The organism is Sphingobacterium rhinopitheci (genome assembly GCF_022627575.1).
Classification (GTDB): Bacteria; Bacteroidota; Bacteroidia; order Sphingobacteriales; family Sphingobacteriaceae; genus Sphingobacterium; species Sphingobacterium rhinopitheci.
Genome location: NZ_JADEYQ010000001.1, coordinates 403,701 through 634,386 on the forward strand (window position 1 = coordinate 403,701; position 230,686 = coordinate 634,386).

Annotated in this window: 184 protein-coding genes and 8 tRNA genes (2 of these 192 only partly in view); 89 read left to right on the forward strand and 103 right to left on the reverse strand. The window is 34.4% G+C overall.

The features are described 5' to 3' along the window. Together IP023_RS01820 and IP023_RS01825 are read left to right on the forward strand one after the other, a co-directional pair. Nucleotides 1-389 carry the end of a SusD/RagB family nutrient-binding outer membrane lipoprotein gene (locus tag IP023_RS01820; RefSeq protein WP_241788538.1) on the forward strand. It extends 1,081 nt beyond the left edge of the window, so 389 of the gene's 1,470 nt are visible here — the last part of the coding sequence; the start codon falls outside the window, past its left edge; the stop codon is at nucleotides 387-389. A gap of 10 nt (nucleotides 390-399) precedes the next feature. Further along, a complete protein-coding gene (locus IP023_RS01825) occupies nucleotides 400-1,674 on the forward strand; it encodes a DUF5689 domain-containing protein (RefSeq protein ID WP_241788539.1) in 1,275 nt (424 codons plus the stop codon). Nucleotides 1,675-1,814: 140 nt separating this feature from the next. Here the strand turns inward: IP023_RS01825 and IP023_RS01830 are convergent, their stop codons facing one another. After that, nucleotides 1,815-2,660 (reverse strand): mechanosensitive ion channel family protein, encoded by an 846-nt coding sequence (locus IP023_RS01830; protein WP_241788540.1) that lies wholly within the window; start codon nucleotides 2,658-2,660, stop codon nucleotides 1,815-1,817. 79 nt (nucleotides 2,661-2,739) lie between these two features. Here IP023_RS01830 and IP023_RS01835 point away from each other — a divergent pair, with 79 nt between their 5' ends. The 7 genes from IP023_RS01835 to IP023_RS01865 all read left to right on the forward strand — a co-directional run bounded on the left by IP023_RS01835 (nucleotide 2,740) and on the right by IP023_RS01865 (nucleotide 10,636). Then, complete coding sequence (locus IP023_RS01835) at nucleotides 2,740-3,912, forward strand: cysteine desulfurase family protein (protein WP_241788541.1); 1,173 nt, start codon at nucleotides 2,740-2,742, stop codon at nucleotides 3,910-3,912. 84 nt (nucleotides 3,913-3,996) lie between these two features. Further along, nucleotides 3,997-4,323 (forward strand): HesB/IscA family protein, encoded by a 327-nt coding sequence (locus tag IP023_RS01840; protein WP_241788542.1) that lies wholly within the window; start codon nucleotides 3,997-3,999, stop codon nucleotides 4,321-4,323. Nucleotides 4,324-4,594: 271 nt separating this feature from the next. Next, nucleotides 4,595-5,374 (forward strand): succinate dehydrogenase cytochrome b subunit, encoded by a 780-nt coding sequence (locus IP023_RS01845; protein ID WP_241788543.1) that lies wholly within the window; start codon nucleotides 4,595-4,597, stop codon nucleotides 5,372-5,374. Nucleotides 5,375-5,398: 24 nt separating this feature from the next. Next, complete coding sequence (locus IP023_RS01850) at nucleotides 5,399-7,333, forward strand: fumarate reductase/succinate dehydrogenase flavoprotein subunit (RefSeq protein ID WP_241788544.1); 1,935 nt, start codon at nucleotides 5,399-5,401, stop codon at nucleotides 7,331-7,333. Nucleotides 7,334-7,398: 65 nt separating this feature from the next. After that, nucleotides 7,399-8,172 carry a succinate dehydrogenase/fumarate reductase iron-sulfur subunit gene (locus tag IP023_RS01855; RefSeq protein ID WP_241788545.1) on the forward strand — a complete coding sequence of 258 codons (774 nt, stop codon included), beginning with the start codon at nucleotides 7,399-7,401 and terminating at the stop codon, nucleotides 8,170-8,172. 223 nt (nucleotides 8,173-8,395) lie between these two features. Beyond that, nucleotides 8,396-10,339: a tetratricopeptide repeat-containing sensor histidine kinase gene (locus tag IP023_RS01860; protein ID WP_241788546.1), complete on the forward strand. Its 1,944-nt coding sequence runs from the start codon at nucleotides 8,396-8,398 to the stop codon at nucleotides 10,337-10,339. Nucleotides 10,340-10,363: 24 nt separating this feature from the next. After that, nucleotides 10,364-10,636 carry a hypothetical protein gene (locus IP023_RS01865; RefSeq protein WP_241788547.1) on the forward strand — a complete coding sequence of 91 codons (273 nt, stop codon included), beginning with the start codon at nucleotides 10,364-10,366 and terminating at the stop codon, nucleotides 10,634-10,636. Between the two features lie 18 nt (nucleotides 10,637-10,654). Here IP023_RS01865 and IP023_RS01870 read toward each other — a convergent pair whose 3' ends face one another. Further along, nucleotides 10,655-11,638: a hypothetical protein gene (locus IP023_RS01870; protein ID WP_241788548.1), complete on the reverse strand. Its 984-nt coding sequence runs from the start codon at nucleotides 11,636-11,638 to the stop codon at nucleotides 10,655-10,657. Between the two features lie 174 nt (nucleotides 11,639-11,812). Here IP023_RS01870 and dctA point away from each other — a divergent pair, with 174 nt between their 5' ends. Continuing rightward, nucleotides 11,813-13,075, forward strand: a complete 1,263-nt coding sequence (dctA, locus tag IP023_RS01875; protein ID WP_241788549.1) for a C4-dicarboxylate transporter DctA — start codon at nucleotides 11,813-11,815, stop codon at nucleotides 13,073-13,075. 190 nt (nucleotides 13,076-13,265) lie between these two features. After that, nucleotides 13,266-14,270 (forward strand): aspartate--ammonia ligase, encoded by a 1,005-nt coding sequence (gene asnA / locus IP023_RS01880; protein ID WP_241788550.1) that lies wholly within the window; start codon nucleotides 13,266-13,268, stop codon nucleotides 14,268-14,270. Nucleotides 14,271-14,333: 63 nt separating this feature from the next. Here the strand turns inward: asnA and IP023_RS01885 are convergent, their stop codons facing one another. From IP023_RS01885 to IP023_RS01895, 3 genes are all read right to left on the reverse strand, one after another. Then, nucleotides 14,334-15,842 (reverse strand): carbon-nitrogen hydrolase family protein, encoded by a 1,509-nt coding sequence (locus tag IP023_RS01885; protein WP_241788551.1) that lies wholly within the window; start codon nucleotides 15,840-15,842, stop codon nucleotides 14,334-14,336. A 98-nt stretch (nucleotides 15,843-15,940) separates the two neighbouring features. Continuing rightward, nucleotides 15,941-16,270: a DUF3467 domain-containing protein gene (locus IP023_RS01890; RefSeq protein WP_241788552.1), complete on the reverse strand. Its 330-nt coding sequence runs from the start codon at nucleotides 16,268-16,270 to the stop codon at nucleotides 15,941-15,943. A 19-nt stretch (nucleotides 16,271-16,289) separates the two neighbouring features. Then, a complete protein-coding gene (locus IP023_RS01895) occupies nucleotides 16,290-17,405 on the reverse strand; it encodes a M42 family metallopeptidase (protein ID WP_241788553.1) in 1,116 nt (371 codons plus the stop codon). 124 nt (nucleotides 17,406-17,529) lie between these two features. Here IP023_RS01895 and lgt point away from each other — a divergent pair, with 124 nt between their 5' ends. Both lgt and IP023_RS01905 read left to right on the forward strand, forming a co-directional pair. Further along, a complete protein-coding gene (lgt, locus tag IP023_RS01900; RefSeq protein ID WP_241788554.1) occupies nucleotides 17,530-18,381 on the forward strand; it encodes a prolipoprotein diacylglyceryl transferase in 852 nt (283 codons plus the stop codon). A gap of 53 nt (nucleotides 18,382-18,434) precedes the next feature. Continuing rightward, complete coding sequence (locus IP023_RS01905; RefSeq protein ID WP_241788555.1) at nucleotides 18,435-19,622, forward strand: multidrug effflux MFS transporter; 1,188 nt, start codon at nucleotides 18,435-18,437, stop codon at nucleotides 19,620-19,622. Here the strand turns inward: IP023_RS01905 and aroQ are convergent. Beyond that, complete coding sequence (aroQ, locus tag IP023_RS01910; RefSeq protein ID WP_241788556.1) at nucleotides 19,619-20,035, reverse strand: type II 3-dehydroquinate dehydratase; 417 nt, start codon at nucleotides 20,033-20,035, stop codon at nucleotides 19,619-19,621. The two genes, IP023_RS01905 and aroQ, sit on opposite strands and share 4 nt — an antisense overlap. Nucleotides 20,036-20,075: 40 nt before the next feature. After that, nucleotides 20,076-21,713: a capsule assembly Wzi family protein gene (locus IP023_RS01915; RefSeq protein WP_241788557.1), complete on the reverse strand. Its 1,638-nt coding sequence runs from the start codon at nucleotides 21,711-21,713 to the stop codon at nucleotides 20,076-20,078. A 158-nt stretch (nucleotides 21,714-21,871) separates the two neighbouring features. Between IP023_RS01915 and murI the strand changes: the two genes are divergently transcribed. Next, nucleotides 21,872-22,687, forward strand: a complete 816-nt coding sequence (murI, locus tag IP023_RS01920) for a glutamate racemase (protein WP_241788558.1) — start codon at nucleotides 21,872-21,874, stop codon at nucleotides 22,685-22,687. 36 nt (nucleotides 22,688-22,723) lie between these two features. On the opposite strand, the gene IP023_RS01925 is transcribed toward murI, so the two are convergent. After that, nucleotides 22,724-23,143, reverse strand: a complete 420-nt coding sequence (locus IP023_RS01925; protein WP_241788559.1) for a SufE family protein — start codon at nucleotides 23,141-23,143, stop codon at nucleotides 22,724-22,726. 4 nt (nucleotides 23,144-23,147) lie between these two features. Further along, on the reverse strand, nucleotides 23,148-24,371 hold the full coding sequence (locus tag IP023_RS01930; protein ID WP_241788560.1) for an aminotransferase class V-fold PLP-dependent enzyme: 1,224 nt from the start codon (nucleotides 24,369-24,371) through the stop codon (nucleotides 23,148-23,150). 170 nt (nucleotides 24,372-24,541) lie between these two features. Here IP023_RS01930 and IP023_RS01935 point away from each other — a divergent pair, with 170 nt between their 5' ends. Continuing rightward, entirely contained in the window at nucleotides 24,542-25,534 is a 993-nt protein-coding gene (locus IP023_RS01935; RefSeq protein ID WP_241788561.1) for an acyl-ACP desaturase, read from the forward strand. Between the two features lie 45 nt (nucleotides 25,535-25,579). On the opposite strand, the gene IP023_RS01940 is transcribed toward IP023_RS01935, so the two are convergent. From IP023_RS01940 to IP023_RS01955, 4 genes are all read right to left on the reverse strand, one after another. Beyond that, nucleotides 25,580-26,032, reverse strand: a complete 453-nt coding sequence (locus IP023_RS01940) for a PepSY-like domain-containing protein (protein WP_241788562.1) — start codon at nucleotides 26,030-26,032, stop codon at nucleotides 25,580-25,582. Nucleotides 26,033-26,071: 39 nt separating this feature from the next. Next, nucleotides 26,072-26,512, reverse strand: coding sequence for a PepSY-like domain-containing protein (locus tag IP023_RS01945; RefSeq protein ID WP_241788563.1), 441 nt, complete (start codon nucleotides 26,510-26,512; stop codon nucleotides 26,072-26,074). 64 nt (nucleotides 26,513-26,576) lie between these two features. Then, a complete protein-coding gene (porY, locus tag IP023_RS01950) occupies nucleotides 26,577-27,851 on the reverse strand; it encodes a PorY family sensor histidine kinase (RefSeq protein WP_241788564.1) in 1,275 nt (424 codons plus the stop codon). Continuing rightward, nucleotides 27,851-28,522 (reverse strand): response regulator transcription factor, encoded by a 672-nt coding sequence (locus tag IP023_RS01955; RefSeq protein ID WP_241788565.1) that lies wholly within the window; start codon nucleotides 28,520-28,522, stop codon nucleotides 27,851-27,853. Before IP023_RS01955 ends, porY begins: the two co-directional genes overlap by 1 nt. A gap of 189 nt (nucleotides 28,523-28,711) precedes the next feature. On the opposite strand from IP023_RS01955, the gene IP023_RS01960 reads away from it, so the two are divergent. The 4 genes from IP023_RS01960 to IP023_RS01975 all read left to right on the forward strand — a co-directional run bounded on the left by IP023_RS01960 (nucleotide 28,712) and on the right by IP023_RS01975 (nucleotide 37,839). Then, entirely contained in the window at nucleotides 28,712-33,973 is a 5,262-nt protein-coding gene (locus IP023_RS01960; protein ID WP_241788566.1) for a translocation/assembly module TamB domain-containing protein, read from the forward strand. Continuing rightward, nucleotides 33,963-36,284 (forward strand): translocation and assembly module lipoprotein TamL, encoded by a 2,322-nt coding sequence (gene tamL / locus IP023_RS01965; RefSeq protein WP_241788567.1) that lies wholly within the window; start codon nucleotides 33,963-33,965, stop codon nucleotides 36,282-36,284. The genes IP023_RS01960 and tamL overlap by 11 nt, the downstream gene beginning before the upstream one ends. Before the next feature lie 99 nt (nucleotides 36,285-36,383). Next, nucleotides 36,384-37,322 (forward strand): malate dehydrogenase, encoded by a 939-nt coding sequence (locus IP023_RS01970; protein WP_241788568.1) that lies wholly within the window; start codon nucleotides 36,384-36,386, stop codon nucleotides 37,320-37,322. A 70-nt stretch (nucleotides 37,323-37,392) separates the two neighbouring features. Beyond that, nucleotides 37,393-37,839, forward strand: coding sequence for a retropepsin-like aspartic protease (locus tag IP023_RS01975; protein ID WP_241788569.1), 447 nt, complete (start codon nucleotides 37,393-37,395; stop codon nucleotides 37,837-37,839). A gap of 38 nt (nucleotides 37,840-37,877) precedes the next feature. On the opposite strand, the gene IP023_RS01980 is transcribed toward IP023_RS01975, so the two are convergent. Further along, the gene (locus IP023_RS01980; RefSeq protein WP_241788570.1) at nucleotides 37,878-38,234 is read right to left on the reverse strand and encodes a T9SS type A sorting domain-containing protein; all 357 of its coding nucleotides are present in this window, start codon (nucleotides 38,232-38,234) and stop codon (nucleotides 37,878-37,880) included. 275 nt (nucleotides 38,235-38,509) lie between these two features. On the opposite strand from IP023_RS01980, the gene IP023_RS01985 reads away from it, so the two are divergent. Further along, on the forward strand, nucleotides 38,510-40,453 hold the full coding sequence (locus tag IP023_RS01985; protein ID WP_241788571.1) for a KUP/HAK/KT family potassium transporter: 1,944 nt from the start codon (nucleotides 38,510-38,512) through the stop codon (nucleotides 40,451-40,453). 40 nt (nucleotides 40,454-40,493) lie between these two features. Here IP023_RS01985 and IP023_RS01990 read toward each other — a convergent pair whose 3' ends face one another. Continuing rightward, a complete protein-coding gene (locus IP023_RS01990) occupies nucleotides 40,494-40,829 on the reverse strand; it encodes a HopJ type III effector protein (RefSeq protein WP_241788572.1) in 336 nt (111 codons plus the stop codon). A gap of 56 nt (nucleotides 40,830-40,885) precedes the next feature. Here IP023_RS01990 and IP023_RS01995 point away from each other — a divergent pair, with 56 nt between their 5' ends. After that, on the forward strand, nucleotides 40,886-41,326 hold the full coding sequence (locus IP023_RS01995; protein WP_241788573.1) for a copper resistance protein NlpE: 441 nt from the start codon (nucleotides 40,886-40,888) through the stop codon (nucleotides 41,324-41,326). Nucleotides 41,327-41,331: 5 nt separating this feature from the next. Here the strand turns inward: IP023_RS01995 and IP023_RS02000 are convergent, their stop codons facing one another. The 4 genes from IP023_RS02000 to IP023_RS02015 form a co-directional block, all read right to left on the reverse strand. Beyond that, entirely contained in the window at nucleotides 41,332-42,258 is a 927-nt protein-coding gene (locus tag IP023_RS02000; protein ID WP_241788574.1) for an endonuclease/exonuclease/phosphatase family protein, read from the reverse strand. Nucleotides 42,259-42,538: 280 nt separating this feature from the next. After that, the gene (locus IP023_RS02005; protein WP_241788575.1) at nucleotides 42,539-44,278 is read right to left on the reverse strand and encodes a RagB/SusD family nutrient uptake outer membrane protein; all 1,740 of its coding nucleotides are present in this window, start codon (nucleotides 44,276-44,278) and stop codon (nucleotides 42,539-42,541) included. A gap of 5 nt (nucleotides 44,279-44,283) precedes the next feature. Then, complete coding sequence (locus IP023_RS02010; protein WP_241788576.1) at nucleotides 44,284-47,583, reverse strand: SusC/RagA family TonB-linked outer membrane protein; 3,300 nt, start codon at nucleotides 47,581-47,583, stop codon at nucleotides 44,284-44,286. A 147-nt stretch (nucleotides 47,584-47,730) separates the two neighbouring features. Continuing rightward, a complete protein-coding gene (locus IP023_RS02015; RefSeq protein ID WP_241788577.1) occupies nucleotides 47,731-48,378 on the reverse strand; it encodes a tetratricopeptide repeat protein in 648 nt (215 codons plus the stop codon). A gap of 300 nt (nucleotides 48,379-48,678) precedes the next feature. Here IP023_RS02015 and lon point away from each other — a divergent pair, with 300 nt between their 5' ends. Further along, on the forward strand, nucleotides 48,679-51,150 hold the full coding sequence (gene lon / locus IP023_RS02020; protein WP_241788578.1) for an endopeptidase La: 2,472 nt from the start codon (nucleotides 48,679-48,681) through the stop codon (nucleotides 51,148-51,150). Between the two features lie 42 nt (nucleotides 51,151-51,192). On the opposite strand, the gene IP023_RS02025 is transcribed toward lon, so the two are convergent. Beyond that, on the reverse strand, nucleotides 51,193-53,460 hold the full coding sequence (locus IP023_RS02025; protein WP_241788579.1) for a S9 family peptidase: 2,268 nt from the start codon (nucleotides 53,458-53,460) through the stop codon (nucleotides 51,193-51,195). A 339-nt stretch (nucleotides 53,461-53,799) separates the two neighbouring features. Here IP023_RS02025 and putP point away from each other — a divergent pair, with 339 nt between their 5' ends. Then, entirely contained in the window at nucleotides 53,800-55,302 is a 1,503-nt protein-coding gene (putP, locus tag IP023_RS02030) for a sodium/proline symporter PutP (protein ID WP_241788580.1), read from the forward strand. 71 nt (nucleotides 55,303-55,373) lie between these two features. On the opposite strand, the gene IP023_RS02035 is transcribed toward putP, so the two are convergent. The 15 genes from IP023_RS02035 to IP023_RS02105 all read right to left on the reverse strand — a co-directional run bounded on the left by IP023_RS02035 (nucleotide 55,374) and on the right by IP023_RS02105 (nucleotide 76,961). Continuing rightward, the gene (locus IP023_RS02035; protein WP_241788581.1) at nucleotides 55,374-56,558 is read right to left on the reverse strand and encodes a M20 metallopeptidase family protein; all 1,185 of its coding nucleotides are present in this window, start codon (nucleotides 56,556-56,558) and stop codon (nucleotides 55,374-55,376) included. Nucleotides 56,559-56,567: 9 nt separating this feature from the next. After that, nucleotides 56,568-57,638 (reverse strand): dihydrodipicolinate synthase family protein, encoded by a 1,071-nt coding sequence (locus tag IP023_RS02040; RefSeq protein ID WP_241788582.1) that lies wholly within the window; start codon nucleotides 57,636-57,638, stop codon nucleotides 56,568-56,570. Next, nucleotides 57,639-58,661, reverse strand: coding sequence for an NAD-dependent epimerase/dehydratase family protein (locus tag IP023_RS02045; protein ID WP_241788583.1), 1,023 nt, complete (start codon nucleotides 58,659-58,661; stop codon nucleotides 57,639-57,641). Nucleotides 58,662-58,663: 2 nt separating this feature from the next. After that, complete coding sequence (locus IP023_RS02050; RefSeq protein WP_241788584.1) at nucleotides 58,664-59,866, reverse strand: NRAMP family divalent metal transporter; 1,203 nt, start codon at nucleotides 59,864-59,866, stop codon at nucleotides 58,664-58,666. 18 nt (nucleotides 59,867-59,884) lie between these two features. Beyond that, complete coding sequence (locus IP023_RS02055; RefSeq protein ID WP_241788585.1) at nucleotides 59,885-61,423, reverse strand: PQQ-dependent sugar dehydrogenase; 1,539 nt, start codon at nucleotides 61,421-61,423, stop codon at nucleotides 59,885-59,887. 100 nt (nucleotides 61,424-61,523) lie between these two features. Next, nucleotides 61,524-62,810, reverse strand: coding sequence for an acetylxylan esterase (locus tag IP023_RS02060; protein WP_241788586.1), 1,287 nt, complete (start codon nucleotides 62,808-62,810; stop codon nucleotides 61,524-61,526). 3 nt (nucleotides 62,811-62,813) lie between these two features. Next, entirely contained in the window at nucleotides 62,814-64,757 is a 1,944-nt protein-coding gene (locus tag IP023_RS02065; RefSeq protein ID WP_241788587.1) for a ligand-binding sensor domain-containing protein, read from the reverse strand. 430 nt (nucleotides 64,758-65,187) lie between these two features. After that, nucleotides 65,188-66,255, reverse strand: coding sequence for a substrate-binding domain-containing protein (locus IP023_RS02070; RefSeq protein ID WP_241788588.1), 1,068 nt, complete (start codon nucleotides 66,253-66,255; stop codon nucleotides 65,188-65,190). Nucleotides 66,256-66,539: 284 nt separating this feature from the next. Next, nucleotides 66,540-67,136: a histidine phosphatase family protein gene (locus IP023_RS02075; protein ID WP_241788589.1), complete on the reverse strand. Its 597-nt coding sequence runs from the start codon at nucleotides 67,134-67,136 to the stop codon at nucleotides 66,540-66,542. Beyond that, nucleotides 67,137-68,573, reverse strand: a complete 1,437-nt coding sequence (locus IP023_RS02080; protein WP_241788590.1) for an FGGY-family carbohydrate kinase — start codon at nucleotides 68,571-68,573, stop codon at nucleotides 67,137-67,139. Next, the gene (locus tag IP023_RS02085) at nucleotides 68,574-70,016 is read right to left on the reverse strand and encodes an FGGY-family carbohydrate kinase (RefSeq protein ID WP_241788591.1); all 1,443 of its coding nucleotides are present in this window, start codon (nucleotides 70,014-70,016) and stop codon (nucleotides 68,574-68,576) included. It abuts the gene before it with no gap. Between the two features lie 2 nt (nucleotides 70,017-70,018). Then, complete coding sequence (locus IP023_RS02090) at nucleotides 70,019-71,029, reverse strand: NAD(P)-dependent oxidoreductase (RefSeq protein WP_241788592.1); 1,011 nt, start codon at nucleotides 71,027-71,029, stop codon at nucleotides 70,019-70,021. 33 nt (nucleotides 71,030-71,062) lie between these two features. Then, nucleotides 71,063-72,289 carry an MFS transporter gene (locus IP023_RS02095; RefSeq protein WP_241788593.1) on the reverse strand — a complete coding sequence of 409 codons (1,227 nt, stop codon included), beginning with the start codon at nucleotides 72,287-72,289 and terminating at the stop codon, nucleotides 71,063-71,065. Between the two features lie 136 nt (nucleotides 72,290-72,425). Then, on the reverse strand, nucleotides 72,426-73,823 hold the full coding sequence (locus IP023_RS02100; protein ID WP_241788594.1) for a RagB/SusD family nutrient uptake outer membrane protein: 1,398 nt from the start codon (nucleotides 73,821-73,823) through the stop codon (nucleotides 72,426-72,428). Between the two features lie 3 nt (nucleotides 73,824-73,826). After that, nucleotides 73,827-76,961 (reverse strand): SusC/RagA family TonB-linked outer membrane protein, encoded by a 3,135-nt coding sequence (locus tag IP023_RS02105; protein ID WP_241788595.1) that lies wholly within the window; start codon nucleotides 76,959-76,961, stop codon nucleotides 73,827-73,829. Nucleotides 76,962-77,112: 151 nt separating this feature from the next. On the opposite strand from IP023_RS02105, the gene IP023_RS02110 reads away from it, so the two are divergent. Further along, a complete protein-coding gene (locus IP023_RS02110) occupies nucleotides 77,113-77,880 on the forward strand; it encodes a DeoR/GlpR family DNA-binding transcription regulator (protein ID WP_241788596.1) in 768 nt (255 codons plus the stop codon). Between the two features lie 114 nt (nucleotides 77,881-77,994). On the opposite strand, the gene rplT is transcribed toward IP023_RS02110, so the two are convergent. From rplT to thrS, 4 genes are all read right to left on the reverse strand, one after another. Continuing rightward, on the reverse strand, nucleotides 77,995-78,339 hold the full coding sequence (gene rplT / locus IP023_RS02115) for a 50S ribosomal protein L20 (protein ID WP_241788597.1): 345 nt from the start codon (nucleotides 78,337-78,339) through the stop codon (nucleotides 77,995-77,997). 98 nt (nucleotides 78,340-78,437) lie between these two features. Further along, nucleotides 78,438-78,638, reverse strand: a complete 201-nt coding sequence (rpmI, locus tag IP023_RS02120) for a 50S ribosomal protein L35 (protein ID WP_241788598.1) — start codon at nucleotides 78,636-78,638, stop codon at nucleotides 78,438-78,440. Nucleotides 78,639-78,678: 40 nt separating this feature from the next. Beyond that, on the reverse strand, nucleotides 78,679-79,239 hold the full coding sequence (infC, locus tag IP023_RS02125; RefSeq protein WP_241788599.1) for a translation initiation factor IF-3: 561 nt from the start codon (nucleotides 79,237-79,239) through the stop codon (nucleotides 78,679-78,681). Nucleotides 79,240-79,251: 12 nt separating this feature from the next. Beyond that, nucleotides 79,252-81,177: a threonine--tRNA ligase gene (thrS, locus tag IP023_RS02130; RefSeq protein WP_241788600.1), complete on the reverse strand. Its 1,926-nt coding sequence runs from the start codon at nucleotides 81,175-81,177 to the stop codon at nucleotides 79,252-79,254. A gap of 210 nt (nucleotides 81,178-81,387) precedes the next feature. Between thrS and rlmF the strand changes: the two genes are divergently transcribed. Beyond that, complete coding sequence (gene rlmF, locus IP023_RS02135) at nucleotides 81,388-82,296, forward strand: 23S rRNA (adenine(1618)-N(6))-methyltransferase RlmF (protein WP_241788601.1); 909 nt, start codon at nucleotides 81,388-81,390, stop codon at nucleotides 82,294-82,296. 114 nt (nucleotides 82,297-82,410) lie between these two features. On the opposite strand, the gene IP023_RS02140 is transcribed toward rlmF, so the two are convergent. From IP023_RS02140 to mgtE, 3 genes are all read right to left on the reverse strand, one after another. Continuing rightward, nucleotides 82,411-82,484 (reverse strand) — tRNA-Asn (locus tag IP023_RS02140). Between the two features lie 88 nt (nucleotides 82,485-82,572). Next, a tRNA-Asn gene (locus IP023_RS02145) sits at nucleotides 82,573-82,646 on the reverse strand. Nucleotides 82,647-82,758: 112 nt separating this feature from the next. Next, nucleotides 82,759-84,138: a magnesium transporter gene (mgtE, locus tag IP023_RS02150; protein ID WP_241788602.1), complete on the reverse strand. Its 1,380-nt coding sequence runs from the start codon at nucleotides 84,136-84,138 to the stop codon at nucleotides 82,759-82,761. Nucleotides 84,139-84,666: 528 nt separating this feature from the next. On the opposite strand from mgtE, the gene IP023_RS02155 reads away from it, so the two are divergent. Together IP023_RS02155 and IP023_RS02160 are read left to right on the forward strand one after the other, a co-directional pair. Continuing rightward, nucleotides 84,667-87,456 (forward strand): hypothetical protein, encoded by a 2,790-nt coding sequence (locus tag IP023_RS02155; RefSeq protein WP_241788603.1) that lies wholly within the window; start codon nucleotides 84,667-84,669, stop codon nucleotides 87,454-87,456. A gap of 86 nt (nucleotides 87,457-87,542) precedes the next feature. Beyond that, entirely contained in the window at nucleotides 87,543-87,947 is a 405-nt protein-coding gene (locus IP023_RS02160) for a hypothetical protein (RefSeq protein WP_241788604.1), read from the forward strand. Nucleotides 87,948-87,974: 27 nt separating this feature from the next. Here the strand turns inward: IP023_RS02160 and pssA are convergent, their stop codons facing one another. Beyond that, the gene (gene pssA, locus IP023_RS02165) at nucleotides 87,975-88,655 is read right to left on the reverse strand and encodes a CDP-diacylglycerol--serine O-phosphatidyltransferase (protein WP_241788605.1); all 681 of its coding nucleotides are present in this window, start codon (nucleotides 88,653-88,655) and stop codon (nucleotides 87,975-87,977) included. A gap of 57 nt (nucleotides 88,656-88,712) precedes the next feature. Then, nucleotides 88,713-90,209 carry a transcription termination factor Rho gene (rho, locus tag IP023_RS02170; RefSeq protein ID WP_241788606.1) on the reverse strand — a complete coding sequence of 499 codons (1,497 nt, stop codon included), beginning with the start codon at nucleotides 90,207-90,209 and terminating at the stop codon, nucleotides 88,713-88,715. A 307-nt stretch (nucleotides 90,210-90,516) separates the two neighbouring features. On the opposite strand from rho, the gene IP023_RS02175 reads away from it, so the two are divergent. Together IP023_RS02175 and IP023_RS02180 are read left to right on the forward strand one after the other, a co-directional pair. Continuing rightward, the gene (locus tag IP023_RS02175) at nucleotides 90,517-92,241 is read left to right on the forward strand and encodes an MFS transporter (RefSeq protein ID WP_241788607.1); all 1,725 of its coding nucleotides are present in this window, start codon (nucleotides 90,517-90,519) and stop codon (nucleotides 92,239-92,241) included. A gap of 181 nt (nucleotides 92,242-92,422) precedes the next feature. Next, nucleotides 92,423-93,280, forward strand: a complete 858-nt coding sequence (locus tag IP023_RS02180; protein WP_241788608.1) for an N-acetylglucosamine kinase — start codon at nucleotides 92,423-92,425, stop codon at nucleotides 93,278-93,280. Between the two features lie 46 nt (nucleotides 93,281-93,326). Here the strand turns inward: IP023_RS02180 and IP023_RS02185 are convergent, their stop codons facing one another. Together IP023_RS02185 and IP023_RS02190 are read right to left on the reverse strand one after the other, a co-directional pair. Further along, entirely contained in the window at nucleotides 93,327-94,022 is a 696-nt protein-coding gene (locus IP023_RS02185) for a metal-dependent hydrolase (protein ID WP_241788609.1), read from the reverse strand. 1 nt (nucleotide 94,023) lies between these two features. After that, on the reverse strand, nucleotides 94,024-94,293 hold the full coding sequence (locus IP023_RS02190; protein WP_394801842.1) for a YbaB/EbfC family nucleoid-associated protein: 270 nt from the start codon (nucleotides 94,291-94,293) through the stop codon (nucleotides 94,024-94,026). A 158-nt stretch (nucleotides 94,294-94,451) separates the two neighbouring features. Here IP023_RS02190 and IP023_RS02195 point away from each other — a divergent pair, with 158 nt between their 5' ends. After that, entirely contained in the window at nucleotides 94,452-94,940 is a 489-nt protein-coding gene (locus IP023_RS02195) for an ABC transporter substrate-binding protein (RefSeq protein WP_241788611.1), read from the forward strand. A 32-nt stretch (nucleotides 94,941-94,972) separates the two neighbouring features. Here IP023_RS02195 and IP023_RS02200 read toward each other — a convergent pair whose 3' ends face one another. Further along, nucleotides 94,973-95,815 (reverse strand): hypothetical protein, encoded by an 843-nt coding sequence (locus IP023_RS02200; protein ID WP_241788612.1) that lies wholly within the window; start codon nucleotides 95,813-95,815, stop codon nucleotides 94,973-94,975. A gap of 192 nt (nucleotides 95,816-96,007) precedes the next feature. Here IP023_RS02200 and IP023_RS02205 point away from each other — a divergent pair, with 192 nt between their 5' ends. Next, a complete protein-coding gene (locus tag IP023_RS02205; protein WP_241788613.1) occupies nucleotides 96,008-96,595 on the forward strand; it encodes a thymidine kinase in 588 nt (195 codons plus the stop codon). A 148-nt stretch (nucleotides 96,596-96,743) separates the two neighbouring features. Here IP023_RS02205 and IP023_RS02210 read toward each other — a convergent pair whose 3' ends face one another. Both IP023_RS02210 and IP023_RS02215 read right to left on the reverse strand, forming a co-directional pair. Beyond that, nucleotides 96,744-97,256, reverse strand: coding sequence for a glutathione peroxidase (locus tag IP023_RS02210; RefSeq protein ID WP_241788614.1), 513 nt, complete (start codon nucleotides 97,254-97,256; stop codon nucleotides 96,744-96,746). Between the two features lie 18 nt (nucleotides 97,257-97,274). Further along, nucleotides 97,275-98,138, reverse strand: coding sequence for an N-acetylglucosamine kinase (locus IP023_RS02215; RefSeq protein ID WP_241788615.1), 864 nt, complete (start codon nucleotides 98,136-98,138; stop codon nucleotides 97,275-97,277). 157 nt (nucleotides 98,139-98,295) lie between these two features. Between IP023_RS02215 and IP023_RS02220 the strand changes: the two genes are divergently transcribed. Continuing rightward, a complete protein-coding gene (locus IP023_RS02220) occupies nucleotides 98,296-100,032 on the forward strand; it encodes a M61 family metallopeptidase (protein WP_241788616.1) in 1,737 nt (578 codons plus the stop codon). A 44-nt stretch (nucleotides 100,033-100,076) separates the two neighbouring features. On the opposite strand, the gene IP023_RS02225 is transcribed toward IP023_RS02220, so the two are convergent. Beyond that, a complete protein-coding gene (locus IP023_RS02225) occupies nucleotides 100,077-100,580 on the reverse strand; it encodes a hypothetical protein (RefSeq protein ID WP_241788617.1) in 504 nt (167 codons plus the stop codon). A 169-nt stretch (nucleotides 100,581-100,749) separates the two neighbouring features. On the opposite strand from IP023_RS02225, the gene IP023_RS02230 reads away from it, so the two are divergent. From IP023_RS02230 to IP023_RS02240, 3 genes are read left to right on the forward strand one after another with little or no spacing between them, the layout of a single operon-like run. Next, on the forward strand, nucleotides 100,750-102,513 hold the full coding sequence (locus tag IP023_RS02230) for an AMP-dependent synthetase/ligase (protein ID WP_241788618.1): 1,764 nt from the start codon (nucleotides 100,750-100,752) through the stop codon (nucleotides 102,511-102,513). After that, nucleotides 102,503-103,522, forward strand: a complete 1,020-nt coding sequence (locus IP023_RS02235; protein ID WP_241788619.1) for a YihY/virulence factor BrkB family protein — start codon at nucleotides 102,503-102,505, stop codon at nucleotides 103,520-103,522. The genes IP023_RS02230 and IP023_RS02235 overlap by 11 nt, the downstream gene beginning before the upstream one ends. Further along, a complete protein-coding gene (locus IP023_RS02240; RefSeq protein WP_241788620.1) occupies nucleotides 103,522-104,376 on the forward strand; it encodes a DMT family transporter in 855 nt (284 codons plus the stop codon). Before IP023_RS02235 ends, IP023_RS02240 begins: the two co-directional genes overlap by 1 nt. A 37-nt stretch (nucleotides 104,377-104,413) precedes the next feature. On the opposite strand, the gene IP023_RS02245 is transcribed toward IP023_RS02240, so the two are convergent. The 5 genes from IP023_RS02245 to IP023_RS02265 form a co-directional block, all read right to left on the reverse strand. Further along, nucleotides 104,414-107,119, reverse strand: a complete 2,706-nt coding sequence (locus tag IP023_RS02245; protein WP_241788621.1) for an Ig-like domain-containing protein — start codon at nucleotides 107,117-107,119, stop codon at nucleotides 104,414-104,416. Between the two features lie 80 nt (nucleotides 107,120-107,199). Beyond that, nucleotides 107,200-108,687 (reverse strand): cardiolipin synthase, encoded by a 1,488-nt coding sequence (gene cls / locus IP023_RS02250; RefSeq protein WP_241788622.1) that lies wholly within the window; start codon nucleotides 108,685-108,687, stop codon nucleotides 107,200-107,202. An 82-nt stretch (nucleotides 108,688-108,769) separates the two neighbouring features. Further along, nucleotides 108,770-110,113, reverse strand: a complete 1,344-nt coding sequence (locus IP023_RS02255; protein WP_241788623.1) for a dihydrolipoamide acetyltransferase family protein — start codon at nucleotides 110,111-110,113, stop codon at nucleotides 108,770-108,772. A 106-nt stretch (nucleotides 110,114-110,219) separates the two neighbouring features. After that, nucleotides 110,220-111,473: a competence/damage-inducible protein A gene (locus IP023_RS02260; protein WP_241788624.1), complete on the reverse strand. Its 1,254-nt coding sequence runs from the start codon at nucleotides 111,471-111,473 to the stop codon at nucleotides 110,220-110,222. A gap of 20 nt (nucleotides 111,474-111,493) precedes the next feature. After that, nucleotides 111,494-114,136 (reverse strand): putative LPS assembly protein LptD, encoded by a 2,643-nt coding sequence (locus IP023_RS02265; protein WP_241788625.1) that lies wholly within the window; start codon nucleotides 114,134-114,136, stop codon nucleotides 111,494-111,496. A 166-nt stretch (nucleotides 114,137-114,302) separates the two neighbouring features. Between IP023_RS02265 and IP023_RS02270 the strand changes: the two genes are divergently transcribed. Then, nucleotides 114,303-115,175, forward strand: coding sequence for an N-acetylmuramoyl-L-alanine amidase family protein (locus tag IP023_RS02270; RefSeq protein WP_241788626.1), 873 nt, complete (start codon nucleotides 114,303-114,305; stop codon nucleotides 115,173-115,175). A gap of 59 nt (nucleotides 115,176-115,234) precedes the next feature. Then, entirely contained in the window at nucleotides 115,235-116,182 is a 948-nt protein-coding gene (locus IP023_RS02275; protein ID WP_241788627.1) for an MlaD family protein, read from the forward strand. A gap of 58 nt (nucleotides 116,183-116,240) precedes the next feature. Here IP023_RS02275 and IP023_RS02280 read toward each other — a convergent pair whose 3' ends face one another. Then, nucleotides 116,241-118,340 (reverse strand): S9 family peptidase, encoded by a 2,100-nt coding sequence (locus IP023_RS02280; protein ID WP_241788628.1) that lies wholly within the window; start codon nucleotides 118,338-118,340, stop codon nucleotides 116,241-116,243. A gap of 559 nt (nucleotides 118,341-118,899) precedes the next feature. Between IP023_RS02280 and IP023_RS02285 the strand changes: the two genes are divergently transcribed. The 3 genes from IP023_RS02285 (at nucleotide 118,900) to IP023_RS02295 (ending at nucleotide 121,025) form a co-directional block, all read left to right on the forward strand. Then, nucleotides 118,900-118,981 (forward strand) — tRNA-Leu (locus tag IP023_RS02285). A gap of 71 nt (nucleotides 118,982-119,052) precedes the next feature. Next, nucleotides 119,053-120,387 carry a trigger factor gene (locus IP023_RS02290; protein WP_241788629.1) on the forward strand — a complete coding sequence of 445 codons (1,335 nt, stop codon included), beginning with the start codon at nucleotides 119,053-119,055 and terminating at the stop codon, nucleotides 120,385-120,387. An 83-nt stretch (nucleotides 120,388-120,470) separates the two neighbouring features. Continuing rightward, complete coding sequence (locus IP023_RS02295) at nucleotides 120,471-121,025, forward strand: GNAT family N-acetyltransferase (RefSeq protein ID WP_241788630.1); 555 nt, start codon at nucleotides 120,471-120,473, stop codon at nucleotides 121,023-121,025. 43 nt (nucleotides 121,026-121,068) lie between these two features. Here IP023_RS02295 and IP023_RS02300 read toward each other — a convergent pair whose 3' ends face one another. The 4 genes from IP023_RS02300 to IP023_RS02315 all read right to left on the reverse strand — a co-directional run bounded on the left by IP023_RS02300 (nucleotide 121,069) and on the right by IP023_RS02315 (nucleotide 126,254). After that, nucleotides 121,069-122,532 carry a DUF3943 domain-containing protein gene (locus IP023_RS02300; RefSeq protein WP_241788631.1) on the reverse strand — a complete coding sequence of 488 codons (1,464 nt, stop codon included), beginning with the start codon at nucleotides 122,530-122,532 and terminating at the stop codon, nucleotides 121,069-121,071. A 172-nt stretch (nucleotides 122,533-122,704) separates the two neighbouring features. Further along, nucleotides 122,705-123,418, reverse strand: a complete 714-nt coding sequence (locus IP023_RS02305; protein WP_241788632.1) for a pirin family protein — start codon at nucleotides 123,416-123,418, stop codon at nucleotides 122,705-122,707. 88 nt (nucleotides 123,419-123,506) lie between these two features. Beyond that, nucleotides 123,507-124,079 carry a Crp/Fnr family transcriptional regulator gene (locus IP023_RS02310; RefSeq protein ID WP_241788633.1) on the reverse strand — a complete coding sequence of 191 codons (573 nt, stop codon included), beginning with the start codon at nucleotides 124,077-124,079 and terminating at the stop codon, nucleotides 123,507-123,509. Nucleotides 124,080-124,118: 39 nt separating this feature from the next. Further along, nucleotides 124,119-126,254 carry a prolyl oligopeptidase family serine peptidase gene (locus IP023_RS02315; protein WP_241788634.1) on the reverse strand — a complete coding sequence of 712 codons (2,136 nt, stop codon included), beginning with the start codon at nucleotides 126,252-126,254 and terminating at the stop codon, nucleotides 124,119-124,121. A 106-nt stretch (nucleotides 126,255-126,360) separates the two neighbouring features. Here IP023_RS02315 and IP023_RS02320 point away from each other — a divergent pair, with 106 nt between their 5' ends. The 8 genes from IP023_RS02320 (at nucleotide 126,361) to IP023_RS02355 (ending at nucleotide 129,788) form a co-directional block, all read left to right on the forward strand. Beyond that, nucleotides 126,361-127,107 (forward strand): UDP-2,3-diacylglucosamine diphosphatase, encoded by a 747-nt coding sequence (locus IP023_RS02320; RefSeq protein ID WP_241788635.1) that lies wholly within the window; start codon nucleotides 126,361-126,363, stop codon nucleotides 127,105-127,107. Next, nucleotides 127,098-127,661, forward strand: a complete 564-nt coding sequence (locus IP023_RS02325; RefSeq protein WP_241788636.1) for a Crp/Fnr family transcriptional regulator — start codon at nucleotides 127,098-127,100, stop codon at nucleotides 127,659-127,661. The genes IP023_RS02320 and IP023_RS02325 overlap by 10 nt, the downstream gene beginning before the upstream one ends. A 102-nt stretch (nucleotides 127,662-127,763) precedes the next feature. Continuing rightward, nucleotides 127,764-128,093, forward strand: a complete 330-nt coding sequence (locus IP023_RS02330) for a DMT family transporter (RefSeq protein WP_241788637.1) — start codon at nucleotides 127,764-127,766, stop codon at nucleotides 128,091-128,093. A gap of 81 nt (nucleotides 128,094-128,174) precedes the next feature. Further along, nucleotides 128,175-129,248 (forward strand): peptide chain release factor 1, encoded by a 1,074-nt coding sequence (prfA, locus tag IP023_RS02335; protein WP_241788638.1) that lies wholly within the window; start codon nucleotides 128,175-128,177, stop codon nucleotides 129,246-129,248. A 73-nt stretch (nucleotides 129,249-129,321) separates the two neighbouring features. Then, nucleotides 129,322-129,395: transfer RNA gene (locus tag IP023_RS02340), tRNA-Asp, on the forward strand. A 54-nt stretch (nucleotides 129,396-129,449) separates the two neighbouring features. Continuing rightward, a tRNA-Asp gene (locus tag IP023_RS02345) sits at nucleotides 129,450-129,523 on the forward strand. 62 nt (nucleotides 129,524-129,585) lie between these two features. Further along, a tRNA-Asp gene (locus tag IP023_RS02350) sits at nucleotides 129,586-129,659 on the forward strand. A 55-nt stretch (nucleotides 129,660-129,714) separates the two neighbouring features. Beyond that, nucleotides 129,715-129,788: transfer RNA gene (locus IP023_RS02355), tRNA-Asp, on the forward strand. 706 nt (nucleotides 129,789-130,494) lie between these two features. On the opposite strand, the gene IP023_RS02360 is transcribed toward IP023_RS02355, so the two are convergent. Together IP023_RS02360 and IP023_RS02365 are read right to left on the reverse strand one after the other, a co-directional pair. Continuing rightward, a complete protein-coding gene (locus tag IP023_RS02360) occupies nucleotides 130,495-131,049 on the reverse strand; it encodes a DUF4251 domain-containing protein (protein ID WP_241788639.1) in 555 nt (184 codons plus the stop codon). A 301-nt stretch (nucleotides 131,050-131,350) separates the two neighbouring features. Further along, nucleotides 131,351-135,397, reverse strand: a complete 4,047-nt coding sequence (locus IP023_RS02365; protein WP_241788640.1) for a glycoside hydrolase family 2 TIM barrel-domain containing protein — start codon at nucleotides 135,395-135,397, stop codon at nucleotides 131,351-131,353. A gap of 321 nt (nucleotides 135,398-135,718) precedes the next feature. Between IP023_RS02365 and IP023_RS02370 the strand changes: the two genes are divergently transcribed. Both IP023_RS02370 and IP023_RS02375 read left to right on the forward strand, forming a co-directional pair. Next, on the forward strand, nucleotides 135,719-136,282 hold the full coding sequence (locus tag IP023_RS02370) for an RNA polymerase sigma factor (RefSeq protein ID WP_241788641.1): 564 nt from the start codon (nucleotides 135,719-135,721) through the stop codon (nucleotides 136,280-136,282). Between the two features lie 16 nt (nucleotides 136,283-136,298). Then, nucleotides 136,299-137,390 carry a S1C family serine protease gene (locus tag IP023_RS02375; RefSeq protein ID WP_241788642.1) on the forward strand — a complete coding sequence of 364 codons (1,092 nt, stop codon included), beginning with the start codon at nucleotides 136,299-136,301 and terminating at the stop codon, nucleotides 137,388-137,390. Nucleotides 137,391-138,028: 638 nt separating this feature from the next. Here IP023_RS02375 and IP023_RS02380 read toward each other — a convergent pair. Next, a complete protein-coding gene (locus IP023_RS02380) occupies nucleotides 138,029-138,664 on the reverse strand; it encodes a peroxiredoxin (RefSeq protein WP_241788643.1) in 636 nt (211 codons plus the stop codon). Between the two features lie 151 nt (nucleotides 138,665-138,815). On the opposite strand from IP023_RS02380, the gene IP023_RS02385 reads away from it, so the two are divergent. After that, complete coding sequence (locus IP023_RS02385; RefSeq protein ID WP_241788644.1) at nucleotides 138,816-139,952, forward strand: acyl-CoA dehydrogenase; 1,137 nt, start codon at nucleotides 138,816-138,818, stop codon at nucleotides 139,950-139,952. A gap of 44 nt (nucleotides 139,953-139,996) precedes the next feature. Here the strand turns inward: IP023_RS02385 and IP023_RS02390 are convergent, their stop codons facing one another. Genes IP023_RS02390 through proB form a run of 3 tightly spaced genes read right to left on the reverse strand, consistent with a single transcriptional unit; the run spans nucleotide 139,997 to nucleotide 142,664 of the window. Then, nucleotides 139,997-140,374 carry a hypothetical protein gene (locus IP023_RS02390; RefSeq protein WP_241788645.1) on the reverse strand — a complete coding sequence of 126 codons (378 nt, stop codon included), beginning with the start codon at nucleotides 140,372-140,374 and terminating at the stop codon, nucleotides 139,997-139,999. A gap of 3 nt (nucleotides 140,375-140,377) precedes the next feature. After that, nucleotides 140,378-141,625: a glutamate-5-semialdehyde dehydrogenase gene (locus tag IP023_RS02395; protein ID WP_241788646.1), complete on the reverse strand. Its 1,248-nt coding sequence runs from the start codon at nucleotides 141,623-141,625 to the stop codon at nucleotides 140,378-140,380. Between the two features lie 7 nt (nucleotides 141,626-141,632). Beyond that, nucleotides 141,633-142,664, reverse strand: a complete 1,032-nt coding sequence (proB, locus tag IP023_RS02400; RefSeq protein WP_241788647.1) for a glutamate 5-kinase — start codon at nucleotides 142,662-142,664, stop codon at nucleotides 141,633-141,635. 128 nt (nucleotides 142,665-142,792) lie between these two features. On the opposite strand from proB, the gene IP023_RS02405 reads away from it, so the two are divergent. Next, nucleotides 142,793-144,172: an alpha-L-fucosidase gene (locus tag IP023_RS02405; RefSeq protein WP_241788648.1), complete on the forward strand. Its 1,380-nt coding sequence runs from the start codon at nucleotides 142,793-142,795 to the stop codon at nucleotides 144,170-144,172. Between the two features lie 25 nt (nucleotides 144,173-144,197). On the opposite strand, the gene uvrB is transcribed toward IP023_RS02405, so the two are convergent. Further along, nucleotides 144,198-146,234, reverse strand: a complete 2,037-nt coding sequence (gene uvrB, locus IP023_RS02410; RefSeq protein ID WP_241788649.1) for an excinuclease ABC subunit UvrB — start codon at nucleotides 146,232-146,234, stop codon at nucleotides 144,198-144,200. A gap of 124 nt (nucleotides 146,235-146,358) precedes the next feature. Between uvrB and upp the strand changes: the two genes are divergently transcribed. From upp to IP023_RS02430, 4 genes are all read left to right on the forward strand, one after another. Continuing rightward, a complete protein-coding gene (gene upp / locus IP023_RS02415) occupies nucleotides 146,359-147,003 on the forward strand; it encodes a uracil phosphoribosyltransferase (protein ID WP_241788650.1) in 645 nt (214 codons plus the stop codon). A gap of 67 nt (nucleotides 147,004-147,070) precedes the next feature. Beyond that, nucleotides 147,071-147,544: a ribonuclease H-like YkuK family protein gene (locus IP023_RS02420; protein WP_241788651.1), complete on the forward strand. Its 474-nt coding sequence runs from the start codon at nucleotides 147,071-147,073 to the stop codon at nucleotides 147,542-147,544. Nucleotides 147,545-147,611: 67 nt separating this feature from the next. Next, the gene (locus tag IP023_RS02425; protein ID WP_241788652.1) at nucleotides 147,612-148,160 is read left to right on the forward strand and encodes an AAA family ATPase; all 549 of its coding nucleotides are present in this window, start codon (nucleotides 147,612-147,614) and stop codon (nucleotides 148,158-148,160) included. Between the two features lie 279 nt (nucleotides 148,161-148,439). Further along, the gene (locus IP023_RS02430) at nucleotides 148,440-148,850 is read left to right on the forward strand and encodes a BrxA/BrxB family bacilliredoxin (protein ID WP_241788653.1); all 411 of its coding nucleotides are present in this window, start codon (nucleotides 148,440-148,442) and stop codon (nucleotides 148,848-148,850) included. Nucleotides 148,851-148,928: 78 nt separating this feature from the next. On the opposite strand, the gene lipA is transcribed toward IP023_RS02430, so the two are convergent. Together lipA and IP023_RS02440 are read right to left on the reverse strand one after the other, a co-directional pair. After that, nucleotides 148,929-149,810 (reverse strand): lipoyl synthase, encoded by an 882-nt coding sequence (lipA, locus tag IP023_RS02435; protein WP_241788654.1) that lies wholly within the window; start codon nucleotides 149,808-149,810, stop codon nucleotides 148,929-148,931. A gap of 128 nt (nucleotides 149,811-149,938) precedes the next feature. Further along, nucleotides 149,939-150,565 carry a porin family protein gene (locus IP023_RS02440; RefSeq protein WP_241788655.1) on the reverse strand — a complete coding sequence of 209 codons (627 nt, stop codon included), beginning with the start codon at nucleotides 150,563-150,565 and terminating at the stop codon, nucleotides 149,939-149,941. Nucleotides 150,566-150,806: 241 nt separating this feature from the next. On the opposite strand from IP023_RS02440, the gene IP023_RS02445 reads away from it, so the two are divergent. Continuing rightward, nucleotides 150,807-150,877: transfer RNA gene (locus tag IP023_RS02445), tRNA-Cys, on the forward strand. A 38-nt stretch (nucleotides 150,878-150,915) separates the two neighbouring features. Next, nucleotides 150,916-151,095 (forward strand): spore protein, encoded by a 180-nt coding sequence (locus tag IP023_RS02450; RefSeq protein ID WP_241788656.1) that lies wholly within the window; start codon nucleotides 150,916-150,918, stop codon nucleotides 151,093-151,095. A gap of 134 nt (nucleotides 151,096-151,229) precedes the next feature. On the opposite strand, the gene IP023_RS02455 is transcribed toward IP023_RS02450, so the two are convergent. Both IP023_RS02455 and sppA read right to left on the reverse strand, forming a co-directional pair. Next, complete coding sequence (locus IP023_RS02455; RefSeq protein ID WP_241788657.1) at nucleotides 151,230-152,420, reverse strand: phosphoglycerate kinase; 1,191 nt, start codon at nucleotides 152,418-152,420, stop codon at nucleotides 151,230-151,232. 119 nt (nucleotides 152,421-152,539) lie between these two features. Beyond that, nucleotides 152,540-154,303, reverse strand: a complete 1,764-nt coding sequence (gene sppA / locus IP023_RS02460; protein ID WP_241788658.1) for a signal peptide peptidase SppA — start codon at nucleotides 154,301-154,303, stop codon at nucleotides 152,540-152,542. An 81-nt stretch (nucleotides 154,304-154,384) separates the two neighbouring features. Between sppA and folK the strand changes: the two genes are divergently transcribed. Then, the gene (gene folK / locus IP023_RS02465) at nucleotides 154,385-154,885 is read left to right on the forward strand and encodes a 2-amino-4-hydroxy-6-hydroxymethyldihydropteridine diphosphokinase (protein WP_241788659.1); all 501 of its coding nucleotides are present in this window, start codon (nucleotides 154,385-154,387) and stop codon (nucleotides 154,883-154,885) included. Next, nucleotides 154,872-155,219 (forward strand): Hpt domain-containing protein, encoded by a 348-nt coding sequence (locus IP023_RS02470; RefSeq protein ID WP_241788660.1) that lies wholly within the window; start codon nucleotides 154,872-154,874, stop codon nucleotides 155,217-155,219. The genes folK and IP023_RS02470 overlap by 14 nt, the downstream gene beginning before the upstream one ends. Before the next feature lie 32 nt (nucleotides 155,220-155,251). On the opposite strand, the gene IP023_RS02475 is transcribed toward IP023_RS02470, so the two are convergent. From IP023_RS02475 to alaS, 3 genes are all read right to left on the reverse strand, one after another. Continuing rightward, nucleotides 155,252-155,953, reverse strand: coding sequence for a response regulator transcription factor (locus IP023_RS02475; protein WP_241788661.1), 702 nt, complete (start codon nucleotides 155,951-155,953; stop codon nucleotides 155,252-155,254). A gap of 104 nt (nucleotides 155,954-156,057) precedes the next feature. Beyond that, entirely contained in the window at nucleotides 156,058-157,158 is a 1,101-nt protein-coding gene (locus IP023_RS02480; RefSeq protein WP_241788662.1) for a TlpA disulfide reductase family protein, read from the reverse strand. Nucleotides 157,159-157,168: 10 nt separating this feature from the next. Further along, complete coding sequence (gene alaS / locus IP023_RS02485; protein ID WP_241788663.1) at nucleotides 157,169-159,784, reverse strand: alanine--tRNA ligase; 2,616 nt, start codon at nucleotides 159,782-159,784, stop codon at nucleotides 157,169-157,171. Between the two features lie 184 nt (nucleotides 159,785-159,968). Here alaS and IP023_RS02490 point away from each other — a divergent pair, with 184 nt between their 5' ends. The 3 genes from IP023_RS02490 to IP023_RS02500 all read left to right on the forward strand — a co-directional run bounded on the left by IP023_RS02490 (nucleotide 159,969) and on the right by IP023_RS02500 (nucleotide 163,111). Then, a complete protein-coding gene (locus tag IP023_RS02490; RefSeq protein WP_241788664.1) occupies nucleotides 159,969-160,817 on the forward strand; it encodes a universal stress protein in 849 nt (282 codons plus the stop codon). A gap of 10 nt (nucleotides 160,818-160,827) precedes the next feature. Continuing rightward, on the forward strand, nucleotides 160,828-161,679 hold the full coding sequence (locus IP023_RS02495; protein WP_241788665.1) for a universal stress protein: 852 nt from the start codon (nucleotides 160,828-160,830) through the stop codon (nucleotides 161,677-161,679). 94 nt (nucleotides 161,680-161,773) lie between these two features. Beyond that, nucleotides 161,774-163,111 carry an OmpA family protein gene (locus tag IP023_RS02500; protein ID WP_241788666.1) on the forward strand — a complete coding sequence of 446 codons (1,338 nt, stop codon included), beginning with the start codon at nucleotides 161,774-161,776 and terminating at the stop codon, nucleotides 163,109-163,111. A gap of 377 nt (nucleotides 163,112-163,488) precedes the next feature. Here the strand turns inward: IP023_RS02500 and IP023_RS02505 are convergent, their stop codons facing one another. Continuing rightward, nucleotides 163,489-164,058: a hypothetical protein gene (locus IP023_RS02505; RefSeq protein WP_241788667.1), complete on the reverse strand. Its 570-nt coding sequence runs from the start codon at nucleotides 164,056-164,058 to the stop codon at nucleotides 163,489-163,491. Between the two features lie 131 nt (nucleotides 164,059-164,189). Here IP023_RS02505 and IP023_RS02510 point away from each other — a divergent pair, with 131 nt between their 5' ends. Together IP023_RS02510 and IP023_RS02515 are read left to right on the forward strand one after the other, a co-directional pair. Then, nucleotides 164,190-166,112 carry a DEAD/DEAH box helicase gene (locus tag IP023_RS02510; protein ID WP_241788668.1) on the forward strand — a complete coding sequence of 641 codons (1,923 nt, stop codon included), beginning with the start codon at nucleotides 164,190-164,192 and terminating at the stop codon, nucleotides 166,110-166,112. 66 nt (nucleotides 166,113-166,178) lie between these two features. After that, nucleotides 166,179-167,939, forward strand: a complete 1,761-nt coding sequence (locus IP023_RS02515; protein WP_241788669.1) for an AMP-dependent synthetase/ligase — start codon at nucleotides 166,179-166,181, stop codon at nucleotides 167,937-167,939. Between the two features lie 96 nt (nucleotides 167,940-168,035). Here IP023_RS02515 and IP023_RS02520 read toward each other — a convergent pair whose 3' ends face one another. The 3 genes from IP023_RS02520 to IP023_RS02530 form a co-directional block, all read right to left on the reverse strand. Next, nucleotides 168,036-169,559, reverse strand: coding sequence for a glutamate racemase (locus tag IP023_RS02520; RefSeq protein WP_241788670.1), 1,524 nt, complete (start codon nucleotides 169,557-169,559; stop codon nucleotides 168,036-168,038). A 140-nt stretch (nucleotides 169,560-169,699) separates the two neighbouring features. Continuing rightward, complete coding sequence (gene rlmB / locus IP023_RS02525) at nucleotides 169,700-170,479, reverse strand: 23S rRNA (guanosine(2251)-2'-O)-methyltransferase RlmB (protein ID WP_241788671.1); 780 nt, start codon at nucleotides 170,477-170,479, stop codon at nucleotides 169,700-169,702. A gap of 120 nt (nucleotides 170,480-170,599) precedes the next feature. Further along, on the reverse strand, nucleotides 170,600-172,384 hold the full coding sequence (locus IP023_RS02530; RefSeq protein ID WP_241788672.1) for a DNA polymerase III subunit gamma/tau: 1,785 nt from the start codon (nucleotides 172,382-172,384) through the stop codon (nucleotides 170,600-170,602). 396 nt (nucleotides 172,385-172,780) lie between these two features. Here IP023_RS02530 and IP023_RS02535 point away from each other — a divergent pair, with 396 nt between their 5' ends. Together IP023_RS02535 and IP023_RS02540 are read left to right on the forward strand one after the other, a co-directional pair. Then, a complete protein-coding gene (locus tag IP023_RS02535) occupies nucleotides 172,781-173,461 on the forward strand; it encodes a DUF2490 domain-containing protein (RefSeq protein WP_241788673.1) in 681 nt (226 codons plus the stop codon). Between the two features lie 46 nt (nucleotides 173,462-173,507). Further along, nucleotides 173,508-174,794, forward strand: coding sequence for a CitMHS family transporter (locus IP023_RS02540; RefSeq protein ID WP_241788674.1), 1,287 nt, complete (start codon nucleotides 173,508-173,510; stop codon nucleotides 174,792-174,794). Nucleotides 174,795-175,024: 230 nt separating this feature from the next. Here the strand turns inward: IP023_RS02540 and IP023_RS02545 are convergent, their stop codons facing one another. Both IP023_RS02545 and IP023_RS02550 read right to left on the reverse strand, forming a co-directional pair. Continuing rightward, nucleotides 175,025-176,170: a hypothetical protein gene (locus IP023_RS02545; protein WP_241788675.1), complete on the reverse strand. Its 1,146-nt coding sequence runs from the start codon at nucleotides 176,168-176,170 to the stop codon at nucleotides 175,025-175,027. Between the two features lie 93 nt (nucleotides 176,171-176,263). Next, complete coding sequence (locus IP023_RS02550; protein WP_241788676.1) at nucleotides 176,264-179,029, reverse strand: TonB-dependent receptor; 2,766 nt, start codon at nucleotides 179,027-179,029, stop codon at nucleotides 176,264-176,266. Nucleotides 179,030-179,376: 347 nt separating this feature from the next. Here IP023_RS02550 and IP023_RS02555 point away from each other — a divergent pair, with 347 nt between their 5' ends. The 7 genes from IP023_RS02555 (at nucleotide 179,377) to IP023_RS02585 (ending at nucleotide 187,927) form a co-directional block, all read left to right on the forward strand. After that, entirely contained in the window at nucleotides 179,377-179,628 is a 252-nt protein-coding gene (locus tag IP023_RS02555; protein ID WP_241788742.1) for a hypothetical protein, read from the forward strand. 578 nt (nucleotides 179,629-180,206) lie between these two features. Then, nucleotides 180,207-183,050 (forward strand): TonB-dependent receptor, encoded by a 2,844-nt coding sequence (locus IP023_RS02560; protein WP_241788677.1) that lies wholly within the window; start codon nucleotides 180,207-180,209, stop codon nucleotides 183,048-183,050. 31 nt (nucleotides 183,051-183,081) lie between these two features. Beyond that, the gene (locus IP023_RS02565; RefSeq protein WP_241788678.1) at nucleotides 183,082-184,518 is read left to right on the forward strand and encodes a hypothetical protein; all 1,437 of its coding nucleotides are present in this window, start codon (nucleotides 183,082-183,084) and stop codon (nucleotides 184,516-184,518) included. 74 nt (nucleotides 184,519-184,592) lie between these two features. Then, the gene (locus IP023_RS02570; protein WP_241788679.1) at nucleotides 184,593-185,162 is read left to right on the forward strand and encodes a hypothetical protein; all 570 of its coding nucleotides are present in this window, start codon (nucleotides 184,593-184,595) and stop codon (nucleotides 185,160-185,162) included. Between the two features lie 138 nt (nucleotides 185,163-185,300). After that, the gene (locus tag IP023_RS02575; RefSeq protein ID WP_241788680.1) at nucleotides 185,301-185,942 is read left to right on the forward strand and encodes an ABC transporter ATP-binding protein; all 642 of its coding nucleotides are present in this window, start codon (nucleotides 185,301-185,303) and stop codon (nucleotides 185,940-185,942) included. A gap of 3 nt (nucleotides 185,943-185,945) precedes the next feature. Next, a complete protein-coding gene (locus IP023_RS02580) occupies nucleotides 185,946-187,445 on the forward strand; it encodes an ABC transporter permease (protein WP_241788681.1) in 1,500 nt (499 codons plus the stop codon). Beyond that, nucleotides 187,445-187,927 carry a hypothetical protein gene (locus tag IP023_RS02585; protein ID WP_241788682.1) on the forward strand — a complete coding sequence of 161 codons (483 nt, stop codon included), beginning with the start codon at nucleotides 187,445-187,447 and terminating at the stop codon, nucleotides 187,925-187,927. Before IP023_RS02580 ends, IP023_RS02585 begins: the two co-directional genes overlap by 1 nt. A 4-nt stretch (nucleotides 187,928-187,931) precedes the next feature. Here the strand turns inward: IP023_RS02585 and IP023_RS02590 are convergent, their stop codons facing one another. The 9 genes from IP023_RS02590 to IP023_RS02630 form a co-directional block, all read right to left on the reverse strand. Then, on the reverse strand, nucleotides 187,932-188,645 hold the full coding sequence (locus IP023_RS02590; RefSeq protein ID WP_241788683.1) for a 16S rRNA (uracil(1498)-N(3))-methyltransferase: 714 nt from the start codon (nucleotides 188,643-188,645) through the stop codon (nucleotides 187,932-187,934). Next, nucleotides 188,645-189,958, reverse strand: a complete 1,314-nt coding sequence (locus IP023_RS02595) for a hemolysin family protein (protein WP_241788684.1) — start codon at nucleotides 189,956-189,958, stop codon at nucleotides 188,645-188,647. Before IP023_RS02595 ends, IP023_RS02590 begins: the two co-directional genes overlap by 1 nt. A gap of 5 nt (nucleotides 189,959-189,963) precedes the next feature. Beyond that, nucleotides 189,964-190,506 carry an inorganic diphosphatase gene (locus IP023_RS02600; RefSeq protein ID WP_241788685.1) on the reverse strand — a complete coding sequence of 181 codons (543 nt, stop codon included), beginning with the start codon at nucleotides 190,504-190,506 and terminating at the stop codon, nucleotides 189,964-189,966. 14 nt (nucleotides 190,507-190,520) lie between these two features. Next, nucleotides 190,521-191,165, reverse strand: a complete 645-nt coding sequence (locus tag IP023_RS02605; RefSeq protein ID WP_241788686.1) for a DedA family protein — start codon at nucleotides 191,163-191,165, stop codon at nucleotides 190,521-190,523. A 29-nt stretch (nucleotides 191,166-191,194) separates the two neighbouring features. Beyond that, on the reverse strand, nucleotides 191,195-191,614 hold the full coding sequence (locus IP023_RS02610) for an HIT family protein (RefSeq protein ID WP_241788687.1): 420 nt from the start codon (nucleotides 191,612-191,614) through the stop codon (nucleotides 191,195-191,197). 173 nt (nucleotides 191,615-191,787) lie between these two features. After that, entirely contained in the window at nucleotides 191,788-192,261 is a 474-nt protein-coding gene (greA, locus tag IP023_RS02615; protein ID WP_241788688.1) for a transcription elongation factor GreA, read from the reverse strand. A 131-nt stretch (nucleotides 192,262-192,392) separates the two neighbouring features. After that, nucleotides 192,393-193,088, reverse strand: coding sequence for a response regulator transcription factor (locus IP023_RS02620; protein WP_241788689.1), 696 nt, complete (start codon nucleotides 193,086-193,088; stop codon nucleotides 192,393-192,395). Between the two features lie 3 nt (nucleotides 193,089-193,091). Beyond that, nucleotides 193,092-194,765, reverse strand: a complete 1,674-nt coding sequence (locus tag IP023_RS02625; protein ID WP_241788690.1) for a sensor histidine kinase — start codon at nucleotides 194,763-194,765, stop codon at nucleotides 193,092-193,094. A 1-nt stretch (nucleotide 194,766) separates the two neighbouring features. Next, nucleotides 194,767-196,650 (reverse strand): S9 family peptidase, encoded by a 1,884-nt coding sequence (locus IP023_RS02630; RefSeq protein WP_241788691.1) that lies wholly within the window; start codon nucleotides 196,648-196,650, stop codon nucleotides 194,767-194,769. Nucleotides 196,651-196,762: 112 nt separating this feature from the next. Here IP023_RS02630 and IP023_RS02635 point away from each other — a divergent pair, with 112 nt between their 5' ends. Then, nucleotides 196,763-197,047 carry a DUF4286 family protein gene (locus IP023_RS02635; RefSeq protein WP_241788692.1) on the forward strand — a complete coding sequence of 95 codons (285 nt, stop codon included), beginning with the start codon at nucleotides 196,763-196,765 and terminating at the stop codon, nucleotides 197,045-197,047. 5 nt (nucleotides 197,048-197,052) lie between these two features. On the opposite strand, the gene IP023_RS02640 is transcribed toward IP023_RS02635, so the two are convergent. Genes IP023_RS02640 through IP023_RS02665 form a run of 6 tightly spaced genes read right to left on the reverse strand, consistent with a single transcriptional unit; the run spans nucleotide 197,053 to nucleotide 201,001 of the window. After that, complete coding sequence (locus IP023_RS02640; protein WP_241788693.1) at nucleotides 197,053-197,442, reverse strand: DUF983 domain-containing protein; 390 nt, start codon at nucleotides 197,440-197,442, stop codon at nucleotides 197,053-197,055. A gap of 18 nt (nucleotides 197,443-197,460) precedes the next feature. Continuing rightward, complete coding sequence (locus IP023_RS02645) at nucleotides 197,461-197,721, reverse strand: hypothetical protein (RefSeq protein WP_241788694.1); 261 nt, start codon at nucleotides 197,719-197,721, stop codon at nucleotides 197,461-197,463. Nucleotides 197,722-197,769: 48 nt separating this feature from the next. After that, nucleotides 197,770-198,462, reverse strand: a complete 693-nt coding sequence (locus IP023_RS02650; RefSeq protein WP_241788695.1) for an RluA family pseudouridine synthase — start codon at nucleotides 198,460-198,462, stop codon at nucleotides 197,770-197,772. Nucleotides 198,463-198,475: 13 nt separating this feature from the next. Continuing rightward, nucleotides 198,476-199,459, reverse strand: coding sequence for an MlaD family protein (locus IP023_RS02655; protein ID WP_241788696.1), 984 nt, complete (start codon nucleotides 199,457-199,459; stop codon nucleotides 198,476-198,478). Nucleotides 199,460-199,466: 7 nt separating this feature from the next. Then, nucleotides 199,467-200,240, reverse strand: a complete 774-nt coding sequence (locus IP023_RS02660; protein ID WP_241788697.1) for an ABC transporter ATP-binding protein — start codon at nucleotides 200,238-200,240, stop codon at nucleotides 199,467-199,469. A gap of 2 nt (nucleotides 200,241-200,242) precedes the next feature. Next, the gene (locus IP023_RS02665) at nucleotides 200,243-201,001 is read right to left on the reverse strand and encodes an MlaE family ABC transporter permease (protein WP_241788698.1); all 759 of its coding nucleotides are present in this window, start codon (nucleotides 200,999-201,001) and stop codon (nucleotides 200,243-200,245) included. A 288-nt stretch (nucleotides 201,002-201,289) separates the two neighbouring features. On the opposite strand from IP023_RS02665, the gene IP023_RS02670 reads away from it, so the two are divergent. The 6 genes from IP023_RS02670 (at nucleotide 201,290) to IP023_RS02695 (ending at nucleotide 209,050) form a co-directional block, all read left to right on the forward strand. Further along, nucleotides 201,290-202,531: a DUF6600 domain-containing protein gene (locus IP023_RS02670; protein WP_241788699.1), complete on the forward strand. Its 1,242-nt coding sequence runs from the start codon at nucleotides 201,290-201,292 to the stop codon at nucleotides 202,529-202,531. Between the two features lie 128 nt (nucleotides 202,532-202,659). Continuing rightward, the gene (gene pncB, locus IP023_RS02675) at nucleotides 202,660-203,832 is read left to right on the forward strand and encodes a nicotinate phosphoribosyltransferase (RefSeq protein ID WP_241788700.1); all 1,173 of its coding nucleotides are present in this window, start codon (nucleotides 202,660-202,662) and stop codon (nucleotides 203,830-203,832) included. After that, a complete protein-coding gene (locus IP023_RS02680) occupies nucleotides 203,825-204,532 on the forward strand; it encodes a class I SAM-dependent methyltransferase (RefSeq protein ID WP_241788701.1) in 708 nt (235 codons plus the stop codon). The genes pncB and IP023_RS02680 overlap by 8 nt, the downstream gene beginning before the upstream one ends. Nucleotides 204,533-204,894: 362 nt before the next feature. Then, complete coding sequence (locus tag IP023_RS02685; protein WP_241788702.1) at nucleotides 204,895-205,755, forward strand: methylated-DNA--[protein]-cysteine S-methyltransferase; 861 nt, start codon at nucleotides 204,895-204,897, stop codon at nucleotides 205,753-205,755. Further along, on the forward strand, nucleotides 205,739-206,368 hold the full coding sequence (locus IP023_RS02690) for an alpha-ketoglutarate-dependent dioxygenase AlkB family protein (protein WP_317224522.1): 630 nt from the start codon (nucleotides 205,739-205,741) through the stop codon (nucleotides 206,366-206,368). The genes IP023_RS02685 and IP023_RS02690 overlap by 17 nt, the downstream gene beginning before the upstream one ends. 54 nt (nucleotides 206,369-206,422) lie before the next feature. Beyond that, nucleotides 206,423-209,050, forward strand: coding sequence for a M14 family metallopeptidase (locus IP023_RS02695; RefSeq protein WP_241788703.1), 2,628 nt, complete (start codon nucleotides 206,423-206,425; stop codon nucleotides 209,048-209,050). Nucleotides 209,051-209,118: 68 nt separating this feature from the next. On the opposite strand, the gene IP023_RS02700 is transcribed toward IP023_RS02695, so the two are convergent. Beyond that, complete coding sequence (locus tag IP023_RS02700) at nucleotides 209,119-210,123, reverse strand: D-alanine--D-alanine ligase (protein WP_241788704.1); 1,005 nt, start codon at nucleotides 210,121-210,123, stop codon at nucleotides 209,119-209,121. 135 nt (nucleotides 210,124-210,258) lie between these two features. On the opposite strand from IP023_RS02700, the gene IP023_RS02705 reads away from it, so the two are divergent. From IP023_RS02705 to IP023_RS02740, 8 genes are all read left to right on the forward strand, one after another. After that, nucleotides 210,259-211,011 (forward strand): PASTA domain-containing protein, encoded by a 753-nt coding sequence (locus tag IP023_RS02705; protein ID WP_241788705.1) that lies wholly within the window; start codon nucleotides 210,259-210,261, stop codon nucleotides 211,009-211,011. A 4-nt stretch (nucleotides 211,012-211,015) separates the two neighbouring features. Beyond that, complete coding sequence (mltG, locus tag IP023_RS02710; RefSeq protein ID WP_241788706.1) at nucleotides 211,016-212,056, forward strand: endolytic transglycosylase MltG; 1,041 nt, start codon at nucleotides 211,016-211,018, stop codon at nucleotides 212,054-212,056. A gap of 5 nt (nucleotides 212,057-212,061) precedes the next feature. After that, entirely contained in the window at nucleotides 212,062-212,472 is a 411-nt protein-coding gene (locus tag IP023_RS02715) for an acyl-CoA thioesterase (protein WP_241788707.1), read from the forward strand. Beyond that, nucleotides 212,469-213,434, forward strand: a complete 966-nt coding sequence (locus IP023_RS02720) for a YihY/virulence factor BrkB family protein (protein ID WP_241788708.1) — start codon at nucleotides 212,469-212,471, stop codon at nucleotides 213,432-213,434. The genes IP023_RS02715 and IP023_RS02720 overlap by 4 nt, the downstream gene beginning before the upstream one ends. Nucleotides 213,435-213,436: 2 nt before the next feature. After that, nucleotides 213,437-215,302: a hybrid sensor histidine kinase/response regulator gene (locus tag IP023_RS02725; RefSeq protein ID WP_241788709.1), complete on the forward strand. Its 1,866-nt coding sequence runs from the start codon at nucleotides 213,437-213,439 to the stop codon at nucleotides 215,300-215,302. Nucleotides 215,303-215,412: 110 nt separating this feature from the next. Further along, nucleotides 215,413-217,332: a 30S ribosomal protein S1 gene (gene rpsA / locus IP023_RS02730; RefSeq protein ID WP_241788710.1), complete on the forward strand. Its 1,920-nt coding sequence runs from the start codon at nucleotides 215,413-215,415 to the stop codon at nucleotides 217,330-217,332. A gap of 146 nt (nucleotides 217,333-217,478) precedes the next feature. Beyond that, nucleotides 217,479-221,222: an ATP-binding protein gene (locus tag IP023_RS02735; RefSeq protein ID WP_241788711.1), complete on the forward strand. Its 3,744-nt coding sequence runs from the start codon at nucleotides 217,479-217,481 to the stop codon at nucleotides 221,220-221,222. Nucleotides 221,223-221,292: 70 nt separating this feature from the next. Beyond that, nucleotides 221,293-222,480: a C1 family peptidase gene (locus IP023_RS02740; RefSeq protein WP_241788712.1), complete on the forward strand. Its 1,188-nt coding sequence runs from the start codon at nucleotides 221,293-221,295 to the stop codon at nucleotides 222,478-222,480. Between the two features lie 43 nt (nucleotides 222,481-222,523). On the opposite strand, the gene IP023_RS02745 is transcribed toward IP023_RS02740, so the two are convergent. The 7 genes from IP023_RS02745 to IP023_RS02775 form a co-directional block, all read right to left on the reverse strand. After that, the gene (locus IP023_RS02745) at nucleotides 222,524-223,054 is read right to left on the reverse strand and encodes an acyl-CoA thioesterase (protein WP_241788713.1); all 531 of its coding nucleotides are present in this window, start codon (nucleotides 223,052-223,054) and stop codon (nucleotides 222,524-222,526) included. Continuing rightward, the gene (locus IP023_RS02750; RefSeq protein ID WP_241788714.1) at nucleotides 223,044-223,955 is read right to left on the reverse strand and encodes an SDR family oxidoreductase; all 912 of its coding nucleotides are present in this window, start codon (nucleotides 223,953-223,955) and stop codon (nucleotides 223,044-223,046) included. Before IP023_RS02750 ends, IP023_RS02745 begins: the two co-directional genes overlap by 11 nt. Nucleotides 223,956-223,958: 3 nt before the next feature. Then, nucleotides 223,959-224,897 carry a M28 family peptidase gene (locus IP023_RS02755; protein WP_241788715.1) on the reverse strand — a complete coding sequence of 313 codons (939 nt, stop codon included), beginning with the start codon at nucleotides 224,895-224,897 and terminating at the stop codon, nucleotides 223,959-223,961. A gap of 80 nt (nucleotides 224,898-224,977) precedes the next feature. Continuing rightward, nucleotides 224,978-225,625: a lipoprotein signal peptidase gene (locus IP023_RS02760; RefSeq protein WP_241788716.1), complete on the reverse strand. Its 648-nt coding sequence runs from the start codon at nucleotides 225,623-225,625 to the stop codon at nucleotides 224,978-224,980. Nucleotides 225,626-225,691: 66 nt separating this feature from the next. Continuing rightward, nucleotides 225,692-226,078, reverse strand: a complete 387-nt coding sequence (locus IP023_RS02765; RefSeq protein WP_241788717.1) for a TraR/DksA family transcriptional regulator — start codon at nucleotides 226,076-226,078, stop codon at nucleotides 225,692-225,694. Between the two features lie 2 nt (nucleotides 226,079-226,080). After that, the gene (gene ileS / locus IP023_RS02770; protein ID WP_241788718.1) at nucleotides 226,081-229,494 is read right to left on the reverse strand and encodes an isoleucine--tRNA ligase; all 3,414 of its coding nucleotides are present in this window, start codon (nucleotides 229,492-229,494) and stop codon (nucleotides 226,081-226,083) included. A gap of 465 nt (nucleotides 229,495-229,959) precedes the next feature. Further along, nucleotides 229,960-230,686 carry the 3' end of a CocE/NonD family hydrolase gene (locus tag IP023_RS02775; protein ID WP_241788719.1) on the reverse strand. 1,136 nt of this gene lie beyond the right edge of the window, so 727 of the gene's 1,863 nt are visible here — the last part of the coding sequence; the start codon falls outside the window, past its right edge; the stop codon is at nucleotides 229,960-229,962.

Consider the following 230,686-nt stretch of genomic DNA (forward strand, 5'->3'; position numbering starts at 1 on the left):
TACAAAAAAATGCTATCGATTATTACAATAAAGGAGTACAATCCTCAATTGAAATGTGGGGAGCAACTGTACCTGTCAACTACTTTGACAATCCCAAAGTAGCTATACAGCAGTCCGATTCTCAAACAACAATATTAAAGAAAATACATCTACAGAAGTACTATACGCTAATGTTTACAGATTTTCAACAATGGTTTGAATACCGTAGAACAGGCTTTCTAGATCTATATACTGGTGTTTCCTTACAAAATGATGGCAAAATGCCCGTACGCTTGAGCTATCCATTAATCACGCAGTCCTTAAACAAAGCTAATTATGAAACGGCTATCAGCCGAATTGGTGGTGACAAAATTAGCAGTCAAATGTGGTGGCAAGTAGGAATAAATTAATAGAAAGACAATGAAAAAATTCAAAAACATATCATTAATAGCGCTTATATCGAGCACGCTATTAACATCCTGTTTAAAGGAGGATGAGAACTATGCTATAGGAATAAGCAATCCTGAGACATCGCTATTTACGATAAGAAACCTATACAAAGGATCTGACGTAAAATTAGAAGCACAAAAACTAAATGAGGCTAAATATTTCAAGGGTGTAGTTATCTCAAATAGTACAGAGAATAATATGCCTAAAAATTACCTTGCCGTACAGAATACTTGGCGTGGACAAACAAGAGGTATATTAATAGATTTAAATGATGCTTATCCTACGGGAACGAATACCTACAAATTTGGTGATTCGGTATATGTAAATATTGATAATACGACACTTACTACGCAGGATGAATTATTAGTATTGAAAAATTTTAACAGTGAAAATATCAAAGTCATAAACTCTGGAAATCAAGTAGAATCTAGGTCTATATCGATAGCATCATTAATTAATAATTTCTCAGATTATGAATCTACCTATGTAAACATAACATCAGATCTAGAAACGGAGCCTTCCAATGGTACACCACTAAAAGGTAATAAAATCCTTTCCGATGGGGAGAATGCTATAAATCTATTTACCGAAGATGAGGCAAAATTTGCAAATAATCCAGTCGCTCCAAGTGCTACATTTGTAGGCATCGCCTTCAAAAAAAACAAAGAGATTCAACTGAGACTTCAATCTTATGACGGCATGATGTACCCTAGTGGTCGCATATATGCTGGATGGCCCGAAACCTTTGAAAATCCTGACACCGCAAAAGGTAGCTACAACATGACAGCCATCAATAATAATGTAGGTTTTCAAACTGGACAATGGCACCTATTCCAATCTATAATTGGTGACACACAAGGTAGAGATCGAATTGTATCAGGAAAAAATGCAATCCGTTTTCAGCAAAATCTTGCTGTACCTGCCTATCTACAGATGAATTTTGATTTACCTAATGGAGCGTCAAAAGTAACATTTTGGTATGGTGCATACTATACTGATAGATCAAGCTCCTTCAAACTAGAGTACTCTACAGACCAAGGGACTACATGGACACAATTAGGCGAAATCATAAACGATGCACATAAAACATCGGAGAGTCTAAGCGCTAAACAAGCTGTTTTCTTAATGAATATCCAAGAGCCAGTTCGGTTTAGAGTACATAAATTAGGATTAGGAACAAGTTCTAATACGATTGAGAATGGTCGCTTAGGAATCGATGATATATCGATTTTCAGAAGTTACTAAACTTTAAGAGGGCAACAATCACAAACAATATTGCCATTATATCTATGCTCCTGACGTAACCGTCAGGAGCATAGATATTCAAAAAAGCAAGAAGCAGTTTTTCAAACAAACGTAAGTTTATGACTGCACGAGATCATCAACTAAGAAATATCTTTTGGAAACGGATTATTCTTAATGGACATTTCTGTTTGTGGATATGGAATTGAAATTCCTTGCTCATCTAAGGCGATCTTAATTTTCTCGCGTAAATTATTTACCGTCAACCAATATACTTCACGTTTAACCCAACCTCTAATGGTTAAATTAATAGAACTATCAGCCAAATCACCTACAAAAACATCTGGCGCAGGCTCTTGATTCATATTGGGATCATTTTTCAAAACCTCAAGAATAGCTTCCTTAGCTATCTTGATGTTATCATCATAACTAATACCTACTATAAACTGAAATCTTCGTGAAGAAACCTTAGTAAAATTACGTATTACAGAATTAGCTAACGTACCATTCGGGCTAAATACACGTATGCCATTATCATCGGTAATGGCGGTATATAACAAATCTATTTTGTCAACAGTACCTGTAGAACCATTTGCTGAATCTATATAATCTCCTACCTCAAACGGTCTAAATATTAAAATTAATACGCCTCCAGCAAAATTAGCCAAACTCCCCTGAAGGGAAAGACCTATAGCTAAACCAAATGCAGATAAAACAGCAATAAATGAAGTCGTCTGTATACCTACAGTACTCGCCACTGTCAATATCAATAAACCATAAAAGATAAATCTTATCAAACTAAGAATAAAACCAGAAACTGACTTATCAAAATTTCTTCGCTCAAACCTACGTTGTATTAAACTAATAGCAAATCTAATTACATACTTACCGATGATAAGAATTACAATGGCAGCCACCACTTCTGGCACCTTTAATACAACTAAATCAATTAATTTCTCTATCCTTGTTTGTATATCAAATTGTTCCATAACGATTATTCTTTATACTCAAATGTATAAAATTAAACCTTGAATACCCTATTTAATATATTTTAAATAACTTTAGCTGATGATTTATTTAGATAATAACGCTACGACAAGAATTGATGACACTGTACTAGAGACAATGTTACCTTATCTAAAAGAAGAGTATGGAAATGCAGCGAGTATACAGCATAAACTAGGAAGAAATGCTCATCAAGCTATAGAAAAGGCACGTAATAATATAGCTCGCCACCTACAGGTACAAGCTAAAGAAATCTTCTTTACAAGTGGTTCCACGGAATCTATATCAACTGTCCTTAAGGGGATATGTGAAAGGTATAACTCAATTGGCAATCACATTATCACATGCCAAACAGAACACAAAGCTGTGTTATCAACCTGCGAAGCATTATCAAAAAAAGGAGCTAACATTACTTACCTCGCTGTAGATGATCAAGGCAATATTAACTTAGAAGAGCTCCGTAATCATATCACTAAAGATACTATTCTAATATGCCTGATGGCAGCGAATAATGAAACTGGTATAATACATCCTATAGCTGAAATAGCAACAATATGCCAAGAAAAAGGTATTCTTTTCTTTTGTGACGGCACACAATACATTGGAAAGGAAAACATTAACTTAAGTGCCACACCGATAGATATATTTTGCTTCAGTGCACACAAATTTCATGGCCCAAAAGGAATTGGTGCTGTTTATATCCGTAGAAAAACTAAACCTATCCAAATAGCCCCACTAATAATGGGTGGAAAACAAGAAAATAGCTTCCGAGCAGGCACGCATAACGTACCCAATATTGTAGGAATTGGCACTGCAATTGAGGTACTTTCAAATGCAGATAAAGAACAAATAGCGGAATTACGTAATTATTTTGAAAAACGTATCGAAACAGAGATTGACGAATGTATTGTTTTAGCAAAAAAAGCAAATCGTATTGCTAACACAAGTAATATACTTTTCAAGTATGTACCAAATAGTCAGTTAATAGCAAAGCTACCAAATATAGCATTATCTTCAGGTTCAGCATGTGTTTCCGGGGATCGTAACCCTTCCCATGTACTCAAGGCTATGCATCTTTCGGATAATGATGCTTTAAGTTGTATACGATTTTCATTATCTAAATACACTAAAAAAATAGAATTAGATACTGTTATCGACGAACTAAAAAAAACAATACATAAAATAAGAATGGAATCCCCTATATGGCAAATGTACAAAAGCGGACTGTTACACTAATTTATGACAGTATATAAACTCTTTTAGTATTGCTATTGGAAAATTAATTACGAACTTTGTAAGGAATAAATATAATATTACACCATGGTAACGATAACTGATAAAGCAAAAGAACGTATTCTTCATATTATGGAAACGGAAAAATACGATGAACATTATTTTGTACGTGTCGCTGTTGAAAGTGGCGGTTGCTCGGGTTTATCGTATAAACTAAATTTTGATAACGAAGAAAAAAAAGGAGATCAATTTTGTGAAGATAAAGGGATAAAAGTATGTCTCGATATTAAATCATACTTATACCTTGCGGGAACAGAATTAGATTATTCAGACGGATTAAATGGTAAAGGCTTCGAATTTCATAATCCCAATGCTTCAAGAACTTGTGCTTGTGGAGAAAGCTTCTCTGTATAAAGTAATAGATTAATCTTTTACAAAATAAATAGTCGGAGTAAATCCTAAATCTTTATTTTTTCAGATAATCCTTTTATTATTTAATAAATAAAAATACGATAAATACATAATTGGCCAATGATTCTTAGGATCGTTGGCCAATTATGTAGTATATACATTCAAATGCATCTTTATCGGTTTAGAACAATTCTAAATTGCATCTTTTTTATTGGTTTAAAGTCATTTTTATAAATGATTTAGATATTTTTGTAGAAATAAATTTTAAACGATAATGAGTAGTAAATCAAAGCCGCTATTTAGTTCCTCACTAGGAAAGAAACTAATCATGAGCTTAACAGGACTATTTTTATGTATGTTCTTGTTAATTCATTTGATTGGTAACTTGCAGTTATTTAATAATGACGCAGGCTACGCTTTCAACAAGTACGCTGTCTTCATGACAACCTTCCCTCCTATTAAAGTAGTATCGTATCTACTTTACGCTTCTGTTATCATTCACGCAATCTACGCACTTGTATTAACGTTGAAAAACAAGTCAGCTAGGCCAGTAGGTTATAATCAAAGCGCTGGTAGCGCAAACAGCAAGTGGAATTCTCGTAATATGGGTATCTTAGGTACTGTATTATTAGTTTTTATTGCAACTCACATGTCTAACTTTTGGTGGAAGTACCACAACGACCAAGTTCCTTACATTGAGTACAAAACTGATTTAAAAACAGGTCAACAATTAGAAGTAAGAGAGCTTACAGCAAATGAGTTTACCGTTTATTCTGTTCAAGTAGAAAATGGAATTGAAACTGTACAAGCAAGAGATTTGTACAAACAAGTAGATTTCGCTTTTCAAAGTTTACCATTAGTGGCATTATATGTTATTGCTATGGCTGCATTAGCATTCCACTTAATTCACGGATTCCAATCGGCTTTCCAAACAGTGGGTTTTAACCACAAAAGATACATAGGCTGCATCAGAACTATTGGTGTATGGTTATTTGGCGTTATAATCCCTGTATTATTTGCTTTAATGCCGTTATATTTCTTTTTCAAAGGTTAGTAATCTCTATTTAAAAATAAAGATATGTTAGATTCTAAAGTACCAGCAGGCCCATTAGCCGAAAAATGGTCAAAACATAAATTCAATATGAAGTTGGTGAATCCTGCCAACAAACGTAAATTTACTATTATCGTAGTAGGTACAGGTTTAGCAGGAGCTTCAGCAGCAGCTTCATTAGCAGAATTAGGTTACAATGTAAAAACATTCTGTTACCAAGATTCACCTCGTCGTGCACACTCTATTGCAGCTCAAGGTGGTATCAATGCTGCTAAAAACTATCAAAATGACGGTGACTCTGTTTTCCGTTTATTCTATGATACAATCAAAGGTGGTGATTACCGTGCACGTGAAGCCAACGTATACCGTTTGGCTGAAGTTTCTGTAAACATCATCGATCAATGTGTTGCTCAAGGTGTTCCTTTTGCTCGTGAGTACGGTGGTTTATTGGATAACCGTTCATTCGGTGGTTCTCAAGTATCACGTACATTCTATGCTCGTGGTCAAACTGGACAACAATTATTATTAGGTGCTTATTCGGCATTAAACCGTCAAATCCACAAAGGTAAAGTTAAATCTTACACACGTCACGAGATGTTAGATTTAGTGAAAATCGACGGACAAGCGAAAGGTATCATTACACGTGATTTGGTAACAGGTAAAATTGAATCGCACGAAGCACATGCGGTATTGTTATGTACTGGTGGTTACGGAAACGTATTCTTCTTATCGACAAATGCGATGGGATGTAACGTAACAGCTTCTTGGAGAGCACACAAACGTGGCGCTTTATTCGCGAACCCTTGTTATACACAAATCCACCCTACATGTATCCCTGTAACTGGTGACCACCAATCAAAATTAACATTGATGTCAGAGTCATTACGTAATGATGGTCGTGTATGGGTTCCAAAAACAAAAGAATTAGCGGCTAAACTTCGTAAAGGAGAATTAACAGCTGCAGATATCAAAGAAGACGATAGAGATTATTTCTTAGAGCGTAAGTACCCATCATTCGGTAACTTAGTGCCTCGTGACGTTGCTTCTCGTAACGCGAAAGAAATGGTTGATGACGGCCGTGGTGTTGGTAAAACAGGTGTTGCTGTATACTTAGACTTTGCTGAAGCAATTGAGCGTTTGGGTGAAGATACAGTACGTGCTAAATATGGTAACTTATTTGACATGTATGCTAAGATTACAGATGAGAATCCGTACAAACAACCAATGCGTATATACCCTGCTGTTCACTATACAATGGGTGGTGTATGGGTTGATTACAACTTGATGACTACTATCCCAGGTTTATACTGTTTAGGTGAAGCTAACTTCTCGGATCACGGTGCTAACCGTTTAGGTGCTTCTGCATTGATGCAAGGTCTATCGGATGGTTACTTTGTTATCCCTTACACTGTAGGTGATTACTTAGCAAACTTAGGATCATTTGCGCCAGTTGACAAAAACCACCCTGCTTTCGAACAAACTCGTAAAGAAGTAGAAGAGAATGTGAATAAATTATTAGCTCTTCGTGGTACTAAGACTGTAGATGATATTCATAAAGAATTAGGTCTTATCATGTGGGAATACTGTGGTATGGCACGTACAGCTGAAGGCTTAACAAAAGCTAAAGGATTGATTCAAAACTTGAAGAAAGATTTCTGGACTAATGCGAATGTATTAGGCGAGAACGAAGAGATGAATATGTCTTTAGAAAAAGCTGGTCGTGTGGCTGACTTTATTGAGTTAGGAGAATTAATGGTTGACGATGCATTGAACCGTGCGGAATCATGTGGTGGTCACTTCCGTTTGGAATCACAAACTGAAGAAGGTGAAGCAAAACGTAATGACGAAGAATACGCTTACGTAGCTGCATGGGAATACAAAGGTGAAAACCAACCAGAAGTTCTTCATAAAGAAGAATTAATATTCGAAAACGTTAAGTTAACACAAAGAAGTTATAAATAGATTTAAAAATACAGCTATTAGATTTACTAATAGCTGTACTTTCAAATCTCAAATCATATATAGATATGAGTAATCACATGAATTTAACGCTAAAAGTATGGCGTCAAAAAAATGATAAATCAACTGGTCAATTCGTGACTATTCAAGCAAAAGACATCGCTGATGATATGTCTTTCTTAGAAATGCTTGATATTGTAAACGACGATTTGACACGTAAGGGTGAAGACCCTATATATTTCGACCACGATTGTCGTGAAGGTATCTGTGGTATGTGTTCATTGGTAATCAATGGTCGTGCACACGGTCCTAACCAAGGAACTACAACATGTCAATTGCACATGCGTTCTTTCCATGACGGACAAACTATCGTAATCGAACCTTGGAGAGCAGCGGCATTTCCAGTATTAAAAGATTTAGCGGTAGATCGTACGGCATTCGATCGTATCCAACATGCTGGTGGTTATGTAAATATCAATACTGGTGGTGTACCTGATGCTAATACTATAGCTATCCCTAAGGTAATCGCTGACGAGGCTTTCGAATCTGCTACTTGTATCGGTTGTGGTGCTTGTGTGGCAGCTTGTAAAAATGCTTCTGCTATGTTATTCGTATCAGCTAAAGTATCTCAATTTGCATTATTACCTCAAGGTCAAACAGAGCGTTACGAGCGTGCTCAAGCAATGGTTGATCAAATGGATGCTGAAGGCTTTGGTAACTGTACAAATACAGGTGCTTGTGAAGCTGAATGTCCAGTAGGTATCAAATTGACAAATATCGCTAGGTTAAATAGAGAATATTTAAGCGCTAAAGTTTTATCTCAAAGAGATATTCACGCTTAACATTTATTCTTATAAATAAAAAAGGGCTTATTCTTTTAAAGAGTAAGCCCTTTTTTATTTATAAGAATAATATACATTAAATAATGAAAAAATATATAATATCATTATATTTATCATTACAAATCACTTTATACCTACACAGATGCTTTTTAAAAGTCTCTTAAGAGTATTTATTATACTTTTTATGTATGTTTTTCACTTAGGAAACATCATAGGCCAAACTATGCAAACCGATAGTTTACTTAAACTTATTAGTCCACAAAACCCTGACTCTATAAATGCCAACATTTATTATGAATTAGCAAAACAAAATTATGCTAGTGACACAAAAAATGCAATATTATGGGCACAACAGGGGGCTACATATTTTAAGAAAATAGAATCATACGCTAAAATGTCAAGCTGTATGAATATTGAAGCTGTTTGTTTACTTATATTAGATAAACCCGATGAGAGTATAAAAATGCATTATGAGATTCTCAAATTAAGAGAGAATCTAAACGATTCCAATTTAATAGCTGAAACATTAATCAACATAGGAAATATATTCTATAAAGGTCAAGATAAAGAACAAGCATTAGAATTTTACCAGCGAAGTAAACAATTAGTCCTTCAAAACAACAACACTAACCTTTTAGCAAGAATTTATAATAATATAGCGAATTATTATAAAGATAAGTACTACGATCATAAAAATATAAAAGATAAAGATGCCGCTATAAAATATGCAAAAATAGCCATCCAATATAAAGAAAAACTAAAAACAGACAAAACACTAGAAAATTCATATTTAACCTTAGCAAGGTTATATTTTGATGCTAGGGAATTTAATTATGCAGCTAACTATGCTTTAAAAGGAGAGAAAATAGCCCTTCAAAATCGAAATGATGAATCAGTAGCAACAAGTAAACTCCTACTATCAGAATTAGCATTAACAAAGAACAATTTTGAGGAAGCACAAAATAAAATAAACGAACTATATACCTATATAACAACAAACAAGGCATTTCATCTCTTAAATACAAATGATAAAAATATCATTGTGATAAGTAATAAAATTAGAAATTCTAATGCCAACCATACGAATCAACCTAGTATAGAATCTCAAATAGATAATAATACACTTTTAGCGTCCAGGGAAAAATTAAGAGAAGAGCTAAAAATAAAATATGAATCCGAGAAAAAAGGACTTGATAATATAAATCTGATGCTCAAAAATAAGATTGAACAGAATAGAGCAGAAAAAAATAAAGTTATCAGCATCATATCTATAATTTTCTCATTGGTACTGATCATGTTAGTCGTAGATCTTGTAAAGAAAAATAGATCCATACTAAGATCAAAGGATTCCATGCAAGCTAAAGCTAACCAGTTGTATAATCAAAATAGCTTTTTAAAACAATCAGAAACCTTCAAAACTAAACTATTTTCTATTATTTCGCATGATTTAAAATCACCTATATCAAATTTAAAATCTATAGTTGAATTATCTTCTGAAGTTCAATTGAGTCCTGAACAAAACTCATTTTTAATGAAAGAGATCAAGCAAGAATTAGACATAACGTCAAATTTATTAAACGATCTACTATTTTGGTCAAAAGTGCAAATGAAAACAAATTCAATCGCATGGTCATCATTCAATATACATACAGTCACAGTCAAATGTTTTAACACTTTACGCTCTAATATTAAAGTAAAACATTTAAAAATAATTAACAATATCCCTACAAATACATTTGTATGGGGAGATGAAATGCGAACAGAGTTTATAATCCGTAATATTCTACACAATGCTATAAAGTATAGTGAATTTTATCAACGCATAGAAATTGGTATTATTGAAAACAATGATTCTTGGGATTTATATATTAAAGATAATGGTGTAGGTATGGGAGAAGAACATGTAAAAAGAATATTTTATACAGATAAATCGAAGATCAGTTCAAAAGGTACATTAAATGAACAAGGAGCTGGTATAGGACTTTTACTATGTTATAATTTTGCTGAAAGTCTAAACTGGAAATTACAGGTAGAATCAAAAATTAGGATAGGCACTACTTTCCATATCCATATTAACAAGAAAAATCAAGACATTAAAACAAGCGATAACGCAAGTTTAGAGAACACTAAAAAACAAATTCATAAGCCAATTCACTCCGATATATAAAGAGTATAACTTATATTTGCGTCTATGGATATAGATAAAGAAATTATAGTAAATATAGCGTTAGTAATTCATATGGCTTTGACAGGAATTGCGTTAATTCGTCTTTTCAAAGTTAAAAATGCTACAGGAGGGTTAGTTATTCTTTCACTGCTATCTATGATGATCCCTGTATTAGGGCCATCAGCCTTAATCGTTTATCTTAATAACTTAATAAAAAAACAAGAGCAAGAAAAAAAGAATACTAAGCAGTATTCTTTTTCTCCTAAACCAAAAATAAAAAACGGTAATAAAAAATAATATTTTAATATTGAGCTATTAAGATTTTGATAGTTCAATATTATCCCTAAAATTCCCTTCCTTATCCACAATAAAAGTCATTGGATTTTCAGGATCTTTTATTATCTCAAACAATAGATAGCCCCAAGGTTTCCAGAAACTCTCCAACACTTGGCCGTATGTCTTTCCATTCCAATTGTCAAAAATAGGTTTCAGCGTCCAGTCATTCAACGGCATAGGTTCTACAAATACTTTTGTAGGAGTTTCCATTATCGTATATTCAGGTAATCTATTAAATAAATAAGCTGAATAAAAATAACGTGCACATATCTCTTCAAACTGAATAGGATGTAATTTTTTATTGACAATTTTGGCTAATAATTCATCGTGAAAGATAGCATTTGTACCATTATCCTGAAGTGTAGCAATGATGGCAAAATCTTTCATTCGTAATGAAAATATCAACGTATTAATTTCATCGCGGTACATAAAAGTATCCGCATCATTATCAACCTCAAAAATCTCTATCGTAAATGGGTTTCTTTCTTCAAACTCCATTGTTACCAATAAAGACTGCAACATAGCATGTAAGTTTCTAAACTTATGAACCAGCGATTGAGAAAAATTCATTTCCTCACCAGACAGGACAGCTTGTCGCATACCCGCTTGAATTTCATTAAATACAACACCGTACAAGATCTTTGAAACCCATTGAAACAAACTCAGCTGATCTAAATCCTTTACTGCAGCATAGCCTTCGTTCATAGCTTTTTCAACCTTCAACTCAAGCTCTTCTATTACCGCAGAAACTTCAGGAGAACAAGGTAATTGAAGTTTTTTATAGGTAGAGAAGCTCTCATCTAACATTTTGAAAGGCTTTTCTTCTAAATCAAAAGCACGCATCATCCAAACCGGAAAAACTGGAATACGCTCTTCCTCTGACATTAACTGATGACCCGTCAAAAAGCAAGATTTATTATCAAATTTGAAATCCAAAAAAGGATTATAAAGTTTCGTTGTCATAGATGACAAAGTTAATTTTTTTATCTACTAATCACGAGATAGATTAGTAGATTGACTAAAATTTGACGCTTCAATATAAAGGCTATTCATTTATAATTTGAGATCAAATACTACATTTACTGAAATACTAATCCGTATTAAATTAAATATAAATTATAACACCTAAATTTAAGTATGAAAAAACTAATTAAATCTCTTTATTTCCAAGTCATTATAGCTATATTAATAGGTATTGCATTAGGGCACTATTATCCAAACATAGGTGTTTCATTAAAGCCCTTTGGAGATGGCTTTATCCGCCTTATAAAAATGATAATCGCTCCACTAATTTTCTGTAGTATCGTACTCGGTATATCGGGGATGGAAGATGTTCGTAAAGTAGGAAAAATTGGAATCCGCTCGATGATGTATTTCCAATGTACTACATTCGTAGCTATGTTTATTGCTTTAGCGGTTATAAATATAGCAGAACCAGGCGTAGGTATGAATATAAACCTCGAAAATATCGATACCTCCCAGGTTGGTACTATCATTGAAAATACGAAGGAACAAAAAGGTATTACACAATTTTTGTTAGATATCATCCCGCATAATGTCATTGGATCCCTAGCAGAAGGAAATATCCTTCAAGTTTTATTCTTTGCTGTGTTAATAGGTTTTGCATTCGCTAGAATGGGTGAAAAAGCCGAACCTGTTAAGATTGTGTTGCAATCCTTTTTAGATGGTATATTTATCGTCATAAAGATGATTATGAAAGTAGCACCACTCGGTGCGATGGGTGCTATAGGCTTCACTGTAGGAAGATTTGGGCTAGAGATATTGAAATCATTGGGTTTAATGATGTTTTGGTTTTACATGGCATGTTTGATATACATATTTGTATTTATAGGATTGATATTATATAGAAACAAAATAAGTCTGTGGAAATTTTTGGGGTACATAAAAGATGAACTGCTAATAGTGTTAGGTACCTCCTCATCAGAATCAGTGCTACCTGCTATCATGGAAAAATTAGAAAAAGCAGGCTGCAGTAAATCTGTAGTACGTTTAGTTATCCCTACAGGATATTCCTTCAATCTCGATGGAACGGCTATATACCTTACGATGGCTGCCATTTTCTTAGCACAGGCGATCAATCAACCCATGGACCTAGGGGATCAACTATTCTTATTACTTGTTTTGACATTTACGTCAAATGGTGCTGCAGGGGTAACGGGATCAGGCTTCATTATATTGGCGGCGACGTTGCCTGTGGTAGGTCATATCCCAGTAGAATCCATTGCTATAGTATTTGGTATTGATAGGTTTATGAGTGAAGCACGTGCCTTGACAAATATTATAGGTAATGCGACGGCCGGCTTGGTATTATCCAAATGGGAAAATGAACTAGATATGAACCAATTAGAGCGTGTATTAAATGAGAAAGACGCTGCATAATTGAGGTGTAAAAACAACAGCTAAATTTTAATAAAAAAGGAGTACTGATAATTATTAGTACTCCTTTTTTATTAATTAACAAAACGATTACACTAAATGATTACATTTTTGTTTACATTTGATGAATTTTATTAAAATATTAGTAATTTAAAATTTTACAAGCTTAATAATATAAAGCTAAAACATTTACATGGGACGTAACTTATTAAAAAGAGAACAAGCGATTACTTTTGTTAAAGAAACATTTTCGAGTAATCTAAAAAATATATTAAAACTTATCCCCGTATCGTCACCACTGATTGTATTAGATGGGACAGGAATTAATGATGACTTAAATGGTATTGAAAGGCCAGTGGCTTTCCCTATTAAATCTTTGGACGAGCAACGTGCTGTAGTAGTACATTCACTAGCAAAGTGGAAAAGAGTACGTCTTAAAGAATTAGAAATTGAACCTCACGAAGGAATTATTACAGATATGCGTGCCTTGCGTCCTGACGAAGATTACTCCCCTATTCACTCGATCTATGTGGATCAATGGGATTGGGAAAAAGTAATATTACCTCAAGACCGCAACTTGCAATATCTTAAAGATACCGTTTCAAATATTTATGCTGCATTAGTAGCTACAGAAAAAAGTGTCGAAGCACAGTACCCTGATAAAAAGGCTATTCTTCCTGCACAGATTACATTTTTATCTTCTCAGGAAGTATTAACAATGTATCCGGATAAAACCCCGAAAGAACGAGAAAATATCATCGCTAAAGAATACGGTGCGGTATTCTTATACGGTATTGGAGGGGAGCTATCTAATGGATTTACGCATGATGGTAGAGCAGCTGACTATGATGATTGGAGTACCGAAAATGAAGCCGGATGGCATGGTCTAAATGGAGACATCTTGGTATGGAATCCGCTTATAAATAGCGCTTTTGAACTATCTTCTATGGGAATCCGTGTCGATAAAAAAGCACTCCTGAGACAATTGGAAATCAGAAATTGTACGGAGAGAGCAGAATTATCATTCCATAAAATGTTATTAAATGACGAACTACCTGAAGCTATTGGCGGTGGTATCGGTCAATCTCGTGTTTGTATGTTCATGCTTAAATTAGCACACATCGGTGAAGTGCAAGTAAGTATTTGGGATCAACAAAGAAAAGATAATCTAGCAAAAGAGAATATCTTCTTATTGTAATAGAATATCATCTTCATAAATATAAAGGGGATAATAAAAAAATTATCCCCTTTATGTTTTATACTATTTAAGAAGATTGACCTCGTATAAATCTTTCCTTCTATCTTTCATTACTTTTACTGTACCATATTCATGGAGATCACGAAGGGCATATAAATCAACATCAGCGATTAATACCATTTCCGTATTCGGTGTAGCTTCTGCTTTAATGGCATTATTAGGAAAAGCAAAATCCGATGGCGTAAATACAGCAGATTGCGAATATTGAATATCCATATTATTGACGCGTGGCAAGTTACCAACAGACCCAGCTATAGCGACATAACATTCATTTTCTATAGCACGTGCTTGGGCACAATGCCGGACACGAATATATCCATTTTGCGTATCTGTCATAAAAGGAACAAATAATATCTGCATTCCTTGATCAGCCAATATTCTACTCAACTCTGGAAATTCAACATCATAACATATAAGTAGTCCTATTTTTCCACAATCGGTATCAAATACTTTAACCTCACTCCCGCCGACCATACCATAGTATTTGAATTCGTTGGGTGTGATATGAACCTTACGATAGGAATCTACATGCCCATTGCGATGGCAAAGATAAGTTACATTATAGAGCTTACCACGCTCCACCAAAGGCATCGACCCGGCTATAATATTAACATTATAAGAAACCGCAAACTGTTGTATACGTTGACAGATCTCTTTGGTATGTTCGGCCAATTTCTCCATCGCTAAGCGCTCAGGAAGATCATTATAAGGTTTCATCAATGGGGAATTGAAGAACTCTGGAAACATGATAAAGTCAGTGCCATAATCACTTACGGTATCCACGAAAAACTCTATTTGATCATAAAATTCGTCTATATCCGTAAATAAGCGCATTTGCCATTGTACTAATCCCAAACGAATCGTCTGTTTACTTGCAGAATTTGATCTTGCATCAGGATCGTAATAAATATTGTTCCATTCCAACAATGTCGCAAACTGCGCTGACTCTTTATCTTCAGGAAGGTAATTTTTAAGGATTTTTTTTACGTGAAAATCATTCGACAGCTGGAACGTTAAGGTAGGATCATAGATTTCCTTTCTTTTTACTTTCTCGATATATACACGAGGACTCATTTCATTCACGTAATTATAATAATTAGGAATTCGTCCTCCCGCAACAATACTTTTTAAATTCATCTCCTCACAGAGTTCCTTGCGCGCATCGTACAATCTACGTCCCAGTCTTAGTGCTCTAAAATCAGGATGAACAAATACTTCTATGCCATACAAAATATCACCTTCATAGTCATGGTTCAAAAATTTGCCATCGTCAATTATCTGATAATAATTATTATAGATATTCGTATTTTTTGAATTGATCATTAGTGACAAAGCACAAGCAACGACATGGCCATTAGCTTCGACACAAAGCTGCCCCTCAGGAAACATGTCTATCAAATCAACAATATTCTCCCGTGTCCATACATCACCTATTCCATCATAGGCTTCCGTCATGGTTTTTTTGAGATCTTTATAATCTTGCTTGGTTAATAATCTAACATTAATATCCATAATTGGTTGTTCTATAATTAGAATTAAGAATACTCAAAAGTAATACCAAAGTAGAAAAGAAAAAGCTCTATCAAAATATGATAGAGCTTTTTAAGAAATTATGCTTCTCCTTTAGAGTTCCCAAAATCTAATGGATATGGGATATCTATAGGACCATTGGCAACTTCAGTTTTACCTTGACTATCAAAACGGTCGATATTATCTTTTAATACGGTCAATAAAGCCTTAGCATGATCTGGAGTCAATACGATTCTAGATTTAACTTTCGCCTTAGGTACACCTGGCATCACGCGGATAAAATCTAAAACGAATTCTGTATTTGAATGCGTAACTATAGCTAGGTTAGCATATACTCCTTCTGCAATTTCCTCACTTAACTCAATGCTAATTTCGTTTTTTTCTGTGTTGTTTTTATTAATGTCGCTCATATCTAATTACTATTTGTTTTTATTTTGTGAAAGTTCTAAAATCTTGACCATCTTGAATAGTTAATACCGTTTCGTAAATCAAACGAATCACATTATCTACATCTTCTTTATGTATCATCTCTACGGTCGTATGCATATAGCGCAATGGTAATGATATTAATGCGGAAGGCACACCACCATTAGAATAGGCAAAAGCATCCGTATCTGTACCTGTATAACGGGATGATGCCTGGCGCTGAAAAGGGATATTATTCGCCTCCGCTACCGCGATCAATTGTTTATTAAGATTAATTTGCACAGCTGGAGCATACGATACTACAGGTCCTTTGCCACAAGCTAAATCACCTTGTGTGATCTTATTGATCATCGGTGTTTGCGTATCATGTGTAACGTCCGTCACAATGGCTACATTTGGCTTGATATAATTAGCAATCATTTCAGCACCACGAAGACCAATTTCCTCTTGTACCGAATTTACAATATATAAACCAAAAGGAAGCTCTTTTTTATTTTCTTTTAATAAACGTGCTACCTCAGCTATCATAAAACCACCTGCACGGTTGTCCATAGCACGACCAACAAAATAACGATCATTTAGCACCATGAATTCGTCTTCATAGGTCACTACCGAACCTACATGAATACCCAATTCTTCAACTTCTTCTTTGGTTGTACAGCCACAATCCAAAAAGATATTCTTAAGTGTTGGTGCTTCTTCTTTCTCCCCGGAGCGCGTATGAATAGCAGGCCATCCAAATACGGCTTTCACAATACCTTTATCAGTATGAATATTTACGCGTTTGGAAGGTGCTATTTGATGATCAGAGCCACCATTACGAATCACATAGATCAATCCATCTTTTGTAATATAATTTACAAACCATGAAATCTCATCTGCATGAGCTTCAATTACTACTTTATAATTAGCCTCAGGGTTAATAATCCCTACTGCAGTACCATAATTATCGATATATGTTTCATCAACATAAGGTTTTAGATAATCTAACCACAATCTTTGTCCTTGCCACTCAAAACCTGTCGGAGATGGGTTGTTAATATAATTTTCAAAAAACGCTAAGGAATCTTTCGTAACCACGGTTTGGTGATTTACAGCATTATTATTCTTCTCTGCCATTTCGTATTTTGTTTGGTCCCAAAATAAAAATAATTATCCTAATCCAAAAATTATAATCTATTCCTTTTAGAATATGAGTGTAAATAAAATTATGTGCTTATATTTACAGCACAAATATCAATTTATGGATTTAATTTTAGGTGCAATTCATTGGAACATATCCGAAGAGATTTTTAATATAGGCTCTTTTGGTATTCGATACTATTCACTATGTTGGTTGTTAGCATTTGTGGTCTCTTATATTTTGATGCTCAAAGTATTCAAAATAGCAGGCAAAACACAAGAAGATTTAGATAAATTTACGATTTACATATTTTTAGGAACATTTATCGGCGCTCGTTTAGGACATTGTTTCTTTTACGAATGGAGTGAATATTATAAATACCATTTCTTAGAGATTTTTATTCCTTTTAGAGAATTAAATGGTAGCTGGCAATTTACGGGATTCCAAGGGCTCGCTTCACATGGTGCAGCGATAGGTATTTTGACAGCACTATATCTATATGCTAAGAAAACAAAAATTGATTTTCTGTGGATTGCAGATCGATTGATGCTTGTTGTTCCGATTGCTGGAGCATTAATTAGATTGGGCAATTTTTTCAATTCTGAAATCATTGGTAAACCGACGGAATCAGACCTTCCATGGGCTGTAGTTTTTGAAAAAGCTAATCTACAACCACACGAATTAAATTTGTTACCTAGACATCCAGCTCAATTATACGAAGCATTAGGCTATTTTATTTTATTTATAATACTATGGTCTATGTTCCAGAAGAATAATAAACCTAAACCAGGGCTATTCTTTGGAATATTTTTGGTTGTTATGTTTTCCATTCGATTTGTAATGGAGTTTTTTAAAGAAAACCAAGTTGATTTTGAAAATGGAATGCTATTAAATATGGGGCAACTGCTAAGTATACCTTTTATTCTAGCCGGTCTATACTTGATAGTTAGAAAACCTACTACAACAAAATAATAAAAAGCTCCAATAGGAGCTTTTTTTAATGCTATTACCTTTTTATATATACCGTGAAAATAAATAAAACGACAATCCTTTTAATATTAGGTTTACTATCCGCTGTAGGTCCGTTTTCAATAGATATGTATCTTCCTGCTTTCGATACGATAGCCAGGGATTTTAATACATCAATAGATAAAGTCCAACTATCTTTAACAGCCTTTTTTATTGGAATCGCTATTGGGCAGATGTTTTATGGACCATTGTTAGATAGGTTTGGTCGCAAAAAACCATTAATAGTAGGCTTATGTATTTACCTTATCACTACGATATTTTGTGTTTTTACCAGAAACATTGATAGTCTAATCTTATTACGTTTTTTGCAAGCCCTCGGTAGTTGTGCTGGTATGGTAGCATCACGCGCAATGATTCAAGACTATTACGACAGCAAAGAAGCAGCAAGAGTATTTAGTTTACTGATGTTAGTTGTTGCTATATCACCAATTTTGGCTCCTTCAGCAGGTGCATTTCTATTAGCACATCTAGATTGGCATTATATTTTTATAAGTTTATTTATAATAGGTTTTATTATCCTTGTTGGAACTATCTTTTATCTGCCGGAAAGCTACAGCGGCGATAAAAATTTCTCACTTAGTCCCACATCTATTGTCAAAAATTATTGGTCAGTATTTGTGAACAAGACATTTATAGGCTATTGCTTAGTAGGCTCTATAGCAGCGGCCGGTCTATATGCCTATCTTGCAGGATCATCATTTATATTTCAAGAGATATATGGTTTGTCCCAAAAACAATATGGTTTAATCTTCGCATTTGCTGCCTCCGCACTGATAATTGCAACCCAATTGAACCGTTACTTTTTGAAGAAATGGTCGATGTCACAAATCAGTAAAATAGCCAATATTGGTCAATCATGCGTTGGTATTTCAATGTTAGTATTTGCTTTTACTGGCACTGTAAACCTTCCCGTATTAGTAGGCTTATTATTCTGTTATTTGCTATGTCAAGGTTTTATATTCCCTAATGCATCTGCGATGGCGCTGGCACCATTTAAAGCATCAGCAGGAAGTGCATCAGCATTATTAGGATTCCTACAGATGGGCTTAGGGGCCTTATCCTCTGGATTAGTCAGCATATTACACAACAAAACACAAGTACCGATGCTCGTAGTAATGTGCATCTGTGCTTGTGCTTCATTTGCTATTCATTTTCTTTCCTACAGAAAGAAAAACACGTATTAGATAAAACTCTCTATTGCTAGTCTATAACTATCGAGACCAAAGCCTAGAATCACACCTTTACAATTTTTGGACAGATAAGAGTGATGTCTAAATGCTTCTCGTTGGTGTACATTAGAAATATGCACTTCGATGACAGGCGTATTTATGGCAGCGATGGCATCTGCTATCGCTACAGAAGTATGCGTATAAGCACCTGCATTCAATACTACACCATCATAGCTAAATCCTACTTCATGTAATTTATCGATTATTGTACCTTCAGAATTGGATTGAAAATATTCCAATTCGAGGGTATCATACTTATTCTTTAGGTCACCAAAATATTGATCAAAAGACTGATCACCATATATACTTTTCTCCCTAACACCAAGAAGATTTAGATTTGGACCATTTAATACTAATATTTTTTTCATCGCTTATAGGCTTAGTCATGTAAATATAGGAAATCAACGATTAAATATCACCATTGAAGCTACGGAATGATGATCGCAAGCCTAATGAAATTACGCCTGATTTTTGGGTCTGTTGGCCTTCAATTGTATTGATACGATGTGTATATCCGGCTTCAATTCTAAGGTTATACTTAGGATTGAATACATATGCTGCTTTAAAATCTCCATAGTAAAGATTGTTCCTGATCCCTTGGCCTATTTTATTGCCATATATATTAGGATAATTCTCATATGATTTGAATATATCACCGCCATAATTTGTTTCCCTATCCGGATCTGTCCCATACAAAGTATACATACCTTGCAGCGAAAAATCAAATCTTTTGTAGGTGTAATTTACCAAGCCTACTAACTCTCTAAAGTTAGCTCCTTTTGGATGTGCCAAAGGCTCTCCATTATTACTGTAATTAGATGCCGATATAAAATGTTGATACGTATAAGGGCGTACCATATTATATTCGCCCAAGAAATTCAAATTCTTAATGCCGAATGCATCGTATCCACGCACACCAATTTGTGCTCCCCATTTATTGTGTACATAACCATTGTTAGCAAAGAATTCCTTGGCTGTAAATTCTCCCAATAAGAATTGTCCGTAAGCAGAAACATTTTTCAAAACTTTATACTTAGCATTCAACCCTAAAAACATTTTATCTGGAGAAGTCCTATTATTATTTTCTACAGGGCGAACGAAAATACCTGGGATAAAATAATTAAAATCTAATCCTCTGTATCCACCTTGGTTTCTATCAGCCCAAACTACAGCCTGAAAAAAACCTACAGACAATCTATTCGTAGCATTGTAATCTAAATATTGAAATGCCCCATATTTAGTACCATCACCATATCTTCCTTCGGTATTTAATCCATCCGTGCGCGGATTAACAGGGTCGTTCATAACACCCCATATAGACGTATAATGTACATTACCGATGGTACCTGTCAATTTCAAATTGGTATAATTGGAGGAGAAGTCTGATAATAATAAAGATCTATAACCATCACCGATATGATTTTTATCGTATGCTAAAGTAGCTTGAAAATAAGGGCTAAAATCATAAGTCATACTTGCAGATGCATACATCCAATCTTTCGTTCGCTGAGTTGCACCTTTAGCTGATGATTGACCAGGTACAACACCTGTCGCACTGATATAATCATCTAAATAGTTGGCAAAAACGGCTTGATTCTCATAGAAGCTAGATTTAAAGATAAACTTATCCTTTATAGTAAGGCCAATTTCTATACCGCGCGTATTCAAGGAAGTAGAACGCTTGTCGGAAGCCATTATTTCTTTACCAATTACCAAATCAGGAATAAAATCCAAATAAAAGGTATGATCTTCTTTTTCAACTTGTACAAGATGCTCGTTAAAAATTTTACGCATAAACCAATTTTTTGAATCTACATGATTTAAATTGGCTAAAGAATCCTTTTTCGCTAATAATTCTCCTCTAAATAAAAATGGCTTTGATGCCGTATGTAATCTTGTTTCAGGAGAATATAAAACATCATTAAATTTTTGATAATATTGATACGAATAAGGTTGACTACCTATTTGGGAATACAATCTTTGTGGATCAATAAGTAAAGCAGCAAAAGTCCCAATTATCAAAAAAGCAATGTTCTTACAATTCATATAAATATATTTTTTCTTTTAAAACAACAAATTTCAAGCCGTAATAGTAAATTACGTCAGAATAATCTTGTCATCCTTAGTTTTTTAAATGTTGATGTGCAAAGGTATCAAAAATAAAGTCCATCTTTGTTCATTAATAGCTTTTACAAGACTTTGATATGGACAAATTATCTCCAATAGGGATTTTTGATTCTGGATATGGTGGCTTAACTGTATTCAAAGAAATAAAAAAACTGTTACCGCAATACGACTATATTTACTTGGGCGATAATGCGCGTGTCCCTTATGGTACACGATCATTTGATGCTGTATATCAATTTACCAAGGAGTGCGTATTCAAACTATTTGACTTAGGTTGCAATTTAGTAATATTAGCCTGCAATACTGCATCAGCCAAAGCACTGCGTAGCATTCAACAAAATGATTTGCCGCCAGGCAAAAAAGTATTGGGTGTAATAAGACCTACAACAGAATCCATAAATAAATATACCAGTAGCCAAAATATCGGGATACTTGCTACCCAAGGAACAGTGATATCAGAATCCTACCCTATCGAGATCGCAAAATTCCATCCTAATATTCAAGTATTTCAACAGGCATGTCCATTTTGGGTACCTCTTGTGGAGAACAATGAAATTGAAAGCGAAGGAGCACAATATTTTATTGAGAAAGATATCATGGAGCTATTAAGTAAATCTCCTACAATAGATACTATTGTATTAGCATGCACCCATTATCCTATATTGCTTCCTATCATCAATACATTTATTCCTGAAGGAATTACTGTACTTTCACAAGGCAAATTAGTAGCCGAAAGCCTGATTGATTATTTAAAACGACATATTGAAGTGGAAGAAAAATGTTCTAAAAATGGCACTTTAGCATTCTATACAACAGACAACCCTACCGATTTTCAAGAAAAAGCAAGGATATTCTTCGGTAAGGAAATAATCGCCAAACACATAAAAGTATAACAAAAAAGGCTTGAATACTATTCAAGCCTTTTTTTATTATACTTTGCTCTGTAATGCTATAGCGTACATTTTCATTTGCTTCACCATTGATAGCAATCCATTAGCTCTAGTAGGTGACAAATGCTCTTTCAAACCAATCTGATCTATAAAGTACAAATCCGCATTGGCTATCTCTTTAGGTGAATGTCCTGAAAGAACCTTTACCATTAAACTAACCAATCCTTTGGTGATAATAGCATCTGAATCTGCTGTAAAAAGGATTTTCCCCTCTTTCAACTCTGGGTACAACCATACTCTAGATTGGCACCCTTTGATGATAAATTGGTCTTGCTTGTGTGCTTCATCGATCAAAGGAACCTCTTTACCCAACTGAATGATATATTCATATTTCTCCATCCAATCACCATAGAATGCAAAATCTTCTATTAGTTCGTCTTGTATTTCGTTTATTGTCATTATACTATTTTAACATCGTTACAGCACGCTGTAAACCTTTAATAAATGTATCTATATCTTCTTTGGTATTATACATCGCCAAGCTGGCGCGTACGGTGCCAGGAATTTCAAATTGTGCCATCACGGGTTGTGCACAATGATGCCCCGTTCTTACAGCTATACCTAATTTGTCCAAAATAACGCCTATATCATACGGATGAATACCATCCACAATAAAAGATAATACGGATGATTTTTTGTTTGCTGTTCCTATTATACGGACACCTTCGATTTTTAATATTTCGGCTGTAGCATAAGCTAATAAATCATCCTCATATTTCTGGATAGCATCAAGACCAATTTCATTGATATAGTCGATAGCATGAGCCAAACAAATACCTGCCTCAATATTAGGTGTACCCGCTTCAAATTTAAAGGGCAACTCATTATAAGTTGTTTTTTCAAAGGTAACATCTTTGATCATGTCTCCACCTCCTTGGTAGGGAGGCATCGCATTCAACCATTTTTCTTTACCATACAAAACTCCAACTCCTGTAGGAGCATACATCTTGTGGCCTGAAAAAACTAAGAAATCAGCATCTAACTTTTGAACATCCAGCGCGATATGTTGAACTGCTTGAGCAGCGTCAACCAATACAGGTGTATTATTGCTATGTGCAAGTGCAATAATCTCTTCAATAGGATTGATAGTTCCCAATGAATTCGATACATAAGTAACAGAAACAATTTTTGTCTTTGCAGATAATAGCGCTTTATAGGCTTCCATATCAAGATCACCGTGATCATTCATCGGTATAACTTTCAATACAGCCCCTTTGGCATCACAAAGCATCTGCCAAGGCACAATATTGGAGTGATGCTCCATAGCTGAGATGATTATTTCATCATCTTTATCGATAAATGCTTGACCAAAACATTGAGCCACTAAATTGATACTATCAGTAGTCCCTTTAGTAATAATAATTTCGTAATCATGCTCCGCATTGATAAATGATTGTACCTTTTGTCGTGTTACTTCAAAAGCATCTGTTGATATCTGACTCAAATAATGAACACCACGGTGTACGTTAGCATTCATATCAGTATAATAATTTACTAAGGCATCTATAACTACTTGGGGTTTTTGCGTTGTTGCGCCGTTATCCAAATACACAAGAGGTTTACCATTTACTTCTCTCTTTAATAGAGGAAAATCAGCACGTATATTATTAATATCGAAGTTTTTCAAAATTATTGTTTAAATATATATAGACAAAGTTACTATATAAATCAGCAAAAAGTATCAAAGTATTGTATTCTTTTCGATTTTATTGTCACGCTTTAATTAACATTTTTTAATAGTTATCGACAAAAATTACTATATTAAAAGAACATTATTTATTTATCTTTGTATCAATTATGCAAGAACAACCTTTAAATATTCCAGAAGGGTCAAGAAAAGAAGTAATGACTTATCTAGAGCCATTCATGTTGAATGAGATGAGTGAATACCTTAAGCCTGTTGAACAAATGTGGCAACCTGCGGATTTTCTTCCCGATTCTTCTAGAAGCACTTTTTTCGAAGAAGTACGTGATCTTCAAGAAAGCGCTAAAGAGTTACCTTATGATTTGGTCGCAGTATTAATTGGGGATACCATTACAGAGGAAGCTCTTCCTACCTATGAATCGTGGTTAATGATGGTCGATGATGTCGATAAAAATGAGCAAGGTGGCTGGATGAAATGGGTACGTGCGTGGACGGCAGAGGAAAACAGACATGGGGATTTATTAAACAAATATTTGTATCTATCGGGACGTGTAAACATGCGCGAATTCGAGATGAGTACACAATATTTGATTCAAGATGGATTTGATATCGGTACAGGAGCAGATCCTTACCGTAACTTTATATATACCTCTTTTCAAGAGATAGCAACAAATATATCGCACCGTCGTGTTTCAGGTATATCCAAGAAAAGTGGTGATAAACTATTGGCAAAAATGTGTGGGGTAATTGCTGCTGATGAAGCACGTCATGCTAAGGCCTATATGTCATTTATATCGAAAGCTTTTACGGTAGATCCGAGCGAAGTAATGTTAGCATTTGAAGATATGATGCGCAAGAAGATCGTTATGCCAGCGCACTTGTTACGTCAATCTGGTGAATTGCAAGGACAAACATTTGCACACTTCTCTGATGCAGCACAACGCCTAAATGTTTATACAGCTTTAGACTATGTAGATATTCTTAAAGAATTGATCGCAGATTGGAAGATAGACAAGGTATCAGGATTAAATGAGCAAGGCGAAAAAGCGCGTGATTATTTAATGAAATTACCTGATCGTTTGATTCGTTTGGCTGATCGTATAAAAATCCCTGAATTGGAATACAAATTCAAGTGGATTTATTAATACTACAAAAAAGAGGGTTTATATAATAAACCCTCTTTTTTGTGATTAAGGATCAATTCTTAAAAAATCACCCTCTCCATTAAATTCCAAATCCAAGCCATTTGTTAATTCTACATCAAAGTTAGACTTTTCTTTATCTATACTATTGATCAATGCCGGAGCATATTTTGTGTTCACGTAATCGACGATTTTAGGATTAATAAAAGCTGTTGGTATACCTTGACGATCATCTCTCGCATCTACCTCGTCCCAATCACCGTTGCTATCAAACTTGACTTCAATACCATTATTTAATAATACTTCATAAGTCGCACGTCCTACAATTTCATTTTCTTTTACAACAGAAAGGATTTGTGAACCATTAAAATTATCTTTCAGAAATAAAACCGCATTGCTTGGCAAATCATTGGAAGAGATAACCTCTTCTTTTTCACAAGCTGTAAATAACAATACTACAGCACTTAAAGCGGATAAATTAAAACCGATCTTTCTCTTCATTTTATTTTTCTCTTGTTATATGATTACAATTAAAAAGAATTAATGCTCAATTCCTATAAACTTCCCTTGTTTATTGAAAACTAATTCTAAACCATTAGTCAACTCGACTTCTATCTTTCTACCATCCAATGAAATCTGTACTATCTCATTATTAGGGAAGCTCTTTTTCACGTATGCTACTATTTTAGGGTTTACGATTTGATAAGGAACCGCTTTCTTTTTAGCATCTACTTCTGTCCAATTACCTTTGCTATCAAATTCTATTTCAACACCATTATTCAACTTAACATCATAAGATTTTGAAAATAGTTCTTTTTCCATTTTGATATAAGAAACCTGATTCACCGCATAATAAGTAGTTATAAAATTTTGGGCCACCTTTGGCAAATCTCCAAATTGAACCAATTTATCTTGCGCTTTAACGCCTACTGCTACAAAAGCTAAAGCTACTACTAGGAATAATTTTTTTATTGTATTCATCTGTTTATGTTTTTAATTTATACTACAAATAACAACAATGAATTAGGAAAGATTTGGGAATAATCTATTTTTTTATAGAAAAAGTATGTAAATCATCTACATACAAATACTGCAACGTTAAAAAGGGATATTTGTTCAAAATAGAACTCACTATTGATAAACCTAAACCATTAGATTGATTATCTTGTTTTCCTTTATAAAAACGCTCAAATATATAATCCGGATTTAGGGCTCCTGAATTTGAGGTATTTGATATACGTATCTCATTAACGGATATATCTACCATTATCTTACCCTCATCCATATTATATTTTATAGCATTACGGATAAGATTAGAGAACAAAATAGATGCTAGATTGGTATTCATATTTACGGTAAATTCTCCTTGGATATTAACATCAATAGAAAGACCTTTAAATTCAATAATCTCTTTCAACTCATTTATGATATCCAATAATAGCGTATTGCCATTCACTTGACCTACACTATTATACTGATCATTATCAATCCGGGACAGCAACAACAACGATTTATTTAGATTCACCATACGAAGCAATGATTTCTTAGCATCTGCTATTTTTATCATTTGCTCTTCACTCAGGGATTCATCTGACAATACTAATTCTAACTTATTAATGGTAATAGCTAGTGGTGTTTGCAACTCATGAGAAGCATTTTCCAAGAAAACTTTTTGATTGTCAAATGCTTTCTCATTCCGAGCAATCATGGATTCGATATTCGCATTCAACACCTCAAACTCCTTCACATTGGTAACAACAGGAATAAATGATGTTACTTCCCCAAATCTATATTCATTCAAATTATGCAAAATCCGAGTGAAAGGTTTCCAAGCCTTAGAAAGTACATAATAATTGACCATCAAAATACTCAATACAATGACAATATATAAGACAGTCAATGAAATTGCTAAATTGATTAAATAATCGTCTTCTTCGACAGTAGATGTTCTTATCTCGAGACTATATGGAGTACCATCTGCCGTATTAAAACTAGTCCTCAGAACTCTGTAGGGTTCATCTTCGCCGTCATACGGCATAAAAATAAACTCTCTAGAAAAAACATCCTTAACTGGTACATTCTTTTCAACAGAGGGGGTAATACGAAATTGATTGATACCGAAATCTTTAGTTTCTAACAACGTACTATCAGAATAAACAGCACGTATAATTTCAATTTTTTGATTCTTCAGGCCATCATCGATATTATCGTAAACCTCATCCATCATAAAGGCATAAAAAAGCAAAGCCCAAATTGCCATTACAATCAAAATAACGACTGCAATATAGCGGCTTGTATAATTTTTTACGGAAATAGACATTATATCAATTTATATCCTACACCATACACTGCTTGAATATCAAAATCTGCCTTTGCCTCTTTGAGCTTCTTTCGTAAATTCTTTACTTGCGAATAAATAAAATCTAAATTATCTGCTTGATCCGCATTGTCACCCCATACCGTTTCTGCTATAGTGGTTTTCTCTAATAATTTGGTAGGGCGAAGTATGAAATAATAAAATATATCAAATTCCTTACGATTCAATGTTACGATCTGATTATTAATCCTCACTTCTCTATTTTCAGGATTTAAAGTTGCATTTTTATAGGTAATAACTTGCTCACCACCTTGCTTACCTCTTCTAATAATAGATTTGATACGTGCTAAGAGTTCAGAAAAATGAAAAGGCTTTGCTAAGTAATCATCAGCACCAAGCTCTAACCCGGCAACTTTATCTTCAACAGAATCTTTAGCAGACAATATCAAAATAGATTGCTTTTTTCCCTCCTCCTTCAATCGTTGTAAGAGCTCTAAACCAGTACCTCCAGGCAACATTATGTCTAATAGAATACAATCATAATCATAAGTCAAAACTTTTTCCAAAGCCGCATCAAAAGACATAGCAGTTTCTATCAGAAAATTTTCTTTTTCTAAAAATTCCTTAATACTAGCTATTAATTCTATTTCGTCCTCTATTAGTAATATCTTCATAGTTGTATGAAAGTACAATTATAAGCAATGAATTAGGAAAATTTTAGGAATTTGCTATTTCTTAAAAAAAACAATTAATTTAATTTTAAAAAAAATATTGTTTTTCATTAGTATAATTGCTTTATAGCAAACATTTACCTTATTTTTACGTTAGAAATAATAGTGACAACTTAAATAAAAATACAAAAATTGAATAGATTCACGAAGTTTTTTTTACGTACTATACTATGGATAGTAGGCGTGGTTATAGCCTTCGTTCTATTATTAATATTTTTAATAAGACTGCCTAGTATACAAAACTATGTAGTCGGAAAAGTAACAGAATATGTAGAGCATAAAATTGGGACAACCGTAAAAATAGGTTACGTAAATATAGAGATTCCTAAAAAAATAGTGCTTGAGGATATTTATTTTGAAGATCAAAGCAAAGACACCTTATTAGCCGGAGAAAAGCTAAAAGTGGACATTGATATGTTTCAACTTCTAAAAAGCACTATAAAAATCCAAGAAATCGATTTTGAAGGAATTACGGCAAAAATAAACCGAGACACAACAGGAGATTTCAACTTTGACTATATTATTAAAGCATTTGTCACAGAAGACAAAAAAGAAACAACTACTTCTTCTACACCATTAATCTTTGATATAGACAAGGTAAATTTAGATCGTATATATTTTGTATATACAGATGATATGATTGGCACTGCAGCGACCATCTCCTTAAAGCATTTTGATACCCGAATCAAGACCTTCGATCTAGAAAAAAATATGTCTTTCAACTTACCTAATATCGCAATAGATGGGTTGACAGCTATTGTTAAACAATGGGCTCCAAGTACAGCAAGTCAAGCAATACAGCAGAGTAACTTTGGTATCACAGACAGTACCGCGAGCACTCTACTTCCTAATCTAGCTACAGAAAATATAGATTTAAAAAATATCTTGGTAAAATATCAAGAAACAACATCAGGCATTGACACCAAATTTGATATCAAAAATTTGTCCGCTACGGTTGAAGAAATCGATTTGAATAAAGAAATAGTACGATTGAATGAAGTAAAACTAGATCAATCAGATTCATACGTAGTAATTAATAAAACTTCAAAAATAGAAAAAAATAAGGAGCCTGCTACAGCAGTAAATTGGATTGTTTCGGCTAATAAAATACAGATAGACAAGACAAATTTACTTTACAAAGATAATAATGAAGCCCGTATGAAAGGGTTTGATTACTTTAATATAGGTATTAAAGACTTAGCTGGTACGCTTGATCAACTATATTATGCTAGTGATTCTATATCAGGATCATTAAAAAATTTGACAGCAAAGGATCATTCTGGCTTTTACTTAAAAAGAATAAAAGGTGATTTTGTATACACAAATAAAGGAGCAACAATCAACGGATTATTAGCAGAAACACCAAATACGGTAATTCGTGATTATATCGCCATCTCCTACCCTTCTTTGGATGCTATTACAAAGTATCCTAATCTATTAAAGATTGATGCTAACATAGTCAAGAGTCATGTAGATATGCGTGATATCTTATACTTCGCTCCATTTTTAGATCAAATGGATGTTATGCGTCCTTTATTGACCAATAAATTCTATATCGACGGTAAGGTAAAAGGAAATTTAAATGATTTAAACATATTAGCTTTAAATTTTCGAACGTTAGATAATACCGAAATATTAGCGTCTGCAAATATTAAAGGGTTGCCCGATGTAGACAAAATGCAAATTGATTTAACGCTAAAAAAACTTATTACTGGTAGAAAAGATTTAGATCGATTGGTAGATCGATCACTCCTTCCTGAAGGAATGGAAATTCAATATCCAAATTCAATATCGCTTACCGGGAACTTCAAAGGAGGTTTGAAAGGATTTGACACCAATCTAAAATTAGTAACCGAAAAAGGGGATGCTTCGGTAAATGGTTATTTAAATATGGCCGGCAAAGATACTACATATGACGCTACAGTATCTATTCAAAACTTCAACTTAGGCCATTTTATCAAACAAGATACGGTATTAGGGTTTATCTCTGCAGAAGCTAAAGTAAAGGGAACAGGACTAAACCCTAAAACAATGGTCGCAGAAGTAGCAGGAAATATTAATAGACTTGAAGCATTAGGCTATAACTATAACAGTATAAACTTAGATCTTAATGCTCAAAAAGGCGCTATTGATGGCAAGGTCAATAGTTTGGATCCAAATATCAAATTTGATGTGGATATGGCTGCCGATATGACGGCCCACTATCCAAAAGTATATTTCAATGTGAATATTGATTCTGTCAATCTTCAAAATTTGAATTTAATGAAGGATAACTTACGTTATCACGGTAAAATAAAAGGGAATTTCCAAACTGCAGATCTTAACCATTTAAATGGGGAAATTATCATTTCTGAATCATCTATAGCATACAATAAAGAGCGATATGCACTAGATAGCATATCATTGATCGCCTCAGCAGATACCAACAGAAATACCATTGTCCTCAAGTCAGAGTTAATTAATGCCCATTTAGTAGGCAAATTTATGCTTACGGAACTTAGTAATGCGGTACAAGATGTAGCCAAAATATACTACAATCCTAACAATGATCCTCCAAGCATTGTTAAATATGAAAATCAGAATTTTGAGTTTTCTGCTACCTTAACAAGTTCTAAGTTTATTAAGGATTTCTTCCCTGATCTGGAAAAAATGGATAATATATCACTCGATGGTACATTTAATAGTGGTCAAAAAAGTATAATGGCCAAATTGATAGCGCCAGAAGTTATTTATTCGGGAATACATATCAAAGATGTCGGTGTAGATATTATTACAGTAGATAGTACGATGTATTATTCTGCATTAATAAACAAAATCAAGATCAATAACATAGAGCTTAATAACACGACACTTAGTGGTCAAGTAATTGAAAACAATCTAGATATAGGACTATGGATTAAGGATAAAGAGCAAAAAGATAAATATCACCTCGGTGGAAAAGTCGCAATACATCAAAATAATTATGTGTTTAGCCTATTTGAAAATGGATTAATGCTAAATTACGACAAATGGGATATTTCTCCTGAAAACCAATTGTCCTTTGGTAAAGATGGGATCAGAGCAAATGATTTTAGATTATCCAAAAATGACCAGGTTCTACTCATACAATCTACGGATTCAACCCTGAATGCACCTATTCAAATGTCGTTTAACAATTTCAGAATCGAGACATTATCAAATATGTTGGAATCTGAAACATTTAATTTAGGCGGAGGAATTAATGGTGAAGCTACTATTTCTAGATTAGCTAGCAGTCCCGTTTTAGTTTCAGATATTGATATTGACAAAGTATACTTTGGAAAAGATACGATAGGTGATATTTGTATAAAAGTAAATAACCTTAAAGAAGATACCTACACAGCAGATATCTCCATCAGTGAAAATGGTAATGATGTGCGACTAGTAGGTGATTATTATGCCCCTACAACTGGTGCATCAAATATTAATGCTACATTAACATTAAACCCACTAAAAATAAAAACTATTGAAGCATTTAGTATGGGTTATTTAAAAGATAGCGAAGGAGATTTGAATGGTAAATTATCTATCACCGGCAATTTAGAAAAACCAAATATTACTGGAGATTTGACTTTCAACAAAGCGAATATAAATATCGCTATGCTTAATGCTAATTTATTGATCGATAATCAAAAAATAAACTTCAATGAAAAAGGCATTAATTTCAAACAATTTGCTTTAACAGATTTAAAAGGAAATCAGGCCAAACTAAATGGTAATATCCTTACTTCTACCTATACTGATTTCAATTTTAATCTCAACCTGACGACATACAACTTTGCTGTAGTAAATTCTACACGTGCTGATAATGATTTATTTTACGGAAAACTATATGTAACTTCAAATTTACGTATCAAAGGGGATCTTGATAAACCTATTATCGATGGTAATGTAAAAGCCAATGAGAATACAGATTTTGTATTTATCGTACCCAATGAAAATCCCGGTATCGCAGAAAGAGATGGCGTGGTAAAATTTGTCAATAAATCCGAAATAGATCAACCTAATGTATTTGCCAAATTAGATTCTTTGACAACAGTTACTAAACTTACGGGTTTCGATCTAGCGTTAAATCTAAGCACAGCACGCGAGGCAAAATTTAAAGTTATATTAAATGAAGGTTCTCAAGATGCTCTAAATATCCAAGGAATAGCTGAGCTTAATACAGCTATTGATGCGAGCGAAAAAATTACAATGTCAGGTACTTTTACCGTTGAAGATGGTAATTATTCCTTTAACTTTGGTCCTATCAAAAAGGAATTTGGCTTCCAAAAAGGAAGTACCATTACCTGGAATGGTGACCCATTGGATGCACGATTAGATATAACAGCACTCTACAGTAGACGCTTTTCTCCTTTAGAATTAGTCAGCAATCAGATAGGTCCAGAAAACCAAAATCTATATCGTCAAAAAATCCCCTTTAATGTCAAATTGATACTAACAGGTGAATTGTTTAAACCAGATATCCGTTTTGATATTGACGTTGACGACAATAATTCAATCGTTTCACAGGATGTTATTTCGAAAGTAGAGAATGCATTAACAGCGCTAAGAAATGATCCTGCCGAAATGAACAAGCAAGTATTCTCCCTTATTGTATTGGGGAATTTTATGTCTGCTAATCCATTTGGTAGTTTATCCGGATCTGGTGGTGTAGAGAGTTTTGCACGAAATTCAGTAAGTTCATTTTTATCAAATCAATTAAACAACCTTGCTTCAGATCTGATAAAAGGAATTGATTTAGATTTTAACTTACAGTCCGAGCAAGATTATTTGTCTGGAGCTGCCCAAGCTAGAACAGATCTAAATGTCAATGTTTCAAAGATGCTGTTTGATGATCGTTTAAAAATAACAATAGGGTCTAACTTTGAAGTAGAAGGTCAAAGTAGACCTGGAGAAAATCCAAATAATATCGCTGGCGACATCTCTATTGAATATCAATTGTCTGCTGACGGAAGGTATTTTATCCGTGCGTACCGCAAAAATGAATACCAAGCAACCCTACAGGGACAATTTGTAGAAACAGGTATAGGTTTTATTGTTAACATTAGTTACGACAAATTTAGAGAGATATTCATGAGCGAAAAAGCATTAGAAACCTATTATAATACCGAAAGTAATAGTTTCAGAAAACGTTTCAATGTAGAACGCATGGATACGGATTCTATCTACCGCGATAGCGTTCGTTTGGTTATTAGAGATAGCTTAATGAAACATAGCCCTCAATATCGCAAAAGAGTATTAGAGCGGGAAAAACAAGAACAGTTGAAAAAAGATCAAGATACGGTACCTTCCAGTGGAAATACAATTCAAAAAATAAATTCCACTACAGCTATCCGAAACGAAGAAGATGAAAGGAAACAAAATGAGAAGTAGATTATATTTCGTATTTCTTATTGCCTCTATGTGGAGTATATATTCATGTAATATCACTAAATATATACCCGAAGGTGAAAAACTATATACTGGTGCAGAAGTTACACTAAAAATGGATACAATAAGAGATCCTGAAAAATTAAAAGCTTTCGAAGAGAATTTAAAAAGCCTAACCTTACCCAATCCCAATAAAAAAGCTTTTGGTGTACCATGGAAGCTCTTATTTTGGAATATAGGATATGGAGATAGTACCAATAATATTGTTAGAAATTGGTTCAAAAAAAGAGGTGAAGCTCCCGTACTGCTGAGCGATGTTAATAGAGAGTATAATGAAAATCTATTACGCAACCGATTGGAAAATCTAGGCTTCTTTAATGCTACTGTTAGTTCGGATACCATCGTCCAAGGCAAACGTGCTAAGGTGGTTTATACAGGAATACCAAAGAGCATATACCGCATCAATAAGGTCTTTTATGACCTTGATTCATTGGACGAAATTAGTAGAGATATATTCAGAACACGTAATGAATCCCTCCTGAAAGTAGGATCTAATTACAATCTAGATGTAATAATTTCGGAACGTGAACGTATCGATAACGACTTAAAAAATAAAGGATATTATTATTTTAATGCAGATAATCTGTTGATCGAAGTGGATAGTACTATAGGTAACCATAAGGTTAATATGTATATAACGATCAAACCACAAACAACGATTGAAGCAAAAAACCCACAGCATATTGGTAATATCTTTATTTACCCTAACTATACATTAAGCTCAGAGGGATATACTAGGCGAAGACCAACAAGTACAATGCAGTTGTACGATAATAATTTTTATATCATTGACCCCAAAAATATTATTAGAAAAAAGGTATTAGCTAATCATATTTTCTTTGATAGAGGCCAGCTCTATAACCGATATGATCATAACCAAACGATAAATCACCTCGTAAACTTAAACATGTTTAAGTTTGTGAAAAACAACTTTGAGAATAATCCTGATTCCACAAATGTCCTTGACGTCTACTACTATTTGACACCAATGGCGAAAAAATCATTACGCTTTGAGGTGCTAGCAAAGACAGCCAATGTATATAATGGATCAGAGGCAAACGTAACATGGACGCTAAGAAATGCATTCAAAGGAGCAGAAACCTTTACCGCCAATGTATTTGGAGGTTATGAGACGCAAACAGGTGGTAACGTGAATTTAAATTCTTCATATTATAGATATGGTGCCGAACTGGGTATTACGTGGCCGAGATTACTATCCCCATACAAATGGACTCCTTCACGACGATATATTCCACAGACATATCTTAGATTTAGGTATGAATTCTTAAACCGTAAATCTGCCTATGTTTTAAATTCTTCGACCTTAAACTTTGGTTACAAATGGAATGAAAGTGAGCGTAAAACACATGATCTTACACTGGCAGAAATTATATACGTACAACCACGTAATATTACAGATGCCTATAAAGCACAGATGGATACTGTACCGACACTTCGTCGTATCGTAGATAGACAGTTTTCAATTGGTCCCAACTACACATTTACCTCCACAAATAGTCTTGATGTAAACAAAAAAAGCACCTACTATTTCAAAGGAGGAATAAATCTATCAGGTAATATCCTCGGACTTATTCAAGGTGCTGATTATAATAAAGGAGAAATAAAAAAAATATTTGGTGCTGCATATAGCCAGTTCGTAAAAGTAGAGTTAGACGGTAGACACTACTTAAAATTAGGTGGTTACAATGAGTTAGCAACCCGTATAATGGTGGGAATGAGTTATTCTTATGGCAACTCCAATGGTTTACCTTATCTAAAACAATTTTATGCAGGGGGCCCATATGGCTTACGTGGTTTTAGGGCACGATCTGTCGGTCCAGGAATATCACCTCCGGAAAATGTCGGAGCGGGCAATTTCTTTGCCGATCAGACAGGAGATTATAAACTCGAATTGAATGCAGAATATAGAGGTAGAATTGTAGATTTTGGAATGGGGATATTAAACTGGGCCGCATTTATTGATGCTGGTAATATATGGACACAAAATCCAAATCCCGATAAGCCTGGTGCCAATATCACCAAAAACTTCTTAAATCAACTTGCCGTTGATGGTGGTGCAGGCTTACGTTTTGATTTCAGTTTCCTTATTATACGTACAGATTTGGGGATTCCCCTTCGTATTCCATATTACCCTAAAGGAGAAAGATGGGTATTTAAAGATATAGATTTCAAAAACTCTACTTGGCGTCAAAACAATCTTGTTTTCAACTTAGCAATTGGCTATCCATTTTAGGGTAAAATTTATATTCTCAATATGTTAAATAAAAAATTAACTATTTTCAATATGAACAAAATTAGTTAAATTAGAGAAACACTATAAACTAATAAACATATGAAAATAACAGTCATTGGTGCTGGAGCTGTGGGTTCTACTACTGCGGATAATATAGCTAGAGCAAATTTTGCTGAAGAGGTTATCCTATTAGATATCAAAGAAGGTGTTGCCGAAGGCAAGGCACAAGATATGATGCAAACAGCAGCTTTATTAGGTTTTGATACCAAAATAAAAGGCGTAACCAATGATTATGCGCAAACGGCAAATTCAACGGTAGCGGTTATTACGTCTGGCATACCACGGAAACCAGGGATGACACGAGAAGAACTAATCGGCACAAACGCTAATATTGTAAAATCTGTAGTCGAAAACCTTGTTAAATATTCCCCCGATGTAATCATTATCGTTGTTTCTAATCCTATGGATACTATGACCTATCTGGCATTAAAAGCTAGTGGTCTTCCAAAAAATAGAATTATTGGAATGGGTGGGGCACTAGATTCCTCTCGTTTTAAATACCAAATAGCGACCAAATTAAATGCCTCCCCTAGTGATTTAAATGCTATAGTCATCGGTGGGCATGGTGATACTACAATGATACCTTTAATAAGTAAAGCTACTTGGAATAGCATCCCTGTAACACAATTTTTAAATATTGAAGAGCAGGAAGATATAATTAAGAAAACCATGGTAGGTGGTGCTACATTGACTGCATTGATAGGTACATCAGCCTGGTATGCCCCAGGTGCAGCTACTGCGGCAATGGTAAGAAGTATTGCGCTCAATGAGAATAAGCTGTTTACGGCGTCAGTATATTTAGACGGTGAATATGGGGAGTCTGATATTAATATTGGTGTTCCTGTGATTATCAATAAAAATGGATGGGACAAAATTGTGCCAATCAATCTGACAGAAGAAGAAAAAATTAGCTTCAAAAAAAGTGCAGAAGCTGTAAGGGCTATGAACAATGTCCTTAGAGAAAACAAAAATATTTAATTAAAATAGATTCTTATTTTTCGGAAAGGGCTTTTAAAAGCCCTTTCTTTGTAAGTATTAAACACTATATATGCATATAATACCTTTTGAAATCTTAACCATCCAAAACGATGGTTTTCACATTATACTTAATGTAATACTCTTACAAAAGAAATTTAAAATGGTACTGGATACAGGAGCCTCAAAAACAGTATTAGACAAACAATTACTTATTGATATGGGACTTGCTCAAGAAGAATTGATATCTAGTAATATACTCTCAACTGGCTTAGGTACTAATGAAATGGAAAGTCACACACTATATTTAGAATCTCTTATGATTAGTGACTGGACTATCAAAAATATACAAGTAGCCGTATTGGATCTTTCTACTATAAACTATGCCTACCAACAAATGAATTTCCCCGCTGTAATAGGAGTTTTAGGCGGAGATATTTTGTATAAATATGGCGCTGTAATAGATTACAAAAAGAAAACGTTGAAACTAAATAGTCGAAAAATAAAAAGTCAATCATAAAATGATTGACTTTTTAATATCTATATCGTAATTAATTACTATCGTATTGATATACGTTTTACTATGGTCTCTGTACCTGAAGATACACGAACAAAATAAAAACCTGCTGATACCTTATCATCTTTATCGAAAGATAAATTGTGCGTCCCCGATTCTAAAGTCGAGTTAGAAAGATTTAATATTTCATTTCCTAAAGCATCCATCAATTTTATAACGACATTGCTCTGTTTATTTAATTTCAGGGATACTGTTATTTGAGAGACAACAGGATTGTAAGATACTTTAACATTAGTAATATTCTTTTCAGAATCCTCATCAGCATACAATAATGTGCTAGCATCAGCGTTATTAAATAAGTTACGGTTGATATCCTCGGCAAAAGTAGAAAACGCCATAGTGACCAACATTACTGTTAGCACCGATATATTGACGTATTTAAGGATATTTATATTCACGTTGACTTATATTATTACGATCAAGGAGGAGTTTAGAATTACATTTACTTTAAAACATAATACCTCTTAAACAAATATACTTTTTTTCATTGGTTTTGAAGCAGATATGTAAAAAAATATATGTTTTTAACAATTTTTAACAAGACATGTCGTTACCTCAATATTTTGCAATATCTTCGCATAATATTTTAAGGTATATCTTGATCTAAGAAACTATGAGTTCAGACTCTAAAAATGGGATAAACCGCTTAAGTGCAGCCGGTTTACTAATTTCATTAGGTATCATATTTGGTGATATTGGTACCTCTCCCCTTTATGTATTTAAAGCAATATTCAACCAAGGTCTTATCCAGAAGGATCTAGTATTTGGCGGATTATCGTGTGTATTTTGGACATTGACCCTTCAAACGACTATTAAATACGTATTGATAACATTGAATGCGGATAATAAGGGAGAAGGAGGTATTCTTTCCCTTTATTCCTTGGTAAAAAGAAAGTCCAAATGGCTAATCATTCCTGCCATCATTGGGGCTTCTACATTATTAGCTGATGGTATGATTACGCCAGCTATTACGATTTCATCAGCCATTGAAGGTTTGGCAATTTATAATCCAAATTTTCCTACCGTACCGATAGTAATAGCAATCATCTCTTTATTATTCTTGATTCAACGATTTGGCACCTCTATTGTAGGAAGATTATTCGGACCATTAATGTTGATTTGGTTTAGTACAATTGGGGTACTCGGATTTTCGTATATAGGACAAGCTCCTGAAGTACTAAAAGCTATAAATCCAATTTATGCCATTGAGACGCTAATCAATCACCCCAATGCGCTGTTACTAATAGGCGCAATTTTTCTGTGTACAACAGGCGCAGAGGCTTTATATTCGGATATGGGTCATGCGGGGAAGAAAAATATCCGTGTCAGCTGGATCTTTGTAAAGATTGCCCTAATATTAAATTACTTTGGTCAAGGAGCATGGTTGATTATACATGAAGGTCAAGCTATGGGTGAGCAAAACCCATTTTACGCTATAATGCCTGATTGGTTTTTATTTTGTGGTATTACCATTGCGAGTATCGCAGCCATCATAGCTAGTCAAGCCATGATTTCGGGTTCATTTACACTTATTGCGGAAGCCGTACGGTTAAATATATGGCCAAAAGTAACGATCAGATACCCTAGTGATCAAAAAGGCCAATTGTATGTTCCTTCGATAAATATTATCCTTTATATCGGTTGTCTAATAATTATTGCTATTTTTCAAAAATCAGTAAATATGGAAGCGGCTTATGGATTAGCCATAAACCTTACTTTCATTGCTACATCTACGCTTTTAATATTTTTTATGCTCAGAAAAAGAGTCAATAAGATTTGGATTTTTCTATTTGCATTAATTTATTTTAGTATTGAGCTAACCTTTTTATTAGGTAATATAGTAAAAATTAAACATGGAGGATGGGTAACATTACTTTTAGCAACTACTATTTTTGTCATTATGTTCGCTTGGTACAAAGCGCGGAAGATTAAAAATAAGCATGTCCGCTTTATTAATATTAAAGATTATTATCCTATAATTTCCGAATTAAGTGAGGATCGTTCTATCCCTACTTTTGCCTCACAATTAGTTTATCTCACTAGCGCTAATGCAATACATGAAATAGAGGCTAAAATCATCTATTCTATCCTTAATAAAAAACCTAAACGAGCAGATGTATATTGGTTTGTTCACGTAGATGTTACCGATTCACCACATGGTAGGAACTATGTGGTAAATCAATTAATCCCAAATAAACTGATTAGAATAGATTTTAAGCTTGGATTTAGAGAAGAGCAAAAAATAAGCCTATTATTTCGGAAAGTCGTCGAAGACATGGTAGCTAATGGTGAAATAGATATTACTAGTCAATATGAAACATTAAAAAAACATAAAATTCCTGGGGATTTTAACTTTGTTGTTTTAGAAAAGATATTTACCAAGACATCAGATTTAAGCTGGCGTGATAGGATTATTATGGAATGTTACCGACTCTTAAAATACTTTGGCCTCAGTGAGGAAAAGGGTTTTGGATTAGATAGTAGCTTTGTTACCTTAGAACGTGTTCCACTAAATATTCCAAATACAGAAAATATAAAAATAAATCGATTGAGCTAAAATCTATTTAAATAAAAAAGGCTAGTTAGACTAGCCTTTTTTATTTAAGAGTAAGTACATCTTTTTCAAAAGAAACCGCCTCCCATCCATGTAGTTGAAATTGGCGTATATTCTGATGATCTGTTCCCTCTGGAGTATTTAAAACAGAAGCATAATGTTCAGCAAACAATTCTAAGGTATCTTCTTTAGATAAGTTATTCAGCTTAGCGAAAAATAATACCCGAGCACTACCTTGATTTTCATTTTCGGCATTATTTTGGCTTCCATTAGTAAATGCGGAAGCGGTATATACATACATATTGTCAATATGATGTAACACTTCTTTAAAATCAGCTTGCTTTACACGCAATGATGTTAGTAAATTATTAGTTGTCATACAACAAAGATATTAAAACAAGAGATTAAAATAAATCAGTACTAAAAACAATATATATGAAAAAATTATTTATCCCTGCTATCCTATTGTTAGCAATTCAAATTCAATCATGTCAATCAAATAGTTCGAGTAACAGCAGCAGTACTACTGACAGCAGCTATGTAGATACTACGCACACTTCTCAAAATTCGCTAGATTGGGCAGGAACATATGACGGTATTGTACCGTGTGCTGATTGCTCAGGTATCAAAACTACGATTACCTTAAAAGATGACGACAGTTTTACGTATCAAGCAGAATACTTAGAAAAAAATACAAGTGTCCAAGATTCAGGCAAGTTTATGTGGCACGATAACGGCTCTATAGTTCATTTGATGGGCAAAGACCTGAATACTAAATATAAAGTTGGTGAAAACATTCTTATCCAATTAGATACTGAAGGTAAAGTAATCGAAGGTGCAATTGCCGAAAAATATTACCTTAATAAGGTTCAATAAGTACGTTAAGTAATATTCCATTTGAGGTCAACCATTACGGCTAAGTGATCAGAAAGATGAGCTTCATTATTGTCTAAAAAGATCTCTTCCTCAACTTTATATTTTAGAGGTTCCAATGTGATGTGTTCATTACTACGATATAGAATCTTATCAATAGTTTCGATATAATTATTGCAACTAAGGTCATCTAATATTACGAAATTATCCTGAACACTTGGGTATTTCCCTTGCAAGATAGTTGATACCCAACTATCTTGCAATTTTGTTTGTTCCAAAAAATCAATCATATTATCCAAATGATATTGATAATGAGCATTAAAATCCCCCATAACAATCAGTGCATTACCTACTGAATGCTGATCAATATAGTTTGCCAACTGTAAAAGATTATTTCTTCTGGCCTTTGCTGCCGACAGGGAATATCCGGATGTAGCATGTACGTTGTACGTGTCAATAATAACATTAGCAGCGATACAAATACGCGCTAGTGAAAACCCTTTAGGTGTCAAACAATCAGAACCATTACATTTTTTCCAAGCTACTCTTCTGAATTCTAGAATAGGATATTTTGACAAAGTATTCAAACCATCACCCCAAATAGCTTTGCCACGATGTGCAGATTTAAAAGAATGTAGGGTATTAGTATACAATTGTATATTGTAATTAAAATCTTCCTGAACATTTACGATATCATAGTTATTAATCTTCTCCCCGATAAGCAGCATACTATCATATCTTTTTGTCTTGGCACTAGATATTTTTTCTGGCAAACCTGCAACATTGTAGGTAAGTAACCGAATATGCCCTTCACTTTGAGACAATATTGAATGATCATGCGGATAAAATACAGCAATTAATCTACGCTTATTGAGTAAAAAAATAACGATACAAATCACCAAAATAATCCCTAAAAATGAAACAGTAATAACCATTTATATAAATTTAGTAATGTAAACATCTAGGATAGCCTAAGAAAAATTTATTAAAAATATTTATTTATAATTAAATAAACAAAGTAAAAATGTAAGTTTTTTATATTAAAAAAATAATATAATCATATGAAATTTAATTAAGATAAACTATTATAAAGAAAAACATTCCATGATCTATGCTAGATCAAATCATATCGCGCAGATTAATTTATTAAAAAAGCGAAGTCCAATTGCTTGAACTTCGCTTTTATTAATTACGTATATAAATAGAGAAACTAAATTACCAGCCTGGATTTTGTATTAATTTATCATTCAAGACTAATTCACTCTCAGGGATAGAATTAAGATAATCACGATCTATTTTGAAACCGTATCCATTCACCATTGCTTTCCTAAATGGATCCAAGAAACCAGCATCGTCAACAGTACCCGTTAAATCCAAATTATTATTCTTGATTTGTGAAGCTTTAAAACCTTTGGGTCTCTTGCCAACGATCAATTCATCCGCAGCAGCCCATCTAGCGATATCATCCCAACGGAAACCCTCAGCTACTAACTCTACACGACGCTCTCTTCTTATTTCATTAATCAAAGAAGACAAATTTGAAAAACTCCAATTCACATCAGTTGAAATGGCATTCAATTGGAGATTAGGCATTGCTACTCGATCTCTTAAAAGTTTAATAGTATTATCAATATCTACTTGCGTAACTGTTCCTAACTCTGCTTTGGCTTCGATATAATTAAGTAAAACTTCGGCATACCTAAATAATATAGAAGGTGTCTCTTCAGATTGAGTGACGTGATTATTCACGTCAGGATCATATCCTTTTTGAATTATATAACCTGTAGGTGCAGTGTAATCCGAATTTTGATTTATTTTATCATAAACTTCAGACCAATTTTGGATAGTACCATTAGCTAATATTTTCCAAGTTTGACTCGGAGTGGCAACAGTCTGCATAAATCTACCATCTCTATTCACCGCTTCTTTTTCTACATTATCGTAGCCTTGAAATAAAGAGCTTGAAGAAATAGGCTTACCGTCGATACATAGGTAACTATCAACAAACTCTTTGGTTAGAGTTTTACCAGATGGTGTTACCATTCTAAAGTTTCGGTCATTCACAAATCCAGCATCCCCTTTAATGATATCATTATCATATTTCCGCCAAAACATAACCTCCATATTATTGGTATAATCTGTCAAAGAGAATAAGTCCCTATAGTCTTTTGTTGGATTTCCTGTAGTATAAATTCCATATTTACCTGAATCCATTATTTTTTTTGATGCCTCCACAGCCTTATTAAAATATTTGTTAGGATCGGCATTTACTACGCCAAAATCAGTACCATTATGATATTTTTGCCATGAACCTTCATAAAGTGCTACCCTACTTTGCATCAATAACGCAATCCATTTATTAAGACGCCCAGCCCCAGTTCCCTTATCTTCAGAAAGATAGGTAGCGGCAGTATCCAAACAAGCGATGATACGATCGGCAACAATATTTCGGGGCGTGCGCGCAGCATACAATTCTGGTGACATAGTTCCTAAGTCTTTATCCAACCATTGAATATCACCATAGGTTTTTAATAGATTAAAATAGGCCACAGCTTTAAAGTAATAAGCTTCACCTACAAATTGTTTATAGCTATCAAAGGCATTATTATCAGCTACTTTTTGATAATTATTCAAAAAATAATTGATACTTCGCACATTTGTAAAAGATATTGTACCTGAACCCACTATAACACGAGTCCCCTGCAAACGTTCATCTATTACCTGTCCATTGACTTGGTCATCACTGTTAAAATCATTGCCATGATTCGCATATTTAGGAAAAAAAGTTTGATTATAGTATTGATTTACATACGTTTCAAGATCTTTGGGTTTCTTAAAATATACTTCAGCAGTAACCTCATCTAAAGGTGCTCTATCCAAAAATTTATCATTGCAGGATGTAGTAAGCAAACTAATACCCACTAATCCGTATATATGTAGTTTCGAAAATTTCATAATTTTTATTTAAATGTTAAGTTAACACCAAAGGAGTAAGTCTTAGTGGATGGGTAAATAACTCCACTCGCGGTAGATCCACCATTAGCAGGGTCAGAAGCTACAGCAGTTTCAGGATCAAAAACTTTAGGTAAACTAGTAAATGTCAATAAATTTTCACCAGAGAAATAAATCCTCGCTTTCGCAAACACCTTCTCCAATACAGTATTTGGTAAAGTATAACCTACTTGCACATTTTTCATCCTGAAGTAAGCAGCATTCAAAATATATTTAGACTGTACTTGTCTATTCTTATTTGTTTCAACAGTAAAATAAGGTTTAGCAAAATAAGCATCCGTATTAGCGCCCAAGATACTAGCTTCATTACTCGGTCTCCAGTAATCTAAACCTGGTGAGTCTTTATATAAACCCGAATTTTGCCATGAGGCATTCATCCCCCAGAATAAAGAAGATCCTGCATCAGGTTGAAATTCTTGCTTACCTATCCCCTGCCAAAACATATTAAAATCAAAGTTATCAAACCTAAATCCTCCGGTAAAGCCTATATTATAGCGTGGCGAGCGATTGCCAATCACCTTCAAGTCACCATGATTATCAAGTGTCCGTGAACCATCATTGATCTTTCCATCCGCATTTACATCTACATACTTCATATCACCGGGGCCCCATGTGCTATAATATTTAGACTGATCAGCTATCGATTCTCCCGCATTTTGTATTAAACCATCAGTGGTTAATCCCCATATCTCTCCATACATTTTACCTGCATACCAGGTATCAATTAATCCATTAACATTTCTATACTCCAAAATCTTTGATTTACTATCTCCTAAAGTGAATTTAAGATTATAAGAGAATCTATCACTTAATCTATCGTTCCAAGAAATAACAACTTCATAGCCTTTAGTTTCCATTTTAGCATTATTTGCCAATGGTGTTACAGCCCCTAATACATAAGGTAATGTCACTGCAGGGCCGAGCATATCATTGGTCGTACGGTTGTACCAATCAAATGTTACGCCTAATCGAGATCTCAAAAGGGAAGCGTCTAATCCAAAATTTACTGTAGTAATAGTTTCCCAAGTTATTTCATCACTGATCAATGCAGGCACGGTAGCATATTGTGGTCTGGCATTATTAATAATCCAATTCAGGTTAGGAGATACATTAAGTCTAGAATAGTATAAATAGTTATTTACGTTTTGATTACCTAGGGCACCATATGAAGCTCTAACTTTCAAATTATTAATATAAGGTAAAGCAGCTTGAAAAAAATCTTCTTTAGAAATCACATAGCCAATTGATCCCGAAGGAAAGAATCCAAATCTATTGTGCTTAGGAAAACGGGAAGAGCCATTATATCGCGCACTTAGTTCAACCAAGTATTTTTCTTGATAATTGTAATTAATACGTCCAAAAACACCGCGTGTAGCCCAATGATTAAGATGATCGTCTACAGATTTATCACCTAATGATGTACTTATAGAAGGCAGATCATCCGTAATCAGACCTGTACTATTAGCTAATAATGCGGAATATTCATTTTCTTCTTGTTCAAAACCCAGCATTCCTTTGAAGTAATGATCTGCCCAATTCGTCTCATAGGAAGTAACAGCATTAAACAACTTGTACCTAGTTTCTTGTCTTTCATCCGTATAGCTTGATTGAGCCTTACCAATATTTCCAAAAGTCCCATTTCCTAATTCTACCATTACAGGTTTAGGATTGGACCATAGTTTAGAATTTTTAGCATTGTAATTATAGTTAACAATTGTTTTCCAACCTTTTATAGGTTCTAATTCAGCACCTATAGAAGCCATAAAATCACTATGATCAGCTTTATCTCTACCTGATTTCTCTAAAAGATTTATCAATGGACTTTGTATTGTACCATTGATATTATAATAAGGCATCATTGGAGCAAATGTTTGCATCTCCCTAAATGTATGCTCTCGACCAACAGTAGTCTCTCCTAGGGGAAAATCTGTCCCCGAATTAGCATACTTTATACTGGTATTAAATTTCAACCATTTGGTGACTTGAGAACTTAAATTAGATAAGAAATTATAACGTTGAAAATAATCATATCCAAAAGCATAAGTACCATTTTGCTTGGTGTATCCGCCAGACATATAATACTGCGTAGTATTAGATCCTCCGGAAACGTTAACGTTGTGCTTCTGACTAAATGCTTTATTACCCATTAAAATATGAGGCCAGTCGTAATTTGCATTACCATTTCTTCGCCCGTGAAATACATTTGCTATAGGATTATTGGGATCATACTCATACTCAAATGTACCATCTATGTACCCTTTGATCCTTTGCATCTGCTCATCACTATATAGAGGAGCAAGGCCTGAATTAACATTTGCTTGGTTGTATGCTGTTGCCCAAGTATACGAATCTATAAAACTGGGTAAGTTTAATGCAGAAGAACTCGATAAGTTATTGCTATACGAAATCTGTGCCGAATCACCTGCCTTGCCCTTTTTTGTGGTAATTAATACGACTCCAAAAGGAGCTCTTGATCCATATACAGCTGATGCAGAAGCATCCTTCAATATAGATACACTTTCTACAGATTCAGGATCTAAGCTACTTAAATCCATCTCTACACCATCTACCAATACTAAAGGAGATGAATTACCATTAATAGAACCAACCCCACGTAAATTCCACGAACTTTTAGCACCAGGCTCGCCACCACGCATTCCCATGCTGATATTCATATTGGGTGAAGCACCTTTTATTAGATCCGCAATATTATTTGCAGGTCTATCAGCTAACGCTTTACCTGATAATACATCTACAGACCCTGTAAGATTTTCTTTTTTCTGCGTACCATAACCTACTACTACTACCTCATCCAATTCTGATGAATCCTCATCTAAGATTACATTTATTGCCTGATTTGCCTTAACTGGTACGGATTGGTTTTTAAACCCTACATACGAAACTGCTATCTTTGCATTAGCGGGCAATGTTGCTACATCTAATTCAAAAAAACCATCCGTATTGGATTCCGTTTGGTATTTTGTTCCTAATAATTTTATGGAAGCGCCAGATACTGGTTTACCATTTTGATCAAGAATACGTCCTGTCAATTTTGCCTGAAAATCAGTGTTACTAGCTGTCATATTTAAATGTACAGCATGAGCAGCCCTCGACTCGGTAACGTTACCACAATATAGCCCAAAAATAAGAGGCAATACTAATGACAACTTAACTTTTCCTCTTCGAGCTTGTTTAAAATGAGAAATATCATCATAAACAGCATTTTTAGAAAATACTTTGTGTTTCATAAAATAGGTTATTTGTAAATTGATACTTCGATACAAGTATATCGATAAATAAAGATATTAAATTATAATAACATCTTCATACATATATGTAATAAAAAAAACCGAAATAACTAATTATTTCGGTTTTCAATCTGCTAAATATATAATCTATTTTAAAAGATCTCTATATACTTTAGCTTTTTTCAATTCTGTTTGAATATCCTTACGTGCCGTATCGTAAGATAATACTTTTTCGAAATCAGTAATCGCTTTATTATACGCTTCGGTAGCAGCTACTTTATTATATGTATTTCCGCCTTCAGTACTTCTAATAATTCCTAAATCACGATATGCAATAGCTCTATTTTGATATAACTTAGCATCCGTTTTGTTAATTGAAATCGCTTTAGTATAATCTGCGATAGCAGATTGTAACAATTCCAATCTCTTAGCATCTGTCATCGTGCTACTAGGCGTAATCGCTAAAGTATTATTAGCTTTTGCTTTATAATAATACGCATTTGCGTTTGTTGGTGCCAATGCAATTACTTTTCCAAAAGTATTAGAAGCTTTTAAAAAATCTCCAGATTGAAATTGAGAATAGCCTAATAAATATAAAACAGAAGGGTCTTTTTCTTCTGCTGGAAGTGCTTTTTCAAGATAAGTAACGGCAGACTTAAAATCACCATCTAACAATGCTTTTTGTCCTAATCGCACATTTGCATTACTATGCTCCTCTTGTTGAGCTTGCACAGTCATTGTAGTCAAAGCCAATGCTAAAACTGAAAAACCTATTCTAATTGATTTGAAGTTCATATCTATTTATTAATTATTTCAACAATATATTATTTATTTATACTAAGTAAATATCCCAATATAAATTTTACAGGTCAACAAATACTTATAAACATTTCCACAAAATGGTATACTATTTACCTTTTATGAAGTGTATTTGTCAGCTAATACTGACTATTTAGCAGTACCTATGTATACACCGCACAAATAATACCAAATTTTAATCTTGGCATTTGAGTTGCAATATTACTAGTATAATACTAAAAATAGACATAAGCACATAAAATCTGACATTATGTCGGATTTTGAACGAAATTATATATGAGCAAATTTGATACATTCGATTTTCATCAAGCAATACCAATTATTAGCGAAGATACTGAATTTTTTCCGCTGTTGAGTCCACAAGATGAAGACGAAATGCGTAAAGAAGATATCCCGGAAATCCTTTCTATATTACCATTGCGCAATACGGTATTATTTCCTGGCGTGGTAATTCCTATCACTGTAGGTAGAGATAAGTCTATCAAATTAGTAAAGGAATCATACAAAGGAAATAAAACAATAGGAGTTGTATCTCAAAAAGATATGACTGTTGAAGACCCTACTTTTGATCAATTAAACAGTATAGGAACGGTTGCAAATATCATCAAGATCTTACAGATGCCTGATGGAAATACAACAGTTATAATCCAAGGAAAGCAGCGTTTTAAACTTATTGAAGAGACACAAAGCGAACCGTATCTCAAAGCTAAAGTAGAGCGTTTTTCGGAAGAAAAACCTAAGACAAGTAGTAAAGAGTTCAAAGCTTTAATTTCTTCGATAAAAGAAATGGCCCTTCAGATTATTCAATTATCGCCTAATCTACCTTCAGAAGCAGGTATTGCGATAAAGAATATCGAGAGTCCTACCTTCTTAGTAAATTTTATTTCTTCGAACCTAGCCTTAGAGCTAGAAGCTAAGCAAGATTTACTAGAGCTAAAGGATTTTGTGAAAAGAGCAAAATTGCTTTTAGAGCATCTGACTACAGAGATTCAAATGCTGGAGTTGAAAAACCAAATCCAGAATAAAGTCCGTATTGACTTAGACAAGCAACAACGTGATTATTATTTGAATCAACAATTAAAGACTATCCAAGAAGAATTAGGCGGTAGTACGCCAGATTTAGAGATGGATGATCTCAAGAAAAGAGCACGTACAAAAAAATGGTCCGCTGACGTAAAAGCACATTTTGATAAAGAGATCGAAAAATTGGCACGCATAAATCCTGCTGCTGCTGATTATTCTGTTCAAATAAATTATTTAGAGCTATTACTGGACTTACCATGGGGAGAACTTACCAAAGATAAGTTTGACCTCAACCGTGCTGTGAAAGTATTAGATAAAGATCACTATGGCTTAGATAAAGTAAAGCAACGTATTATCGAGTATTTGGCTGTACTGAAGTTGAAGAATGATATGAAAGCCCCTATCTTATGTCTTGTAGGCCCTCCAGGAGTAGGTAAAACATCTCTTGGTAAATCAATAGCAAAAGCTTTGGGCAGAAAATATACAAGGATGGCATTGGGAGGTGTACGTGATGAGGCCGAGATCCGTGGGCACCGTAAAACGTATATTGGTGCTATGCCAGGTCGCATAATACAATCCTTAAAAAAAGCAGGTACATCGAACCCTGTATTTGTATTAGATGAGATAGACAAAATATCATCAGACTTTAAAGGAGATCCATCATCAGCATTACTAGAAGTTCTAGATCCAGAACAAAACACGAACTTCTATGACCACTACGTAGAAATGGAGTATGACCTTTCTAAGGTTATGTTTATCGCTACCGCAAACTCATTAGGTTCTATACAACCCGCATTATTGGATCGTATGGAAATAATAGAGGTAAATGGTTATACCATAGAAGAAAAGATCGAGATTGCAAAGAAGCATTTATTACCTAAGCAGCGCGAAATGCATGGCTTACAACATAAAGATGTTACCCTAACCAATAAGGTGATCGAAAAGGTAATTGAGGAATATACGCGAGAATCCGGTGTACGTGGATTGGAAAAGAAAATAGGTTCTATCGTACGTGGTATTGCTACCAAAATAGTAATGGAAACACCACATGCCACAAGTGTAAGTAATGACAATGTGGAAGAAATATTGGGAGCTCCTATTTTCGATAAAGATATATATGAGAATAATAATGTCGCAGGTGTAGTTACTGGTTTGGCATGGACATCAGTAGGTGGCGACATCTTATTTATTGAATCAAGCCTAAGTCCAGGTAAGGGAAAATTGAGCCTTACAGGTAATCTTGGCGATGTAATGAAAGAATCGGCAGCTTTGGCAATGGCTTATATTCGTGCCCATGCTGATGACTTTGGCATTGACTATAGAGTATTTGATACTTGGGATGTTAATATTCACGTTCCTGCTGGAGCTACTCCAAAAGATGGTCCATCAGCAGGTGTAACTATGTTGACTGCATTAACTTCTCTATTTACACAACGTAAAGTGAAGGAGAAATTAGCGATGACAGGCGAAATTACACTTCGTGGTAAAGTATTGCCTGTAGGCGGTATCAAAGAGAAAATATTAGCTGCTAAGCGCGCCAATATCAAAGAAATCATCCTTTGTAAATCCAATCAAAAAGACATCTTAGAGATAAAAGATGATTATATCAAAGACATGAATTTCCACTATGTAAGTGAGATGAATGAGGTGATCAATTTAGCACTTTTAAAAGATAAAGTTAAAGGAGCGAAAGATATAAATCGTTTTCTAACAGATAAAAAATAACATAAAAAAAGCAGGCTAGTAGCCTGCTTTTTTTATGTTATTTTATTTTAAATGTTGACTAAAGAATCCAATCATAGCTTTATAAAACTCAATGCTATTATCTTCTTTATGGAAACCATGACCTTCATCATATTTCACCATATAAGGTACATCAACACCTTTAGCTCGTAACGCTTTAACCACTTGGTCCGACTCTGCTATTTTTACGCGCGGATCATTAGCCCCTTGCACTACAAATAATGGCGCTTTGATTTTATCTAATTGATATACTGGAGAAACTTCCCTTGCAATAATTGCCTCCTCAGGATTATCCAAATCATACCATATTTCCTTCACCATTTCTTTGTAAGGTTTCCAATATTCGGGGAAAGATTCAAAAAATGTAAAAATACTAGACACACCGACATAGTCTACTCCGGCTTTGTACAATTCAGGCGTTTTTATCATGCCCATCAAGGTAGCATATCCCCCATGGCTACCGCCATATATACCTATATTATCCGGATCTACCCATCCCTGTTGGATAGCATATCGAACAGCATCTTCGACGTCATCCATCGCTTTACGTCCTATTTGCTTAAATCCAGCGCGTAAAAATTCTTTCCCATATCCGCCAGATATTCTAAAATTTACCTGCAAGGTAGCGTATCCTTGGCTAGCAAATAATTGCGCTTCAGGATTGAATCCCCAGCTATCGCGAACGCCTTGTGGACCACCATGTGGATTTACAATCAAAGGTACTTTCTTACCATCTAATGCTGCTTTAGGCAAAGTAATATAGCCATGAATCGTCAATCCATCTCTAGATTTAAAAGATATAGGCTTCATTACTGCCATATCATTTTCTTCCAATTGAGGCATTAGATCATATAACAATTCTGCTTTACCAGTAGAAGTAGAATAACTATAGTACTTACCGTATAACCTATCACTTTCTACCAATAGTAGGTAGCGGTCTTCATTATCCGTCTTAGCAACTATTGAGAATTGATAATTAGGAAATTGCTTAGTAAGATTATCATAAATACCTTTAAAGGTTCTACTTACGGGTTCTATCACTACTTTTTCACCTTCAAAGCCCAAATAATCAATTTCATAATTGCGCTTGCGGGACAATCCTAAAATAGAAGCATCATAATCTGCATTGGCATAAATCTCCTTAACGATCTTTCTATTTTTGAAGTCATATAATACAATACGAGTCTTGTCCGAATCCAGATTTGTTAAGACATACGCTTCATCGGGATTCTTAGAAGCATAATTGAAAGATAAGATAGCGAAAGTATCATCCCATTTATTGGTATGTAGTAAATCAAATTTATCAGTACCTATTGCTTTATAAAAGTATTGTTGGTTGATGCCATTAAGCATCTTAGCATAGCCTCTTAAATTACCGTCCTTATCAAAATCATATCCTGCAATAGGATTGGCAGGATCTTCATTGGTAAATAATTTTACAGACTCCCCTGTATTAACATTTATCTTATAAGGCTCAAATATTTGCTTATTGTCCTTATTCATAGAAACAATAATATAATCTTTTTGTTCCTTCAAAGAATTCAAAATACTAGCCTTCACCCCATCATAAGGTGTTAGATCTACGCTATTAGTTCCATCTAAGTTTACGGCAAATAAGTGATAGTTTTCGTCTCCACCTTTATCCATTACATAGATCAGTCTGTTGTCATTGATCCAGCCATAACCTCTAATAAGTTCATCTTTTTCTTCAATTGCTTTTACTACATTACCTGTAGCAATATCCTTGATCATTACATGACGCTTATTGTTATCATCTTTTTCCATGTATGACAAGTACTTTCCATTTGGCGACAATTGAAAACTTGACGATTTAGGTCTAGCAAAATAATCTTGGACCTTGTACTTTTGATCACCTTTGGCAGCATCTATTAGTTTTTGAAGATCAGCTTTTGAAGATACTAAAGTCGTATCTCCAGGTTTAGTAATCACTGTTTTCTCCAGTATCAAAGGTAACTCTAAACCACCTTGATAGAAAGTACCTTCTATCTTTGTAGCATTTAAAGTACCTATATATTTCAAATTCGCTTGTGCTTGCGCTACCTTCAATATATTATTATCAAAAGTAACATCAGATAATGGCAATCCCATAGCACCTTGGTCAGGAACATCTAATGTTCCTACAAGCTGGCCATCTTTTTCAGAAATATGAAAAATTAAAGCTAAAGAAGTACCCTGAACCTCTAATTTTCCTTTCCAGTCTCCAATTATTTGAGCAAATGTATATGTCATACCCAAAAATAAAGAAACAGTAAGAATTAAAAATCTTTTCATCGTTATTTTTTTTAGTTAAGTAATTAGTATATAAACCGAGTGATATGTTACATTAATTTTAAGAGAAATATTTAAAGCATAGCAGTATTTATGCTATTCCTTTATATTAAATAATCAATAAACAAGTCATCAGTGCATGAAAAACAGTTATTTATTATTCTAAATGATGAGTATATACCGATATCCTGATCTTAAATAAATCCTTGTATATTGCTATCAAAAAATAATCACATTTAACGTTCGCAAAATAGTACAACTATCCATAAAAAACAACTTTAAAGAAATAAAATTACACTTTTAGATAAAAAGTTTCTTATTTTTGACAAAAAAATTATAACAATGAATACATACGAATTAATAGCAATTGGACTTTACCTCTTATTAATGGTACTAATAGGCGTTTACTCATACCGCAAATCAAGCGACAATTCGGAAGATTTTCTTATTGGCGGACGCAAGATGGGGCCTGTGGTGACAGCATTATCAGCTGGAGCATCGGATATGAGTGGTTGGTTATTGATGGGTGTACCCGGAGCAGTCTATTTGTCAGGTATATCAGCTAGTTGGATTGCAATAGGCTTAACAATAGGTGCATATGTAAATTATTTGCTGGTAGCACCTAGGTTACGTATCTATACAGAAGTGGCAAAAAATGCCATTACACTACCCATATTCTTTGAAAATAGATTTCGCGACAAAACACAATTATTAAAAATTGTATCCAGTATTTTAATTTTAGTATTCTTTACGTTATATACCTCCGCAGGCATGGTTTCTGGGGGACGACTATTTGAATCTGCTTTTGGTATGGATTACTATACAGGACTGATTGCTACTAGTTTTGTAGTTGTACTATACACTTTCCTGGGTGGATTTTTAGCCGTTAGCTTGACTGATTTTATCCAAGGGACTATTATGGTGATCGCGTTAATCTTGGTCCCTACGGTTATTGTACTTCAATTGGATGGGCTCACGAATACGTTTGCTATAATAGAAGGTAAGAGTCCTAATTATTTGGATATATTCAAAGGAACAAGTACAATTGGTATCATATCCCTTCTAGCATGGGGATTAGGCTATTTTGGTCAACCGCATATATTGGTTCGTTTTATGGCTATTGAGAATCCCAAAGATTTGAAAAAGGCAAGACGTGTTGGTATCAGTTGGATGATATTAACAGTGGGTGGCGCATTATTAGTAGGCTTATTTGGTATTGCATTCATTAAAGATTTCTATCCAGATCAGATGTTGTCATTTGACAATTCTAAACCACAGGCAGAAACCATATTTATATTTGTATCACGGATATTATTTCATCCATTGATAGGAGGATTTTTACTTTCAGCGATATTAGCAGCAGTGATGTCTACTATTTCATCACAACTATTAGTGACATCTAGCTCCATGACAGAGGATATCTACAAAGCATTTATTAATAAAAAAGCTAGCCCAAAGAATCTACTATTCACAAGTAGAGCATCTGTACTAATTGTCGCAATAGTGGCACTATTGCTTTCACTAAATCCTCAAGACACCATATTGAACCTTGTCGGTAATGCTTGGGCAGGTTTTGCTGCAGCATTTGGTCCTGTCGTTATTTTGGCCTTGTTATGGAAAAGAACAACAAATCTAGGTGCACTAATGGGAATGATTGTCGGAGGTATTACTGTATTACTATGGGTATACATACCACATGATTATAAAGAACTATATGAGATTATACCAGGATTCTTTTTAGGCTTTATTACTATACTAATTGTATCACTATTAACACCTAAGCCATCAGCAGAAATAGAAGAAGAATTTGAATCTGTAGCGCAAAAAGTAAAAGCATTAGACTAAAAAAATAGCCTATAAAAAAACCTAGGACGCTAAAAAGAGTCCTAGGTTAAAAAAATCACCTCTTAACACCTCTAACACAGAAGCCTAAGTGCTGAATAAAGCATAGCACCTATTGCATATTCAAATGCATCTTCATCAATTTGAAAATTTGGTGTATGCAATTCGGCACTTATGCCCTTCTGCGTATTCGCTATTCCTACCAAAAAAAATAAGGAAGGAAAATGCTGAGTATAATATGAAAAATCTTCGGCAGCCATCCATACTGGTGCTTCTTCAACCGCCTCTTCCCCCAAAAATTCATTTAAATAACAACGTACTTTAACGGCTAAATCTGCATCATTATGCAAAACAGGATACCCTCTTCTGATTTCTACATCTGCTGATGCGCCATATATTTGGGGTAATTCATTAAGCTGTTTCTCTATTAATACTATTGCTTGCTCTCGCCACTGTTCATCCATTGTTCTAAAGGTACCTTCCAAGTACACCTCATCCGGTATTACATTCGTAGCACCATTAGCGATAAATTTTCCTACAGACAATACGGTAGGTATGGCAGGATTAGCACAGCGCGACACTAATTGCTGTAGCGAAATAACCAATTGAGAAGCTATAACTACAGGGTCTATATTAAGGTGAGGTTGAGCGCCATGACCACCTTTTCCTTTTATATGAACGAAAAACTCATCTGCTGACGCCATAAATTTACCCAATCTAAGCGCAACTTTACCAACTTCAAATTTAGGACTAACATGTAGACCCAATACTGCAGATATAGAACTATTCAACACGCCAGATTCAATTATCGCTTTGGCCCCACCGGGTATTTTTTCCTCTGCGGGTTGAAATACAGCAATTATAGTCCCTGTAAAGTCCTGATTATGCTCATTCAATATTTTGACAACAGCCAGCAAATTTGCAGTATGAAAATCATGGCCACAGGCATGCATCACATGTGGGTAGATAGAATCAAAATCACTATTGTTTATTTCTTGTATGGGCAAAGCATCAATATCTGCACGAAGTACAATAGTCTTAGCAGCATCAGTTTGTTTACCAGATATACGCGCAATAACACCTGTATCGGCAACAGAATCAAAAGAGATATTTAATGCTGTCAGATACTCTTTGATATATTTTGATGTCAAATACTCCTGAAAGGAAAGTTCCGGATGTTTATGAAAATGTCTTCTTAGACGAATTGCTTCCTCTTTCACTTCTTTTACGAGTACTTTAATCGCATTAACATCCATCATCTTTCTTTATTAATTATTTACAGTATAATTATTCAAAAACTCCTTTACGAAAGCATCATCATTAAGAGCAGGATAATCAGCATGTACACGTGTCAATTCATCCGCTTGTCCTTCAGATAATACTTCATCAGGGTTAAGACACCATATCCCTTTCATGAGCCCTTGTCTCACCAATATCTCATGAATCCCTGGTATACATCCATGAAAATCATTTGCTACATCAAACAAAGCAGCATTTACGTCTGTAGTTTGATTATTCAATACTTGCAGATGCTTCCAACCTTCTATTGTCGGATTCAATTTAAAATCCTTTATGCAATCTAATAGTTCTACTGCTTTACTCGTCCATACTGCCCAATGCCCCAACAGCCCACCTCTGAATTGCACCTCTTCTTCTTTGCCATTTACATTAAATCTATAAATAGAAATCAAATCAGCAACGATATTATCGTCATTACCAGTATATAAAGCAATATTATCTTTTCGTGGAGAATGAGCAATAGCACGTACTACATCCAAAGTTTGATAGCGATTGAACGAAGCACATTTTATAGCTTCTACATTATCAATATTAACAAACTTAGACCAAAAATCATAAGAAAAAATACGTCCACCTACGGAGGGCTGCAAATAGAATCCAAATACAGGGATGATATTAGCCACGGCTTGCGTACGTTCTAAGATTTGCTGTTCTGTTAAACTATGTAAGCCCCCCATACTTAGTAAGCCCATATCATATCCCAATGCCACAGCTAATTCGGCCTCTTTAATAGCTTGCTCTACCGGACCGCAGATACCGGCTATTTTTATAAATGGTCGTTCTAAATTTGCTTTATCCACCTCTTCTGCAGATATACGCAATACTTTCTCGTATAGATTATATTCGGGCAATCGTATTTCAAACTGCGTGGAGTGCACACCAACAGCTACTCCACCAGCACCACTTTGGATATAGTAATTTGTTAATAATCGTTGGTTATCTTCATCAAAATTACGATTCTGATCTAAGCACAACGGATGTGCAGGAAATACCGTACCATTAAATAACAGTTCTCTTTTTTCTATAGCTAGTCTTTTCATTTAAAACTTACCTTTCCTTTCTTGAAAATGCGTATCCTTACCAAATTCATCCCCACCATGGAGCATCCATTTAGCAGTAATATCTATAATTTCTAAAATGCTAACAGATGGATAGCCAAAAATTTTATGACACTCTGAGGCATTATTTAATAATGCTGATGTTTCGGGTACGCCAACAAATTCTACTTCTTTACCAAATGCTAGTGCTAACTTCTGCGCTATCCATTTTATAGATAGAATCTCAGGACCTGTTACGTTAAGTACTTTTGCCGGTGCTTCAGTATGTAGCAAACTACGTATAGCGATTTCATTGGCATCACTTTGCCAAATCACATTTACATTATTGGTCGTTATATCTATAGGTTGATTATTAAATACCTGCTTTGCTATCTCCCTAACGACACCATATCTAAAATCTACCGCATAATTCAAGCGATAAATAAGTATAGGAGTATTATTTTTCTTACTGAAATACGTAAATATACGCTCTCTACCTAGTGTACTTTGCGCATATTCACCAATAGGCTCGGGGCATACTGTTTCATCTACACCACCATCGGTAACATTAACGAAAGGTAATACATTGCCCGATGACAAGGCTACTATTCTAGAATTTTTGAATTTATCAGCTACTCTTCCTGGCAAGTATGAATTCATAGCCCATGTAAAATCTTCCTTACCTACAGCACCAAATTTGAACCCTGCCAAGTATATCACATTCTTTACTTCTGGAAGCTTTTGCAAAGCTTCATCATCTAATAAATCGCATGAAATAGTCTCTACGCCTAAGTCTTCCAAATATTGTCTACCTTCAGCATCAGAGAAACGAGATACACCATATACTTTTCTAGTGACACCAATTTTTTTCAAACCATCAATCAATAGTTTGGCCATACTAGGTCCCATCTTACCACCTATTCCTAAGAAAATAAAATCGCCATCAATTTTTGATAAATCTTCTAAAAATACACGTGATGGCAACGTGTATTTTTCTTCATAATCTCTTAAAATTTGGTTTTCCATATCTATTTCAAAAACATATCGTATATATTACTAAACATTAAAACGAAAATGACCACTAAGCCTAATGCGCCTACGACTTTATAGAACATATTATTAGCATTAGTCCCCATCACTTTCTTACTATTGGCAATCAGCAAAATAGATATACCTATAAATGGCACTAAAAATATAGTAACGCTTTGTGCCAATACAATTAATTCTAAAGGAAGCTTACCAAAAGATACCGCAACAATACAGCCCAATATCATGACTACAGAAATCAAAGCCTTAACCTTCTTAGACTCTAAACTACTACCAAAACCCAATGCGTCACCCAAAAGTGCACCACCAACAGTAGCGTTACCCACTAATGAGGAAAATGAAGCACCAAATAAGCCGATAAAAAATAATGAGCTAGCATAGGTCCCAAATAAAGGCTCTAAAGCTTTACCCATTTCTGCTGCACTACTCACATGTATACCTTTGGGAAATAATACCGCGGCAGCACATATCAATACGGAGGAGCTCATAAACCCTAATATAGCTACTCCTGTATAGGCACCTCTTGCAGATTGCTGGATACTAACCCCATTTGGGTTTACTTTTTTGCGTTCTTGTATCAAGTAGGTTTGATAAAATGCACCTACTAAAGAAAAGCAGGATGCTGTAAATGCAATCACTAATCCTAAAGATCCCTTTGGCAACTGCGGTACGAAACCAGCGGCAAGCTTAGTTACATTAATTTCGGTCAAAAACAAGGTCGCTATAAAACAGAATAACATTATTAATACCAAACCGATCATAAGTTTTTCCATCACTTTGTAAAATGAAGGAAAGAATAACAATGCTATCCCCAGAATAGTAAAGGTGATAATCCATAGATCCTTAGAAGTACCTGTAGATTCACCTATCGCAATACCTACACCAATACTATTTCCGGCTTGAAAAGAAGTAGCTACCAAAAAGATACCTATTCCGATAGCGATACCTATATTTTTATTAAAATTTTCCTTTATTAAGGTCAACAACGATTTATCCTGCACCACACCTATACGTGAACACATCGCTGTAAATGTTCCCATAAAAAATAAAGCAATGATAACGATCCACATCAATCCAAACTCGTAATCTGCTCCCATTTTTGACGTAATCGTCATTTTACTAGGCCCAAATACCAATGCAGCGGTAATGATTCCTGGACCTAGGATATTTAAAATCTTCTTCATATTTAGGCTTGTATACTATTATTTATTTCTATAATTGGCTATTTTGGTACTGTCTATTGCAGGATAATTATTGGTAAAATTAGATCTAATATAAGTCAATATCTTTGCTACTTGTCCATCAGACAAAAATTGAAAAGAAGGCATAGGTTGATTATAATTTACATTATTAACGGTTATTTCCTCATTGAGGCCATTTAATACCGTCTTGATCAGTTTATCATCCTGCTGAACTGTCGCTGTATTTATTAAAGGAGGAAAATTGCCCTCGATCCCTTTACCATCGGTCTTATGACAGGATGCACAATACGATTCGTACAATTGCTTTCCAGTTAATGACTGCGTATTATCATATTTGTATGCTGATAAGTAATGATCGGGAACAAAATCAATCTTAGATAATTTAAGAATGCGATCATCGCCTTTCAAAGGGAACCCTTTTTGAGGATTCCAATCTCTATTGCTGGTAGCGATATAAACATTACCTTTATTATCCGTGGTAACTGCTCTTATTCTTCCGTAATAATCCTTGAGATAAATATCTTCCTTTACTATCGAGGTTTGTCCAACATTCATTTTCAATACACGCAAGGATTGACTCTTTAGCGTGGTTAGCAAAAGGCTATTATTCCATTCAGGAATGGTTGTATTGGCATAATACTTCAATCCAGCAGGAGCGATAACGGGAGTCCATGCTTTAATAGGCTCCGTCCTTGGGCTTTTTGAGGCAATTTCAATTTCTTTGGGTGTATCATGATATCCTTCAATATCAATCCAACCATAATTATGAATTGGTCGTACCCAATTAATTTCGTCCTCTATAGCATCACCATGCTCTGAAGTCATTAAATTACCATTGGGAGTAAAAGTCATTCCCTGAATATTCCTAAAGCCCCAAGCATAGACATAAGAATTATGGATAGGATTGTCTTTAGGAATCGCACCATCAGCAGTTAGACGAAGCACCTTACCATTCAATGTTGTTGAATCTTGTGCATGTGTTTTAGAATGCGCATCGCCAGTAGCCCAATACAAAATTTTATTGTTGTCAAATACCAAGCGGGAACCATTATGTCCTGAAGCACCTTCTATTTTCAATAATAACTGGCTATTAACAACTGTATCATTTTCATAAGTTAGCTTAGCCAACTCACTATATATAGCATCACCTTCTTTGGTAGTATACGCGACATAAATAAAAGGATTCGTGCTAAAATCGGGATGAAGAACCATGCCAAGAAGACCCAAAGTACGTTTGTGAAAAACATTAGGTATTGTAAATATCTGCTTCTTTATACCGGTTTCTATATCTATCCTACTTATCGCACCTTTAATTTCGGTAACAAATAAAGAATTCAACTCATCATTAAATTGAATATCCCAAGGCACATCTAACGCATTGGCCAGCTCAGAAACACCTAAATATGTCGCATCAGATATTTTTATATAATCAATAAAATGATCTTTTTGTTTTTGGCAACAAACAAAAAGAAATACTATTGCTGATAAGCATACAGCGGTATACTTATAATCTCTAGTTATATAAAATAATTTAATCACGTTAATAATATGCTATAATTTAGGTCTGCACTCCGCGTGCCGTTTACGTTACCGAAAATAAGATAAATAAATCAAAAAATAAAATAATTAACCTATAAAATTACTTTATTTTTTTCAAAATATATTCCTTTACCCGTTCCATTTGAATAGGATGATTTGCATGTTGCACATCGGCCATCAAATAATATTTCTTATCCGATGGTATAGCATTGTAAGCTGCGAAAATAGTGGTAGCAGGGGTTACATTATCAATCAAGCCAAAAGTCATAAATACAGGTACATTGATATCTTTAGCGAAGTTAACTACGTCATAATAAGGAATTACATTTTTCCAATTTTGGGTGCACTCCTCTTCCATCTTTACCCTTTTCATGGGTTGAGGCCATCCAGTAGCTTTACCAAAAAGAGTACCATTCGTTTGACACAAAGCAGGGCAAAAAACGGCCGTAGCTTTTACTCTTTTATCCAATGCTGTCACTATTAAACTAAGCGCTCCCCCTTGAGATGAACCTGTAGTCAGGATATTTTCACCATCAAATTGTTCTACTGTCTGTAAAAAGTCCAAAGCACGCAAGCTACCTTTTATAACTCTATTAAAATAATATAGCTCTTTTGATTGCAAATTAAAATATGGATATCCTTTTAATGCACCATTAGTTAATGAATTATATAGTTGTGCGGGTAAATCTATAGGAATACCATGTACCCCGACTTGCAAAGTAATAACACTATCAGCGACAAATCTAGTATCCGCGACATAACCTCTTACACCTGCACCTGGATAAATAACTAAAGCGGGATATTTCTTAGATGTGGCACCTTTGGGAATAGTCAATACCCCATAAAATCGAGAGCCATCTTTATCAACTTGATAATCTATATTATAAACATCATAATCTGCAGTGGACAAATTTGGCACTTGAACAACATTAGGATTTAGTCCAATATCATCTAAATTCATAATTTGCTCCTGCCAAAAAGTATTAAAGTCATGTGGCTTAATAACTGTGGTAGCAATCCTTTCTGGATCAATTGCTATTCCGATTTCCTTTGTTAGCAAGCTTTTATCATACATTAATGAAGTTTTAATACGTAATATTTGCGCAGCGGAAATTTTATTAATTTTGATAACTTCTACATTATTCTTCATTAGAAAATTAAAGGAAATAGGCTCCTTATCAGTGTCACCTTCAACAGCATATGAAATTGTAAGTTCTTTATTTTTTAATTTAGAAAACGTAACATCATTGACTTCAACTTTGAAATAAATATCTTCATTTACACTAAATGCAACTTTATCATTAATGACATTAACTTGCAATATATCTTGAGCTATAGCATTGCTATAGCTCAAAAATACGATAATCGAAAAAATAAGATAGCGCATATACTATAATTCAGGTGTATAACTCCATAAATCTACTCCCTCTCTAAAATAAACTTTTCCATCCCCCTGCGTGATCAAACTGGCATTGTCCTTCAAATGTTTCAATTCTTTATTTTTAGGGTTGAAGCTATATAATTTATCCGTCAATGTAAAATAAATAAGCCCGTTCTTATGCGATACAGCCAATCCATTTCTCCAAATATGACTTGGATACGTATCGTATTTATACACCTCTTTTTTGTAAACAACTTTCTTGGAAGACAAATCATACTTAAACAAAGTACCGTCTGCAAAGCCCCATAAGCCATTATCAGGGCCTTTAAACAAGCCTGTGATAGACCAATGATTGTCAATAGAATCTGTCCATAAGACCTTTTTATTTTCACTATCCCATTCAAATATTTTCCCTCTTGATGCTGTTGGAATTGCACCTAAACCACCCGAAATCGTAGAACCACCAATCACTTTACCATCAATTTCGATCAAAGACACGATGGATTGATTAGGAATAATATTAGTGTAGGTAACAAATGTATCTGTAGCTACGTCCAAATGAGTAATAGCTCCCCCCAACTGCCCATATGCTGGCACCGTACCAAAGAGTACCTCTTTTTCATTAGCCAATGGCAACACTGCAAAAGGACGATCTTGACCTTTGATAGCACCCAAGAATTTAGGATTTCCTTTTGACGTACTCCACGATTGCGTGACATCATAAGAAAAAAGCTCCGCATGGGTATAATTACCAAAATATATTTTATCACCTAGGCTATTCATCCCTTCAGTCTGATGAAGTCCTAAATAATCCTTATGTTCATCAGTAGCGGGATCATATGTACCATGGTTTCCTGCTAAATAACCAGAAACCCACACCTTATCATCAGGCCCCCAAAATATGGTTTGAATACTAATAGGAGCTTTGGGAATATCCAAAAGTATCTCATTACGTATTTTACCTGATTTTGTATCTATCGTAAATACTTTATGACTATTGGTCAAGACTTTATAATTTCCATCCTTATCCATATAACCAGCGCGTCCACGACCTTCGATTGAAGCCAAAATCTTTGGCTCTAAATCCTTATCAGCAAAATCTAACGTATAAATCTTGCCACCTGAAGTATAGTAGATAACATCAGATCCATCTTTCTTAGCGATTGATTTGACCTCAACAGAAGAAAATCGCTTTTCGTATTTTTTGGTTTTTAAATTATAAATAATTGTTTCTACACCTTTAGCACTATTTAACCAAGCAATTATTCGATCACCACCTTTCACATCAGCAATTAGTTCCATATCATATACAAACTCATGATCCTTGTCTTGATCTGCAAGAATATTGATCTTAGCCTTAGTCTTCAAATCCAACTCTACAAATGCAGCATGTGAACCAATACCTGAATATATTTTATCCTTCTTGGCATCGTAAGCGACACTCCTTACATAATTCTCCCCCGCCTGGATAGCGCCACCTCCAATATCTTTGAATCCAGTCTTTGGATCATATTCATAAACTTGACAATCGGGATAGGTACCTCCATATATTTTCCCATTCTTACCAGCTACAAGATCCCAAACAACCTTTTGATTGGGTAAAGTAAGCCCTAAATCTTTGACTTCCGTATCACCTAATGTGTAAGCATACATCTTACCATTACCCGTCATATAAACAATATTGTCGCTCGATACTTCCATATCCCAAGAACCATCAGTACCATTAAGCGGCGAGTTAACTATATTTTTACCTGTCTCCACCTCATAGCCTACCAAACGCGCAGGAACTCCCCTTACTACAGTAAAAACATAGTCTTTACCATCAGTACCTTTCAAAAAATGACTTCCTTGAATAGCAGCAGCAAAAACTTGAGGTCCATGATTTTTGAACTGTGCCTTTACAATAACACTAAAGCCCAATGCTAGAGCTAAAAATAAAATTCTTTTTATCATACAAATTTCTATTATTTCAAATCTTAATATTCTATATTTTTCAATTTGCTAAATACTTAAACAACCGCATTCCAAGCCAATACTATGCTATTAGATAGTCTTAGATTCATAATTATTAGAAGGATAAAAATCTCTATCATCAATCATATATACAAATATGACATGAACAAGAATTCATAATTTGCCAAAGAATCTAATTACAACTATTTTCAAAAACTACTCACTGCACATTTCGTGAACGTTACCGAAAAAGTTTAGAATAAAAAGCTCACCTATCTGTATACTCATTAAATATGTAAAAACTAATGCTATATTATAATTCATATAGTATATTTTCAGGAAATTGGCTTTCGAATACTGAATCATTCAGTACTAATCATCATTCGATTGCTAACCTATAAAAATATTTTAATAGAATCAAGTTTATTAATTAATTTTCATAAAATAGATAATTTTCAATAGTCAGAATATCTATAGGCATAGATTTATGATCTATAGCTACCTCTTTCAGCAAGAAATATTTATATAAATAATGTAAAGCTAAATAACCTTGTTTGTCTGGTCGCTGACAGATTAAGAAATCTACTATTCCATTAGCCAAATAATCAACATTCACTTGTAAAAAATCAAAACCTATAATATGTGGTTTTTTTAGCGATGAATGATTAAAAAAGAATTCCCCAATAATACCTACACGAGAATTCGTCACGAAGATTAAATCAGGTTTTTCTTGTTCATACACCCTATACAATTCTGGAGCAACTTCATCATAGTCATTAAAAGGAATATCTTTGACTACTATTTCATAACCTCTGTCCAAATTGTCTAAATAGGATTTATAACCATCAATTTTAGTTTCTAAATACTTATAATTATTCAATCCTTTGGCCACATTCAATATAAGCAACTTAGAATTATTAGGTACTAAATAAGAAGTAAGATTGGCAGCTAACCGTCCAGTACTATATAAATCAGGACCAATATACCCTAATGAAGAAAGTCCTTTGACATCAGAATTAATAAATATAGTCTGAATATTACGCGATTTACATTCTGCTATAAATTCTTCGGTCTTCTCTGTAAAAATTGGGGCAATAACGACAGCGTTAAATTTTGACATGAAGATATCTTCCGTAGATTTTATAAAGGTATTTACATCTTCTTGATCGTAGAGAAATACTTGAATATTTATCCCAAAAGAGGAAAATTCTTGAATACCTTTGTTAATGCCCTCTAAACACAATTGCCAATAGCCTGTCTGAGAGGATGTACGTGGAATAATAACAGCAAAACTCAAATTATTTTTCACTGACAAAGCTCTAGCATAGAGGTTGGGCTGATAATTATTAGCTGCAATAATTTCTTTTATCTTAGCTCTGGTTTTATCGGAAACATCTTTACGATTATTCAACACCCTATCCACAGTAGCTATAGATACATTTGCTAAACGTGCTATATCTTTGATACCGAATTTTTTCTTTTCGTATTGCTCACTCATTTTTTATAATTAGATTAATCAAATATAATTTGTAAAATCAAATTCCCTCCAATTTTCACCAAATCAATTACTATTAGAAAGTATCTTGTTAAAAACAGAAATAAAGCACAAATATATGCCAATAATCATAAATATATGAATACAACTGATCCATATAGGTGATCAGCTATGATATATTGATGACTCGTATACGTAATTAATAATTAAAATGAAGTATGTAAAAGTATAAGAATATTATTTAAAATAATACTTTATAATATAAATAAGAATTAAAAGGAGATATCTTATGCATTCAATTTCAATAAATTCATACCCTCCTCTTTAGACAATGTTAATAGTGTTAAAGCTGAATTGTCTTGTACTATCTTGCGATAATTGCGTAGAGGCATACCTAACTGCGAAGTCATAAAAAACCTATTAATGCCATTGTGGCCTACAATAAGTATATTTTTATTATCATATTTTTCCAACAATTCCGAATAGAAAGAATTTAATCTATCAACTACTTGCGCAGCAGATTCACCACTTCTACCCGCTTTGTACAGCGCTGGATCTACCAACCAATTGTGCCATGACTCCGGATCCTCAGCTTGAAATTCGGCAGGACGCTTACCTTCCCAGCTTCCAAAATCTACTTCTATTAATCTGTCATCAATTTGTACAGATTCAGGCTTACCAGAAGCTATTTCGGCAGTAAGTTTGGCACGTTGCAAGGGAGAGCAAAATATAGCATCAAAGGTATAATCCTTTAACAATTCATTCATTCTCTTTGCCTGTTGTATTCCTTTTTCGGTAAGACCAATATCAGTTCTGCCGCAATATTTATTTCCATCTGCATTATAGGCAGTTTCGCCATGTCTCAATAAGCAAATTGTTAGCATCTATATATAATTTAATTGTTTAAGTTTTTCCTTAAAAAGAGAATATTGTAGCTCGTAGCTAGCTACGAAATCAGAATTTGGAAGGATTGTTTTTTCAATATGTGTCATCTGCTTTGCGGCCTCCGTCAATGAAGAGTAATACGTATTGGACGCCGCCATTATTGCAGCTCCTAAAGCACCACTTGCATCTTTACATTTATAAATCGGAACATTCAATACTGAAGCACGAATTTTCAACCAAAGGTCACTTTTACTAGCACCACCTGCAGTATATACAGCATCTACTTTTTCAGTTGACAATTGTTCAATTATTTCATATGCTAGCCTTTCGATAAAAGCTACGCCTTCCATATTTGCAGCAAACAGCTCAACATTTGATTCTACATCGGGGACTATTTCTCTTGCCTCAATGGACATAATGGGATATCGCTCTCCTTTTTGCTTCAAAGGCCAAGCAATTTTTCCGGTAGGAATTAATTTCTCAGCACTACTATTAAGAGCTTCTAAATCCGTTTTAAAATCCAATGACACCCAATCAGCGCCAGTATTACTCGCACCACCAGGCATCCAATATCCTTCGGGATGCCGATGACTGTATAGTCGCCCCAATTTGTCTACTACTTGATTCTTTGTTACGCCTTTTATTACTAAAGTGGTACCGATCGTTGTATTCCAATCACCAGGATTAACGGCGCCGGAAGCCATTTGACTAGCACAGCCATCTGTTATTCCTACTACGACATCAATTTGCCCTAGCCCCCATTTTTGGGCTAAATGAAGATCTAATTTTCCAATAACAGAGCCTGAAGGAACTACATCTTGCAGCCATTTATGTTTAATTCCTAATTCCCTTTCTATATAATCTGGCCACAATAATGATTCTAAATTATAGCCAGATTTTAAGACATTTGTATAATCCGTAGTTTTATAGTTGCCAGATAGTTTACCTACAATAAAATCCGAAGCATGAATAAATAGTGCTATTTCTTCTATCTTGCTAGGGAAATTTTCAATATACCAAAGCATTTTAGTGATACCACTAGAAGCATTAAATCCAGTATATCCATCAGGATTATATTGGCAAGCCAATTCTTTAATTCGTTTACCTTGATCAGCAGAACGAGGATCGCTATACATAATCGCCTTATGCAAAGGATTATTATTTTTATCTATGGGAATAATGGTTCCTGAGGTAGATGTTACAGACAATGCTTTGATCGCTGATTTATCAACCTGATCACTTAAATTGGAAATGATTTCATTAATTATGTCAAGACAATCACGCCACCATATTTCGGGCGACTGCTCCTCTCTAAATCCTTCATCCAAAGAAAATGTGCGCGTGCCACTTCCTATTAGCCTACCAGCTTGATCAACTAGAATAACACGTGCCCCCTGCGTACCTACATCAACACCAAAAAAATATGAATTTTCCATCTACGAAACTTGCTTAAAAGTCTTACGTGCTTTTTGCCATTCTAAGTACAACTGATGAAACTGCTCTTGATCCTGTGGAATAGTTTCTTCCAAAAGGTCAGGCGTAGTAGTAGTAACTCCTAAAGCATCATTACAAATAAAAACACCTCCCAAAACTGAGGCCTGTCTAAAAGTAGTCCGTATACGAATATTTTTCCCTAGTAGATTGGCCAAAAATTGGCGTAATTTTCGGCTTTCTACACCACCACCACAAGCCCAAATATAGCTTTCTTGGTGTTCAGAAACATCACATAAGAATTTATAATTTTCATATATTGAACAAGCTATATCCCACAATATTGAAAAAACAAAGCTACCACGTGTTAACTGATGTGAAACAGGAGCATTAAATATAAAGCCACCTTTGATCAGGGGTTCATCTTCATCAGCTATCAAAGACCCTAAAGATGCTATACACTGAATATAAGTTGTTTCTTCAAGTTCTTTTTCAATGACTTCGTACCCTTCATTGGGATAAAAAATCTCCTTTAAGCGTTGATAATTTAACCCCGTTACACCAGCATTAGCTTCAAGAATAAAATTACTTTGATCTATATGGCGGCTTGTCCATGTACGTTGATTAGCATCTTTTTCATACTGATCTACAATCTTAATAATTGGAGTAGTGGTACCAGAGACGATGACTACATCATTGGGAGAAGGCTCCATACTTCTAATCGCTAACTGCGTATCGCCACCACCAACAACGACTATGGCATCTGTATTTATTTGCAAATGCTGAGCCACAGAAGATAATATTGGTCCTAATATAGTTCCCGAATCCTTTAGTGGAGGTAAAATACTGCTAGAAAGATGAAATAAATCAGATAGCTCAGTGGACCATTTCTTCTTTTCCACATCATACAATAATGTTTCAGAAGCCTGCGAATGTTCATAGCCCTGGACAGCAGAAAATTTATATTGAATCCAATCTGAAATACTCATTACAGCAGCAATTCTTTCGAATATCAAAGGATATACTTCACGTATACCAATCAATTTGAATGCTGAGAATAAAGAAGTAGGATATCTACCGGACAATTCATACACTTTGTCTTTGTCTACTAAATTGCTTTCCCACTTGCGTCCACGGTGATCGATATTAGGCATACCCAATAGTGATCTTCCATCTTCATCTATTACGACAATTCCCTCACGCTGACTCGTCGCAGTAATAGCCAATATATCAACATCACCAGCTTCTGCTAATGCTACTTTTGAAAGCGAAAGTATTTGATTCCAAAGTACTTCGGGCTCAAAATAAATCGACTCTTCATATTTAGTATCAGTGATATAATGTACATTTTCACGTGTAATGCCTAATATATCACCATCAGGAGTAACAACAGCAACACGAGCATTCCCTGTGCCAATATCAATAATTAGATACGCTTTTCTAGACATAATTAATTCCCTTTAGTAGCTTCTAAAATCGTTTTATTCACCAACTGTTTAATAGTCTTGTTCCCAAGGTGGAAAAACTCTCTTAAATTGTTGTTCATAATAAAAGCATGATGATCTTCTACTTCATGTGTTGCACCAGCAATATGTGGAGTAGCAATAACATTTTTATGTAATATCATCTTATAATCAATTTCATCTGGAGGCTCATTATAAAATACATCCAGTACAGCCCCGCGAATTTTATCTCCCTCTATTACAGCTAATAAATCCTCTCTATTAACGACCACTGATCGTGCCGTATTAACGAATATTGCATCTGGTTTAAGTAATGAAAGATACTTTTGATCTATCATACCTTCGGTTTCTGTTGTCACAGGCAAATGAATACCAACGACATCACACACCGCGAATAATTCGGTAAGTTCAACTTTTTTAAAGTCTTTATTTGGATCGGTATAATAAGGGTCATAATAATAAATTTCAGCAGGGAAATTAACTAGCATACGCGCGATAAATTGTCCGACAGCGCCAAAACCTACCATTCCTACTTTCTTACCGGCCAATTCATTTCCTTTGAATTCAAGATAAGAAGTATGAGCCCCAGCCGCCCAGTTTTTACCTTCCAACCATTGTATTGCAGGAATAGTATTACGCAATAATGTAATCACATTAGCGATAAACATCTCTGCTACAGCTTGAGCATTTCTCGCAGGGGTATTGAAAACAGGTATCCCTAATTCAGTAGCAACAGCCAGATCAATATTGGAAGGAGTACCTCTGCATATACCAACAAATTTCAAGTTAGGAAAAGCATGTAAAACATCATTCGTTATCTCATCATGTTCCGAAATCAAAGCATCTGCTCCAGTCTCCTGCAACAACGATATTAATTCTGTAGGATTATAAGCCCTTCCATTGGGTTTCCATGGTTTATATATAATCTGATCAAATAACCCTTCCAGTTCTTCTAAAGCACTTTTATTCTCATAAGGAGCGGTAAGTAATACTTTCATAATATTCTTGTGATTTTCTTAAAATATAATTGGTTAATCTAATTTTGCTTTATCAATAGTTATAAACCTCGTTAAAACAGCACTTACTAAGTATAAGCCCGCTAATACCCAAATAACACCAGCGCTACCAATAGTACCTATTAATATCCCTACTAATGCTGGTCCAATAAAAACAGGTAATCCTGCACCAAGATTCAAAATAGCCATCGCAGCACCTTTATCCTCTTTTACCAAGGAGGGCACTAATGCAGAAAGAGGTACATATCCAGCTAATAAAGCTCCCCAAGCGATACCTGCAGCCATGACCGCCCAATAACTACCATCAAACCAAATCGGGGCATAATAAAATAAAACGGTGGTTATAGCACATCCAACACCACCAAACCATATAATAGTATTTTGCCAGCCTAATCGATCCCCGACAAAGCCGAATATGAGATTGAAAATAATATTACTCGTAAATATGGTACCCCAAATCTGTAACCACTCTTTGGTATCAAAACCATGTTCAGCCATATACAAAGGCAAAAAAACAGGAAAAGCAAACTGTGCTGTTGTATTAATAACCCGTACAATCCCCCCTAATAGTACTTTGGGTTCTTTCTTGACAATAGTCAGACCATTCAACCATTCACCAGATTTGGACGCATTTGCCGGCTTCGTTTCAAACTTATCTTTATTCATCACTAAAGCGAAGAAAGCACCAACCAAGACCCACAAAATAGAGCTCCATAGTGTATTTTCATAGCCAAATCTTTCTAAAGCCCAGCTCGAATAATAGGCACCTAATACATTTAAACCACCGGTAAATACAAACCAAAACCATCCAACAGCTCTACCCAGCATATTTTGTGGCGCTTTATAAGTAACCCAAACCATAAAAGAGTATGCGAATAAAGGATAACCAAATCCACGGATAGCATAAAATAGAAGCATGGAGCTATAATCAAGTTTGGCCATGCCCATACTTACGAATCCTATAGTTCCAATTATATACAACAATAAACCCATAAGCATGGATTTTCTAGGACCATAACTCTCTGCCAAAACACCCGAGAACCAGGATGATATAGCTATTGTAATGCCATAAACTGTAAATAATGTTGCTGATTGCTGAATTGACATCCCATGTTCTACGAGATATGGACTCAGCCAGCCCTGCTCAACACCATCTCCCATCATGAATATTAAAATTCCTAGGTAGCCCCATTTGAGATTATTCGGCATCCCAATTCTTTGGGAAAATGTTAAATTGCTCATAATTGTATAATTGGTTTATACTACTAATGTAGTGTTATTTTACTAAAAAAAAGATTATTAAAGAAAAAAAAAGATAAATAAAAAAAGATGTAATACTAAGTATTACATCTTTTTTTATTTAAAAGGCAGTAAAAATTTAATAGCCTAGATTTTGACTCAAACGACCAGCACTAGCATCTATTTGTGCTTGAGGAACTGGGAACAATAAAAAACTATCTTTGAAAGTATAGGGTAGACCAGATGCTGAATTTTCACGTTGTCCACCAAAATTCTTCACCGACATCACTTGAGTAGCCATACCAGTACGCACTAAATCAAACCATCTTAAATTTTCGAAAGCAAACTCTATTCTTCTCTCATCCATCAATTTATCCTGAAACTGTTCCTTGCTAGCTAGATCGGTAAACATTAACTCATTGAGTCCACTCCTTTTCCGTACGGTATTCATCAATTGCAATGCATCGGTAGCAGGATAGCTCAAATTATTTAATGCTTCAGCTTTCATTAAGAGTACATCAGCATAGCGCAAAATAATAATTCTAACATTAATAGTATTATCATTATTTACTAATGTATTATGTATTTTTTTGCTATAAAATGTATTAATCGCTGTGGGTGCTACATTGAAATTAAGCCTTGGATCATTTTTATAGTAATTCATCAAATCATAAGAAGCAGTATTGTCATAATCATGGTTGACATTACTAAAAGGATAACCCTCCGAATTAGTTCCTGATTTGAAATTAATAACAAATATATTTTCTTGACTTACTTTCCTCGTATCAAAAAATGTTTCGTAATCCGTATCAAGTTGATACAAATTTGAATGAATAACCTTATCCGCATATTCAACGACATTAGTATATTCTTTAGTATGAAGATATATACGAGCCAACAGTGCTTGAGTAGCACCTTTGGTGGCTCTACCTTGGTCCGCAGCAGCATAGCTAAGTGGCAATAGAGCCTCAGCTATCTTTAGATCAGCGATAATTTGAGTTAATATCTCCGCTTTCTTATCTCTTACTTTTTCAATATGGGAAATAGGATTTTTTGTTTCATCCAAAATTAAGGGTACATCGCCCCAAATCTGAACCAGATAAAAATAAACTAACGATCTCAAAAATAAAGCTTCTCCTTTACGTTGATTTTTCTTTTCCTCCGGAATAGTCACTCCTTCCATACGGCTTAAAACAATATTTGCACGTTGTACAGCAGCATAAGAGGCTGTCCAAAACCTATTCAAATAGGTATTGTTTGTAGCTAAGTTAAAATTATCAAAATTAGCATTAGCTCCACCGTTAGGTGTTGTAGCAAAATTGTATGAGTTATCAGAAGTTATTTCACCAAATAAATCCAAATAAGCAGGGCGTACCAACGTTTGTACACCATCATATACAGCGACCACGGCTTGATCTATCTCTTGCTCTGTTTTATAAAAATTCTCCACACTATTATCTGACAAGGGAGTCACATCGATAAATGAAGAACAGGAAGAGAATAAAAATAATGCGATATATAATTGTATGTTTTTCATAATTTAAAAAGTTATATTAAATCCAAAATTGAATGATTTACTAACAGGGTAATTCCCAAACTCTTCCCCAGGAGTAAGTGCACTATTAAAATTGCTAGAAACTTCTGGATTATAGCCTGAATAATTAGTCCATGTAAAAGGATTTAACATGGCTACATACACCCTTAAATTGTTTATCTTCATTCTAGAAACCAATGATTTTGGCAACCTATAGCCTAATGTAATATCGCGAACACGCACAAATGATGCATCTTCCAGCTGCCAACTAGAGGCTCTAGTATGTGTTGCCGAACCAACAGCCCAAACAGGACGCGGAGCACTTTCATCTAGATATACAGACAGATTATTGCCCCATGCTTCAGCTAAATAACGGTGCATGGTATTAATAACATGGAATTTTTGTTTAGAATAAAGACTTACATTCAAATCAAAATCAGTGTATTGATACCCTACATTAAATCCAAATTCAAATTTGGGAAGATTAGAACCTAATATTACCCGATCCGATGCATTCACCACCCCATCATTATTAGTATCTTGATAAATAAAATCACCAACTTTTTGATTTCCAAACTTAGCTAAATCAGCTACTTCTTGTTCATTTTGAAATTTACCTATAACCTTATATCCAAAAAAAGAACCTATAGCATGTCCTATTCTCGTAATATGAGAATCCGTAAGACCTCCTGAAGAAATAATTTGCTGCTGACCAGGCCCCAATTCTAACACTTCATTTATATTCTTTGAAATATTAAAACTCAAGCTAAGCTTACTTTTTTCTGTAAATTCGTGCTTATAGCTTAGTCCAAGTTCTATCCCTTTATTAGATAATGAGCCTATATTCTGTAATGACTCTGTATATCCCGAACTGGACGGAACAGGTACATTTAGTAGTAAATCAGTCGTCTTAGAAGTATAGTAATCCATGTTTATGGTTAAGGAATTCCACAATTGTGCGTCAAAGCCAAAATTGTATGTACTTGTAGTCTCCCAAGACAATTCTTCATTAGGGGAGCTCGAAGGATACAAGCCTGCCAATACATTATCACCGATAGTATATTTACCATTTGTACTCAACAAAGACATAGATCCATAATAAGGAATATCATTATTTCCAGCTACTCCATAACTAGCTCGCACCTTTAAATCATTGATCAAGTCCTTTGCAAAGAAATCTTCTTCGGATATACGCCATGCTGCTGAAGCAGATGGAAAGACCCCCCATTTAGATTTCTTACCAAATTTTGAAGAACCATCTGCTCGCAATGTAGCCATAAATAAATAACGACTATCGTAGGCATATGAAACACGAGAAAAGTAAGACAGCATCTTCCATTCACGCATTTGTTCGTTGGAGTAACGATCTTGAGAAGTATTAATCGTGGTCACATTATCAGTAGCAAAATTACGTCCTTCAGCAGTACTATTTTTATTAATTTCACGTTGAACAGAATTACCAATTACGACATTTAGGTCATTCTTACCAAAGTCAGCAGTATACTCCAAAGAATTGTCCCATAATATATTAGATATAGTAGAGTTAAAAACTTCACCAAAGTTAAAATAACTCGTTGGAGCCTTTTCTGTACGATAACTCAAAGATTTAGGTCTATAATATTTTCTGTTAGTATATCCAAAATTACCACCAACAATAGATTTGAACTTCAAATTTTTCAATAATGAGATCTCGAGATCAGTATTAAAAATCATATTATACTGATTCATTCTATTCTGTACCATATTAGCCAGAGCAAGTGGATTTTGGAATTGCACTACATTAGATTCACCAGACCACAAAGTTTCATACAACTTGTCAACAGCAAAAGAACCATCTTCATTGTATGCGGGTATATTTGGAAGCGACATTAATACACCTATCACGAGTCCTTCGTCACCCCAATTTTTTTCAGACCTTGCTAAATTATTATTAATATAGGTTGGGTTCAAATTAACACCCAATTTGACATAGTCACTTAATTTAAAATCTACATTAACCCTAGCACTATAACGTTCAATTCCTGAATTGGGGATAATACCTTGTTGATTTAAATAACCCAATGAAGTATAATAGTTGGCTTTCTCACTGTTACCACCTATAGATACATCATAATTCTGAGAAAAGGCATCACGGTAAAATTCATCTTGCCAATCGGTATTTACGAGCCCTTGCTCCCCCTGCACATAGGGAAGCATAAACAAAGGATAACGATCATCTATAGTACGAATAGAAAGCGGGTCAGTCACTTTATTGCGCAAAGGATCTTTGCTTACCCATCCTATATCGCGAGCATTGACCATATAATTAGCTAATTCGTAAGCATCCATTACGTCTACTTTTTTTGCCAATTTGGAAGTGCCTAGGTAAGCATTCAAATTTACCGTAGGCTGTTCACCTTTACCTTTTTTTGTTGTTATAATAACGACACCATTTGCACCTCGAGAACCATATATAGCAGTTGCTGCAGCATCTTTCAATATCTGAATATCCAATATATCAGCAGGATTGATATTATTGAGCGGATTGACGGTATAATTAAAGTTATTCCCCCCTTGATTAAATCTATCGCTTGAATTCGTTGACAATGGCAAACCATCTACTACATATAATGGAGAAGTTCCCCCTGTAATAGAACCTACACCACGAATATTAATAGCTACCCCACCTCCTGGAGCACCATTGCTCTGACTAATATTAACACCTGCTACTTTTCCAGCTATAGCTTGATCAAAACTAACGACAGGTTTATCTTCTAATTCTGCAGCACCTACAGTAGTAATAGAACTGGTCAAATTTTTTCTTTTTAGTGAACCATATCCGACAACAACAACCTCATCAATATTTTTATTGTCTGCCGCCAAATGAATACTCAAGGACTTCTGCTGTCCGAGTTCCACGGTTTTAGAACTATAGCCTACGCTACTGATAACAATAAATTGACCGGGCAAACCTTCAATAGAAAATTGACCTGCTTTATCTGTCGTTGTATTTTTAGTAGGAATATCACGAAAACTCACCGTCGCTCCCGTAATTGGGATTTGAGATTCATTCATTACTGTTCCTCTAAAAATTATTGCAGATTGTCCAAAGGCATTACATGACAATAATGCCATACATAGGTAAAATAATATTTTCCTCATAATAATTGGTTAAAAAACGAAACCTAATTTAACAAATAAAAAGAATATAAAAGAAAATAAAATTTTAATAAAAGATAATTTAGATAAAAAGCAATTAAATTTAATTATCAATATATATTGATATATATTTGATTACTAAATAAACAATGGAATGAAAAATATTACAGAGCGGCACGAATACATTTTAAACAAAATTAAAGAGCACAATAAAGTATCTATCCAAGAATTATGTGACGAGATGAATGTTTCAAGTGTAACAATCCGCAAAGATTTAAAGTTACTAGAAGACAAACACTTAATATTTCGTACCAAAGGAGGAGCTTCAAGTAATAACCCATACGCTACAGATAAACCACTAATCATAAAAGAATCAATCAATTATGATGAAAAAAATAAAATTGCTAAAAAAGCTATCGAACTAATAAAAGATAATGATTCTATTTTGATAGGCTCAGGAACTACAGCTAGTGCATTGGCCCGTTTCCTTAATCCCAGTGATAATAAGTTGACCGTTATTACACCTGCACTGAGGGTAGCAATAGAGCTCTGTAATAAACCGAACATTGAGGTTCTGCAATTGGGTGGCCTTATTCGCCCAAACTCATCATCGGTAGCAGGACAATATGCTATGCGTATACTAGATGAAATATCCTGCGGTATTGTATTTTTAGGTGTAGATGGTATTGATTTAGATTTTGGTATCACTATTAGTAATCTTACAGAAGCTACTTTAAATCAAAAAATGATAGCTACCTCACAAAAAGTTGTCATATTAGCAGACAGTTCAAAATTTGGTAGACGCGGCTTAGGAAAGATCTGTAATATTGAAGATGTAGACTATATCGTAACAGATAGCAATATATCTAGCAAATATATAAATGCTTTGGAGGAAAGTGGCCTAAAAGTAGTGATTGCTTAACTATAGCAAGTGTGGATGTGCCAGCAAATAAAGGATGTATATAACATAAAAAAAAAGGAACTCTTACGAGTTCCTTTTTAATATCTAACAAATTGATAGCGGTTTAAAACTAAATTATTTAACTACGTCAATAACTGCTTTGAAAGCATCAGGATTGTTCATCGCTAAATCAGCTAAAACTTTACGGTTTAAGCCAATGTTTTTAGCGTTTAATTTACCAATCAATTGAGAATAAGAAATTCCGTATTGACGTGCTCCAGCGTTAATACGTTGGATCCATAAAGCTCTAAACTCGCGTTTTTTAGTTTTACGGTCGCGGTAAGCGTACTGTAAACCTTTTTCTACTGTATTTTTAGCAATAGTATATACTTTGCTACGTGAACCGAAATAGCCTTTAGCTAATTTCAAGATTCTTTTTCTTCTTCTTCTAGAAGCAACTGCGTTAACCGAACGTGGCATATTTTTGAAAATTAAATTTGGTAAAAGGTGTTACGTATTTCAGTAATCTTACAACCCGATACCCGGTTAAAAAATATTGTTATTTAAGGATAGGAAAACTATTTACCAATAGCTAACATACGTTTTACATTACCTAAATCTCCATTGGAAACATAAGCTGTATTCGTTAAGTTACGTTTTTGTTTTGTAGTTTTCTTAGTCAAGATGTGGCTTTTGTAAGCGCTTTTTCTTGCGATTTTACCTGTTCCAGTCAATTTGAAACGTTTCTTTGCGCTGGAATTGGTTTTAACTTTTGGCATAATACTTAATATTTTATATCAATCTGTTAGAATCTCTTAATTATTTTTTCGTTCCTTTTGAAGCGATTGTTAAGAACATACGTTTACCTTCCAATTTAGGTAGCAACTCTACTTTACCGTAGTCTTCCAAAGCTTGAGCAAATTTTAATAATAAAATCTCACCTTGCTCTTTGAAAACAATTGCACGCCCTTTGAAGTGTACATAAGCTCTCACTTTTTCACCAGCTTCCAAGAAACGCATAGCATGCTTCAATTTAAAATCAAAATCGTGTTCACTCGTATTAGGACCGAAACGAATCTCTTTTATGATTGTTTGCTTAGCATTAGCTTTAATTTCTTTTTGCTTTTTCTTTTGCTCGTAAATAAATTTACTGTAATCTACGATTTTACAAACCGGTGGAACAGCATTGGGAGAGATCTCCACTAAATCTAATTCCAATTCATCAGCCAATTCCAATGCTTTACGCGTAGGATATACTCCTGGCTCAACATTATCACCCACTAAACGTACCTCAGGCACACGTATAAACTCATTTATACGGTGTTCTGGTTCTTTCTTTCTCATCGGTGGTCTAGGACCACTAGGTCTTTTTAATGCCAAATGTTTAAATTTTTAAACGGTTATTTCTTTTATTAATAAATCTCTAAATTCTGCTGCTGTCATAGAGCCTAACTCTACACCACCATGTTTACGAACAGAAATTGTGCCACTTTCCATTTCTTTTTCACCTACCACTAACATGTAAGGTAATTTTTTAACTTCAGCGTCACGAATTTTACGTCCTACTTTTTCATCACGAAGATCGATCAGACCGCGAATATCGGAATTATTTAGCGATTCTAAAAGATTTTGTGCATATTCTTCATATTTTTCTGACACAGGCAAGATGATAAATTGCTCAGGAGCAAGCCACAATGGAAATTGTCCCCCACAGTGCTCAATCAAAACAGCAACAAATCTTTCTAAAGAACCAAACGGCGCACGGTGAATCATCACCGGACGGTGCTTTTGATTATCAGAGCCTGTATACTCTAATTCGAAGCGCTCAGGTAAGTTATAATCTACCTGTATGGTCCCCAGCTGCCATTTACGACCCAATGCATCTTTCACCATGAAGTCCAATTTGGGACCGTAGAAAGCCGCCTCACCATACTCCACTACTGTATTAAGTCCTTTTTCTGCAGCTGCTTCAATAATAGCTGATTCTGCTAATGCCCAATTTTCATCAGTACCGATATATTTTGTACGATTCTCTGGATCTCTTAACGATACCTGTGCTGTATACTCTTCAAAACCTAAAGCTCCAAACACATACAATACAAGATCAATTACTTTTTTGAACTCTTCTTTTACTTGATCAGGACGACAGAATAAATGGGCGTCATCTTGCGTAAACCCTCTCACACGTGTCAAACCATGCAACTCACCAGATTGCTCATAACGGTAAACAGTTCCAAATTCCGCAAAGCGAACAGGTAAGTCTTTGTATGAACGAGGTTTTGTTTTATAAATCTCACAGTGATGTGGACAGTTCATCGGTTTAAGGAAGAACTCCTCCCCTTCTACTGGGGTATGTATCGGCTGAAAAGCATCAGCACCATATTTCTCATAGTGACCTGAAGTAATATATAATTGCTTATTACCAATATGTGGAGTTATCACAGGCTCATATCCTGCTTTCAACTGCGCTTTTTGTAAAAAGTCTTGTAACTTTTGACGTAATGCAGTTCCCTTCGGTAACCACAATGGTAATCCTGCACCTACTTTTTCAGAAAAAGCAAATAGCTCTAATTCTTTACCCAATTTACGGTGATCACGTTTTTTAGCTTCTTCGATAAATTTCAAATAATCTGTCAATTCTGAAGCTTTAGGGAATGTAACCCCATAGATACGTGTCAATTGTTTGCGCGACTCATCACCTCTCCAGTAAGCACCAGCTACATTTGTTAATTTGATAGCTTTGATAAAACCAGTATGCGGAATATGAGGACCGCGGCACAAGTCCGTAAATTCACCTTGTTTATAAAACGTGATCTTTCCATCTTCCAGATCTTTGATAAGATCTAATTTGTACTCATCACCTTTTTCTTCGAAAAATGCCAGAGCATCTGCTTTAGATACAGAAGTACGTTCAAAAACTTCTTTTTGCTTAGCTAATGCTAACATTTTGTCTTCTATCTGCTTGAAATCGTCAGAAGAAAATTCTCTATCTCCAAAATCAACATCATAATAGAATCCCGTCTCAATAGAAGGACCTATACCAAATTTTATGCCTGGATATAGCGATTCTAAAGCTTCAGCTAATAAGTGAGCGGAAGAGTGCCAAAAAGTAGATTTACCTTTGTCATCATTCCATGTCAAAAGCTTTACCGCGGCATCACTTTCGATAGCACGGTTTGCGTCCCACACTTCACCATTAACTTCTGCTGCTAATACATTTCTAGCTAATCCTTCTGAGATAGAAAGCGCTACTTGCATGGCTGTTGTACCATTTTCATACTGACGCACTGAACCGTCAGGAAGCGTAATATTAATCATTTACAAATATGATATTAGTTTATTAAAATTTCTGGTTCAATCAGATACAGTGTGTACAATTACACTGTTGTATTTCTGAGCACCCAATTTTTATTCTATTGCAAAGGTATTCATTATTTAGCAGTAATAGAAAATAATTGCAATCTATATGATGCTTTGTAAGTGTGCACTTGTAGATAAAACGTACCTTTGTACAAATATAATATCATAATGCCAGTAAATAAGCAAACAAACTCTTCGTTGCATCCGAGAAATAAACACCTCAATGGATACGACCTTCAAAAATTAAAAAAGAGCAATCCTAAACTGAAGGAATTCGTATTCATCAATGATTGGAAAAAAGAAACAATAGACTTTGCTAATCCTACAGCAGTGTTTGAATTAAACAAAGCTATTTTATTTGCGGATTACAAAATCAAACATTGGGAACTAAACAAGAACAGCCTATGTCCTGCTATCCCCGGTCGTGTGGATTACATACACCACCTTGCAGATTTAATCAGTGAAGATAAAAACAATATAGCCAAAGGATATAAGATCAAGGTTCTTGACATCGGTACAGGCTCCAGCCTCATCTACCCTATACTAGGAGCACAAGAGTATGAATGGGATTTTGTGGCGACAGAGATCGACAGAAATTCTATTTTCCATGCAGAGATGAATATCAATAAGAATGTATGGTTAAAGAAAAAAATCCAGCTAAGATTTCAAGAAAATAGTGACCAAATATTGAAAGGTATACTCTTTGATACCGACAAATTTGACGCTATCATCTGTAATCCTCCATTTTTCAAATCACGTGAGGATAACTGGAAAAGTAGCACTAAGAAATTCCAAAATCTAAGCAAAAACAAAGAAGCCACTACAGTACAAAATTTTGCGGGACATGCAAATGAATTATGGTGCCCAGGAGGGGAGAAAGCTTTTATCACGAAATTGATCTACGAAAGTAAGGAGTTCAAAAATCAACTGAAATGGATCACTACATTAGTATCTAGCAAAGACACTCTAAAACCATTAATTTCAGTTTTAGAATATCATAAAGCGGCACAAATTGAAATCATAGAGATGAAACACGGCCAAAAAGCGACTCGTATATTAGCCTGGAAATGGGATTAATTTAAGTAAGAGTAAAACAAAAAAGCAGCAAAAATAATTTGCTGCTTTTTTTATGTATCCTCCAAATTAGATTAAACAAAAAAAGCTTTCAATAAATTGAAAGCTTTACTTTTGCTCCTCCTCTTGGGCTCGAACCAAGGACCCTCTGATTAACAGTCAGATGCTCTAACCAGCTGAGCTAAGGAGGAATTTTGAGACTTAAAAAAGTCTCTGGTTAAATCATTAAATAAAGTCTTTACGACTTCAGAAATCTTACGACCTTAGATTTCTATTTTGCTCCTCCTCTTGGGCTCGAACCAAGGACCCTCTGATTAACAGTCAGATGCTCTAACCAGCTGAGCTAAGGAGGAATCAAACCGACTCCGTTACCGTTTTGGTGATGCAATTATCGGAACTTTTAAAGAGTTCTGCAAATATTTTTTACAAAAAAAACACAAGTCATTCATTGCCAATTATTTTATTTTACAATAAAATACCGCGCAATATCAAAGTAGCTACTGTAAAATAAATAATAAGCCCTGTTACATCCACTAAAGTAGATACAAATGGTGCGGAAGAACTTGCTGGATCTGCGCCGAGGCGTCTCAATAAGAAAGGAAGCATCGATCCTGTAAGCGAACCCCACAGCACTACCCCAACTAATGATATACTAACTACTAGGGCTACAAGAATCCAATACTCGCCATAAGAGTCTAAGAAAACCTGCATTCCTGCGATACGCAGAAAACCAAGCGCGCCAAGTATTAATCCAAGAAACAAACCAGAGAGAATCTCTCGTTTCATTACGCGCCACCAATCTGAAATATTCACCTCTCCCATAGCCATTGCTTGAATAACCAAGGTAGAAGCCTGTGACCCTGAGTTACCACCACTAGACATAATCAATGGCATCAATGCCATCAAGTAAATCACCTTTTCCATTTGTCCTTGAAAATGCTCAATAACTGTAGCTGTCAAAAGCTGCCCCAAGAAAAGTACAATCAACCAACCACCACGTTTCTTGACCAAGTGAAAAATAGAAACATCAAGATAAGGTTCATCTAAAGCTTCGGTACCACCAAAGCGCTGCATATCTTCGGTATATTCTTCATTGGCTACCCACAAAATATCATCAATAGTAACAATACCTAACATGATCCCTTGTTCATCAACAACAGGTAAGGCTACTCTATTGTTCATACGGAATATAGTAACTGCTTCCTCCTGAGGATCATTAGCATTTAGCGCAATAATACGATTATCAATTAAATCACCTACTTGCGTGTCCGGATGAGCCAATAAGATATCCTTAATTCGAATATCATCCACTAACTTTCCTTCTGTATCTATGACATACAATACATCGATCGTCTCAGAACCACTACCATATCGACGAATATGATCTAAGATACGTGTAATCGTCCAATGCGCCTTGACTGTAATATAGTCTGGTGTCATCAAACGACCTACGCTGTCCTCTGGATACCCCAATAGTGAAAGTGCTTCACGGCGCTCCTCAGGAGCTAGAAGAATGATTAAGCGTTTTACAACATCACCTTTCAATTCGCCGAAAAAAGAAGTACGGTCATCGGGAGGCATTTCATTTAGAATCTCGCGGACTTTACTTGCAGAAAGTTTTTTAAAAATACGTTCTTGGGTAGGAAAATCTAAAATACGAAATACATTAACTGCACGATTTAGATTCAAAATTTCTAGAAATAAAGAACCAGAATCTGGCAATTCATCGATTAACTCTTCAACATCAGAAATATTTAATTCATTAAGATACTCAGCAAGCTCATCAAGATTATTATCTTTAATAAGCTGTTCGATATAGGCTACCTTCTCTTCCAATTCATTCATAACTATCTCCGAAAATTAACATTCCTACATAAGGGTATACTTTTTTATTCTTCTTGCAAAAGTCGTTTTTTTCTATTAAAAAATAGAATCTTTTTATTGTTAATAATAAAAGTAAAAATAGACCTAAATAAATAAACTTATAAGCACTAAGTAAAACCAAGAAAAGAGCTTAAAATACAAATGTAAATTATGTAGCGAATCCTTTATGTTTACTAAAATACCCAAAAGCGAGCAAGGCTATAATAACGACAAGATACCACCACTAACCTTTAGCAGAAAACAGGAATGATTATACCGGTGTAAACCTACTGAAAATACAGCTAAGATACCGTAAAAGAAAAGTATAAATACTATACGTTGAATTAAGAATATAAACTAAAATCTGTAGCTTAGCCTTAAATAAACCAACGATTTTCTAAGCAAAAATTATATTGTTAAATTGATAAATCAACATTCCAGTAATAATTAAATTATATACTAAAATATTCAGCTTAAATAAAAAGTCGTAGTTTTTGAAAACTCAACAAAATGAAAATAAAAATATTAAGTATAATACTATTAATAATAAATACATTTCAAGGAAAAGCGCAGATTTTTGACCATGAGCAAGCTAATTCTAACATAAAATGGAAGCAGATAAATACAGAAAAATTTCAACTAATCTTTCCCGAACAATTCACCCCTTCCGCAAATAAACTAGCCCATACTATTGACATTCAACTAAATCAAGCGAATGGCAATCTTGTTAGAAAAGCACGAAAAATAAGCATCGTAATTCAAGAAAATACGTTGGAACAAAATGGTTTTGTACAACTAGCACCTCGTAAATCAGAGTATTATTCTACGCCTTCAGGAATAGCAGACAACCAATCATGGCTCACTAACCTAAGTGTTCATGAGTTGCGGCATGTAGCACAGTTTGATAATTTGACCGGCAATCTACGTAAGCCGTATGGCCAGCAATTAGCCTTAGCACTGTTCTCCCTCAACCTACCTTCATGGTACTTTGAAGGAGATGCAGTCCTCCACGAGACATTATATTCAGCCGGTGGAAGAGGTCGTTTGTCATCATGGCAAATGCCTATACGTGCAAATATACAGTCAAACGTGAACTTCAATTTTAACAAATATACCCATGGCTCTTTCAAAGATATAGTACCTAGTTACTATACAATTGGATACTTTATGAATAGTGAATTGTATGAAAAAGACATATTAAACACAAGTAATATATACACAAATATGAGAGGAAAATTGCTAAGACCTTTCAACTTTCAAAGAGCACTTAAAAAATATTACGGTCATAATTCAAACACCTTATTCAAACAAACTATAGCCAATTTAGCACAGATATGGGAGGTAAAAACAGAGAATATATACCCTAATCGAATAGACGCTAAAGACAAATATCCTACTGATTATATATTACCCCAAGTGAATGGAGGTCATATCTACGCTTTACAACAAGGACCACAGCGCACGTCACGCATCATTAGTATAGATAATAATACATTAGCAACTCCAAAAGAAATAGTAAAAACAGGAATTCAATTGATGCCATATTTTGACAGCAAAGGCGATATTATAGTATGGGATGAAGTACGTAGAAATGCAAGATTTAGCAAGGAAACATTCAATGTAATAAATACGTATAATACAAAGACAAAGCAAAAGAAAACCATCACCTACGAGACTAGATACTATACGCCTACACTCTCTCCAGATCTGCAACACATAGCATGTGTAGAAGTAGATGAAGCCAACAACAGCTACCTAACCATCGTAGATACATACCATGGTACGAAAATAAAAAGTATAAAATCTCCAATAGGCATACATATCCAGCAACCACAATATCATACTAGTGGAGAAAAAATAGTGGCTATAGGAGTCTCCGAAAATGGAACAACCTTAGTAGAAATAGATCTTAAAAACGAAAAGTTAGAGCTCTTACTTCCTTGGGGCAATCAACAGATTGAGCGCCCTATATATTACGATGATACAATATTTTTTAAAACAAACATTGACAATAAAGATGATATCTTTAGCTTAAATAAAGGTCAAATAGTAAGAATCACAGATACTCAATTTGGTGCTTTTAATCCTTATGTACATCAAAACAAAGTATACTTCAATGACTATACACTAAAAGGGTTAAAAATAAACCATTTGACACTAAACGATTCTACAGCACAAACAGTCCGTATCGACAAGATAAAAACTTTATACCCTAACCAGAATACATTCCAAATACCAGCAGTCGCGACAAATGGAGACACGACATATAGCATTTCAAAATACAATACTATAGCACATGCCATTAACTTCCATAGTATTAGTTTGAGTGGTAGTGATTTTGAAAGTTTCGACAACCTCAAACCGGGTATTTTTATACTTTCAAATGATGTACTAAATACTACACAGACAAAAATAGGCTATGAATATGATACCGATATTAGGAAATCAATTTATTCTGCCCAGATTTCTTATCAAAAATATTATCCAAAACTTACTATTGGCTATAAAAACAGAGGTCAAATAGCTTCCGCTTCAGTACCAAATAAACCTGACTCTACGCTAAATTTTGATTATAGAGAAAGTCTAATTTCGGCAGATATCCAATTACCTTTTGTAAAATACAGAGGAAACAAAGTGTATTCATACGGTATCAACGTAGGTACTTCGTACCAACATAGATACAATACCAGTATTTCATTATCCAACTTCAATACGGACATTAAATTACCATTGAACTACCAATTTTATTTCAACAAAAACTCCTTACGGAGTAGAATGGATATCTTCCCAAGATGGGGACAAAATTTCAACTTTATCTATAGACATTTACCTTTCGAGCAGGAATTGAAAGGATCATCATGGTCATTTCGAGCAAATTTATATTTCCCAGGTTTTGTGATTAATCATGGTATACAATTGAGGTATTCAATGCAAGAAAACACAGGAAGATTCACCTCTACCAATGATATACCGCTCTTTAGTGGTATTGCATATATCCCTTACAAAACGATTAAAAACACCTTATTAATAGACTATAGACTTCCTTTGAGTTATCCGGATTGGTCATTAGGACAACTCGCCTACCTTAGACGTATATATGCTAGTGTCGCAGCAAACTATCTCAATATTCAAGAATCTAGTGCAACACCACAAGCTATAAGCGGAAGTTTATTTTTTGACTTTAGACTATTCAAATACACATTACCTAATTTTGTATTAGAGACAAAAGCAAGTTATATTACAGTGAATAATGCTAGAAAAAAAATATTCCCGGAATTATCTTTAAGCTATAACTATTAAGAAGAGATAAAGCATAGGTAATATAACTACCTAAAACAAAAGTGTTTAAAAATTGTTTACATAAAAAAAAAGAACAATTTACACTCATGCCCATAATCTCAAAGGAAGATGAAGTACAAGAAAATTTGGCTTCACTCTATCAAACATTCCTTGATAAAAAGGAAAAAATAAAAACAGAACTAACTGTATATAGAAATGATTTTGACAAAGCGTGCAATACGCATATCAGCAATGGATTTTGTGATGAAGATGATTGGCTAATTTCAAAAAACAACCATCACAAAAAATTTGTTGAGTATGAGATTTATTGCCAAGTAACTGAGGTCATTAATGATTACAAAGATTTACATGGCAGATTTCCTGAATACAAAGAGATGCATTGCACATTACAACAAATCATGGTAAGATTTGCTCATAATGAAAACTATGAATTGGCTGCTATTTTAAAACCTTGGGTAGATAAAATACATAAAGCTATCGTCATTAAATAGCGTTAAGTATTTTTAAGTTCCCAATCTCTATTTCCCCTTCTCAGAAGCGAAATGTAAATACGAAAACACCAGATATAAAATAAAAATTACTGGCACTGCTATGAGTTTGAAAATCAATATTAATAGCAAAGAGGTCAGTAAAAATATATATTTAAACTTATTATCTCTCCATGCAAGCGAACTCAATTTCATAGAAAAAAGCTTCAACTCGCTAACCAAAAGCAAACTCGTGATAACAGAAATTGCAATCAAAGTGTATGTCGAATAAATTAAATTCGGATAGATTTCCCCAATAAAAGGTATTGAGAAGATCAAAAATGTATTCATTGGCGTATTCACACCTATAAAATCAGACGTTTGTCTTTCATCAATATTAAACTTAGCTAAACGTAGAGCTGAAAAAATAGCTATTAAGAATCCGAGATAAGGAAGATACGCATGCGTAGTCACATCTTTCAAGAGCATATACATCAACATAGCTGGCTGCAAGCCAAAACTAATCACATCTGCTAAAGAATCTAATTCTTTACCTATGAGAGATTTAACATGCAATATGCGCGCTACAAAACCATCAAAAAAGTCAAAAATACCAGAAGCTATTACACAGTAAAATGCAGATAAATAGTCACCTTTCAATACCAATAAAATACCGATACATCCACTTAACAAGTTAAGGCAAGTAATAAAATTAGGGATATGTTTTTTCATTAAAAAAATAAAAGCCATCTAAAATTAGATGGCTCAAAATTATCAATTAAATATGAATTATCCATTCATACTTGTCAAAAACTCTTCATTTGAACGTGTACCACGCATTTGTTGTAGTAAAAACTCCATTGCTTCTGTAGAATTCATATCAGCTAAGTGGTTACGTAGTACCCACAGACGCTGTAATGCTTCTTTATCCATCAATAGATCGTCACGACGTGTACTCGAGGCTGTCAAGTCAATCGCAGGGAATAAACGTTTATTCGCTAACTTGCGATCTAATTGTAACTCCATATTACCTGTACCTTTGAATTCTTCAAAAATAACATCATCCATTTTGGAGCCTGTTTCAGTCAATGCAGTTGCTAATATAGTCAATGAACCACCATTTTCAATATTACGTGCCGCACCAAAGAAACGCTTAGGCTTATGTAAAGCATTAGCATCAACACCACCAGACAATATTTTACCTGATGCCGGAGCTACAGTATTGTAAGCGCGCGCTAAACGCGTGATAGAATCTAATAAAACGACTACATCATGACCACACTCCACCATTCTCTTTGCTTTCTCCAATACGATATTAGCAATTTTCACATGTCTTTCTGCAGGTTCATCAAAAGTAGAAGAAACGACCTCAGCACGTACCGATCTAGCCATATCTGTTACCTCTTCAGGACGCTCATCGATTAACAATATAATCAAATAAACTTCAGGGTGATTTTTAGCAATTGCGTTAGCGACTTCTTTCAACAAGTTAGTTTTACCTGTTTTAGGTTGTGCTACGATTAATCCACGCTGACCTTTACCGATAGGTGTAAAAAGATCCATGATACGCGTAGAATAGTTATTAGAGCCTAAATCTAAGTTTAATTTTTCGTCCGGGAATAATGGTGTTAAAAAATCGAAAGGTACACGATCTCTAACCTCGGCAGGGTTTTGACCGTTTATCGATTCTATACGCACCAAAGGGAAATATTTCTCCCCTTCTTTAGGCGGGCGAATACTACCTCTTACATTATCACCCGTTTTTAGGCCAAATAATTTTATTTGAGACTGAGATACATAAATATCATCAGGTGATGTTAAGTAATTGTAATCAGAAGAGCGTAAAAAACCGTAGCCATCAGGCATTATTTCCAATACACCTTCATTAACGATAACATTATCAAAATCTGTATTTGAGGAACTAACTTCTGGTTTTTTGGCTTCAATCGGCGCTGCTTGTTCTGCAGCTTTTACTTCTTCGTTAGGAGTTGAAGTTCTACTGAATAAATGTGCATCAGTATCATCATCTAATTTGTGAGATTTTGAAACCGCAATAGGTTCAGATTTAACTGTTCGTGTTCTACTACGTTTGCCTTTTTCTTCTGAATCACTTTCTACGGAAACTAATTCGGGTTCATTTGTAACATCAGCAGACTGTTGAGCAACTTCTGCAATCTTGTCGATTAATTCTTGTTTGCGAAGTTTATCAACATCTACAATACCTAATACCTTCGCTATCTCGCGCAATTCTGACACGAGTTTTGAATTCAATTCGTTGATATTCATTAATATTGAATTATGATTATTTCTTTTGGATCTTAAAAGTTTGAAATTTAACCAGAACTTAAGTTTAATACTAATTTGAAAACTTAAATCCTTATACACAAAACATAAACTTTAAACAAATGTTTTGCAGCAGGATAAATTTGAGAATATACAAAGAAAACTATAAGATTTGGAAAAACAAAAAAAAAATAAAAATATATGTTAACATATGACACATCTGCAGTACTAAAACGTTTTAGGAAAAAAAAGAATATAATGAAAAATATTAATTTTCTGTATATTTAACATAAGAAAACCTAAAATCGTTATGAATAATAATAAAGAGACCAACTATCCTGCCCTTTATACTTTAATTATAGTATTTTTCTTTTGGGGCTTTATCGCTGCAGGGAATAGCATTTTTATCCCATTTTGTAAGAACTATTTCCATTTGGATCAATTTCAATCTCAATTGATCGATTTTGCCTTTTACAGTGCTTACTATATAGGCGCCTTAGTATTATTTGTAAGCGGTACCCTGACGGGCAGAGATATCATAGGAAAATGGGGGTATAAAAAAAGTATCGTCTATGGCCTACTCTTTTCTGCATTAGGTGCTGGAGCTATGATAGTAGCGGTAGAAGTTAATATGTATTTGGGCATGCTAATCGGATTATTTATTGTGGCATTAGGTTTTTCATTACAGCAAACTGCAGCCAATCCATTTGCTGTATTATTAGGAGACCCAAAAACGGGTGCGTCCCGTGTCAATCTTGGTGGCGCAGTAAATTCATTTGGTACTACTATCGGCCCACTAGTAATTGGTTATGCCTTATTTGGAACATTTGAAACTATTTCTGATTCAGAAATATCCAATTTACCACTCAATAAAGTCGTTTACTTATATATAGGCGTTGGATTACTTTTTATCCTTGCAGCAGCTCTTTTTTATTTTTCTAAAAAAGTACCATTGGGGATAAATAATGAACCCATGGAGTCTTCAAATAAGGCCAAAAATACACTTATTATCATGACCGTATTACTGCTTTGCATGTTTATACCTGTATTTTTAAGTTATAAGAGCGATGTAGCTTTAGAGCTAACGTCATTGCAAGAACAACTAAGCACCCTGCACAATCCAACAGATATACAAGCACTAAAAATTCAAATAAAAGACATTGCTCATCCATTAGAATTAAAGAGAATGGGCTTACTCTTTGGTGCACTTATCGTAATAGTAGGTTCTTTATTATTTGCATATAGTAAAGCAAATAAGCAACCGGAAGGTTGGGGCGCTATGCGCTATCCACAGCTTGTATTAGGCATGTTGGCTTTATTTATTTACGTGGGCGTAGAAGTTGCTATAGGTAGTAATTTAGGAGAATTATTGAGCTTACAAGAATTTGGAAGCCTGCAATCATCAGAAATTACCCCCTATATATCTATGTATTGGGGAGGCATGATGATTGGCCGATGGGCCGGAGCATTGACCGCATTTAATTTCAAAAAATCAACCAAACAAATCCTTTTGGGTACAGTTCCATTTATAGCGTTTGGTATTATTTTAGCGGTAAATTCTATTGCAGGATTCAATATGTCACACCTATACTTTTTTATAATTTGTGTAATTGTTCAAGTCATAGCCTTTTTTATTAGTAAAGATAAACCCGTAAGGACATTAATAATCTTTGGTTCACTAGGTGCATTAGCCATGCTAATTGGACTGATGACATCTGGTACGGTTGCTATTTACTCCTTTTTAACAGGCGGCCTAGCCTGCTCCATTATGTGGGGATCTATCTTCTCCCTATCTATCGTAGGCATAGGTAAATACACGGAGCAGGGATCAGCTTTTTTAGTAATGATGATTTTGGGAGGTGGGATCATCCCTCCTATCCAAGGGAAATTAGCGGATATAATTGGTGTTCACAATTCATATATACTTCCTTTACTAGGATTTATATATATCATTGCATTCGCTTTTCTAGCCAAGCAATTTTTGAAAAAGCAGAACATAGACATTGACAATTTAGAGAGTACAAGTAGCCATTAGCAGCCTACTAATTGTATTTTTTACACTAAGTGTTTATAAAAAAAACAGTCTCTATATATTAATAGAGGCTGTTTTTTTAATTATATCAAAAATAATATAAAAATTAAGCATTGTTTTTATCAATAATAATGTATCTTCGAAAAGCTTATTATATAGAATTACTGAACTAAAACAAACCATAATGATTATTATTGCAGATGGAGGTTCAACCAAAACCAATTGGTGCCTGTTAGATGATAACCAAAAGAAGATCTATTTTAACACAGAAGGATATAACCCTTACTTTGTAGATAGCGATTACATCGTTAGTTCCTTGAAAAAAGGACTACCTCATGATTTACCTTTAGCGAAAATTAAAGAGGTAAATTACTATGGTGCTGGTGTGCACAATCAAGAAAAAGCAAAGATCGTAGAAGATGCATTCCGTGAACTGTTTCCTAATGCTCAAATAGAAATTGGCCATGATTTATTGGCTGCAGCACGAGCCTTATTAGGTAAAGAAGCAGGTTTCGCAGCGATATTAGGTACAGGTACAAACTCCTGCATTTACGATGGAGAAGAAATCACACACAACATCAGCTCTGCCGCTTACATCCTAGGTGATGAAGGCTCTGGTTCATACATTGGTAAAAAATTATTAACAGATTTCGTCCGTAATTTAATGCCAGAAGATGTTGCTAAAGCATTCTACAATACGTACAAAATGACTGGAGATGAAATCATGGACACTGTTTACACTAAACCATTAGCAAATCGCTTCTGTGCTAGCTTTAGTAAATTTGTCTATGACAACAATGTAAACATTGAGTACACCCGTAAAATTGTAGACGATTCATTTGAAGCTTTCTTTGCTAATTTGGTGTCTAAGTACCCTAATTATCAAGATTATACTTTTAACTGTATCGGGTCTGTAGGTTACAACTTCCGTAACGTATTAGAGGAAAAAGCTATACAATATGGCATGAAAGTAGGCAAGATCTTACGTTCACCAATCGATGATTTAGTAAAATTCCATATCGAAAGATCTTTGGGTCAATAAATAAAAAAGCCAGATTTACTAAAATCTGGCTTTTTTATTTGATGTACTATAATGAAATAGATTCTTCTAGTTGTAACAATTTAAGATTCAAATCAGCGTCTTCAAATATTCTCTTCGTTATATCTATATCAATAGTAACAGGTGAAAAAGTATCATAGTGCATACCTATGACATTCCTACACTTCACAAAATGCGCAGCTTTTACCGCATCAAGAGCATCCATCGTATAATGTCCTCCTATTGGTAAAATAGCCCAATCAAGTTCTAAATCATCTAGAAGCTTCATTTCTAAAGTCAATGCCGTATCGCCAGCATAATAGATTGTTTTATCACCTATATAGAATACAAATCCACAAGGAGCACCAGCATAAGCACCATCAGGCGTAGAATTGGTATGCAAAGCATAAACCATCTTCACTTTTCCAAATGGTAAGGTCAATGTACCCCCAAAATTAAATTCAATAACCTTATCAGCACTAATTCCTTGTCTTCTCACCCAACCAGCTGTTTCGACGATCGCCGCTACTGTTGCATTAGATTGGGCTTGAATCGTTGCTAAATCAGCGACATGATCTTCATGGCCATGGCTCAAAAATATATAGTCGGGTTTTAATTCCTCTACATTAATATTTTTCGCTAGAGGATTATAAGAGATAAAAGGATCTAATAGCACCTTAATTCCATTAAAGTCAAATTCAAAGCACGCATGCCCCAAATAACGAACAGATATTTGATTAGCCATATTATTTACCAAATAAATTTCCTAAACCACCTAAACCACCAAGTCCACTTAACATATCTTGCGATGCTGCTGCCATCTCGGTCTGGCTAATATTTTCGGCTTGAACTAATGCCTTATTTAAGGCTACTATTAATAAGTCCTCAATTTGCTCTTTATCGCCCTCAGCAAATAACTCATCACTGATGTGAACTTCTTTAATCTCCTTATTTGCAGAAGCTACAACACGAACTTTACCACCTTCAGCTTCACCAGATACTGAAATATTATTCAATCTTGCTTTAATCTCTTCTGCCTTTTGTTGAGCCTGGAATAATTTATCAAACATAATATTATTGTTATTTGTACTTTACTAAAGTACGAAATCAAGAATTTAGCTCAAAATCGATTCTTTAATTAGGTTTATAAAAAATGCCTCATTAAATTTGTAGCATGACAAAATATGAAGAGATAATTGCCAACTTAAGAAGTCTGAATCCTAATCAAGCAGAACAAATGGAAGAAGAAATAGATATCATAATCCATAAGTTAAAGTTTCTTCCTAAAGATAGTTTTCCGACCGTGGTAATTCTAAATCAGAAAAACAACTTCACTCCAGTATACAATAGTCTACTCGCAGAAAAAGTGAAAATAGCGGGAGGCAATTTAACGGATAATATGGAAGATAATCCGCAAGTTATAATCATAATTCAAGATTCTAATACCCTGTATCAAGTTCTCCCTACGTACTTATCAGAACTTAAGAGTCAAAAAATAAGAGCTTTAATAGAGAATAAAATATATATTATCCAAGGGAATGATTTTTCAGATCTAGCAGAGAACTATGTTCGAGATACAGAGATATTAGCCGAAATAATTCAATCTAAATATTTTTTCTATGGAAGAGATGGAGAAGATTGGGTCAAATTTGATTTATTATAAAATAAAAAAAGGGACTAAAGTCCCTTTTTTTATTAGTTGAATTTTTTCCTTAATAAAGCATAAAACTTATCCACTGTCTGTGGCTTATCAGCCCATCCATTTTTCAAAGCATAGTTAGTCTGCAAGAAAGCATCTGCTTCCGCATAATTATCAAATCTATTTAGTAATTCCAATGCTTCACTATACGCTAAGCTATAGCCATTAAAAAGATCCTTAATAAACAACAATTTATCATTTAGACTAATAGCAACTTTTAAATCTATTGCTTTTTCTTGACTAGAGGCTGTTTGAAACTGCTGCGTCATATTAACACCCGCTTGCTTCTGCTGTTGTATTAACTCATTTATCGTTAAAGGTCTTTCAGAAGTAACTTTTTCTTGTGTATTTAGGGCAGGAACTTCCTCGTTAGAAGTCATTACCACCTCTTTTACAGGCTCAACAACAGGCTCTGGTTCAGGTATTTTAGCAGGTTCATGCACATAAACAGGTTCTTCGATTCGTGGAACGAAATCGGATACCGTATTATGCTGGGTATTTATCGTCTGTACCTCCTCCAATGTTTGTTCTACAGCAGCAACGACTATAGGTTGCTCTACGATTTCTTCAAAAGTCTCTTGCTCATCAGCTTCATACTCCAATTTAATAGAAGGGGTAAACAATTCAACTTCTTCACTTACATTAGATTCTTTTACAGTAGGTTGTTGAAAATAAGACAAAGCTTTTACTTGAGAAGACAAATAATCTATATTACTAGACAATAGTGCTATTTCTATTCCTTCCAATTGATTACTACTTTTCAAATCTGCATATTGCGAATTTATTTCTACAAGGAGATTATCTATCTTTGTCAACAATTGTTCTTTAGATTTAGCCATGTGTAAAGTAATTTATATTTTGTTTAAAATTTGATTATCGTAGATAAAGCAAACATTTGATAATGAAATGTTTCTAAAATACCGACGGATTTATACTTCAAAAATAAGATATAATTTCGATATTCGTGCAGCTTATACGGAGTATTTGATATTTCTTAACACTTATCAAAAAATAGTTTTAGTTGTGTAATTATGCTTTTTTCAGAACAATATTTTAATCAAAAAGACAGAAAAATAGGTAGCATCGAAGTCATCTGCGGATCAATGTTCTCTGGTAAAACAGAGGAATTAATTCGACGTATGAAACGTGCTCAGTTTGCAAAACTACCTGTAGAAATCTTTAAGCCAGCACTTGATGTCCGTTACTCAGAAAATCAAGTCGTTTCTCATGATAGCAATAGTATTCCTTCGACACCGGTTAACCATTCCTCTGCTATACTTTTATTAAGTAATGATATCAAAGTAGTAGGCATCGATGAAGCTCAATTTTTTGACAATGAGCTCCCTAACGTATGTATTCAATTGGCAAATAAAGGTATTCGTGTTATAGTAGCTGGGTTAGATATGGATTTTCAAGGTAATCCATTTGGACCTATGCCAGCATTAATGGCGGTGGCTGAAGATGTTACTAAAGTACATGCTGTATGTATGCAATGTGGTGCACCAGCGAATTATTCATATCGTACAGACAAAAGTGAGCATGTACTTTTATTGGGGGAGAAAGAAAGCTACGAGCCTAGATGCAGGTACTGTTATTATATTGCAAGCGATAAAATTTAACATAACCTTAAACATACTATAACATAATTTAACACCATTCGACTGTACATTTGTATAGTTACTTTTTTAGGAAGTAGAATTCATAAAATTTAGTTTAAATTGGTTAGTTTTAAAAAAGGCTTCTGAAAATTTCAGAAGCCTTTTTTAATTATAATTGCGCCGTTATTATAGGATCTAACGGACTAACCTGAGAGCGATATCTATGCATTAACTTTCCATCTTCATTAATCAAGAATTTTTCAAAATTCCATTTAATATCTCCCGAAAAATCAGGGTTATCCTGTGTTGTTAAAAACTTAAATAACGGATTGATCTTATCACCCTTAACATCCACTTTCTCCGCCATCAAAAATGTAACGCCATAATTTTCTTCACAAAAAGTACTAATATCTTCATTAGATCCAGGTTCCTGACTGCCAAAATTATTCGCCGGAAAACCTATAATTACAAGTTGCTCACCATACATTTCATGCAATTTTTGAAGATCTTTATATTGCTTTGTAAACCCACATTTTGAAGCCGTATTTACGACTAAAATTTTCTTCCCTTTAAAATCAGCTAGGCTTTTATCTTCACCATTGATCGTTTTAAAAGAGTAATCATAGATTGTATTACTCGGTGTGAATATATTCAACACCATAATTAATGCTAATGTTATCATTTTTTGTGTATTAAGTTATCAATTATCTACACTTTGTGTCTCTCTTTCTACTACATAATGAAAAAGCTCTTCTATAGGTGACCTTAGTATTTTACCTACCTGTACACCATGTAACTTACATACTGCCTGAAGGTGAAGGTCAAATGTATAGGCAATACGACCAACAAAATTACATTTGTAATCCCAATAATTAGGGAAAGTCATAATATTTGTACGCACAAATTCATCAAATCCATCTGTCAACAATTTATCAATAAACGGATTATTTCTTTGCTCATCCATAAACATAGCAAAAGAAGCTAGATAAGAATTAGGTCTTTCTTTTTGGTATACGTTTTTAATAACGGCATCTTTCGTTAAAGCGTATTTTTCTGAAAATTTATTCTCTAAATCCTTAGGCATTTTTCCATATAGAAAACTTGTTATCAACCGCTTGCCAAACCAAGCACCTGAACCTTCATCCCCCAATACATAACCAATACCATGCACACTAGGTTTGAGATCATTGCCATCATAAAAACTGATATCTGAGCCAGTGCCCAAAGTTGCTATTAAACCAGGTGTACTTCCACATGTTGCATATCCAGCACCCAATAAATCTGATTCTACGGCTATAAATGCTTTTGGAAATAGCGCTGTCAATGCATTGGAAACGATCTCTCTGCGATCAGGCGTTATACTGCCAGCCCCGAAAAAATATACTTCTCTTATTTCATCAATATAAGGGATTATTTCAGGTACATCGGTCATTACATTTTGTATTTCCTTTTCATTGACAAAAAAAGGATTCAACCCCTTAGTTTTGAAAAAAAGAGGTTTACTATCAGGGACATTTAACATCCAGTCTGAGCTTGAGGAACCACTATCTGCGACTAAAATCATTCGTAATTTGTTGTTATTTTACCATATTTAGTATCCCAAATATACTAAATATGATTAGTACTTTATTCATTGTTTGTGCACAATAATATTTTGAACTCCTTGACAATACCCCTACCTTTACGTATTATTTTGATTAGAAAAAGATTAAATACTGCTCATGTTGACTCCATCCGTATATTTCAAACTTTCATTTCCTGAACCACAAACCCACTATGTTGAAGTATTGATGCATATCAATAACATAACCAACAAACAATTTATAGATATAAAAATGCCTGTTTGGGCACCTGGATCATACTTAATCCGCGAATACAGTAAAAATGTAGAACGTCTTTCGGCTCATACTGTCGACAAAAGGCCTATCGAGGTAGACAAACTAAATAAAAATACCTGGCGTATTTATAATAATTACGAAGCTGTCCATATACATTATGGTATATATGCATTTGAAACCTCAGTACGTACAAGCTTTATTGATAATAGCAGAGCATTCTTAAGTCCTGTGGGGATATTTATGCATATTGAAGATCACATACATTTGCCTACTACTGTTGAGGTAGAATTACCTATTCATTGGAACAAGATATCAACAGGCCTTGCACTTCATGGAGATGAAAATATATTCTTTGCCGAGAACTTTGATGTTTTATACGATAGTCCATTTGAAATAGGTAATCAAGATACATGGTCTTTCGATGTAGATGGCATATTGCACGAATGTGCGATGGTAGGAGATGCGGATTATGATAAAGACCAATTAAGCCGCGATATTACTAAAATTGTACAAGAGGAAAATAGAATTTGGGGTAGCAACCCCAACAAATATTACTTAATCGTCACACACAATTATCAACATGCATATGGTGGACTAGAACACTTAAACTCTACTATTCTAGCAACTTCACGCTTCGCCTACAAGCAAGCGTTCTCATATAAGAATTATTTAAGTTTAGTTGCTCACGAATATTTTCATTTATGGAATGTGAAGCGCTTACGTCCAAAAGCTTTAGGCCCATTCAATTACAACGAGGAGAATTACACTACAGGCTTGTGGATCATGGAAGGTATTACGTCTTATTACGATAATATGATCGTGCAAAGGTGTGGCTTTTATAATGAACAGGAATACCTACATCAATTGGCGAATGACTTCAATACGGTATACAACAGACCTGGCTATGAATTACAAAGTGCAGCACGCTCAAGCTTTGACACTTGGATAAAGCATTATCGTCCGGATGAAAACTCCCAAAATGTAAGTATTTCCTACTACAATAAAGGCGCTATGCATGCTGTTGCTTTAGATTTAAAGATCATTGCCGAAACAGATGGAAAATACAAACTAGATGATGTCTTAAGAAAAGCATATGAACAATTTTATCTAATAGAAAATAGAGGTTTTGAAGAGCATGAATTTCAACAATTAGCAGAAGATCTGACTGGTGTAACGTTAAAAGAGATATTTGAGGCTGCGCATACTACAGAAGAGTTAGATTACAATTCTTATTTCAATCGTGTGGGCTATGAACTTATCGATACCCTTGCGAATCAAGTAAGCCCATCGATAGGTGTAAAAACAGCATACCAAGAAGGTAAGACAATAGTAAAAAATATAGATCGTGATTCTGGCGCTTGGATTGGAGGATTGAATGTTAATGATGAAATAATTGCAGTCAACAGTCACCGCTTAGAAGAGAATGGTAAAGTTTTAGATTACTTTTTAATGCATACATTAATCGGTGATAATCTATCTTTATTGATTTCCAGAGATGGTTTGATTCATACATTAGAAATACCTTTATTGCCCGCTACTAAAAAAGCTTATATCATTCAACGCAAAGACGATGCTACCTTGGCAGAGCGAGCATTGGGAAATATATGGCTATCGATATAAACAAAAAGCGGGATGAAAAATAATTTCATCCCGCTTATATATTTTTAGAATTTGTATCTAATGGAGAGCCCAATAGGGTCAAATACTCGAATACTAGACTCTTGAATAAAATCAAAATAAGGCTTTATATCCAAAGATAAAGCTATAGGTGCATTGGGAACATTGTATTCTATCCCAACAATACCATCTATACTCAATGACAATTCACCATTAGAATTATGATAAGCACCATTGGCATCCGTAAAAGCTTTATAGGTATAACTACCTATACTTCCACCAAAACCATAATACCAAGAAAAATCATTCGTAATAGGTTTAAAATATTCATATAAACCTACCAATCTAACACGATTCGATATAGAATTACTTTGAATACTCAAAATACCCTCTACCGCCCGATCTTGAGCTAATGTATAGCGATAGTTAATTCCTGTTGCTGATCCAAATCGTGCACCGATAGCTTGTTGACTTGACAGCTGTGCAAATGAACTGTTTGCAAAACCCAAGCTAATAACCACTAAAATAAAACTTTGTAAAATATGCTTCATATATAATCTATTTCAATACGTTTCAAAAGTAATATAATTTACTATTAAAACGTAAAAATGATCTTATAGGTATATAGATATAATAAAATAATACTTATTTAATCAAGTCAAATTATTATATTTATAATGCTAACATAGTAATTTACACTAAATTATAAACTATTCAAAGATGAACTATACTAACTTAAGATTATTTGACTTTCTTAAACAAGATATAAATACATCAGGAAGAAAGTTAAAACTTGCTAAACGTGAAGGAAATGGATGGAAAGAATACAGCAAAGAAGAGATAATTGTTGTTGTAGATAATTTATCTAAAGCCTTACTACATAAAGGCCTTAAAAAAGGTGATAAAGTAGCTATCATGTCAGGAAATAGACCCGAATGGAATTTTGTTGACTTTGCATGCAACCAATTAGGTATTGCTCTAGTACCACTCTATCCAACTTTATCTGCACAGGATCTGTCCTACATCATGAATGATTCTGAAGCTAAATTTATTTTCGTTAGTAATAAAGAACTAACAGAAAAAGCAGAAAAAGCAATACAACAAAATGAACTTAGCGTAGAAGTAATAACATTAGATGCAGTAGATGATTATGCAAATATATTGGATTTAATCGCTATTGGAGAATTTATCAATTTAGATTTAAAGCCCTATAATGATGCTGTAACACCCGATGATTTATTAACACTAATTTATACATCAGGCACTACAGGTAGACCTAAAGGTGTTTGTTTGACACATAAAAATTTAACTAGTAATGTACAAGCAAGTACGCATTTACTACAAGAGCACATCACTAAATCGTTAAGTTTTTTACCATTATGTCATATTTTCGAACGAATGGTCGTTTATCTATATATATCAAACGGTGTACAAGTTTATTATGCTGAAAGCCTAGATAATATAGTTGCTGACATCAACGAAGTTAAGCCTCAAGTATTCACCACAGTACCACGAGTAATGGAAAAAGTATACGATAAGGTTATTGAAAAAGGAAACGCATTGACAGGGGTCAAAAAGACACTCTTCTTTTGGGCTGTAGATTTGGCATTTCAATATAAAGAGCCAGCACACAATAGTATCTGGTACAATTTCAAATTAGCAATTGCAAGAAAGTTAATTTTCTCCAAATGGCAACAAGCATTGGGAGGCAATATAGAACTGATAATCTCTGGGGGAGCTGCTCTTCAAGAAAGATTGGCACGCATTTTTTGGGCCGCTGGAATTAAGGTATTAGAGGGATATGGGTTGACGGAGACATCTCCAGTAATCGCTGTTAATTCATGGAATGAAAAAGATGTAAAATTTGGTACAGTAGGACGTGTACTACATAATCTAGATGTCAAAATCGCTGCTGATGGTGAGGTACTCGTCAAAGGTCCATCTATCACAGTAGGATATTATAAAAATGATAATGCTACAAAAGAATGTATTGACAAAGAGGGCTATTTCTACACGGGAGATATAGGTGAACTAACAGCAGATGGTTTTTTAAAAATCACTGACCGCAAAAAGGAAATATTCAAAACTGCAGGCGGTAAATACATAGCACCACAAATAATGGAGAACAAATTAATGGAATCTACCTTTATAGCACAAGTAATGATTATAGGAGATAATCAACGTTTTCCGTCAGCATTAATTGTTCCTGCTTATGAGGTATTAGAAAAATATGCGCAATATAAAGATCTAAAATATGAAAGTCGTGAAGACCTCATAAAAGCAGAATTGGTCTTAAAAAAATACAACCAAGAAATAGAAATAGCGAATTCTGAATTTGGACAGTGGGAAAAAGTTAAAAAATTTGTACTATTGGAAAAAGAATGGACAATTGAAAATGGTGAATTAACACCAAAACTGTCCCTAAAAAGAAAAATAATCGCACAACATTGCGATGATTTGATAAAAGCAATATATGCAGAGTAAAAATAAGATAACTAAAGAAAGAGAACCGTTTCTTCAAAAGATGAAAGGCTTTGGTCAATTATTAATTAAAGCAGGCTTAGCTTTTGCAGAAGACAAATGCATGAAAATGAGCGCTTCACTAGCTTATTACACTGTATTTTCTATTGGCCCATTAATTATTATTATTATTTGGGCTTTAGGATTTTTATATGGTGATCTATCAGAAGGTACAGATGCGGCAAAAAATACTGTTTTCAATGAATTGAATGAATTTGTAGGACCAGAAATAGGCAAACTACTAGAACAGACTATACAGCAAATAACACTGGAGAACAAATCAAATATTGGTTTAATAATAGGTACAGTAACACTAATAATTACTTCAACGACCATCTTTGTAGATATACAACACTCTATTAATACTATCTGGAAGATTAAAGTAAAACCAAAAAAAGACTGGTTAAAAATGCTAATCAATCGATTAATATCCTTCTCAATGATCGTTGGATTAAGTTTTTTATTGATGGCTTCCCTCCTAATCAGTAGTATAATAGGAATTATTACTAAAAATATAGAAAAAATATTTCACACTTGGAATATTCAAGAGCTCGATATACAATTTTGGGACTGGGTAAATACCGGTATAACATTTACGGTAATCGCTGTACTTTTTGGTTTTATATTTGCCTTTTTACCTGATGCCAAAGTACGCTTTAAAGATATTCTTGGCGGCTCCATATTCACCGCATCATTATTTATGATAGGTAAATATGGAATTTCAGTATATCTATCTGTAAATGCTACAGCAACAGCTTATGGTGCTGCAGGATCCATTATAATCCTCTTAGCATGGGTTTATTACTCAGCTGCCATATTATATTTCGGGGCACAATTTACAAAAGAGTATGCCATTAAATACGGTAATGGTATTAAGCCAAATTCATTCGCCGTATTGATTCAACAAATTGAAGTTGAAGTAAATGACGATAGTGAATTAATAATAAGAGAGGATAAAAACGACAATAAATAGTGCGCGACAAGAGTGTTGAATATATGTTACTGGCGGGGATATTTTTCGCCTTAATGAATATCTGTGTAAAATACGTTTCTCATTTACCTACTTTAGAAGTCGTATTATTCCGTTCTGTATTTAGTTTAGTTGTTACCTATTATTTGTTGAGAAAGCATAATATCCCTCCTTTAGGTAACCAAATTGGTACCCTGACATTACGTGGTATCGCAGGATGCTTGGGGTTGATTGGGTCTTTCTATACCTTACAGCACATCCCACTAGCTTCGGCTGTCACCATCAATTACCTATCGCCTTTTTTCACAGCGATACTTGGAATATTTATAGCAAAGCAAAAAGTAAGACCTATTCAATTTCTCTATTTTTTCATTTCTATATTAGGGGTTGTACTATTAAAAGGCTTTGACTTTAGGATATCCACCATTGATATACTAATTGGCTTGGGTGCTGCATTCTTTGCAGGAATAGCCTACAATATGATATCCAAAAGTAAAGGTAAAGATCATCCGTTGGTCATCATTTTTTATTTCCCTTTATTGACAATTCCTTTTGTGGGTATATATAGTATTTTCCATTGGGAAACACCTATTGGAATGGATTGGTTTTACTTGCTATTGATTGGAATATTCACACAAATAGCACAATATTACATGACTTTATCCTATCAAAATGCTAACCTCGCAAAAGTAGCTAGCCTCAATTACTTAGGTGTAATCTATGCATTAGGATTTGGTTACATACTATTTGATGAATCCTTCAATTTGATGAGTATTGTAGCTATTGGAATAATTTTGTTGGGCGTTGTTTTGAATTTATTCGACACAAAAATATGGGCAAAAATAAAGCCTAAATAAAATTATCTAGGCTTTATTCTATAGTACTTAATTAGTTCTATTTTACGTCATAATAGTAGACTGTCCTTCCTACTTTACCATTAGCATCCATCCCTTCTACTACGACTTTATATTTACCATTGCCATCAGCATTATAAAATTCTATTATAGAGTTGCCACTTTCATCCAATTCAACGTCAGGTTTCCATAATATGGTAGATCTATAATCATTAATCTCCTTACTTTGTGCTGTTTCATATTTTGGCGTGTAAAATGTACGTTCTTTAATGTAACCTAATGGGAATAAATCTATGACATTTGATTTCGGCAACATCGCTTCAATTTGCGCTAAGCTCATTCTTGGTCCTTTGGGTTTTTCCTTTTTAGTAATAATGGAAACAACCCCATTATTTTGATAAAGTCTACTTACTGTTCCCAAATCATCTTTTGTGAAAATCTCTATCGCTTCGACTTCATTTGGATTAATGGAATTTAACGTATTTTCATCAATAGGCATACCATTCAAGAAAAACTGAACCGGTGTCCTAGCGCCTTGATTGTAACTCCGTGTCAAAAAATATTTTTGGGTATTAGAATCGAATGTAACGCCTGTCAACAATGTATTCAAACACATACTTAATACATTACAACCACTCAAGCGCTCCCCTTCTATCCTATGATCAGCCATAGAAAGACCAGATAGTGCTGAGAACTCTTTACTTGTTCGGATGATCTTACGATTAGCAGTAACCGTTACTTCGTCTATCAAATAAGATTTTCTAAATTCATTTTTGCTATTGACAAGATATTCACTAATGTGCTTGTCAATATTCAAAACCTCATTAGCTTTATATGGATTGTCTAAGTCAATAGCCGGATAATATGTTTGATCTAAATTTATAATTAGATTTCTATAATTATCATTTCCACGGGCATTAATAGTTACTTTAACAGAGTCAGGGAAATTTAAATCCTCAAATACAAAACGTCCATTGTTGTCCGTATATACATCCTTACGAATTGCCTTTTCAGGAATAGATAATAATAAACCACCATTAGGGTATTGTTTACCTGTATTGAGACGCAATGTCCCAGACAAATTTATCCCTTGCTCCGGCAAAAAATCTACTTTAGGATATTTTTGTGCTATTAAATCATCATACGAAAAACGTCTAAAACCTTGGGTCATTAATAAAGCATCTAAGGCTTCCTCACGATTAGCTACCTGCTTATCAAAATAATAATTAGGCTTTTCGATATATCCTTTAAGGTCAGAGGTCAATAACAAATTGCTCAAGATTGAATTTTCATGATGATCGTCAAAAGGAACTTTTGACTCATCAATAACAGCAACTGACAAAGTCGACAATGCTTTTTCTGACGTCACATTTGATATATTCAATTTTACTTTTTCCTTCTGGGCATAATTACTCTTATCAGATTTTACCTGAATAGCTAAATTCTCCGCTGCTTCATTGAATACTAATCTTTCACTCAATGCTTTCCCCTGCGGGGAAACTAAGCTAAACTGAATAATTCCATTCGGTAAATCTTTTATTGGTACGCTGATAGATACATTAGTACTCTTAATCGTTACTTGAGCGCCATATATCAAATGACCATTTAGCTGACCAAAGATATAATAAGGTTGATTTTGAACTTTAGCAAAGAAAGCTTCACTCATAACAAGAGAGATATTGATACTTTCATTATTTTTGATTGTAGCCACTAAATTAACACCATCATCTTTCACAGCAGGTAATTCAAATGTACGTTCGGTACCGTTGGGCAGAGTAGCGACTGCTTTATATAATTCGCCCATCGTCGGAGTAAATTCAAATGTCCCCATTCCTAATCCCAAGTCACTGAATTCAGCTACTGTTTTCTTCTTACTATCGATAATTTTACCTTTAAGACGTACGGATTTCCCATCAATACCTATGCCTTTAAAAGCTACTTTTTTGGATACATTAGCTAATAAATCACCTCCTTCAGGAAAAAACTGTAGATCTACTTCCTCCAGTGCATGACGAAGCGGAAAATCACCTACCTGGGTCGTTTCGCCGTCAATCTTGACAACCAGATGTCCCTTCTTTAAGAGTTCTTTATCTTTAGACGAAAAAGAAAGACTCACACTTCCCATGGCATCAGTTTCACCCTTACCTTTATCAAAAGCATCCCATCCGTCACTTGCTTCCCAGCTTACTTTCTTACGTGCTAAGATATTTCCATTACCATCTCTAAATTGAATAGTAGCTTTGGTCTTATTACCATCAGGTGTATAGGTAATATCCGTACCTAATTTTTTATTAATGGCATCACCAATAGGGATAACTTTATTATAAAAATTGTCCATTGAAAAATTCATCATCCATTTGGTATAAGCTCTAAAGCGATAGTTATCCTGTTTGATAACCTGAGGATCTAATACATAGAAGCCTTCTCCAGCTCCATTTTTGAGCGGTATACGCAATGTTTGAATCAGCGAATCTCTACTATTAACGATGTCTACATAAGCAATTTTGCTTGGTGTATATTCGATTTGATTGTGCTGCAAATAACTTTTGAACCACAAGGTATCCCCTACTGCATAATAAGGTTTATCAAAATGTAGGTGCAATTTCTCGACGGGATATACCCCTAAATATTTTTGCAAACGCTCCACAACGGTATTAATTGGAATCTTTGGTACCTCTTGGGCCTGTATTGGCAAATAAAATAGAACGAATAGAAATACGTAATAAATAGGTCTAATAGTTTTCATTAAATCAGTATTTAGCTAAAGATAAAAATTATATCTTTTATCACTTATAAAAGGTATAATTTACAATAGAATTTAACATATTATAACAATGGAGCCAATAATCTACAAACAGAATCTATTGCTTTTTCTAGACGAGACCTAGCTTCCCAAGTACTTAAATTTAATAAAGTACTTTCCTTTTTGTCTTGTTCAAATTGATTTTGCAATTGGATGCATAGCGGAGGATCTGAAATAATAGCCGCAATCTCATAATTGATATAAAAACTACGTATATCAAGATTAACAGTCCCCACAAAGGACAGCTTGTCGTCTATCGTAACCGTCTTAGCATGTAAGAATCCTTTATTGTATAAATATACTTTTACATTACGTTGCAATAATGGTTTCAAAAATGACAAAGAAGCGTGTCTTACCAAGAAAGAGTCCGAAGTATTCGGAATCATCAGCTCTACATTGACCCCCGAAGAAGCAGCCACTATCAAAGCACGTTCTAACTCCTGACTAGGGATATAATAAGGCGTACACAACCGGACACTGGTATGCGCTTCACCAATTGCTAATAATAAAGCTTCCATATTAAACGGACCAATGGAAGCAGGGTCACTGGAGACGAAACCTACTCCTGCAGCACCACTACCCATTTCCTTGTCTCGATTAATTTTCAAATAACCATCTTCCAATAGAAAAGGGATTCCTTCAGTCTGGTTCCAAGAGCTCCAAAAGCTTAATTGCAACATATTAACCGCATTTCCTTCAAAGCGAACAGCAGTATCTCTCCAATAAACTTGTTTAGTATTTTTAGGATCGTTTATATACTTATCAGAAATATTAATTCCGCCAATATATCCTACAGCGCCATCAATTACGGCTATCTTTCGATGATTTCTATAATTTGAGTTGGCCAAAGAGGTAAATGTTACCGGTAAAAAAGCATAGAACAGAATTTTACTATCTTGCTTCTTACGCATATATTTAACCAATTGAGGAGACCCAAAATTATCTACCAATAAACGTACGATAATTCCTTCACGTGCCTTATTTTCTAGAATATCAAGTATCTGTGTGCCAATACTATCTGTTTCAAAAATATAATATTCCATATGTATAGAATGCTTCGCATTCAATAAGTCTGCTATAAATAGAGGGAATTTTTGTTCTCCATTTATCAAAAGCTGGACATTATTATTTAACGTAGGCAAAGAAAGTCTTTCTTTCTTCATCAGACGATACACTTTGGATAAGTCACCAATCTTTTCGTGAATGTCTTGAATAAAAGAATCCATAATAGGATCCAATTCACGCCATTTCTTTTCCAACTTGACAGTCTGTTGTCGATTAATTCTTTTTATTTTTTGTACTTTAACATATTTCTGTCCAAAAAAATAATATAAAATTAAACCTACCAAAGGCAGAAAAACAATAACCAAAATCCATGCAATGGTCTTTGTCGGATTTCCATTTTCAATTAGTATTGTACTAATCACCCCCGCATAAAGAAGTAATAATGGTATCCAATACCAATTCCTTGCAAAATCCCAGAATGGTTCTAAGGCCTCAAATATCTCCATACTGTATCAATATAAACAAAATGTTCGACACAAAAAAGAAGTCTATGATGACTCATAGACTTCTTTTATTTTATACTTAAACCTAAATTTCTCTGTCTTTATCCCATTTTTCAAGGTAATCACCTACACGTCTTAAAAAAGACCCTCCTAATGCACCATCAATGACACGGTGATCATAAGACATCGTAAGATACATCATATGACGTATAGCGATAACATCACCATCTGCTGTTTCTAATACAGCAGGTTTTTTTGTAATGGTACCTACAGCAAGTATCGCTGCTTGTGGTTGATTAATAATAGGCATCCCAAAGATATTACCAAATGCTCCGATATTGGTAAATGTAAAAGTACCATCCTGCGTGTCATCAGGTTTTAACTTGTTGCCCCTCGCTCTAACTGCTAAATCGTTCACTGCTTTACTCAAACCTACTAAACTCAATTGATCAGCATCTTTGATAACAGGAACTATAAGATTACCTGTTGGCAGCGCTGCTGCCATACCAATATTGATATGTTTTCTTATGATGATATTATTACCATCTACAGAAACATTAATCATTGGAAAATCTTTAAGCGCTTTACTAATAGCTTCGATAATCAATGGCGTAAATGTTATATTTTCGCCTTCACGCTTCTTATAACTATCTTTAACTTTATTTCGCCAATTGACCAAATTCGTAACATCAGCTTCAACTACAGAAAATACATGCGGTGAAGTACGTATACTATTAACCATATGATCAGCAATCAATCTGCGCATACGATCCATTTCTATTATTTCGTCACCATTAGAAGATTTAACCACCATAGCAGGTGCTGTGGCAGGTATATTCGCCGTAGAAGACTGGCTTTGTATGTTAGTAACTGTTTGTTTATTTACGACAGTATTAGCTCGTGTAGCGAGATAATCAAGCACATCTTGTTTTGTCACTCTACCTTCACTTCCAGAACCTACAATACATTCTAATTCAGACGATTCCAACCCTTCTTTATATGCGATATTTCTTACTAAAGGAGAATAAAACCTACCTTGTCCATCAAGATTGCTATGCGAAACAGTAGGTTGTTCTGTAGTTTGTAAAAGTTCAGTACCCGGAATTTCGAAATCTACCTCCACTTCTTCTGCAACTTCCTTTGCCGTATTATTTGATACTAACGTGGTCGTATCTACTTTATCGTCACCTTCAATTTCCAAAATAGCTATTGGTTCTCCTACTTGAATAACTGACCCTTCTGCGAATAAAAGTTCTTTGATAATACCAGATACAGATGAGGGTACTTCAGAATCTACTTTATCGGTCGCTATTTCGGCTAATGTTTCGTCTTCTTGGATATGCTCCCCTACTGACTTTAACCATTTAGTTAACGTCGCTTCAGAAACACTTTCTCCCATTTTTGGAAGTACCAATTTGAAAAATCCCATAGTTATATCGTAATTAAGGATACTAAGTTAAAAAAATATGAATTAAAACGCTAAGGACAATATATAATAATTGATTTTATATATATACCAAAATTATATTTCGAAATTAGGACAATTCTTTTTTAAACAATTTCCAAAGCATGATCAATGCTTGGGCTATTGTTCTTTCTATATTTATTCGACGATCATTTCGGAATTCAAATTTCTTTGTGACAACCTCATATTTGCCCTGCACCGCAATCCAAACCGTACCTACAGGTTTCTCTGTAGTGCCACCACCAGGTCCCGCTATGCCACTTGTAGCAACCGTATAATCGGCATTACTTATTTTTTGAATACCTGCTGCCATTTGTATTACCGTCTGCTCACTGACCGCGCCATATTCAGTAAGCACAGATTCTTCAACCCCAAGAATATTCGTTTTTATTGAATTGGAATATGCTATTATTCCACAGTCAAATATTTGAGATGCTCCTGGCACCAAAGTTATAGCCCCAGCCAAATTACCGCCAGTACAACTTTCAGCAAAAGCTACTTTTAACTTATTTGCAGCAAATGTCTGAACAATCACCTCTTCAAAGGAAATATCTTTGTCAGCTACAACATAATCCTGCAAACGTAAAATAATCTCTTGTGCAAATAAATCAGTATCCTTTTTCAAACTATCGTAATCCTCTCCTTGAGAAGTAAGGCGAAGACGTACTAAACCTAATTTGGGTAAATAGGCAAGTTTAATATGTGTAGGTAATCGATCTTCGATATCTTTAATTCTTTCTGCCAAAAAAGATTCTCCCAAACCTACAGTTATAATATGTGCATGGTACACCTTTGTACTACTAATCTTGTCAATTAGCTTAGGAAAAACACGTTGTTCCATCAGGAATTTCATTTCAAAAGGCACGCCAGGTAAGAAGACATATATCTTTCCTTCATATTCTATCCACATCCCTGGCGCCGTACCGACATCATTGAAAAGAACTTCCGCACAAGCTAATACTTCGGCTTGAGCATAGTTCGAGGTAGGTATTTCCTGACCTGGACGATTTTTTGAAAAAATTTTCTTTACATGTAGTAATACTTTTTCATCAAGTACTAAGGGAGATTGAAAATAAGATGATATCGTTTCTTTTGTTACATCATCTTTGGTCGGGCCAAGCCCACCTGTAACGATAATTAAATCTGCTCTATTAGACGCTAGTTTCAAGCTCGAATATATCGCGTCTTTTCTATCCGAAATAGACGTTATTTGTTTGACAGATATATTTTTCAAATCCAATTGTTGTCCTATCCATGCGGAATTGGAATCGACAATCTGACCTAATAATATTTCATCTCCGATGGTTATTATTTCAGCTTTCATAACAAAAAGTTAGCAAATAATTAATACGTATAATGACTATTACGCTTTGTAAGTTTAAGATCTTGTAAGATCGAAGCTTTCGCGCGAATAGTAATGTTGTAACTTTGATATCTTCCAAATGGAACCCATCCCATCGACATATCCCAACAATGAAGATCACGATAAATAGAGAAACGAGTTAAGGACAATTCTTTTTGTTTAAAATCGTATCCCGAATTAAATTGAATTTTCCATTTGGGAGTAAGATTAAAATCACCATGAAAATTTAAGGCTGCAGAATAATCCGAACGCTCTCTTCGTTGATCGAGATCAAAACGGGTGAAGTACTGAAAATTGAAAGATCCCGCCAAATTCCAAGGAATATTAAAGTCAACAAAAGCATTGGGGTCTTGACTGATACGTGCTAATGCCTGCGCCTGCTCCGGCGTCATATTAGGCATATTATTGCGCAACGAATCAATATTACCGCTACGGCTTTTAGATGCATTAGGATTAAAACTATAATCAAATGATAAGCCAAAATTAGTAAGACGAGCCAATTTACCATCTTGAATAGTATATTTATCTACACGCTGCCCTCTATAATCTAGCTCATATGGATCTAATGTACCATTGAAGTTTAAGTTTATTTTTTGATTAAATAAGGCCGTTCTTCCTGAAAAACTAATAGTAGAAAGCTTTAGTGAATCCGCAGCAAAATTATAATTACCACTAAAAGATAATCCTTGTAAAATTGGAATTTTCTTAAAGCCATTACCTGTAGAATCTTTGGAGTCGCGAATCTTAGCTTCAATATTATTATCTACAGAAAAACCTATACCCATTGATTTTCCTGCTGATGGACTACCATATATACCATTCTGAAAAATCGAATATTGCGAAACAGCACCATTTTGATTAATAAAATCACGGTAGAAACCATATCTAGCATCAGCAAAATCAGGTCTATAGTTGAAGTTCACAGAAGGTGTAACAATATGACGTATAGCTTCGATTTTACCAATTTTCGGATACATACCATATATCTTGGTCGACAATCCTGTAGAAAAAGAATAATCATAAGCACGACGAAAACCAGGAACGGTATCGGTAACATCTTTGATTCCATTCAATTCATTTTCTAAGCCTTTGCGGATGGTTTGCAGATACCACCTTTCTGTATAATTGACAGAAGTATTAAATTGAAAATGCTTGAAAGCATTTAAGCTCAAACTAACAGGAATATTATGTTGAAAACCGTTGGTAAACTCTTTTAATGTTTGCTTCGTGAATAACGTCGAATCGCCTGTCGACAAGGTATTACTTCCTTGCAAGCTATAACCAACCGTAATACGTTGATACCATTTTTGCTCTCCTACTCGATCCTTAGAATCAAAAGGATTAAATGTAGCTACGTTTAGGGAGAATGTAGGTAATTGCAAATAGATATTACCAGAAGCCATATCTTGGCGATGGCTCAAACTGGATGTAAAATTCACCTTACCATCCGCAAATACTTTTCCGTAACTAATAGAAGATGACATATTATTACGAATCAACTGATCGTAATCATACGTACTATTAGCTCCTGTATTTTGAAAATAAGAAGATGTACCAAAGTTTACAGATGCAGAGAATGATGTTCCTGGATTTGCTTCTTGACGCTGCGTATGATTCCAAGTAACATTAAAATCTCGATTACTGCCATAATTCGTCGCACCCTCGACCCCCACTTTAGTAGATGCAAAACGTATATTGAATCCACCACTATATTTGTAATTTACTAAATAATTCGTCCTTATCGATGACTCCCACGAACCTTTAGAATAAAAACTACCTCTAATCTCAGAATCCCAATAATCATTAAAATTCAAATACCAACCCAAATCACGTAACCCAAATCCTCTATTGACATCATCGCCAAAAGAAGGAAACAAAAAACCAGACTGTCCTTTATCTTGTTTCGGAAAGAAGGCAAATGGTACCGCTAAAAATTTAATAGGAATATGTTCAACAACAAGATACGATGGTCCAGCTATAATTTTCTTATCCGTAATAAGTCCTTTTGAAATGTGAATACCAAAATGTGTGTGTGGCTCTGGTAGGTTACATGTACTATATAAGCCCTTAAAAATGGATAACTCATCATACAAATTCTTTCGTAAAACCTGCGCTTGAATATACGCGCCATCTACTTCAGTCATTACCCCAAAGGTCTTACCTTCCAATGTTTTATAATTATATCGCAAAGAATCGACCGCCTTCGGTGTATCATTAGGAAACAACACAACAGGCCTACCTATGTATTTACCTTTACTATCTGTAACACCACTAGCAAATAACATATTATTATTACGATCTAACCGAATATAATCAGCGGAAAGTTCAAAATCTTGATACTTTACTTTTGCGCCACTATATAAATGAATAATATTTCTTTGAACTTCATTCCAAGCAGAATCATTAGCCACAATTAGAACTTGTGTTTCCAAACCACTTTCATCTTTCATCATTACTGTATCTTGACCTGTAGATGATTTTAAATAATTTTTAGTAGTATCAGTTTGGGCACTATCAGAAATAACCGCAGCTGAGGTGCGGGGATTTACAACTTGAGAAATAGCATTAACCATCCCTATAAACAGGAATATAAATACACATGTAATACGTATCAACGTCTTCAAGGGGGCGGATAAATTGTTAAAAATAGCGTGTTAAGTATAAAAATACAACTACAAAAATAGTCAAAAATAGCAATAAACGATTCTTATTTTAATTATATACGTTAGAATCCATTATCTTTGTTGTTGAGTGAAAATTAAACACAACAAATTTGTAAAAAAAATATAGATGAAACTTTTAAATATTGTTAAAAAAATAAATTCCTCAGCTATAGCTATTTCTATTTTATTTGTAACATCATCTTTTAATATATCATCCACAAAACCACATAATAATCCCCCTATCAATTCACTCTCCAAAGTAAAGGTTATATGTTTAGATGCAGGACATGGTGGTCATGATTTTGGTGCTGTAGGAAGAAAATCAAATGAAAAAGACCTTAATTTAGAGGTCGTTCTTAAATTAGGTAAACGTATAGAGGAAGAGTTACCTGGGGTAAAAGTAATATATACTAGAACCACAGATGTATACCCCAAACTATACGAAAGACCAGCATTAGCTAACAAGCACAAAGCTGACCTTTTTATATCTGTACACTGTAACTCTGCCGACAGAGATGTGCGCGTAAGAAATTCGAGAGGAAAATATGTAAACTCTGTCAAAAGAAACCCACAAGTACGCGGAACTGAAACATTAGTATGTGGTATAAATAGAACAAACGAACAAGATGTCGCTATTCGTGAAAATGCTTCTATTTTATTAGAGGAAAATTACCAAGACAACTATAATGGTTTTGATCCAAAAGATCCTTCTAGCTATATTGTTTTCAAATTGATGAAAAGACAATACCGTGATCAAAGTATTCGATTAGCAACATATATTCAAAATCAATATGCAGCTTCCGCACGCGGAAATAGAGGCGTTAAAGAACAGGGTCTTGCTGTATTGGCGACAGCTGCCATGCCTGCTGTACTTACGGAGCTCGGTTTTATTAGTAGCCCTGAGGAAGAAGAATTCATGATGTCAACAGAAGGACAGCGTGAAATTGTAGACAATCTTTTTCAAGCAATAAAAACATACAAAAATAACGTAGAAAAATAAACTTTTTCACTATTAGTTTGTTACTTACTAATAGGAAATTTAACGCTAAATAAACTATTTTGAAATTATCTAACGAAACTAAGGTTGGTGCAATTACTACTCTAGCGATTGCTGTACTATTTATTGGTTATAGTTTTTTACGAGGAAATGATGTATTCAGCACGGATAACATGTTTTACACGGACTATGACAATGTTGATGGCCTGACGACCTCAAAACCAGTATTAGTAAACGGCTATCAAATAGGTCATGTTTCCAAAATGTATCTTCTAGAAAATGGAAAAATACGTACTGAATTCAAGATTAAAAATGAATATGAAATCCCTTCAAATACGATAGCACGTATTGTAAATGAAAGTATATTGGGAAGCAAAGTAATAGTATTTAATTTGGGAAACAGTAAAACATATGCCAACAGTGGCGACCCACTTCAATCTGATGTACAAGCAAATTTAATGGAGAAAGTAGAACCCCTACAAAAGAAGGTTGAGAATCTCGTTGTTAAATTAGATTCTGTATTATCAGGTGTAAATACGGCATTAGATGAAGAATTTCAAAGAGACTTTAAAAGTAGCTTACGTAGTATATCTATTTCTTTAAATAATATGGAAAAGATTACGAATAACGTTGAAAGCTTAATGGGGTCAGAAAAAATTAGATTGGCAAAAATTATGTATAATCTAGAATCTATCACTGACAATTTTAAGAATAACAATAAAAAGCTTAACAGTATATTAGCCAACTTGGACAATTTATCTGATGACTTGGCAAAATCTGAAATTAAAGCTACCATAGAGAACGCAAACCAAGCTATGAAAGATGTTCAATCGATAACCGATAAAATAAATAATGGCGAAGGCTCTCTAGGTTTATTGGTTAATGACGACAAATTGTATAATAATTTATCTAATGCATCAGAAAATTTAGACCAATTAATATACGATGTTAAAACAAATCCTGCTAAATATTTAAAGATTTCAATATTCGGTAAAAAAGATACTAAGTAAAAAATATATTATAAAAAGAAAGGCTGAATCAAATGATTCAGCCTTTCTTTTTATAATATTAAAGTGTTTCTTTCAACCAATTAAAAAACTCTCGTTGCCATACTAATGCATTCTGTCCCGAAAGCACCCAGTGATTTTCATCAGGCATATATACAAGCCTACTTTTGATACCTTTTAATTGTGCTACTTGAAAAGCGCCTAATCCTTGACCTACAGGCACACGGTAATCCTTAGCACCTTGATAAATCATAATCGGCGTATTCCACTTGTCAATATGTTTGAGTGGATTAAACTCATTGTATGTTTTTGAATTCTTATCCTCCCAATATGGGCCTCCTAAATCATGATTAGCAAAGAATAATTCTTCTGTTGTATTGTACCAAGAGGTCATATCAAACAAGCCATTATGGGAGATAAACGTTTTGAAACGATTCTCGTGAATACCCGCCAACATAAAAACAGAATAACCGCCATAGCTTGCACCTATTGCTCCTATTCGATCGTTATCCACATACGGTTCTTTTTTGAAATCATCTATTGCCGATAAGTAATCACGGATCGCTTGACCACCCCAATCTTTGGAGATGTCGGCATTCCATTTTACTCCCCAACCCGGCATACCTCTACGATTAGGTAATATAACGATATATCCTTGAGATGCCATCAATTGGAAACTCCATCGAAAGGAGTAGCTTTGTGTTGTTGCCGATTGTGGTCCACCTTGACAGAATAATAAAGTAGGATACTTTTTGCTTGGATCAAAATCTGGCGGATATATTACCCAAGAGAATAAATCTTGACCATCTGAAGCTTTTGTAAATCTTCCTTCTACCTTAGTATCTTTAAAACCAGCATACATCTTCTCATTGACCTGCGTTATTGGTTTTAGCGTTTTCGATTTCAGGTTAAATAGAAATACTTCTGCAGCACGCGTCATTTTAGTTGAAGTAACTACGATACCGTCTTTTGTTTCTCCAACAATACTTGCAATATCAAATTGTCCTTCAGACAATTGTTCTATAGCGGGCAAAGCACGATTGTTCCAATTAGATGGGATATGTACCACAAATAACTGTACTGTACCACGTGTCGCTGCTGTGAAATAAATCTTCTTATTATCATTGCTCCACTTAAATGAACTTACCGTTTCATCCCAATGTCCAGTTAAGTTCAACTTTTGACCCGTTACAGAATTCTGTAAAATGATATCATTTTTATCTGCTTCGTATCCATCGGTTTTCATGCTCGTCCAAGCCAACACCTTTCCATCAGGACTAAATACAGGATTGGTATCGTACCCCATCATTCCTTCCGTTATATTGGTAGTTTGTTTGGAAGCTAGTTCATATTTATAGATATCAGTATTTGTACTTGTAGCATACTCTTTACCAAATTTTTTCTTGCACACATACAAAACAGACTTACTATCTGGAGACCATACAAAATCCTCTGCTCCCCCAAAAGGTGCTTGTGGACTGTAAAAAGGTTGATCACCTAATAAATCAATAGGTTCTCCTATTTTACCATTATCGTAGGTTGCTACAAAAGGGTGATTAAATTTACCATCATTAAAAGTATCCCAATGACGATATTCGAGATCATCGTAGATAAACATATTAGATTTGGGTAAATCCTCAAACTTATTAGGACTATGGTATGTTTTCAATAATACTGCCTTACTAAACAATATATATTTACCATCGGGCGAAAAAACTACATTTTCTAAACCATCAGGTACATCCGTCAATTGCACGGCATCAGTACCGTTAACATTCTTTTTCCATAACTGACCTTTATGCGAATATATAACATCACCATTAGCCTCAATCTTAACAACAGATTCACCGCCCAAGTCATGAGTCAACTGACTCGTTTTTCCGGACTGCATATTTACGGTGAATAAGTTCTTTTCCGACTTATTACTTTCTAGTGAATAATTAGAAACACCATAAACTAATGTACGTCCATCATTTGTAATCCCTTCAGCAGAAACTCTACTTAGGTTCCATAAATCCATTGGAGTCATGTTTTTCTTTGCAAAAGATTGTTCAATCTTACTATCTATTAAACTTTTGTCCATTTGACGCTCTGGTTTCTTTTGCGCTATAGCAGAAGAGCTTAACATCAATGCTATTGCCAAAATCGATATTTTATTCATAATCTATCCCTATTTACTGAATGCAAGATAACAAAATCATATAAGTTACTATAATTTACTGCCCCGGCAACAATAGTAAGTAGGAGAATATTCATCTTTTATAATCAAGCGTAAATCTATAATATAGGATCATTCATTAAATAAAGCTGATATAATAGTAAAGGGACATTATATACTACAATTGAAAAAACTTATCAATAGGTAAGAACTAAGTTATACCTATAGCAATAGGTAGTGAAAACATATTTTATATACTAAATTGATTCTTTTAGCTCTCTAAGAAAAACAGATAATGACGAAAAATCACCTACTGAAATAATTTTTCAGCTATTTTTTCCACTATCCTAATGCTTATTAAACCTCCTTGAGTAGCTAAAACGTCATTTTAACCTCCAAATAGCTCTCGTTTCTTTCATCATGAAAAAAAAATGAAAATTTTTTAAAATTGATAATAAGGCATTTAGCTAAAAACAAAATAAAAACAATCAATATTTATTAAAAAACACTTGACAGATGTCAATTAGTATACTATCTTTGTATCACAAAAGAAATCCTAACTGCGGAAGTGGCGTAATTGGTAGCCGCACCAGACTTAGGATCTGGCGCCGCGAGGCGTGGGGGTTCGAGTCCCTTCTTCCGCACTTGATATCCTCCCGAACAAAATGAATCGGGAGGATTTTTTTTTATATTGCGAATATAACGCTAAGAAAGTATGAATATTTCACATAAGAAAATTGATGATATCAACGCTAAAATTACCGTTGATTTAGCACCAGAAGATTATAACCCTGCTGTTGACAAAACGATCAAAGAACAGGCTAAGAAAGCTAAATTACCTGGATTCCGTCCGGGTTTAGTTCCTGTAGGTCACATCAGACGTACATTAGGTAAATCTATCCTTTTGGATGAGATCAACCGTGTAATAAATGAAAAAATATCTGCTTATATCACTGAACAAAAACTTGAAGTATTAGGTCAACCACTTCCTGTTGAAGGCGAAGATGAAGCGAAATACAACTGGGATTATAAAGATAATTTCTCCTTTAACTATGAAATTGGTTTAGCGCCAGAATTCGCTATTCCTTTTACAGCAGAGACAGAATTTACAGAATACGATATCAAAGCTGACGATGCTACATTAGCTGAGCGCATCAAAAACTTGCGCCGTAGTTATGGTAAAATGACTAATCCTGAAGTATCAGAAGAAGGTGATGTATTATACGCTGTCTTGAAACAAGATAAAGAAGGAGGTTTAGAAAATACGACTTCAATACGTACAGATATCATCGAAGATGCTAAGATTAAGAAATCTTTAGTAGGTATCAAGAATGATGACACCGTTAAAATTGATGTTAAAAAAGCATTCAAAGTAGCTGACTTAGCCCGTATCTTAGGTATCACTGAAGAAGAAGCTGAGAACTTAGACGTTACAAAATTCGAATTAACAGTTAAAAACATTAATCGTCTTGAAGAATCAGAATTAGATCAAGATTTCTTCGACAAATTGTTCCCTGCAGGTGAAGTTACTTCAGAAGAACAATTTAATGTTAAAGTTAAAGAAGAAGTAGAGAACTTATTTAAACAAAATGCTGCTCAAAAACTACGTAACGATCTATACACATTCGGTATGGATGCAGTTAACGCTACTTTCCCTGAAGCATTCTTAAAAAGATGGTTAAAAGCTACAAACCCTAACCTTTCTACTGAAGAAATCGAAGAAGGTTTTGCTGACTTTATCTCTAACTTGAAATGGACGATCATCGAGAACCGTATCGTTACTGCTAATAACTTAGAAGTAAAATACGATGAGGTTGTAGACTTAGCAAAGGAACGTATCTATGCGCAAATCAAGATGTACAACATCAATGAGGAGCCTACAGATGAGCAATTAGGTCAATTCGCTTTACAATTATTATCTGATAGAGAGCAAGCAAACCGTTTGTTTGAAGAGGTAAAAGCATTGAAAGTTTTCGATTATTTGAAAACAACAATTAAAATTAACTCTGTAGAGATTGACTACGATAAATTTGAAAGTTTAGACAAATAAGCTAAATTTTAAACAATATATAAAAGAGTCGATCTTCAGATCGGCTCTTTTTTTGTTTATATTGTATAATACCCAACAACACTATGATTATAAGACCTGCACAACCGAGTGACGCTCCTGCACTAGCGAAGCTCATCAATATGGCAATGCTAGAGATTACCTACCAATTTATCGGTAAAGAAGACCAAAACGAAGCTAATGCTTTTATAGAATCTTTAGTGATGCAAAAGAACAATCAATATTCATACGAAAATATATTTGTACTGCAAGAACTCGATCAGATAATTGGGCATATTTGTATTTATGATGGTTCCAACTTTGAGCTATTGCGACAAAATGTACTAGATAATATAAAACAAAAATATGGACATGATTACATGGCCGAAGCGGAAACCGGAGCTGGAGAGATGTATATTGATACTTTTGCCATTTCTCCCACCGTCAGAGGCAAAGGTTTAGGTAAACAACTCTTACAGTTTGCAATAGATCATTATGTCAACCAACAACATAAAGTATTAGGCTTATTGGTTGATAATGAAAATCCTACTGCTAAGAAATTATACCTCGGTATGGGATTTAAGGTAGTAGAAGAACGTGATATCTTTGGAAAAAAAATGGAGCATATGCACTATGCATAAGCTCCATTTTTTAGATTAGATAAGGCTTAAAGACCGACTCTATTTAGAACGATATATTGTATGCTAAGGAAACCCTACCAAAAGGATACTTCTTAGTGAAATCTGCATATTGAGGATCTTTATAATTTGACTCCAACACAAAATAACCTGTAGAAATATTTAAGGAAAATTTACTTACCAACCTTACACTAGCATCTAATGACGCCGTATGTAACAAGTAATAAGAATCGTTACCACTAATAGTATGGAAATAACCTCCATTGTAATTACCAGAAATCAACAATCGCTGAAAAACACTAAGCTCACCTCGAAAACGATACGATACCCCAGAGCCGTAATTGTAATTCCTAGCATCACCATATAGAAGATAAGGATCCGGTACTGCAGCTAGTAGTACTGCCCCCGCACCAACACTTATATTAAATTTATTGTCATTCTTATATTTAAATTTTGAGTTCCAGTTGTATACAATACTTTGTGCCCCATAAAAGAAAGCATCATTATTATATACATCATAATGGGCATTCAATGTACCAAAATGTTCGCCTGTTTTTGTTTTAAAGAACTCCGCACCACTCAACAGCGCGTGTACGTTAATAGCATTGACAAATGTACTATCACCATTACCAACTTCTAAATTAACAGAGAACTCATCGAATGGTCTTTTATAATTGTGATCACCATTATTATAGAAAAATCGTAATCTACCAAATATAGAATTCTTTCCTGTTTGTATATATTCATTGTCCTGAGCATCAAACCTTCTTACCCCAAGCTCAACTACAGCATGTATCACAGAAGAATCTACCGCATAATACTTGTCGACAGGCTTTCCCCATTTACCATCTAAAATCCTATTCAATCCATTTAAAGGGTTAACTAATAAAGCTACAATTTCATTACCCAAATTATAACCTCCTTTGCGGTTACGTGCCAAAATATTGCGTGATACTCTATGTGTCATCTCCCCCAATATAATACCTCCAAAAGTAGTATTTACTAAATCATTGATCGAAGGAGCTTGTGTCTCCCCCGCTGTTTCCCAAATATAACTTCCAGCTAATGTTGCAAGACTTGATTGGTAAAAATTATAACCATTGCTACGAAAGGCATTAAAATACAATTGTCCATGATAAGGGTGGTCAATCTGGTTGGTACTAAATTGATTATCATCCCACTGCCAAGCACCTAAGCCCTGATGTTTTATAAAATTCTTAAAACTAATATAGGAGTACGGATCCCTACGAATAAATCTATTGAAGGTAGCAGGTACAGCTTGTATTAATAACCATTCCGTTCCTGCACGCCAAAAGTGCTTTGGACGCGTAACAGAAGCATCAGAAAAATCAAATAAAGTATCTTTATCTATGGGTTTCCATAAATTAGGTCCTTCTTGAGAATCAATAGTAATAGGAATAGAATCTACTGGCAATAATAAACTATCTTGCCCACTTACATGACCTATAAGGCCCGTTAAAAATAAAAATAATGTTAAAGTAATTCGCATAAACGAAAAAAGTAAAGAATATGATATTAAATTTAATAATTAACAATAAAAATGGAATAATGTTTTGAACCCATACATAATATTATTTTCAATTGAGAACAACAAAAGACCATAATTAATTATGGTCTTTTGTTGTTCTCAATTGAATTATAATTATACGTTTGCAATACCACTAATACATAGGTACTTCCATCAATAATAAAGATGTAGCCGTAGTAGCTTTAATAATGATATCGCTTACATCAGTAATACCTATAGCGTCACGTCTAGACAAGGTATGATCAAGGACATCTACCTCCCCTTCTAATACGAATAGATATAATCCAGTACCTTCACCTTTAAAAGAATACTTCAATTCTTTATCTTGATCTATATCTGCCAAATGAAACCACGCATCTTGGTGAATCCAAGTACCTGCATCTTCGGGATTAGGCGATACTATTTGTTGAAACTTATTTTTGCGATCTTGCGGATCAATTTGGATTTGATCATATCTAGGCGTTACATTATCTTTATTCGGAAATAACCAAATTTGTAAAAACTTAACCGCATCAGTATCACTGCCATTAAATTCGCTATGCTCCACACCTGATCCCGCACTCATCACTTGGATTTCATTAGGACGAATTACCCCATTATTCCCCATACTATCTTTATGTGCCAAGACACCTTCCAACGGTATTGAAATAATCTCCATATTACTATGTGGATGAGTACCAAATCCATTGCCTGCAGCTACATAGTCATCATTCAAAACACGCAATGCACCAAAATGCATTCTATTAGGATTATGATATCCAGCAAAACTAAATGTATGAAAGCTTTTTAACCAACCGTGATCTGCACGCCCTCTACTATCTGCTTTAAATAAAATTGTATTTGCCATTTTTGTCCTTATTTGTTAGCACAAAGATAAGGTAAATAAGCTCCTGTAATTATTAACCTATATTAATAATTATAAAGAAAATATGCTTTTATGTTCTTTCAGCTCTCAACTTACTTAAGAATTCGGGTGTGATACCAATATAAGAAGCTACGGATTTCTGCGGTATTGTATTAATAATGGTAGGGTACAAATTGCAAAATTTCTCATACCGTTGCTTGGCTGTCAACGTTAAATAATCTATTGTACGATGATTGCTTGCTGCTAAAGCATTTTCTGTCAGAATACGAAAATACCTCTCCAACTTAGGTATTCGGTCAAATAAACTGAGCTGACATGTACGTTGCAAGATCAAAACTTTTGTATCTAATAATGCATCTATATTCAGCTCACTAGGCACTTGTTTTACCGCGCTATACATATCCGATATCCACCAATTTTCAGGTGCAAATTGTAAGATATGTTCATAGCCATCCTTATCTATCGCATAGGAGCGCAAACATCCCTCGACTACAAAAGCAGAATAATTGGCAAATTCTCCGGAACGCAATAAAAATGTTTTACGTGGAATCACCTTTTCTTTAAACAACTCTCTTATCACATTTTCCTCCTCACTGTTCAAAGCTGTTACACCATTGATATGCTGTATTAATTTTTCAATCATAATAAAAAAGGACGGTTTAAAACCGTCCTTACTAAATTACTACTTAATTTCTGTATAGCCAAGTCCCATATTTTGGAACATAAAGGCCCACCTGTCCGTATGCTCGGAGATGACCATAGAAGTAGATTTGCCAGCACCATGCCCAGCATTGGTATCAATTCGAATCAGCACTGGATTAGATCCTGTATTATACTCTTGTAGTCTCGCCGCAAATTTGAATGAATGAGCAGGTACGACACGATCATCATGATCTGCTGTCAATACCAATGTTGCTGGATAAGCTGTATTAGGCTTTAGTGCATGATAAGGTGAATACTTATATAAGTATTCAAACATTTCTTTGCTATCGTCTGCTGTACCATAATCAAAAGCCCAGCCGGCACCAGCTGTGAATTTGTGATAACGCAACATATCCAATACGCCTACTGCTGGAAACGCTACTTTGAACAGGTCAGGTCTTTGTGTCATTACCGCACCCACTAAAAGTCCGCCATTAGAACCACCAGAAATTGCTAATTTTGGCGAAGATGTGTACTTTTCTGCGATCAAGTATTCTGCAGCAGCAATAAAATCATCAAACACATTTTGTTTCTTCATCTTAGTTCCTGCCACATGCCAATTCTCACCGTACTCACCACCGCCACGCAAATTGGCGACAGCATACACACCACCTTGCTCCAATAGAATAATAGTAGATACACTAAATGAAGGCGTCAAACTAATATTAAAACCACCATAACCATACAACATAGTCGGATTAGTTCCATCTAATTTAATACCCTTTTTATACGTTATAATCATAGGAACTTTCGTTCCGTCTTTAGAGGAATAAAATACTTGTTTCGATTCGTATTGAGTAGGATCAAATTGAACTGTAGACTGCTTATATATTTCAGATTTACCAGATGCAATATCATAGGTATAAATCGTACCTGGATTGATATATGAGGTAAAAGTATAATACAATTCTTTATCATCATCTTTTGCACCAAAACCAGCCACCGTACCTACACCAGGTAACTCCACTTCACGTTCCAATTTACCTGTTCTATCATATTGCTTGACCAAAGAAGTTGCGTCTTTGAGGTAATTAGCAAATATCTTCCCTCCACCAGTCGAAGGGGATAATACTTGATCAGTTTCAGCAATTAATGTTTTCCAGCTTGTGGTTCCAGGATTAGAAAAATCAGCTGTTACCACACGTCCATTAGGGGCATCCAACTCCGTGTAGATAAATAATTTTTCACCATCATTATCTATAATAGCGTGATTTTTATCAAAATTATTTACTAGACAAATAAATTTAGCATTGGGATCATGGAGATCTTTCATCCAAATCTCATTCCCAGAAGTCGTATTCGCAGCAGAGATAATCAAAAAGCGCTCATCATTTGTCAAATAAGCACCGAGATAACGACGTGGTATTTCCTGACCTCCGAATATCAGTTGATCTGTACTTTGTGCTGTATTTAATTTATGATAATATACCTTATGTTGGTCAGTCATTGCTGATAAGGCCGAAGCTTGCTTGGGTTTATCATATGAGCTATAATAAAAACCTTCATTGCCTTGCCAGGCCAAGCCTGAGAATTTTACATCAATCAATGTGTCCCCGATAACAGATTTATCTGCAGCATTCAGTACAATGACTTTACGCCAATCAGAACCACCTTCAGATATCTGATACGCTACTCTTGAACCATCTTTACTAAAAGAAATACCTGCTAAAGAAGTGGTACCATCTTTAGAAAATTGATTAGGGTCTAAAAATACTTCTTCGTTACCACTATCCCCTTTTTTACGGTACAAAACAGATTGATTTTGTAAACCATCATTTTTATAAAAATAAGTATAATCACCTTCTACAAATGGCGCGGAGAATTTCGCATAATTCCACAAGTGTTCCAACCGAGATTTTATCGCATTACGATAGGGAATTTGAGACAAATAGTCTTCTGTAACCTCATTTTCTAATTTTACCCATTCTTTGGTATTTGTAGCCAAATCATCTTCCAACCAACGGTATGGATCGTCCACTTCAACACCAAAATACACCTCTTTATGTGATATTTTTTCTGTTTGTGGATAAGGTTTTAATGTAATGTCTTTCACAGGGTCAAGATGTTTTGTATGCTGACACCCAACAATAGTTAATGCCAACAAGATGAAACTCATATTTCTTTTCATAACCATTCAAATTATAAAACAAACTTAACGATTTAAAATACCAAAATAGAAGACCTTTTGTTAACTGCTTCAATTTTGGTAATTTTACAGCGCTATGCAAATAAGAGATAAGATTTACTTCGCTTCTGACTTCCATTTAGGATCTTACCCATTGACGGATTCCGAAAAACGCGAAAAAAAAATCATACAATGGCTAGATTACATCAAAAATGATGCGAAGGAGTTATTTCTGGTAGGTGATATTTTTGACTTTTGGTTTGAATATAGTACCGTTGTCCCAAAAGGTTATATCCGTTTTTTAGGTAAGCTTGCAGAGTTATCTGATTTAGGCATCAAGATTACACTATTCAAAGGTAATCACGACATGTGGATGTTTGGTTATTTCAAAAAGGAATTAAATGCCACTATCGTTAACGATGAACTTGAACTACAATTGGATGGAAAAACCTTCTATATCCATCATGGTGATGGTTTAGGTGCTGGCGACACGAAATACAAATTCTTAAAAAAAATATTCAGAAGTTCCTTTTGCCAATGGCTATTTGCCCGACTGCATCCAAATCTAGGAATTGGCATCGCTACACGTTGGTCCAAGCATAGTCGCGTTTCTAATAATGAAGATGAAAAATTCTTAGGAGAAGACAAAGAATGGTTAATTCAATATTCGAAAGAAGTAGTAGAACAAAAGCACTACGATTATTTTATATTCGGACATCGACATTTCCCCTATCAATTGCCATTAACAACCGACGCCGAGATTATAAATCTTGGTGAATGGATTAAATATCAAACGTATGCTGTTTGGGATGGCACAAAATTAAAACTTGAGAAATGGAACTAAAAGATGGTATTCTAAAAATTTATCCTTTAGCGGAAACAGAAATAAACAAATTAATTGCTATCGCCGAAATAGTTGAGTTTCCAAAACAAACTACTTTTATTGCGCAGAACACAACAAATAAGTATATCTATTTTCTTGAAAAGGGAATCTGTAGAATTTACTACCCCAAACAAGATAAAGAGGTAATATTAGATTTTTGCTTTCCAGGAAATATTATTCTACCACTAAATAGTTACGTCTACGGCAAACCTACATACGAAATTGTAGATAGTATAACGGGTTGTATAGTACATCGCATATCAATCATTAAATTACAAGAGCTCTACGAAACATCTCTTCCTATTGCAAACTGGGGCAGAAAACTAGCAGAAATCGAAACTATTAAGATTGAAGAAAGGCTCATGCAAAGTTTATTTAAATCTGCAGCAGAGCGTTATCAAGATTTACTAACCAAAGAACCTACCTTGTTACAGCACATCAAACTCGGCTATATAGCAACTTATCTAGGGGTATCACAAGTTACTTTATCACGAATAAGATCTGAAATAAAGTAGCTTATAATTGACACCTTCCCTACAGTATTTGTATTTTTTAACATTTGTAAAAAAATATCTATCTAATTTGTTGGACATTTGTATCAATAAATAACATACATTATGAATTGGATATTTTTAATACTAGGTGGCCTATTTGAAATTGGCTTTACGACTTGTCTTGGTAAAGCAAAAGAAGCTACAGGATCAACAACATATATGTGGTACGGTGGTTTTATCCTTTGCTTATTTGCCTCCATGGCGCTTCTTATAAAAGCCACACAGACCCTTCCTTTGGGCACTGCATATGCTGTATGGACCGGAATTGGTGCAGTAGGAACCGTACTAATAGGTATATTATTCTTTAAGGAACCAGCTGATTTTTGGCGTGTATTCTTCATCTTCACCTTGATAGCTTCGATAGTAGGTCTAAAAGCAGTTTCGAGTCATTAATAATTACTGTTAATTATAAAATAAATTTTCAGTATTTTTGCAGTTCCGAAGAGATAAAATAACGATTCGGAAAATAGAATTATGTTAGAAAAATTACAAGCAATCAAAGAAAGATGGGAAGAAGTGGAAGCTGAATTAAGCAATCCAGATACCATCAAAGATATGAAGCGTTTTGCAAAATTAAACAAGGAATATAAAGACCTTGGTAAAATTGTAGACCAATACCACATTTATAGAAATATCGTTAGCAATATGGATGCTAACAAAGATATTCTTAATAATGAAAAAGATCAGGAATTGCGTGAGATGGCTAAGGAAGAACAAGACTTACTTTATGCGCAAAAAGAGGAGAAAGAAGAAGAAATTCGTCTAATGCTTATCCCTAAAGATCCGGAAGACGCTAAAAATGCAATCTTAGAGATTCGTGGTGGTTCGGGTGGAGATGAGGCTGCGATATTTGCAGGTGATCTTTATCGTATGTATACACGTTATTTTGAAACTAAAGGATGGCGTAATGAAGTAATGGATGTTACGGAAGGTACTTCTGGCGGTTATAAAGAGGTTATCTTAAAAGTAATCGGTGAGGATGCATATGGTCAATTGAAATATGAATCAGGAGTACACCGTGTTCAACGTGTCCCAGATACAGAAACACAAGGTCGTGTACATACTTCAGCTGCCTCTGTTGCTGTATTACCTGAAGCAGAAGAAGTCGATGTAGAATTAAACCCTGGAGATATCGAATTACAAACATCACGCTCTGGTGGTGCTGGTGGACAGAACGTAAACAAAGTAGAAACTAAAGTACAATTGACGCACAAACCATCCGGTATTGTTGTCGTTTGTCAGGTTGAGCGTTCTCAATTAGCGAACCGTGAGTTAGCAATGGAGATGTTAAGAAACAAACTTTACGAAATAGAATTGAACAAAAAGAACGGTGATATTGCTGCTAAACGTAAAACTTTAGTATCATCTGGTGACCGTTCGGCAAAAATCCGTACGTACAACTACCCTCAAGGTCGTGTCACTGAACATAGAATTGGATTAACGATGTATAATCTTACGGCAGTTATGGACGGTGATATTCAAGGAATTATCGATGCATTGCAGTTTGCTGAGAATGCAGAAAAGATGAAAGACGGCTCATCAGACTAACTTTTTTCGTAAAAAAGTTGGTTTTTTGATAAATCAACGCTATATTTGCACACCTTCTTAAGGGAAGGTATTAGGTCTGGTAGTTCAGCTGGTTAGAATACATGCCTGTCACGCATGGGGTCGCGGGTTCGAGTCCCGTCCAGACCGCAAAATGAAAGAAAGACGTTCTTTCATCGGAATTGAAAATATTTAAAAAGCTTTGGTCTGGTAGTTCAGCTGGTTAGAATACATGCCTGTCACGCATGGGGTCGCGGGTTCGAGTCCCGTCCAGACCGCTTTTAAAAATTGAAAGAGAAAATATTCTTTCCGACGTTCTATAATAATATTGAAAAGCTTTGGTCTGGTAGTTCAGCTGGTTAGAATACATGCCTGTCACGCATGGGGTCGCGGGTTCGAGTCCCGTCCAGACCGCTAAATTTTAAAACTTATTTTTCAATTTGTTCTTTAAAGAGATTAAAATATTTTAGGTCTGGTAGTTCAGCTGGTTAGAATACATGCCTGTCACGCATGGGGTCGCGGGTTCGAGTCCCGTCCAGACCGCTAAGTACAAAAAGGTCCACTTTAAAGAAAGTGGACCTTTTTTGTTTAATATACTTTCCTATATGAACATTGAATATCTGTTGTCATCCTGATCACAGGAAGAATCTTAAAAGATGTTGTTTTTAGATGTTTCACTCTGTTCAACATGACATCTATACCTTTCTTGTCATCCTGATCGGAGGAAGGATCTAAACATAGGTTTCATGCTGCATAGATGTTTCACTACGTTCAACATGACATCTATACCTTTCTTGTTATCCTGATCGGAGGAAGGATCTAAACATAGGTTTCATGCTGTATAGATGTTTCACTACGTTCAACATGACAGTCTAAACAAATAACCTTTCTTGTCATCCTGATCGGAGGAAGGATAACAAAAGATGTTGTTTTTAGATGTTTCATTACATTCAACATGACATCTTACTTATGTTGTCATCCTGATCGGAGGAAGGATCTAAACATAGGTTTCATGCTGCATAGATGTTTCATTACATTCAACATGACATCTTACTTATGTTGTCATCCTCATCGGAGGAAGGATCTAAACATAGGTTTCATGCTGTATAGCTGTTTCATTTCATTCAACACGACATCTATACTTATGTTGTCATCCTGATCACAAGAACATACGATATCAACTAATAGTTCATAAACAAAAAAAGGCTTTGATCAAATCAAAGCCCCTTGCTTAAATAACATTTAAAATTTAGTTAAATGAACCTGTGTAAGTCATTTCTTGTCTATTGTCAGATGTTACAACCAACTTAGCATATCCTGTATTTTTATTCAAGTTAAATACAAATCTAATACCATCATTAAGTAAACTAGTTATATCATTTGATGAAGGAATGATAGTAACTTGAATATTAATTCCGTCTGTAGAATGTACTGAATATAAGAATTGGCTACAAGTTAGATTGATCGGTACATTTTCTGGATTCATTGGTGTTACATAAAAACGACCGATGTAAGGTAAATTCATATAAAAATTTGTCTTATCAACAGTGAAGTAGTAATCACCCATACCTGTAAGTGGATTAGAAACACCAAATTCAGGCTCTAAAGAATTAGGATAAAAAGAGAAATTTAAGCTTTCGATGTTCGCTACATTTTTTTGCGCTTGTTTAATAGCAGCTGTTTTGTCGCGTTTTTCACGTACTTCTTTTTTCTCTTGTCTGGTTTCTTTCGTTTGTGCTGACACATTTACTGTCGAAAGAAAGAATACACCACATAGGCCAAGTGTAAATAATAATTTTTTCATAAACCCCATTTTATAATTTAAAATATTTTTTATTAATAAAACAGATTTGGTTTAAAAAAGTTTTAGCAATTGAAAAATAATTTATCATTTTATAATAAACTATTATTAACAACACAGCCTGGGAATAAAAGTTATGTATCAATGGATTATTAACACTATGCATCACCACAAGGAAAGCTGTACCTTAAAAAAATAACTGATACAGATAGTATACGATAATCGTTAGTGAAGTACAAAGAATAAAATGCACAAAAAAACCTGAGCAAACTGCTCAGGCTTTAATACATAATAGAAAACTGTCTTACTTAACCATTATATTAAACTCTGCACCAGAGGCAAAATCATGACCATCTTGTGAGCTCAATGCTGTAAAACGAACATATCTACCTTTGACAGGTTTATCAAAACGAATAGTTTGTAAACGAGAACCTCTTTCAAATTTCCCTTCTACTATAGGATCAGACCACGTCTTACCATCCGTACTTACTTGGATTCGGTAATCTTTGATATGACCATTAGTACCGTCTGTACGTGGCAAGAAACTGAAACCCGTTATCATTTGCTCTTGCGCAGCATCAAAATCTACCCAGTGAGGATATTGCGCTACAGTAACAGAGTACATTGTATGCCAAATACTATTGGGGTTGTTATCAACCAAATGATCCGGATTACCTTCACCTGTTTCCTGGCTAGAAGCAAATACGACACGCAAAGGTACAGACTCGATCTTAGGAAAATCAACAGCCACTTTTGCTTTATCATTATTCTTATCCCAAGCAACGACTTTACCACCATTACGCAGCTCTAGCATTTTGGTATAAGCAGCTGGCTTACTATTGTCCACTGTATACAACAACAGAGCATCTTTCTTTTCAGATGCTATCGTCACCTCACCTACTCGGTTTCTAGTAATAGAAATAGGCATATCACCGGCTACCGTTACCGCAGCTTTAGCACTATAGTCCTTATTTTTGATAGGGCGAATAATAAATCCTACAGCCGTAGAAGAAGCTTTCACTCTATCTTGTAGCAATGGAGGCCCTTGGCCACAGCTATTGCCCCCTAAGCCAGTCACACCAGCGTCTAAGTGCAAATGTGTACCTGAGCTCTTTGGTAATTTATATGGATGCGTCGCTAGTGTCACTTCCATCTCAGACCATGGTAAAGCAGAAGTAGACATCATATCTTTAGCAATAAAGGCAACACCATCACCTTGCTTATCTGTCAATGCTGCCCAACGTACTTCTTCATTATTACTCATACTTTGAGGATTAGGCCAAGGCACAAATTGATCTTTCACAGTACTCTCGTGTAGCTCCACATTTTGCGCCGTCTTACGGTCAGCATAATTGTTGATAGGCCCTCTACCATAATATGTATAATCAGCATATATATCTGGCAATTGCATCGCATAGCCTAGCCGTGCTAATGTAACAGCTTCATCATTTGAAGTCACATTTGCTTCCAACTCAATAGAACCATCTTTATAAACTGTCCACAATTGGTTTGTTGTAAATTTGAAATCATCTTTACCAAAAGGGCGATCTTTTTGTTCTTTTACTATATACGTGCCTGAAGTTCCCCCCAGCAATGAAGCACCATTCGGTGCCTGTGATTCGACAACAAAAGATAATACAATAGCGCCATCAGCTCTAGTATAGATACTATTAGATAGTGCTTTATGCTTCAAGTTATGAAGACCTTTTTGGAACCATTGCTGGTAGGCCCAGTTGTCATTATCGACAGGAGCACGATAAGGGTCTAATTTAGGACCTTCACCATCACGGATAATAGTTTTACCATTGTAAGATAAACTATAAATAGTCCCCATCTCCATATCGAATTTAGCGACAAAACCATCATTACTAACGACTTTAAATTTGCCATCAGTAGAAAGAATTAATATTCCTTCATTTTGTACATCAGCAATAGTTGGTCTTTGTTCCAATCCTTTGACAAAGATTTGCTCTTCCATCTGCACATATCCTTTTGGAGCCCAAGGTTGTTCTTCTTTTTGTAAAAATTGTACTTTCAAGAAATATTCAGAAGAAGGCTTCAATTTGCTATAATCAAAAGGAACTGTATAAATAGCAGATTTGCGTGCTGCTAAAGGTTGCTCTGCTCCTACAAAAGTATTTGAACGTTGGATTTCTATACCATCTTCATACAATGCCCACTGCATTTCATAATCAGACAATGGTACGAAATAATTTTTGTTGAATACTGCTATCTTACCCGCCTTGAGGTCCACAGGCTTGACACTTACATTTTGATGTACCTTTTTAATTTCAAAATATTGCGGTTTGGGTGTTAAGTCAGCAAATATCAACCCATTATTAACAAATGTTCCATCATTAGGCTTATCGCCAAAATCACCACCATAAGCTAAAAACTGTTGACCAGTATGCTTATCATAGTAATACATAGCTTGGTCCATCCAATCCCAAGAAGCTGCCCCCATAAAGAAATTTGTAGATTCCATGGCTTCCCAGTAATCGATTAGATTACCCGAAGCATTCCCCATAGAATGCGCATACTCGGAGATATGAAAAGGATATTTAAGCTTATATTTTCCTTTTACGGCACCGCGTACCCATTCGATGGAAGGATATTGATTAGACCCCATATCTACGATACTATTGTTACGTTCGTATTGTACAGGTCTGGATTTGTCAATTTCTTTTATAGCGTCATACGCCGCAACAAAATTATTGCCTGGCCCAGCTTCATTACCCAATGACCAAATAACAATAGATGGATGATTGATATGTGCACGTACCATTTCCACGCTACGTGCTACGTGTGCAGGCTTCCATTCTATAGGATGTGATAGTGATTCTTTACCATAGTAATATTGATGGCTCTCTAAGTTAGCCTCATCTTCCAAATAGATACCATATTTATTACATAAATAATACCAATACGGATCATCTGGATAGTGTGAATTTCTAACATGATTGATGTTTGCACGCTTCATCAGCATAATTTCTTTTTCCATCTGATCGTGCGAAACCACTTTCCCTGTTGACGGATTTGACTCGTGCCTATTTACACCTTTTAGCTTTACAGTTTTCCCGTTTATATAAAAATATCTACCTGCTAATCCGAATTCATCATCCAGGGCTTTGGTATTTTTTATTTCTACTTTACGGAAACCTATAGAAGTCGATATGATTTCGACTGTTTTATTTTTACTGTCCTTCAATTCTGCAACTAACGTATATAAATAAGGACGCTCTGCAGACCAAAGGTTAGGATTGTTGACCGCTATGGTAGTTTCTACATCTCTAGTTGCATTGACCGGAACAGTCCCCACCGTAGCTTCACCTTTTATATTAGGTACTAAAGAATTAACATCTTTGTACAATTCATTAGCATACAAAGAATATACTACTTTATAATTGTCCACTTTTTTCTTGTCCAGGTTACGTATTGCCGACTTGATATTGATTGTTCCATTTTTATAATCAGCATCTAAATCTGTTAGTGTGGCAATATCACGGATCTGTACTTTTGGTGTAGATGTCAAGGATACAGTTCGAAATATTCCTGGTAGTCTAAACATATCTTGCGCTTCGATAAATGAAGCATCCGAATTGCGATATACTTCTACAGCAACAGTATTTTCACCATTTTTATTTAAGTACTTCGATATATTAAAAGAAGCCAGGTTACGTGAGTTCTTCGAAAACCCTACATATTTACCATTAATCCACAGATAGAAGAAAGAATCTACACCATCGAAATTGATAAATATCTCGCGTCCCTCCCAATCCTTAGGAACATCAAAAGATCGACGGTATGAACCTACTTCATTTCTATAAATATAAGTCGTCCAATCTTTAGGTGGCGTACGCATCACTCCACCTCTCCAATCATCTACTTTTACTTGATGTTGAAAGATTACACGTTGGTTGACATAGATTGGCACGCCATATTTTAATGCGCCATCCTTTTGAATACCATATATATTCCAGCTCATTGGTACAGGCACTGCGTCCCAATTAGTGTCATTATAATTGGTTTCATAAAAATTCTTTGGACGTTCATCAGGATGCTTTACCCAGTTAAATTTCCAGGTACCATTCAAAGATTTCCAATAAGAACTATTGTCAGGTAACACTGTTCTCGCTTGCTCTACTGTTTTATAATTAAAAAAATAAGCATGTGGCAATTCCTTATTAAGAGATAAATCCTCAGGGGACTCCCATTCCTTTCCAGATGGTGCAGCCTCGGTGCCATTCCGAAAGCGCTGAAGGGGTTTATTCATCTCTTGCGCATCAATATGAGAAGATCCCAAAATCAAAAGACAAGAAATAAATAACGTGTTAATATTAAGTCTATTCATGTTAGTTATATCTAGTCTTAACAAATATAAGATACCATCCAGCAATTCCAAATTTCCAAAATAACGCACTCGTTTGCGAAAAAAAGAAAGTAGCTTTGAAACAAAATTTTGACAAACAACTTATATCTTTGTTTAGGAGGACCAACAACATATTAAACCCTCCTAGAGAAGTATTATCACAAAAAATAAAAACTAACATAGTAATTGTTTGAAATAACTATTATGTTTAACAAACATTATAGTTATATTAATTTTTCTTACTATAGGCGGGTTACTATTTGAAATTTAAGGTATTAATAATTGAGTAGCGTAAAACACATATTGCCAATCGAAGCATCGGATCATGATATTATTCAAGGCATAGTCATTGGTGACAATCGTACTATCAGCAGAATATATAAGTTATATTATCCAGCTATTGCTAGAATGATAATAAATAACAATGGTACAGAAGATGAAGCTAAAGATATCTTTCAAGAATCTGTATTGGTACTTTATAATAAAGTTACTCAAAAACAATTTGAGCTGAGTAGTAAACTAAGTACATTCTTGTATGCTGTCTCACGAAGATTGTGGTTGAAACAATTAACACGAAAAGGTAGTGTAGCTAATAGTTCAGATATATCCGATTACGAAGATATTCTTCAGGTTGAAGAAGATATGGATAAACACCAAGAGAATGAAGCTAAATTCGATAAAATGAATTTAGCCTTACAAGAACTTGGAGAACCGTGTAAAACACTATTGAAAGATTTTTATATTAAAAATCTTTCCATGAAAGATATCCAAGAAAAATTTGGTTATACGAATACAGACAATGCAAAAACACAGAAATATAAATGTTTGCAACGTCTCAAAAAAATATATTTCAACATTAATATTTAAAAAGTAATAATAGTAAATGAGCATAATGCAAAGACATGAGTTTATCGATTGGGCTGACCAATATTTAAGAGGAGAGTTACCCGAAGATGAAGCTTTTGCTTTCGAATCATTTTGTAATCAAAACCCTGATTTTGCTGAGTTATTAGAACAGCATACTTCATTTTTGAATCAATGGAAAGAAACTGAAAATCTTAATGCATTCAAGAAAGCATTAGCCCAAGAAAGTGAAAAAGTAGAACCTATTTCCATCAAAAAATCGAAAATTATTTCGAATTGGAATAAGTTACAAATAAATATTAGCGTAGCCGCAGCGGTAGCATTAATATCTGTTTTTTCTTCATTATGGCTTACAGGATACTTTAGTAGTCTTAAAAAAGCAACCACAGATTATAGTGCTTTGCGTAGAGAAGTAAATTCTGTAAAAAGAAATGTTAATGAACAAAATAAAGCAATCCAAAATATAAATAATAAGTCTACTAATGACGAAAACACCATACATTTTGGAGCTACTGGATTTATGCTTACCAAAGATGGTTATGTTGTCACAAATTACCATGTTGTAAATGGAGCAGACTCTATTCAGTTGCAAAACAGTAAAGGACAGACGTATAAAGCGCAAATCATACATTCAGATAGAGAAAAAGATTTAGCGATTTTATATATAAATGACAGCAATTTCAAGTCACTTAAATCTGTGCCTTATACCTTTAAAAAGTCTAAATCTGATCTAGGAGAAGATATTTATACCATTGGATTCCCACGAGATGAAGCTGTATATGGACAAGGATATTTGAGCTCAAACACAGGATATGCTGGTGATACAATAGCTTATCAAATATCTATCCCTGTCAATCCTGGCAATAGTGGAGGTCCTGTCTTGGATAATCAAGGTAATATAATAGGTATTATTTCAGGTAAACAAAAAGGAATTGATGGTGCAGCATTTGCCATAAAAACAAAAGAATTAATAGAAACACTTAATAGAATTCCTGCGGATTCATTGAAAGGTAACATTGTGTTAAACAATAAAAACAACCTTGGAAACTTATCACGCACAGAACAAATTAAGAGATTACAAGAATATGTTTACATTGTAAAGGTCTATTAGAATTAAAATATTTTTACAATATAAAAAGAGAGCTCAATTATTAAATTGAGCTCTCTTTTTATATTGTAAATTTTTGAAACATACATCATTTAAGTAAATTTTCAATTCAGCTATAAAATTGTTTTTTGGGAACCATTATCAAAAAATAGAATCTACCAATAGGTATTATATTCATAAATATTTAGCTATAAATAACATCACATAGAACTATTCAAAAAAAACACATATACATTATACTATCTTTTAATCTATACTACCCTAGTCGAAACTTTCTATCACTAAAATCATATCAGTACGAAAAATAAAGTATAAAAATATGCCACCTTTTTTATGACCATTATCATACATTATAAACAGTAAAAATAACTATCTTAGTATTAGTGATTATGAAGACATTCTGGACATATTTTATAATTTTTCTAATTCTAGCTATTGCTACGCAATGCTTTCTATATTTTTCAGCTGGCGGATTATATTCTTTAAGCCTAAAAAATAGCCTTGTAGAGTTAGTAATAATATGTATAATAGCATTACTCGTGTCTTATATATTGAGAAAACCGAAAAATGGATATCATAAAAAAACCGACTAAAAAAGTCGGTTTTTTTATGATATTTATATAAGCCCCCAATATTACTCCTTACTTATTAGGCTGCGGAGTAACTCTCAAATAAGGTTTAATTTCTGTAAAACCTTTTGGAAACTTAGCTGGAATGTCTTCTGTTTTAATAGCTGGAACAACAATTACGTCATCCCCATCTTTCCAATCTGCAGGTGTTGCAACTGAATATTCAGCTGTTAATTGTAATGAATCAATAACACGTAAGATTTCATTAAAATTACGACCTGTTGAAGCTGGATATGTTAAAGTCAACTTTACTTTACGATCTGGTCCGATAACAAAAACAGAACGTACTGTTGCTGTTGCAGATGCATTAGGGTGAATCATATCATACAATTCTGCAACTACACGATCCTTGTCTGCTATAATAGGAAAATTTACTTCTGTATTTTGAGTTTCATTTATATCTTTAATCCACTCCAAATGCTCATCCACGGGATCAACACTCAAGGCTAATACTTTTACATTACGTTTGTCAAACTCAGCTTTTAATTGAGCCGTACGTCCTAATTCTGTTGTACACACAGGTGTAAAATCAGATGGGTGAGAATACAAAACTACCCAACTTCCTGAAGAATAATCGTAAAAATCAATATCTCCAATAGTTGTTTGCGCTTGAAAGTTTGGCGCATCATCTCCTAATCTTAAGCTCATTTTTCCTCCTTTTATTAAATTAATTCACTAACTCTACAAATATAGTAGACTTTTTCTATTTAGCGACAACAATTCAAAAAAAATATATTACAATAATATGCTCGCATAGTATTAATTTGCTATATTTGATTGATAACCATATAGACTGCTTATGAATTTCGAACTATCAGAAGAGCATAAAATGATCCGCGAAGCTGCACGTGCATTTGCGCAAGAACTAAAACCAGGTGTAATATTACGTGATGAAGGAGCTGTATTTCCATTTGATTTTATGCCGTCTATGGCTGATTTAGGATTTATGGGGATCATGGTTCCTATTCAGTATGGAGGTGCCGGGATGGATACATTAGCCTATGTACTGGTATTGGAAGAGATTGCAAAGATCGATGCTTCTACAGCAGTAATCCTATCTGCGCATAATTCCCTTGTCCTATGGGGTTTGAATGAATATGGTTCTGAGGAGCAGAAGCTTAAATACTTGATTCCCCTAGCCAAAGGCAAAAAACTAGGTGCCTTTGCACTATCGGAACCTGAAGCAGGATCCGATGCTTCTTCACAGCATACTACCGCGGAGGATAAAGGCGATTATTATTTATTAAATGGCACAAAAAATTGGATTACAAATGGTGGTAATGCGGATATATATTTGGTTATTGCACAAACCCATTCCAAATTAGGGCATCGAGGTATCAATGTATTAATTGTAGAGAAAGGAATGGAAGGTTTTACTATCGGACCAAAAGAAAATAAACTAGGCATTAGAAGTTCAGATACACATTCATTGATGTTTGATGATGTCAAAGTCCCCAAGGAAAATAGAATCGGTCCGGATGGTTTTGGTTTCAAATTCGCGATGAAAACATTAGATGGCGGACGTATTGGTATTGCAGCTCAAGCTTTGGGTATTGCGGCAGGATCATACGATCTAGCACTAGCCTACTCCAAAGAAAGAAAAACATTTGGCAAAAGTATTTCCAATCACCAAGCTATTCAATTCAAATTGGCAGACATGGAAGTAGATATTGAGGCCGCACGATTATTGACATACAAAGCAGCTTGGACAAAAGATCAAGGCTTGCCCTACGGTAAAGAAGCAGCTATGGCAAAGCTACATGCTTCAGAAGTAGCCATGAAGCACAGCGTCGAAGCCGTACAAATACATGGTGGCTATGGTTATGTAAAAGAATACCATGTTGAGCGATTAATGCGAGATGCTAAAATCACTCAGATATACGAAGGCACCTCAGAGATTCAGCGCTTAATAATCGCACGAGATATATTGAAATAAATCCCTTATGATACATAAGGGATCTACCAGTTAACGAGTGTATATTACTTCAATTCTTTATCTATTTGTGCTAATAAACCATAATCATCAAAAGAAAAACTCCCTGAAGATTTCATATGGTATTCAAATAAAGCTTTAGCCTTTTGTAAGATACCTTTATCTTTATTTATTAATCCATCATAAATCAATAAATGTGCTAACGGCCTAATTTGTTCGGGCTCTAATGAAGCAGCATAGGTAATTAATTCATTTTCATTCAAGGCAACTAACGTATTGCGCTCCTTAGCAAAAAACTCTTTGTAAGCAGGTTCAATTTCTAAATCTATTAATTTACCTTCCCATTTATCTACTACCAAACGTAGAAACTTACCCATTTCCTGAAGCCAATTTAGGATTGTATCCTTCTCATATCGTATACCCATTATCTATCTTATTTGTCCTTCTCCAGTTATAAACCATTTTTCCGTTACCAATTTTTCTAATGCAAAAGGGCCTCTAGCATGCAGCTTTTGAGTAGAAATACCGATTTCCGCCCCTAATCCAAATTCACCACCATCCGTAAATCGGGTTGATGCATTGGAATAAACCGCAGCGGCATCTACGGTATTCATAAAAATAGCAATTTTATCGAGATCCGCAGAAACAATACATTCTGAGTGCTTCGAAGAATAGGTTGCTATATAATCTAATGCTGTAGAAAAATCCCCAACAGCGCGAATAGAACATTTCAAATCCAAAAACTCACGTCCAAAATCGGCTTCTTCTGCTTCTACTAGGAAAGGATAATCCAATGCTTTAAAAGCATCATAGATATTTTTATCTGCAAATACCTCTACTTTCGCTTCTAAGAAATAAGGAATTAAATGAGAAACAAAACCTTTAGCAATAGCTGTATCGACAAGAATAGTATCCAAAGCATTACAAACAGAAGGTCTTGAAATCTTTGCATTAGCCACAATTTTTGCTGCCATCTCCAAATCAGCCGACTGTTCAACATAAGTATGGCACACTCCAGCTCCGGTTTCTATAACGGGTACTTTTGCATGCTCCCTTACATAGTCAATCAAAGATTGAGAACCTCGAGGAATAATAATATCTACATATTTTGTTGCTGTTAATAATTCAGCTACGAAAGCACGATCAGTAGGTAATAATTGAACAATATCAATATTGACATTTGCCTTTGCTAATTCTTCACGTATCAATTGAACAAGATAGCTATTGGTAAACCAAGCATCCGAACCACCACGTAGCAAACAAACATTACCGGACTGTATACACAATGCAGCCACATCAACAGTTACATTAGGACGTGCTTCGTAGATAACAGCCACTACACCTAAAGCCACCGATTTCTTCTCTATCTTAAGCCCATTAGCCAATATACCTTCAGTAAGCACTATTCCTGTAGGATCAGGTAATTCGGCTACATCACGCAAGCTTTTTGCTAATCCATGAATACGTTCTTCGGTAAGCTTCAACCGATCATATTTTGCATCAGTAGGATCCATTTGATCCAAATCTTTACTGTTCTCAATAATAATATCAGAAATATTATTCTCCAATGCTATTGCGATATTTCGCAACAATTCACTTTTTTGTTCAATAGCTAATGTGGATATATTCCCTTTTGCTTTACTCGCTTTTTTTAGTTGATCTGTGATTCCAGTCATATCTTTTCTATAATAGCACAATATCATCTACATGTGCAATTTCTAAATTCTTTACTTTCTTATCTTTTACTATTTGCGAAGCGTCAACCTTAGCTTTGGCGACGGCGAAAATCAAACCCGTATTATCGGCAATTTGAAAAACCTCCCCGGCTTCAAAATCTGCTACAATATCTATAACACCCACCGCAAGTAAGCTTTTACGATTTTGTAACGCTTCAAGAGCTCCTTTATCCACCTTTACTAAACCAACAATCAAGCTACCACTTGCCATCCATTTATTGCGAGAAGATACCTTTTTCTCCTGTGCTCTACAGATAGTGCCCGTCTCCCCTTTCTCCGCATATAAAATCCCATCCGCACCATGCATACTAAATATTGTTACTTCAATCCCCATTTGCGTTGCTAAGCGCGCAAAATTCAACTTTGATGTCATTCCACCTAATCCAACTGATGATTTATCTTTTCGTGCTAAAGATAAAGCCGATTTATCAATAACTTTAATTTCAGAAATCACCTTTCCGTCAGCATCTAACACCCCTGGTACCGAAGTACACAGCAACAATTTTTTCGCTCCGAATCCGACAGCAATCAATGTTGCCAATTCATCATTATCCGAAAATTTAAGCTCTTTATTACTAACTACATCATTCTCATTAGCAACAGGAATAATATTGCTTTTCCACAAAGTTTCATAAGTACTTTTCAATTGTAAAAACTGCTCCCTATTCGAAAAATGATGACGCTCGCATAAACTTTGCGCCAAGGCTATTTTATAAGGTTTGAAATAGGTAGAATACTTACGTATCAGCAAAGGATTGCCTATAGCTGCTGCTGCTTTACGTTGCTCAAGCATACCTTTATAATTGGTGATATATTTCTTACCCGCTGCTACTGCACCTGACGAAACCAGTACAATATTGTATCTGGGTTGCAAAAGAGAAACTTGACGTGCTATTTCTAAAATAATACGCTCATCAATTTCGCCATTGGAGGTCACAGAAGCTGATCCAAATTTGATCACTAAAACAGGTTTTTTCATACGGGAATATTATAATTGTTTGCAAACAATTTTGTTACAACTCTAAGATATTATTCTTTCATCAGATTCCATATTTTATTGTCATAAATAATTAATTTTACCTATTTTTATTAGTTAATAACCAAATTATGAACTATTTATTAACCATTATCGTATTCCTCATAGGATGTGGAATTACGCATGCTCAAACCTATCTCCCCAATTGGGAATCATTAGATCAACGTGAAACACCACAATGGTGGAAAGAGGCTAAATTTGGAATTTTTATTCATTGGGGCCCTTATTCCGTTCCAGCTTATGCGCCTGTGGATGAAGTCGAAGGAATCTACGAAAAATATGCCGAGCATTATGAAAATCGACTGCTTCAAAAGAATAAGCTATTTCAAGATTACCATACAAAAACATATGGCCGTAAATTTACCTATCAAGATTTTGCACCTTTATTCAAAGCAGAACATTTTAATCCAAATAACTGGGCACAACTTTTTAAAGATGCAGGTGCAAAATATGTCGTATTAACCTCCAAACATCACGATGGTTTTTGTCTTTGGCCTAGTGAATACAGTCCGAGATGGAATAGTTATGAAATTGGATCTAATCGTGACTTAGCAGGAGAACTAACGCAAGCGGTCCGTGATAATGGATTACATATGGGCTTTTATTACTCCCTATTGGAATGGAATCATCCTTTATACAAAAAAGAAACTATTGACACATGGGTAGATCAACATATGATTCCACAAATGAAGGAACTTGTAACTAAATATAAGCCCGAGATTATATTTTCGGATGGAGAATGGGATTATAATAGTGATACACTAAAGAGTGAATCCTTCTTGGCATGGCTGTATAATGAATCAGCAGTGAAAGATGTTGTCGTCGTAAATGACAGATGGGGAAAAGAAACTCGTAGCCTTCATGGAGATTACTATACCACAGAATATGACCTAGTACATAATAATAAAGGAATAGGTGATAAATCAAATCATGCATGGGAAGAAAGCCGTGGAATTGGTACTTCATATGGATTCAATAAGTTTGAAACCAACAAACATTATTTTTCATCAAAGCAATTGATAGATTTGTTAATTGATAAAGTCAGTAATGGAGGAAATCTATTACTTAATGTGGGGCCGCAGGCTGATGGTCTTATCCCTGTAGTCATGCAAGAACGGTTATTAGCAATCGGGAAATGGTTAAATGTAAATGGCGAATCTATTTACGGGACTACAACCACGCAAGTAAAAAAAGAATTACTCAGCAAAGAGGAAAATATATCTTTTACACAAAAAGGAAAGGATCTCTACGTAATATGTAAAAAATGGCCTTCTGGGGAATTAATAATTGACGGTATCAAACACACAAACAATATCAGTTTACTGGGTACAGATCATAAGATAAAGAGTAAAATAAAAAATAAAAAACTACATATTACTGTTCCTACGATAAACATCAATGATATGCCCTGTGAGTATGCTTGGGTATTTAAAATAAGTGATGCCTTTTAGCACACAAGATCTAAGAGCGATTTGGTTAAAGTTTTCCAAACCGCTCTTCAAAAGATTTTTCCAACGAAAACATTTCATCACGCAACTTTGCGGCCTGCAAGAAGTCCATATCTTTCGCTGCTTTTTCCATACGTTTTCGTACAGTATCTACTGCTTTCTTCAATTCTTTCTCCCCCATATATTGCAATAATGGGTCAGCAGCATAGGCTACCCCACCATCTGCTTCTACATAAGGCTTCTCTTCGATCGTTTTGAAATCAGCAACAGATGTTTGCTCTATTATTTCTTCACGAGATTTACCCACTGTGGTTGGGGTGATACCATGTTCCAAATTATAAGCAATCTGCTTTTCTCGGCGTCGATTTGTTTCCTCTATGGTGACATTCATACTTTTGGTCATCCTATCGGCATACATAATAACACGGCCTTTTTCATTCCTTGCTGCACGGCCTATGGTTTGTATTAAAGATCGTTCAGACCGTAAAAAACCTTCCTTATCGGCATCAAGGATAGCTACTAAAGTAACTTCAGGAAGATCTAATCCCTCACGCAACAAATTGACACCTACTAATACATCAAACTCCCCTAATCGCAGTCCTCTTAATATTTCTACACGTTCTAGCGTTTTTACTTCCGAGTGGATATAACGCACTTTAATATTTAGGCGAGTCATATATTTCGTAAGCTCCTCAGCCATACGCTTAGTCAGGGTTGTAGCAAGCACTCTGCCACCTTCTTTGATCGCCTTAGCCACTTCCTCCAAGAAATCATCCACTTGATTAATAGCCGGCTTAACTTCTATTATCGGGTCTAACAATCCTGTAGGACGAATTACTTGCTCTACAACAACGCCTTCAGTTTGTTGCAGTTCATAATCGCCTGGTGTTGCCGAAACGTAGATTGTTTGATTTGTTAAAGACTCAAATTCAGGGAAATTCAAAGGTCTATTGTCTAATGCTGCAGGCAATCTAAATCCATATTCTACAAGTGATAACTTACGTGATCTATCGCCACCATACATAGCTCGTAGCTGAGGCAAAGTAACATGACTTTCATCGATCACTAACAAGTAATCCTCTGGAAAATAATCTAACAAACAGAAAGGACGTGTTCCCGGTTCTCTACCGTCAAAAAAACGTGAATAATTTTCAATACCAGAGCAATACCCCAACTCCCGCATCATCTCTAGATCATAATTTACACGCTCTTCAAGACGTTTTGCTTCCAGCATTTTGCCTTCTTCCTCCAATTGCTTGGTACGCTGAGACAATTCTGCCTGAATAGCCCATATAGAATCTGTAAACTTATCTTTTGGGGTAACAAAAAGATTAGCCGGAAATAAGGAAAGGGCTTCATGCTTTATAATAGTCTTGCCTGTTACTGGATCTATTTCACTAAGCTCATCAATATCGTCACCAAAGAAGGATACACGATAAGCATTATCCAAATATGCAGGGTAAATATCTACGGTATCCCCTTTCACTCTAAAAGTACCACGTTTAAAATCTGTCGTAGTACGTGCGTACAATATCTCCACTAATTTGTGGAGAAAAGCATTCCTAGAAATAGTTGTGCCAACAGCAAATCTAAATATCGAGCGAGAGAAGTCCTCTGGATTTCCCATACCATAAATACAAGATACCGAAGAAACAATAATAACATCACGCCTGCCTGACATTAATGCCGAAGTACTTGCTAGACGCAACTTCTCTATCTCTTCATTTATCGCTAAATCTTTCTCTATATAGGTATTCGTTGAAGCTATAAAAGCCTCAGGTTGATAATAATCGTAATAAGAGACAAAATAATTGACCGAATTATTAGGAAAAAATTGCTTAAACTCACCATATAACTGTGCTGCCAAAGTCTTATTATGACTGAGTATTAAGGTAGGTTTTTGTGTTTGTTGAATAACATTGGCTATTGAAAAAGTCTTTCCAGAGCCTGTTACCCCCAATAATGTTTGATACTGTTCTCCCCCATTTACACCTGCCACCAATTCCTTAATAGCTGTTGGCTGATCTCCAGTAGGTTTATATTCTGATGTTAATTGAAATTTCATTACATGAGCTTATTTGTAAAAATACCAATTAAAATTCTATTCTCATTCTACGTTGAAAGTATTATGACTATAAATAAACTTTAATGGCTATTAATTGTTAATTTTGTGAAAGAATAATTAAAATATGGTTACCATCCTAACACAACGCAATAGCATTGCCAATCATTACATTGCAGAATTACGTAATGTACATGTACAGAACGACAGAATGAGATTTCGTAAGAATATAGAAAGAATAGGAGAAACTATTGCCTATAAAATATCAGAAACTCTTACATACTTACCCCAACAAATAGAAACTCCACTAGGAATTGCGAACACAAATTTAATCGATGATCAACCCGTTATCATCAGTATCATGCGTGCAGGATTACCCTTCCATCAAGGTTTTCTTAATATTTTTGATCAAGCAGATTCTGGTTTTATTGCTGCTTACAGACATACCAAGAAAAGTGGAGAATTCGAAATACACAAAAAATATGAATCTGTTCCTAATTTAGATACTAAAATAGTCATTATAGTAGATCCTATGTTAGCTACAGGGAAAAGCTTAGCGATGTGTTGCCAAGATCTATTAATAAATTATAACATAAAGGAGTTACATGTGGCTGCAATCATAGCTTCTGAAGAAGGCTTGTCCTATGTCAAAGAAGCTCTTCCAGAAGCTATTATTTGGATTGGAGATTTAGACAAAGAACTAACAAATAAAGCTTATATCGTACCTGGTTTAGGTGATGCTGGTGATTTAGCATACGGAAAAAAATATTAATACTTAACATTCAAGAAACTTATAATGAACACTATACTTATAAATTTATTACTAAAATCATTAAATTATGGAATGGCAAAAATTCAATGGCGAATTTATTCGCACCTCATTAATCGATGCTGTTGAAGCAACGATAATTAAAGAAAAAAAAATCGGTAATAACCTAAAAGTTTATATAGGCACCGATTCACAAGTAAAACGTGGAATTGTAGAATTTGCTACGGTAATCGTTTTTCTGCGAGAACATAAGGGCGGCTTTATGTTTGTACGCAAAGACAAAAAAACACATAACATGAGTATCAAAGAACGCATGTTATTGGAGGTCCAAAACTCCATAGAAACCGCCTATCACCTATGTCCTTTACTTGATCTTTACGATGTAGATTTGGAGGTGCATGCTGACATTAATACAAATCCACATTTTAAATCTAATACAGCGCTCAAAGAAGCAATGGGTTATATATTGGGGATGGGATTTATTTTCAAGGCAAAGCCCGAGTCATTTGCAAGTACCAATTGTGCGAACAAATTAGTACAGTAAACACCAATTAATTATTATAACATACATGAAGTAGGCAACGAGTAAAATTTTTACTAATATTGCCACTATGGATGTAAAGAATAAAAATCTAATAAAGATTGCTATTGTAGGTCCCGAGTCTACAGGAAAATCAACGATGGCTAAATTTCTTGCTAAAGAATTTAATACGTATTGTGTACCTGAATACGCTAGATATTATTGCAAGAACTTAAACAACAATTACACCTTGCAAGATGAAGTGAACATGATGTATGGCCAGATCGCTCTAGAAGAGGCACTGCTAGACACGATGGACAACAATATTGTTTTTTTTGATACCACTATACTTACCGTAAAAGTATGGTCAGACCACCTATTTGATTATACGCCTGAGAACGTCTTAATGGAAATAAAAAATAGAAAGTACGACTTGTACCTATTGATGGATATTGATTTAGCATGGGAAAATGATCCACTTCGGGATTTCCCAGATAAAAGAGAGCATTTCAAAGAAATATGGTTAAAAGAATTAGAGTCAATTGATGCTAATTATGTAATAATATCCAATACAAATGAGGAAAGACTAAAAAATGGTTTAGAGTATTGTAAAAAATTTATCAAATATAGCTATGAATAGCTATATAATAAATAATCAATCCACCTTAACTTTGCCGATACCAAACCAATCTATATATTGTTCTTTTAATTACTTATAAGCTATTGTTTATTCAACAAAGTTTATAAGTATTAAAGGATATTCCATCCTTAAAATATCTTAATTAGTCTAAAACATAATCCTAATCTCGTTGTAGGTACGATAGAGATAGATGTATACTAAATTGATTCTATTTTGACATAGTCTCCTTTTTAATACCCCTTATGTTTATTATTTTTGTAAAAATAAAGAATATAAATTATGTATCCAGAATATTTAGTAGCTCCAATGCGTCAAGAATTAGTTGATGCGGGATTTCAAGAATTAAAAACTGCAGACGAAGTTAATGCAGTAATTCCTTCAGAAGGAACAGTATTTGTGGTTGTAAACTCTGTATGTGGTTGTGCAGCTGCTAATGCACGTCCTGCTGCAAAATTTGCAGTTCAGAATGGCAAAAAACCAACTAAATTGGTTACTGTATTTGCTGGTATGGAAAAAGAAGCTGTAGATCAAGCACGTTCTTTAATGTTACCTTTCCCTCCATCATCACCATCGATGGCATTATTTAAAGATGGTAAATTAGTACACATGATCGAGAGACACATGATCGAAGGTCGTCCTGCACAAATGATTGCAGACAACTTAATCGCTGCATTTGACGAATATTGTTAATTCAATCAATAGGTCTTAAAAATATAAAAGGCTATTCCGAATGGAATAGCCTTTTTATTTAAAATCTTATTTTTGAGATTATTGCATATCAAATAAATGTTTTTCGGCATGATATGATGATCTAACAAGTGGACCTGATTCTACATATTTAAAGCCCATTTCCAAACCTATCTTTTGGTATTTCTCGAATTGAGCTGGTGTAATCCAATCAATTACGGGGTGATGTGCTTTTGTAGGCTGTAAGTATTGGCCCAAAGTCAAAATATGAACCCCTACATTATATAAATCTTGCATTGCTTCAATTACATCTTCTTCGGTCTCACCTAATCCAAGCATGATACCTGATTTTGTACGTAATCCAGCTTCCGATATCAATCGTAAACATTCCAATGAGCGATCATATTTAGCTTGAATACGAACTTCTTTGGTCAAGCGACGCACGGTTTCCAAATTGTGAGATACTACTTCGGGACGAACAGCAATAACACGAGCTAAATTATCCCATTGACCTTTAAAATCAGGCAACAAAGTTTCTAAAGTAGTTTCAGGACTTTCACGACGAATAGCTTGAATAGTTTCTGCCCAAATCGTAGAACCGCCATCTTTCAAATCATCACGATCTACAGACGTGATAACACAGTGCTTTACTTGCATCAACTTCACAGAATTAGCAACACGATTAGGTTCATCCAAATCTACAGCAAGGGGTCTACCAGTCGCTACAGCACAGAAAGAACATGAGCGGGTGCAGATATTTCCTAAAATCATAAAAGTAGCGGTACCAGCTCCCCAGCACTCCCCCATATTTGGACAATTACCACTTTCACATATAGTATGCAACTTATGCTCATCTACTAAACTACGTACATGACGATATTCTTTCCCTACAGGAAGTTTAACACGCAACCAATCGGGTTTGCGTTGTGTTTGTGATACAGGTATAACAGGTAGTTCTATCATAGTCACAAATGTAAGGATTATTCTATGAATAGTGAATGCTAATTTTGTATAGTAAATATCATTTTACAACAAAAAAATACCCCCAACTGTCGCCGGGGGTATCTCATATTTAAGTTTATAGAGTAATCTTAGAATTGGAAGCCTACACCAAATTGCCAAACACGATTAGAAACAATCTTATCGGATCCTGCTACAATATTAGTTAAGCCTAAATTATAACCCGCATTTAACAAAAATCCATTGCTAAATTTATAGCCTAACATAAAGTTAGCACCAGCATCAATTACGTTAAGATCTTTATTGCTTCCGGACAATTTTAATTTATAATCATCAGAGATATTTAATGATCCTGTTACCGCTTTAGCTTTGTCTCTTCCCGATACATTAAAACCAATGTAAGGACCTGCACCTACAAAGAATTTACCTGACTCACCTGTTGGAATATAATAAACAGCATTTACAGGAATTTCGATAGACATTACATTACGTGTAATCTCTGCAGATGAACTTCCATCTTTAAAATCATATTTCGTACCTTTTCCTTGTAATGAAATACCAGGTTGAATAGAGAAATTGGAAGCTACTGGTAAATCTGCATACCCTGTAACATAAAAAGAAGTATTCACAGATTGCCCTGAAGGCATATTAGAATATTCACCTAAATTAACACCAGCTTTTATACCGTATCCCGTTTGCGCTTGAACTCCTGTAGCTATTGCCATAGCTACTCCTAATGATAGTAAAACTTTTTTCATATTAAATCCTTTAAATAATAAATGAATATTAGTTATTAGAACAACATCCAAACATCATACCAAAACGTAGGAAAAAATCAACAAATAAGTTAAACAACTATCATTCAGTAGATAACAAACCTGCATAACTGACCATAAAATATCCGTAAAAAAGTATTCAAAAAAATAGGTATTTTTTTTGTCTATAAATTTTGCATTTTCAAAATTAAGAGTTACTTTTGCATTCCCTCAAAGGGGAAAAGGTCGGATGGCCGAGTGGCTAGGCTGAGGTCTGCAAAACCTCCTACAGCGGTTCGAATCCGCTTCCGACCTCATTTTTAATTTAGAAAATATAAAAATATTAGAATAAAATGGGAGTTACACGTTTAAAAAGAAAAGACAGAAGAAACAAAACTGTTTCACGTGTTGAAGTTCAGTTTTTGAAATTAGGACGTAACATTGAAATCGGTTCTCGTTCTCAAATGTCTAAAAAAAGCCAAATCGTTAAAAACGATGAAATTTTAAATCAATTAGCTGCTCAAGCTAAATAATTTACAATTTACAACATATAAAAAAGGATCTATACTATGTATAGATCCTTTTTTATGCGCCATAAATTGTAAAGCACAAAAAATGTGGTTTAACGATATAACATCAAACCACATTTTAATATAAAAAATATTATTTAGTCTTGAATAGCAGCTACTCCAGGTAAAATTTTACCTTCCATATACTCTAATAAAGCCCCACCGCCAGTACTTACATAACTTACTTGTGAACTCATTCCAAATTTAGCTACTGCAGCTGCAGAATCACCACCACCGATTAAAGAGAAAGCACCCTTACTAGTTGCTTCTACTACCGCATCAGCAACAACTTTAGTTCCCGTAGCGAAGGTATCAAACTCAAATACCCCCATTGGGCCATTCCATAAAAGTGTTTTAGATTTCAAGATAACATCAGCAAAATCCTTAGCAGATACAGCTCCGATATCTAAGCCCTCAAGATCAGCTGGAATTTGATCATTAGGACCATCGTATACATTAGCATCGTTTGAGAATTTATCAGCAATCTGTGCATCGGTAGGAAGTATTAAATTAACACCTTTAGCAGCAGCTTTCTTCACTAGCTCATTTGCTAAATCCAATTTATCCAATTCTACTAATGATTTACCAATCTCACCACCACGTGCTTTAACGAAAGTATAAGCCATACCTCCGCCGATAATAAGGTTATCTACTTTGTCTAATAAAGCTTCGATCAACTGAATTTTATCAGATACCTTAGCTCCTCCCATAATCGCTGTAAACGGTCTTTCTGGGTTGTTTAATACTTTCTCTGCATTCTTCAACTCAGCCCCCATTAAATAACCAAAGTATTTGGCGTCAGGAAAGAATTGAGCGATCACAGCGGTAGAAGCATGTGCACGGTGAGCTGTACCAAAAGCGTCATTCACATATACATCAGCTAATTTAGAAAGTTTTTCTGCAAAGTCTTTATCTCCTTTTTCTTCCTCTTTGTAAAAACGAAGATTTTCTAACAATAATACTTGACCAGATTGAAGAGCAGCAGCTTTAGCTACAGCTTCTTCTCCAATACAATCATTAGCAAATTGTACATCGACACCCAATACCTTTGAAAGATGAGCCACGATATGTTTTAATGAGTATTTATCTGTAGGGCCATCTTTTGGTCTACCTAGGTGGGACATCAAAACAACAGAACCGCCATCGTTTAAAATTTTCTTAATGGAAGGTGTAGCCCCCTGAATTCTATTATCATCGGTAATATTAAAGTTTTCATCCAAAGGCACGTTAAAATCAACACGAACCAATGCCTTTTTACCAGCAAAATCTAAATTGTCTATTGTTTTCATATATTTATTTCTAAAACAGAACCGACTTAGCCGGCTCTAAAGTTTATTAAAGTTTAGTTGAATATAAGATGTAAATATAAAAAAAGGCTCAGAATTAATATCATCTGAGCCTTTAATAATTAATAAATTTCTTCGTTGTAAGGAAGTCTTGCTTGAATACCAGATTGCTGCAATACTTTTTTAACGTCTATAATATACCGTTTATAAATACCTAACTCCTCTTCCAAAAACATCATTTTTATTTGATCTTTGGTGGAAGATAAAAACCCAAAGAAGGTATCTTCTTTGACAGGGTACTCGGCAACTTTGTAATCTTTTATTCCTGCTTTACTAGCAGCAGCATTAATTGCGGATGCCGTATTACCGATTTTGTCAACAAGACCTAGCGATAAAGCTTGCTTACCAGTCCACACACGCCCTTGTCCAATACTGTCTACTGCAGCAACAGAAATATGACGTCCTGCAGCTACACGATTCATAAAAGTATTATACGTACTATTTACTTGAACTTGTATAATTGATCTTTCTTCAGCAGTTAATGGATCTGCAACTGAAGACATCAAACCGGAGAATCTTCCGGTGTTTACTTCCTCAATATGAACACCTAACTTATTGTTCAACAAATCTTTCATATTGGGGATCAAACCAAATACACCTATTGACCCTGTCAATGTACTCTCCTCAGCAAAAATAGAATCTGCCGCAGCCGCAATATAATATCCCCCAGAGGCTGCGTAATCCCCCATTGACACCATTATAGGTTTCACCTTTTTAGTTAATTCTACTTCTCTCCAGATGATTTCAGAAGCTAATGCAGAACCACCACCTGAATTCACTCTTAAAACTACAGCTTTAACATTATCATCTTGTCTCAGCTTACGTAGTTCTTTGGAGATTTTATCGCCACCAATCTGACCTACTTTACCTTCACCGTCGACAATATCACCATACGCGTACAATACTGCCACCTCATCTTTAGCTGTAGGGATAGTTGAATTCCCACTGTATTTTAAGATAGATACAGAAGATATATCATCATCTTCCTTAATATTTAAACGCTTCTTTATTTCACTTAACAATTCATCTTTATACAATTTACCATCGATAAATTTATATTTTAATGCATCATCGGCATTTCTGATCAAATAATTATCAGCAATACTACGAAGTGAATCAACCGTTATCTTCCGATCAACAGATATATCCGCTAGAAAAGTAGTATAAATACTATTGATGTACGAGTTAACTTGCTCTCGATTTGCTGGACTCATCTCATTAAGTATAAATGGTTCGACAGCCGATTTATAAGTTCCGACCTTAATCACTTGCATCTCAATCCCCAGCTTATCCAAAGCTTCTTTCATGAATACAACAGATGAGCTAATACCTTTGAAATCTAAACTACCTTCTGGATTCAGGTATATTTTATCTGCTACAGAGGCTAAGTAATAGGCTTTCTGTGAATACACATCGCTATAAGCGACAATAAATTTTTTAGTAGCTTTAAAATCTAGTAAGGCAGTACGAATAGCTTCTAAACTAGCATAGCCCAATCCTACTGTAGAAGTATTCAGATATATCCCTTTGATATTATCATCTGATTTAGCAGATTTAATACGTGCAAGAATATCGTTCAATCCTATTGATTTTTCAGAATTATAAAAAGGAACATCAATATCTTCTAACGGATTAGATTCTGTTTTTTCAACTATATTATAATCTAAACTAATATAAAGAATAGAATTTGGGGAGGCAGATATTACTGCATCTTTGGTACTTTGTTGGACCAATACGCCAACTAGAAAAATAAGACCAATAAAAAGAAGTACAGTTGACACTATAATCCCTGTTACTGTAGCAAGCACTTGTTTAATAAAATTCATACATACAAATAATTTATACCCTAAAATTAGTAGAATAAATTTGATTTTATGAAATATTAAATCCATTATTGCAATATATCAATGATGAATACGATTTACATACTATTAGGCGCTAATTTAGGAGATCCTTTAAAACAAATGAGAAGTGCCTATCATTTGTTAAATAAGAAACTTGGCAAAGTTATTGTAAGTTCTTCAAATTATGAATCTGCAGCTTGGGGTATAGAAGATCAACCCATTTATTACAATCAAGTACTATGCATAGAAACACAGTATACAGCTATAGAAAGCCTTTCTATTTGTCAAGAAATAGAACATGAATTAGGGCGTGTAAGAAAAGAAAAATGGGGCGCAAGAATTATTGATGTCGATATATTATATTATAACAATGCTATAATATCTACCGCAACATTGACTGTACCACATCCCTACATTCATTTGCGTAATTTCACATTATTACCCCTAATAGAGATAGCTCCAGATTATATACATCCTAATTTTAACAAGACTAATAAACAACTTTCAATAGACTCTGTGGATAAATTATTTGTAAAAAAAATTAACAGCTATGAAAAATTATAAAATTATCAACCCAACTGTCATACATGAGTCTATGATGAATAATGATAGTATGGTTAAGCAATTTGTTGAATTATATATAGCACAATGCCCATTAGATTTTGAAGCATTAGCACAGACTATAAAGCAGGGGGATCATAAAGCGATCAGTTCTGCGGCACACCATATCAAGCCTACAATGGAATATATAGGCGCTTCTAATTTAAGAGCCCATTTTCAAGAACTTGAAAAATTAGGTTCTAAAGAGTCGGATATAGCAGATATAATTAAAAAATTCGAAGAGATAAAACCAAAATTTGAATTGATGTTAGAAGAGCTAAGGTATTTTAATACCTAAAAAGGAAGAATTAAATTCTTCCTTTTTAGGTATTAGTTATCGTTGAAATTGAGTTCAAATTTATATCCTACTCCTTTAACAGTATATACATAATTATCTCCAATTTTTTCACGCAATTTTCTGATATGAACATCTATTGTTCGATTGGTTACGATAACCGAATCTTCCCAAATAGCTTTTAGAATTTGTTCTCTAGTAAAGACTTTATTAGGTTTAGAAGCTAAAAGATATAATAATTCAAATTCCTTTTTCGCTAGTACAATTTTTTCATTGCCTCTAAACACTAAAAATGAATCTCGATCAATGACTAAGTCAGCAATTTCAAACTTATCGGCAACTTCTTCCACATTATCTTGCGCATTACGTCTTAGAATAGCGTTGATACGCGACATTAAAGCTCGAGGTTTTATTGGTTTAGCGATATAATCATCAGCACCAACATTAAAACCTGCAATTTCAGAATATTCTTCACTTCTCGCCGTTAAGAATACCATAAATGTATTCTTAAATTCGGGCATGGCCCGCATAATACGACATGCTTCAATACCGTCCATAACAGGCATCATAACATCAAGAATAATCAAATCAGGATTTACTTCTTTGGCTTTTTCAATAGCTATCTTACCATTAGGAGCAGTGTAAACCTGATAACCTTCTTTAGTTAAATTATAGGAAATCAAATCCGAAATATCTTGCTCGTCATCTACTACGAGAATTTTTTGATTAGCACTCATGGTTGTTTTTTTACTAAAGTATATACTTTATGGTAATATAAAGTTAATCAAATGTTATGAAATTGTTAACAAGACCAAATACATTAACAATTACGTAAACTATATTACTTTAAAGTCTTCTTTAGAAACTCCTCCAATTGAGCACTTCGTAAATTCTTAGCAATTATAATTCCATTTGGATCTACTAATACAGAAGAAGGAATGGCTTTTATACGATAATCAATTATCAAGTTTGAAGTCCAAGCTTTCAAATCAGAAATATTAGTCCATGGCAATTTATCATCTTCAATAGCACGCATCCAAGAGCCAGGATTATTATCTAACGATACCCCCAATATAGTGAAGTTCTTGTCTTTAAACTCATTATAAATACGTACTAAATTAGGATTTTCTTTACGACAGGGCACGCACCATGAAGCCCAAAAATCAACCAATGTATATTTGCCTTTATAATCTGCTAATCTAACAGTCTTATTATCTGGCGTATAAGCTTCAAATAATGGAGCAGGTTGTCCAACAGCAAGCTTACGTAACTTATCAACTTCTTCTTTGAATTGAATTACAGCTCTATTATCTACAAATTGATCTTTGATCTGATCAGCATAATTAATCAATTCCGTTTCTGCGACTTCCGGATCTAATGTGCTCATAGCATAAAAACCAGCTAAATTAGATTGATTAGCGGCATATGCACTCGCTTGGCTCGTATAATAGCTCATTGTCTCTCTATATTTAGCCAAATACTCCGCGCGCATACTCTCAATCTCAGGTTCTGATTTATTAGCTATTCGTTTCATAAAATCATTCTGTAAAGAATCTTCTAGGAAATCTTTGCGCTGTTTGATCTGTGCAAATAACTGTAAAGCGGTCGATAGCTCAGATCCTTCAACATTATATTTCTCTGGATCATTTTGCAAGTCAGCAGTAAACACCAGTTTCTCACCTGGCGTCAAGATAATAGGGTATTTATTATTCCCTATTTGAACGGTCATTAATCTTGGTTGTGTAGCTTGACGTTCAAATTTGAATTTATTTTGGTCACTTAAAAAGACAGAGTCTAATTTCCGTTCACCTTCATAAAAAGCTACAACCTTAACATTACCGGGATTACTAATCTCCCCGGAAATAGAAATTAAATCCTTATTTGAACAACTGATTGTTCCCAACAACACCAATCCGGCAATAATAGATTGTAGCTTTTTCATTATATCTTACTTATTTTGTTAAAAAATCTTTCGCTCTAGCAATCGCTTTATCTAATCCTGAAGCATCTTTACCACCTGCCGTAGCGAAAAATGGTTGGCCACCGCCACCGCCTTGGATATCTTTTGCTAGATCCCGAATTATAGTTCCTGCATTCAAACCTTTGTCTTTTACTAAAGCATCAGAAATAACAACCGTCAGACTTGGTTTACCATCTATCTCTGCTCCTAATACTAGGAAAGTATGTGGGTTAGATCCTTTCAAGGCAAACCCCAAGGCTTTAACAGCATCAGTACTTGGTAAATCTACTTTTGTTGCTAAGAAATTAACCCCGTCAATATTTTCAATTTTTGCTTCTAACTCTTTCTTAATAGCTCCTGATTTCTCACGTATCGCTTCTTCTACTTCTTTTTTCAAAGCACCATTTTCTTCCATAATCTTAGCGATAGCAGAAACGAAATCTTTAGGACTATTAAGGATATCTTTCAAGCTTTGAGCTAGCTCAAAGTGCTCACGTATTACAGCAGCAGCTTTGGTGCCCGTAATGGCCTCAATACGTCTTACCCCGGCTGCTACAGCAGATTCTGAAATAATTTTAAAGAATCCAATTTCACCAGTCGCCTTAACATGTGTACCACCACAAAGCTCTTTTGAATAACTATCTTCAAATGTAATTACACGTACATTGTCGCCGTATTTCTCGCCAAATAAAGCAGTAACACCAGATTCTATAGCTTGCTGATAAGGGACTTCTCTTTCCTCTTTTAAAGAAATGTTTTCACGGATTTTAGTATTTACGATATCTTCAACAGCTTTGATTTCTTCATAGGTCATTTTTGAAAAATGAGAGATATCGAAACGAAGAACATCTGCATTTACTAATGATCCTTTTTGGTTTACATGACTTCCTAATACCTGTTTCAATGCGGCATGCAGCAAGTGAGTAGCGGAGTGATTACTTTCTGTATCTTTACGCTTAGCGCTATTTACCTTAGCTTCAAAAGTTCCTTGTAATGAATATGGCAAATGATCGATATAATGAATGAATAATCCATTTTCTTTTTTCGTATCCGTAACCTGGATTTTTTCACCAGACTCAGCTACTAGTACTCCTGTATCACCTACCTGACCACCGCCTTCGGCATAGAAAGGTGTCGAAGACAATACCAATTGATATTGATCTTTACCTTTAGCAGATACTTTACGGTATTTTACAACTTCAGTTTTTGAGGTTAAAGCATCATACCCTACAAATTCGGTATCGTCACTATCATTTATAATAATCCAATCTCCAGTATCTGTTGCTGTTGCAGCTCTAGAACGTTCTTTTTGAACAAGCAAAGCTTTGTCAAAAGCATCCATATCCACATTCAATCCCTTTTCTCTGGCCAACAACTCAGTTAAGTCAATAGGGAAACCATAGGTGTCAAATAATTCGAAAGCAAATTCGCCATCAATTATTTGATTATTTAAAGCGTAATTTTCAAAACGTTGAATACCTGTCGTCAACGTACGCAAGAAAGAAACCTCTTCCTCTAAAATTACCTTCTGTACAAAATCTTGTTGTTGGATCAATTCATCAAAAACACCCTTAAATTGTTCGGCTAATACAGGAACCAATTCATTAAAGAAAGGAGTTTTAAAGTTCAAGAAGGTATAAGCATAACGTACAGCACGACGTAAAATACGACGTATTACATAACCTGCTTTGTTATTAGAAGGCAATTGTCCATCTGCAATAGCAAAACTTACCGCACGTATATGATCCGAAATAACACGCATAGCAATATCCGTCTTCTCATCTGTACCGTATTTAACACCAGATTTATCGGCAATAAATGAAATCAATGGCTGGAATACATCTGTATCATAATTTGACGTTTTCCCTTGGATGCAACGCACCAAACGTTCAAACCCCATTCCGGTGTCCACATGCTTTGCAGGTAACGACTCTAAAGTACCATTTTTTAAACGATTGAATTGCATAAATACAAGATTCCAAATCTCAATCACCTGAGGATGATCAGCATTTACTAAATCTTGCCCTTTTACTTGTGCACGCTCTTCAGCAGAACGCATATCAAAATGTATCTCGGAACAAGGTCCACAAGGCCCCATATCGCCCATCTCCCAGAAATTATCTTTTTTATTGCCTAATAATATTCTGTCTTCAGCAATAAAATCTTTCCAAAAACCATATGCTTCCATATCACGCTCTAAACCTTCAGATTCATCACCTTCGAAAATCGTAACATACAAACGGTCTTTATCCAATTTATAGACTTCGGTCAATAATTCCCAAGCCCAAGAGATGGCTTCTTTCTTAAAATAATCGCCAAAAGACCAGTTTCCTAACATTTCGAATAAAGTATGGTGATAGGTATCAATACCTACTTCCTCTAAATCATTATGTTTACCAGAAACACGAAGACATCGTTGCGTATCGGCGACTCTATTATATTTAACGGCAGCCTCACCTAAGAACAAATCTTTAAATTGATTCATACCGGCATTAGTAAACATTAATGTAGGGTCGTTCTTTACTACAACAGGTGCAGAAGGCACAATATGATGTGATTTACTTTTGAAATAATCCAAAAATGCTTCGCGTATTTCTCTACTGGTCATTGAAAATATATTTATATAAAGGCACAAATTTACTCAAAATCACGCTCTAATACAATCAAAAAAAACATAAGTTATGGATATTTAAAATACTTGCATTGTGATTACAATCTATTCAAAAGGTGACAAAAACAATTATTTAGTAGTTAATAATTAGTATTTTTAGAAATTGAAAAATAAATCTCTAATGAAAAAAAAAATAATAGTCCCTACCGATTTTTCGGAAAATGCACTTCTTGCGGCAAAATATGCTTGTCAATTAGCTATAGATAAAGGATATCACGTACAGTTAGTACACTGCTATAATTCAGATACAAGTATTTTTGACGAAAAATTAAATAATAACGAAGAAATAACACCCTTATTAAAGGGAGATTTCATCATGACTGAATGGAAGGACTCTTTACAATTGGAATACCCTGAAATATCATTAGAAGGGGAATGCACTAAAGGATTAGTTTCAGAGATAATACCAAAAATAGCTATAGCACCTAATTATTCCTTATTGATCATGGGTAGCAATGGCTTAGAAGAAAATGATTCTCCATTATTCGGAAGCACGACAAGTCAAGTTGCATCTTCAAGTCGTATTCCAGTAATTGCTGTCCCATATTATACAAACATCACGCCTTTAAAAAAAGCTGCTATTTTAACAAATTTTAAAGATGATGAATTAGATTCGCTAAAAGACTATGTGGATTTATTGGGAATGCCTCATGAATTGGATATCATTCATGTCTACCAAAATTCAGATGACATCAATGAGGTAACAATAAAAATAAAAAATTGGGCTACCAAAATCCAAGAAATTACGCCTAATATTACAGTAAATACTATCTTAAAGCCTATCAATTACAGCAGTGAATCACAAGATACAATAGCTGAAGTTGTAAACAATACCATTGAAGACAACAAATACAATATTGTCATTGTTACAAAAACACGTAAATCTTTCTTTGACAAATTATTTTCTAAATCAATTTCCAAAGAAGTTATTTTAAAATTAGAAACGGCAATATTTTTTGACAACAACTAAACTACATCATATGAGAAACAAAATATTAATCCCTGTTGATTTCACTGATCATGCTCAACAAGCTATTGATTACGCCTGTCAACTAGCAGTCGAAACTGCACATGACATAGATTTAATACATGTTTTTACGGATCACAATAATATATATCACAATTCCTTAACGAATCCAGATTTAATAGATCCACGTGTAGCTTTTGCCAAACGTGATGCCGAAAAAATTATCATTGAATACCAAGAAAAATTTCCTTCGATACAATTCAATATTATCTTTAAGGATGGAATTCTCTTCGAAAGGTTACGCGAAACGGTAACAAATAATACATACGATGCTATTATAATGGGTACAAAAGGAGCATCAGGATTAGAAGCTATGTTGATCGGGTCCAATATGTTTGAAGTATTTCAAAACACGAAGGTACCTGTCGTAGCCATTCCAAAATCTGAAAAGCCCTTTAAAACACATAAAATAGGATTGTTATGTAATTTTAAAGATGGAGAAATTGATGTTTTAAAACAGGCGATTAAATTATATGGAATAAAATTTGAATTAACATTGATTCATATCAATAATTCTAATGATAACATATCTATAATTGACAAGAAGTTTAAAACCTTTATTGAAAAAATAATTTCAGAAACTGGTATTGATGATATTTCTTATGTAGTGAAAGCACAATCTTTTTTCATTCAATACAAAGAAGATATTTCCTCGGCTATCAACTCTGTAATAACAGACGAACAATTAAACCTACTACTAGTTACTAAAAGTAAAAAAGGTTTTTTACGTAAGGTAATAGAAGAGAATGTAGTAAAGAGAATGGCGTACGATATTCAGATCCCAAAATTTTTCGGCAAATCATAATATACTGAGCTGTTGGACTACAAATAAAGCAATTAATGAATTAATCAAACATTTTGGACATATCTTTGCTTTACCAAATAAAGACAAAAAATACATGAAAAGAAATTTACAAGTAAGTTCGTTAATGGTAGCCTTAGGTTTTCTATCTACTGCAGCCTTTGCACAAGTTAAAAATGTGCCTACAATAGCGGGAACAACCCCATTTGGCTCAACAACGGAGTACAACACTTGGTCAATTGGAGTCAATGCTGGTGTATTAAACCAAACTAATATTTTCGGTTTTAACCGTCAAGGGTTTAATAAATTAAAAAACAATGTAGGTTATTCTGCGTATGTTAAAAAGCAGCTTTCACCATCTTTTGGTTTAAAAGCACAATATATGGGCGGTAAAGTTGGCGGTATCAATGAAAATGCATCAATTGGTGCTGTTCAAGAATTTGAAGCCAAAACTCCTTGGTCAGCTGCTGTATCTGCTGAGTTCCTATTAGCAAATACCAATTGGAGATTTATCAACAGTATTGTAAAACCTTATGTTTCGATTGGTTTAGGTGCCTTAAATTTTGAAACAACAACGACTACTTCAGTAGTAAGTACCACTGCTAAATCACAAACTAAATTGTATGTACCCTTAGATTTAGGTTTCAAATTTGCAGTTACTAAAGGTATTAATATTGATTTAGGCTACCAACTAAATTGGGCTAATCAACATTTTGATGGCGTTCCTGCGGGTCAATATAAAAGTGACTTATTCTCTTATGCACATGCTGGTTTAGAATTTGCACTTGGAGCTAAAGAAAAACCATCATTATCAAACAGTAACCCAGTAGCTACATTAGTGAATGATTATACTGCTAAATACGATGAATTAAAAGCAGAACGTAATGCTTTAATTGCTGCTAACAATGAATTGAAAGGACAAATAGAAGCAATAAATAACGACTTAAAAGATGATGATGGTGACGGTGTTGCTAACAAATATGATAAATGTCCAGGTACTCCAGTTGGTGTACAAGTAGATGGTGCAGGTTGTCCAATCGTTGTAAAGAACGAAACGAAAATCATAGAAAAAATAATCATTACAGAAGAGGATAAAAAAGTAGTAGCTGAAGCTATTAAAAATTTAGAATTTGACTTAAGCAAAGCAACTATCCGTCCTTCTTCTTTCGCCTCTTTAGACCGTGTAGCAGCTTTATTAATTGAGAAAAACTTCAAATTAAAGTTAGCTGGATACACCGACAATACAGGATCATTACAATTGAATATGCGTCTTTCAAAAGAACGTGCAGAAGCTGTAAAACATTATCTAGTATCTAAGGGCGCTAACCCTAACAATATCGAAGCATATGGCTACGGTCCTAATGACCCTATTGCTACAAATGCAACGCCAGAAGGACGTCAATTAAACCGTCGTGTTGAATTCACTTTATTTTAGACAACAAATCTAATAAACGAGAGAGCCCTATATTTTAAAAATATAGGGCTCTCTCGTTTATATTATTTTATCTCTCGATTATATTATTTTAAATGCTTCTTTGCCTACCGCTATTTCCTTTCGCAGTACATAATTCGTCTTCCCGTGGAGGAAATAAATAACAAACCCTACGTTCACCACAGCAAGAATAAGATTCACAAAAGAAGACGCTTGTGTCTCTCTAATGAATAATAGGAACATTAAAAAACAATAACGATAACTGCAAGACGTACAATTCTACCAGTAAACAATGTCACATCAGAAAGATATTGTGCTAGATCTGGAAAAAAATGAAAATTTTAATCCAAATAAAAATACCTTAAAGAACATACATTATGCTACCAAGGTGAAAAATTAGATTGTACAGGTTTAGTTAAATCAAATTGAACCGTAAAAACACGGTCAGAACCAATTCTTCGAAGGTTATATGTAAAAATATTGCCGTCCATAGTTATCCACCATACATTTTGGCATGCATAATCAATCAACTCACAAGTTTCATTATCTGCAGGAAAGATTTGGATGGTATCACTACCTTCATTTGGAGAAGTACCACCATAAAAGGTGATCTTATCTGGTGAACCGTCTTCATGACGATGATCATGTTTCAAAGTAAGCACATTATTAGAGTAGCTCAATATCCATGTACGCGATTTGTTCTCCCCTACATAGAAAGGAATACGAACCTCTCTATCAGAAAAACTCATCACCTGCATAAGCAATTTATTACCAACAAAACCATCACCATCTTTACCACCAGCAATTATCTCTCCTTCATAATAATTGCCTAAATGAGGTTTAAATTTTTCTAAAAAAATCTGAGATTTATTTTTTTCTTGTGCAAATAAAGTGTTGGAAACCAATAATAATAGCAGCAATAAAGTTGCCCCAAAGTTGTGTAAAATCATTTGAATATCATTTTAATTATATTAGCTAAAGATACTATTAAAAATCAAGAGGTTAAGCTATAGGATTATTAAAATATTTTACTTATCTTTGCAACGCCTTAGGCAATAGAGCCTATTGTATAATTTAATTCATGAACCCATTTTTAGAACTGGGAATCCGTGAGGAAGTTGTTAAAGCCATCTCAGAAATAGGTTTCGAAAAACCTTCTGAAATACAGGAAAAAGCCATTCCTGTATTATTGACTGGTAGCGACGATTTTGTCGGATTAGCCCAAACCGGCACAGGTAAGACAGCGGCATTTGGTCTTCCATTATTAGAACAGCTAGACTTTTCTCAAAGACACCCACAGGCATTAATTTTATGTCCTACACGTGAGTTGTGTTTACAAATCTCTAAAGATTTAGAAAAATTTGCTAAATACATGGACAACGTAAATGTTGTGGCTGTTTATGGAGGTGCAAATATCTCAGACCAATTACGTCAAATCAGACGTGGTGTGCAAATTGTAGTAGCGACCCCAGGTCGTATGTTAGATATCATTGGTAGAAATGCTATTGATTTTTCTAGCGTAAATTATGTTGTATTAGATGAAGCGGACGAAATGTTAAACATGGGTTTCCAAGAAGACATCAACAACATCTTGTCAGAAACTCCTGACACTAAAAAAACATGGTTATTCTCGGCTACAATGCCTAAAGAAGTACGTCGTATTGCTCAAAAATATATGACTGACCCTGTGGAGTTAACTGTAGGTACAAAAAACACAGGTAATGCAAACATTGAGCATCAATATTTTTTGATTAAAGCAAAAGATAAATATGCTGCCTTCAAACGTATCGTGGATTCAAATCCTGATATCTTTGGTATTGTATTTTGTCGTACAAAAATTGAAACGCAAGAAATTGCTGAAGCATTAATCAAAGATGGTTATAATGCAGATGCATTACACGGAGATTTATCTCAACAACAGCGTGACAAAGTAATGAAACGTTACCGTGACCGTAGTTTACAAATGTTAATTGCAACAGATGTAGCTGCTCGTGGTATTGATGTTAATGACGTGACACACGTTATCAACTTCTCGTTACCTGATGAAATTGAAAACTATACACACCGTTCGGGCCGTACAGCTCGTGCTGGTAAAACAGGTATTTCAATCTCTCTAATTAACATTAAAGAACAAAGCAAAATTCGTCAACTTGAAAAAGTTATCGGTAAAGCTTTTGAACGCAAACAAGTACCTCAAGGTGAAGAAGTTGTTGCAAGACAATTATTAACTATCATTGATAAAGTTAATCAAGTAGAGGTAAATGATGATCAGATGAACGCTTTCTTACCGGCTATAATGGAAGGTTTTGAATCGTTATCAAAAGAAGAAATTGTTAAAAGATTTGCATCTTTAGAATTCAACCGTTTCTTAGATTATTACAAAAATGCTCCAGATTTAAATATTGAAGCTAGAGATATTAGTAATACACGTGAAAGAGGTGAAAGAGGCGAACGTGGTGAAAGAAGTGAGCGTGGTTCTCGTATGGGATCTAAAGGCTACACTCGTTTATTCATGAACTTAGGTGCTGTAGATGAATTTAGCCGTGGAGACATGTTAGGATTTATCTGCAATAACTCTAAAATATCTGGAAAATCAATCGGTAAAATTGATATGAAAGGTGTTTTCACATTCTTTGAAGTACAAGACGAAGAAGTTAACAAAGTATTTGAAGGCTTTAAAGGCGTAGATTACAATGGTCGTCAAGTAAGAATCGAAGTATCTGGCGACGGCGGTGGCTCTGGCGAACGTAGTCACTCAGGTGGTGATCGCGGAAGTAGAGGACGTAGCGGCGGATTCGGTGGCGAAAGAAGAGATCGCGGTGGATTCGGTGGTGAAAGAAAAGATCGTGGTGGATTCGGTGGCGAAAGAAAAGATCGTGGTGGATTTGGTGGTGAAAGAAAAGATCGTGCTGGTTTCGGAGGCGAAAGAAAAAGTCGCAGTGGAGATAATGGCGGATTCCGTGATTTCTCTGGCAAACGTAGTGAATCTAAAAGCAAATATTAATATCATTAATATTACGTAATTTTGTAAGGCTATCTATTTTTAGATAGCCTTATTTTTTTTAGTAATATGCAAGTTACACCTACCCGTATTTTTGATTTAGTATACTATCATGACCATGTTTACCCTGAGGTCCCAATTTATTCGTACAAAAAAAATGAAGAATGGATAAATCTTTACAGTAAAGATTATATTAATTTAATCAATACTGTTTCAAAAGGGTTGCTATCTTTAGATATACAACCAAATGACAAAATAGGCTTAATATCCGAAAATCGCTACGAATGGAATGTACTGGATTTCGCTTTACAGCAAATCGGAGCAGTTGTAGTAGCCGTCTACCCCAATATATCAGACAAAGACTATATCCATATATTCAACCATGCTGAAGTTAAATTAACTTTTATCAGTAATAAGGACCTTTTCGATAGAATCGATCAACTAAAAAATAGTATCCCTACATTACAGTCATTGTATTTATTTGATGAAATAGACAATTATCCTAATTGGCAATCGATAAAAACAAATAGTGTAAATGTCAGTGATGAAGAATTAGAATTTCGCAAAGCGGAGGTAACAACAGATAACTTAGCAACCTTAATCTATACCTCTGGTACTACTGGTACCCCAAAAGGAGTAATGCTATCACATAAAAACTTATTAGCTGATACAATGAGTAGCGAATGCTCTTTCCCTGTTACGTCACATCAAAGAGCATTATCATTTCTGCCTGTCTGCCATGCTTATGAGCGTGTATTTCACTATGTATACATATACAAAGGTCTTTCTATTTACTATGCTCAATCGATGGACAGCATAGGTCATGATATGAAAGAAGTAAAGCCACATATATTCTCTGCTGTACCGCGAGTTTTAGAAAAAGTATATGAGAAAATAATGCTCACAGGTGAAAGTCTTACTGGTATCAAGCGTAAATTATTTTTCTGGGCTTTAAACCTTGGCGAGAGATACGATTTAGAAAATAGAACATTGTGGTACGATATTCAATTAAGCATCGCTAGAAAACTAATTTTCTCAAAATGGCAAGCTGCTCTTGGAGGGGAAATTCTGGGTATTGCTTCAGGATCAGCAGCATTGCAAGAGAAATTAATCCGTATATATATGGCTGCTGGTATAAATATATATGAAGGATATGGCCTTACAGAAGCCGGTCCATGCCTATCTGTAAATGATTTTAAAAGAGGTATGAAAATTGGAACAGTTGGACTTCCTCTTATAAATATACAGATTAAATTAGCTGAAGATGGTGAAATATTAGCCAAAGGAGATAATATCATGCTTGGTTATTATAAGGATGAAGAATCTACGAAAGAAGTTCTTCGTGATGGATGGTTGTCTACAGGAGATATAGGGAGATGGGTGGACAATAAATATCTAAAAATAATTGACCGTAAAAAAGAGATGTTTAAGACATCTGGTGGGAAATACGTAGTTCCTCAAGCTATCGAATCCAAAATGACGGAATCACCATTTATTGAACAACTAATGGTTGTTGGTGAAGGACAAAAATATCCTGCAGCTTTTATAGTACCTTCCTATTCAAACCTATTGAAATGGGCTATGAAAACCGATCCACAAGTAGAAAACTTAGATAAAAAAGAGTTCTTGCGTACATTACTTGTAGAAAATAAGATAAAATCTGAAATTGAAAAAGTAAATATACTTTTTGGGAATTGGGAACAAATTAAAAAATATGTTATCATTCCAGATGAATTTACTATTGAAGGCGGCGAACTAACTCCTACTCTCAAGATGAAACGTAAACTCATAATAGCAAAATATCAAGAGCTATATGACTCTTTATTTTAAAAACAAAGACTTCTATAACTATAGAAGTCTTTGTTTTTAAAAATCATTTCTTTTTAAGGATAGGTAACAGATCTTTATCAAAATTTATTTTTCTTATTAATTTATTCTATCATCAAGAAGTACATCTGTAGTCTTTGGGTTATAATTAGAAAAGTTCTTAATCAACTGATACGTATTGGGAATAGATTTTTCAAACCTCAGCAATGTTTCGCCAGAGATATTTGTCTTATCAAATGGTACCACTTTTATATATTCTTGGATATTATTAGCAGATCTACCGTATTTATAATCATATGTAAATCTACCATGTTCATCTAATACAATATCACTATTCATTTTATTGGGAACCGAAATGAAGAATTCAGACTGCTTATTCATATCAGCTTCTGTGTTTAACAAATCATTATCCTTTAATGCAACATATAATTCTTGAGCTACATAAATCGAGGGGTCAATTATATGTACATTTTTGTGGATTAAATGTTGATAAACATAATCACCTTTTTCATCTTTATAATCTCTAAGCTCACCAAGTACCTGATTGATTTCATCCATCAAATAAGGATAATGTGTACATCCCAAAATTAATGCCTTCAAAGGTTGTGCATCTTTTGTGTTGCGCATCTTTTCTAATAAGGAAACAAGATGATAACGAATATAATTCTCGGCATCATTCAATTGCATCACAGTACAATCTTCCGCATCCTCGGTATCACAAAGCATCTTATTTTTATCAAAATTGAAATTGTAAACATCTAATAAAGCCTTATCAATTTTATAGTTATCATTACTTAAAGAAGGACCTCTGTAGCCATCTCTCGGCGCTACAATAGCAGAACCTATATAATCAGCTTCCTCGTCAACCGCTTCGGCGACACCATGTCCTCCTTGATTAAAAATTTGAATATTACCGCTGTAATTCCCTTTATCTATTTGCGCTAACAAAGTTCTTTCATAGCCCTTGGAGGCAATTGTTCCAACTGTAGCGAACACAGCAATACTACCATCCTCCTCTTTATCAAAGAAAGATAATGTACCATTTGCGGCAGCATTAATAACACCTATAACAGGGATTTTTAAACCAGACCTATTCAAAAATAAAACCGCATCATTATATCCATACGCTGTAGCAGTATTACAGGCTATAACAATTGCTTTAACTTGTTGTTTATTGTCCTGCGGAACCTTAGAAATTGGGGAAGTATAATATTTAGTACCCAGCAAAAATTGAAAATCCTTAATAATATGCTCTTTTAATAAATCATCTTTACCTACAGCATTATAGTTGCCATAAGGCATATTAGCTTGATCAGCTAAATAAATAAATTTTTCTGTCGAGAAATCAAGTATCCCATCAGCATTTTTTTTATTGGTCTTATTGTCATTTTGATCAAAGTTCACCAATGCATCTAACACAGTAAGTCCACCAGTCCCCGAATCAAATACGCCTATAGGAAGTCCCTTTAAAGGGCTTGAGTATTTAGCAAAATCAATATGATAAAAACTATTCTTATCTTTTACAATGGCTTCTTCTATAAGTAGCCTTTCCTGGCCATAAGAGAATTTAAAAACCGAGCTAACCGTAATAAACGTAATACAAGTACGTAGTAATCCATTCATAATATATAGGTTTAAGCAACAAAATAAGGAATTTCACATCTTTTACACAAAAAAATGCAAAATAGATAAAGATCTAGCATAAAAAAAACGTAAAACTTTAAGGTTTTACGTTTTATATAGTGAACAGAATAAATAGTATTCTATTTCAAATTTCGTTGACGAATAGCTTCATAAATAACTACAGCAGCTGATACCGATACGTTCAATGACCCTATTTCACCAAACATAGGTATCTTGGCCAATTTATCTGCAATACGTATCAAATCATCAGAAACACCAACATCCTCGGCGCCCATGATAATACAAGTAGGTACGGAATAATCAACTTCATATACCGAATCTTGTGTTTTCTCTGTACTAACAACGAGCTGAATACCTGATTCAATTAAAAAACGACCTGTTTTGCCTAAAGAATCTTGACGACAAACAGGTATTTTGTATAAAGCACCTGCAGACGTTTTTATGGCATCAGGATTGATCTCAGCGGAACCTTTCTTCGGAACAATTATAGCGTGTACACCTGCACATTCTGCGGTACGTGCTATCGCACCCATATTACGTACATCGGTAACACCATCTAACATTAATAACAAAGGTGTTTCCCCTTTTTCATAAATCGTGGGTAAAATATCCTCTATATTATGGTAAATAATAGGCGAAATAACAGCGATTACCCCTTGGTGATTTTTACGTGTTATACGGTTAAGTTTTTCAACAGGTACTTGTTGAAATCCCATGTTATGTTCTTTCAACAACGTTTTTAATTCCAACAAAAGACTTCCACTTAAGCCTCTTTGAACAAAAAGTGATTCAATTTCTTTTCCACTATCTATAGCTTCAATGACAGCACGAATACCAAAGACCATTTGATTTGTCTCTCTTTTGTCTTCTCTATCTCTACGTTGGAAATTATTTTGCATATGTAATATTATATAAGTCGAGTCATTAATTTTGAGCACATCCAAATCGTCTCAAAATTTGACACAAAGATACTAAAGTATTATTTAACTAAGTTTCAATTAGTATTTTAAATATAAAAACTAGCTCAACCCGAGGTTGAATGTTTTTCTAAGGTTATCAAGAGCAGGATTTTTTGTAACCATTGCCTGATATTTTTCTTGAGAGGTATATGCTTTTCTTACGACAGACTGCTCTATTTGACAGGTTTCAATATCTAAAGCAAAATTGTGCAATTGAACACGCAAGAAATTCAACAAATCGATTTTCCCCTCCTTTAATTGATCCGATTGAACAGCATTCTCTACATCAATCTCAATAGTATTTCCTTTCAATCGTGGTGCATTAGCAGTCATAATGGTATAAATGGTAATACGACTCTCGGCCTTCATTATTTCAGCCAACTCATTCCATTTACCTATAAATGTATTGAAAGTAATCTCTCTAAATTCAGAACCTTCTACCAAATCAATTTCTTCAGCTACGGTATCCGCTTTTTTTTCAAATACGGTAGATAAGCTAGGTAATTCTACGGATGTTTTGATAGCTCCCCATCCTTTTCCGGAAGAAAAAGTCTTTTTAACTTCTTTTTCTTCAACTTTAGGGATGTCAGAAACAGGATGTACCGTTGTCGATTCAGGTATATTCTGTGTAGCAGGTATAGTTACTTTAGCTGCAGAAGCAACAGGATTTGATACCGGTTTTACAGATTCAGGAAGTTTTTTTTTTATTTCAACTTGTGTAGTTGATACGCCATTAACAGCTAATTTTATGGCTGACGAAAGGTGACACATTTTAAGCAATGCGAGCTCCACTTGCAAGCGTTGATTTTTGCTAGTCTTGTAAGCTATCTCACACTGATTCGCAATATTCAAAGCTGATAACAATAGGCCAGCGCTTAGCAGCGTCGATTGTTCAATATACTTCTTTTTAATATTCTCACTTACCTCCAATAACTTCAAAGTCTTAGGCTCTTTGGTTATCAACAGATTACGCAAGTGATTTGATAATCCTGCAATAAAATGACCACCATCAAAACCGCTATTCAATACATTATCCAAGATCAATAGGGCCTCTGCCGCATCTTCTTGCGCAATAGCGGACATTAGTTGAAAATAATAATCATAATCAAGAATATTTAAATTCTCAATTACCGCCTTATAGGTTAAATTACGATTAGAGAAACTAACAATTTGGTCAAACATTGATAATGCATCACGTAGTCCACCATCTGCTTTTTGTGCAATTAGATGTAAACCATCTTGTTCAAAAGAAATATCTTCTTTTTGAGCAATAGACGCCAAATGATTAGACATATCTTCTACCCTGATTCTATTGAAATCAAATATTTGACATCGTGACAAAATTGTAGGTAGTATTTTATGCTTCTCTGTGGTGGCAAGAATAAATATTGCATAGGAAGGTGGTTCTTCTAATGTCTTCAAAAAGGCATTAAAAGCTGCTTGTGAAAGCATATGTACCTCATCTATAATATAGATTTTATACTTACCGGTTTGCGGAGGGATTCGGACTTGATCAATCAGGCTACGAATATCATCTACAGAGTTGTTTGAAGCAGCATCCAACTCATGAATACTAAAAGAAGCGCCATTTGCAAAAGATTTACAGCTATCACATACACCACATGCTTCTGTAGACTCCGAAATATTTTCACAATTAATTGTCTTTGCCAATATACGTGCACAAGTAGTCTTACCAACACCACGCGGACCACAAAACAAAAAAGCCTGAGCTAGTTGATTATTATGAATTGCATTTTTTAAAGTGTTGGTAATATGCTGCTGACCAACGACAGAATCGAAGGTAACAGGACGATATTTACGGGCTGAGACAATGAAGTTATCCATTAACACAAAGATAGATAATTTGTAACGCTATAACAACATTGAAACTTAATCTACCCGTTAATAATCACAAATCCACTGCTTCAAAATGGTATCACCTATTACCACTATTAATTAAAAAGTCCTCCCGTCGTAACGTTACAACAGCATAGTTGCTAGACGGAGCCTGCCCCTATACTTAACTTTAAATTAACCATAGGATGCGGAAAACCCATCTTATTATAGTAAGTCGGCTACAAAACTAAATAAATATCACAGCCAATAATATTTTTGGACGAAATTAAATTTAATTTAAAGAAATAAAACATACCTTCATTTTAATTTATGGTTAAATATAAGCGGTCAAAAATGACACTTACAGCTATAATTATTATAATTTTTTTACTAAACACCTAAAATATGCAATTCAAAAAAAGCATAGTAACATTATTAATAGGTTTATGCGCACTTAGCAAACCCCTATTCGCACAAGACAATTTAAATATGTGGTATCAATATACCATGAATGCAAAACTTGACAAAAAAAACCTGACTTTTTTCACGCAATACAGGTCTTTTGATTATGCCCCAGACCCTAGATTATTTCTAGTAGCAACAGCCCTGAACTTTGAATTGAAAAACAATATTACGCCGGGATTTGGACTTATGTATCTAAATCTACAATCTTACATAGGCGATACAGATAACAAAAGAATAAGAAATGAAATTAGACCCTACCAACAGATCTCCATTAACAATAAGATAAATAACCTATCTATATCCAATAGGTTAATCATCGAAGAACGTATTCTTAACAATCCAGATATATTCATTGTCCGTCTTCGCTATCGACTAGCCTTACGTGTACCCCTAAACAAAAGCAACAAATTCTATGCGAACCTTAGCAATGAATTAATGGTGAATGCCTACAACGCTGATTTTTATGACAGAGATAGAGTAACTGCCGTTTTAGGCTATCGTATTAAAAAATCTACTGTTATAGAATTAGGATACATTAATGAGTTGCGCAAAAATAACAACAGCGCACAATATGCTTTCGTAGGGGTTCGACAAAGTGTTGATTGGAGAAAAATAAAATAATTTACAAACGTAGTATACCACATTATAAATTTTAAATAAACACATTATGCTATCACTATTAGGATTCGGAATGATTACCATCTTTATGGTTCTCATCATGAATAAAAAAATGACCCCCTTAACTGCGCTCGTTCTTATCCCTATTATTGTCGCTACCTTGGCAGGGTTTGGTCCAGAGCTAGGCGACATGATGACAAAAGGTGTAAGGCAAATCTCCTTAACAGGGATAATGCTAATCTTTGCTATTTTATACTTTAGCTTAATGATTGACACAGGCCTCTTCGAGCCCTTAGTCAACATTATATTAAAATATGTTGGCGATAATCCTGTCAAAACAACGGTAGGAACAGCCATTTTAACAGCGATTGTATCATTAGATGGAGATGGCTCTTCAACCTACTTGATTGTAGTAGCCGCATTTTTGCCTCTATACAAAAGACAAAAAATCAATCCTTTAGTACTAACTTGTATAGTAATGCTTACAGGTGGTATAATGAATATTATACCCTGGGGAGGTCCAACAGCCAGAGCGATGAGCACGCTTTCATTAGGTCACTCTGAGTTATTTGTACCCTTAATTCCTGTTATGGCATTTGGTATTGTATGGGTGCTCATTGTATCTTATATACTTGGAAAAAAAGAAGCCAAACGAATAAGAGAGAATGTTGTCCACATAAAATACAATACTTCAGATATATTAGGAGAAGTAGATGAAACCTTAAAAAGACCTAAACTAATATTTGTGAATTTGGGTTTGACTATTGCTTTATTAGTGGTAATGATTTTAGATATTCTACCCCTATCTATATGCTTTATGATAGCGTATTGTATCGCTGCATTGATAAACTATCCACAGATAAAAGATCAAACTAAAATAATCTCTCGTCATGCAGGAAATGCATTATCTGTGGCAGGGATGATATTTGGTGCGGGAATATTCACCGGTATACTGAATGGAACAGGAATAATGCATGCAATGGGTAGCTCTGTTATAGATATAGTTCCTGATCACTTAGGAAACTATTTCACTATTATTACCGCAGTATTCAGTGGACCTTTGACATTCTTTTTAAGTAATGATGCATACTATTTCGGTATATTACCTATCATCGCAACAACAGGAGAACATCTAGGTATATCCTCTGAGCTATTAGGAAGAGCAAGTTTAATAGGACAAGCAACACACTTACTAAGCCCTCTTGTACCTTCGACCTATCTATTGGTAGCTTTAGCTGGAGTAGAATTTGGTGACCATCTTAAATTTACGTTAAAATGGGCCATTGGTTCAGGGATTGTAATGTTATTAGCTGCGATAGGATTGGGTGTAATATAAAGTATTCCAAGCCATCAGGATTACCTGTATCTTCTCAGCCTTAATGAACTCGATTTATTAACTAGAACAAAAGAGAAGGTAAGAATAATTATTACATTGAAATAAAAGAATTCGAAACACATTATAGTGAATGACCATGCCATCACAAGCACACTATTGATAAATTCTTAATAAAAAAGAAGAACCGGTTTAAAACAGGTTCTTCTTTTTTATTAAGATAAATTATATCTCTAGAAAGAGAATTTAGTCCAAGCAAATACCGACGTATTAGCACCTGTCGATGTTGTATTTCTAATTATACCACTAGCATCTGCAGGATTAATTTTTGCTGTTAACTCCGCTGGTAATAAAGTATAACTAATTGTAGCACTACCTACTCCTTTACCATCAGTAAAGTCAATCATATCACCCACTAACGAGTTTTCACCTACTTTTACCAATAGATTAGTAGTACTAGCAGTAGCTCCCCTTCTAACTTTGATGACATCTTGCATTGTCCCTGCTACTCCTGGAGTCTTAGAATTTTGTACAATAGTAATATCTTGCATCTTGAAGTTAGATTGATTTATATGATTAGAACCATTACCATCATGATTACCATCCGCTTCAACTCCTCTAGGATCAGCTTCGTTGGTCGAAAAATTAGCTGTCCATATACCATAGGCATTGGTTAATGTTCCAGTGTAGCCCTGCGTAAAATCAAACATATCATCTTCAGAATCTACAGCTAATAAATTAGTTACATCAACTGATCCTCCAAAAAATTCTATGGCATCATCTGCACTGCTTAAAATAAAGATATTACTAATTTTAGTACCATTACCTACACCATTCAAAGTCAATCCATTATGTTCTTTATCATCCGAAATATTAGATCCAGTATATTCTAAAATAACATAATCCAACACACCAGAATTATCGGCAACATCATCACCACCATATTGAATTTGATCATTAATTTCAGTACCAAAAGTACTAGGATCAGTTATATTAGCTCTTGAAAGTGGTGCTCTACCATTAATGATTAAGCCACCCCAAGCACCTGACGTTTTATCATTTGATGTAAATGTAATTGGTTTTTCTGAGGTTCCTACTGCTATTATTTTAGCGCCTCTTTCTACCAATAAGTAAGAACCTTTATCCTTAGCAACGATTGTTGTACCTGCAGGGATAGTTAATACAGCCCCTTCGCGTACAATTGTAGCCCCTTCTAAGGTAACTGTCCCAGCTTTTAGGGATTGACTCGTATTAATACTTCCTACCAAAGTCGTTAACTCCTCAGGTTGTGGCGTTAAATTAGTATCATCACTGTCTGATGAACAAGCAGTAAAGCTCAATAATGATACTGCAAAAATTCCAAATAATTTACTTTTCATCTTTATAGTTGTTAAATGATTAATTTATCTATTTCGTTACGCAATAATAGAGTTATAATATAACCTTATTATTAGGGTACTATTACTAAAATATTAAAACTTATATGACACCCCGACGCGCATGTCTACTCCTTTTTTTATGGCTTGCAGGGTAATATTATCGCCCTTGTCAGACACTCTTTCTAAACGAATATTAGGGTTCAAGATATTACGTGCTCTCAAGTTTATGCCCCAATGTTTACCGAAACTAGCATTAGAGACAAAATCTAATACAGGGATCCCTTTTTCTATTACATTCTGAAAACCATTCGTACCAATTGCATAAACGCGATCAGAGAAATAATTAAAGACAACAGTAGATGTCCATTTCACATTTTTCCCATTTAATAAATAACTAACATCAGCATTTACTAGTAAAGGAGAAGCCCCTTGTAGCTTGGAACTCCCATTATTATCGGTAAAAATAGCTTTAGGATTTTGAAGTTTTTGGGTACTATATAAGTAAGAAATATTCGCTCCTGCAGACAGTATATTTTCACCATTAGCAGTAGCGGTCGTTAACAAGTTCTTTTTGACTTCGATCTCTGCCCCTGCAATTTGCGCGGAAGAACCTACATTAAAGTAAGTCATCACATTATTACTGGACTCTACACGGGCAATTGGATTTTTTAGTTTTTTATAAAATGCGCCTACGGAGAATAATTCACCCGCAGAAGGGAATAATTCCCATTTAAGGTCAAAATTAGTATTCTCTACGGGCACAAGGTCTTTATTACCAATAATACTCCCTGTAGAAAATGTATTTCTAAAATATGCAGTCTCCACAAATTGAGGCATAGTATAGCTCAAACTTGCTGAAGCCCTTAAACTACTTTTATCTGTCAGCGCATATTTTAAATTAGCACTTGGTAAAAAATAATTCTTTTTTATTTCAGAAGGACCATCAAGTGCTGTATTGGACATATTTGTATTGTACTCGATATTTTGATATACGTTATCATAACGTAAACCTACAATTGAAGTAAGTTTCTCAGAGAACTGGTAGGTAGTCGATAAAATCCCTGAGTGCACATTTTTTTTGCCGAGATACCAATATGGTGTAAAATCAGAACCACGCCCCGTACTTAATTCAAAGCCACCATTGGCGAATGCATCCTTACCATAAATACCATCTACATCCTCAATATCGACACCGTTCAATTCGAAAGAACCATTTTTTGAATGTCCATAAATAATAGCATTAAAATCTCTTTCTACAATATTTCCATTATAACCAAATTCTACTTTTCGTGCCAGATTATTAGCATTATCAAAGTTATAAGTGGCCATCACCTTTGCATTCCATCCCTTTTCAGTAAGATCAGAATAATATCTTTCATTGAAATTCTGTGTATCATAAAGGCGATAAACTCCTGTTTGCCCCTGATCAAGCATTTCAATAGTACGACGATCAGGCTCATTACCTTTAACCAAATTGTAAGCAAGCCCTAGATCTAATTGCCACTTTTCAGTAAAATTCAATTTCGACAACAACTGATTGACAAATAAATTGTTATCTACCACTTGACTACGTCTAAAAAAACCATTATCAGAAACATCAAAAAGTTTGAACCCTATATTTCTTTCATAACTTTGAACTTGATCATTAATAAATAAAGAATTATAGGTCAATGCATGTTTTCCAAAAGAATACTTCAAATTAGCCATTGCCGTTTTTGAAATATTATATTCTGAGCGGGTAGTATTTTGGTCCAGGGAGATGGTACCGTCATTCGTCGTTTGACGAATAATACCTTCAGCATACTTATATTCGGAGTTCATAGTCCCAATTAAAAGTACATTTAAATTATTTGCCCCAACACGAAATTTCTTACCACCCAGGACAGAGAAACTTGAGTTAATTGGGGTTTCCATTTTCTGAGGATTCCAATTATTACTGAAGTCATAACTGTTTAAACTGTTAATTGGGGAAGTTCGCTCTTTCAAAGAACCGAACCAATTGGTTCCATCAACACGTTGAAAATTATCAGCTTGTATAGCTTGTGTATTAGCTCCTATTGATGCAGACACTTCCAATACGGAATTATCGTGCAATTCTTTAGATACTATATCAATATTCGCACCGCCAACATCGGCATTCAATAATGGATTAAAAGTTTTATTTACGCCTATACTTTGTATAATACCTGATCCAAAAAATTCTAATGATACATTTTTATTAATAGGATTTTCGGATGGTAGTGTCAGACCATTCAGCGTTGTACTATTATATCTATCCCCTAATCCACGTACAAAAACATTTGCACTAGATGCTGATTTTGTAACGCCACTCAACTTTGTCAATGCGCCCTGTGCATCACTTACCCCTTTACGTGAAAGTTCTTGCGCGCCTATTTTTTCAACGATCAGACTTGAGGCTTTACGCTCATTCAACAAAGCCAATTCACTTATTAAAGCACGATTGCGGGTCACTACAACCTCTTCCAGTGTGGACGATTCACGCTCTAAAATTATATTAACACTTACTGATTGTTTATTAGCTCCTTCGACAATAGTTATATCGCTATTATAGCCTAAAAAACTAGTCACAAGTTTATATTCCCCTAATTGAGGTAAAGAAATAGTAAATTCGCCATTAGCATTAGTAGAGGTAACTATATTCGTGTTAGCAACAGAAATAGTAACTCCAGCCATAGGCTTCATCGTTTCTACATCAATAACTCTACCGATAATATCAAATGAGGTCGAAAGACTCTCGCTTACTACCTTCTCTGAAACATTATGGATGGAATTGGTAGATATATCTGCCTCAACCATAGTTATACCTTGAGCCGTTTGAGCGATAGTAACCAAATTCATTAATACACATGGTATTATCAAATTTGTCTTTTTCTTATCTAGTTTTAGTTTCAACTTGTATTAATTTTAATTTAACACAAAGCTAATTGAGCAGGGTTAACTAATTATTATATAGGCATTACTAAATATTAAAGCTAATGTTAAAGAGATGTTAATAGAATAAATTTAAAAACTGAAACCGCTTAAAATTTAAGTTAAAATTAAATGAACGAAGATTTAAAATTAACTCTACATTACGTCAACACATAGGCGTAACATAAACACTACATTTTATTAATCACAAGAATTCAACTACTATTTCAAAGAAGAATAATTAAATTGCGGTATTATATTAAAATCGAAACATAATGTCAGAAATTATTGTTCAAGCAAAGAACTTAACATTCCAGTATCAGAACAGTGATCAATATTTCTCTTTTAAAGATATCAAGATAAAGAAAGGAGATCATACATTATTAAGCCCTCTTGTACCTTCGACCTATCTATTGGTAGCTTTAGCTGGAGTAGAGTTTGGAGACCATCTTAAATTTACGTTAAAATCGGCCATTGGTTCAGGGATTGTAATGTTATTAGCTGCGATAGGATTGGGTGTAATATAAACTGATACGACATAAATAACCCTACATTATTTATAACTGTAGGGTTATTTATTATGAAACTACAATCTGATAACTATCCTTAAAATCATTTTTATCTAAAAAAAATTATTGCTTGAAACTTCCTATTAAAAAAAATGACTATAATTCATAAATAAATATTGAAGTATCAACAATTATTATAACTACTACAAGTCAACACATTAACTACAAACCGCAATTACATCTATAGTGCTTTATTGAATATATAGTACCTCTCCATTAAAAAAAAAGTAAAAGTATTTATCAAAAATATATTACTTACATGACCATAACCTCTAACATGTAAACTACAATATTAGAGTTATTAAAATGTATATCCTTCAGATAATCATGTCCAAAAAAATTAAAAACTAAACTGCCCAAACAGAAAGCAATCATGAGAAAAGTCTAAAAGCATAAAAAATCAACTTTTCAACCGTTTATAAACTTCAAGTTAACGCATGTTAACATTTAAATAATATAATTAACCAAAAGTATTAATAACAACTTCATATATAGCTAACACTACATACTTATATTGTAGTGAATAATTTAAATATATGAAATCTATAAAATCAAGATTAACACTAAATACAATATTATTTCTTTTTGTGGTAACAACTGTTTACGGGCAAACTGGAGTAATAAATGGAACCATTAAAAATAATCTATCTCAAGAGGTTATTAATGGAGTCACTATAAGAATTGTAGGAACATCTCAAGCCGTATCATCAAATCATTTAGGAAATTTTGAAATCCAAAAAATTGAACCAGGCATTTATAATTTACAAATTTCTTCCCTTACCTATCAAACTCTATTGATAGAAGATTTGAAAGTAGAGGCAGATAAAATACAAACCCTACATTTAGAACTCAGCCCCAAAGCCGAATCCAGCATTGAAGAGGTGGTTATCAGTGCTACTAGGCTCCACAATACGAATATGGCAGTACTTACAGAGATTAAAGCTGCACATCAAGTAGTGAGTGGAATTTCACAACAACAAATAAAAATGTCACAAGATAGGGATGCTGCCCAAGTAATGAGTCGTATTCCCGGACTTACTATTATAGACAATCGATTCGCAATGATTCGTGGCATTCCGGAACGCTACAATCAAGTAATGCTTAATAATGCTATTGCTCCCAGTACAGAAATAGATATACGTACATTTTCATTTGATTTAATTCCTAGTGCTGTCCTCGAGCGAATGATGATATACAAATCTGGTTCTCCAGAAAACCCAGGTGATTTTTCGGGAGGGCTAATTAAAGTATATACAAATAGTGCTTCAAGTGAAAACTTTACTACCTTTTCTATAGGTTCAAATTATAGAGTAAATACCACCTTTAAGCCTTATGTATACAATAGAACATCATCTACTGATTTTTTAGGATTCGATGATGGTTCGCGCAAATTGCCCAAAGGATTTCCTACGGAAAATATTCGTAGCCTTCCCAATAGCTCTACTGTCCGAACTGAAGCACCAAAGCTATTAAACAACGATCTGTCCTACAATACGACCAGCACAATACCTGACATTAATTTTGGTTTCAATATGGGTCGCAGCTGGAACATCAGCAAATCAAAGCGCTTAAGTATGCTTTCGGCTATAAATTATGCCCAATCTTACCAATATTATACCCGCGATTTTTTACGTTATGAAAAGCAAGATCCTTCAGATTTTGGGATGATTGCACCGCCACGTTTCAAATATATTGACGAACGTTATGAAAAAGAAAATCGTATAGGCTTATTAAGCAATTGGGCCCTTATTATTGATCCCTTTAATAAAATCGAATTTAAAAACCTATTTAATCAAATAGGTGAAAATATCACTATTCTACGCAATGGGCGCGACTTTGTACAACATGGCAACCAAGATCGTCGCAATTATATGTACGAATATAGAGCACGTTCTATTTATTCGGGGCAACTAGAAGGGATCCATCGCTTTGATGGAGGATTGACAAGTATAAACTGGGTGGTTGGGAGTAACTATTTGAAAGAAAATCAGCCTGATTTACGTCGTTTCCGAACAACCCAACTTAACGAGGAGTCAAATCAGTATAACATGGAGTTACCACCGAGTTCCAACCTATTTGATACGGGGCGATATTTCGGCAGATTGAAAGAGATAGGGGTTAATAATAGTACTAGCGTCGAGCATCAATTTGGCGGTAGCCTAGAAAATCCTATCCTATTAAAAACGGGTTACCTTGTAGAATACCGAAAGAGAGATTTTGGATCACGATATTTTAGCTACAAAGCTGGTAGTGATGCTATGTCAGATGACTTAAACAGACTAATCATTTTACCTTTAAATCAGATATTTGCGGATAACAATTTTAGACAAGATGGTTTTATAACAGAAGAAGGTACTAATCCCATAGACAGCTATAATGGAACCAGCCTATTATCAGCCGTTTTCTTTGGTGCCACAGTCCCTGTAGGCAATTTTACTTTGGTCGGTGGATTTCGAGGAGAATACAATAACTTAAAACTAAGTTCACATGATGCAGCTGGTAATCCTATAGAAGTAAATAATAAATTATTTACTCCCCTAGCATACTTGAATATTGACTATTCAATAGGAGATCTTCAAAAAATAAGATTTGCTTATGGCCGCTCGGTAAATCGGCCTGAATTCAGAGAGGTTGCTCCTTTCTTATTTTATGATTTTGAACTTGATGCCAATAGAAATGGTAACCCAAACCTAAAAACTGCTACAATAAATAATTTCGATGCCCGTTACGAGATTTATCCTCGTAGAGGAGAAACGATAAGTATTGGAGGTTTTTACAAAAGTTTTAAAGATCCCATTGAAACTGTTGTCATTCTTCAGAGTGAAAGTCAAGCTTTCACACTGACCAATGCAGACCAAGCATTTAGTTATGGTGCAGAACTAGAAATACGCAAATCATTTCGTGGTTATACAGAAAGTAAATTTATTGACAAATTGAGCATTAACTTAAATGCTTCCTATATACAGTCAGAAGTTAACTATGGCAATACGGTAAATGAAACCGTCCAAGACGCGAGGCGACCTCTACAAGGTCAGTCTCCATATATTGCGAATGCCATTCTTCATTACCACGATGAAAAAAAAGGATGGAATATTAGCGCAGCATACAATACTATAGGTCCACGCATATATGCTATCGGTAATGTAGATTTCCCAACAGTCTATGAACTTCCTAGACATGCTTTAGATCTCACAATAAGTAAGAATATCAACAAGACCATGACGTTGAAGCTAGGCATTCAAGACGTATTAAATTCGCCATACATATTCTATCAAGATACAAATAGAGATAGAAAAATAGATAAAAACAATGACGACTTAATCATGAGATACAATCGAGGCACTTTGTTTACAACAACATTCACATATAGCCTAAAATAATAAGTTAAAGAACAGTAAACCAAAAACGAAAATGAAAAAATCACAGAAAATTACTAAAAAAATGATTACTGGTAGTGCATTAGCCATTGGCATACTGCTATCAAGCTGTAACAGCAATAGTATTATTGAACCTGATAATAATGGCGAAAATAATGCCAATGACGTAACGGTACTCCAAGGAAATATTTCTACTCGTACATTGACTGCTACAAATAAATACCTAGTAAAAGGACAGGTATTTGTACGTGAAGGGCAAACATTGACAATAGAGCCCGGAACAGTTATACTAGGTGAAAAAGCTTCAAAAGGCACTTTAGTTATAGATCGTGGTGCCAAGATCATGGCCCAAGGAACAAGGGAAAGACCTATTATTATGACCTCAAATCAAGCCCCTGGTGACCGTGACAAGGGAGATTGGGGCGGTCTTGTTATACTTGGCTATGCACGTGTTAACCTAGTTGAACCTGCTATTGAAGGAATCACACCTGCAGTTATTTATGGTGGTGAAGATGATACAGACAACAGTGGCGTAATGGAATATCTTCGTGTTGAATTTGCAGGTATTGAACTAACAGCAAATAATGAAACAAATGGTATTACATTAGGAGGAGTTGGTAATGGGACAAAGTTTGAAAACATCCAAGTATCATATGGCGGTGACGATGGTATTGAATGGTTTGGGGGCTCAGTAAACGGCAAAAATATGGTTGTTTTTGCAACATGGGATGACTGTTTCGATATTGACAATGGTTTCTCTGGAAAATTACAATTCGGACTAGCGATTCGTTATCCAAGTCATGCCGATCAATCTGAATCTAATGGTCTAGAATGGGATACGGATGGACAGAATGACCTTTCACGCTTTAAGACACGGGCTGTAGCTACAAACTTCACCGTTATAGGACCTGCGATTGATGGCAATAGCTACAGTGGTAATTTCAAACAATCTATAGATTTACGCCGCAATATCTCAGGATCAATATTTAACTCTGTATTCGTAGGCTATCCTACCGCCTTTAGATTTAATCACCAATCAGCAGCTAACAATTATTTAGGATCAACCCCAACAGGCGTTATTGAAAATAACATCTTCTATGCGAGAACGACAGCCGTAGCAATTGGCTCTAATGTAAGCACAACTACAGTTTCAGATATTACAACCTACCTCACGGATAATGGCAATACACTAAGGTTAACAGATGCCTCGGCTGATTATAGTGCTTTGGGCATAAATCCAAATTTATTTTTCAATACAAGATTAAGAACAGAATATCAAAAAAATCCAAATTTCGCTGTTACCACAGGTTCCATTACTTCAGGGGCAAGGTTTACAAACACTAAATTTACAGAGGCAGAAGCCGCAGACAATTGGAGGTTTGATAGAACTGTAGCCTACCTAGGTGCATTTGGTACAACGGACTGGACACAGGGATGGACTAATTTTGACCCTATCAATCAAGTTTACTAATTAAATAATGATGCAGGGATACTAGCAATTAGTATCCTTGCTTTTTTTATCAAAAACGATATTAATAAAAAGGCATGAAGCATATATTTCTATTAGCAGTACTTTCCTTTTTAGTAGCAAGCTGCGCAAACACAGATAAGTACTCTCCAGACAACAACATTTCAATCATCAAACAAGATTCTTTCAAATACGAAATTGTCAGATTTGTGGGCAAACTCCCTAAAAGAGCTACCCATGAAAATAAATTTGAACAGAAGTATGATGAAGCCTATAGTATGATGGCAAACTCAATGACACTAACCAAATACTATGTGAACCCAAAAGACAACTATATATACTTTGAAATAAGCCGTATTGCACCAAGTATTCACGAACGTTATGTTGCTACAGGAGGTCGCCTCAAAAAAAATAGTAATGGTACTATTATTACATATGAGGAAATCTATCGTACATGGAAATTAGATAAATCAAAGCTGAAAAAGAAAAGCGATATTTTCTTTGACTATATCGTTAATGGTAAAGATCTTTCCGAATTCTATACCGCAAAAATTGGCGACACAGAGCATATTGAATTTCCTGACGAACAGACATTTTTCAATATAAATACCAGACGATGGGAAATGAAAGCATCCAAGATATTATAATATAAAAAGTAATACAATAGATAATTTTACCAAAGACAGCTTTAATCTATTATAGTTGTCTTTGTTTGTAATGCCTTTTTGACTAAAAATATTCTTTTTAAAACACAATTTATGGTATTTTGGCATAAATCTTTGTACATGGATAATCTATTACTAAAAACAGAAAATTTAAGCTTTGGCTATTCCAAATCCATACCACCTATTGTATTTAAAGACCTTCAAATAGCTGTCGGTAACCATTTACTCTTATTAGGTAATTCGGGGACAGGAAAAACTACGCTTCTTAATCTTCTCAGTGGTTTATCAAAGCCTACACAAGGAAAAGTATGGATAAACAATATTGATATATACGAACTTCAATCGAGTAAATTAGATACTTTCCGTGGCCAACATATAGGGTTTATATTTCAGGAGGCACACCTTATCAAAAATCTTACGATTGAGGAAAATATCCGCTTAGCACAGAATCTTGCTAAGAAAAAAGAAAACAAAGAAGCCGTCTTAGAAGTATTAGAAAAGGTTCAACTAAAAGATAAAGCCAATAGTTATCCTGACGAATTAAGTCGAGGTCAACTACAACGTGCTGCCATAGCAAGGGCAGTAATCAATGGCCCAATGCTATTAGTTGCAGACGAACCCACAGCAGCACTAGATGATACCAACACCCAGCTCGTGTTAGATTTATTATTACAGACAGCATCGACATATGGCGCTACACTCTTGATAGCAACACATGACAAAAGAATTAAAGATCATTTTGCTAACACTTACCAACTATAATCCATGAATACTTTATCTTTAGTTTGGAAAAATATAATACGTGAATTTGGCTCAACCATTTTAAGTGTTTTGCTTACAGCATTTGGTATTGCTATACTAATTGTTATTTATATATCCGGAGACACCTTTGAGAAACAGCTTACAAATAACACAAAAAATATAGATTTGGTAGTTGGAGCAAAAGGAAGCCCCCTTCAACTTATTCTGAGCTCACTTTATCATGTAGATAATCCTACGGGAAATATCCCTCTAACCGAAGCCAATAAGATAGCAGACAATCCTTTAATAGATTTAGCTGTTCCTATATCTTTAGGGGACAATTACAAAGGGCATAGAATCATCGGTACAGATGCTAATTATCTAGCGCTATATGATCTTAAAATAAAAGATGGTCATATTTGGAAAGCGTCATTTGAGGTTGTAATAGGTGCTGAGGTGGCACGAAAAAACAACTTAAAATTGGGAGATGAAATACATAGTGCACATGGTCTATCTCCTGAAGCACATCTGCATGAAGAACATCCTTTTAAAGTGGTAGGTATACTCGCTCCCTCAAATTCCGTAGTAGACAACTTAATCTTAACAAATTTAGCTAGCGTTTGGGATGTCCATGGAATCGAACACGATGATGAGCATATACATGACGATCATTCGGACCATGACCATGACCACCCACATCCTCATACTCATACTCCAATCGTAGGAGCGCCTCATGACCACAGTGACCACAGTGACCATGTAGGCGAAGCGAAGGATACAACACTAGGATCAGCTCATGTACATGAACATGAGGAACAGCATGATTCCCATGATCATGATACTACATTAGTAGCGAACAATGGCCATGCGGATCATATTGTGGCTAAAGATAGTAATACGAATACGGAAGAATTTGTAAGTGAAAAACCAATGGCTAGTGGATTTATCAAAACTATTGGCCAAGATATGCTAGCAGACCAAGGACTAGAAATCACCGCATTACTGATAAGATACGCCTCCCCAGCAGCCATTAGTGTTATCCCAAGATTAGTAAATCAGAGCACCAATATGCAAGCAGCATCACCTGCAATAGAAAGCTCTCGAATATTCTCTTTATTAGGGGTAGGTTTAGATTCATTAGAAATATTGGCTTATGCCATCATGGTTATCGCAGCACTTAGTGTATTTATTAGTTTGTACAATGCATTGAAAAAACGCAAACACGATTTAGCCATCATGCGTACTATGGGTGCTAGCCAAACTAAACTTTTCACTTTAATCATAGTCGAAGGATTAATAATTACCTTAATCGGAGGAATAATAGGCTTAGTATTAGGCCACCTTATATTAGCTTATATAAGTACACAAACAAGTCAAAGTGCAGATTTTATTAATGCATTTACATTCTATCCCTTTGAGTTAATCATATTACTAGGCGCAATTTCAATAGGTATAATAGCGGCATTAATACCGGCATTTAAAGCTTATAATACAACAATTTCAAAAACGTTATCTTCAAAATAATGAAAAAACTAATATTACTATTTACGCTTACATTCAGCTATGCCTTATCAAATGCACAAATTGGAAGTAACTTAAATTTTTCGAATACACCTGATCATACCCCCATGATGAATAGCACTTGGGAGGCTATTGATAAAATGATGTATAAAGTCACAACCGAAGGAAATAAGAAAGTATATACACCACACTACCCTGCAGAATTAAAGAAATTAGAGAATAAAATAGTGCAATTACCAGGGTATTTGGTCCCACTTAATAGCGGAAGAAATCATAGTACGTTTATGTTATCTGTCTTACCAGTTGCACAATGTCAATTTTGTGGAACAAATGGAATTCCACCAATGGTAGAAATATTCTTAAAAAAAGGGACGATAAAATTTACGGAAGAACCTATAAAAATTAAGGGGAAAATGGTTTTCAATCCTCAACCCCTAAAAGGCAATTCTGAAATACAAATAGTTGATGCTGAAGTTATAAAATAACAGCCTAACGATTTAATAAAGCCACTTCTAAGACAGCAGCTAGCGCTGCTGTTTCTGTTCTAAGACGAGATTCTCCTAATGATAAGGGTATAAATCCGGCCTGTAAAGCTTGTGCTATCTCATTATCAGAGAAATCACCTTCTGGGCCGATCAATATTAAGTACTTCTCCCCTTTTTGGAAAGAGGTATTAATAAATTTCTTATCCGCATCTACACAATGTGCAATACCTTTGTTCACATCCAAATTTTCAATTGAGGATATAAATTTAGAAAAAGTAACTGCAGGATTAATTTTGGGAATATATGCTTTCAACGATTGTTTAGCAGCGGCAATAGCTACTTTTTCTAATCGTTCTACTTTGACCTCTTTACGTTCAGAGCGGGCACATATAACCGGCGTAAATTCGTGTAAACCAATCTCAGTAGCTTTCTCCAAGAACCATTCTATACGTTCAATATTTTTAGTTGGAGCGACCGCCATATGCACTTGAAAAGATGTTTGTCCATATTGCTGGGTAACTTCTAAAACTTTCAAGCTCGTACGCTTAGGGTGCGGTTCAATGATCTCCGTCTTATACAAACCACCGCGCCCATCGATCAAATGAATAATATCATTCGCCTGAAGGCGTAATACACGTACAGCATGCTTACTTTCTTCTTCACTTAATAAAAAAGAGCTATGATGTGCTTCTATTTCAGGAGTATAAAATAATAACATTAATTAGATTTTGGATCGTGTGGAGTTTCAATCAAATCAAATTTGACGAACTCGATATTTTGTTGTGTTTTCTTCATGACGATCAGGTTATACCCAAATGCTTCCATAGAATCACCCACATCAGGGATCTTCTCAAAGACATCACTTACTAAACCAGCAATAGTATCATAATCAGAGCTCTCTGGCAACTCTAAAGGTAAAAAACCATTAGCATCATGGATATTAGCCCCTGCATCGACCATATATTCCGTTTCAGATATACGTTCTACCAAAGGTACTTCTTCGTCATACTCATCTTGAATCTCCCCTACTAATTCTTCAACAATATCTTCCAGCGTAACCATACCTGAAGTTCCACCAAACTCATCCAATACAAAAGCAATTTGAATGCGCTTCAATTGAAACTCCGTCATCAAATCGTTAATCTTCTTAGTTTCCGGAACAAAATAAGGCTTACGCATTATTTTCTTAAGAACAACCTCTTCACCTTTAAAAAGCAACGGTAATACATCTTTAGTATGTACTACACCAACAATCTGATCTATATTATCTTCATAAAGGGGTATTCTAGAATAACCTTCTTCAGTAACTGTTTTTATAAACTCATCAGCTTTATCTGTAACCTCCACTGCTACAATTTTTGTACGTGGCACCATTATATTCTTTACGATACGCTCGTTGAAGTCAAAAACATTTTTGATCAATTCATGCTCTGAAGTATTTAAAGCTCCAGACTCCTTGCCTTTTTCTAATAAATATTGTAACTCTTCAGAAGAATGGGCAGATTCACTAGGGTGTGGTTCTATACCTATTAATTTTAACAGAAAATTAGCTAAACCATTAAATATAAAAATTAAAGGCATTAGTAAGTAATAAAAAATACGCAGTGGTACTGCGATTTTCATTGTTGTCGCTACAGGCTTTTGGATAGCAATTGATTTAGGTGCCAATTCACCTAATACTACGTGCAATAGCGTAATAGTACCAAAAGCGATAGCAAATCCTAATCCCTTCGACCAACTTGTAGTGATATCAACGTCAAAGTAAGAAAAAGCGGAAAAAATAATTTTGCCCATAGCTTTCTCACCTATCCACCCTAAACCTAATGAAGCTAATGTAATACCTAGCTGCGTAGCAGCTAGGTATTTATCCAAATGGTCCGTGATATTTTTGGCTATTTTAGCGACTTTGCCTCCAGATTTAGCTTGCAACTCTATTTGAGATGCTCTAACTTTTACAATAGCAAATTCTGCAGCTACGAAAAAACCATTAGCAAATACGAGTAATAAGGTCCAAAATATATCAAGTGCCATATAGGTTATTTATTTCTAATTTCTGTGTTATAAAGTTCAATGCTCTCTTTAAGGATATTTTGCGCATATTCACGACCATGTAATCCTTCGATAATAACACTTTTTCCTTCTAAAGCTTTATATGATTCAAAAAATTGAACGATTTCCTTCATTGTATGAGGAGGCAATTCAGAGATATCATTAATATAATTAACAGACATATCATTTTTTGCAACAGCGATAATTTTATCGTCTTGCTCGCCACCATCAACCATATGCATAACGCCAATGATTTTAGCCTCGATCATTGTCATTGGATATACGTCCGCTGAACAGATTACTAATATATCTAATGGATCTTTATCATCACAATAAGTTTGCGGGATAAATCCATAGTTAGCGGGGTACATAACAGACGAATATAATACGCGATCTAATTTCACTAAACCACTTTCTTTATCTATTTCATATTTTGCTTTTGATCCGTTAGGGATTTCAATAATAGCATTCACTGTATTTGGCAAATCCTCACCTGGAGATACCTGATGCCAAGGATGTTGTGTACTCATTAATTTTAAACTGTTTATTTTGTTTTTTGTTTTCTATTGTTCATCGTGCGCTTCAATACGCCAATTACGATAGGTAAAAATGCAACGGCAATTAAACCTATTATAATATACTCTACATAATCTATAATTCCGGGAAAAAACTCTCCCAAGAAATAACCTGTTAATGTTAATCCAGAAACCCATATTAAAGCCCCTACAACATTATAAACAAGAAATTTCTTAAAATCTAATTTTACTACCCCTGCAAATATTGGCGCAAATGTACGAATAATAGGAACAAAGCGACCAATCACAAGAGCTCTTCCACCATATTTCTGATAAAATTCTTCCGCCATCATCACGTATTCTTTCTTAAATATCAAAGAATCTTGTTTCTTAAATAACATAGGGCCAGTTCGATACCCAAACCAATAGCCTACTAAATTACCTAGAATACCTGACACTAAGATTCCAGAAAACATTTCTACAATAGTCACATCAATTTTTCCTAATGCACAAAATAATCCTGCAAGGAATAGCAAATAATCACCTGGTAAAAAAAAACCAAAAAAAAGTCCTGTTTCAGCAAATACAATCAAACAAACAATATAGAATCCACCGTGGCTAAGTAAATACTCAGGATCCATTAATTGTTGGAAAGTCATTAAAAAATCATGCATGTTTTAATCTTAAGGTAAGCGAATAATAGTTACATTTTAGCACTAGTAGTAATAACCAAAATAGCATTACGAATTTCTGTGGCTATTTTATCCATTTCTATTGCAGAAAGCGACAATTTAGGTTTTTCAAAATTCATATCACTAACGGTATTCAAAGGTATTAGATGGATATGTGCATGAGCAACTTCTAATCCAACGACAGCGACGCCTACTTTAGGACAAGACATCACCTTTTTAATACCCTGAGAAACAATTTTAGCAAAGATCCACATACTTTGATATTCCTCATCATCAATATCAAATATATAATCTGTTTCTTTCTTAGGAATTACCAATACATGCCCACGAGTAAGTGGAGCTATATCTAAAAAAGCCAAAAAATCGTTACTCTCAGCAACTTTATATGCTGGAATTTCTCCTGAAATAATTTTACTAAATATTGTAGACATAAATCTATCAATTTGAATATGGGCAAATATAATAAAAAGTTGCAAGACTGCCTCTTAATATCTCTTACGTTTTCTTATTAAAACAAAAGGAACTTACACTTTAGTGCAAGCTCCTTTTATAATATATTTTTGTATGAGCGGTTATGGCATACCGCTCATAACCTATTCATAAATTATCGTGAAATATCTAAAATTTCTAATTCAATTTGACCAGCAGGTACTGTTACCACTGCTATATCACCTACAGACTTACCTAACAAACCTTGCGCTATTGGAGATTTAACGGATATTTTTCCAGACTTCAAATCAGCTTCCGTTTCAGACACTAATTGATAGGTCATCTCCGCTCCACTTTTCACATTTTTGATCTTAACGATAGAAAGAGCTAATACTTTTGACAAATCTAATTTCGATTCATCGATCAAACGTGCACTAGCGTAAACCCCTTCTAATTTTGAGATTTTAGCTTCGTGTAATCCCTGCGCCTCTTTTGCAGCATCATATTCTGCATTTTCTGACAAGTCACCCTTATCTCTCGCTTCAGCAATAGCATTTGCGATCTTAAGTCTACCTTCAGTTTTTAAATACTGTAATTCTTCCTTTAGCTTAGCTAATCCTTCTTCTGTGTAATAAGTTACTTCTGCCATAATTTTAATATTAACTTAAATTTTTAACACTAATTATTATTAAAAAAGAACAAGACCACTTTTCCCTATTTTGGGAAAAATGGTCTTGCTCGTTACTTACGAAGATAATTTAAAAAATCAATAATTCCAAATTATTCTTCATCAACAAATTTATACCCCAATCCGCGTACTGTTTGTAAGTAATTAGGCTTATCGGGATTATGTTCGATCTTCTTTCGCAATCTTACTACGTGCATATCCAACGTTCGTGTATTGACATTAGAGCTATATCCCCACACTACCTCCATCAATTCTTCACGCGTAATCTCTCTACCCATATTTTGCAGAAAGTGAAGTAATATTCTATTCTCAAGAATTGTTAATTCTATTTTCTTGCCGTCACGAATAAGTGAATGTATTTGCGGATGATGTTCTGTTTTTCCAAAAACAAGAATGTCTTTATTGACGGTTTTAGGCACAAAAAAACGCACCTTATTTTCGATCATAGCTACAAGCACATCCATATTGAAGGGCTTAGTAATATAATCAGAGATTCCATAACTGTAGGCATCAATTTTATCTACATCTTGTGACTTTGCTGTCATCATAATAATGATATTTTCAAATCCATTTTTACGAACAGCTTCACAAACATCTATACCTTCTTTACCTGGCAACATCCAATCTAATAATACGATATCGGGATTAGATTCCAATATCAATGCTTCAGCATCAAGACCATTACCTGATTGAACAACTTTATAGCCTTCAGTTTGTAAACGGTGACTAACCAAAAATCTAAGATTCTCGTCGTCTTCAACAACTGCAACTGTAATGTCTTTTTCCATACTTTATATCTTTTTAACGTCTACTGGAAAAATCAATGTAAATGTAGTGCCTACGTTAAGTTGACTATCTACTTTAATATCTCCTCCCATAAATTCAGTTATTTCCTTACAAAATGCTAACCCTAATCCAATACTACCTTGCTGGTTAAACTGATTTTTAACTCTATAAAATTTCTTAAAAATACTATTAAATTCTCGTTTATCTATACCAATCCCTTTATCCTTAAAAAAAATAGTGAAATATTTTTTATTTTGTTCTACTGTTACCGCCAAAAACTTGCGATCTATAGGAGAATATTTATATGCATTGTCAACTAAATTTTGACAAACACTTGTTAATAACACTGGATCAGTGTAAAGCATACTTTTAACATCTATTTTAAAATCCAATTTCAAATCAGGATATTTTAATTGTATACTATCAAAAAATTGAGATAAAAAAACTTTTAAATCAATGTCTTCACCATGAAATTTAATAGATTTATTTTCAATTTGTGCAAATGACAATAATTTATTCATCAAATTATTCAATTTATCTGCTTCTTGATCCAATATTCTACCATACATTTGCCTTTCAACTTCAGATATGTTATCCGCACTTTTAATATTATTACCTGCTATTTTTATCACACTAACAGGTGTTTTAAATTCATGTGTAAGATTATTGATAAAATCATATTGAAGCTGGTACAGCCTACTATTAATGGCCGCATTGCGATAGATTAAGTAACCCGTCAAGATTAAGAATAAATAAACAAGAGAAATACCTACCATTACAGGAAAAAACCTTTTATTGATATCCTTTACAATAAACTCTCTCGAAGTATCAAATTGCAATTTATAATCAGACAAAGCACCAGGTAATGGTAATTCAGTTCGTAAATAAGACTCATCGTTGGTTACATATTGGTCTACTACAGCTTTAATAGAGATCTCTTCATATAAGTTGGGATATTTATTTTGAATATGTATTTTGGTAGGATCAATAGAAAACACAAATAAATCTTGTTCATAAGAAGATTCGGGTAGATCAACATCATTCATCATAGTCTGATAATTCATAATATCAGACATCCTTGGAATATTTAGATAAGACACCATGCCGGGCTGTAAAGCATAGAAAACCTTAAAAATATCATTATCTGTTAAGCGTGTTGAATCCTTTGCACCTTCAATAAAACCGACGAATTTCAACATCATATTATTGAATTCGGAGGTAGCATTAAGATATTCTTTAAATGACTGTTCTCCCCCTAACAAACGATTGTCTTTATCTAGTTTGTAAAGGTAACTCACTTTGGAATATACAGTAAGGTTATTAAAACGTACGCCATTACCTACACTATCACGATTGGTCAACACAACATCAAAAAACCTAACTTCATTGACAAAAGGAAAACTACGAAGAACAGTATTTGAGAAATCAGACGCTTGATCATCGCTCATATACCCTTGAAAATAGGATATTTCAGGTATTTTCTCAGTAAAGAAAGTATTAAATGGCTTTATAGACTCGTCAAAAACTTCAACTTTTTTATTATTAAACTCAGCTTCTACAAAATTTGTAGTCATGGTTCGTGCAAAAAATGTAGAAGCGACAAATAGTATGGTTACTAAAACAAAAAATGCAATTAGCAATCCAAAGTTCTTACGATATCGAAGATTTATAGAATTCATATTATAGATTTCTACTTAAAAAATCCTCTACTTGTTGATAATAGAGTATAATATTTTCTTCTTTACGTATTCGGCGACCTTCTTCTTCAAAAAAGGTATACTTAATATTACCGCCGTTATTTTTCACTTTCTGCACAAATTGATTAATATCCGTAATACTATTATATCGATCACGTCCACCTTGAAACATCAAAATAGGCATTTTAATTTTCTCTGCATGAAACAAAGGAGATATTGCTTTAAACAAATCAGACTCTTTTGAAGGGTCCCCAATGATCTTATAATACATCTGCAAATATTGCTGATAAAAAGGCGGTATCTCTTTAAGATAGGTAAATAGATTGGTATATCCAGAGGATGAAATAGCACATTTATAAAGCGTAGGATTAAAACAAGCAGCATACAAAGCTGAATACCCCCCAAATCCTGTACCCATGATAGCTACACGATCTTTGTCCGCTATACCTTGGTGGATAAGCCAAGAAACACCATCGCTAATATCATTTTGAATCTCCCCACCCCATTGTTTATACCCCTCTTTTACAAACTCTTTTCCAAAACCAGTAGAGCCACGGTAATTGACTTGAAAAACGGCATAACCTCTATTTGCCAAAAACTGAACTTCTTGGTTAAAACCCCAATTATCTCTACTATTAGGACCATCATGTACCAATACAACTACTGGATATTTATCTTTCTTTATTAGTGGATAAGTCAAAAAACCATTAATCAATTTGCCATCTCTCGAGAAATAACTGACAGCTTGCATTGGGGATAACTCTATATTCTTTAGACTAGGATTTATCGCTACAAGTTCTTTAATTTCACCTGATTTGGCTGAGTAATATAATACTTGTCCCGGGTCAACGTCGGTATATATTTTAAAAACGACAAGATTGAAATTTTCATCTACATCGATCAGATCTATATTATAATCCGCATACTTTCTTTGAATTTCTTGATAGATACTTTTCAACTTGTCATTTAAGACATTGATCTCTTTTCTATCCTCCGTAGAAACCGAAGTATATATCATTTCTCCTTTGGAAAAAAGATACCCTTCTTTGTTTAGATCTGCTTTTTCATTATCTACCAATACTTGCTGATCGCCTGTTTTGAAATCCATTAATACTAAGCCGGATTTATCTTTACCAATATTACTTAATCCATAGAAAGACGAATTACTCCCTTTGGCAGGACCTAGCGGGATGATAGTGGATATAAAATCAGTATTAAGCACATTTCTAAAAGGCTCTCCTTCATTGTCCCTATACCATATTTTATCCTGAATACTATCACTAGAAATCGCTAATCGTACCTGTCCATCCATCGAAGCTACCCAAGTCCCCATGCGTTGGGTATTTAACTCTACCAACTCAGGACCTTTACCATTCAATGGAATTCTATATAAATCAAAAATAGTTGAATCACGGACATTTAATTGCGCCAATATTTTACCATCTATAGCATGTGTTGGCGACACCCATCTCAACTCATGTTGGGCTGGAGGAATTAAATAAGTAGATTTTTCGGTATGAATATCGATAATAAATAGACGGAGGCTATCCTTATTGGAATGACTATTAGAATAAACAATACTATCTGAGGTAGCCCAAAAGAAGTATTGCACATTAATATGCTTTTCGTAGGTCAACTGCTTTGAAGAATCTGGTATTTCGGTATCAAGAATAAAAATATTACGGCAGTGATCTTCTACACCAATATAAGCTATACGTCTGCCATCTGGCGATACCTTAAAACTCGTACGCTCAGGTTTGACAAAAAAATCTTGAATAGGGATGGTCTTCACCTTATCTCTGTCTCCGCAATTGCAGAAAGAAATGATGACTACACATAAAAACATTAAATTTACTATTACCTTCATTAATTTTAATCCCCCTCGACTCTTATCCTCAAATATTAAAATTTTATTACACTTATTCACAATTGCAACTTTAATTTTACAGCGTAAATTTAATATTTATTAACTTTGCAGTATGTACTTATATAACATATCCATTATTGTTGAAGATAGTCAACACGACACATTATTAAATTGGTTAGAAAAAGAGTGGTTACCTAGTCTTGTTCAAGAGATCAAATTCTTGAAAATGATTAATACGCCACACGAAGGGCATACCTATTGTGTTCAGATGACCGTTAATAATCAAGAAGATATAGTAAATTTTCAACAAACTACCTTAAACGATCTACAATATCACTTGCAACTTAATCATAAAGAGAAAGCTTTTATTTTTGATAGTATAATGCAATATTTATAAGCTAATTATACTTTATTGCAAGCAAGATTTGGATTATAAGATACTTTAGGGGAAAGAAAATGCAACAGCACTAGCCTAGAGTATCTTAGATTGAAAGGTGCGAATACCAAAATAGCACCAAATAAAACACCTACATATATCCATGGCGATTCACTATGCGTAAAATATGCTGTTACTAATGCTAGGGTAACTACTTGCGCTACCGAAAAAGCATAACTAACATACATAGCGGCATAAAAATAACCGGGTTCAATTTCAAATTTGAATCCACAACAAGGACATAGCTCATTCATTTTTTGTTTCTTGAGCCCATATATGCGTCCTTCAAACATGTTGCCCTCTCTACATCGAGGACATCTGGATTGCGCTACAGCTAATAATTTAGATCTACCCATCCTTAAAACCATTAAAAGTTATAACAGAGGTGACTTTTCTTCTTTTTTTCGAAATTTAGTATACCAAAGTATAGCTACTCCGCTTCCAATCAAAAATGGCATACCTAGCAAAAACAAAATACCATTGTTCAACCCTTTACCCTGTGTATTTCCATGTTGTGTACTATTTTCGGCATTCAACGAACACATAGCACATTGCGCACTAACCGCAACAGGTGTAACAAATAGACAAGCACACACTAAAGAAAGTGAGACAAAAAGACGTTTGAATATTTTCATGCTACAAAGTTAAAGAATTATTTAGCATTAAATTGTCACAAACTATATTTACAACAAGACATTGAATCTTTCCCAGAAACCATCTACCGGCAACGGAGCTTCGATCAACATTTGCTCTTCTTTCACAGGATGTTCAAATGCTAAAGATCGAGAATGTAAACATATGGTTCGTTTGAGAGATCCGCGAGGATAGCCATATTTGTTGTCGCCAACGATAGGACAACCCATATATGCCAACTGGCTTCTGATCTGATGTGTACGTCCTGTGAGCGGATTTATCTTCAATAGGTAATAACCTTCGAGATGACCTACAATTTCATAATCCAACTCAGCATAACTACCATTCTTTACCTCACGATCGTAAGCTTTGGTAATCATTTTCTTGCGATCACGGAGCAACCAATTCGTCAATTTCCCGGCTCTATGTGGCGGACGTTCTTTAACTACAGCCAAGTACGTTTTTTGAACTTTACGATCATGAAAGAAACGATTCATACGATCTAAGCCTTTACTAGTTTTAGCCATCAAAATCATACCACTCACAGGTCGATCAAGACGGTGTATAACCCCTATAAAGGCACCATTGGGTTTATTATATTTAATGGTCAAATAATCTTTGACCATTTCTTCTAGAGATTTATCTCCTGTTGTATCTACTTGAACAATATCACCACCACGCTTATTAATAGCGATAAGATGATTATCCTCAAAAAGGATATCCTTATCTGTAATTTTTGACATTAGAAAACAAAAATTAGTTTTTTAGTGAATCTTTCGCTGCTTTAGCTTTCTTTTTAAAGAAACCTTTCAAGAGAAAATTACTTTGTAAAGCTTCCATATTTTCATCCAATTTCTCCGTACTTGTATTCAAGTTTTTCAAGATTTGTTTGATCTCAGTAGCGGCCGCAGGATCATTAGTTAACACACCTAATGCATTATCTTTATCATTCAATCTCGCGGATGTTTTGTTCAGATTCTCCATCAAAGCATTAGCAGTCTGCGTAACACCTTGTAATTGCGCTGCCGACTCACGCAAACTAGCGAACACCTCTTTATCTGTTGTCAAATCATGAAGTAACCCTTCATTATTGTTCAGTTTTTGCGTTAAATCAACCAAATTATTTACCGCAAGACTAGCATCAGTCATTACTTTAGTTAAAGAACCTACAGAGGACTTCAGATTAGTGGCAATCTCATCATCTGTCAACAAAGCACCAACTGTACCTTTGCCATCGACCATATGCTGCGATAAAGTAGCGAAGTTTTTAGTGATTACAGATAGATTGTCTCCATTTTCTTGCAACAATCCTATCATTTGCTCCATACCAACGCTGGCACCAGATTTCAATACATCATCATTTTCTATTTGCGGAAATTTTGAAGAACCACCCACTAAACTAATAATGGAATTACCAATAAGACCATCAGATCCTAAAATAGCAACGACATCTTTGCGTATAAATTGGCTATCTTTTTCTTGAATAGTCATTACAACACGTACTTTTTCAATACTTTCAAATGCTATTTCCTTAATTATACCTACTTTAACCCCCGAAAACCAAACGTTATTTCCAACTTTCAAACCCTTAACATCGTTGAAATATGTTTTTACAACAAGGTTCTTACTAAATTTATTTTGTTGAGAGCTTAATACTAAGATACCAACTACCAATATAATTAGACCTATAAGCGTAAATAGTCCAACTATAAGCGATCTTTTATTTTCTTGTGTACTCATCTGTATATTATACTATAAAATTATAATCATAAAAAGGTTTAACACGGACATCATCTGTTGCAAAAATTTCATCAAATGTACCTTGTCTTTCAAACTTGCCATCTAACAACATTACCATCCTATCCCCTACCATTTTGGCACATGCCAAATCATGTGTAATAATAATAGAAGATGTTTTATATCTTTCTTGCACATCATTGATCAATCCATTAATATCCAAGCAAGTAATAGGATCCAAACCAGCCGTAGGCTCATCATACAACATAATATCGGGGCGCAAAATCAATGTACGTGCGATTCCAATACGTTTACGTTGACCACCGGATAATTCAGAAGGCATTTGATTGATGGTCTGTAAAAGACCAACCCCCTCCAATACCTCTTCCACTTCACGATCAATCTCCATCCGAGTTAAATTTCTTTTATTACGAACGAGTGGAAATTCTAAATTTTCACGAACAGTCATACTATCATATAATGCACTATTCTGAAAAGAAAAGCCGATTTTCAAGCGTAATAATCGAAGTGCCTTCTCATCTAAATGATTCACGACTTGTCCTAAAACATTTATATCACCTGAATCCGGCATCAATAATCCAGAAATCAATTTTATCAAAACAGACTTACCTGTCCCAGAACGACCTAAAACGACTAGATTTTCACCATTATAAAGTTTTAAATCAACATTCCGCAAGACATGCAAATTACCAAATGATTTACTGACATCATTTACATGAATGACACAATCATCATAATCTATATATACATTCTTATTAGACATAGTTAAGAGAATAAAGACAATACTTGAACGATCAATAACTCTTCGATAAATACGGCAAACATAGAAGCCACTACGGCACTATTAGCGGCTTTACCTACCCCCTCTGTTCCCTTAGACGAATAATAACCTACATACGTACTAATAAAACCAATTGTAAAACCAAATACAACAGAACGTATCACCATAGCAAATACATCAACAAAGCCTATTTTATCAAAAACTTGAGTAAAGAAGCTAAGCATGCTCAATTGATCTTTAGAAATAATACTTAAATACCCTCCAAATAAACCTATTCCAGCAACATAAAATGTCAAAATAGGGATCATTGTCGTCGTAGCCAAGATTCGTGTAGCGATTAAGAACTTATGCGGATTCGTACCCGAAACCTCCATCGCATCAATTTGCTCTGTCACATTCATGGAGCTTAACTCTGCACCAATTTGTGAGCCCACCTTACCCGAGGCAATTAAAGCAGTCACCAGTGGAGCTAATGCTCTAACAATAGCAATTGAAATCATTGCTGGTAACCAAGAAGAAGCCCCAAATTCTTCTAATGAAGGCCTTGATTGTTTTGTAAACACAAAGCCTACAATAAATCCTGTTAAAGAAATTAAAGGAAACGATCGCCATCCAATTTCATAACATTGTCTTATAAATTCTTTGAATTCAAATGGTGGGGTCACCATTTCACGAAAAAAACGCATTAAAAAGCGATGTAACCGAGCAAATTCAAGAAGTAAATTACTAAATTTCTTACCCATTAATAATTATTACACTTAATATAAAGTAAATATCTCAAACGTCATTTAACTTGTGCAAAGGTACAAATTTTTAAATTCCATTCTCATAATAAGAGCATCTACTTTAATAGAAATAAAAAAACAACCAAATTGTTTGATATATCAATCAAAATATTGAATTACATCAAAAACAATAGGGATTAATATTTATTAAATTTCAGTAACCTAGTTAAACCTTGATTCCATTGATGAAGTCATATAACGAAATAGTAATTAACAAAGATACATTCACCGTTAAAGGCAGGTAATATGATAAACAAAGGCAAAACATTGATACTATCATTAATAGCAATATCTATTATAAGTTTATTCACTGTTAATGGTGCAAAGGCGCAGGGAAATGTACACGTATCATTAGATATGTTTTACGATGAGTTATCTCCATACGGCTATTGGGACTATGACCCTAATTATGGTGGTGATATATGGTACCCGCAGGCAGGACATGATTTTAGACCTTATAGCTCTAATGGCTATTGGACAATGACGCAATATGGCAATACCTGGGTTTCAAATTACCCTTGGGGATGGGCGACGTTTCATTATGGTAGATGGATAAATACACCTAGAAATGGATGGGGATGGATTCCTGACTATGAATGGGGACCTGCATGGGTAGATTGGAGATCGGGAAATGGTTATTATGGTTGGGCACCGATGGCACCTCGATTGAGTGTAAACATTTCGGTAGGCTTACCAATTAACTTATGGATATTTTCTCCGTCAAAACGGATCTATGACAGAAATATACATAGATATAGCACCTATGGCAGACCTAACATATATAATAATACAACGATCATAAACAATACTTATATCGTCAATAACAATCATTATTATGGAGGGCCTTCACGAAGGGATGTAGAACGTACAACAGGACGAAAAGTTACCGTACGTGATGTACGCAATGCAGATAGACCTGGTAGTTCGCGTATAGACAATAAATCGGTATCAATCTATAGACCACAAAATAATACTAGAGCGCAATCTACATCGAGAGATAGTCGTACTAATACTGCCAATCGTAGCGCTACTAATAGTAATACGACGAATAGAGCTCGTCAAGAAATGTATATTGGAAGAGATGGTAATGCGATTATTCGGGATAGAAGTGATAATAGTCGCGTAATCACAAATGATAGAAAAACTGAATCTAGAAATAGTACGTTGTCAACTAACAGAGGTAATGATCGGTCGACAAGTAATAGAAATACTACGGAAAACAAAAGTCCTATCAACAGAGGTGAATCTTCTAGGGTAAGACGTGAAGTACAGCAAATACCACAACGAGATAATACACCTTCACGAGAAAGACAACGTAGTACTATACCCGTGCAACAAGCAAGCACGACACGAGCGAGTAACAACAGTAGTACAGTATCTAGAAATAATACGCCTAGAGTAGAGCGTACTACTTCATCTTCGTCACGTAACGACGCTTCTTCACCATCAAGAACTAGTACAGATCGCTCGTCTAACTCGCGCAGATAACACTTTAAGAATCACTAAATAACAAAAAGCGTGGCGAATATTCGCCACGCTTTTATTATTTTTGAGTAATATTACATATTATTAAATCAGGCATTCTACACCAGAATCCTATTAACCCGTTTTAAAATATGGCGAAATTGATTTCCATATTGGATAATGACTTTTACAAATTTACGATGCAATATGCTGTAGTAAAGTTATTTCCAAAAGCAAAAGCGAGATATCAATTTATCAATAGAGGTAAACATGAATTTCCGGAAGGTTTTGCTGCTAAATTAACTGAATCTATTCAAGCACTTAGCAAGTTAAAACTTACTAAGGAAGAAAAGATCTTTTTCGCAGAAAGTTGCCCCTATATGGATCCTACCTATTTTGACTTTTTGCAAGGTTACAGATATGACCCTGAAGAAGTAAAAATAGAGCAAACTGGCTGTGAATTGTCCGTTAAAATAGAAGGATATTGGTACCGAACGATTTTATGGGAAGTCCCAATTATGTCCTTAATATGTGAGATCTACTATGAAATGACAGGACTTCAACGTGTGGCAGACGAGGAAGTGATGCATATTGTAGAATCTAAAATGGACAAATACGATAAATTAGATATTACCATAGCTGATTTTGGAACACGAAGAAGACATTCTTTTGACGTACATGATTTAGTCATTAAAACATTAATAAATCATCCTTCAAAAACATTCATAGGTACAAGTAACCTATTTCTTGCTATGAAATATAATACCAAACAGATCGGTACACATGCACACGAGTGGTTTATGTTTCATGCGGCTAAGTATGGCTATAAAATGGCTAACCTATTAGGATTAGAAAATTGGGCCGATGTATACTTAGGAGATTTAGGTATTGCGCTATCAGACACCTATACTACAGAAGCTTTTTTCAAACAGTTCAACAAAAAATTAACGAAGCTATTTGATGGCGTAAGACATGACAGTGGCGATGCTATTGAATTTGCACAGAAGACAATAAATCATTACCTAAGCCTAGGCATCAATCCATTATCTAAATCTATTATTTTTTCGGATGGTTTAGATTATGATAAAGTTGAAAAAATATCCAACTATTGTAAGGGTAAAATAGGCTATTCCTTTGGTATAGGAACGGATTTCACTAATGATGTTGGGCTACCCCGAATGAATATTGTTCTCAAGATGACTGAAGCATTACCTGAAAATGGAGAATGGACGCCTGTAATAAAATTATCCGATGAGCCCATGAAACACACGGGTGATTCGAAAGAAATAGAGATGGCTAAAAGATATTTGCATATAGATGACTAATTACAAAGATGTGTACGGTGATGCATTACTAGAATATCACCAAACTGGAGCATTAAAAGAACCATTGCTATTACATAGCACCTATGGTGATATCGAAGAAATGCCTGTAGAAGTATTTTTTCGTGAAGATGAAGACTTTCCAGAATTAGAATTCATCGCGTTGTCACTTTGCGATGGCACTGTTCTTGATGTGGGTGCTGGTGTTGGTTCGCATGCCTTATATCTACAAGAAAAAGAATTTGCTGTTACAGCATTAGAAATATCTCCTTCTGCTTGTACCATCATGAAAGAGCGAGGTGTAAAAGACATCATTCAAGGAGATTTTTTCCACTTGAACGACCAACAATATGACACCTTACTATTTTTGATGAATGGAATAGGTTTAGCGAAAACACTAGAGGGATTTCGTCACTTACTAGCACATGCTAAAACTTTATTAACAGACAAAGGACAATTGTTGTTTGATAGCTCCAATATATCCTATTTATATGATGAATACAAAATCCAACGACCTGACTATTATTTTGGAGAGATTGGATTTCAATATGAATTCAATGGTATAAAAGGAGAACCTTTTAATTGGCTATATCTAGATCAAGATGCATTAATCAAGATTGCGCATGAAGAGAATTGGGTAGTACAAGTATTGTATGAAGATGAAAATGATCAATACTTGGTGCGTATGGAACCCCGAAAATAGAATAAATAGGGAAGTTATCTACGGGTAGCTTCCCATTTATTCTATATTTTCTATATTGAATTCTTGAAGAGAAAATTAAGTAACAAGCACTATATCCTCCACGTGTCCAACACGAACAATAATATATCCTAAGTTGCTTACACGAGATAAGCCTATTTATACCCAAGACTTCTCAACGATACTAAAATCTAATATATTATTCTTGCTTTTCATATCACGTAAATGAATATCCTGAAAAGTAATGAGCCCACAATTCTACGATGCTACATTCAAATCCATCATTCCAGATATCAATACAAGAATATAATAAAATGTAGCAATAATCAGATTGCAATACTCGGTTATAAAAAAGACCTTTGTATATGGAAGAGGATCAAAAATCAATCAACTACAATCGTATTGCTAAAGCAATAGCCTACATTATAGCACATCATGATCAACAGCCAAGTCTGGAAGAGATTGCTGACCATGTACACCTCAGTTCCTTTCATTTTCAGCGAATATTTCAAGAATGGGCGGGTACTACGCCGAAGAAATTTCTGCAATATATTAGCTTGTCGCAGGCAAAGAAAATACTAGATAATCAACAGTCATTGTTTATGACAAGTGATACATTAGGTCTAAGTAGTCCTAGTAGATTGCATGATTTATTTGTCAATATAGAAGCTATGACACCAAACGAATACCGCAATAAAGGACAATATTTGACAATTCACTATTCACTTCAATATAGTCCATTTGGGAAAATACTAATTGCTTCCACATCAAAAGGTATCTGTCAAATAAGTTTTATAGATATAATAGAAGATGTTAGTACAATTTTAAAAAAACAATTTACAAATGCTACCTATCTTCATCAAGTAGAAGAATGCCACCTGAACGTATTGAAAATATTTGAATTATCTTCCAAACAACCCAATCCCATTAATGTACACCTGAAGGGCACAGCTTTTCAACTGAAAGTATGGGAAGCTTTATTGCAGATCCCTTTAGGTAAGTTAGATACCTACGGCAATATTGCGCAAGCAATAAATCAACCCACCGCATCACGTGCTGTAGGCACAGCTATTGGAAATAATCCACTAGCATACCTTATCCCCTGCCACCGTATTATTCAGGCATCAGGTGTCATCGGCGGGTACCGCTGGGACCCCATTCGAAAGACAGCTATTATAGGCTGGGAAAATACACAAACAAATAGCATACATGATGAAACTTTTTGACGAGCCTATCCCGAGCAACAACTTATTACCCTATGATGGAATCGTAGAATATTATGGTGTTGTATTTGGTAATCCCGAGGTATACTATAAATCTCTTATCGAAGAAATAAATTGGCAACACGACCAAGCGCTTATTTTTGGTAAACTGATCACGACAAAAAGAAAAGTAGCATGGCATGGCGATGAACCATTCGAATACAAATACTCGGGTATAGAAAAGATAGCTTCCCCGTGGAACAGTACTTTATTGCACTTGAAACAACGAATAGAACAGCTCTCTGGTGATAGTTATAATTCCTGTTTATTGAATCTATATCATGATGGTAGTGAAGGGATGTCATGGCATTCGGACGCAGAGAGAGATTTAAAAAAACAGGGTAGTATAGCTTCTGTTACATTTGGTGCCCCCCGAAAATTTTCGTTTAAACACAAATATTCGAAGCAAAGAATAGATATTTTGTTAGAAGATGGCTCCTTACTAATCATGAAAGGTACAACACAGGATTATTGGTTGCACCAACTACCTCCTACTACAAAGGTAAGTAGCCCTCGTATCAATCTCACTTTTAGAACTATCGAAAACTCGAATAAGCTAAGTAAAAATAATAAATAGATAAGATATTTACTATTACTTCGTTATCTTTAGGCAACTAATCTAACCTAACTCATGAAGTACCTATTTACTATTATTGCTTTGATGACATGCTATATTCAAAGTAATAGCCAAATTACAACTCCAAAAAGTCATTTTGGTTTTAATATTGGTGACGATTATCAATTGGCTAATTTCACTCAAACAGAAACCTATTTAAAAAAAATAGCCCATGAATCTGACCGGATTAAATACACTGTAATTGGTAAAACTGAAGAAGGTAGGGACCAACCTATGTTGATCATATCATCACCCGAAAATTTAAAAAATCTAACTAAATACCAGTCAATTGCTCAAACCCTTGCACGAGCAGAAATAACCGAGGCTGAAGCCCAAAAATTATCCAAACAAGGGAAAGCTGTAGTTTGGATTGATGGCGGCTTGCATGCAAATGAAACAGTAGGTACCCATCAACTGATTGAAATGGCTTACTTATTAGCATCAAACAATGATGAAGACACAAAATCTATATTAGACAACACGATTATATTATTGACACATGCTAATCCTGATGGCCAAGAATTGGTGAGCAATTGGTACATGCGTGAATCAGATCCTCAAAAAAGATCATTAGCATATATTCCTAAACTCTATCAAAAATATGCAGGACACGATAACAACAGGGATTTTTTTATGCTGAACTTAAAAGAATCACAAAATATCGCCAAGCAATTGTTCATAGAATGGAATCCTCAGATCATGTACAACCATCACCAAACAGCCCCTGCGGGTGCCGTTGTAGCAGGTGCCCCATATCGAGATCCTTTCAATTATGTATTTGATCCATTAGTAATCACAGGTATCGAATCTTTAGGAGCGGCTATGGCTTCACGCTTATATGCAGAAAATAAACCTGGTTATACACAACGCGGAGGATCAGTATTCTCAACATGGTACAATGGAGGCTTACGTACTACGACGTATTTTCATAATACCATAGGCCTATTAACTGAAATCATCGGAGGACCCAATCCATTTGATATTCCCTTAGTACCATCACGGTTACTTCCTAATAGTAATACACATTATCCTGTTCTTCCACAAACATGGCATTTCAAACAATCTATAGATTACTCGACCTCCCTCAACTATGCTGTCCTAAATTATGCAGCAAAGTATAAGCCTGAATTACTTTACAACATTTACCGAATGGGAAAAAACTCTATTGAGAAGGGCAATAAAGACACTTACAGCTTATCTCCAAGCAAAATAGCAGTTATAGATTCGGCGATTGCAAAGTTGAATAAAGAGGATAAAAATGTACATAGTCAAAGGAGAAATCCTATACAAGCACTAGATTCATTATTTAGCAATCCTGCATATAGAGACCCTAGAGCTTATATAATCACAGCTAATCAAAAGAATCCAGCTACCACCAATAGATTCCTAAGTGCACTATCGGCCAACGGGATTAAAATAGAACAAGCGACAGAAGCATTTCAAGTGAGCGGAAAACTATTCCCTGCTAATAGTTATATTATAAAAACAAATCAAGCATTCAGGCCGCATATATTAGATATGTTTGAAGCGCAAGATCATCCAAATGATTTTGAATATCCAGGCGGTCCTCCTATAGCACCATATGATGCTGCGGGATGGACATTAGCATACCTGATGCATATTAATTTTGAGCGTATTTACGAGCCTATCACTGTAGAAAGCATGTTATTACCATTTGGAGAGCCTATTAAAAGTATAAAAGCAACTATCTCTAACTCTAAATATATAGGCTTATCTATTCAAGAAAATGAAAGCTTTAAGATCGTAAACCAACTATTAGCCGATAATGTAAAAGTATATAGGTTATCATCAGGTGATTTTGCGGTATTAAACAATGAAAAGAATAAAGCCATACTGACGAAAAGCACTGTACCTACATATGGTTTACAAAAAATAGATAAGAAATCAACTATTGTTAAACCTTCGCGCATAGCGCTTTGGGACAGCTATGGTGGCAGTATGCCTTCGGGATGGACGAGGTTTCTGTTTGACGAATATGGCTATGACTACAATGTCATATTTGCAACAGATATAGACAAAGGGAAATTAATAGATAAATATGATATTATTGTATTACCTAGCAATGCACTGTTTAGAAACAACAATAATGCTAAACCTAATAATATACCTGAACCTTATGCTTCGCAATGGGGAAATATCTCAATAGAAAAATCATTACCTGCACTAGAGGAATTTATTAAACAAGGAGGCCAGGTAATTGCTATCGGAGGTGCCTCAAAAATAGCCGAGCACTTGAAATTGGGCATCAGTAATCATTTGGTAGACCTTAATTCGAATCCATTAAGCAGAGAAGTTTTCTATACACCTGGTTCTGTATTAGCCACACAAGTAGATAATACGCAACTATCAACCATGGGCTACCCTCCTACTATTGACATCTATTTCAATAATAATAATGTATATACAATAAACGATGCTACAATCCAACCATTATTGTGGTTTGCGGGAGATAAATTCTTAAAAAGCGGCTGGTCATGGGGTGAACAATATCTCAAAGATGGGGTTATTGGCTTTGAGAAAAATATAGACAATGGTAAGCTAACCGTATTTACAACGGATATAACATTTCGAGCACAGACACATGGAACATTTAGATTACTGTTTAGCAATCTATACAAATAAAAGGATTATTTTAGATAGCAAAGCCTGCCATGAGAATGGCAGGCTTCGCTATCTAAAATATATATAAGCTACGAGATTAAGGCAGCTTCAATTAATTCACCATAAAAATCAGTTTCTTTCATCCCAAAAGCTCTTACCTGCTGTGGAATAAAACTTTGAGCGGTTTGCCCAGGGATAGTATTAATCTCAATAAAGAAAAATTTATCTGTATCATTCTCCAAAAAGAAATCCACACGAACCATACCTTTACAATTCAATCGTATATATATTTCCTTAATTATACGAGCGGCACGATCTTGTTGCTCTTGCGTCAAATCTGCTGGCGTAATTTCTTCTGTTAATCCAGGAATATATTTGGCTTCGAAATCAAAAAACTCTCTCGTAGTTTTCACTTCTGTAGCAGGCAAAACAATAAGCTCACCATTGGTATTTCTAAAAATACCTTGCGAAAATTCACGGCCAGACACAAATTCCTCCACAAGCACTTGATTACCTGTATTCTCAGCATCATACGCTTTGTGCAAAGCTTCATTTAGCTGTTCCATTTCCTTTACTTTGGTCATACCAATACTAGAACCACCAGCATTAGGTTTTACAAAATAAGGTAAAGCTAATTTTGAAGTCACTAATTCATAAGCATTCGTTCTGTGATTTTCGAATAACAATACAGATTTAGCGACATTGATTTCAGGAATATCAGCTATAATAGCTTTTGTATATCCTTTATTCATCGTAAGGGAAGAAGTCAATGCATTACAAGAAGTGTAAGGTAAATTAATCATATCAAAATACCCCTGCAAACGGCCATCTTCACCAGGTGATCCATGCAATATTATAAAAGCAACATCAAAAATTATTTTATCCCCTTTGATTATTACAGAGAAGTCTTCTTTAGATACAGGATATCTTTTTCCATCTTGGTCATCGTAGTACCACCCTTCGGTAGTAATATCAATCATATATACATCATACTTGTTTTTATCAATTTGACTATATACAAATTTAGAACTTTTGTAAGATACCTCTGCTTCTCCTGTATAACCTCCGGTAATTAATGCTACTTTTGTTTTCATATTATTAGTTTGTATATCACAAATATAATTTGAGATACGCTTAAAAACGAATATTTTTGCCTAATAAAATTTTATACTAAAGAACAGATTAATTCGTATTAGTGATTTAACGAAATTAACATAAAAAAAAGCTACATGTCAAAACTATTACTGTATTTAAAGACAAATGAGTTCCGTAAAAATCTAATTTATGCGCTAATAGCAATATTTGGATTATTTTTAATAATTTATTTCGGTCTAAAGACATACACCAAACATGGTGATTCGCAAGAAGTACCTGTATTGAAAGGTCTTCATATCCGTGAAGCCATAAAAATATTAGATGAAGCTGGATTAGCTTATCAAATCGATTCTGTCTATCAATTAGATGCACAGCCTGGATTAGTTATAGAGCAAGATCCGGAAGCATCATCTTTAGTAAAAAGTGGAAGAACCGTATATTTGACTATCATAACCCAGGTAGCTCCAGAAGTAGATTTCCCTAATATAATTGAGAAAAATCTTATTGAAGCAACGGCTATAATTAAAAATCTATCCCTAAAAGTAGGCGACACAATTTATATCAATGATATTGCTAAAGATGTAGTCCTAGATGCTAAATTTGCAGGTCAATCGATAAAAACAGGAAGAAAAATTTCAAAAGGATCTTCTATTACTCTAGTTTTAGGTAATGGCAAGGGTGCAGACGATGTCGAAGTTCCCGTATTAATTAATCTAACCTTATCGGAAGCTAAATTTGCACTACAAGGATTAGGCTTAACCATCGGGTCAATATCAGGGAATATCACTGATACACTTACAGCACGCATAATCGCACAACATCCTGATTCAACAGCTCGAATTATTCCAATTGGCACGCCAATAAATTTAACTTTTTCAAACGATTAAATATATGTCAACAAATAAAAAATTTCCTAAGTGGGTAGGCATCATACTTCTAGTAATAGTACTTATTGCAGGAGTAATAGGATGGAAAGGCTATCAAGCATTTTTAGGATCTTCCGTAACAGATGCTGCACCTTACTTATATGTTCACACCAATGACACCTATATAGACGTCTTGAATCGCATAAAAACAGATAAAATTGTCAAAGACCCTGAAACATTTGACTACGTTGCTAAATTGATGAAATATCCGGAAAGCATAAAATCAGGTAAATATAAATTGACACCAGGAATGAGCAACCGTACATTGATCGGCAATCTTCGTGGAGGCTATCAAGAAGCTGTTAAGCTTAGATTTTCAAACATTAGATTGAAGGAAAATCTTGCTGCTGTGTTGGGTGAAAATTTTCAAGCTGATTCAGCACAGTTTAGTGCACTATTAAACAATGAAGCGCTAGCGGAGCAATATGGTTTTACAAAAGATAATTTCTACGCCATGTTTATTCCAAACACCTACGAAATATATTGGAATACTTCGCCAGAAAAAGTAATAGAACGTCTAAATGAAGAATACAAGAAGTTTTGGACAGCCGAACGACTGGAGAAAGCTAAGGCGCTGAATATGACTCCTGCTGAAGTTTCTATATTAGCTTCTATCGTGCGTGGTGAAGCATTACACAATGACGAGATGCCTATGATCGCAGGTTTATATTTGAATAGATTAAAAAAAGGAATGTTATTACAGGCTGATCCTACTGTTATATTTGCAAATAATGATTTCACGATTAGACGTGTGTTAAATAAACACCTAACTATTGACAATCCATATAATACATATCGCTTTAAAGGATTACCTCCAGGACCGATCAATATGCCACCTATTGTGGCAATCGACGCCGTATTAAATCCAGCGAACCATGATTATATATATATGTGCGCTAAGGAAGATTTTTCAGGATACCATGCTTTTGCAACAACAGTAACTGAACACCTTGTAAATGCAAGGAAATTCCAAAAAGCATTAGATGATAGAAACATAAAAAAATAATTCTTATGTATGTATATGAACATAAACTAAGAGTGAGATATGCCGAGACGGACCAAATGGGCTATGTTTACTACGGAAATTATGCTGCTTATTACGAAGTAGCACGAACAGAAATGCTTCGGGTGACAGGTATTTCATACAAAGAACTAGAAGAAATGGGGGTAATGATGCCTGTTGTAGAAATGCAAACAAAATATCATACGCCGGCAAAATATGACGAATTAATAACCATTAGAATTACAATAAAAGAGCATCCAAGTGTACGTATAAAATTTGAGTATGAATTATTTGATGAAGCTGGTAAACTACTTAATACAGGTATGACACAGTTAGTTTTTGTTGATATGCTAAAAAATAGACCCTGCAAACCACCTCAAATATTTGTAGACAAATTACAATCATACTACCTGAAATGAAAAAAATACAGCGAAGTTTGCTAAAATTAAAAATAGTAAATGAAATAGTTGAATGGTCAAAAACTGCAATTTTACCAGGTTTCAACAAACTTCCGCTGTTTACAGTTATCACTTTCTTTTTTCAAGAAATAAAAAAAGAATCTATTCTGAATAAGGCTTCGTCCTTATCATACAACTTTATGCTCGCTATATTCCCGAGTATAATATTTCTTTTCACCCTAATACCATATATCCCGATAGCTAATTTTCAACAAAATCTACTCGAATTCTTAGCTATCATTATGCCGGAGGAATCCTTTAAGGCAGTAAAATCTACACTGGAGGATATTATAAATACACAAAACAGTGGCTTACTATCTTTTGGTTTTATTTTGGCTACCTTCTTTGCAACCAATGGGATGACCAATCTAATGATGGCATTCAATAAAGCATCACTAACCAAAGAAAATAGAACTTGGCTGCAACGCCGACTTACTGCTTTGGCGTTATCTTTCGCTACAATAATAGCATTAAGTTTAGGAATTGCTATATTCACGATTACAGGACTGACCATCAATTACTTGAAAGACAAAATAGATCTAGATATTTCATGGCTTTGGACATCTATTATCAAATTAGCAAGATGGATAATATTTTTTGCTATTTATTTTTTCACCGTAAGTTTACTCTATAAATATGGTCCATCAGTGTCAAAACGATGGAAGCTTATCAACCCTGGAGCATCATTAGCGACTATTTTGGCGATATTAACTTTTTCTGGATTTGCTTTTTACATAAATAATTTTAATGCCTATAACAAGTTATATGGATCAATTGGTACAATGATTGTAATAATGATTTGGATGTATCTCAATTCATTAATTCTATTGATAGGATTTGAGCTAAATGCAAGTATTACTTTGTCAAAGCAAAGTGTCAAACCAATTATAATAAAAAACACCAACACTTTTAAAATAACCTAAAAATGATAGAAAGTAAAGGTTTCAATATTAGTCGAATTACTAGAGTATTATTGTTAATCACTACTTTCATCCTATTCATAGCTTTCTTCTTTCTTTTTAATTCTTCATATCACCAATATGAAAACATAGAGGATAAAACGAAAAACATCTTACAAACATTTAAAGAAAGTCAAGAAAATATTGATACCATTTACAATAAATTTAATGAAGCACAACAGCACTTTGTAATCTTTAGTAAAAGTCTAAATCCCAAAGACTATAGTGAATACGAAAAAAGGCTATATAATTTCAAAACTGTTATTGATTCTTTAGTCACAACACGAAAAGAAATTATTAAAAAAGAAGAACAAAAGAACCTTAAGATAGAACAGGATAAGAAAATCCTAAATTACTTCCTTCTCATAAGTTCAAACCTCGATAGTACAATTATTTTTAAAGAAACACTAGAGAAGAATTCAATAGCGAATCCATCTTTGGCTACATTCAATACTATTAAAAATATATTGCTTTCCTATAATGTCAATGTACTTTATAAAATAAACCAAGTAATAAGAACCCTAAATCATGATCTCTTACAGTTAAAAAGAGATATTATAGAAAATGAGTCAAAAGTGATATTTGAGGAATCTAACCAATTTAGGGTAAAAACATTCCTATGTTTAATATTTATATTTATCCTAATATGTATTATCATTTATTATCAATTCTTTTCCTCGTATTATAAGCGCAAACTAACGAACGAAAAACTATACGCCCGCAAGCTTGCAGAAAAAAAATCTGATATTTTTACCGAAATAGCACATGAGATAAGAACGCCAATAAACTCGTTGATAGGAATCATAGAAATCCTTAAGAAGAAAAAAAACTTATACAACGAAGAAGATCGACTGTTAGTAGAATCAGCCTATACGAGTATTACCAATACATCCAACATAATTAATGATATTTTAAACCAAAACACGAAAAAAGATGCTAGCAACAATTACCATTCCTTTGATATCGAAGAGATTGTATCTGACATCATTGAGTTACACCAAAGTGAAGCAAAAATTAAGCACCTCAAATTAGAATATTCCTTAGACAATGATAGTCCAACGATCATCTTCACTGATGAATTTAAAATACGACAAATCATTAATAACATGATAGCAAATGCCATAAAATATTCTAATGAAGGTACTGTAAGTTGTGGTATAGAAATCTTAGACACGAGCATACTTAAGATTCGAATTAAAGATGAAGGTATTGGAATTCCTATTGATGTACAGCAGAATATCTTTAAAAGATATTTTACAGCAGAAATAGACGATAAATATAGTAGTGGATTAGGTTTAGGACTTTATATAACCAAAAAACTAGTTAATTCCCTTAATGGTAAAATCGCCATCCAAAGCATCATTGCTAAAGGAACCGTATTTACGGTAGAAATCCCTATTCCAATCGCCAAACATAAAGCTTCGGAACCGCATCAATACACGACATTAAATGATCTCCCATATCAATTATCATGGCTTATCGTAGATGATAATGCGTTAAACCTTTTGTACTTAAAACAATTCTTCGCTAAATTTCCAAATACGTATAGTGCAAACAATGGAATGGAAGCATTAGAAATAATATCTAAACAAAAAATAGATATCATAATCACTGACATCAATATGCCGATAATGACTGGAGATGAATTATTAGTCAAAATAAAGGAAAATGTCATTTATAACCATATAAAAGTAATAGCAACATCATCTGACAATCAACAAGTTAAAAAACTAGAAGTAATCAACAATTGTTACTTTGACGGCATATTAACAAAGCCATTTAATGAAAAAGACCTACTTAAAACTATCGTAAACACCTTAAATATGAAATAAAGGGTTAAACTATAATAGCATCAAATATATTTTCACATAAAATATTGTAAATAAAAGATTTTCGTATCTTTGCACTTCCTACTTAAGTAGGAAAAAGGAGAAATTAATTAATGGCAAAAAAACAAGAAGCAGAAAAAGAGTTAGCGGCGAAAAACGCAGAGCTACAGGGTGCTGACACTAAAGTAGTGAAAGACACAGAGACAATTGAGTCTGAAGCAGATTCAAATTTAATCGACCAAATCAAATCAAACACTTGGAGTACTCCAGCTGGTGATTTCGATTGGGATGCTGATGAGAAAGCTTTCGGTAACTATAGCGAAGCTGAGCGTACTAAATTAGAAGAGCAATACGCAGGTACTTTCAACCAAATCAATCAAGGTGAAATTATCGAAGGTGTTGTTGTTTCAATTAACAACAAAGACGTTGTATTAAACGTAGGTTTCAAATCAGACGGTCTTGTAGCAAAAACTGAGTTTCGTGATTTACCTGAGTTAAAAATCGGGGATACTGTTGATGTATTTGTTGAATCTCAAGAGGATGCAAATGGTCAGTTAGTATTGTCACGTAAGCGTGCAAAAACTCAAAGATCATGGGAAGCTATCAATGAGGCATTAGAAAATGATGCTATCATCGATGGTTACGTTAAATCTCGTACTAAAGGTGGTTTAATCGTTGACATCAAAGGTGTAGAAGCATTCTTACCTGGATCTCAAATCGATATCAAACCTATCCGTGACTACGATATTTATGTAGGTAAAACTATGGAATTCAAAGTTGTAAAAATCAACCACGAATTCAAAAACGTAGTCGTATCACACAAAGTATTAATTGAAGACGATTTAGAGAACCAAAAATCTGAAATCGTTGCTAAATTAGAAAAAGGTCAAGTATTAGAAGGAACAGTTAAAAATATCACTGACTTCGGTGTGTTCATCGATTTAGGTGGTGTTGATGGTTTACTTCACATTACTGATATCTCTTGGGGCCGTATCGAGCATCCAAAAGAAGTTTTAGCTTTAGATCAAACGATCAACGTAGTTGTATTAGATTTTGATGATGAGAAAAAACGTATCGCCTTAGGTTTAAAACAATTATCAGCTCACCCTTGGGAATCTTTAGACACAGCTTTAGAGATTGGTTCAAAAGTTAAAGGTAAAATCGTAACAGTTGCTGATTACGGTGCTTTCTTAGAAATCATCCCAGGTGTTGAAGGATTAATCCACGTTTCAGAAATGTCTTGGTCACAAAACTTACGTTCTCCACAAGAGTTCTTAAAAGTAGGTGATGAGATCGAAGCTCAAATCTTAACATTAGATCGCGAAGAGCGTAAAATGAGCTTAGGTATCAAACAATTGACTCCTGATCCATGGAAAAACATCACTGAGCGTTACCCTGTAGGTTCAAAACAAACAGCAGTAGTTAAAAACATGACTAACTTTGGTGTTTTTGTTGAATTAGAAGACGGTATCGATGGTTTGATCCACATCTCTGATTTATCATGGTCTAAAAAAATCAACCACCCTAACGAATTCACTAAAGTAGGTGAAACATTAGACGTAGTTGTTTTAGAATTAGACGAAGAAAACCGCAAGTTATCTTTAGGTCACAAACAATTAGAAGAAAACCCTTGGGATACTTTCGAAACAATCTTCACTGAAGGTTCGTTACACGAAGGTACAGTTATCAAAGTTGGTGACAAAGGTGATATCGTAGCTTTACAATACGGTGTTGAAGGATTCTGTCCATCTAAACACTCTGTTAAAGAAGACGGTAATTCTTTAAAAGTTGATGACGTTGTTGAATTCAAAATCATTGAATTTAATAAAGAAAACAAACGTTTAGTTATCTCTCACTCACGTATTTGGGAAGATGCTAAAGAAGAAGTTCGTAAAGAAGAATCAAATGCTCGCAAGAAAGATGCTAAAGCATCATCTAATGCAGTTAAAAAAGTAAAAGATTCTGTTGAGAAATCTACTTTAGGTGACTTAGACGTTTTAGCTCAATTAAAAGAGCAAATGGAAGGTAAATAATTCTAACGCGTTTAGAATCTTTCAAATAATAAAAGCTCCAACCATCTGGTTGGAGCTTTTTTATTTTAAGTTAGTTGCATCACAAGAAAGAATAGAGTATTTTTAAAATAATATTAATAGGTAACTGTTATCTATACCGATTTATAATGAAAACTAACATTCGCGTATTACTGCTTATACTTACCCTCCTATTTTTGGGCACAGCATTAACAATACGCCATACTGTTACTGACACAGATATATTAGAATTAGATACAAAATATCTTAATAAGAACCTCCTTAAGAAAGAAAATCTAGTAAACGAAATATTTAGTGATTCATTACTATTAAAAACATTTGATAATAGCGAAAACTATCCATTACATGTAAAAGACATTGCAAAAAAATATCTAGACCAGCATGTCTATTTATATATTTATAAAAACAATACACCTATTTTTTGGGCAACAAATAGTTATGTTCCTACAAAATTATCCACGTTTTCAAAACAAACCAGTTATATTCAGGAAGAGAACTCTTCTTATGTAGCAAAGGAAAAAGAATTATCCAATGGTAAAAAGCTATTAGCCTTAATACCCATAGAACAAGAATTTATCAGTCTTAAAAATAGCAAAAAGAAAAAACTATTAGATTATTTACAAGCTGATAATATAGAAATAGCACAATTTAGTGACTCAGAAAATATTAGAAATATCTATTCACCAGATGATTCGCTATTATTCTCAGTAAAATTAAAATCAGGAAAACATGATAATATATACATACGTCTGCAGTTATTGTGTTGGTTTTTTGCAAGCATATGTTTTATTATTATAGTAACAAATATTTGCCATCATTTGGCTAAAAGAAAGAAGCCATTAAAATCTATATTACTACTCGGTATTACGTTATTTCTGATCCGCATATTTGACTTAGAAACGAATTGGATTTCTTCGCTTTCTAACTTAGATATATTTCTTCCAGAAAAATATTCATACAACTATTTTTCACCTAATATATGGGCATACTTGATTAACACCTTAAGCATATTTTGGCTTATTGTATATACATTAAGTATAAAGAAATACATTAAAGTATCAAATAAGTTAAAACATCCCGTACTATCAATACTAATATATTACATTCTACTCTCTTTCTTATATATATTTTACACTTATATATTTGATCAATTAGCTACGCTAATTACCTACTCTTCTGATTACCAAAAAGATTTAGCAAAATTTTTATATAGCAATTCATTAACCTATATACATATCATTATATATTCGATAAGTATCGTATCGTTAATACTACTAACAGATTTTATCTTAAGGATAGTTGAACAATTAAATTTAAAAAATATCACCGCATTAAACATTCAACTAGTCGTTCTGATACAATTTATAATAATATTCTCTACCAGCGGAAATCTTAGTATCATATCCATACTAATTGGTATTTTGATCATGGCTAGATTATTTGATAATATCGTCTCGCCTGAGATAAACAAATACATACATGTTGTAACCCTCATTATAATAGCATTAATTACGAATATAAAATTCAGTGAAGCTAATAAACAAACATTATTAGAGCAGATGAAAATTACTATTTCTGCTATTCAATCAGAGGATGATATTCAAGCGATTAGTAATTTTAAGAAACTCGAAAAAGATATACTCCAGGACAAGCAATTAAAGCTACTTTTAGGCTATGCTAAGCGTCATGAAAATGATGAGATCATAAATGAGTATATAAGGAAAAAATACCTTAATGATTACATTTCCAAATATCATTTTAAAGGATATTATTTTGAAAATGATATTCCACTAGGTAATTATAATTCCCAAATAATAGATATTTTCAGAGAGAAAGTAATAGGTCAGTCAATAAAAGTAGATGAGACAGATCTTTTTTATAAGTCACAAATAACAGGAATAGGTATTTATGAGTATTTTTCTATTATTCGTATTCCAATTTCATATAACACCAATGCAACCCTAATATTAGACTTTACGAATAAAAATTCGAATGATATTATATATAATCTAACAGGAGGGAAATCCGTATTAACAAACTTTCAAAATTCCAATGAGGACAGCTATGCTATCTATAGAGGTAACAATTTAGTCGCACAAAAAGGAAGCTATATTTATTCAAATAGAGATAGAAATATTCCAAAAGTAAAGAATGAATTTATTAAATATGATAGTCAGGATGGTTATTACCATTTGATATATCGTAATAATGAAGATGAAACCATAATAGTTAGTAAACCCGATCAACCCTATTGGCAATTTATAGCATTTACATCCGTTATTTTTCTATTATTATATGTGCTATCGTTCCTTACGAAATTGGTTTTACATATTATTCCTCGTTATTCAAAAAGAGAATTTAGATTACGCTATCTTAACTATCAAATAAGAGAAATTTACAATACCATAAGATATAGTACACGTATACAGACATTAGTTATTTCATCCGTACTAGTCGCTATTCTCATATCAGGATTGATCACATTTTTTAGCATACGTATCCAAACAAAACAAACTAGAGAAAACACGCGTTTAAAATATATAGCTGAAGTAGCTAATAAATTAGAGTTAAAAATACTAACAGAAAACAATAATGACCAAATAAGCCATCTTCAAGAATTGATGAAGAGTATTGCGGATGTAGTTGTTACAGACTTCAATCTATTTGACAACAGTGGAAAACTAGTTTATACAACGCAACCAAAAATATTCGAACAAAACTTCTTGTCCATTTATATGAATCCTACTGCATTTATAGAATTAAATGTACTAAAAAAGACAGAAACACATAATGAGGTTGTCATGGCAAATTATAGTTATGAATCTATCTATGCAACTATTAAAAACAGTAATTATAATACAGTAGCCTATTTAGGCATACCGTATTATGATTCGCAAGAAATAGATCTTGAAAGTCGAGACATTTTATTAAATACGATATTCAACATTTATACTATTATTATCATAGTATTTGCATTCCTGTCCTTATATATTGCAAATAAGATTACAGAGCCTTTGCAATTAATCCGTAAAAAATTATCAACTACGAATTTGAATGACAAATTAAATGAACCTTTGTATTGGAAAAAGAAAGATGAGATCGGTCTTTTGATTAAGGATTACAATTATATGTTAATCAAGCTAGAAGAAAATGCCAAACAATTACGTAATGCAGAACGTGAAAGTGCTTGGCGAGAAATGGCAAAACAAGTAGCTCATGAGATCAAAAATCCATTGACGCCCATGAAACTAGGGATTCAACATTTGAGACGTTCATTTAATGAAAATGATCCACGTTTGAAAGAACGCTTTGAAAAAATAACAAGGTCATTTATTGAACAAATTGATGCATTAGCACATATTGCAAACGAATTCTCGACATTTGCAAAGCTTCCAGACACACGTCTAATTCCTATTGATGTAAACAAAGAGATCAATGAATCTATAGAAACATTCAAACACAGTACTAACACGACGATAGATTTTAAAAATCTTACCGGTATAGATTTATTAATCATACTTGGTGATAGAGATCAAGCATTACGGGCCTTTAATAATTTGTTAAAAAATGCTATAGAAGCTACTTCCGTTAAAAGAAAGCATCAGATAAGTATTAGTATTGAAAAAATTGATGTTGATTGGATTAAAATAAGTGTAAAAGATAATGGTGATGGTATACCTCATGAATTAAGAAGCAATATTTTTAAGCCAAATTTCACTACTAAATCATCGGGAACAGGATTGGGATTAGCTTTTGTAAAACAAACTGTAGATGCAATGGGTGGACGAATTTACTACGAATCACACATTAATGTTGGCACCACATTCTTCATTGAATTACCAATCTACAAAGAAAATAAAACATTACAATAGTATTTTTACATGATTCATATGTACGAAAAAAAATAAAGCACTATATTCGTTCAAAAAAACACTAATTAATATGAATTGGAGAAAATCTCTATTTGTTGCAGCTGCACTATTAGCTACAAGCGCGCAAACATTTGCTCAAGACAATTTAATAAATGCACTTAATAACAATGTAAGTGATAAAAGTAAAGAAGGCTTTGTCTTTACAGAATTAATTAATTTAGGTAATACATCGATTAAAGATCAAGGTTCTTCGGGTACATGTTGGGCATATTCTGGAAATTCATTCCTAGAGTCTGAGATGATTCGCCAAGGCAAAAAACCTGTAGAAATATCACCAATCTTTACGGCCTACTATACCTACTTAGAAAAGTCTAAAAATTATGTTAGACTACACGGTAACCAAGCGCAAGGTGAAGGAGGTCAATTGCATGATGTATTGACAATATTCCGCAAATTTGGAGCTGTACCTCAAGAAACATATACAGGATTACGCGAAGGACAAACTAGAAATAATTTCGCTGAAATGTCTTCTATCTTACAGGGGATGAATGCAAATATTGTTAAAAACAAAAAGTTAACTCCAGAGTGGCAAAATGCTGTTAAAGGTGTAATGAATGCTTATTTAGGTGAAATACCTGAGACATTCGAATATAATGGCAAAACATATACTCCACGTACTTGGGCAGACCAAGTAGTAGGCATCAACCCTGACGAATATATAGGTATCAGTTCCTTTAAAGAATATCCATACTACAAACCATTTGTATTATTAATTCCTGACAACTGGTCTTTCGAGAGCTTTTACAATGTAAAAATGAATGAATTGACAGAAGTAATTGACCATGCTTTAGAAAATGGTTTTACCGTTGCTTGGGCTACAGATGTTTCCGAAAAATACTTTAGTTGGAAAAATGGTATTGCTTTTGTTCCTGAAAAAGATTTCGATAAAATGAGCAAAGAGGAACAAGCTAATTTATTCAATGGTCCAAAACCAGAGGCTCAAATAACAGAAGAGTTACGCCAATTAGCATTTGATGATTATTCAACAACGGATGACCATGGTATGCATATCGTAGGTCTTGTTAAAGATCAAAATGGTAAAGAATACTATATTGTTAAAAACTCTTGGGGAGCATCCAATGATTACAAAGGATACATGTATGTTACCAAAGAATTTGTAAAATATAAAACTCTTACTATCCTTTTGAATAAAAATGGCTTATCAAAAGAAATAACAAAAAAATTAGGATTAAAATAAAAGTAAATAAAAACGGCATCTAAAATTAGGTGCCGTTCTTTATTTATTCCCCATCAATTCCAAATAAGGATATCAATTTTTTGAGCTTGGGCGCATCTTTAGGGCTTAATTTGCCTGCCAATATCAACCGCATCTCTCTACGTCGAAGTGCTGCTTCAAACAATTGTATTTCCTGCTCTGTTTCAGGTACTAATTCAGGAACTTGCTTAGGCTTCCCTACAGGATCTATAGCTACAAAAGTATAATAAGCTTCATTGGTCTTGACCTTAGTTGCCTGTGGCAAATTTTGAGCAAATATCTCCATACGTACTTCTACAGAAGAATTAAACGCACGGGTTACTTGTGCTTGTATCGTTACTACCTCGCCTAATTTTATAGAGCGACTGAATGAAACATTATCTACAGATACGGTTACTACGACATTACTGCAATGCTTTTGAGCAGCCATAGCTGAGCAAATATCCATCCAGTACAATAATCGGCCACCCATAAGATTACCAAATGTATTGGTATCATTGGGAAGTACCAACTCATTCATCTCCGTATAAGACTCTTTTGCAAATTTACCTGCCATATCTTTTTAATTGATCACAAATATACGTCAAAGATTCCACAAAGGGTGTTGGTTGATACTTTAACACTATTTTTGATTTCTTTAAATTAAAACCAGTCATCCGAGGTCTATTATTTTCCTGCCCTAATTCCTTAGCCGTAATAGGCGAAATTAATTCCTTTTTAAGAGATAAAGCATCAGCAATTTTATACACCGACTCTTCTATGGTCATTAACTCATCTCCTGAAATATGAAAAATTCCCTTAGCATGCATATTCATCGCTAACAAACAGGACTGAGCGAGATCATCCACCCAAGTAGGCATACGCCATTGATCAGAAACTACTTTAATAGGCTTGTTTTGTTCTAACTGCCCTTTTGCCCACAACACTAAATTTCCTCTGCTACGATCGGGAATAGCACCATATACCAGAATAGTTCGCAAAATTGCTGCTGTAGCACCTGAAGCAAGCACTGCATTTTCAGCTAATATCTTTGACTGACCATAATAGTTTACAGCTTTGGTACTATCCTCTTCCGAATATGGGCCTTCTGTGCCATCAAATACAAAATCAGTACTTATAAAAGTGAAATGGCTATTGTTATCTTTAGCATACTGACTTAAATACTCCGTCAATGCTACATTGATAAGATCAGCATATTGTTTATCTTCCTCACAAGCTTCGACAGCTGTTACAGCGGCAGTATGCAGGATATGGGTAGGCTTAAATTTAGTAATCTCCTGTTTTAAAACTTCAAAATCCACAAGATCCAATCTCACAAATTCATCATCATTCAAATAAATGTTTCTATTAGCGGATTTAGAAACCCCCAATACATTGTATGGTAACTGTTCATCCTTAATTAACTCACAAAACTTTTGAGCTAGAAAACCATTAGACCCAGTAATAAAAATTCGCATATATTAGTTTGTCCAAATAAATTTCATTTTCCCTTCCTTCATAGAATTATTAATCACCGCGATCTCTAATTCTAAAATTGACTTCAATGCCATATAATTAATCTTATCCGCATCATCTCCTATTTTGTGGTAATCATCATGCCCTCCAGTATGGAAAAATAAAACAGGAATATCCTTTTTATAGAATGACGTTTGATCGGAACCGCCATTCCCATCTTTACTGAGGTTGAATTTGATATCAGAGGTAATATCTTTAAATATAATGGGAAAACTAGGACTAGTACCATAACCAATAATTGCTAAACCATTGTCCTTGTTATAGCGACCTATCATATCCATATTCAACATCCAATCGATCGTAGATAAGGGAATAGTTGGATGATTAGTCCAATATTTTGACCCTAATAATCCCAACTCTTCCGCACTAAAAGCAATAAATAAAAAATTATAATTTTCTACAATACCATTAGTAGCATACACACGAGCCAGCTCAAGCAATCCTGCTACACCAGAGGCGTTATCATCTGCACCATTATGAATGTGCCCTATATTGGTTATTGTATCTCTAGAGCCACCAAAATCACCTAATCCTAAGTGATCATAATGAGCACCTATTACAATAGTGTATGGAGCTCCATTGTCAATAAAACCTATGATATTTTGTGCTGTACGAATACTATCTAGTACTGGAACACGGCTAACTTTAGCTTCAAATTGTTGTCGATATCCGATTTCGCCTTTTGGAACAAGTTTATATTTTTTAAAATAGCTTTCAATATAATCAGCCGCCTTTTCAAGTTCGGCGCTACCAGTAGCTCTTCCTTTCATTTTATCATCTGCAAGGTGATAAATATGCTTTTTTAGATTTTTTATTTCTATTTGCTGTGCAAAAGAAGGTGCAATGATAAAAAGCAAATAAAACAGAAAAAATAGGTTTCTCATTGTTTATAACTATTAGTTGAATTCAAATTTAATATTAAAAAATAAGAGCGAGAATAATTTCTCGCTCTTATTTTTTAATATTAATCTTCTCTAATTTCGTCGTGTAAATTATTACTTTCCTGGTGCTCTTCTTTGAAGTATCTTTTTTGAAAAATCAATATAAGCGCAACTCCTACAGATATGGCTGAATCAGCAACATTGAATACAGGTCGGAAGAACAGGAAATGTTCACTCCCCCATATCGGAAACCATGAAGGAAAATGACCTTCTATCAATGGAAAATATAACATATCAACTACGTAGCCATGCAAAAATGTTGCATATCCTTGCGCTGGAAATAAAGTAGCCTTTTCAAAGTATGTACTTTCACTGAAGATCATTCCATAAAAAGCAGAATCTAATATATTACCTAATGCGCCAGCAAAGATCAATGCTACATTGAGAATAAAACCTCTATTGTATTTGTTTTTGATCATATAATGTAGACCATAACCAATACCACATACAGCGATAATTCTAAATACACTTAAGAATAATTTACCATATTCACCACCAAATTCCATCCCATACGCCATCCCTGGATTTTCGATAAAATGAATAAGAACCTTATTCCCTATCACATTGAAACTTTCGCCGATAGTCATATTCAATTTGACCCATATCTTAGAGATTTGGTCTATAAGCAATATAATCACAATTAATGTAATAGGCTTTGTATATCCTTTCATAATGATTTCATAAAATAGCCTTTACAACATATATTGCAAAGGCTACTAAACTATTTTAAATAATTTTTAATATTGTTTATTTTTTGCCTCTATACTCAATGTAGTATGTGGCACAGCTTTAAGACGTTCTTTTTGAATTAACTTACCTGTCTCACGACAAACACCATAAGTTTTATTTTCAATACGTACCAAAGCAGCCTCTAGATTGTCAATAAATTTCTTTTGACGTGCTGCCAATTGATTTGTTTGCTCTTTCTCCAAAGTTGCAGAACCATCCTCTAATGTTTTGTATGTACCCGCAGTATCATCCGTTCCATTAGCATTGCTGTTACTTAGTGTTCTTGTTAGCGCACCTAATTCTTCTTTAGCAATAGCAATTTTATCGAGTATGATAGTTTTGAATTCTTGTAATTCGGCATCACTATAACGTGTTTTTTCTGTGTTTTCTCCCATAATTAATTTTTTACAATTAATACTTTAAGTTTAATATCATTGATTTCGATAATGTCATCTGCAATCAATGTGTTAGTAAATTCAAATGAATCAGCTAATATTTCTGCGCAAATATAAGATAAATTATTGTTTGCAGCTTCTTCAATTTCATTATTTTCAGTCAGTTGTACTTTAATACGATCTGTTACTTCAAAACCCTTTTCTTTTCTTAAGTTTTGAAGACGATTTATCAACTCACGTGCTATACCTTCTTTCTTTAACTCCGCTGTAATCTGTACATCTAATGCTACAGTAAGGTTAGCCAAGTTAGCCACTTGCCATCCAGCTACATCCTCCGCAATAATCTCTACATCTTCAAGCCCAATCGTATAAGGCGTACCTTCTAAAGCTAAAGCGCCTTCTTTTTCTAAAATAGAAATATGCTCCGCTCCTAACGCTTGAATAGCAGTACTTACCAATTTCATGTCTTTACCTACTTTAGCTCCTAAAGCTTTGAAGTTAGGTTTTATTTTCTTCTTGATTATACCTGCAGTATCGGTGATGAACTCAATTTCTTTGATGTTCGTCTCTGACAAGATTAAATCCTTTACCTTTTCTACTTTCTCTTGGAATGCAGAATCTAGTACAGGAACCAATATTTTACTTAATGGCTGACGTACATTGATACTTACTTTCTTACGTAGGGACAATGTCAATGAAGAAATATCTTGCGCCAATGCCATTCTTTCTTCTAAGGCTTTGTCTACTAAATCTTCCTTGTACGTAGGGAAATCTGCTAAGTGAACAGATTCAAAACTTTCTTTATTAGATACTGTATTCAAATCTAAATACAATTGATCAGCAAAGAATGGAGATACTGGCGACATCAATTTTGCGATGGTATCCAAACATGTATATAATGTTTGATACGCTGATATTTTATCTTCAGTATACTCGCCTTTCCAGAAACGACGACGACATAAACGTACATACCAGTTACTCAAATGCTCATCCACAAAATTTTGAATAGCACGAGCAGCTTTTGTAGGTTCGTAATCGGCATAGAAAGCATCTACTTCTTTTGTCAAGCTATTCAACAAAGAAATAATCCATCTATCGATTTCTGGACGACTCTCGATTGCGATCTCTGCTTCCGAATAATTGAAGTTGTCAATATTGGCATATAATGCAAAGAATGCATATGTATTATACAAGGTACCAAAAAATTTGCGACGAACCTCATCTAATCCTTCTTCGTTGAATTTTAAATTGTCCCACGGAGAAGCATTACTGATCATATACCAACGTGTAGCATCTGCAGAGTACTTTTCTATCGTGGCAAATGGATCAACACCATTACCTAGGCGTTTAGACATTTTGTTACCATTCTTGTCTAATACCAATCCGTTAGATACGACATTCTTGAAAGCTACCGAACCCCGAACCATCGTGGAGATAGCGTGCAATGTAAAGAACCAACCACGCGTTTGATCTACTCCTTCGGCGATAAAGTCTGCCGGGAATGCAGCATCAAAACCTTCTTTGAAAGGTAGTGGATCTCCCGCTGCCATCTTATCATAGTCTAGCCCCCACTGCGCATAAGGCATTGCACCAGAATCAAACCAAACGTCAATTAGATCTGGCTCGCGGAACAATTTCTGCCCCGTCTCGGATACCAATACGATATGATCTACATATGGACGATGCAAGTCTAATTTGTCAGTACCGAATTTCTCTAGATATTCTTTATTTAAAGCTTTTTCTTCATTTGACAACTGATCAGATACCAAAGAAGCTTCTAATAGAGATTTCAACTCAGACATCGAACCTATACAAATCTCCTCTGCCTGATCTTCGGAGCGCCAAATAGGAAGTGGCGTACCCCAATATCTAGAACGAGAAAGGTTCCAGTCCACTAAATTCTCCAACCAATTACCAAAACGACCCGAACCTGTGGATTCAGGTTTCCAGTTGATTGTTTTATTCAATTCTACCAACTGCTCTTTTACAGCAGTAGATTTGATAAACCAGCTATCCAATGGATAGTATAATACCGGCTTATCTGTACGCCAACAGTGAGGATACGTGTGTTCGTATTTCTTCACATCAAAGGCTTTGTTATCTTCTTTCAGCTTGATAGCGATCAATACATCCGTAGGACGGAATTCATTATCAGCACGCTCTTCAGCAGAATAGTATTCTTCTTTTACAAAACGACCAGAAAAATCAATTACCTCTTTCACAAAACGACCTGTACGATCTACTGTAGGCACATCTTTACCATTTTCGTCTTTTACCATGATCGCAGGTACACCAGCATCCTTGGCTACTCTAAAGTCATCAGCACCATATGTAGGCGCTATATGCACGATACCAGTACCATCTTCCGTAGTCACAAAATCCCCAGGAATCAGGCGGAAAGCTTTTTCCAATAACTCTTCAGAAGTGATATAAGGCATTAATTGGTGGTAGCGTAAACCTACTAATGCTTCACCTTTAAATTCAGCTACTTGTTTCCAAGGAACAATCTTATCCCCTACTTTAAAATCTTCAAATGAAGCATCTTGACCTTCAGCTTTAAAGTGTTTGGCGATTAAGTTTTTTGCCAATACAACAGATACAGGGGCACCTGTATACTGATTGAAAGTTTTTATTTTTACGTAATCAATCTTTGGTCCTACCGCCAATGCAGAGTTGCTCGGCAATGTCCACGGCGTAGTTGTCCATGCGATAAAAGCAACATCCTCATCTGCAGATTCTACTAAAGAATCCAGCAAAGGATGAGATTGTGTTTTATCCAAACGAAACTGAGCTACGATAGTAGTATCTTTTACATCTTTGTACGTACCGGGTTGATTCAATTCATGAGAGCTCAAGCCTGTACCTGCAGCAGGTGAATACGGTTGAATAGTGTATCCTTTATACAAAAGGCCTTTTTTATAAAGGTCTTTCAATAAGAACCACAATGTTTCGATATATTCATTTTGATAGGTAATATATGGGTTTTCTAAGTCTACCCAATAGCCCATCTTCTCTGTCAAGTCATTCCACACATCCGTGTATTTCATAACCTCTTTACGACAGGCATCATTGTATTCTTCTACCGTTATTTTGACACCGATATCCTCTTTGGTAATGCCCATAGATTTTTCTACAGCCAATTCAATAGGAAGACCATGCGTATCCCAACCACCTTTACGTTTCACTTGATAGCCTTTCAAGGTTTTATAACGACAGAAAATATCCTTAATCGCTCGAGCCATCACGTGGTGAATCCCAGGCATACCATTTGCTGAAGGAGGTCCTTCGTAAAATGTATATGGCTTGCTCGCAGGACGGTTTGAAATACTTTTCTCAAAGATGTTGTCTGCACCCCACCGTTTTAATACTTCTTTGCCGATTTCCGGTAAATTTAACTGCTTATATTCCTTGTACATCGCGTATTTTTATCTATTTTTAAAGGTCGCTAATTTAACCAATAATCCTCAAAAAAGGAAGCTCTAAATTTCACAATGACAAAACACAGATTTTACACAATAAATTCAATATTATTTCCCCTTTTCTAGGCAAAAGGAAAATATATAATATAACTACAAAAAATACACATAAAAACCTGACAAACAATATCCATAATATTTCTAAGGGCAGTATTTATATTTTAAAGAAATAAACCTATACATTGATGAATTCCTATCAAACAAACAAATTCCATTAAGTATTATCCTTTCACATGTAATTACATAAGAAAAGCCTGCAGAAAAAAAACTTATCAAGACAAAGTAGTCATAAAGCTTCAAATCGGTTGTAATTTTGTCCAAACGATGGTAAGCACCTCATCTTGAAATGCTACTTTTAAGTTAAAAATCAAAGAGGAGATAATTGAATTATCTCCTCTTTGATTTTTATAAAACTTGTATCACAATATCACTTGGATGCTCCTTGTCAAAATATAGACGGTGTTTATTTTTAATAAAATCAGTTGATTTAGCCTGAAAAACATCTATAAATTGATTAGGATTCTGCTCTACCAATGGGAACCATGAATGTTGAACCTGTACCATCAGACGATGTCCTTTCTTGAAGGTATGCGCTACATCTGGCAACACAACAGATACAGGGGTTATCGTATTGGGCGTAAAAGGTTCTGGCTTGGAAAAACTATTTCTAAATCTCCCGCGCAACACTTCACCACGAACCAACATTTGATACCCCGGCATCACCACCTTATCATTGACGGCAGATACAGCAGTTGAACTATCCGGATATACATCAATCACTTTCACCACAAAATCAGCATCCGAACCACTCATGCTAATATGTAGATTGGCTGTAATAGGCCCCGTGAGTATTAAGTCCTCTTCTAAGGGCTCCGTTTCAAATACCAACACATCAGGGCGATTGGCTACAAAACGTTGATCTGCGATCATATATTCGCGTGTACGTTCCGTTATAATACCTTCTTGGAAAGGTACCGGATTATTAGGGTCACTTTCATAATCCACAAATGCTTCTTTTGCTAAAGGAGCTGTAGTTGTTAATCTATTATTAGTATTGAAATAGTATTTCTTTGCTGTAGATTCCTTAGGTGGCCATTGATCAAAAGAATACCATTTATTTGCTCCCGTCACA

What these genes read in the sequence shown, in the direction of transcription:
- IP023_RS01825 (WP_241788539.1), top strand. Translation starts at nt 400, where the DNA reads ATGAAAAAATTCAAAAACATATCATTAATAGCGCTTATATCGAGCACG.
- IP023_RS01830 (WP_241788540.1), bottom strand. Translation starts at nt 2,660, where the DNA reads ATGGAACAATTTGATATACAAACAAGGATAGAGAAATTAATTGATTTA.
- IP023_RS01835 (WP_241788541.1), top strand. Translation starts at nt 2,740, where the DNA reads ATGATTTATTTAGATAATAACGCTACGACAAGAATTGATGACACTGTA.
- IP023_RS01840 (WP_241788542.1), top strand. Translation starts at nt 3,997, where the DNA reads ATGGTAACGATAACTGATAAAGCAAAAGAACGTATTCTTCATATTATG.
- IP023_RS01845 (WP_241788543.1), top strand. Translation starts at nt 4,595, where the DNA reads ATGAGTAGTAAATCAAAGCCGCTATTTAGTTCCTCACTAGGAAAGAAA.
- IP023_RS01850 (WP_241788544.1), top strand. Translation starts at nt 5,399, where the DNA reads ATGTTAGATTCTAAAGTACCAGCAGGCCCATTAGCCGAAAAATGGTCA.
- IP023_RS01855 (WP_241788545.1), top strand. Translation starts at nt 7,399, where the DNA reads ATGAGTAATCACATGAATTTAACGCTAAAAGTATGGCGTCAAAAAAAT.
- IP023_RS01860 (WP_241788546.1), top strand. Translation starts at nt 8,396, where the DNA reads ATGCAAACCGATAGTTTACTTAAACTTATTAGTCCACAAAACCCTGAC.
- IP023_RS01865 (WP_241788547.1), top strand. Translation starts at nt 10,364, where the DNA reads ATGGATATAGATAAAGAAATTATAGTAAATATAGCGTTAGTAATTCAT.
- IP023_RS01870 (WP_241788548.1), bottom strand. Translation starts at nt 11,638, where the DNA reads ATGACAACGAAACTTTATAATCCTTTTTTGGATTTCAAATTTGATAAT.
- dctA (WP_241788549.1), top strand. Translation starts at nt 11,813, where the DNA reads ATGAAAAAACTAATTAAATCTCTTTATTTCCAAGTCATTATAGCTATA.
- asnA (WP_241788550.1), top strand. Translation starts at nt 13,266, where the DNA reads ATGGGACGTAACTTATTAAAAAGAGAACAAGCGATTACTTTTGTTAAA.
- IP023_RS01885 (WP_241788551.1), bottom strand. Translation starts at nt 15,842, where the DNA reads ATGGATATTAATGTTAGATTATTAACCAAGCAAGATTATAAAGATCTC.
- IP023_RS01890 (WP_241788552.1), bottom strand. Translation starts at nt 16,270, where the DNA reads ATGAGCGACATTAATAAAAACAACACAGAAAAAAACGAAATTAGCATT.
- IP023_RS01895 (WP_241788553.1), bottom strand. Translation starts at nt 17,405, where the DNA reads ATGGCAGAGAAGAATAATAATGCTGTAAATCACCAAACCGTGGTTACG.
- lgt (WP_241788554.1), top strand. Translation starts at nt 17,530, where the DNA reads ATGGATTTAATTTTAGGTGCAATTCATTGGAACATATCCGAAGAGATT.
- aroQ (WP_241788556.1), bottom strand. Translation starts at nt 20,035, where the DNA reads ATGAAAAAAATATTAGTATTAAATGGTCCAAATCTAAATCTTCTTGGT.
- IP023_RS01915 (WP_241788557.1), bottom strand. Translation starts at nt 21,713, where the DNA reads ATGAATTGTAAGAACATTGCTTTTTTGATAATTGGGACTTTTGCTGCT.
- murI (WP_241788558.1), top strand. Translation starts at nt 21,872, where the DNA reads ATGGACAAATTATCTCCAATAGGGATTTTTGATTCTGGATATGGTGGC.
- IP023_RS01925 (WP_241788559.1), bottom strand. Translation starts at nt 23,143, where the DNA reads ATGACAATAAACGAAATACAAGACGAACTAATAGAAGATTTTGCATTC.
- IP023_RS01935 (WP_241788561.1), top strand. Translation starts at nt 24,542, where the DNA reads ATGCAAGAACAACCTTTAAATATTCCAGAAGGGTCAAGAAAAGAAGTA.
- IP023_RS01940 (WP_241788562.1), bottom strand. Translation starts at nt 26,032, where the DNA reads ATGAAGAGAAAGATCGGTTTTAATTTATCCGCTTTAAGTGCTGTAGTA.
- IP023_RS01945 (WP_241788563.1), bottom strand. Translation starts at nt 26,512, where the DNA reads ATGAATACAATAAAAAAATTATTCCTAGTAGTAGCTTTAGCTTTTGTA.
- porY (WP_241788564.1), bottom strand. Translation starts at nt 27,851, where the DNA reads ATGTCTATTTCCGTAAAAAATTATACAAGCCGCTATATTGCAGTCGTT.
- IP023_RS01955 (WP_241788565.1), bottom strand. Translation starts at nt 28,522, where the DNA reads ATGAAGATATTACTAATAGAGGACGAAATAGAATTAATAGCTAGTATT.
- tamL (WP_241788567.1), top strand. Translation starts at nt 33,963, where the DNA reads ATGAGAAGTAGATTATATTTCGTATTTCTTATTGCCTCTATGTGGAGT.
- IP023_RS01970 (WP_241788568.1), top strand. Translation starts at nt 36,384, where the DNA reads ATGAAAATAACAGTCATTGGTGCTGGAGCTGTGGGTTCTACTACTGCG.
- IP023_RS01975 (WP_241788569.1), top strand. Translation starts at nt 37,393, where the DNA reads ATGCATATAATACCTTTTGAAATCTTAACCATCCAAAACGATGGTTTT.
- IP023_RS01980 (WP_241788570.1), bottom strand. Translation starts at nt 38,234, where the DNA reads ATGGCGTTTTCTACTTTTGCCGAGGATATCAACCGTAACTTATTTAAT.
- IP023_RS01985 (WP_241788571.1), top strand. Translation starts at nt 38,510, where the DNA reads ATGAGTTCAGACTCTAAAAATGGGATAAACCGCTTAAGTGCAGCCGGT.
- IP023_RS01990 (WP_241788572.1), bottom strand. Translation starts at nt 40,829, where the DNA reads ATGACAACTAATAATTTACTAACATCATTGCGTGTAAAGCAAGCTGAT.
- IP023_RS01995 (WP_241788573.1), top strand. Translation starts at nt 40,886, where the DNA reads ATGAAAAAATTATTTATCCCTGCTATCCTATTGTTAGCAATTCAAATT.
- IP023_RS02000 (WP_241788574.1), bottom strand. Translation starts at nt 42,258, where the DNA reads ATGGTTATTACTGTTTCATTTTTAGGGATTATTTTGGTGATTTGTATC.
- IP023_RS02005 (WP_241788575.1), bottom strand. Translation starts at nt 44,278, where the DNA reads ATGAAATTTTCGAAACTACATATATACGGATTAGTGGGTATTAGTTTG.
- IP023_RS02010 (WP_241788576.1), bottom strand. Translation starts at nt 47,583, where the DNA reads ATGAAACACAAAGTATTTTCTAAAAATGCTGTTTATGATGATATTTCT.
- IP023_RS02015 (WP_241788577.1), bottom strand. Translation starts at nt 48,378, where the DNA reads ATGAACTTCAAATCAATTAGAATAGGTTTTTCAGTTTTAGCATTGGCT.
- lon (WP_241788578.1), top strand. Translation starts at nt 48,679, where the DNA reads ATGAGCAAATTTGATACATTCGATTTTCATCAAGCAATACCAATTATT.
- IP023_RS02025 (WP_241788579.1), bottom strand. Translation starts at nt 53,460, where the DNA reads ATGAAAAGATTTTTAATTCTTACTGTTTCTTTATTTTTGGGTATGACA.
- putP (WP_241788580.1), top strand. Translation starts at nt 53,800, where the DNA reads ATGAATACATACGAATTAATAGCAATTGGACTTTACCTCTTATTAATG.
- IP023_RS02035 (WP_241788581.1), bottom strand. Translation starts at nt 56,558, where the DNA reads ATGATGGATGTTAATGCGATTAAAGTACTCGTAAAAGAAGTGAAAGAG.
- IP023_RS02040 (WP_241788582.1), bottom strand. Translation starts at nt 57,638, where the DNA reads ATGAAAAGACTAGCTATAGAAAAAAGAGAACTGTTATTTAATGGTACG.
- IP023_RS02045 (WP_241788583.1), bottom strand. Translation starts at nt 58,661, where the DNA reads ATGGAAAACCAAATTTTAAGAGATTATGAAGAAAAATACACGTTGCCA.
- IP023_RS02050 (WP_241788584.1), bottom strand. Translation starts at nt 59,866, where the DNA reads ATGAAGAAGATTTTAAATATCCTAGGTCCAGGAATCATTACCGCTGCA.
- IP023_RS02060 (WP_241788586.1), bottom strand. Translation starts at nt 62,810, where the DNA reads ATGCGCTATCTTATTTTTTCGATTATCGTATTTTTGAGCTATAGCAAT.
- IP023_RS02065 (WP_241788587.1), bottom strand. Translation starts at nt 64,757, where the DNA reads ATGATAAAAAGAATTTTATTTTTAGCTCTAGCATTGGGCTTTAGTGTT.
- IP023_RS02070 (WP_241788588.1), bottom strand. Translation starts at nt 66,255, where the DNA reads ATGAGTGAGCAATACGAAAAGAAAAAATTCGGTATCAAAGATATAGCA.
- IP023_RS02075 (WP_241788589.1), bottom strand. Translation starts at nt 67,136, where the DNA reads ATGCTAACAATTTGCTTATTGAGACATGGCGAAACTGCCTATAATGCA.
- IP023_RS02080 (WP_241788590.1), bottom strand. Translation starts at nt 68,573, where the DNA reads ATGGAAAATTCATATTTTTTTGGTGTTGATGTAGGTACGCAGGGGGCA.
- IP023_RS02085 (WP_241788591.1), bottom strand. Translation starts at nt 70,016, where the DNA reads ATGTCTAGAAAAGCGTATCTAATTATTGATATTGGCACAGGGAATGCT.
- IP023_RS02090 (WP_241788592.1), bottom strand. Translation starts at nt 71,029, where the DNA reads ATGAAAGTATTACTTACCGCTCCTTATGAGAATAAAAGTGCTTTAGAA.
- IP023_RS02095 (WP_241788593.1), bottom strand. Translation starts at nt 72,289, where the DNA reads ATGAGCAATTTAACATTTTCCCAAAGAATTGGGATGCCGAATAATCTC.
- IP023_RS02100 (WP_241788594.1), bottom strand. Translation starts at nt 73,823, where the DNA reads ATGAAAAACATACAATTATATATCGCATTATTTTTATTCTCTTCCTGT.
- IP023_RS02105 (WP_241788595.1), bottom strand. Translation starts at nt 76,961, where the DNA reads ATGAGGAAAATATTATTTTACCTATGTATGGCATTATTGTCATGTAAT.
- IP023_RS02110 (WP_241788596.1), top strand. Translation starts at nt 77,113, where the DNA reads ATGAAAAATATTACAGAGCGGCACGAATACATTTTAAACAAAATTAAA.
- rplT (WP_241788597.1), bottom strand. Translation starts at nt 78,339, where the DNA reads ATGCCACGTTCGGTTAACGCAGTTGCTTCTAGAAGAAGAAGAAAAAGA.
- rpmI (WP_241788598.1), bottom strand. Translation starts at nt 78,638, where the DNA reads ATGCCAAAAGTTAAAACCAATTCCAGCGCAAAGAAACGTTTCAAATTG.
- thrS (WP_241788600.1), bottom strand. Translation starts at nt 81,177, where the DNA reads ATGATTAATATTACGCTTCCTGACGGTTCAGTGCGTCAGTATGAAAAT.
- rlmF (WP_241788601.1), top strand. Translation starts at nt 81,388, where the DNA reads ATGCCAGTAAATAAGCAAACAAACTCTTCGTTGCATCCGAGAAATAAA.
- mgtE (WP_241788602.1), bottom strand. Translation starts at nt 84,138, where the DNA reads ATGAATGAATTGGAAGAGAAGGTAGCCTATATCGAACAGCTTATTAAA.
- IP023_RS02155 (WP_241788603.1), top strand. Translation starts at nt 84,667, where the DNA reads ATGAAAATAAAAATATTAAGTATAATACTATTAATAATAAATACATTT.
- IP023_RS02160 (WP_241788604.1), top strand. Translation starts at nt 87,543, where the DNA reads ATGCCCATAATCTCAAAGGAAGATGAAGTACAAGAAAATTTGGCTTCA.
- pssA (WP_241788605.1), bottom strand. Translation starts at nt 88,655, where the DNA reads ATGAAAAAACATATCCCTAATTTTATTACTTGCCTTAACTTGTTAAGT.
- rho (WP_241788606.1), bottom strand. Translation starts at nt 90,209, where the DNA reads ATGAATATCAACGAATTGAATTCAAAACTCGTGTCAGAATTGCGCGAG.
- IP023_RS02175 (WP_241788607.1), top strand. Translation starts at nt 90,517, where the DNA reads ATGAATAATAATAAAGAGACCAACTATCCTGCCCTTTATACTTTAATT.
- IP023_RS02180 (WP_241788608.1), top strand. Translation starts at nt 92,423, where the DNA reads ATGATTATTATTGCAGATGGAGGTTCAACCAAAACCAATTGGTGCCTG.
- IP023_RS02185 (WP_241788609.1), bottom strand. Translation starts at nt 94,022, where the DNA reads ATGGCTAATCAAATATCTGTTCGTTATTTGGGGCATGCGTGCTTTGAA.
- IP023_RS02195 (WP_241788611.1), top strand. Translation starts at nt 94,452, where the DNA reads ATGACAAAATATGAAGAGATAATTGCCAACTTAAGAAGTCTGAATCCT.
- IP023_RS02200 (WP_241788612.1), bottom strand. Translation starts at nt 95,815, where the DNA reads ATGGCTAAATCTAAAGAACAATTGTTGACAAAGATAGATAATCTCCTT.
- IP023_RS02205 (WP_241788613.1), top strand. Translation starts at nt 96,008, where the DNA reads ATGCTTTTTTCAGAACAATATTTTAATCAAAAAGACAGAAAAATAGGT.
- IP023_RS02210 (WP_241788614.1), bottom strand. Translation starts at nt 97,256, where the DNA reads ATGATAACATTAGCATTAATTATGGTGTTGAATATATTCACACCGAGT.
- IP023_RS02215 (WP_241788615.1), bottom strand. Translation starts at nt 98,138, where the DNA reads ATGATTTTAGTCGCAGATAGTGGTTCCTCAAGCTCAGACTGGATGTTA.
- IP023_RS02220 (WP_241788616.1), top strand. Translation starts at nt 98,296, where the DNA reads ATGTTGACTCCATCCGTATATTTCAAACTTTCATTTCCTGAACCACAA.
- IP023_RS02225 (WP_241788617.1), bottom strand. Translation starts at nt 100,580, where the DNA reads ATGAAGCATATTTTACAAAGTTTTATTTTAGTGGTTATTAGCTTGGGT.
- IP023_RS02230 (WP_241788618.1), top strand. Translation starts at nt 100,750, where the DNA reads ATGAACTATACTAACTTAAGATTATTTGACTTTCTTAAACAAGATATA.
- IP023_RS02235 (WP_241788619.1), top strand. Translation starts at nt 102,503, where the DNA reads ATGCAGAGTAAAAATAAGATAACTAAAGAAAGAGAACCGTTTCTTCAA.
- IP023_RS02245 (WP_241788621.1), bottom strand. Translation starts at nt 107,119, where the DNA reads ATGAAAACTATTAGACCTATTTATTACGTATTTCTATTCGTTCTATTT.
- cls (WP_241788622.1), bottom strand. Translation starts at nt 108,687, where the DNA reads ATGGAGATATTTGAGGCCTTAGAACCATTCTGGGATTTTGCAAGGAAT.
- IP023_RS02255 (WP_241788623.1), bottom strand. Translation starts at nt 110,113, where the DNA reads ATGGGATTTTTCAAATTGGTACTTCCAAAAATGGGAGAAAGTGTTTCT.
- IP023_RS02260 (WP_241788624.1), bottom strand. Translation starts at nt 111,473, where the DNA reads ATGAAAGCTGAAATAATAACCATCGGAGATGAAATATTATTAGGTCAG.
- IP023_RS02270 (WP_241788626.1), top strand. Translation starts at nt 114,303, where the DNA reads ATGAAACTTTTAAATATTGTTAAAAAAATAAATTCCTCAGCTATAGCT.
- IP023_RS02280 (WP_241788628.1), bottom strand. Translation starts at nt 118,340, where the DNA reads ATGAATAAAATATCGATTTTGGCAATAGCATTGATGTTAAGCTCTTCT.
- IP023_RS02290 (WP_241788629.1), top strand. Translation starts at nt 119,053, where the DNA reads ATGAATATTTCACATAAGAAAATTGATGATATCAACGCTAAAATTACC.
- IP023_RS02295 (WP_241788630.1), top strand. Translation starts at nt 120,471, where the DNA reads ATGATTATAAGACCTGCACAACCGAGTGACGCTCCTGCACTAGCGAAG.
- IP023_RS02300 (WP_241788631.1), bottom strand. Translation starts at nt 122,532, where the DNA reads ATGCGAATTACTTTAACATTATTTTTATTTTTAACGGGCCTTATAGGT.
- IP023_RS02305 (WP_241788632.1), bottom strand. Translation starts at nt 123,418, where the DNA reads ATGGCAAATACAATTTTATTTAAAGCAGATAGTAGAGGGCGTGCAGAT.
- IP023_RS02310 (WP_241788633.1), bottom strand. Translation starts at nt 124,079, where the DNA reads ATGATTGAAAAATTAATACAGCATATCAATGGTGTAACAGCTTTGAAC.
- IP023_RS02315 (WP_241788634.1), bottom strand. Translation starts at nt 126,254, where the DNA reads ATGAGTTTCATCTTGTTGGCATTAACTATTGTTGGGTGTCAGCATACA.
- IP023_RS02320 (WP_241788635.1), top strand. Translation starts at nt 126,361, where the DNA reads ATGCAAATAAGAGATAAGATTTACTTCGCTTCTGACTTCCATTTAGGA.
- IP023_RS02325 (WP_241788636.1), top strand. Translation starts at nt 127,098, where the DNA reads ATGGAACTAAAAGATGGTATTCTAAAAATTTATCCTTTAGCGGAAACA.
- IP023_RS02330 (WP_241788637.1), top strand. Translation starts at nt 127,764, where the DNA reads ATGAATTGGATATTTTTAATACTAGGTGGCCTATTTGAAATTGGCTTT.
- prfA (WP_241788638.1), top strand. Translation starts at nt 128,175, where the DNA reads ATGTTAGAAAAATTACAAGCAATCAAAGAAAGATGGGAAGAAGTGGAA.
- IP023_RS02360 (WP_241788639.1), bottom strand. Translation starts at nt 131,049, where the DNA reads ATGAAAAAATTATTATTTACACTTGGCCTATGTGGTGTATTCTTTCTT.
- IP023_RS02365 (WP_241788640.1), bottom strand. Translation starts at nt 135,397, where the DNA reads ATGAATAGACTTAATATTAACACGTTATTTATTTCTTGTCTTTTGATT.
- IP023_RS02375 (WP_241788642.1), top strand. Translation starts at nt 136,299, where the DNA reads ATGAGCATAATGCAAAGACATGAGTTTATCGATTGGGCTGACCAATAT.
- IP023_RS02380 (WP_241788643.1), bottom strand. Translation starts at nt 138,664, where the DNA reads ATGAGCTTAAGATTAGGAGATGATGCGCCAAACTTTCAAGCGCAAACA.
- IP023_RS02385 (WP_241788644.1), top strand. Translation starts at nt 138,816, where the DNA reads ATGAATTTCGAACTATCAGAAGAGCATAAAATGATCCGCGAAGCTGCA.
- IP023_RS02390 (WP_241788645.1), bottom strand. Translation starts at nt 140,374, where the DNA reads ATGGGTATACGATATGAGAAGGATACAATCCTAAATTGGCTTCAGGAA.
- IP023_RS02395 (WP_241788646.1), bottom strand. Translation starts at nt 141,625, where the DNA reads ATGACTGGAATCACAGATCAACTAAAAAAAGCGAGTAAAGCAAAAGGG.
- proB (WP_241788647.1), bottom strand. Translation starts at nt 142,664, where the DNA reads ATGAAAAAACCTGTTTTAGTGATCAAATTTGGATCAGCTTCTGTGACC.
- IP023_RS02405 (WP_241788648.1), top strand. Translation starts at nt 142,793, where the DNA reads ATGAACTATTTATTAACCATTATCGTATTCCTCATAGGATGTGGAATT.
- uvrB (WP_241788649.1), bottom strand. Translation starts at nt 146,234, where the DNA reads ATGAAATTTCAATTAACATCAGAATATAAACCTACTGGAGATCAGCCA.
- upp (WP_241788650.1), top strand. Translation starts at nt 146,359, where the DNA reads ATGGTTACCATCCTAACACAACGCAATAGCATTGCCAATCATTACATT.
- IP023_RS02420 (WP_241788651.1), top strand. Translation starts at nt 147,071, where the DNA reads ATGGAATGGCAAAAATTCAATGGCGAATTTATTCGCACCTCATTAATC.
- IP023_RS02425 (WP_241788652.1), top strand. Translation starts at nt 147,612, where the DNA reads ATGGATGTAAAGAATAAAAATCTAATAAAGATTGCTATTGTAGGTCCC.
- IP023_RS02430 (WP_241788653.1), top strand. Translation starts at nt 148,440, where the DNA reads ATGTATCCAGAATATTTAGTAGCTCCAATGCGTCAAGAATTAGTTGAT.
- lipA (WP_241788654.1), bottom strand. Translation starts at nt 149,810, where the DNA reads ATGATAGAACTACCTGTTATACCTGTATCACAAACACAACGCAAACCC.
- IP023_RS02440 (WP_241788655.1), bottom strand. Translation starts at nt 150,565, where the DNA reads ATGAAAAAAGTTTTACTATCATTAGGAGTAGCTATGGCAATAGCTACA.
- IP023_RS02450 (WP_241788656.1), top strand. Translation starts at nt 150,916, where the DNA reads ATGGGAGTTACACGTTTAAAAAGAAAAGACAGAAGAAACAAAACTGTT.
- IP023_RS02455 (WP_241788657.1), bottom strand. Translation starts at nt 152,420, where the DNA reads ATGAAAACAATAGACAATTTAGATTTTGCTGGTAAAAAGGCATTGGTT.
- sppA (WP_241788658.1), bottom strand. Translation starts at nt 154,303, where the DNA reads ATGAATTTTATTAAACAAGTGCTTGCTACAGTAACAGGGATTATAGTG.
- folK (WP_241788659.1), top strand. Translation starts at nt 154,385, where the DNA reads ATGATGAATACGATTTACATACTATTAGGCGCTAATTTAGGAGATCCT.
- IP023_RS02470 (WP_241788660.1), top strand. Translation starts at nt 154,872, where the DNA reads ATGAAAAATTATAAAATTATCAACCCAACTGTCATACATGAGTCTATG.
- IP023_RS02475 (WP_241788661.1), bottom strand. Translation starts at nt 155,953, where the DNA reads ATGAGTGCTAATCAAAAAATTCTCGTAGTAGATGACGAGCAAGATATT.
- IP023_RS02480 (WP_241788662.1), bottom strand. Translation starts at nt 157,158, where the DNA reads ATGAAAAAGCTACAATCTATTATTGCCGGATTGGTGTTGTTGGGAACA.
- alaS (WP_241788663.1), bottom strand. Translation starts at nt 159,784, where the DNA reads ATGACCAGTAGAGAAATACGCGAAGCATTTTTGGATTATTTCAAAAGT.
- IP023_RS02490 (WP_241788664.1), top strand. Translation starts at nt 159,969, where the DNA reads ATGAAAAAAAAAATAATAGTCCCTACCGATTTTTCGGAAAATGCACTT.
- IP023_RS02495 (WP_241788665.1), top strand. Translation starts at nt 160,828, where the DNA reads ATGAGAAACAAAATATTAATCCCTGTTGATTTCACTGATCATGCTCAA.
- IP023_RS02500 (WP_241788666.1), top strand. Translation starts at nt 161,774, where the DNA reads ATGAAAAGAAATTTACAAGTAAGTTCGTTAATGGTAGCCTTAGGTTTT.
- IP023_RS02505 (WP_241788667.1), bottom strand. Translation starts at nt 164,058, where the DNA reads ATGATTTTACACAACTTTGGGGCAACTTTATTGCTGCTATTATTATTG.
- IP023_RS02510 (WP_241788668.1), top strand. Translation starts at nt 164,190, where the DNA reads ATGAACCCATTTTTAGAACTGGGAATCCGTGAGGAAGTTGTTAAAGCC.
- IP023_RS02515 (WP_241788669.1), top strand. Translation starts at nt 166,179, where the DNA reads ATGCAAGTTACACCTACCCGTATTTTTGATTTAGTATACTATCATGAC.
- IP023_RS02520 (WP_241788670.1), bottom strand. Translation starts at nt 169,559, where the DNA reads ATGAATGGATTACTACGTACTTGTATTACGTTTATTACGGTTAGCTCG.
- rlmB (WP_241788671.1), bottom strand. Translation starts at nt 170,479, where the DNA reads ATGCAAAATAATTTCCAACGTAGAGATAGAGAAGACAAAAGAGAGACA.
- IP023_RS02530 (WP_241788672.1), bottom strand. Translation starts at nt 172,384, where the DNA reads ATGGATAACTTCATTGTCTCAGCCCGTAAATATCGTCCTGTTACCTTC.
- IP023_RS02535 (WP_241788673.1), top strand. Translation starts at nt 172,781, where the DNA reads ATGCAATTCAAAAAAAGCATAGTAACATTATTAATAGGTTTATGCGCA.
- IP023_RS02540 (WP_241788674.1), top strand. Translation starts at nt 173,508, where the DNA reads ATGCTATCACTATTAGGATTCGGAATGATTACCATCTTTATGGTTCTC.
- IP023_RS02545 (WP_241788675.1), bottom strand. Translation starts at nt 176,170, where the DNA reads ATGAAAAGTAAATTATTTGGAATTTTTGCAGTATCATTATTGAGCTTT.
- IP023_RS02550 (WP_241788676.1), bottom strand. Translation starts at nt 179,029, where the DNA reads ATGAATTTGGTTACTATCGCTCAAACGGCTCAAGGTATAACTATGGTT.
- IP023_RS02555 (WP_241788742.1), top strand. Translation starts at nt 179,377, where the DNA reads ATGTCAGAAATTATTGTTCAAGCAAAGAACTTAACATTCCAGTATCAG.
- IP023_RS02560 (WP_241788677.1), top strand. Translation starts at nt 180,207, where the DNA reads ATGAAATCTATAAAATCAAGATTAACACTAAATACAATATTATTTCTT.
- IP023_RS02565 (WP_241788678.1), top strand. Translation starts at nt 183,082, where the DNA reads ATGAAAAAATCACAGAAAATTACTAAAAAAATGATTACTGGTAGTGCA.
- IP023_RS02570 (WP_241788679.1), top strand. Translation starts at nt 184,593, where the DNA reads ATGAAGCATATATTTCTATTAGCAGTACTTTCCTTTTTAGTAGCAAGC.
- IP023_RS02575 (WP_241788680.1), top strand. Translation starts at nt 185,301, where the DNA reads ATGGATAATCTATTACTAAAAACAGAAAATTTAAGCTTTGGCTATTCC.
- IP023_RS02580 (WP_241788681.1), top strand. Translation starts at nt 185,946, where the DNA reads ATGAATACTTTATCTTTAGTTTGGAAAAATATAATACGTGAATTTGGC.
- IP023_RS02585 (WP_241788682.1), top strand. Translation starts at nt 187,445, where the DNA reads ATGAAAAAACTAATATTACTATTTACGCTTACATTCAGCTATGCCTTA.
- IP023_RS02590 (WP_241788683.1), bottom strand. Translation starts at nt 188,645, where the DNA reads ATGTTATTATTTTATACTCCTGAAATAGAAGCACATCATAGCTCTTTT.
- IP023_RS02595 (WP_241788684.1), bottom strand. Translation starts at nt 189,958, where the DNA reads ATGGCACTTGATATATTTTGGACCTTATTACTCGTATTTGCTAATGGT.
- IP023_RS02600 (WP_241788685.1), bottom strand. Translation starts at nt 190,506, where the DNA reads ATGAGTACACAACATCCTTGGCATCAGGTATCTCCAGGTGAGGATTTG.
- IP023_RS02605 (WP_241788686.1), bottom strand. Translation starts at nt 191,165, where the DNA reads ATGCATGATTTTTTAATGACTTTCCAACAATTAATGGATCCTGAGTAT.
- IP023_RS02610 (WP_241788687.1), bottom strand. Translation starts at nt 191,614, where the DNA reads ATGTCTACAATATTTAGTAAAATTATTTCAGGAGAAATTCCAGCATAT.
- greA (WP_241788688.1), bottom strand. Translation starts at nt 192,261, where the DNA reads ATGGCAGAAGTAACTTATTACACAGAAGAAGGATTAGCTAAGCTAAAG.
- IP023_RS02620 (WP_241788689.1), bottom strand. Translation starts at nt 193,088, where the DNA reads ATGGAAAAAGACATTACAGTTGCAGTTGTTGAAGACGACGAGAATCTT.
- IP023_RS02625 (WP_241788690.1), bottom strand. Translation starts at nt 194,765, where the DNA reads ATGAATTCTATAAATCTTCGATATCGTAAGAACTTTGGATTGCTAATT.
- IP023_RS02630 (WP_241788691.1), bottom strand. Translation starts at nt 196,650, where the DNA reads ATGAAGGTAATAGTAAATTTAATGTTTTTATGTGTAGTCATCATTTCT.
- IP023_RS02635 (WP_241788692.1), top strand. Translation starts at nt 196,763, where the DNA reads ATGTACTTATATAACATATCCATTATTGTTGAAGATAGTCAACACGAC.
- IP023_RS02640 (WP_241788693.1), bottom strand. Translation starts at nt 197,442, where the DNA reads ATGGGTAGATCTAAATTATTAGCTGTAGCGCAATCCAGATGTCCTCGA.
- IP023_RS02645 (WP_241788694.1), bottom strand. Translation starts at nt 197,721, where the DNA reads ATGAAAATATTCAAACGTCTTTTTGTCTCACTTTCTTTAGTGTGTGCT.
- IP023_RS02650 (WP_241788695.1), bottom strand. Translation starts at nt 198,462, where the DNA reads ATGTCAAAAATTACAGATAAGGATATCCTTTTTGAGGATAATCATCTT.
- IP023_RS02655 (WP_241788696.1), bottom strand. Translation starts at nt 199,459, where the DNA reads ATGAGTACACAAGAAAATAAAAGATCGCTTATAGTTGGACTATTTACG.
- IP023_RS02660 (WP_241788697.1), bottom strand. Translation starts at nt 200,240, where the DNA reads ATGTCTAATAAGAATGTATATATAGATTATGATGATTGTGTCATTCAT.
- IP023_RS02665 (WP_241788698.1), bottom strand. Translation starts at nt 201,001, where the DNA reads ATGGGTAAGAAATTTAGTAATTTACTTCTTGAATTTGCTCGGTTACAT.
- IP023_RS02670 (WP_241788699.1), top strand. Translation starts at nt 201,290, where the DNA reads ATGATAAACAAAGGCAAAACATTGATACTATCATTAATAGCAATATCT.
- pncB (WP_241788700.1), top strand. Translation starts at nt 202,660, where the DNA reads ATGGCGAAATTGATTTCCATATTGGATAATGACTTTTACAAATTTACG.
- IP023_RS02680 (WP_241788701.1), top strand. Translation starts at nt 203,825, where the DNA reads ATGACTAATTACAAAGATGTGTACGGTGATGCATTACTAGAATATCAC.
- IP023_RS02685 (WP_241788702.1), top strand. Translation starts at nt 204,895, where the DNA reads ATGGAAGAGGATCAAAAATCAATCAACTACAATCGTATTGCTAAAGCA.
- IP023_RS02690 (WP_317224522.1), top strand. Translation starts at nt 205,739, where the DNA reads ATGATGAAACTTTTTGACGAGCCTATCCCGAGCAACAACTTATTACCC.
- IP023_RS02695 (WP_241788703.1), top strand. Translation starts at nt 206,423, where the DNA reads ATGAAGTACCTATTTACTATTATTGCTTTGATGACATGCTATATTCAA.
- IP023_RS02700 (WP_241788704.1), bottom strand. Translation starts at nt 210,123, where the DNA reads ATGAAAACAAAAGTAGCATTAATTACCGGAGGTTATACAGGAGAAGCA.
- IP023_RS02705 (WP_241788705.1), top strand. Translation starts at nt 210,259, where the DNA reads ATGTCAAAACTATTACTGTATTTAAAGACAAATGAGTTCCGTAAAAAT.
- mltG (WP_241788706.1), top strand. Translation starts at nt 211,016, where the DNA reads ATGTCAACAAATAAAAAATTTCCTAAGTGGGTAGGCATCATACTTCTA.
- IP023_RS02715 (WP_241788707.1), top strand. Translation starts at nt 212,062, where the DNA reads ATGTATGTATATGAACATAAACTAAGAGTGAGATATGCCGAGACGGAC.
- IP023_RS02720 (WP_241788708.1), top strand. Translation starts at nt 212,469, where the DNA reads ATGAAAAAAATACAGCGAAGTTTGCTAAAATTAAAAATAGTAAATGAA.
- IP023_RS02725 (WP_241788709.1), top strand. Translation starts at nt 213,437, where the DNA reads ATGATAGAAAGTAAAGGTTTCAATATTAGTCGAATTACTAGAGTATTA.
- rpsA (WP_241788710.1), top strand. Translation starts at nt 215,413, where the DNA reads ATGGCAAAAAAACAAGAAGCAGAAAAAGAGTTAGCGGCGAAAAACGCA.
- IP023_RS02735 (WP_241788711.1), top strand. Translation starts at nt 217,479, where the DNA reads ATGAAAACTAACATTCGCGTATTACTGCTTATACTTACCCTCCTATTT.
- IP023_RS02740 (WP_241788712.1), top strand. Translation starts at nt 221,293, where the DNA reads ATGAATTGGAGAAAATCTCTATTTGTTGCAGCTGCACTATTAGCTACA.
- IP023_RS02745 (WP_241788713.1), bottom strand. Translation starts at nt 223,054, where the DNA reads ATGGCAGGTAAATTTGCAAAAGAGTCTTATACGGAGATGAATGAGTTG.
- IP023_RS02750 (WP_241788714.1), bottom strand. Translation starts at nt 223,955, where the DNA reads ATGCGAATTTTTATTACTGGGTCTAATGGTTTTCTAGCTCAAAAGTTT.
- IP023_RS02755 (WP_241788715.1), bottom strand. Translation starts at nt 224,897, where the DNA reads ATGAGAAACCTATTTTTTCTGTTTTATTTGCTTTTTATCATTGCACCT.
- IP023_RS02760 (WP_241788716.1), bottom strand. Translation starts at nt 225,625, where the DNA reads ATGAAAGGATATACAAAGCCTATTACATTAATTGTGATTATATTGCTT.
- IP023_RS02765 (WP_241788717.1), bottom strand. Translation starts at nt 226,078, where the DNA reads ATGGGAGAAAACACAGAAAAAACACGTTATAGTGATGCCGAATTACAA.
- ileS (WP_241788718.1), bottom strand. Translation starts at nt 229,494, where the DNA reads ATGTACAAGGAATATAAGCAGTTAAATTTACCGGAAATCGGCAAAGAA.